Raw genomic sequence first — 230686 nt, 5'->3', positions numbered from 1 at the left:
GCGGCAGATTGTTAACCTTATCCAGCGCATCCATCAGTTTCTGCTGGATTTGCGCCAGTCCACCACTCACCGTTGGGATCAGCTCATAGCCAGACAGGGTGCGTGGACCGGTGAACGGCTTGGCATTCTTGTAGAAATCGAGGTCGATATACAGTGAACCCGTTAACAGGTTCGCCGATTTCAGCGAGGCGCGCAGTCCATTGTTGATACCGTCTTTCAGATGCTGTTCGATATTGAAGTCTTTACCCAACATACTCTGGAAACGGTCCGGCTCGATGCGGATCAAGACCGGGATGCGGTAATCGGTATCCAGCTGTTGTGCAAGCACCGTGGATTTAAATGGCACTTCTGCCACCGTACCCAGACGAATGCCACGGAACTCAATTGGCGCGCCAGGTTGCAGGCCACGGATCGAATCGGTGAAGAACATCAGGAAATCTTTGTGGGCGGTATACAGGGAATCCTGAATACTGCGCTGATCGTCGAACAGTTTATATTCCGACTGATTCTGTGCGACCTGTCCCAGTTCCCAGCCGTCCGGCACGTCGAAGCTGACACCCCCGCTAAACAGGGTAGTCAGTGACCCCATTTCCACACGCATACCCGATGCTGACATCTCCACCGCTATGCCACTGTCTTTCCAGAAGCGCACGTTGGTGGTGATCAGACGGTCGTACGGCGCGGCGATAAACAGCTGATAGGTCATCATGCGTTTATCGGCATCAAAGTGGCTGGTTTCAACTGAGCCAACCCGGTAGCCACGGAATAGCACCGGATCGCCTGGATTGAGCTGCCCGGCTTTGGCACTGTCGAGGGTGATACGAATGCCTTTGGCATCTGGCGGAGCAAGCGGCGGAGAATCCAGCAGATCATACCGCTCTTTTTTATCGCCCTTCACGCCCGGCTGTAATTCGATATAGGCCCCGGAAAGCAAGGTGCCCAGCCCGGTAACGCCCTCACGTCCAATTGCCGGTTTTACCACCCAGAAAGCACTGTCGTTTTTTAACAGTTTTTCCATGCCGGAATTCAGACGGGCAGTAATTTCCACATGATGAAGGTCGTCAGTTAAGACGGCACTCTCCACCACGCCGACATCCACGCTGCGACTTTTGATCGCCGTTTTGCCGCCTTCAATGCCCTCGGCATTGGTGGTGATCAGGGTGACCAGAGGGCCCTGGTGGCTGAAGTGATAAAACAGGATCCATGCACCAATTAATACGGTGACAATGGGAATGATCCATACCGGTGACCAGCGTTTGATTTGATCAACCGTCGCCACGCCGTGATTATTTTCCTTCAATGCTTGGCTCCTCAAGACTTTTTTCACGTACACGATCCCAGGTCAAACGAGGGTCAAAGGTCATGGCTGCAAACATGGTCAGAATAACAACCATGGCAAACAGCAAGGCCCCCGTCGCGGGATAAATACTCATCAACTGCCCCATTCGCACCAGCGCTGAGAGAACAGCAATCACAAACACGTCAATCATCGACCAGCGTCCGACAAACTCAACCACTTCATAAATCTTGTGCATCCGCTCACTGTCATGGTGGGTTGCACCTTTACTGTTGGCATCCCAGCACAGCCAACCGATGGCGATCATTTTCAGCGAAGGCACCATGATGCTGGCAATAAAAATAACCAGCGCTACCGGGAACGACCCTTCGCTCCACAGCAACACCACACCGGCCATAATGGTCGAGGTGATTTTGGTGCCCAGCGCCTGGGTGATCATAATTGGCATCAAATTAGCCGGGATATAGAGCAACATTGAGGTCACCAGCAACGCCATTGTCCATTGCAGACTGTTCTTACGACGGGCGTGCCCGCCTTTCCCACAACGGGTGCAGGTATACTGATCGACCGGGAGAATAGCGGTGCAGCAACGGCAGGAACGTAGCCCCTGATGAATGCCGCTGATTGCAGGGATCGGTTTGGCGGGAATTTCTGGCATCGGCTCAATGCGGTTCCATAACCAGCGGCGATCGACACATTGAAACGCCCTGAGCTGTAACACACAAAACAGGCACCAGGGAATAAAACTGGCTCCGACGCCGATATTGCCATAGGCCATCAACTTAACGAAGCTGACCAATACGCCTGCCAGAAAAATCTCTGACATGCCCCAGGTCTTGATCTGAAACAGCATGCGAGACATGCCTTTCTTCAGCGGCAGCGACAAACGGACTGGGTTGACCAGCAGCAGAATAATCACCATACAAACGGCAGGGACCGCCTGTACAAATACTATAAACAGCGTGGCCAGGCTGTTGTAATCCTCAGATACCATCACCTGAGGAATACGCAACAGGGTTATTTCGCTGCTCAGTCCCGCTACGTGCATATTGACGAACGGGAACAGGTTAGCCAGAACCAGCATAAACAGTGCCGCCAGCGCATAACCGGTAGGCCGCTTTTGCGGCTCTACCCAGTTGGCCGTCAGCGTGGTTTCGCAACGCGGGCAGCTGGCTTTGCTACCCGGTTTCAGTTCCGGCAGTTGTGTCATCAGGTCACACTGCGGGCAGAGCATCCATTGATCAGCGTGGTGCGATGAACACATAAACGACCTCTTGCTTAAGCATCAGCCGTTTTTCAACGACTCCAGATATTCCCAGCGTTCGAACGCCACTTCCAGTTCCTGTTCGGCTACGGCAAGCGCATCCAGCACGGGCTGAGTCACATCATGAGGCTGACTGAAGAAATCACCGTCGGCCACTTTGGCCTGCAATGTTTCCAGTTGGCTTTCAAGCGTTTCCATTTTTTGTGGCAGCTGTTCAAGTTCACGCTGCAAGTTATAGCTTAGCTTATTCGCAGCACGTTTTTCTGGCTCTGCTTTCGCATTTTCCTGGCGCGCAGCAGGCGCGGGTTTGCTCAACGAACGCGTCTGCTTATAGGCCGCACGCTGGCGCTGAGCATCATGATAGCCACCGACAAAGGCGCCAATCTCACCGTTACCTTCAAAGATCCAGCACTCCGTCACAGTATTATCGACAAACTGACGATCGTGGCTGACCAGCAATACGGTGCCCTGATAACCATCCACCAGCTCTTCCAACAGCTCCAGCGTTTCCACATCGAGGTCGTTGGTCGGTTCATCGAGGATCAGCAGGTTGCTTGGCTTGAGGAACAGACGGGCCAGCAACAGACGGTTACGCTCACCGCCTGACAAGGCACGCACCGGCGTCATCGCACGCTTAGGGTGGAACAGGAACTCCTGCAGGTAACCGAGTACATGACGCGGCTTACCGTTCACCATCACTTCCTGCTTACCTTCCGCCAGGTTGTCCATTACCGTGCGGTCAGGATCGAGATCGGCACGGTGCTGGTCAAAATAGGCCACTTCTAATTTCGTCCCGATATGCACGCGACCACTGCTGGCTTTCAACTCATCCAGCATCAGTCGCAGCAGCGTGGTTTTACCACAACCGTTGGAGCCAATCAGGGCAATTTTATCGCCACGCTGAACCTGGGCGCTGAAGTCACGCACCAGCTGTTTGCCGTCAACGCTGTAGTGAAGATTTTCCATCTCGAAGACAATTTTGCCTGAGCGCGACGCTTCTTCCACCTGCATATTGGCTTTGCCCATCACTTCACGGCGTTCTGAACGCTCGTTACGCAACGCTTTTAATGCACGAACACGGCCTTCATTACGCGTACGGCGCGCTTTAATGCCCTGACGGATCCACACTTCTTCCTGAGCCAGTTTGCGGTCGAATTCAGCGTTCTGCATCTCTTCCACGCGCAGCGCTTCTTCTTTGCTGGTCAGATACAGGTCGTAATCGCCAGGCCAGGAAACTAACTTGCCGCGATCCAGATCGACAATGCGGGTGGCCATATTGCGGATAAAGGAACGGTCGTGGGAAATAAAGATAATGCTGCCCTGGAAGGTTTTCAGGAACCCTTCCAGCCAGTCAATGGTTTCGATATCCAGGTGGTTGGTGGGCTCATCGAGCATCAACACCCGTGGATTGCTGACCAGTGCACGTCCCAGCGCGGCTTTACGCAGCCAGCCGCCCGACAACGAGGACAGCGGCACATCAGCATCCAGGCCAATCTGCTTCAACACATCGTGAATACGGGTTTCCAGCTGCCACAGATTCTGGTGATCCAGAATAGTTTGCAGACGTCCCATTTCATTAAGGTTTTTATCGCTCGGATCGGTCATCACCAGATGAGAAATCGCGTGATACGCCTTCAGGTATTCCGCCTGCTCGTTGACGCCTTCAGCCACGAAGTCATAAACCGATCCTTCCACGTTACGCGGCGGATCCTGTTGCAGACGTGACACGACCAGGTCCTGTTCATAGATGATGCGACCATCATCCAGCGCCTGCTCGCGGTTAATAATCTTCATCAGTGTGGATTTACCCGCACCGTTACGACCTACCAGACAGACCCGCTCATTCTCTTCAATGTGCAGTTCGGTGTTATCCAACAACGGGGCATCACTGAAAGAGAGATACGCACCATGAATACTGATTAATGACATAAAAGCTTATTCCTTACCGGCGTGAGTGATCAGCCAGCAGTTATGTATTTGACGATTGCGGGCAAAATCCTGCGACTGGGTTTTGGCGGTGATATCCTGTGCAACAAGATTCAGCTCTGCCAGACCGTCGTGGTCCATTTTGAAACCGCGTTTATTGTTAGAGAACATAATGGTGCCGCCTTTGCGCAGCAGCCTTTTCAAATCTTTCATCAGCGTCAGATGATCGCGCTGGATCTCAAAGCTCTCTTCCATCCGCTTCGAGTTAGAGAACGTTGGCGGATCGATAAAGATCAGGTCGAACTGCTCGCTCGACTCGCTCAGCCAGCCCAGGCAGTCAGCCTGCATCAGACGGTGCTGGCGGCCGGTTAAGCCATTCAGTCGCAGGTTACGCTCTGCCCACTCCAGATAGGTACGCGACATATCTACGGTGGTGGTGCTGCGCGCGCCGCCCAGACCGGCATGCACACTGGCCGTACCGGTGTAGGCAAACAGGTTCAGGAAGTCTTTATCCTTACTCATTTTGCCGAGCATTTTGCGGGCAATACGGTGATCGAGGAACAGTCCGGTATCCAGATAGTCGGTCAGATTGACCCACATTTTGGCATTGAATTCGCTGACTTCGAAGAAATCGCCCTTCTCGTCCATCTTCTGGTACTGACTTTTGCCTTTCTGCCGCTCGCGGGTTTTCAGCACCAGCTTATCAGAAGGCAGTTCCAGTACGTGCAGCGTGGCCGAAATAACATCGAACAGACGCTGTCGGGCTTTGGCAGGCTCCACGGTTTTTGGTGCCGCATATTCCTGTACCACCACCCAGTCGCCGTAACGATCGACGGCCACGTTGTAATCCGGCAGATCGGCATCATAAATGCGGTAGCATTCAATCCCTTCCTGGCGTGCCCACTTCTCCAGCTTCTTAATGTTCTTGCGCAGACGGTTGGCATAATCCTCAGCAACCTGACCACCGGCCGCAGCGGAAGGGTTGACCGCCAGCTGATAGTTTTTCTGTACGCAGTCCAGTGGACCGTTTTTCGCTTTGAACTGACGGTCGGCACGCAGTTGCAGACAGCTCAGCAGTTCCGGAGAAGCGCTGAACAACGACAGATTCCAGCCGCCGAAGTGGCTTTTCATCAGGCGCCCCAACTGGCTGTGCAGGGCGATCAGCGCGGGTTCGCTATCCATACGCTCACCGTAAGGCGGGTTGCTCACCACGGTTCCGGTTGGCCCTTCAGGCAGCGGATTGGTCAGTTTCAACACTTCCTGCACGGTAAAGCTGATGATGTCAGCCATCCCTGCGCGACGGGCATTGGCAATCGCCCGTTCAACTACGCGAGAATCATTGTCATAGCCATAAAAACGCGAGGTGGTTTCCTGAACGCCACGTTTAGCACGAACCTGTGCCTCGGTGGTCACTTCCTGCCACAACGCATCATTGAATTTAGACCAGCCGCTGAAGCCCCAATGTGGACGATGCAGTCCCGGTGCGCGATCGCTGGCGATCATTGCCGCTTCAATCAACAGGGTTCCCGATCCACACATCGGATCGATCAGCGGTGTTCCCACCTCCCAGCCGGAGCGCAGCACAATCGCCGCGGCCAGGTTCTCTTTTAACGGAGCCTGACCGGTCTGCTGGCGATAGCCGCGCTGATGCAGGCCTTCACCACTCAGATCCAGCGCAATGCTGGCAGTATCTTTATTCAGCCAGACGTTAACGCGGATATCGGGCTGCTCGCGATCGACGTCCGGACGGGCAAACCCTTTACGGGTAAAGCTGTCGACAATCGCATCTTTAACTTTCAGCGCGCCATACTGGCTGTTACGGATAACCTCGTTCAGACCGCTGAAATGCACCGCAAAGGTTTTATCACTGCCGAACATCGCCGGCCAGTCGATAGCCTGCACACCCAGATAAAGGTCGAGGTCACTGTAAACGCCGCATTCGGTCAGCGGCAGCAGGATGCGCGACGCCAGACGGCTCCACATCAAACTTTGGTACATCAGACGATCGTCACCCTGATAATGTACGCCGCCCTGGACGATCTGGCAGGCCTCAGCCCCCATCGCTTCCAGTTCACTTTTTAATAGCTCTTCGAGCCCACGCGCCGTACTGGCAAACAGAGAATTCATAGTGTCACTTATCGTCGTCAGAAAATTGCTGCGCATTATAGCTAATCGCAGGCACATGTCATAAAGTTAGCTTCTTTTCCTCAGGTACCCCGCCGCTTTTCTTGCCTGAAGACGCTTTTTTCCGCTTTATTTGCCTGGAGGGCACCATGATTAGCCTGTCTCGTCTGTTCATTCATCCGGTGAAGTCGTTGCGAGGGACCCAGGTTTCTCATGCACAGGCACTGGAGAGTGGGCTGGCCTTTGACCGTGTATTTATGATCACGGACGAGGATGGCACCTTTATTACTGCCCGCCAGTATCCGGAGATGGTGCTTTTCACGCCCGCGTTGATCCCTGAAGGTCTCTTTCTTTCTGCGCCTGATGGTACCAGCGCGACGGTTCGGCTCGCTGACTTCTCCAGTGAACTTGCACCGACCGAAGTCTGGGGCAATGTTTTCACCTCACTCACCGCGCCAGCCGCCATTAACCAGTGGCTCAGCAGCTTCTTCCCCCGCCCGGTGCAATTACGCTGGGTGGGTCCGCAGATGTCCCGCCGGGTTAAACGCTTTGAGCAGGTGCCATTAGGCTTTGCCGACGGTTTTCCGTTCCTGCTAATAAATGAAGCGTCTTTGCAGGATTTGCGTCAGCGCTGTCCGGCAGGGATCAAACTGGAGCAGTTTCGACCAAACCTGGTGATCACCGGTGCCAGTGCCTGGGCAGAAGACAGCTGGTCAACGGTGCGGATTGGTGAGGTACTGTTCGATGTGCCGAAACCTTGCAGCCGCTGCGTACTGACCACGGTTAGCCCTGAGAAAGGCCGTAAACACCCCAGCGGTGAACCTTTAGCCACGCTGCAAAAGTTCCGCACCGCCACTGACGGCAGTGGAGACATCGATTTTGGCCTTAACCTGATTGCCAGAAACAGCGGCATTATGCGGGTCGGTGACGAGCTTCAGGTCGTCGCCAGCAAGCCACCGCGACCTTACGGCGCAGGCCAGGTCGTGGAATCGCTGGAGGTGGCCAGTGGCAACGCCCAAAGCGTGACCATCAGCTGGCAGGGGGAAACCTTTCAGGGAAACAATCAGCAGGTGCTGCTGGAACAGTTGGAAATGCAGGGATTCCGCATTCCCTACTCGTGCCGGGCCGGGATTTGTGGCAGTTGCCATTTGAATCTGGTATCAGGAGAAGTCAGCCAGATGAAAAAAGGGGCCGTGCGTGATAACGGCAGGATCCTCAGCTGCAGCTGCATTCCCGCCAGCGACCTGGTCCTGACGCAATAATCTTAAACAGCCCTGGCGAAAGTAAGAGACTCAGACTGCCGGGGCTGAAGACGATCGTTCATCACCTTAATCGCATCACCCAATACCATTCCGCGCCCGGCCAGTGTCAGTTGCGGTTGAGCCAGCAGACAGAGTGCCGCATTTTCTCCGCTTTCTACCACCAGCAAATGTGCCTGTTCACCGTTTTCACACAGTTGAACGCTCACCAACTCACCTTCTTCTGGAACCCAGCCACTGTGGCGATGGGTCTCAAAGTGCCAGCTTTTCGGCATTAACGGCTTAAGGAAACGGCTGGCGACCAGCGCATTCAGCACCAGCTCTGCACGCTGGTCCACATTCAATTCGCAGCGGCGACAGTTCTCTTCAAAGCTGAAGAACAGCGCAGCATCATCGACACAAAACCCAGAAGTATCAAAAGCATCCGGCGTCAGCATCTTACGAGGGAAGCGCGAACGGAACAGCATTCCGTCAGCCAGATCCAGCATCATGCGATCGTGTTCTGCATCGAAAAACCAGCGCCAGCTGTCGTCAGGTTTAATTCTCATGATGGGTCCTGTAGTCATAAAATTGGCCGCTATTTACTGGACGAACGGTGGATTTGAAAAGATATGTCAATCCAGCCGCGAGCCAAAATAGTCTGAATAATGTTTAAACAGGATAAAATATAAACGAGCCAGCGGCGAAAATAAAGCCCCTGGCCGGTTTAGCTAAGAATTAGCTTAGATGTGGGTCACAATTTCTTTTATCAGCGGTGGGCCTTTGTAAATAAAGCCGGAATATATTTGGATCAGCGAAGCACCCGCCGCCATTTTTTCGCGCGCTGAAACCAGCGAATCAATCCCGCCCACGCCAATAATAGGCAGTTTGCCCTGCAGTTCCTGCGACAGCCGGCGAATAATTTCTGTACTGCGTAATTGCACCGGACGTCCGCTTAATCCACCCGCTTCCCCCGCGTGCTTCAGGCCAGCGACCAGTGAACGATCGAGGGTGGTATTCGTGGCAATCACGCCATCAATATTATGACGGACCAGGCTGTCGGCAATTTGGATCAACTCTTCTTCAGAAAGATCCGGCGCGATCTTCACCGCCACAGGAACATATTTGTGATGAATCATTTCTAGATCTTTCTGTTTCTGTTTCACCGCGATCAAAAGATCGTCCAGCGCTTCACCGTATTGCAGCGTGCGTAATCCTGGGGTGTTTGGTGAGGAGATATTTACCGTGATGTAACCCGCATAAGGATAGATCTTATCCATGCAGATTAAATAATCGTCTTTGCCGTTCTCGACCGACGTATCTTTATTCTTACCAATATTGATCCCGAGCACGCCATCGAAATGCGACTTTTTGACGTTCTCCACCAGGTTATCCACGCCGTGATTATTGAAGCCCATGCGGTTGATAATCCCTTCGGCTTCCAATACGCGGAACATTCTTGGCTTGTCGTTGCCGTCCTGCGCTCTTGGCGTCACGGTGCCGATTTCGATCGATCCAAAGCCCAATGCACTAAAGGCATCGATACACTCACCGTTTTTATCCAGTCCTGCGGCAAGGCCCAAAGGATTCTTAAAGGTCAGCCCCATGCAGTTAACCGGCTTGAAAGGCAGCGACTGGCGAACCAGGTGCAGTAAAGGTGTTCCGGTGACCCGGTGCAGCTGGCGGAGTGTCAGTTCATGGGCACGCTCGGCATCAAGCTGGAAAAGGGCCTTGCGGACAAAGGGATAATACATGGTCGCTCCTGAATGCCCGAGACTCTCGAGCGGGATAGGACAAACAGTTGATATCGTCTGGCGATACTAACCCGAAATACTGCGTTTAACCGTCACGGTTGCGGCTTCTCTCCTTTTTATACTGTGGATCCGATGAGAGAGGTGATAACAGCCAGTGGGCGCAGTGACGCTGCAGGTGCGGGGCAAAATGGTAAGGTTCTTTGTCAGGAAAGTAAAACGATAGTGCCAGCTAAACCGCTCATTCCGCTTTTATATCCGCTAATCAACTTATCTATGCCAGATAAATCATTTAAGCCTCTCCTGCCCGTCTGTCAGGATAGTTCCATCGGTTCCAGAATAAGTCAGTTCAATAACTTTTAGTTATAAGGAGAGGTTATGCGCGTTATTACTCTGGCGGGAAGTCCTCGCTATCCATCTCGTTCCACTGCCCTGTTAACCGTTTGCCAGCGCCTGCTTGAACAGCGCGGCGTAGAGGTTATTCCGTGGAATTTGCATAACTTCGTGCCTGAAGACCTGCTATATGCCCGCTTTGATTCACCCGCGCTGTTGGCCTTAAAGGAAGATCTGGAGCAGGCCGATGGGGTAATTGTTGCCACACCTGTTTATAAAGCGTCGTTTTCGGGTGCCCTGAAAACGCTGCTCGACCTGCTGCCTGAGCGCGCGCTTGAGCACAAAGTCGTGCTGCCGCTGGCCACTGGCGGCACCGTTGCGCATATGCTGGCGGTGGATTACGCCCTCAAGCCCGTGCTGAATGCGCTGAAAGCGCAGGAAGTGCTGCATGGCGTGTTCGCGGATGATTCGCAAATTACCCATTACGATCGTCAGCCGGAACTCTCGCCGGTGCTGCGCGACCGCATCAACGAATCCATCGACACCTTCTGGTCTGCGCTGGCTCGTCGCCACCGACCGCTGGCCGTCGCCGTTTAAGGAGCCGCTGATGACATTATTTGCAAGGATCCTCTCCGCACTGACCTTAACCAGCGTGCTGGCCAGTACTGCTTTCGCGGCAGAAACAGAGGCGCCGAAAACCTTTCGCATAGGCTATCAGAAAGGATCGGTGAGCATGGTGTTAGCCAAATCTCATCACCTGCTTGAAGAGCGTTTTCCCAACACCAAAATCAAATGGGTCGAGTTCCCGGCCGGTCCGCAAATGCTTGAAGCGTTAAACGTTAACAGCATTGATTTGGGCAGCACCGGCGATATCCCACCGATTTTTGCTCAGGCAGCCGGCGCAGACTTGCTGTATGTCGGCGCAGAACCGCCGAAACCGAAAGCCGAAGTGATTCTGGTGGCGAAAAACAGCCCCTATAAAACCGTTGCCGATCTGAAGGGACATAAGGTCGCTTTCCAGAAAGGATCCAGCTCGCACAACCTGTTGCTGCGCGCACTGGAAAAAGCCGGATTGAAGTTCAGCGATATCCAGCCCGCTTATCTGACCCCAGCCGATGCCCGCGCGGCGTTCCAGCAGGGTGATGTGGATGCCTGGGCGATTTGGGACCCGTACTATTCTGCGGCCTTGCTGCAGGGCGGCGTCAGAGTGCTGACCGATGGCAGCCAACTGAATCAAACCGGGTCGTTCTATCTGGCAACGCGTCCCTTCACTCAGGCAAACGGGGCCTTTATCACCCAGGTGCTGGCGACCTTCAGCCAGGCCGATGCGCTGACCCTCAGCGATCGTGAGCAGAGTATCGATCTGCTGGCGCAGGCGATGGGTCTGCCTAAGCCGGTGATTGCCAGCTATCTGGATCACCGTCCACCAACCTCTATCGGCCCGGTCAGTGACAAAACGGCCAACGCCCAGCAACAAACTGCCGACCTGTTCTATGCCAGCCATTTAATGCCGGTAAAAGTCGAGATTGCCGACCGTATCTGGCACGCCAGCAGCGCTAATTAATAAGGAATCCCAACATGAGCCTTTCCGTTTTCTGGTTTTTACCGACCCACGGTGATGGTCACTATTTAGGTACTTCAGAAGGTGCGCGCCCGGTTGATCATGGTTACCTGCAGCAGATCGCTCAGGCAGCGGATCGTCTGGGTTTCGGTGGTGTGCTGATCCCGACCGGTCGTTCCTGCGAGGATGCCTGGCTGGTTGCCGCATCCCTGATCCCGGTGACCCAGCGTTTACGCTTCCTGGTGGCGCTGCGTCCTGGGGTGATTTCCCCAACTCAGGCGGCCCGTCAGGCTGCGACCTTAGATCGGCTGTCAAATGGCCGCGCCCTGTTCAACCTGGTCACCGGTGGTGATGCTGAAGAGTTAGCCGGTGACGGTGTATTCCTCGACCATAAAGAACGCTACGAAGAATCCGCCGAATTCACCCGCGTCTGGCGCCGGGTGCTGGAGGGAGAAACCGTCGATTACGAAGGCAAGCACGTTCACGTCCGTGGCGCGCGTTTGATGTTTAAACCGGTACAGCAGCCGCGTCCGCCTTTATGGTTTGGCGGCTCTTCTGAGCCTGCACAGGATTTGGCGGCAGAACAGGTGGATGTCTATCTGACGTGGGGCGAACCGCCGGCGCAGGTCAAAGAGAAAATCGCTCAGGTGCAGGCGAAAGCCGCCGCACAGGGTCGCAAAGTGAAGTTTGGTATTCGTCTGCATGTGATTGTGCGTGAAACCAATGAAGAAGCCTGGCAGGCGGCCGATCGTCTGATCTCCCACCTCGATGACGCCACCATTGCAAAAGCGCAGGCGGCGCTGGCTAAAACCGATTCGGTCGGCCAGCAGCGGATGCGCGCGTTACACAGCGGCAGCCGCGATAAGCTGGAAATTAGCCCAAATCTTTGGGCTGGCGTCGGCCTGGTTCGTGGCGGCGCGGGGACAGCACTGGTTGGGGACGGCGAAACCGTGGCGGCCAGAATGCAGGAATATGCCGACCTGGGCATTGAAACCTTTATTCTTTCCGGCTATCCGCACCTTGAGGAAGCCTACCGCGTCGGCGAGTTGCTGTTCCCTCATCTGGATCTGGCGGTACCGGAAATCCCGAAACCGGCTGCAGTCGCGGCACACGGTGAAGCCGTTGCCCACGATTTTGCCCCACAGAAAGTGTCACAGAGCTAGAGGTGAAGATGAAAAAGCCGCTTTCGCGCATTGGAAATAGCCTGGTTCCCTGGGCCCTTCCCGCTCTGCTAATCGTTGTCTGGCAGATTGCTTCCCAGACCGGCTGGCTTTCAACCCGAATTCTGCCGTCGCCCGAAGCGATTGTCGTCACCTTCTGGAAGCTTTCGGTTAGCGGCGAACTGCTGCAAAACCTGGCGATCAGCAGCTGGCGTGCCGCTATCGGTTTTGGCATCGGCGGCTCGATTGGCCTGGTGCTGGGTCTGATCACCGGTATGTCACGCCTTGGCGAAAGACTGCTGGATACTTCCGTACAGATGTTGCGTAACGTTCCGCATCTGGCGCTGATCCCGCTGGTGATCCTGTGGTTCGGTATTGATGAATCGGCCAAAATCTTCCTGGTGGCGCTGGGCACCATGTTCCCGATTTACCTGAACACCTATCACGGCATCCGCAATATCGACCGTGGACTGGTCGAGATGGCCCGCAGTTATGGCCTGTCCGGCTGGAGTCTGTTTATTCAGGTGGTATTGCCTGGCGCCCTGCCCTCAATCATGGTTGGAGTGCGTTTTGCGCTGGGCCTGATGTGGCTGACGCTGATTGTGGCCGAAACCATTTCCGCCAGTTCAGGCATCGGTTACCTGGCGATGAATGCCCGAGAGTTTTTACAAACCGATGTGGTCGTGGTAGCGATCATTCTTTATGCCCTGCTCGGTAAACTGGCCGATGTCAGCGCGCAGTTACTGGAACGCGTCTGGTTGCGCTGGCATCCGGCTTATCAACTGAAAGAGGATAACGCATGAGCGAATTAACCGCGTCTCCGGCTCGCCTGAATGCCGGTACACCGCTGGTCATCAACGGTGTCAGCAAGCAGTACAAAGGCCGGACGGTATTAAACAATATCGATCTGCATATCCCTTCCGGTCAGTTTGTCGCGGTGGTCGGACGCAGCGGTTGCGGTAAAAGTACGCTGCTGCGTCTGCTTGCCGGTCTGGAGAAAACCTCGTCAGGCGCGCTGCTGGCCGGTAATGCGCCGCTCAGTGAAGCCAGCGACGACACCCGTTTGATGTTTCAGGATGCACGCCTGCTGCCGTGGAAAAGCGTGATTGATAATGTCGGATTGGGGTTGAAAGGGAAAAGCTGGAAAGCCGCCGCGCTGGAAGCGTTGGAAGCCGTAGGTCTGGCCGATCGGGCAAAAGAGTGGCCTGCTGCCCTCTCCGGAGGCCAGAAGCAGCGTGTCGCCCTGGCTCGCGCACTGATCCATCGTCCGGGTTTACTGCTGCTGGATGAACCGCTGGGTGCGCTGGATGCGTTAACCCGCATCGAAATGCAGGATCTGATTGAATCACTGTGGCAGAAGCACAACTTTACCGTGCTGCTGGTCACGCATGACGTTAGCGAAGCCGTGGCGATGGCCGACCGGGTTCTGTTGATTGAAGAGGGAAATATCGGACTGGACCTGCAGGTTGATTTGCCGCGCCCAAGACGTAAGGGCTCAGTGCGCCTGGCCGAGCTGGAAGCGGAAGTGCTGGATCGGGTGATGAAACGCACGCCGGTCGAAAGCGAAAAGCGCTACGCACAACGTTAAAAAAAAGGGGCGAACTTCGCCCCTTAGCTTTCTCTTTAGCCTGCTCAGGCGCTCAGGGCTTTACTGATTTTCTCGTAAAGGTCACCTGAAAGTTTATCCAGCCCTTTCAACTGCTCCAGCGCGTTACGCATCAACGCCTGACGACCGGCATCGTAACGCTTAAGGCGAATCAATGGCTCGATCATCCGCGCGGCAACCTGTGGGTTACGCGTGTTCAGATCGGTGAGGATTTCCGTCAGGAACTGATAGCCGCTGCCGTTTGCCGCGTGGAACGCCGATGGGTTTGCCGAGGCAAAGGCGCCAATCAACGAACGGATTCGGTTTGGATTGCTCAGGGTAAATGAGCGGTGGTTTAACAACGCACGCACGCGGTTTAACACATCCGGTGCCGGACTGGTGGCCTGCAAGGCAAACCATTTATCCATCACCAGACCATCCTGATGCCAGCGCTCGTCAAACGCCACCAGCAGCGCTTCGCGACACGGCAACTGAGCCGCCACCGAGGCCGCCATCGCCGCCAGCGAGTCGGTCATGTTATTGGCGTGGCTAAACTGTGCGTTAACCAGCTTGTCAGCCAGCTCGACGTCGCCAAAGGCCAGATACCCCAGGCAGACATTTTTCAGCGAGCGTTTGCCAATTTCGGCATGTTCAATGCGGTATTCGTCGCTTTGATTGGCGTTATAAACCGCCAGCCACTCATCTGCCAACTCGGTTGCCAGCAGGCGCACCAGCGATTCACGCACGTCAGAAATTGCCTGCGGGTCGATAGTTTCAAACAGCTCGGCAATTTCATTTTCACTCGGCAGCGTCAGGATCAACGCCATCAGCGCCGGATCGCTGTTCTCTTCCAGCAGCACCGCGCGGAAAGCATCAGCCACATGCAGCGGAAGAGAGAGCGGTTGCCCCTGCTGCTGACGTGCCACGTTTAGTTTGATGTAGGTCGCCATCAGGCTTTGAGCGGCATCCCAACGGGCAAAGTCATTGCGCGCATGGCGCATCAGGAAGGTTAACTGCGCATCGCTCCAGTTGTAGTCCAGTTTCACCGGGGCAGAGAATTCACGCAGCAGTGAAGGAACCGGCTGGAAATAGACGTTATCAAAGACGAAGCTCTGGAACTCTTCGACCACATTCAGCACGTTGTGCACCGGATGGCCGTTATGCTGCAGTGGGATCACCTTGCCTTCGCCATCATACAGTTCGATATCCAGCGGGATATGCAGCGGCAGCTTCTCTTTTTGATCGGCGGTTGCTGGCGTTCTCTGCGTGACGTGCAGCGTGTACTGTTCCAGTTCCGGGTTGTAGTCATCCCGAATTGAGAGGATCGGCGTACCCGACTGGCTGTACCAGCGGCGGAACTGCGATAAATCGACGTTGGACGCATCTTCCATCGCCTGCACAAAATCGTCGCAGGTTGCAGCGCTGCCATCGTGACGTTCGAAGTAGACCTGCATGCCTTTCTGGAAGTTCTCTTCACCCAGTAAGGTATGCATCATACGGATCACTTCTGACCCCTTCTCATACACCGTCAGCGTATAGAAGTTGTTCATTTCGATCACCTGCTCAGGGCGGATCGGATGCGCCATTGGGCTGGCATCTTCGGCAAACTGCGCACCACGCATGATACGGACATTATCAATACGGTTAACGGCACGGGATCCGAGGTCGGAACTGAACTCCTGATCGCGGAACACGGTCAGCCCTTCTTTCAGGCTGAGCTGGAACCAGTCGCGACAGGTCACACGGTTACCGGTCCAGTTATGGAAATATTCGTGACCGATAACCGCTTCAATACCGAGGTAATCTTTGTCGGTGGCGGTTTCCGCCCTGGCCAGCACATATTTCGAGTTAAAGACGTTAAGGCCTTTATTCTCCATCGCGCCCATGTTGAAGAAGTCCACCGCGACAATCATAAAGATGTCCAGGTCGTACTCCAGACCGAAGCGCTCTTCATCCCACTTCATGCTGTTTTTCAGTGAGGTCATTGCCCAGTCAGCGCGATCGAGGTTGCCACGATCGACAAAGATTTCCAGCGCCACATCGCGCCCGGTACGGGTTCTGAAGCTGTCACGCAGTACATCGAAGTCACCGGCGACCACGGCAAACAGGTAGCAAGGTTTTGGGAACGGATCTTCCCATTTCATCCAGTGGCGGCCATCTTCCATCTGTCCGGCATCAACACGGTTGCCGTTTGACAGTAAATAAGGATAGAGGGCCTTATCTGCCACAATGGTGGTGGTAAAGCGCGCCAGCACGTCAGGACGGTCAAGATACCAGGTAATGTGGCGGAAGCCTTCCGCTTCACACTGGGTACAAAGCGCTTCACCCGATTTATACAGGCCTTCCAGCGCGGTGTTTTTATCCGGGTGGATTTCGTTGACGATTTTCAGCGTAAAGGTTTCTGGCAGTTGCTCAAGGATCAGCGCGCCGTCTTCCAGACGGTAGTGCGTCCAGGCCTGGTCGTTAATGTCCAGAGAAACCAGCGTCAGGTCTTCACCGTCCAGACGCAGTTCTGCGCCTGCTGCCCCCAACCGTTTTACCTGGCTGATGGCGGTGACCTGGGTGGTGCTGGCATCGAGAATAAAAGTCAGGTCGATATCCGTGATGGTGTAATCCGGAGCACGATAATCATGGCGATTTTTGGCTTGTGGCAGTTGCGTCATAAGTCCTTCTCACGTCGATAATTAGTTAACCTTTTCAAGTCTATTCCTGTTAGCCCGATGTTGCCACGTTGAATCGCGATGCCACGGGGTCTTTGGCTTAAAAAGCTACATTTCATTAACAAGCGCACGGATTGCCCTCGACCTTATCCGCGGTAATGTGTTGTGATCCGCTTCACTAAACGAGTATTCAAGTTATACTCCAGCGTCTTTTCCACTTATTGAACCAGGGATAACGCTCTTCGCCAGAGGATGCTGAAACGCACCATGACTCGACATGCTACCCCGATCCTGACCACCTTGTTGGACACGGATGCCTATAAGCTGCATATGCAGCAAGCGGTGTTCCATCGTTACCGGAACGTTTCCGTGGTGGCTGAGTTTCGCTGCCGTGGTGACGATCTGCTGGGCATTTATGCAGATGAAATTGTCCGGCAGATAGCGACCATGCAGTCGCTGGCGCTGACTGACGAAGAAGCTGACTACCTTGCCGGCCTGCCCTTCTTTAAGGCGGACTATCTGGCCTGGCTGCGCGAATACCGTTATGACCCGTCGACGGTGGTGGTCCGCAATCACCAGGGCAAGCTGGATATTCGCATCAGCGGTTCATGGCTGGACGTCATCATGTGGGAAGTGCCGCTGCTGGCGTTGATCAGTGAAGTGGTTCATCGCCACCGCTCGCCGCTGGTCACCCCGGAAATGGCAGTCACCCATCTGCAAAGCAAGCTGGCCGGGTTTAAAGCGTTGACCGCTGACCTGGATAAGTCCCGCTTTAAGCTGATGGATTTCGGTACGCGTCGCCGCTTCTCCCGCGATGTGCAGCTGGCTATCGTCGGTACGCTGCAGCAGGAATTTCCATGGTTGGTCGGTTCCAGCAATTATGACGTGGCGCGCCAGTTGAATATCGCACCGGTGGGCACTCAGGCCCATGAATGGTTCCAGGCGCATCAGCAGATCAGCCCGGTTCTGGCAAACAGCCAGCGTGCGGCATTGCAGGCATGGCTGGAGGAGTATCCGGACCGTTTGGGCATTGCCCTGACCGATTGTATTACCATGGATGCTTTCCTGCGCGACTTCGGTGAGAACTTTGCTACCCGTTATCAGGGCCTGCGTCACGACTCCGGCGATCCGTTTGAGTGGGGCGAAAAAGCCATTGCTCATTACGAGCACCTCGGCATCGATCCTCGCAGCAAAACGCTGGTGTTTTCTGACAACCTGGATCTGGAAAAAGCCGTGGCGCTTTACCGCCAGTTTGGCCAGCGCGGGGATGTGATTTTTGGCATTGGTACCAAGCTGACCTGCGATATTCCTCAGGTCACGCCGCTGAATATCGTCATCAAGCTGGTTGAATGTAACGGCAAACCGGTCGCTAAACTCTCGGACAGCCCAGGCAAAACGATTTGCCAGGATAAAGCCTTTGTTCGCGCCTTGCGCAAAGCCTTCGATCTGCCGCTGGTGAAAAAAGCCAGTTAGTGCCGCAATAAAAAGAGAAGAGCTTCAGCCTCTTCTCTTTTCCTTCCTGCAATTTCTCTGATAAATCTCCCGCAGAACAACGAATTCTTCTTGTGTCTCGCCAGTCGGCAAGTAACATAGCACTACCCCAAATCCGGGGTATTTTTTTTAATCCTGATTAATAGTGAGAGACTTTTATGAGCGTTGTGCCTGTAGCGGATGTACTGCAAGGCCGGGTCGCGGTTGACAGTGAAGTCACCGTACGTGGCTGGGTACGTACACGAAGAGATTCAAAAGCTGGTATTTCCTTCATCGCCGTATATGACGGCTCCTGCTTTAATCCCGTCCAGGCTGTCGTCAATAATTCTCTGAATAATTATCAGGACGAAGTACTGCGACTGACCACCGGTTGTTCGGTGATCATTACCGGCAAAGTGGTGGAATCACCGGGCGAAGGCCAGAGCTTTGAAATCCAGGCCACTGCAGTAGAAGTGGTCGGCTGGGTGGATGATCCTGATACCTATCCCATGGCTGCTAAACGTCACAGCATCGAATACCTGCGTGAAGTGGCTCACCTGCGCCCGCGTACTAACCTGATCGGTGCCGTGGCGCGTGTTCGTCATACGCTGGCGCAAGCGCTGCATCGCTTCTTTGATGAGCAGGGCTTCTTCTGGGTTTCTACTCCGCTGATCACCGCGTCGGATACCGAAGGGGCGGGAGAAATGTTCCGCGTTTCCACGCTGGATATGGAAAACCTGCCGCGCACGCCAGAAGGCAAAGTGAACTTTGACGAAGATTTCTTCGGCAAAGAAGCCTTCCTGACGGTATCCGGCCAGTTGAATGGCGAGACCTACGCCAGCGCCATCTCCAAAATCTATACCTTTGGCCCAACCTTCCGTGCAGAAAACTCCAATACCAGCCGCCACCTGGCTGAATTCTGGATGCTGGAGCCGGAAATCGCCTTTGCTGACCTGGAAGACAACGCCGCACTGGCCGAAGCCATGCTGAAATACGTCTTCAAAGCGGTACTGGAAGAGCGTCGTGATGATATGGAGTTCTTTGCCGAGCGCGTAGACAAAGATGCCATCGCGCGCCTTGAGCGTTTTGTAACCACAGATTTTGCTCAGGTGGATTACACCGAAGCGGTAGAAATTCTGATCGCCTGTGGTGAGAAGTTTGAAAATGCCGTCTCCTGGGGTATCGATCTCTCCTCAGAACACGAGCGTTATCTGGCAGAAAAACACTTCAAAGCACCGGTAGTGGTTAAAAACTATCCGAAAGATATCAAAGCGTTCTATATGCGCCTGAACGACGACGGTAAAACCGTGGCGGCGATGGACGTTTTGGCCCCAGGTATCGGGGAAATCATCGGCGGTTCACAGCGTGAAGAGCGTCTGGATGTACTGGATGCGCGTCTGGCTGAAATGGGTCTGAATAAAGAAGATTACTGGTGGTATCGTGACCTGCGCCGCTACGGCACCGTTCCTCATTCAGGTTTCGGATTAGGTTTCGAAAGATTAATCGCCTATGTCACCGGTGTGCAAAATGTAAGAGATGTTATCGCCTTCCCAAGGACGCCGCGTAACGCCACCTTCTGATTTTCAGCATTAAATATAAGAAATTCATATATATATTCAAGGTCAGCCTCGCTGGCCTTTTTTTATTTTTGTAAATTTAGAGATAGTTCACAAAGTTCCGTGATTATTACATTTTGTAATACATATTTTCCTCTTGTTACTAGAATAGGAGATTAGTAGCATTTTCGGGCTAGATAATCCGCTCAGCGAATGGAAAGATGCGTGCAGACACAGGAAGACACCAAACTCTCTTCGGGGTTCTGTAAAGAATTGTTGACGGCAGTGGCAGGTGTCCAAATAACTCCAATGAGGGTAATAAAAAATGATGAAGCGCAACATTCTGGCACTGGTTATCCCAGCCCTGTTAGCAGCTGGTGCAGCCAATGCAGCAGAAATCTATAACAAAGACGGCAACAAGCTGGACCTCTATGGTAAAGCTGTTGGTCTGCACTACTTCTCTGACAACGACGGTTATGCTGGTGACGGCGACCAGTCTTATGTGCGTTTTGGTTTCAAAGGTGAAACCCAGATCAACGACATGCTGACCGGTTACGGCCAGTGGGAATACAACATTCAGGCGAACAACTCTGAAGGCGGCGACGATGCACAAGACGGTAACAAAACCCGTCTGGGCTTTGCTGGTCTGAAATTCGCTGAGTACGGTTCTGTAGATTACGGTCGTAACTACGGCATCGCTTATGACGCACTGGCCTGGACAGATATGCTGCCAGAATTCGGTGGCGACTTCGGCCAGTCTGATACCATGACCAGCCGTACCGGCGGCGTGGCGACTTACCGTAACACCAATTTCTTTGGTCTGGTTGATGGCTGGGACTTCGCAGCTCAGTACCAGGGCAAAAACGATCGTGATGACCTGCAGCGCTCTAACGGCGACGGCTACGGTGTGTCGACTTCCTACACCTCACCAATCGGTGTTGGCATCGTAGGTGCTTATAGCTCTCAGGACCGTACTAACTCTCAGAACGCTGCTGGCGTGCTGGGTCAGGGTGACCGTGCTGAATTCTGGGGCACTGCTCTGAAATATGATGCAAACAACGTTTACCTGGCCGCATCTTATGCTGAAGGCCGTAACGCTACCCGCATCTCTGGTAACATCATCGACGTCAATGGTGCATCTAACGCTGTTTCTGGCTTCGCTAACAAAACTCAGGACATCGAGTTAGTTGCACAGTACCAGTTCGACTTCGGTCTGCGTCCGTCCATTGCCTACGTTCAGACTAAAGGCAAAGACATCGAAGGCGTTGGCGATGTTGACCTGGTTAAATACTTCGAAGTGGGCGCGACTTACTACTTCAACAAAAACATGTCTACCTATGTTGACTACATCATCAACCAGATTGATGACGACAACAAACTGGGCATAGGTTCAGGCGATACCGTAGCATTGGGTCTGGTTTACCAGTTCTAATAAGCTGCACTGCCGGGGTGATTCGCGTCACCACCGCGCAACGTCAAAACGGGGCTTCGGCCCCGTTTTTGTTTCCTCCGCCCCGCTTTCTCCCTCTGATTAGTTACCCTCACTCTGTTCCCTGTGATTTTTAACGCAAACGGTTGGCAATTTGTGCGCTGTGGCGTAACCTGAGTCCTCACTTCGCTTTAGATTAAGCTAACGGACTTCGACTATGTTTGAACGCATTGCAGCTGCACCCGCCGACCCTATTCTTGGTTTAGCCGATCTCTTCCGTGCCGACGATCGCCCAAATACGATCAATCTGGGCATTGGTGTCTATAAAGACGAAACCGGCAAAACACCGGTACTCACCAGCGTGAAGAAAGCTGAGCAGTATCTGTTAGAGAATGAAACCACCAAAAATTACCTCAGCATCGATGGACTGGCCGACTTCGGTAAGTGCACTCAGGAACTGTTGTTTGGGAAAGACAACGCCATTGTGAGCACCAAGCGTGCCCGCACAGCGCAGACCCCAGGTGGAACCGGTGCATTGCGCGTTGCGGCTGACTTTATTGCCACTCAGACCAGCGCGAAGCGCATCTGGGTAAGCAACCCAAGCTGGCCGAACCATAAAAATGTGTTTGAATCCGCGGGTCTTGAAGTCTGCGAGTACCAGTATTACGACGCGGCCAATCACTCCCTCGACTTTGAGGGCATGGTTAACGCCCTGCGTGAGGTTGCAGCCGGTGACGTGGTGCTGTTCCATGGCTGCTGCCATAACCCGACCGGTATCGATCCGACGGCTGAACAGTGGGCACAACTTTCCGAGCTGTCACTGGCCGGTGGCTGGCTGCCGCTGTTCGACTTCGCCTATCAGGGCTTTGCCCGGGGTCTGGAAGAAGATGCGGAAGGCCTGCGTATTTTTGCGGCCAGCCATCAGGAACTGATCGTCGCCAGCTCTTATTCGAAAAACTTCGGTCTGTATAACGAACGCGTTGGCGCACTGACGCTGGTTGCCAGCGAAGCATCGGTAGCGGATACCGCATTCAGCCAGGTGAAAGCCACCATCCGTGCAAACTACTCTAACCCACCGGCGCACGGTGCGGCGGTAGTGGCCACCATCCTCGGTAACGCGGCTCTGCGTGCTATCTGGGAGCAGGAACTGGCAGACATGCGTCAACGCATCCACCGTATGCGTCAGCTGTTTGTGAACACCCTGCAGGAGAAAGGCGCTAAAGGGGATTTCAGCTTTATCATCAAGCAGAATGGCATGTTCTCATTCAGCGGTTTGACGAAAGACCAGGTGGTTCGCCTGCGCGAAGAGTTCGGCGTGTATGCGGTGAATTCAGGTCGTGTGAACGTGGCCGGCATGACGCCAGATAATATGGCTCCGCTGTGTGAAGCGATTGTCGCCGTGCTGTAAACCGGCGACTGAGCATAAAAAAAGCCTGCTTAATGCAGGCTTTTTTGTGTCTTTTTTCCCCGAGCGCGTTACTGCAGGAACGGGTTCGAAATTCTTTCACGGCCCAGTGTGGACATCGGCCCATGTCCCGGTAAAAAGGTCACGTCGTCACCCAGCGGTAAAAGCTTGGTCTTAATGGATGCGATCAGGTCCGCATGGCTGCCCTGAGGAAAATCAGAGCGCCCTACGCCGCCGTTAAAGATCACGTCACCGGAGACCAGCAGGCGAGAAGCACGGTCAAAGAACACGATGTGGCCGGGCGTATGGCCAGGGCATAACAGGATGTCGAGGGTGATGTTGCCGAGCTGCACGGTTTCCCCCTCTTCCAGCCAGAGATCTGGCGTCAGAGGCGCGCAATATGGGAAGCCGAACATCTGGCTCTGAGCAGGTAAACCTTCCAGCCAGAAAGCATCCGCCTTATGGGGACCAACAACCGGCACGCCATAAAAAGCCGCCAGTTCGGCAGCGGCGCCAACATGATCAAGGTGTCCGTGGGTCAGCAGAATTTGCGTTACGGTAACGCCTTTTTCTGCCACATGCGCCTGGATGGTATCGGCATCGCCGCCGGGATCCACCACCGCTGCCTGCAGGGTTTCGGCGCACCAGATCAGCGAGCAGTTCTGGGCGAATGCCGTTACCGGGATAATTTGATAGTCCATAACACTCCGTTACCGGCGAGCCATGGCCCTACCGGAATTTCATCTTACCAGTGCCGTGCCGGCCCGGTATCAATATGCACAAAGTTACTGCTTGGGTAGTATCCTACACCACCAGCGCCCATGGAAAGCGCCGCTTTGCGAACATTGCTCAATGCAATCCCGTCAATATGTAAATCCATCGCCTGACCCAGCGTGTGGTAACTGTGTTTCGCTACGCCTTTCGTGTGGGCCCGCAGGGAATTGTTGGTCGCCAGCGAACGATACCCCGATATCAACGTCACCGGTTTGCGGGTATCGAGCAACGCCTGCAAACGATAAAGCTGATCGAACAGATGCGGATCGATGTTCTTGACCTTGTTGGCCCGATAATCACGGAAGAAATGATTCAAACGTGACAACTCATCCTTGTCGTAACTTTTCCCGTTAAAAAACTCAGTTTTGAGCGTTTCACCGGTATTCAGGTTATTCAGTGTTAATACACGAGGACGCGAGGTGGAGAGCGAGGCGAACGCCTGTCGGGGAAGCAATGCACAACCTAATGCAGCGCCTCCTAATGTCAGCCACTTACGGCGATGAGAGTCAAAATTATTCATTAATCTGTATTACCCGGCTAAATGTTCTGAAATGGTGCAAAATGGTCACCGTTTGGAACCATAACCGGGGAGAATAGCTGAGTCAACCGGGGAAATGTGACAGCTTCGGCAAATATCAACACCTGTCTGGAAGCCGAGGTGACCGGCCCAGTTTGCCCTGAGCCGGAACACCTGAAGAATCAACCATTAGAGCATTAATTGACCAGCAGCAGCCATACTCTGCACGCCAGAACGCGCCGTCATATCATAATTGTAAATATCTGTACGATATTGCGCCTTACCATCATCCGCCACCCACGCCGTCAGGTAGTAAAGATTGACCGGAATGCGATGACGAATCGGCACGTAGCGGGTGTCACCTTCTTTCAGCGTGCTGGAAATGCGCGTGTCATTCCATCCCGCATCCTGTAACAGCAGGTTGGCCAAATCAGACGCTTTATTCACACGGACACAGCCTGAACTCAGCGCCCTGATGTCTTTCTGGAACAGGTTATGGTTCGGCGTATCGTGCAGATAGATGGCGTCTGAGCTAGGCATATTGAACTTATACCTTCCCAGCGAATTCGTTGCACCCGGCGCCTGACGTATGCGGTAAGGGAATGACGCCGCTGAAACCATCCGCCAGTCGATCATCGACGGATCGATGACTTCCGCATCATTGCTCCAGCCAGAGAGCAAGGTGTAGTTATGTTTATAAAGATAAGCCGGGTCCTGCTTCACTTTCGGCACAATATCCTGACGGACCAGCGTAGTCGGCACATTCCATGGCGGGTTAAGCACCACGTTATTCAGTGCGCTGCGCATCAGAGGCGTTTTGCGGTCTGGTCGACCCACAATAACCCTCGACGCCAGGATTTGACTGCCGTTGAGATAATAGATCAGCGAGTAGTTCGGGATATTCACCATAATCCCGTTGTGCATATCATCAGGCAACAGACGCAAACGCTGAATATTCAGCGCAAGCAGAGAAGCACGAAGCTGCGGCGAAACGTTCAGCCATTCACGGGTGCGTGGGCCAATCGCGCCATCCGGCTCAAGCCCCTGCCAGCGTTGGAAGCGTTTTACCGCTTCGACCAGATCGGCAGAATAGATATGTGTTGGGTCGGCGGGCACGGCATTTCCCTGCACCTGACCGGCCAGCTCAGGCGTGTTGGCAGCATTGGGATTTTCCGGCAGCGGCGTGGCGGAAGGACTGACGGTCGCCTGCTCATCAACCGGCTTAGGCGCTGGCGTCGAAGCAATCTCTTCCTCCACGAAAGACGCCGGTACGCTGGTGGTCGGGACGGCTTCATCGGTCGGCTTCGGTCCTTCGGCGCTGGCGGTCATCATTCCGGTGCGCTCCAGAATGGCCCTCAGTGCAGGAACATCATCACTCAATTGTCCCGGCTTCAGGGTCTGTTTCGCGGCCAGCTGCGGCCAGGGATGATTATCTGCCAGCAGCGTTTTCAGCGCCTGATGCATCAGAACATATTGCGGGTGCTGCGGCGCAAGCGAGGTGACAAAGGCATTGGTTCCACCGTGTTCAACCGCTCTCTGCCACTGATTAATCACCGACAGGGTGGGCACTTCCAGCTTATAGGGCACGTTGCTGTACAGCCAGGTTTCCCCTTTGGCGGGCACCGTGGAGACAAACTGCAGATAGCCCAGCATCGCATCAGACAGCACGACATCACGCGCCATTCCCGTAATAGAAGGATCGGTCAGCAGTTTAACCCACAGATTAAACTGCGGTTGCACGCCAGAAATGGCCACTTCAGCCAGTTGCTGCTGGAACTGCTGCACAGCCTGCCGATCCTGCCACAGTGGCTGCATGCCCTGGGTCGCATACAGCGAAGCCAGGGTCGTCAGATAAAACGGTTTATAACCAGCAGGAAGCGTGGCCAGCAGATGTCGCTGGGCCTGCGATGGGGTATAGGTTGCCGTTACAGGCGCGGATACAGGCGGAATACCTGCCAATGCGGGTTGCATCTGACCGGCAAGCACCAGGCAAGCACTAAATAGTGCCAACCTTGCAGAATTCGTTTTCATCAGCAACATCCCTTGCTCCCTGGTTAAGTGCCAAAACAGATGGCGATCACCTGTTTATTAGTCATTGTTATCAGTATAGAAAAAGAAAACGGCATTCGCTGTAAATACAACCAATGCCGTTGGGTAGAATAAACCGCTGCCCGACTTTTTACTATATCTGCCGGTTGAGATTTTCTTATGAAGAAGCCTGTTGATCTTCCTCAGGTGTGGAGGAATTTGCGGCGGTTGGCTCGGCGGCAAAGCCGCGCAGGCCGACGACGTGAACGTGTTCAATGTTATTGACCACTTTACGCACCAGTTTATAGGTCGTGCCCTTCTCAGGGCTGATATTCTCTGGCGCGGCGATAATCAGCTGCATTTCCAGACGATCGCACAGCTCAAACAGCGTGGCGATCGACTTGGCATCCAGTCGCGCGGCTTCATCGAGGAACAGTAGGCGGCACGGTGAGATATCTTTTCCGCGCAGGCGACGAGACTCTTCTTCCCAGCTCTGCACGACCATCACCAGAATCGACATCCCGGTCCCGATCGCTTCACCGGTTGACAACGCACCACTTTCCGCACGCAACCAGCCATCAGATCCCCGGTTTACCTCAACCTCCATTTCCAGGTAGTTACGGTAATCCAGCAGCTCTTCACCAATGGTTTGCGGCGTACGCTGGCCCATATCAATCTGTGGATTCAGGCGCTGATACAGCTTAGCCAGCGCTTCTGAGAAGGTCAGGCGATTGCTGTTAAACAGATCCTGATGCGCTTCATGCTGTTCAGACAATACGTCCAGCAGCGTGGAATGCGCCTCGCGGACGTTAACATTCAGACGGACGCTCTTCACCTGGCCGAAGCTCACGGCCTGCAGGCCCTGGTTCAGCTGGCGAATACGGTTTTGCTCACGCTGAATGGTCTTACGAATAATGTTAGACACGCTGCGGGAGCTGATAGCCAGCATCTGTTCGCGCGCGGTTAACTCTTCGGTCAGACGGCCAAGTTCAATCTCCATCTGCTCAATCGCTTCGACCGGATCGTCGGTACGGATGATGTCCTGACGAATGCGTTCACGCAGATGCTGATAAACAGCGATGAAGAACTGAATCTTACGCTCTGGCCGTTTTGGATCTTCGGACAGACGCAGCACGTCGCGCAGATGTTCGTTGTCGGCCACCGCCAGACGCAGCGCACCTAACGCCTTATCCGACATTGAACGCAGCTCATCACCGCCGAGGTAAGAGAGTTCACGACGATGGAGACGGCGCTCAACGCCATTGTCTTTCACCAGGCGTAACACCGCGACCCAACCCGCCTTGGCATGAACAACCTGCTCGCGGCCCTGATGGTAATCGCGCTCGACACGCTTCAGTTTTTTCTGCAGCGCGTCCATTTCGGCTTCGCAGAAGGTGATCTGCTTTTCCAGCTGATTGCGACGGGCGCGGTTATTGCTTAGCGCAGCGTAGAGTTCATCACGGCGCAGACGCGCGCGCTCTTCCGCGCTGGCATCTGCCTGCACACCGATATCCTGCATTTCCTGCTGAAGTTCTTTCAGCATGTCGCGCTTGGCATCGTAAGAACTTTTCAGTGACGCCAGCACCTGTGAATATTGGGTAAACTGCGCCTGATGACCGCGCAGCTGCTCGCGGGCACGGGTACGATCGGATTCGGCCTGCTCAAGACGCTTACGCAGCTTCTCATTCAGGTCGCTGTTACCGTCGAGCATGCCGGCGGAATCGACATAGCCAAAGTGCGCGCGACGCTGCACCACTTCGGTCATGGCAAAGGCTTGCTGGCGGGCATCGCGCTGAACCTGCTGCGCCTGCTGATAATCCAGCTTCAACTGTTCGTGCTGTTCCGGATCGCTCTGCAGCACCGAAATCAGCGGTTCCAGTTTCGCCAGTTGCGCGCCGTGCTGCTGCAGGAAACGCGCGGCTTCCTGTGCTTCATCCAGACGCTCAAGCAGTTCGTCATAACGATCCTGCAGGGTTTCATCCTGCAGCAGGCTGACGCGTGGCATCAGGCGGTTAAGCTGGGCGACGCCCTCTTTCGCCTGATCAAACTGCTGACGCTGCTGCTGGTTTTCCGTTTCATGCGCGGCCTGGCCACGTTCGAGTTCACCGCGACGCAGGTTCAGTAAACGCAGCTCGGCTTCCGGATCCGACTCAAAGGCGACGGCTAAATGGCTACCGATAAAACGGCTGAACGACTGGTGCAGACGCTGCGTTTTCTGCACGTCAAACGACAGCGTGGCATAGCGTTCTGCCAGCGTTTCGCGTTCGGCATGTAACAGATCCAGCTGATTTTCACGGGCAGCACGACCAAACAACGGCACTTTAGGGAAGCGCGAGTAACGCCACTGGCGATCGCCTGACTTCACCACTACCGCTTTTTGCAGCTCTTCAACGTTAAATACGCTGTCATCGAACGACTGCGGGTCCCCTTCGATCAGATAAAGGTCTTCCGGGCAGTCTTCCAGACCGTCCAGCAGATCCTGCACCAGTGACAGATCGGGCACCACGATACCGTGACGGGCCGGGCCATACAGCGCGGAGAAGTACGGCGCATCGTCGATGGTGACGTCGTCATAAATTTCTGACAGCAGCACGCCGCCAAAACGCTCGGCCAGATGGGTCATACGGCCATCTTCAGCGCCGCCAGGCTGGCTCAGACGCTCGACCTGTTTTTCAACTTCGCGTTTACGGGCCGAAACTTCGTCGCGTTCAACGGTGGTTTCGCGCTCGCGCTCCAGCAGCTGCTGCATGTACTCGGTCACCTGCTGACCGCTCTCCAGCTCCTGACCGGTTTGCTCGTTCAGCTGGCTAAGAATATCCTGCGCGGCATGCCACTGAGGAGCCAGTTTGGTCAGACGGGCAATGCGTTCACGCACCTGTTCAAGCTCCTGACGCATTTCCATGCGACGTTCGCCCGCTTCAGACACGCTTTCGGACAGCTGTTCAATACGGGCTTCAAGCTCGTACTGATAGCCTTCCAGATCCTGCGGCTCAAACTGTTGCCCGTGACGCTTACAGAACTCATTCAGTAACCGTTCTGCATCCTGCTGTTCACGCAGTCGCTGTTCCATCTCGGCCACGCGGGAACGTAAGGACTGCAACTGCTCGGCGTGATAACGCTGATTGCTGGCATCGCGAAGCAATTCGCGGCCGGTGTGATACGCGTCGGAACGACTGACCGGTCCGGCAATGCGGCCCACCAGCTCAAAAGCCTGCTCGAACTGACTGTGAGCAGCCTGCGCCACGCTCATTTTCTGTTCAAGCTGCAATAACTTGTCGGTCGCTTCCTGCTCTTTCGCACGGAAGGTTTCCTGCCACTCTTCGGCATTGTCGACGGTCAGTTCGGCAACCCGGCAGATTTCCTGCGCGCGCTGCAGCGCCTGCAACGCTTGCTGATACTGGATAGCGCGGGTTTGCTGCACGTCCAGCGCCTGCTGGTAATCGGCCAGCTGACTTTTCAGCTCATCGACTTCCAGTTCAGCGGCTTCGCTGCGGGCTTCATTCTCTTCCTGCACTTCACGGGCTTCAGCGACAACTTCATTCTGCTCTTCAAGACGGTAGGTCAGCTCATCGATATCGCCTTCATAGCGCTCGATTTTTTCCTGCTGACGCATTGCCGTCTGCACCAGGTTAAGGTGGTCGCTGGCGCTCTGGTAATCGGTTTCGAGATCGCTTTCTGCTCCGTTGTGCTCAGCCAGTTCGCGAGCCATTTCAACATGGCGATACTGCTCCGCTTTTAACTGCTTGCGGCTGGTGAACAGCTCATTACGGTTCAATAACGCGCCGTCAAGGTGGATGCGGCGTTCGTTAGCATGACGCATATAGTCCGCAGCAACATAGCTGGTTGCTTCGGAGATCAGGTGCTTAAACAGATCGCGGTCGGACTGGGTCACGCGAATCGCTTCCAGCGTCATGCGGTTCTCGCGCAGCGCGGCTTCCATATCCTGGAAGGCCTTACGCACGCCGCTGTTTTCCGGCAGCAGGTAATCACGCAGCGATCGGGTAATGGCGCTGGAGATACCGCCATACAGCGAGGCTTCGATCAGGCGATAGTATTTGCTGCGGTCGGCGGCTGAGCGCAGACGACGCGCCACAATGCCCAGATCGAACATCAGCGAGTGGTAATCAGTGATCGAGTTAAACTGCTTAAACTGCACGCTTTCCATCGCTTCGAACTTGTCTTTCAGTTCGCTCAGCGGCAGAACGCGGGCCTGACGGGCATTGACCGTTTCCGTCAGGATTTCCGTTGGGTTAATCGACATCGGCAGGCCGTGAATGCTGAAAGGCTTGATATCGACTTTACGATCGCGTCCGGCAACCTGCTGCAGACGCACACCGACAATCACGCGCTGATGCAGGGAATTCACCACGTCCAGCGCGGCGTAACAGACGCCAGGACGCAGCTTTCCGTGTAAACCTTTGTCACGCGAGCCGGAGGTGGCTCCCGCTTCGGTGGTGTTACGGAAGTGCAGCAGGGTCAGATCGGGGATCAGCGCCGTGATAAAGGCCGCCATGGTGGTAGACTTACCGGCGCCGTTACCGCCGGAAAGCGTGGTAACCAGCTCATCCAGGTCAAAGGTGCGGGCAAAAAAACCGTTCCAGTTAACCAGGGTCAGCGAGCGAAATTTTCCGCGTTCAATCATTTACTCGTTCTCCGCGTTGTCCGACGACGGGCTCTGCGCCTCATCATCCTCTTCGCTTTCATCATTCAGCGCCAGGCCACCTTCAATCGGCATCGCTTCGCCATCCCGGATCATTCTCAGCTGCGCTTCGCGGGCATCGTCGCCGCTCCGCACATCCGCACCAAAGCGGAATACCGACTCAATAATGCGGAATTTGCTGCTGTCATTACCCATAAACCACACCATGCCAAGGCGGCGCAGACGGTTAAGGGAGGCGCGCATTTTTTCCTGCAACTTTTGCCGATCGAGATCGGAACCGGTTGAGCGCTGGTTAACGAACTTCATCAGCTTGCTTTCATCAGCCAGCGACAGCAGCTCATCATAAAGCTCCTGCTGGGTGAAGATGCCTTCATTCGCCAGACGTTCCGGGCTCAGGTAGAGATAACACAGGATTTTGCCCACCATCATATCCAGCTCGGAAAGGACCGAACGCGGGATCAGCGTGGTGGAGCGGGGACGCAGATAGAAGAAGCCTTCCGGGGCACGGATCAACTCAACGTTGTAACGCGCGTAAAACTCTTCCAGATACTCCTGATAATCCATCAGGAAAGCATGTTGATCCAGCTCTTCAATGCCAATATGGCGACCGGAACGTAACTGGCTGTCCAGCGCCGGGAAAAGAGAATTGGCCAGCGCCTGTGCCAGTTTAACCGGCATCACTTGTTCAATATTTGTCGATGACATGCGCCTGCACCTTGGCTCCGTAATCATTAATGACCTGCCATTCTGCTGACAAGCCGGAGAAATCTGCTTCGGCCACGCCTAAGCGGACGGCCTGATCGACGACAATACGCGCCACGTCGAAGTGTCGTGCCCGGGGGTACTGCACCAGGTAATCACGCATCACTGTGCCCAGATTGAGCGGTTTCTGTTGGGCTTTATAGATGGCCAGCGCTTCTTCAATCATCGCGGCCAGCTGTTCACGAATTTCGTTAAACTCTTCGTATTCCAGTTCGGAAGGCAGTTCACCGGTCACTTCCTCACTGCGCAACGCCAGTTCTTCATCACGCATGTCATACAGGCGTTCAGCATTGGCATAGGTCAATGCCCAGGGATGATCGAAATAGGTTTGCACAGACTTGCGCAGGCGTTGAGCGAAGACACGGTTTTTATCCATATCGATGGCGGTACGAATGAATTTGTGCACGTGGCGGTCATAGCCGATCCACAGGTCAATCGCCTGCTGTCCCCAGCTGATAATGCGGTCTAGCTTGTTTTGCAGGTCGTACACCAACTTATCGATAAAGCCGAGGTCCGGGCTGCTCAGCGTGGCATCCTGAATGCGTAACAGATTGGCCTGCAGCTTATCGCCTGCCGCTTCCAGCGTGTCCTGCAATTCGCGCAGCGTGCCGGAGGTTTCATTCAGCAGCATTTCACAGCTGGAAATGGCCGCGCGCCAGTCTTTATTCAACAGCTGGGCGATATCGTCTTTCACCGCCTGCTGCTGTTCATCCATGGTTCGCTGGGTGATATCGATGCTGTCGAAGATTTCTGCCACCGAGTATTTCAGCGGGGCAAAAACGTTGCGATGCCAGTGGAATTCGTCACCGTCTTCATCGGCCGCATCGGCAGCGCGCTTCAGCTCGCCGGCAACAATCGACAGCTGCATCGACAGCCGCAGCGTTGAGAACTCACGCTGGCGGATGTAGTAATCCGTAATGCCGATGGCCAGCGGCGTCAGGCGATAGATGGCGTTGCCATCGGCCTGTTCACTGACAAATCGGTTAAGCAGGCGCTGACGCACCATATCGTTGATGGCGTTATTGGCTCGCACACCAACGGTTTCGCTGGTCTGTTCAAACCCTTCACTGACGTGACGGAAGGCATCGGTCAATTCGCCTTCGCTCATTTCGCCATCCATGCGCTCCCCGTTCAGGGTGGCAATCGCCAGCAAAAACGTCAGACGTTCGGTAGGCAACGTGACGGAAAAGTCATTTTTTCGCGCCCAGGCGACCAGTTCCGGTACAGTCTGGGAAAATTCACTCATGGTTCGTCCTGTTTATGGGTTTCCGCGCGGTCACGTGGATATAACGGCCCAAACTTAAAAATGGCTCCTGGCGGCAGAAGCGTAGTTCCTGCTGCAGAACTTCCTCAAAACGTTCAGATTGCTTGTTCTTGTCACGCATATAGTCATGAAAAACGCGGATCCCGGTCTTGGTTTCCACTGTAAAGCCTGCTGCTTCTAACCAGCGATAAACCTGCTCAGGTTCACGTGGGAAGTCAGGCGACAGCGTTTTTCGTTTGCGTTTCTTCAGGTCAGCCTGCATATAACCGAAGTTGCCCAGCACCAGCGTCTGCATTATCAGGCCATTGACGTTATAAAACATCAGCGACAGCACGCCGCCCGGGGCCAGCACATCATACAGTGCTTTTAAGATGGCTTCAGGCTCGGCAACCCATTCAAGCACCGCGTGAAACAATACCAGATCGGCCGGCTTATCCAAATGTTGACCGACCTGTTGCGCGCTAATTTGTTTGAATTGCATGTTCCCGCTCACACCTTTTTCTTCGGCATGAGCCTCTGCGCGTTGCAACATCTCAGCGGAGAGATCGCAGAGTAAGACCTGATGACCTCGGGCTGCCAGGCCACAACTCATCTGCCCTTCTCCACCGCCGGCATCCAGCACGTTGAGTGGCCCTTCCGGCAGGCTGGCGAGGATCTCTTCCAGCTCCTGCCAGACGATCGCCTGGCGGATCCGCCCTTTGGTGGTACCGTAGATATTCTTCGAAAATTTTTCGGCTATATCATCAAAGTTGCGATCCTGCATTCGGGTTCCCGGCGGCTGAGTGGGTGAAACTGGCGGCTATTTTGACATACACTGACCAGGAATGAACCTTTCAGTCATCGCCAGGCTCTCGGGTGGTGTTTTTTCGGACAAAAGGAGTCCGTTTTCATGCTTTTTGCGTTAAAAAAACTCGTCGGTGGGCTGTTGCTGCCCTTGCCTTTGCTGATTGTGTTGATGGCAATTGCGCTTTTGTTGCTCTGGTTCAGCCGCTGGCAGAAAACCGGCAAAATTATCCTCTCTGCTGCCTGCCTGCTGTTAGCGCTGTTAAGCCTGCAACCGGTGGCGGACAGCCTGCTTGCGCCGACCGAAAACCGCTATCCCACCTGGCAGAATCAGCAAAAAGTCGGCTATGTGGTGGTGCTGGGCGGTGGATACACCTGGAATCCAGACTGGGCGCCTGGCTCCAATATGATCAACAACAGTTTGCCGCGGCTGGTTGAAGGGATCCGCTTATGGCGGGAAAATCCGGGAGCCAAATTGATCTTTACCGGTGCGGCGGCGCAGAACAATCCGGTCAGCTCTGCCGAAGTCACGTCCCGCGTCGCCCAGTCACTAGGCGTGCCACTGAGTGCGATCGTGACGCTTGATAAACCGAGGGATACCCGACAGGAAGCGGCTGAAGTGGCTAAGGTGGTGGGAAAAACACCCTTCCTGCTGGTGACATCCGCCTCACACCTGCCGCGAGCGATGATCTTTTTCCAACAGCAGGGACTGGATCCTCTACCGGCGCCAGCCAATCAGCTGGCTATTGCCTCACCGTTGAATGTCTGGGAACGCGCAATTCCGTCGCCATTGTGGCTGGGTCACAGCGATCGGGCGATTTATGAGTGGTTGGGAAGAGGCTGGCAACGGCTGACCTCCGGGGATCGGGCCTCAACTGAGCCAGGGGAGCAGTGAGTCCGCCGCGCGTTGAAAACGACGTGCATCGAACTGGCCGGTATGAATCAGCCGGTCAGTTTCGTCCCACAGCGTGTACAGCCAGCGCCGGGCAACAAACCCTTCCGCCACCGGAGCCTGCTTCAGGTAATGGAAAAGCAGCGATTCTGCCAGCCCCTCTTCGCACAGCCGGAACAACTCATATTCCCGTGGTGCCCACAGCATCATCCCGGGATTGATCATTGACAATAACTGGTCGCTCCACGCCTCTTTCAACATGCTGCTCAGTGACAGATTGCCGTGAACCAGCACGCAAGGATCGTTGAAATCCGCCAGCAGATTGCCGAGGTTTTCCCGGCTGCGGTAGAGCACGCGCCGGTGTTCCATCGACAGCGCGTCAGGCCGCATAAACCCGAGCGTGGACCAGATCACCTCAACGCGCTGGGCATACCAGGAAACCCAGTTATTTTCCTGCGTGCTGTCGACGCTGCCGACCAGACCGTGGCTGTCGAGCCGATGCCATGCCAGTAAGGCGGCAACAATCTGATCCTGCAACTGCAGCCAGCGGACCGGCGTGCGCGTTGGCGCTTCAACCGACACGCCGCCCATGCGCTCGATCAACAAGACATCATGCTGTGGCGGTTGCTGGCTGACGATCAGGCCGTAGACCGTCGGCAAACGGATGGTGCTGTCCTTAGCGAGCATCGAAAGCTTATAGGCTTCCTGTGCCGCGATGCCTTTGACATTGAAGTATTTTGCCACCATTGGCAGCGAGTGGCCTTGCTGGTCATAGAGCGAATACAGGCTGGACCAAGGTTGCTCACTGATACATTCCAGGCGGCTGAGGGTTTCGCCCAATACCAGAGAAAGCTCCGAGCGGAGTTGTTCCATTTCCTCCTCCTTTAAAAAAAGTGGAGAAGGGGCCAGCGAAGGCCCCAACAGGATTACTGCATAGCCGCGCGCACGCGGGCCAAATCTTCCGGTGTATCGACACCAACGCTTGGGATCGCTTTGGCGACGGCAACGGGGATTTTTTCGCCGTACCAAAGCACGCGTAGCTGCTCAAGCAGCTCAATGTGCTCCAGCGGGCTCGGCTCCCAGCTGACATAGCGGCGAATAAAGCCCGCACGGTAGCCGTAGATGCCAATGTGACGCAGGAAGGTATCACCGATTTCTTCGCGGGAGGTGGCAAAACGCTCACGATCCCAGGGAATGGTAGCCCGGGAAAAATAGAGCGCGTAACCTTTCGCATCCATCACGACTTTGACCGCATTCGGATTGAAGGCTTCCTCTGCGGTCTCAATGGGCACGGCTAACGTCGCCATGCCGGCTTCGCTTTTGGCCAGGTTTTCTGCCACCTGACGGATGATAACCGGTGGGATCATCGGCTCATCGCCCTGCACGTTCACGATGATGGTGTCATCGGCAAACTGATAGCGATCGATCACTTCAGCCAACCGTTCCGTGCCGGAGTGGTGATCGGCGCGGGTCATACACACCTCACCGCCGGCCGCTTCAACAGCACGCGCCACCTGTTCATTATCGGTAGCGACAATGACCCGATCGGCACCTGATTCCAGCGCTCGCTCCATCACATGCACTACCATCGGTTTACCCTGGATATCGACCAGCGGTTTACCCGGCAGGCGCGTTGAAGCAAAACGCGCCGGGATAATAGCGACAAAACTCATGGGTGGATCTCTTCCATGGTGAGTGAACGCGCTTCTGTCTCCAGCAGGACTGGAATGCCGTCGCGCACAGGATAAGCGAGGCCATCAGGTTTGCAGATAAGCTCCTGCTGGTCTTTGATGTAATACAGTTTGCCGTGGCAAACAGGACAAGCAACGATTTCGAGTAAACGGTGATCCATGGTTTCTCCCTGGTGATCCCGGTCAGACAGGTCCTTAGAATATCATAGCTGGCGCGGCATCGGTTACTTCCCCGCGTGCAGGATGTTACAGCGCCCACCCTTTTTGCCAGGCAACTGCCAGCGTTTCGGGCAGCTTATCCAGCACCACCGCCTCGGCCCCTTGCCAGCGCGCAAAGCGTGAGATGGCCTGATGCAGATCGTTGATCGTGCCCTGACTGATTTTGACGCCCTGCTCCAGCCACAGCTGTTTGATCTGCAATACTTTTTCCTTACGCTGCATTTTCGCATCCAGCCGCCCTTTCAGTTCTCCCCGGTGCAGAATTGGCAGAACAAAATAGCCATATTGCCGCTTCGCTTCTGGCGTATAACATTCCAGTCGGTAATCGAAGTTAAACAACTCCAGCGCCCGTTTGCGGTCCCAGACCACCGGATCAAAAGGAGACAGCAAGGTGGTGTAGGTTGCCCGGGTTCCCTGTTCGAGAAGGGGCAACAAAGCGGCATCCAGGTAACAGGCGCCCAGCGATTCCACTTCCACCGGGATCACGTCTCCCTGCGCCAGCCAGTCAGCCAAAACCGCCTTTACTGGCGCGCGCTTCAGACGGTAATAATCGGGTAGCCAGGCGGCACGAAACAGCCCCAAACTTCTGGCACTGTTACGCAACATCTGGCGGACCGCCTCTGACTCTTCAATCCCATGCAGCTGGTCATCCCAGTCCGGCATCACGCGCTGACGCAGATCGTAGACGCGCTGAAAATTGCGTCGCTCGATCACCATCAGATCGCCGGCCGTGAACAGATTTTCAAGATGGCGTTTATGCGGTTTCCACGACCACCAGCCAGGCTTCTGACCGGGAGGTGCAGCAAAATCGGCCGATCTGACCGGCCCATTTTGTTCAATATGCGTTAACAGATCGCCGACTTCCTGCTGCCAGTTCTCCATCCCCTCGCTGTTATATTTCCATCCCATATGCTGAGGATTCAGCATGCGATGGCGCAGCAGGCGATAGTCTTCGATTGGGATAAAGCAGGCTTCATGCGCCCAGTATTCATAGAGGTTACCGCGGCTTAGCGCCTCACCGAGCCAGCTTTCGGGATAGTCGCCTACACGGCTGAATAGCACCAGATAAGGGCTGCGGGCAACGACGTGGAGGGTATCAATCTGCAGTAATGACATCTGGCGGATGGCGCTGAGGATATCTTCAGCCCTGGCTTTACGTCCCGGTGGGCGAAGCAGCCCCTGAGCGGCGAGGTGTAACTGGCGGGCCTGAGAAAGCGAAAGTTGGAGAGCGGACATAATGCACCTTCGAGACAAAGATGCAGTGAGTTTAGTTCTTTTCCTGAGATGTCGGCACGGAGATTGTGCGCTTATTCAGCTTGTTAGCGTTTGGCGGTCAGTGCGCAAAGCCTGTCCAGTAAGGCACCGGAAGCCGCCTGTGGCAGCTCGGCATCCACCGGCAGGTACCACCAGTTGTCTTCAGCGAAAGACCGGACTTTCACCGCGTCTTTTTCCGTCATCAACAGCGTTTCGCCTGGCGCAAGCAACGCCGCTAACTGGGCCGCTTGATAAGACTGATGATCGGCAAAAGGCACTTCCTGAACTGGCATAACACCCTGCTGATGAAGAGTGGCAAAAAAGCGAGGAGGATGACCAATGCCGGCCATCGCCACCACGTTTGTCAGCATCCTGACCGGGCAGGTTTCACCACTGCGGAGATTAACAGCATCACCGGGTTTAAGATGCATCGCCAGCTCGCCAGCATGCGCCTCACCGCCATTGGTAACGATCGCATCAACGGTTCTCAAACGGGAAGCACGCTCACGCATCGGGCCGGCGGGAAGCCACCAGCCATTGCCAAAACGACGCCTGCCGTCGATGACCACAATCTCGAAGTCTCTCGCTAAGGCGTAATGTTGCAGGCCATCGTCGGTAATGATGATGTCGATGTTAGCCTGCTCAGTGAGCGCCTGAACGGCCTCTTTTCTGACAGGCGAGACCGCTACCGCAGCCCCTGTGCGCTGATAAATAAGCACAGGTTCATCACCCGCTTGCGCGGTTGTGGTGCGGTTATCCAGCACCAGCGGATAGCGATCGGCCTTACCGCCGTAGCCTCTTGAAACGACACCAACACGCAGACCACGCTGCTGCAAAGCCTGTACCAGCCAGATGACAACCGGCGTTTTGCCGTTGCCTCCGGCTGTCAGGTTGCCCACCACCACCACCGGAACGGTAGCGCGCCACGCTTTGCGCAGGCCCCAGACATAGCTGAGGCGGATCAGGTTGCTAATCAGGCCATACAGCCAGCTTAACGGAACCAGCAGCAGATAAAGCGCGGAGCGTCCGCTCCAGATGCGTTCAATCATTGACCAAACTGCATCTTATGGAGCTGGGCATACACGCCACGATGTTCCAACAGATCGGCATGGCTTCCGCGCTCAACAATGTAACCGTCTTCCACCACCACAATCTCATCGGCCTTTTCAATAGTGGAAAGACGGTGAGCGATAACCAATGAAGTACGGTTTTTCTGCAGTTCATCCAGCGCAGACTGAATGGCACGTTCAGATTCGGTATCCAGTGCAGACGTCGCTTCATCCAGGATCAGGATTGGGCTGTCACGCAGCAATGCGCGGGCAATGGCAATACGCTGACGCTGTCCACCGGAAAGCAGCACGCCGTTTTCACCGATGATAGTATCAAGCCCTTTATCCATCTTGTTGATGAAGTCCATGGCATGAGCCATGGTAGCGGCCTTCTCAATATCTTCGCGGCTGTACTTCTCGGTACGGGCATAGGCAATGTTATTCGCCACCGTATCGTTAAACAGATGCACATTCTGTGAAACCAGTGCGACCTGATTACGCAGCGAGCTAAGGGTGTACTCGCGCAAATCGTGGCCATCCATCAGGATTTCGCCCTGCTGAATATCGTAGAAACGCGTCATCAGGCTGGCAATGGTGGATTTACCCGATCCTGAACGCCCAACCAGGGCAACAGTTTTCCCCGCGGGGATCGCCAGGTTGATATTGTGCAGCGCAGGCGTTTCACGTCCCGGATAGGTGAAGGTGACGTTGCGGAATTCAACGTCACCTTTAGCGCGTTCAATCACACGCTTACCGGTGTCCTCTTCCTGCTCGGTATCAAGGATTGAGAATAGCGTCTGGCAGGCAGCCATTCCCCGCTGGAACTGCGCATTGACGTTAGTCAGCGACTTCAGCGGACGCATCAGGGCAATCATCGAAGAGAAGACTACGGTGATTGTACCGGCGGTCAAAGTCGCCATCACGCTTGGGAAGCTTGCCGCGTACAGTACGAAAGCCAGCGCCAGAGAAGCAATCAGCTGAATAATTGGATCGGAGATAGAAGAGGCAGAAACCAGTTTCATCCCCTGCTGGCGCATATGGTTACTGACGCGTGCGAAGCGTTGGCTTTCCACTTCCTGGCCGCCAAAAATCAGCACTTCTTTATGCCCTTTCAGCATCTGCTCAGCACTGGTGGTCACATGCCCCATAGTGTTCTGCATGGTTTTGCTGATGTTTCTGAAGCGTTTTGAAACGGTACGAATAGCAAAAGAGACGATAGGTGCCAGTAAAATCAGGATCAGCGACAGCTGCCAGCTGTAGTAGAACATCATGATGAACAGGCCAATAATCGAGGCCCCTTCACGCACGACGGTGACCAGCGCACTGGAAGATGAGGAAGCAACCTGCTCGGAGTCGTAGGTGATGCGCGAGAGCAGCGTCCCGGTGGACTGCTGATCGAAGAAGGCTACCGGCATTCCCATCATGTGGCTGAACAGGCGACGGCGCATACTCATCACAACGTTGCCGGAGACCCAGGAGATGCAGTAACTCGAGATATAACTGGTGACGCCGCGGATTAACATTAAGCCAATCACCGCCAGAGGCATCCAAATCAGGACGGAAGAGTCAGCCTTACCAAAACCGTCATCCAGTAATGGTTTCAGCAGTGACAGCATTAATGTATCTCCCGCCGCGTTCAGTACCAGTGCTACCGCAGCCACAATCAATCCGGGTTTAAACGGTTTGATCATCGGCCAGAGGCGACGGAATGTCTGCCAGGTGGAGAGATCTTTTTCCTGATGCATTATTTAACCAGCTTTTATTGAAAATAGCCGCTCATTCTACCTGGAATAACGTGGTACGCCAAACCACTGATGATACCAACGGCTCATTATTTGCGCTCTCAGACTGCTAAGGTGCCAGTTTTTATCAAAAAAATGCACGCTCAGCTGCCCCTCAAGCGCCGTGTCATGCCAGATATAGTGATAGTTTTGGTAGCGTTTAATTACTTTTTCCGCCGGTAATTTCCATGCGCTGTAGCGTGCCGCGGAGGCCAGAGCGACCTTTCCCCCCACGGCTCTGAGAAAAGGAGGTACTGAGGACGTACTGCTACCGTGGTGAGGCACCTGCAAAATATCGGCACCAATTGACGCCCGATGATATCGAACTAATTCATACTCAGCCTGCGCCTCGATATCCCCCGTTAACAACACGCGCCATTTTCCATCACTTACCCTGATTACGCAGGATTGATTATTTCCGGCCTCAGTTTGTCCTGTTGGTGGCCAAATTGCCTGAAAAGACAGGTTTTGCCAGCCCCAGCTCACGCCCTGCTCACACGGTAAATGTCCGGGTGTTCCCAGCCCGCTGTGTATTACCGCTTCAGGAAAAGCCGTTTGCAGACTTCCCAGTCCACTGATGTGGTCCAGATGACCGTGGCTCAACACAATGTGTTTAACCTTAAGCCCCTGCCATCCTAACCAGGGAATGATCTGGGATTTGGCTGCATCGCCACCCGGCCAGCTATTGCCAGTATCGTAGACTAACGCCTCGCCGTTGGCTGAAATCACTACGGCAAGACCATGCCCGATACCCAACATATCCAGCCGCCACTTGGGTTCCTCGTTATTCAGCCGCCAGCAGGCTAATACTAAACCTAAGCTCAGAACCGTCATCGGTGAGGAGCGCCACCAGCAGAAACGACAGGCAATCACCGTCAGCCAAATCGCTGCACTTATCGGCAGCGCCTGTCTGTTCATATCGATCCAACCCGACGGCAACAAAGCCAGAGGAACAAAGACCGCTTCCAGCGAACGATCGGCAAACCACCAGAAAGCCTGACTAAGTGGCGCTAAAGGTAGAAATGCTAAAGCCGCAAGGATCAGCGGCACGGAGATGAAGGTGACAACCGGCACTGCCCAGATATTCGCCAGCAAGGCGCTGATACTGATACCGTGAAAAATCAGCAGTTGTATCGGCATCATAATAAAAAATATGCCCAGTTGAAGGTGGAGTAACTGCAAAGGTAACCAGCGTTTCTTGCCGGCGTATTTCGATGGTAATGGGAACCAGTGAAACCAGAACAACAACCCCGCTACGGCCACCGCCGACAGCCATAAGCTGTCAGAGAGCAGACTCAAGGGGTCAAAGAAAATAATGGTCGCGATGCAGATGCCCCAGACCTGCCAGTTACTGCAGCGGACACCTGATAGCCGTAAAGCCCCCCACAAACTGACCGCTAATACGGCTCTGAGTGATGGTGGGTTGGCACCCGCAAGCCAGCAATAGACTGCTGCGACAAGCAGCCCACACATCAAGGGGAAACGATAGCCAATCCCCGCTGCGCTGAAAGCCAACTGTAAGCCCCTGGCAAATAACCAGCCTACACTGGCCGCCAGACTGATATGCATACCTGAAATGGCCATCAGATGTGCCGTTCCCGTCTCTCTTAGCAGCTGTGTCATCTGCTGGCTGACGTCTCCCCGTTCGCCAAACGCCAGCGCAGAGAGAATCGCCTGCCAGGGAAACTCAGCATAGTAACTGCGGCTGCGTTGGATAATTCGTTCACGCCAGCTGCAGGTGCTATCGATTGGCGTCAGCAACATTATTCTTCCGCTTAGCGGCGTACTGTTGGCCAGTGCAAATCGTTGTGCATCAAAACCCCCTTCATTCAATCGGGCATGAACTGGCCGCAGTTTCAGCGTCATTTGCCAACGCTGACCGCTACAAAATGACTGGTCAATCTCCTTGCTGCTGACCAGGGTAGACACCGGTGGAAAAATTCTTCGCCCATCAACGCTGACAATCCGCATTTTTAGCCGCTCAGAATTAACCAGTACGGCTTCTATCTGCGTCGTGGCCGTTATCGTCCTTGCGGACAACAATTCAATTTGTTCGGACATCGTTCTTGCCGACATAACCAGCCACAGAAAGAGCAATACGCATAACGCGATATCTTTCAGCCAGCGTTGGCGCTGCATCAGCAAGTACAGGGAGGGAAGGATCAGCCACAGGTCATAACGGGCGGCAGGCAGTCGTGGAAGGAACGTCAGAGGTAACATCGCGATAAGGACCCACATAGCAAGGCGGCTGAGGCTGTAAGGCATGACGGTTCTCCATTATTCCGTCAGCAGACTTTATCCTCCGCGAAGAGAGGATGCAGCCGCAGTGACGCTCCGCTGAAATGCGGCGCGCAATCTTTCGGTGGGTCTTGCAGGGTCCTGATTTTTATTGCGGCACTGCACGCAACGCTGTGCCAAATTTCAGGCAAAAAAAAACGACACCGAAGTGTCGTTTTATCGCGTAGTGCTAAGCGTTAGCCGTAGATATTTGCACGGTCGCGCAACTCTTTACCTGGCTTGAAGTGTGGAACGTATTTACCTTCCAACTCCACTTTGTCACCCGTTTTCGGGTTACGGCCGGTACGAGGCGCGCGGTAATGCAAAGAAAAACTGCCGAAACCCCGGATTTCAATGCGTTCGCCCTGCGCCAAAGTGGTCGCCATGTGCTCAAGCATCTCTTTTACCGCATCCTCAACGACTTTCGCCGGAATATGAGAGTGCTGGCCAGCAAGTCTTTCAATAAGTTCTGACTTGGTCATAAATCCTCCGGTAAATTCCTGTTGGAAAAGCTCTGACAGTAACGGCTATTTCAGGGCGACTTACGCCGCCCTGTTGCAAAAGCAATTACTCGCCTTTAGCTGCTTTGAAAGCTTCAGCCATAGCGTTAGAGAAGTTGCCTTCTTCCTGTTTGGTGTTAACAGTCGCAATGGCTTCTTTCTCGTCAGCCTGGTCTTTCGCACGAACAGACAGGCTAACAACGCGGTTTTTACGGTCAACACCGGTGAATTTGGCTTCAACATCGTCGCCAACATTCAGAACCAGAGTTGCGTCTTCTACGCGGTCAACTGAAGCTTCAGAAGCGCGCAGGTAACCTTCAACGCCGTCTGCCAGTTCAACTGTAGCACCTTTAGCATCAACAGCAGTCACTTTACCGTTAACAATTGCACCTTTCTTATTCAGAGAGATGTAGTTGTTGAACGGATCTTCTGCCAGCTGCTTAACGCCCAGGGAGATGCGCTCGCGCTCTGCGTCAACTTGCAGTACAACAGCAGCGATTTCGTCGCCTTTCTTGTATTCACGAACTGCTTCTTCTCCGGTAGCGTTCCAGGAGATGTCAGACAGGTGAACCAGGCCGTCGATGCCGCCGTCCAGGCCGATGAAGATACCGAAGTCAGTGATTGACTTGATTTTACCTTCAACACGGTCGCCCTTGTTGTGGGTTTCTGCAAACTGCTGCCATGGGTTGTTTTTACACTGCTTCAGACCCAGGGAGATACGACGACGTTCTTCGTCGATATCCAGAACCATAACTTCAACAACATCGCCAACGTTAACAACTTTGGACGGATGAATGTTTTTGTTGGTCCAATCCATTTCTGAAACGTGTACCAGGCCTTCAACGCCTTCTTCGATTTCAACGAAGCAGCCGTAGTCGGTCAGGTTAGTTACACGGCCAGTCAGACGAGTCCCTTCTGGGTAACGCTTAGCGATAGCGACCCAAGGATCTTCGCCCAGCTGTTTCAGACCCAGAGACACACGGGTACGCTCGCGGTCGAACTTCAGCACTTTAACAGTGATTTCGTCGCCCACGTTGACAATTTCGCTTGGATGCTTAACGCGTTTCCATGCCATGTCAGTGATGTGCAACAGGCCATCAACGCCGCCCAGATCAACGAATGCACCGTAGTCAGTCAGGTTCTTAACGATACCTTTAACTTCCATGCCTTCCTGCAGGTTTTCCAGCAGCTGATCGCGCTCTGCGCTGTTTTCGGATTCGATAACCGCACGACGTGAAACAACCACGTTGTTACGTTTCTGATCCAGCTTGATTACTTTGAATTCAAGCTCTTTGCCTTCCAGGTGCAGAGTATCACGCACTGGACGCACATCAACCAGGGAACCTGGCAGGAACGCACGAATGCCGTTCAGCTCAACAGTGAAGCCGCCCTTGACCTTGCCGTTGATAACACCGGTAACGGTTTCAGCTTCTTCGTATGCTTTTTCCAGCGTGATCCAGGCTTCGTGACGCTTAGCTTTCTCACGGGACAGCAGAGTTTCACCGAAGCCGTCTTCTACAGCGTCCAGAGCTACGTCAACTTCGTCGCCAACCTGGATTTCCAGTTCGCCGGCTGCGTTCTTAAACTGTTCTACAGGAATTGCAGATTCAGATTTCAGGCCCGCATCAACCAGGACGATGTCTTTGTCGATAGAGACAACAACACCACGAACGATGGAACCCGGACGGGTTTCGATTTCTTTCAGGGACTCTTCAAAGAGTTGAGCAAAAGATTCAGTCATATTGATAATCTTATGGATTCTTCAATTTAACGTCCACCTGACATCCTGACGGGTGGGGTTGTTTCACATGCCCCATGACGTCCATATCACAGGGTTAGGGGATTCTTACGGGCAGTTTGGCCCGTGATTCACTGCGGCAAGGACAACTTTTCACGCGCATAATTGAGTGCAGTTTCAATAACTTGCTCAATCGACATGCTGGTTGAATCCAGCACCAGCGCATCGTCTGCCGGTATCAGTGGTGCAATGGCGCGATTACGATCGCGGTCATCACGTTCTTTTATCTCGGATAAAAGGCGCTCAAAGTTAACACTAAAGCCTTTATCCTGCAACTGTAGCATACGACGGTGCGCACGCTCTTCCGAGCTGGCATCCAGGAAGATTTTCACCGGTGCATCAGGGAAAACCACGGTGCCCATATCGCGACCATCAGCAATCAAACCTGGCAAATCCCTGAATCCGCGCTGACGACGCAGCAATGCTTCACGCACGCGAGGGAATGCAGCCACTTTTGACGCGGTGTTGCTGACATCCTGAGTGCGGATTTCGCCAGAAACATCTTCCCCTTCCAGGATCACTTCCATCTCACCGTTGGTCGAGACAAAACGCACGTCGAGATGGGCTGCAATCGGCACCAGTGCTTCTTCAGAAGTAATATCCCCCTGATGATGCAAAGCAGCCAATGCCAGTACGCGGTAGATTGCGCCCGAATCCAGCAGATGCCATTGCAAGGCTTCAGCCATCGCTTTACACAGGGTCCCTTTACCAGCACCGCTTGGGCCATCAATCGTGATCACCGGGGCTATAGCCGTCATCTCATTCTCCTGTCGGTGGAATGCCTGTTAGCTGCCCAGGCAAATATCGACGGGCATTATACGCAGCTTACGCAAGGATCGTTACCCCTAAGCCTGGTCGAGATTAAATTATTTGTCAGATTAATGCTGATGATGAGGGGAACAACCTTGCAGGACGTGAGTTGGCTCGCAATCCGCTGCACCTGAATGCAGCGGATTTGCAGAATTATGCCAACTGACTGATACGCGCCAGCTGCTCAAAATAGTCGGGGAAGGTTTTCGCGGTACAGCCTGGATCAAGAATAGTGACCGGCGTTGAGGATAACGCCACCAGCGAGAAACACATCGCCATGCGGTGATCATTATACGTGCCAATCTCAGCAAACTTCAGCGTTTGTGGTGGCGTCACGCGAATGTAATCGTGGCCCTCTTCCACTTCAGCGCCGACTTTACGCAATTCTGTTGCCATTGCAGCCAGACGATCGGTTTCCTTAACGCGCCAGTTGTAGATGTTACGCATCACCGTGGTGCCTTTGGCAAACAGCGCCGCAGTTGCGATTGTCATCGCCGCATCAGGAATGTGGTTCATATCCAGATTGATAGCGTTAAGATCGCCACGGGTACAGGAAATATAGTCATCTCCCCACTCAATCACCGCGCCCATTTGCTCCAGCACATCGGCAAAGCGGATATCGCCCTGCATGCTGTTACGGCCAATACCGGTCACCTTAACGGTTCCGCCTTTAATGGCCGCAGCGGCCAGGAAATAGGAAGCCGAAGAAGCATCACCTTCTACCAGGTATTCGCCAGGTGAAACATACTGCTGATTTCCGGCAATGTGGAACTCACGGTAGTTATCATTCTTCACTTCAACGCCGAACGTACGCATCAGGTTCAGAGTGATGTCGATATAAGGCTTAGAAACCAGATCGCCTTTGATCACAATTTTAGTGTCGTTCGGTGCCAGCGGTGCCGTCATTAACAGAGCGGTAAGAAACTGGCTTGAAACGCTACCATCCACCGACACTTCGCCACCGCTAAAGCCGCCTTTCAGGTGCAGCGGCGGATAATCTGTTTGCTCCAGGTAGCTGACTTCAGCCCCACCCTGACGCAACGCATCAACCAGGTGCCCAATCGGACGCTCTTTCATCCGTGGCTCACCGGTTAAGACAATGTCATTACTTCCCAGGCAGAGTGCTGCAGCCAGCGGGCGCATTGCGGTGCCGGCGTTACCTAAAAAGAGTTCTACCGGGCCTTCCGCATGCAGTGGACCACCCTGACCAGTGACTTCACAGACAGTCCGATCGTCGGAAAGCGAGTAACTGACGTTCAGCGCTTTCAATGCCGTCAGCATATGGCGCACATCATCACTGTCCAGCAAGTTGGTCAGACGAGTGGTGCCTTTAGCCAGCGCCGCCAGCAACAATGCGCGGTTTGATACGCTTTTGGAGCCAGGTAAGTTTACGGTGCCATCGACCAGCGCGACAGGTTGTAGGGTCAGGGATTCCAACATGCGAAACATATTCTCCAAATTAAAAACAATAAAACCCCGCAGCCTTGCGGGGTTCCAACTGGCTACGAGCAATCAGGCTGACTTAGCCGTGACGACGCTCGAAATCGATCATGAAATCAGTCAGTGCTTTCACACCTTCTAACGGCATCGCATTGTAAATTGAGGCACGCATGCCGCCAACTACGCGGTGGCCTTTCAGCGCATGCAGGCCAGCTGCGACAGATTCATCGAGGAACAGGTTATCCAGCGAAGAGTCGGCCAGCAGGAAAGGCACGTTCATGCGAGAACGGTTGGCGGTCGCCACTTCGTTACGGTAGAAACCACTGTTATCAATGGTGCTGTACAACAGGTCGGCTTTAGCCTGGTTGCGCTTATCGAGTTCAGCCACGCCGCCCTGCTCTTTCAGCCATTTGAATACCAGGCCAGAAAGGTACCAGGCAAAGGTTGGTGGCGTATTGAACATCGATTCGTTTTCGCTGAGCACCTTGTAATCCAGAATCGAAGGCAGCTCTTTCTTGGCTTTGCCTAACAGGTCTTCACGAACGATGACCAGGGTTAAGCCAGCCGGTCCAATGTTCTTCTGCGCGCCAGCATAGATAACGCCGTAACGATTGATATCCAGTGGGGACGAAAGGATGGTTGAGGAGAGATCGGCCACCACCACTTTATCACCAAAATCTGGCTCTTCATTAATAGCAACGCCATCAATGGTTTCATTCGGGCAGTAGTGAACGTAAGCAGCGTCATCAGACAATGCCCAACTGCTCATCGGGGTGATTGCCCGCAGGCCATCTACCTTGGTTTGCGCGTCGATGACGTTAGGTGTGCAGTATTTCAGCGCTTCTTTGATTGCGCTGTGTGCCCAATAGCCACCATCAACATAATCGGCGGTGGTCTTATTGCCTAACAGGTTCATTGGGATCGCCGCAAACTGTGCACGCGCCCCACCGTGACAGAACAAGACTTTGTAGTTTGAAGGGATCTTTAACAGGTCACGAAAATCTTTCTCAGCCTCTTCGGCAACCTGAATAAATTCTTTACTGCGATGGCTAATTTCCATCACGGACGTCCCTAATCCCTGCCAGTTACGCAGTTCTTGTTCGGCACGACGCAGAACTTCCGCCGGCAGCATCGCTGGGCCGGAGCTAAAATTGAAAACCTGACTCATTTCCCCTCACCACTTTCAGATCAATCGATTGCTATTCTGCTATCGGTTTTATCATTGCCCATCCGCCGCTGCAATGATTAATCGGGTCAGCCGACCAGTTCCGGAATGATGCCGGCCGGTGGCTACAGTAATTTCCCCCCTCGCGTAGCGGATCGGACAGAAACCCCGTATCATTGCGCACTTTCGGCACAACCCAAAACGAGTGGGCACTATGACGCAAACGTATATTCCAGGCAAAGACGCCGCGCTGGAAGATTCCATCGCACGCTTTCAGCAAAAATTGCAGGATCTGGGCTTCAATATTGAAGAAGCTTCCTGGCTGAACCCGGTTCCCCACGTCTGGTCCGTTCATATCAGAGACCGCGACTGCCCGCTGTGTTTTACCAACGGTAAAGGCGCCAGCAAGAAAGCTGCCCTGGCCTCCGCGCTGGGCGAATACTTCGAACGTCTGTCGACTAACTACTTTTTCGCCGACTTCTGGTTGGGCAACAAGGTGGCCAACGGTGACTTCGTTCATTACCCAAATGAAAAATGGTTCCCGCTCCCAGAAGACGACAGCCTGCCAGCCGGTATTCTGGACGAACGTCTGACCGCCTTTTATGATCCAGAGCAGGAAGTCAGCGCCAGCGATCTGATTGATCTGCAGTCAGGCAATAGCGATCGTGGCATTTGCGCCCTGCCATTTACGCGCCAATCCGATCAGCAGACGGTTTATATCCCGATGAACATCATCGGTAACCTGTATGTCTCCAACGGCATGTCTGCCGGCAACACGCCGAATGAAGCGCGTGTACAGGGCCTGTCTGAAGTGTTCGAACGCTACATCAAAAATCGTATTATTGCCGAATCCATCAGCCTGCCGTTGATCCCACAAGCCGTGCTGGATCGTTATCCGGGCGTGGTGGAGTCGATCAATAAGCTGGAAGCCGAAGGGTTCCCGATTTTCTCTTACGATGCTTCGCTCGGTGGCAAGTACCCGGTTATCTGCGTGGTCCTTTTCAACCCAGAAAATGGCACCTGTTTCGCTTCCTTTGGCGCGCATCCTGACTTTGGCGTGGCGCTGGAACGTACCGTTACCGAACTGCTGCAGGGCCGTAGCCTGAAAGATTTGGATGTGTTCACGCCGCCAACCTTCGATGATGAAGAAGTCGCTGAACATGCCAACCTCGAGACGCACTTCATTGATTCAAGCGGCCTGATCTCCTGGGACATGTTCAAAGACGATGCCGATTATCCGTTTGTTGACTGGCGTTTCGACGGGTCAACGGAAGAAGAGTTCGCGACGCTGATGGCAATCTTCAAAGCTGAAGATCAGGAAGTCTACATCGCTGATTACCAGCATCTGGACGTCTACGCTTGTCGTATCATCGTCCCGGGGATGTCTGATATTTATCCTGCGGAAGATCTGCTGTTGGCCAACAACAGCATGGGCGCGTATCTGCGCGAAACGCTGCTGTCGTTGCCAGAAACTCAGTGGGAAAAAGAGGACTATCTGTCACTGATTGAGCGTCTGGATGAAGATGGTCACGATGACTTCACCCGTGTGCGCGAGTTGCTTGGCCTGGCAACGGGTAAAGACAATGGTTGGTACACGCTGCGTATTGGTGAGCTGAAAGCGATGCTGGCGCTGGCCGGTGGCGATCTGGATCAGGCGCTGATCTGGACGGAATGGACCATGGAGTTCAACAACTCTATCTTCACTCCAGCGCGCGCTAACTACTATCGTTGCCTGCAAACGCTGCTGCTGTTGAGCCAGGAAGAAGGACGCGATCCGGTGCAGTATCATACTGCATTTGTGCGGATGTACGGACTGGATGCGGTTGAAGCCGCTTCGGCTGCAATCAGTGGCGAAGCCCCTTTCTATGGTCTGCAGTCAGTTGATGAAGACCTGATGGCCTTCCCGGCTCATCAGTCCTTGCTTGCCGCTTACGAGAAGCTGCAACAGGCAAAACGCCTGAACTGGAAATAAGACTTCAGGGCAATCGGGACCGGTCTCGATTGCCCTTTCCACACTCTCTTAATCTTCTAATGTTATTTTAAAGTAACGTCTAATTGTCATAAAACGAATACTTTAACCTTCCAGCTACATTTCATTGAATAACCTCGTTTAAACAAAGCGCAATTCGTGCTTAATTCAACTTTTTTTTAGAAAATTAAAAAGTATTTAATTCATACTTTTCAATTAATTAAATCATTAACCCTACTTAAAAAAGGCCATTAAGCGCAGGTACTCCAGGCCAACATGATCCACATCAATTTCTCACCTATACTCCTTTGTTAGTATTTCGTCGTTGACTAATTTAGGGAGTAGTTAGTGTGAAAGCTGGCAACCCGTTCGACTTACTCTTACCGTCTGAAATGGCCAAAGTGGCCGAAGAAGCCGGCGTTTATAAAGCGACAAAAAAACCCTTCACCACATTTTTTCTGGCGATCACCGCCGGTGTCTTCATCTCCATCGCGTTTGTCTTCTATATCACCGCCACTACGGGTTCTGGTACGTCCCCCTGGGGCATGAGCAAACTGGTGGGGGGTCTGTGCTTCTCTCTCGGTCTGATGCTGGTCGTCGTCTGTGGGGCTGACCTGTTCACCTCAACCGTACTGACAATCGTCGCGAAAGCCAGCGGACGCATCAGTTGGTTACAGCTTGCCCGCAACTGGATCATCGTGTACGTCGGCAACTTCTTCGGTGCGATGTTCTTCGTGGCTCTGATTTGGTTCGCTGGACAGGCAATGGCGGCCAACGGTGCCTGGGGGCTCAATGTCCTGCAAACCGCTGACCATAAAATGCACCATACTTTCCTTGAAGCGGTCTGCCTGGGGATCCTGGCGAATCTGATGGTCTGTATGGCGGTATGGATGAGCTATTCCGGCCGGACCCTGACAGACAAAATGTTAGCGATGCTGCTTCCGGTCGCGATGTTCGTGGCCAGCGGCTTTGAGCACAGCATTGCCAATATGTTTCTTGTCCCACTGGCCATTGTTATCCGGGATTTCTCTGGCCCCGAATTTTGGCAGGCAACAGGGACAACCGCTGCCCAGTTCTCACACCTGACCGTCAGCGACTTTATTACCGATAATCTGATCCCGGTGACGATAGGCAACATCATCGGCGGCGGTTTCCTGGTTGGATTGACTTACTGGGTGATTTATCTGCGAGACAGCGGTCATGACTGATTGCGCCACAAACTGATTTAGCGCCTGTTGCTGACGGCTGGCAGCAGGAACACCAGAACTCCACGTAATTAAGGTAGGTATCAAATGAGCGAGCACAACGAAAAACAGGTCGCGGCCTGGGAAAGCTTTGCACAAGGCGAATGGCAGAACAGCATTGACGTGCGTGACTTCATTCAGAAAAACTATACCCCGTATGAAGGTGATGAATCCTTCCTGAGCGGTGCCACCGCAGCCACCACGTCCCTGTGGGACAAGGTGATGGAAGGCATCAAACAGGAAAACCGTACCCATGCGCCAGTAGATTTTGATACCGACCTGGCTTCGACCATCACCTCTCATGATGCGGGCTACATCAATAAAAAACTGGAAACCATCGTGGGTTTGCAGACTGAAGCGCCATTAAAACGCGGCCTGATCCCTTACGGCGGCATCAAAATGGTGGAAGGCTCCTGTAAAGTTTACGGTCGTGAACTGGATCCAGGCCTGAAAAAAATCTTCAGCGAATACCGTAAAACCCATAACCAGGGCGTGTTCGACGTCTACACACCGGACATCCTGCGCTGCCGTAAATCTGGCGTGCTGACCGGTTTGCCAGATGCGTATGGTCGCGGTCGCATCATCGGTGACTACCGTCGTGTTGCCCTGTACGGCATCGACATGCTGATGAAAGACAAATTTGCGCAGTTCACCTCGCTGCAGGCAGATATGGAAAATGGCGTAAACCTTGAAGCCACTATTCGTCTGCGTGAAGAGATTGCCGATCAGCATCATGCGCTGCAGCAGATCAAAGAGATGGCAGCAAAATACGGTTGTGACATTTCTGGCCCGGCGAAAACGGCGCAGGAAGCGGTTCAGTGGACTTACTTCGGTTATCTGGCCGCAGTGAAATCTCAGAACGGTGCAGCAATGTCGTTCGGCCGTGTTTCTACCTTCCTGGATATCTATATCGAACGGGATCTGCAGGCAGGTAAAATTACTGAGACCGACGCTCAGGAACTGATTGACCACCTGGTGATGAAACTGCGTATGGTTCGCTTCCTGCGTACGCCGGAATACGATGAACTGTTCTCGGGTGACCCAATCTGGGCAACAGAATCCCTGGCGGGTATGGGCGTTGATGGCCGTACGCTGGTGAGCAAAAGCAGCTTCCGTTTCCTGAATACCCTTTACACTATGGGGCCTTCACCGGAACCGAACATGACCATTCTGTGGTCTGAAAAGCTGCCGCTGAACTTTAAGAAATTTGCGGCGAAAGTCTCGATCGATACCTCTTCTGTCCAGTATGAAAACGACGATTTGATGCGTCCTGACTTCAACAACGATGACTATGCCATCGCCTGTTGTGTAAGCCCGATGATTGTCGGCAAACAAATGCAGTTCTTCGGTGCGCGTGCCAACCTTGCTAAAACCATGCTGTATGCCATCAACGGCGGCGTGGATGAAAAAATGAAAATGCAGGTGGGCCCGAAAGAAGCGCCAATGATGGACGACGTGCTGGAATACAATAAAGTGATGGATCGTATGGATCACTTTATGGACTGGCTGGCCAAACAGTATGTGACTGCGCTGAACGTCATTCACTATATGCATGACAAATACAGCTATGAAGCCTCACTGATGGCGCTGCATGACCGTGATGTTTATCGCACTATGGCGTGTGGTATCGCTGGTCTGTCCGTTGCGGCTGACTCCCTGTCGGCTATCAAATACGCGAAAGTCTCCACCATTCGTGATGAAGATGGTCTGGCTGTTGACTTCAAAATTGAAGGCGAATATCCACAGTTTGGTAACAACGACTCCCGTGTAGATGACATTGCCTGCGACCTGGTTGAACGTTTCATGAAGAAAATTCAGAAACTGCAAACTTACCGTAACGCCGTTCCTACTCAGTCTGTGCTCACCATCACCTCTAACGTGGTGTATGGTAAGAAAACCGGTAACACACCTGATGGCCGTCGCGCTGGCGCACCATTTGGACCAGGTGCTAACCCAATGCACGGTCGCGATCAGAAAGGTGCAGTCGCTTCACTGACATCGGTCGCTAAACTGCCGTTTGCCTACGCGAAAGACGGGATCTCTTACACCTTCTCCATCGTGCCGAATGCGTTAGGCAAAGATGATGATGTGCGTAAAGCGAACCTGGCTGGTCTGATGGATGGTTACTTCCACCATGAAGCCAATATCGAAGGCGGTCAGCACCTCAACGTCAACGTGATGAACCGCGAGATGCTGTTAGAAGCGATGGAAGATCCGGAAAAATATCCGCAGCTGACCATTCGCGTTTCGGGTTATGCCGTTCGCTTTAACTCATTAACTAAAGAGCAGCAGCAGGATGTGATCACCCGTACCTTCACTAAGAGTATGTAATTAGCGAAGCAGTAAGGCTCCACTTCGGTGGAGCCTTTTCAAAAGCCTTGTTTGCCAGCAGCCTGACCGTCCAACCAGACCGCTGGCAAAACAGACTTAACGCAGCTAAAGACTGCGTACCTGCTAAAGGCAGGTCTACCGTGGAGAACTCATCGCAATGTCAGTCACCGGCCGTATCCACTCATTCGCATCTTGCGGGACTGTAGACGGTCCCGGCATCCGCTTTATCACCTTCTTCCAGGGCTGCCTGATGCGCTGCCTCTACTGCCACAACCGTGATACCTGGGATACCCATGGCGGTAAAGAGATTACCGTTGAGGAATTGATGAAGGACGTGGTGTCTTATCGTCACTTTATGAATGCGTCCGGCGGCGGCGTGACGGCTTCAGGCGGAGAAGCAATTTTACAGGCGGAGTTTGTGCGGGACTGGTTCCGAGCCTGCCACGCTGAAGGCATCAATACCTGCCTCGATACCAACGGTTTTGTCCGTCGCTATGACCCGGTCATTGATGAACTGCTGGAAGTGACCGATCTGGTGATGCTGGATCTGAAGCAGATCAATGATGATGTTCACCAGGTCCTGGTGGGGGTTTCTAACCACCGCACGCTGGATTTTGCCCGCTACCTGGCTAAGAAGAAAATCCGCACCTGGATCCGTTATGTTGTGGTGCCTGGTTATTCTGATGATGATGATTCCGCACACCGTCTGGGTGAATTCACCCGTGATATGGGCAACGTGGAAAAAATCGAGCTGCTGCCTTATCACGAATTAGGCAAGCATAAATGGGTCGCGATGGGTGAGGAGTACAAACTGGACGGCGTGCATCCACCGAAGGCGGAAACGATGGACCGGGTTAAATCCATTCTTGAAGGTTACGGTCACAAGGTGATGTACTGATCCTCTCAAACAGCACAAACAAAAATGGCGCCCAATGGCGCCATTTTTATTGCGTACGCAGTATCAGGCTTGCGCGAATGGCGTGGCTTGCTTATCAGATTTACGCAGCAGCATCACCAAATAGACAAAGGCCACAGCGGCAATCATCATAAACAGCACAGGGTCAGAATAGTTCTGCATCAGCATTGAGGTCATCGCAGGGCCAAGCAGACTGCCAACGGTATAGCTCAGTAACAGAGCCTGATTCATTGCGACCAGCTCATGATGAGCGACCGTTTCACAGGCCCAGGACATGGCAACCGGATACAACGTAAAGCCGGCACAACCCAACACAAACAGCGCAGGTGCCATTGCCGCATTACCCAACATCGCAAAGGCGCCGAGGATAACCACAAACACCTGTACGCGCAGCACCAGCAGGCGGCCATAGCGATCGGCCAGGCGACCCACAGGCCATTGCCCGACAATTCCGGCGCTGACCATCAAAGCCATCCAGTATCCCACCGTGGCATCATTCATCCCCTGATGGGAAAGATACAGCGGCATAAGACCATATAACGAACCAAGAAGGATGCCGGAGATGATGCAGCCGTTGATACCCAAACGCGCGCTACGACGGCGCAGCATTGGCCACATACGTCCTGGTGCGGCTTCCGTGTCGTCCCCTTTGGCCGTCACTTTGGTGAAGACCAGCGGCAGGATAGCCGCCACGATTATACCGGTTACCCACGGCAGAACATGCAGCAGTTCTGTGGAAACCTTGCTCACCAACAGCTGACCGGCAACGGTACCGATATAGTAGACAATCATATAGGCAGCCAGCAGCTGACCACGATTACGTAGCGTTCCACTGCACAGCAAGGCGCTTTCAACGATAACCCAAATCAGTGCGCAGCCAATTCCGGCAACAAAACGCCACATAGCCCAAACCCAGAAACCGCTTTCCAGCCCTAACGCGGCGGTAGCCAGCGCAAAGAGCACTGAAGCGATGTAATAGCTGCGGTTAAAGCCCAGTCGTTTGATTGCCCAACCTGCAACCAGAGTGCCTGCCAGATTACCGGTGTAGTAAGAAGAACTGACCACCCCAACCTGCCACGTTGGCAGGAAATCGTGCGTGAGCCAAAGCGGCACCAGCGTATTCAGCACGGCGATCGAAATCGTCAGCAGCAGAAGGCCGCAAAGCAGCACAATAACAGGGCGAGACCAGGTGGACATAGTGGCGGAACTACCAAAAGAAGAGATGATTTTGCGCGCATAATGCCACTGACGGAATAAAAGTCAATCTGGCAAAAAAAGGCTGAAGCCCAAAGGGATTAGCGATGATTTAAATTACTTATCATGCCAAAGAAGGCAGAAACAGACTGATTTACGGGGCACGATTAACCGATTGAAATTATGACGCTTTTATTTACACCCGAGTCTCATAATCAGATAATTTTCCTGTCCCATTGATTACTTTGATTAAAAAATATTGCCGTAGCGATGCAGACGATTTTTGCTATACGCCGGGCCTTAAACAAAAAAAAGCCTGCGGGCGTAACCAGCAGGCTTTTTAGCAGGAGCACGTCAGAAATTAACCGACGAACTCAAGACCTTTCATATATGGCTTCAGAACCTCAGGCACCGCGATGCGACCATCAGCCTGCTGGTAGTTTTCCAGCACCGCCACCAGCGTACGACCCACTGCCAGACCAGACCCGTTAAGGGTATGAACGAGGCGGGTTTTCTTCTCGGTTTTCGGTCTGCAACGAGCCTGCATACGACGCGCCTGGAAATCGCCCATATTTGAACAGGAAGAAATTTCGCGGTAGGTGTCCTGCGCTGGCAGCCACACTTCCAGATCGTAAGTTTTGCATGAGCCAAAGCCCATATCACCGGTGCAAAGCAACACTTTACGGTATGGCAGTTCCAGCAGCTGAAGCACCTTCTCCGCGTGTCCGACCAGTTCTTCCAGAGCATCCATGGAATCTTCCGGACGGGTAATGTGCACCATTTCAACTTTATCGAACTGGTGCATACGGATCAGGCCACGGGTATCACGACCATAGGCACCGGCTTCTGAACGGAAGCAAGGTGTATGCGCGGTGAACTTCAGCGGCAGAGACTCTTCTTCCAGAATTTCATCGCGAACCATATTGGTCAGCGGTACTTCTGAAGTCGGGATCAGCGCATAATCGCTGCTGGACGCTTCTTCTTCCAGCGGACGAGTGTGGAACAGGTCTTCACCGAACTTAGGCAGCTGGCCGGTGCCGTGCAAAGACGCATGGTTCACCAGGTAAGGAACGTAAGTTTCCAGATAGCCGTGCTGCTCGGTGTGCAGATCCAGCATAAACTGGCTCAGCGCACGGTGCATCAGCGCAATTTGACCCTGCATCACCACAAAGCGTGAACCTGTCAGTTTGGCGCCCATGGCGAAATCCAGACCGGACGCCATTTCACCCAGTTCGACGTGATCGCGAACGGCGAAATCAAATTCACGCGGGGTTCCCCAGCGGCTGACTTCGAGGTTTTCACTGTCGTCTTTACCCAGTGGTACTTCATCAACCGGGATATTCGGGATAGCAGAAGCCATTTCACGAATGGCGTTCAGCAGTTCGTCCAGTTCCGCTTTGGCCGCATCCAGGCTTTCGCCCAGCGCGTTCACTTCCTGACGTAATGGCTCGATGTCTTCCCCACGCGCCTTGGCCTGCCCGATAGATTTGGACCGGGAGTTACGTTCTGCCTGCAGTGTTTCGGTTTCGACCTGCAGAACTTTACGGCGCTCTTCCTGCGAACGCAGCGTGTCAACGTCAAGCTTATAGCCCCGGCGTGCCAGTTTTTCAGCGACTGCGTCTGGCTCATTACGCAGCAGATTGGGATCGAGCATGCTTGTCCTGTGATTATTCGAGTGAGTAAATGAGGGGCGCATCCGGCGTGCGAATGCGTTGAATTCCTTGCTAACCTTACCGCAACGTCAGTGTCAACGGTAGCGTTTTGTCGGGCTATTTTGATCCTGCTCAGCCAGCCAGGCTAGCTTTTCACCGATCTTCCCTTCAAGACCTCTGGAAGTCGGTCGGTAGTACCGCGTTTGTGCCATTTCAGAGGGGAAGTAGTCCTCACCAGCCGCATAGGCGTTCGGCTCGTCGTGGGCATATCGGTATTCCGCACCCAGGCCCATTTCTTTCATCAGCTTGGTCGGCGCGTTTCGCAGATGTTCAGGCACATCGAAATCTGGATTATCTTTTGCGTCGCGCATCGCGGCTTTAAACGCGGTATAAACCGCGTTGCTCTTCGGTGCACAAGCCAGATAGACGATAGCCTGGGCAATCGCGCGTTCCCCTTCCGCTGGCCCAACACGAGTGAAACAGTCCCAGGCGGAAATAGCGACCTGCATTCCCCGGGGATCGGCATTCCCCACATCCTCCGAGGCGATTGCCAGCAAGCGACGGGCAACGTACAGCGGATCGCCACCCGCGGTAATAATACGGGCATACCAGTACAGGGCGGCATCAGGTGCTGAGCCACGTACCGATTTATGCAGTGCCGAAATCAGATCGTAAAAGCGATCGCCTTTATTATCGAACCTGGCGCTGCGTTCGCCTGACACTTCGTTCAGCAGTTGAGCCGTCAGCTCCCGCTTGCCTTTGCTGTTGACCTCGGCCATATCGGCCATCATCTCCAGCGTGTTTAGCGCACGGCGAGCATCGCCGTTAACCAGTTCGGCAATCATCCTGCGCGTACCCTCAGGCAGAACGATATTCTCTTTGCCATAACCGCGATCGCTGTCTTTCATGGCCTGATCGAGCACGATTTCGATGTCTTCACTGGTTAGCGATTTCAGCAGATAGACGCGGGCACGGGAAAGCAGTGCTGAATTTAGCTCAAACGACGGGTTTTCCGTTGTGGCACCGATAAAGGTGATGGTGCCATCTTCAATATGTGGCAGAAACGCATCCTGCTGACTTTTGTTAAAACGGTGAACTTCATCGACAAACAGGATGGTGCGTCGCCCGGCATCGCGGTTTTGCCTCGCGCGCTCGATGGCTTCGCGGATCTCTTTTACGCCCGACGTCACTGCGGAGATGCGTTCCACATCAGCCTGGCCGTAACGGCCGATAATTTCGGCCAGCGTGGTTTTTCCTGTCCCTGGCGGCCCCCACAGGATCATCGAATGCAGATGCCCAGCCTCGATGGCGCGTGGCAGAGGCTTACCGGCAGCCAGCAGGTGTTGCTGCCCAATATATTCTGCCAGCGTTGCTGGCCGCATACGGGCGGCCAGAGGCTGAAATTCATTGTGGGAGAAATCCAGAGACAGAGTATTCACGCTAACCTCACTGACGCTGATCGTCCAGCGTCACGCCTTTTGGCGGTGTGAACTGGAACTTACTGGCTTCAACAGCCCCATTTTGCTGGCTCTTCAGTGCATAGCTGCTGCGCTGTCCATCCTGCTCCACGGCGCTGAACTGGTTTATGGTGCCGTTAGTGGAAACATTGATGGTGAACTGCTTCAGGTTGCCATCGGTAGATTTAGGGGTCAGGTCGAAGTTGTCGCCCTGCTGCTTAATGTTGTACTGCTTCCAGTGACTGCCCTGATTACGCGCGATCAGCATAAACGGCGTGTTACTGGTGGCATCTTTCAGCCAGGTTGCACTGACCTGCTCAACAAACGGGTTATAGAACCACAGCGTTTTACCATCAGAAATCAGCACGCTTTCGTCCGGTGCGGTCATATGCCAGTTGAACAGGTTCGGGCGTTTAACCCACAGCTCACCTTCCCCATCCTGAACGGACTGTCCGCTACCGTCAGTGACTTTCTGCGTGAAGCTGGCGTGGAAGCTCTTCACTTTGTCCAGACGCTGCTGCAGGTCTGAAGACGCATCGGCCAGTACACTTGCAGAGGCAAAGGCGGTCAGCAGACAGCAGGAGATCAATAATTTTTTCATTAGGGCATCCTTATTAAAACTTTTTATCCCGATAAGCGGGGAAGCCTGGGAGGATAACTGTAGCCAGGCACTAGCGAAATCAACAGGGGATCCCCTGAATGAAACTGGCAATACTGTCTGATATGGGGATAAGCCCCGGAAACTCAACGGGCCGGGTCTCCCCGGCCCGTATTTTAAGGCAAAACTGACCTGACAGCCGACTTACATCTCATGTGGCGGAGGGGAAAGCACTTCACGGTTACCGTTATGGCCCGGTGAAGAGACAATCCCCTGTGCTTCCATCTGTTCGATAATACGCGCCGCACGGTTGTAGCCGATGCGGAATTGACGCTGCACACCAGAAATAGACGCACGACGTTTCTCCACCACAAAGCCAACGGCCTGATCGAACAGCGGATCCAGCTCTTCATCACCATCCAGCGTCAGACCACCTTCGCTCTCTTCGCCAGCGGTGATGCTCTCGATGTATTGCGGACGACCGCGCGCCTTCCAGTCCTGCACAACGGCGTGAACTTCCTCATCGCGCACGAAGGCACCATGAACACGCACAGGCATCGAGGAGTTTGGTGGCATATAAAGCATGTCACCCATTCCCAGCAGCGATTCAGCGCCTGCCTGATCGAGAATGGTACGGGAGTCGATCTTGCTTGAAACGGTGAACGCAATGCGCGTTGGAATGTTAGCCTTGATCAGACCGGTAATCACATCGACCGACGGACGCTGTGTCGCCAGAACCAGGTGGATCCCTGCGGCACGCGCTTTCTGTGCCAGGCGGGCAATCAGCTCTTCAACTTTTTTGCCCACCGCCATCATCAGGTCGGCGAACTCATCGACCAGCACCACGATATATGGCAGTTTTTCCAGCACCGGCGGCTTGGCATCCATGCTGTCGCCCGGTTTCCAGAATGGATCCGGAATTGGACGCCCCATCGCTTCAGCCTGAGCCACCTTCTCGTTGTAGCCTGCCAGATTACGCACACCCAGCGCCGACATCAGCTTATAACGACGCTCCATCTCACCGACACTCCAGCGCAGCGCATTGGCGGCGTCTTTCATGTCGGTAACGACTTCGGTCAGCAGATGAGGAATGCCTTCATAGACCGACAGTTCCAGCATTTTCGGGTCGATCATGATAAAGCGCACGTCTTCCGGCGAGGCTTTATACAGCATGCTGATAATCATGGCGTTAACGCCGACCGACTTACCAGAACCGGTGGTACCGGCCACCAGCAGGTGAGGCATCTTGGCCAAATCCGCGATCACCGGCTGACCCGAAATATCTTTGCCCAATACCACGGCAAGCGGTGAGGGGTTATCGCGGAATTTAGCGCACTCTAACACTTCACGCATATAGACCGTCTGGCGATGCTTATTAGGCAGCTCCAGGCCAACATACGGCTTGCCAGGGATCACTTCCACCACGCGGACAGCAACGGCTGAAAGCGAGCGGGCAAGGTCACGAGACAGGTTAGAAATACGGGCCGCTTTCACGCCCGGTGCTAAATCCAGTTCGAAACGCGTAATGACCGGACCTGGTGAGATGCCAACCACTTCGGCTTTCACGCGGTAATCAGCCAGACGGGCCTCAACCAGTCGGGCCATTTGCTCCAGGGCAAACATATCGACTGGTTCAGCTTCAATCGGCGGTTCGGTCAACAAATCCAGCGAAGGCAACGGGGTGGTTGGGCGTTCCAGACGTTGCTCATGACGCACGAGGAACGGGTGGAACAAGCTATCTTCAGCCGGTTTCGCCGGTTCTGGCTCAGGCGCTGCTTCCTGAGGAGCCTGCCATGATGGGGCAACCGGTGCCTGTGGCTGCTGTGCTACCGGTTGAGCCGGAGGCGTCTGCCATGATGGAGCAACGGGTGCCTGTGGCTGCTGTGCTACCGGTTGAGCCGGAGGCGTCTGCCATGACGGAGTAACCGGAGCCTGTGGCTGCTGTACTACCGGTTGAGCCGGAGGCGTCTGCCATGATGGCGTGACGGGTTGCTGTACCGGCGCATGTTCAGGCGTAGAACTGTGCTGTTGCCACTGCTCTGCGGCTTTATCGGTCTCTGCGGGTAAGGTAAACAGCGGCTCGCTTGGGCCGTCATCCACCAAATCATCCATTGGAGAGAAATCGAACGCTCCGGCGGTATCCAGTTTGAAGGACGGAGCCTGCTGCTGGTCCTCTTCGCCATACCGTTGCTGCTGTTGTTCAGCAAACTGACGAGCCAATGCAGCCTGTTGCAGAGCGGCTTCATCATCTTCTGCGAACTCTTCGCCATAGCGCGTCTGCTGCTGAGCCATAAAGGCCTCGCGCAGATGGGCCTCTTCCAGCTCCATCGCATCTTCATCCGCAGCGGGCAGAGTGGCGGAGGGGGATCCCAGCAGTTCCTGCTCTTCTTTCGCCTTCTCTTCAGCCATACGCTGAGAAGGCAATTTGATGCCATAAGATGCCAGTTCACGACGCGTTGGCAATTTAACTGGGTTAGGACGCGGCAATGCCGGGCCGATGCCTTGCTTAACCTGAGGGTTAACCGGCGCCTCACTGGTCGCACTGAATCCCGGCATAAACGGCGCGGACGCTGCCGCGACTTTAGCCGCAGCCACGACACCCTGAGTGCCAGCAGCCATATCGGTTGGCTGAGTGGACTGCGGAGCAGAGAAGTCGAATGGCGAAGAACTGTCTCGCCAGTTCCCCATCCGTGGCCCTTCATCTTCGTCATCCACCTGCACTGAAGGTGCAGGCGTGGTCTCAGCCGGCATTTCAAAGCGGTAAAGTTCAGGCGTTTGTGCTACTGGCGCAGCCGCAACAGGCTGGGCAGTCACGGGAGTCGCCGCCTGAGCGGGAGCATAAGCAGGCTCAGCGGGAACATGCCCAGGCTGAACGCTGGCGACCGGAGAAACCGGGGCAGCAGGAGCCTCTTCAGCTTGCGGAGCCGCAGCCAATGGTGCAGCAGTTGCAGCCACAGCCGATTTGCTCAGAAGCGGATCGTTGTCCTCTGCTTCATGCTCATCGTCCTGCAGTATTTTCTTCGGCGCAGACAGCAGCACATCATCTTCTTCGCTGCGGGCGCTTTGCTTCAGGACAGGTGCGGCCGGAGCCGCTTCGCCCTGCTCGTCTTCATACTCATCATCATGCCAGCGCTCATCGTTACGCGAACGATTACTGGCAAAAGTCAGCACGCCCATCACGACACCACCGATTTTCTCAGCGATAGTGAGCCAGGACCAGCCAGTATAGAGCGTTAATCCCGCAGCCCAGATGCACAGCAGCGTCAAGGTGCCACCGGCGCTGCTGAACCATGGCGCCATGGCATTACTCAGCAGGCTGCCAATCACGCCACCCGAAGCGAAGTACCAAATGTCATCGGCATTCAGCGCCGCAAGGCCGCATGAAGTGATCACCAGAGCCAGCACGCCAATCAGGCGCAGGGCGACTGCGAAGTAATCAATGAATTCCTGAGAGTGGCGCTGACGGAAAGTGATCCAGCAAAGGCCTAAAATGACCGGAGGAATGGCATAGGCCATCACACCAAAAATGAAGAACAGGGTATCCGCAAGCCAGGCGCCAATGCCGCCGCCCACATTGTGGATAGGTTCATGCCAGGCGGTCTGGGACCAGCTGGGATCGGAAGGATTGAAGCTCACCAACGCTGCCATCAGATAAACGGCAAAAAGAGCCACAACAATCAACAACGCTTCGAGCAGACGACGCCCACTGCTAAGCGGTTGTAAGGATACTTCTTTATCTTCTGTGTATTCCTGGCTCAAGAGTACTCTCCAGGGGCCTGTAAACTATGGAGGCAACAGCGCCGGGCGAGCCCGACGCTGAACCTGTATGAATTCACAGGAGTGTACCGAAAACTATCAGGTTTTGCACCTGCCCTGTGTTACCGCGTTTTAATGACTAAGCGGTTACTTTGTTTCACTTCTTCCATGACGACATAGGTCCGCGTATCGTTCACGCCCGGCAGACGTAGCAGGGTCTCGCCCAGCAATTTACGGTAAGCCGACATATCAGGAACACGGGTTTTCAGCAGATAGTCAAAATCGCCTGAAACAAGATGACACTCTTGAGTTTCCTCAAGTTTTTGCACGGCGGCGTTAAATTGCTCAAACACATCCGGTGCACCACGATTCAGAGTAATCTCAACGAATACCAGCAGTGACGCGTCCAGATAGTGTGGATTCAGCTGCGCGGTATAACCCAGGATGAATCCCTGGCGCTCGAGGCGACGGACACGTTCAAGGCAGGGTGTCGGGGATAAACCCACACTCTTGGAAAGATCGACGTTAGAAATTCGACCATTCTTTTGCAGTTCGTTAAGGATGTTGCGGTCGATCCTGTCCAGATCTTTACCAGGTCGTTTTTTATTGTCTACCATTATTATTGTCTCTCTTAATGCCTTCCCTTTACTTGCCATACCCTGGCGCATTCGATGTGCAGGGTTGTTCTAAGTGAAGTCAGGAGCCTGTTGCGCTTCTTGCAAAACGCCCATCCGTATGACGCATGTTGTCTGTCCACACCATGCGTCATGACCAATGACAGACTGAGTTTATTCGGCTAGCGTGCCAAAACATGGAATGAAAATCTGTTTTGCCAACCTAAATCCCCTCTGCTTCCTACACTGTTTTCGCAAAAGCGCAGCCGATTGTCAAAGCAAAACAACTAAAACCAGTACAACATGCCAGAAGTATCGCTGCGTGACTGTTTTTAAATGGATATTTTCAGGGCATTGCACTGTCAGGTGTCAGCGTTTGCCCCAAAATAGCGCACAACTCTTCCGCAAGGTGAAAGGGTCCATTGGTCAAACCTTTCGCAGTCATCGTTAACAAAATTGCAGAATGCTTTTGTTGCCGCGTTAAATTCCCTACAATCGAAAAATGTTTGCCAGACAAATAATGAGGGTCTCATGAGCACGGCCAAACACAGTAAATTACTTATCCTGGGCTCAGGCCCGGCTGGTTATACCGCTGCCGTTTACGCAGCGCGCGCCAATTTGAATCCGGTTTTAATCACCGGCCTGGAAAAAGGCGGTCAGTTGACCACCACCACCGAAGTTGAAAACTGGCCGGGTGACCCGAACGATCTGACCGGTCCGGCGTTGATGGAACGTATGCAGGAGCATGCGGAGAAATTCAACACCGAGATCATTTTCGACCACATTCATACGGTCGATCTGCAGACGCGCCCGTTCAGATTAACCGGCGACAGCGCGGAATATACTGCTGATGCATTGATCATCGCTACCGGTGCTTCTGCCCGCTATCTGGGCCTGCCGTCTGAAGAAGCGTTCAAAGGACGCGGCGTTTCAGCCTGTGCAACCTGCGATGGTTTCTTCTACCGTAACCAGAAAGTTGCGGTGATCGGCGGGGGGAATACCGCCGTTGAAGAAGCGCTTTATCTGGCTAACATCGCCGCAGAAGTGCATTTGATTCACCGCCGCGACAGCTTCCGCGCGGAAAAAATCCTTATCGACCGTCTGATGGAAAAAGTGCGCAACGGCAATATCGTGCTGCATACTAACCAGACGCTGGATGAAGTGATCGGCGATCAAATGGGTGTCAGCTCGCTGCGCCTGCGCTCTGCGCTGGACGATCAGCAGACTGAAGAGCTGAATGTAGCCGGTCTGTTTGTCGCCATCGGGCATAGCCCGAACACCGGCATCTTCAAAGATCAGCTTGAGCTGGAAAATGGGTACATCAAAGTCCAGTCGGGTCTGCAGGGCAATGCGACTCAGACCAGTATTCCAGGCGTGTTCGCCGCGGGTGATGTGATGGATCATATCTACCGTCAGGCGATCACCTCAGCCGGCACCGGTTGTATGGCGGCTTTGGATGCAGAACGCTTCCTCGATGGATTAGTTAAAAACTCTCAGTGAGTTGTTAACACTCTGCATCAATCTTGCCAAAGGCGACCTCAACTGGTCGCCTTTTTGCTTTCCGCATTGTAACATTGCCAGCCAATCCCCCTGTTTTTAGCAGGGATGTTTTCTCCTCTTTCGTCTAACGCTCAGCTGGAAAAGCATGAACAAAACACGGCAGCAACAGTTACTCCGTTGGTTAAAAAGCCAGACCGGGCTGGGTAAGCGCTGGTTACGGCTCTCTCTGATGCTTGGCATGTTAAGCGCCCTGCTGATTGTCTGTCAGGCGTGGCTGCTGGCCTCACTGCTACAGGCGTTGATTGTTGATCACACGCCACGAGAAGCCTTAGTCACCCCGTTCGTGCTGCTGTTCGGCTGTTTCGTTCTGCGCGGTGTGTTGGCCTGGCTACGCGAAAAAGTGGGATTCGAATGTGGCAAAGCTATCCGAACCACGCTCCGACGTACGGTCCTTAACCAGCTTAGCGCATTGGGGCCGGCCTGGATCCAGGGTAAACCTGCGGGCAGTTGGGCCACGCTGCTGCTGGAACAAATCGAAGATATGCAGGATTACTATTCCCGCTATCTGCCGCAAATGCTGCTGTCCGTTTTTATCCCCTGCTTTATTCTGATTGCCCTGTTCCCTGTAAACTGGGCCGCTGCGCTCATTTTGCTGTGTACCGCGCCGCTGATACCGCTGTTTATGGCGCTGGTCGGTATGGGTGCGGCGGATGCCAATCGCCGTAACTTTCAAGCGCTGGCCAGGCTCAGTGGCCACTTCCTCGATCGTTTACGTGGGCTGGAAACCTTACGCCTGTTCCATCGTGCAGAAGCGGAAACCGAGAGCATTCGCCAGTCTTCGGATGATTTCCGTCAACGAACCATGGAAGTCCTGCGCCTGGCTTTCCTCTCCTCCGCCGTGCTTGAGTTCTTCGCCTCACTGTCGATCGCGGTTGTGGCGGTCTATTTCGGCTTCTCATACCTCGGCGAACTCAATTTTGGCCATTATGGCTCCGGCGTTACGCTGTTTGCCGGATTCCTTGCGTTGATCCTCGCGCCGGAGTTCTTCCAGCCACTCCGCGATCTCGGCGCGTTTTATCATGCCAAAGCGCAGGCCGTCGGCGCCGCTGATGCACTGGAAACCTTCCTGAATCAGAGCGAAACCCTGACCTCTTTACAAGGCGAAAAGGTGATTGATACGCAGCATGGCCTGACTTTCGAGGCACAGGAACTGCAGATCCTTTCCCCGGATGGCAAGGTACTGGCTGGACCGTTGAATTTCACCTTGCTTCCTGGCATGCGCGTGGCGCTGGTCGGGCAAAGCGGTGCGGGTAAGACCTCGCTGCTTAACGTATTGCTGGGTTTTCTGCCCTACCAGGGCTCGCTGCGGGTCAATGGGACTGAACTGCGGGAATTCTCGCCTGAGTTCTGGCAAAAGCAACTTGCCTGGGTTGGACAGAACCCTCACCTCCCTGCGGCAACGTTGCGGCAGAATATTGTGCTGGCCGGCCGGGTTGACCCGATCAAGCTTGACAACGTTTGCCAGCAGGCCGGCGTAAAAGAGTTCCTTTCACAGCTGCCGAATGGACTGGAAAGTGAAATCGGTGAGCAGGCCTCTTCCCTGTCAGTCGGTCAGGCGCAACGTGTTGCAGTGGCCAGGGCGCTGTATAAGCCCTGCCATTTCCTGTTACTTGATGAGCCGGGTTCAAGCCTCGACAGTCGCAGTGAACAGCGGGTTAATGAAGCCTTGCTGGCCGCCTCCTTCAGTCAGACCACCTTAATGATCACCCACCAGTTGGATCAACTGGGGCGCTGGGATGAAATCTGGCTGATGCGCAACGGCAAAATCCTGCAGCAAGGTGACCACGCTGAACTTATGCGCTCGCCCGGTGCTTTTGCCGAACTGGCTGCCAGGCGTCAGGAGACCGTAGAATGAAAACGTTAATGCCGTTTCTGGCCCTTTATCGCCGTCATATCTGGCGGCTGTCATTGGGAATTGTGCTGGCCATTATTACCCTGCTGGCCAGCATCGGTCTGTTAACACTTTCCGGCTGGTTCCTGGCCGCTTCCTCAGTGGCAGGCTTTGCCGGCTTATACAGCTTCAACTACATGCTGCCAGCCGCTGGTGTCAGGGGTGCGGCGATCACCCGCACTGCAGCACGCTATTTCGAGCGCCTGGTCAGCCACGATGGCACATTCAGAGTCCTTCAGCATCTGCGGGTGTTTACCTTTAGCAAACTGCTACCGCTCTCCCCTGCGGGATTAAGTGGCTATCGTAAAGGCGACTTGCTGAACAGGCTGGTTGCTGATGTCGATACGCTTGACCATCTTTATCTGCGCGTCATCTCGCCATTGTTTGGCGCTTTAGTGGTGATTCTTACTGTAACCGTTGGCTTGAGCTGGCTGGACTGGCATCTGGCGGTGATATTGGGCGGCCTGATGTTACTGACGCTGCTATTGCTTCCTCCGCTGTTTTATCGCGCTGGCAGGCCGGCAGGTATCGCTCTGACCGCATTACGCGGTCAATACCGCAGTCAGCTGACCGACTGGCTACAGGCTCAGGCAGAGCTGGCACTTTACGGAGCGGCTAAACTCTTCCGCCAGAATCTTGACCAGACTGAAGCACGCTGGATGGCTGCGCAGCAACGTCAGGCCAGCCTGATGGGACTCTCTCAGGGGTTACTGACGTTGATTACCGGCTTTACCGTGGTGCTGATCTTATGGCTAAGCGCGGGCGGCATCGGTCATCTGACGGAGCCTGGTGCCTTTATTGCCCTGTTTGTGTTTTGTGCTCTGGCGGCCTTTGAAGCGCTGGCGCCGGTTGGGGGCGCGTTTCTGCACCTGGGTCAGGTGATGGCGTCAGCGACGCGGGTTTCTGAAGTGATTAACCAGCAACCTGCGGTGCATTTTGCCCACACTCCCCTTCCACCACGCGAAGGCATTTCCCTGAGCATCAAGGATCTGAGCTTCAGCTATGGCGATCATCATCCTGCGCTGGACTGCCTCTCACTGGACGTTGCCCAAGGGGAACATGTCGCGCTGTTGGGCAGAACGGGCTGCGGGAAATCGACACTCCTCCAGCTTCTTACTCGCGCCTGGGATCCACAGCATGGCAGCCTGCTCCTCAACGGGCAGCCACTGCAGCAGTGGGATGAAGCTTCTCTGCGTGCGGCCACCAGCGTGGTCACACAACGTGTTCACCTTTTCAGTAACACGCTGCGGGAAAATTTGCTGCTGGCCTCAGCGCAAAGCAGCGACGCCCAACTGGTTGAAGTCCTTAATCAGGTGGGCCTTGGCGGGTTGCTGGAGGATGATTTGGGGCTGAATGCCTGGCTGGGAGAAGGTGGACGTCAGCTCTCCGGTGGCGAGTTAAGAAGGCTGGGTCTTGCGCGTGCACTACTGCATAACGGTGATTTATTGCTGCTGGATGAACCGACCGAAGGCCTTGATGCTGAAACAGAGCAGCAAATTCTGGCGTTACTTCACGAGGTCGCCAAAGACAAAACGATGATTATGGTGACTCACCGCCTGCAAGGCCTGCAGCAGTTCGACAAAATTTGCATTATGGACAGCGGCAGGATCATTGAGCAGGGAAATCATGTCGAATTAATCTCAAAACGCGGTCGCTACTGGTATTTCCACCAGCGGTTTGCGCTATAGTCATAGCCTCTCGTGCCGCAGAGGCTGTTAACATGCGCCTGATCCAACTCTCAAGGGAGTCACTCAACTTTCCGCCGCCGGAAATGGCGCTGCGTGAACCTAATGGCCTGTTGGCGATGGGGGGCGATCTCAGCCCTGCCCGCCTGCTGAGCGCCTATCACCGTGGCATTTTCCCCTGGTTCTCACCGGGGGATCCAATTCTGTGGTGGTCGCCCGATCCGCGCGCGGTGCTTTATCCAGAAAGCTTCCACCTCAGCCGCAGCATGAAGCGCTTTCATCAGCAGTCACCTTACCGCGTGACGCTTAATCAGAGCTTTTATGATGTTATCGAAGGCTGTGCCAGCAATCGTGAAGAAGGGACATGGATAACCAATGAAGTTCGCCGCGCCTGGCTGAAGCTGTTTGAGGCAGGACATGCGCAGTCGATTGAGGTCTGGCATGAGAATGAACTGGTCGGCGGGATATACGGTCTGGCGCTGGGACAGATTTTTTGTGGCGAATCGATGTTCAGCCGGCGAGAAAATGCCTCAAAAACCGCATTGTTGGTATTCAGCCGCTATTTTCAGCAGCAAGGCGGAAAAGTGATCGACTGCCAGGTGCTGAACCCGCATACCGCTTCGCTTGGCGCTGAGGAGATAGGCCGTGCGGATTACCTGCATCAGGTCAACTCGCTGGCAGATCAGCCGCTTTCAACGAACTGTTGGCAGCCGCAGACCCTTTTTTAGTGGGATTAAACGATGTTTTCCACGCAAGAGTGGATAACAGTGATATAATATGCGCGTTTGGTATGTCGTCCGCCCATCGCCTCCTGTCACTGGCGAGCCGGGATTGGCCTGGCTGGGAATATTAACGCACTTTGTCTTTCGGTTTGCATTGCGCACAGGAGCGAATGCGAGACCCATTTTTAGCCCGCATTTCCCCCACGCTGACGTCGTACACTGCACATTTTTAATCGTGAGCTCCTCTGCGCGAAACGCGTAACAGAGGAGTTGATGCTGGTGAAATCACCAACAATTCTTTACATAATACTTGAAATTCGGCATTATCTTGCCGGTTCAAAACTAAGGTTGTAACACCTAGAGGATTCGATGGCCAAAGAAGACAATATTGAAATGCAGGGTACCGTATTGGATACGTTACCTAACACCATGTTCCGCGTTGAGTTAGAAAATGGACACGTGGTTACCGCTCACATCTCCGGTAAAATGCGTAAAAACTATATCCGCATCCTGACGGGCGACAAAGTCACTGTTGAGCTGACCCCGTACGACCTGAGCAAAGGCCGCATTGTCTTCCGTAGTCGCTAATTAGCATTCAGCCGTGCTGCCGCCCGTAGCCGCAGCACCCATAAAAAAAGGCCGGATATCATATCCGGCCTTTTTTCTATCTATCGAACAGCTTAGTGTTCTGACCCAACCGTTTTACGCTTCTCAGCGCTAACAAAGTCATAGGTCAGCTGGTTTTTCTCTTTATCGAGAGCCACCGACACGGAGCCGCCATCCACCAGCGAACCAAACAGCAGTTCGTTTGCCAGCGGTTTCTTCAGGCATTCCTGCACGGTACGCGCCATTGGACGTGCGCCCATTGCTTTATCGTACCCTTTCGCTGCCAGCCAGTCCCGGGCATCATCGCTGACTTCCAGCGACACGCCTTTCGCATCCAGCTGCGCCTGCAGTTCGACAATAAACTTGTCGACAACCTGATGGATAACCTCGGTATCGAGGTGTTTGAACCAAATAATATTGTCCAGACGGTTACGGAACTCTGGCGTAAAGATCTTTTTGATCTCTTCCATCGCATCGGTGCTGTTATCCTGGTGGATCAGACCGATCGACTTACGTTCAGTTTCCCGCACGCCGGCGTTCGTGGTCATCACCACCACCACGTTACGGAAATCGGCTTTACGGCCGTTGTTATCGGTCAGCATACCGTTGTCCATTACCTGCAACAGCAGGTTAAAGACATCCGGGTGTGCCTTCTCGATTTCATCAAGCAGTACTACCGCGTGTGGATGCTTAATCACCGCATCCGTCAGCAGGCCGCCCTGATCGAAACCAACATAGCCTGGAGGCGCACCAATCAAACGGCTGACGGTGTGACGCTCCATGTATTCCGACATATCGAAACGCAGCAGCTCAATGCCCAGCGCTTTCGCCAGCTGAACGGTCACTTCAGTTTTACCGACGCCCGTAGGGCCAGCAAACAGGAAGGAACCGACAGGTTTACGATCCTGACCCAATCCGGCGCGACTCATTTTGATCGCTTCGGTTAAGGCCTCAATCGCATCATCCTGGCCAAATACCAGCATTTTCAGACGATCGCTCAGAGTTTTCAGTGTGTCACGGTCGGTGGCAGAAACACTCTTCTCTGGAATACGCGCAATGCGGGCCACCACAGATTCGATATCCGACACGTTAACCGTTTTCTTACGCTTACTAACCGGCATCAGACGTGCGCGAGCGCCCGCCTCATCAATCACGTCAATCGCCTTATCAGGCAAATGACGGTCGTTGATGTATTTCACCGCCAGCTCCACGGCGGCTCTGACCGCTTTCGCGGTGTAGCGCACGTCGTGGTGAGCTTCGTATTTCGGCTTCAGACCATTGATGATTTGCACGGTTTCGTCGACAGAAGGTTCGGTAATGTCGATCTTCTGGAAACGACGAGCCAGCGCACGGTCTTTTTCAAAGATGTTGCTGAATTCCTGATAGGTTGTGGAACCCATCACGCGAATTTTCCCGCTGGAGAGCAGCGGCTTGATCAGGTTAGCGGCGTCAACCTGGCCACCTGATGCAGCACCGGCACCGATGATGGTGTGGATCTCATCGATAAACAGAATGCTGCTGGTATCCTGCTCAAGCTGTTTTAACAGCGCTTTGAAACGTTTTTCAAAATCACCACGGTATTTGGTGCCCGCCAACAGTGAACCGATATCCAGCGAATAAATCGTGGCATCTTTCATCACTTCCGGCACGTCACCCTGCACAATGCGCCAGGCCAGGCCTTCCGCAATGGCGGTTTTACCGACGCCAGACTCACCCACCAGTAATGGGTTATTTTTACGACGGCGGCAAAGTACCTGAACAGTACGCTCCAGTTCTTTATCGCGCCCGATCAGTGGGTCAATCCCACCTACGCGAGCAAGCTGATTAAGATTGGTGGTGAAGTTTTCCATACGATCCTCCCCGCCTGCTTGCTCTTCGTTGACCGGATTTTCCGCACCTGACGCCGGACCCGGTTCATCTTTACGCGTCCCGTGGGAAATGAAGTTAACCACATCAAGACGGCTGACTTCATGCTTACGCAGCAGATAAGCGGCTTGCGACTCCTGCTCGCTGAAAATCGCGACCAGGACGTTAGCACCCGCAACTTCGCTACGACCGGATGACTGCACGTGGAATACGGCGCGTTGTAATACGCGTTGGAAACTGAGCGTCGGCTGAGTGTCGCGCTCTTCTTCGCTGACCGGCAAGACCGGGGTGGTTTGTTCGATGAAGGCTTCGAGCTCCTGCCGGAGAGCCACGATATCGACCGTGCAGGCTTCTAACGCCTCGCGGGCCGACGGGTTACTGAGCAATGCCAGTAACAAATGCTCGACAGTCATAAACTCATGACGGTGCTCGCGCGCTCTGGCGAAAGCCATATTTAAACTGAGTTCCAGTTCTTGATTGAGCATAGGCACCTCCCCCAATAGATCGCCTTATTCAGGCTTTTTCCAGCGTACACAGCAACGGATGCTCGTTCTCCCTGGCGTACTTATTTACATGAGCGACTTTGGTCTCTGCTACTTCAGCAGTATAGACACCGCAGATCGCCTTTCCCTGGTAATGGACCGCAAGCATCAGTTGCGTTGCACGTTCAGTATCATAAGAAAAGAACTTTTGCAGTACGTCAATAACAAATTCCATAGGTGTATAATCGTCATTGTTCAGAATAACTTTATACATCGAAGGTGGCTTAAGCCCTTCACGGAGCTTGTCATCTGCAAGGTGTTCAAAGTTAAGCCAATCGTTAGTGTTTGCCATACGTACCCAATCTCAACACGTTACTTACTCAGGTCAGACTAACATTATTAAGGGTATGTTTAACACGCCCAGAATGTTGGCCCACGCCGGTGATTTTTTTCTGCAAACTGCCGCTACGCGACCTCCATCACAAAATTCGCAATAGCGTTAACTGCTTCAAATTTTGATGATTTCGTCCCCGTTTGAACGCCCCATTTGCTTGACGCTCAATGCTAAATCTCTACAGTACAGGCATAAGCTGAATGCGTTTTAACCAGCTTAGAGGCTTTAAGCCTCGCCACCTCACTCATTCGAATGTCTTGCGAGGGAAGTAGAAGCATGGAGACGGGTACTGTTAAATGGTTCAATAATGCCAAAGGCTTCGGCTTTATCTGTCCAGTCAGTGGCGGCGAGGATATCTTCGCGCACTACTCGACCATCAAGATGGATGGATACAGAACGCTGAAAGCCGGGCAACAAGTCCAGTTTGATGTGCATGAGGGACCGAAGGGCAATCATGCCAGCCTCATTGTCCCTGTGGAAATGGCGATGGCAGTCAGTGCCTGACCTTTCCTTACCTCATTCTGAACAACCCTACAGTAAAATGCCAGCCATGCACGCTGGCATTTTTATGACTGACATCCGGCAATACCTTTAAGATTGGGCTGCTACGCCTCTTTTCAAGGGAGCAAATTCAGAATTCATCGCTACGCTGGCTGGCAACGGAGCAGTGTTATGATAACCCTCTGAAAATCCGAGCTTATGCAGGAAATGCTCCATATCCAGTACGGGTAACCCGACGAGGCCGGTGAAGACGGGAACTTTGCTTTACTCCGCTAAGAATTTTCGCTAGCTTGACGCCACAAATTCTCCCCACGGACGACCTGCCCCATGTATTCAGGATTGCTGATCATTCTTATTCCTCTGATCCTCGGCTACATTCTGCCGACTAAAAACCCCTCTTTGCTGCGACTGGTAAATAAGCTTCTCAGCTGGATGGTGTACGTTATCCTGTTTTTTATGGGCATCAGCCTGGCCTTTCTCGACGATCTGAGCAGCAATCTGCTGTCTATTTTCCATTACTGCGCGGTCAGTGCGGTCTGCATCTTGATCTGTAATTTGCTGGCGCTGCGGTTGTTGGAATCGCGCCGTCCGTGGACACATAAACACCGGCAGGAAGCCCTTCCTTCGCGGCTGCATATGGCGCTGGATTCATTAAAGCTGTGCGGTGTGGTGGTGATTGGATTTGTGCTGGGCCTGAGCCACTGGGCGCCGCTGAAATTTGCCTCGCTGGCCAGCGAATACGCGCTGCTGTTTTTGCTGTTCCTGGTGGGATTACAGCTGCGCGGCAGTGGCATGACGCTGCGCCAGATCATCCTCAACCGTCGTGGCCTGATGGTGGCGATGGTGGTGTTCCTCAGCGCGATGGTCGGTGGCGTGCTGACCGCCTTATTGCTTGGCCTGCCGCTAAAAACCGGCATGGCGATGGCGTCTGGCTTCGGCTGGTATTCGCTGTCGGGCATTCTGATGACTGAATCCTTCGGGCCAGTGATTGGCAGCGCGGCGTTCTTTAATGACCTGATGCGCGAACTGCTGGCGATAATGCTGATCCCGGCGCTGATCTCACGTCACCGCTCAAGCGCGCTAGGGCTGTGTGGCGCAACCTCCATGGATTTCACCCTTCCCGTGCTGCAACGCAGCGGCGGAACGGAGATCGTACCGGCGGCCATTGTTCACGGCTTTCTGCTGAGCCTGTTTGCGCCCATTCTGATCGCGCTGTTCTCCTCCTGAGTCTCTGGCAGCCTGCGGGCTGCCGTAAACCGCACGTTTGACTACCGCCCTCGCCCTGACAACGCCCCGCCTTCGTCTATGCTTTACTCTGACTAATTTGAGATAAGCCAAACGGAGAAAGGCATGAAACAGACCGTAGCCGCCCTTGTGGCGAAAACGTTAGAAAGCGCCGGGGTAAAACGCATTTGGGGAGTTACCGGAGATTCCCTGAACGGGCTGAGCGACAGCCTGAACAAAATGGGCACCATCGAATGGATGCCGACCCGCCATGAAGAAGTGGCCGCCTTTGCCGCCGGTGCCGAGGCACAAATCAGCGGCGAACTGGCAGTGTGTGCCGGTTCCTGTGGCCCCGGCAACCTGCACCTGATCAACGGCTTGTTTGACTGTCACCGCAACCGCGTTCCGGTACTGGCGATTGCCGCGCACATTCCATCCAGCGAAATTGGCAGCGGCTATTTCCAGGAAACCCATCCGCAGGAACTGTTCCGCGAATGCAGCCATTACTGCGAGCTGGTCTCCAACCCGGAGCAGCTTCCGCAGGTACTGGGTATCGCCATGCGCAAAGCCATTCTTAATCGCGGCGTGTCCGTGGTGGTGCTGCCGGGTGATGTCGCGCTGAAGCTGGCGCCGGAAGGTGCGACGGCTAACTGGTATCCGCCTCAGTTGCCGGTGGTGCAGCCGCAAGCCACTGAGATGGCCAAGCTGGCCGAACTCCTAAATGATTCACATAACATCACCCTGATGTGCGGCAGCGGCTGTGCCGGCGCGCATGCGGAAGTCGTCAAGCTGGCCGAGACGCTGAAAGCGCCGATCGTTCACGCGCTGCGCGGCAAAGAGCATGTAGAATACGATAATCCTTATGACGTTGGCATGACCGGGCTGATCGGCTTCTCGTCTGGCTTCCATGCGATGATGAATGCGGACACCTTGGTGTTGCTGGGCACGCAGTTCCCTTATCGGGCGTTCTATCCTGCCGATGCGAAAATCATTCAGATCGATATCAATCCCGGCAGCATTGGATCGCACAGTCACGTCGATATGGCGTTAATTGGCGATATCAAAACCACGCTCGCCGCGCTGTTACCGCAGCTGGAGGTTAAACAGGATCGCGATTTCCTTGATAAGGCGCTTGAGCATTATGTCGATGCGCGTAAAGAGCTGGATAATCTGGCAACCGCCAATGATAAACAGGCGATTCATCCACAATATGTGGCCCAGCAGTTGAGTCGCTTTGCCGACGACGACGCCATATTTACCTGTGACGTCGGAACGCCGACCGTCTGGGCCGCACGCTATCTGAAGATGAACGGTAAACGCCGGCTGATTGGCTCCTTTAACCATGGCTCGATGGCTAACGCCATGCCGCAGGCGCTGGGTGCGCAGTCGCTGGACAAGCAGCGTCAGGTGATAGCGATGTGTGGCGATGGCGGTTTCAGTATGCTGATGGGAGATTTCCTCTCGGTTGCTCAGCTCAAACTGCCGGTAAAACTGGTGGTGTTCAACAACAGCGTCCTCGGCTTTGTGGCGATGGAGATGAAGGCCGGCGGTTATCTGACCGACGGTACCGACCTGGAAAATCCGAATTTTGCGGAGATTGCCACCGCCTGTGGGGTGAAAGGGATCCGCGTGGAGCGCGCGTCAGACCTTGATGCAGCCCTGCAGGAAGCGCTGAATCACGATGGTCCGGTGCTGGTCGATGTGGTGACTGCCAAAGATGAGCTGGCCATGCCGCCGCAAATCAAGCTGGAGCAGGCGAAAGGCTTCAGCCTGTATATGCTGCGGGCGGTGATCAATGGCCGTGGTGACGAAGTGGTTGAACTGGCAAAAACCAACTGGCTGCGGTAAAACATTTGCAGGTCTTTTTTTACGGACGCTACGGCGTCCGTTTTCATTAGAGGAGCTCAGGTGTGATTGATTTACGCAGTGATACGGTAACCCGCCCCAGCCAGGCGATGCTTTCAGCGATGATGGCCGCAGAAACCGGGGATGATGTTTACGGCGATGACCCAACGGTCAATGCACTTGAAGCCAGGGCCGCGCAGTTAACCGGTAAAGAAGCCGCCCTGTTTTTACCCACGGGCACCCAGGCTAACCTGATCGCGCTGCTGTGCCATTGTCAGCGTGGAGAGGAGTATATTGTCGGCCAGCTGGCGCATAATTATAAGTACGAGGCTGGCGGCGCCGCGGTGTTAGGCAGCATTCAGCCACAGCCGATTCTGGCGGCCGCTGACGGCACGCTTCCGCTGGATGTCGTGGCGCAGTTCATCAAGCCTGACGATTTCCACTTCGCGATGACCAAACTGCTCAGCCTTGAGAACACCCATAACGGTAAAGTCCTGCCGATTGCCTATCTGAAAGACGCCTGGGAATTCACCCGTCAGCACAAGCTGGCGCTGCATGTCGACGGTGCGCGTATTTTTAACGCCAGCGTGGCACTCGGGGTCGAGCTGGAAGCCCTAACGCGCTACTGCGATACGCTGACCATCTGTCTGTCAAAAGGGCTCGGCACCCCGGTAGGTTCACTGCTGTGTGGCAGCGCCGAATACATTCAGCGCGCCCGCCGCTGGCGTAAAATGACCGGCGGCGCGATGCGTCAGTCGGGCATTCTGGCGGCTGCAGGCCTGTATGCCCTGGAACATAACGTCGCCCGTCTGCAAGACGACCATGACAATGCCGCCTGGCTGGCAGAGCAGTTAAAAGCGATTGGCGTGGATGTGTCCCGTCAGGACACCAATATGGTGTTTGTAAGGTTGCCAGACGCGCAGATTGAACCGGTGAAAGCGTGGATGAAGCAGCAGAATATCCTGATCAGCACCGGTGCCGTCACGCGTCTGGTAACCCACCTGGATATTGACCGCCACGCGCTGGAAACGCTGGTGGCGCAGTGGAAGGCGTTCCTCGCCGCGTAACCCTGCACAGCCCACTCCCACCATGGGGAATGGGCTTTTTACTTTCCCATCACCCTAACCTTCGCCGTACTTTTCCAGCAACGCTCTCACCGTCGCTTCCGTTTCCGCATCCGGCAGCCCTAAATAATTTGCGGGGCGGAAATGCATCTGGAACGCCGCGATCACCTTACGCTGTTCGTCTGCCGTCATCTCCGGACTGGCCTGATAACCATAAAGCGAAAGCAACGTCAGCAAATGGGCGTGATCGACCGGTTGCTCCGGCGGCCTGCCTGCCAGATAAAAACTGACCCGTCCGGCATCCGGCCAGGCGCCTATCCCCTGCTCTGCCAGCCATTGCCAGGGGAATAGTGGGCCAGGATCCTGCTTACGCTGTGGGGCGATATCGCTGTGCCCAACAACATCCTGCGGCAGGATGTTGTAACGCCGTACGATATCTCTGGCCAGCGGAGCCAGCGCCGCAATCTGTGACGGCGCAAACGGGTACCAGATTTGGCCAGCAGACGTTCGCCTGTAGCCCTGATTCTCCAGCTCGATGCCGATCGAGGTGTCATTTAATCGGGAGGCTCCCCGCCAGAAGCTGGGGCCCGCATGCCAGGCAAGCTGTGATTCCGGTACCAGACGAAACACCACCGGCTGATGTGCTTTCTCCACCGGTTTCGCCGGAATCAGGTAGTGTGCGCTTACGTCACGATCGGTGAGCGTAGCCAGCGAGCTGGGGAAATCTTCCGCGGTGTAGTGGATCACCAGCACCTTAATACGGGGACGGGCGCCATACGCGGGATGGCGGGTATCAACGGTGTAGCCGGAATGCGACTCGAAGCCTGATGAACCACAGGCGCTCAGCAGCAGCGAAAAAACTGCCAATATCAACAGACGCATCATCGAATGCTCTCCTTTTGTTGTTCTTTCCCAGTGTAGCCCTTCTGGTTAAGCAGAGCGGCTATACTCTATGCTAAAAACCGTCATCCAGAAACAATAAGGAAATCAAGATGAAATACCAAGCGATTGCTGCACTGGCTCCAATGGCGCTGCTTCTCAGTGCCTGTACCACGGTACAACCCGCGTATAAGGACATTGGTACGCGTATGGGGCCTTGCGTCGATGGCGGCCCGGATTCAGTCGCGCAGCAGTTCTATGATCTGCGCCTGAAAGAGCCGACTCAGGGGATGCCGACGGCGCAACAGCTGGCCAAATACCGCCCTTATCTCAGCGATAAACTGTATGCCACCTTGCTGAAAGCCAACAGCGACACCACTCGCGCGCCTGAGTTAAATCAGGGTGATATCTTCTCAAGTTTATCGGTTGGCCCAACCTCAGCCAGCGTGGCGGATGCGTCGACCATTCCGAATACCGATGCACGCAACATTCCGCTGCGCGTGACGCTCACCCGGGATGGCAGCAAGCCGGTAGAGTGGCAGGATGAAGTGCTGATGGTGCGCGAAGGCACCTGCTGGGCAGTTGACGACGTGCGCTACAACAGCCCGAATCCGCATCTTCAGGGCGGCTCGCTCAGCCAGTTGCTGCTGAAGTAGTGTCTCCCAGTGTCGTGCCATCGCCCGATGGCACGATCGCTCTCGCCGTTCTTGCATCTTCCCGGGCAAATCCGCTTAAAGCACGCGATCTTGTGCTAGCCTTTTAGTTTACAGCAGGCATAAAGGTATTTTCACGCACGATGATTGCATAAGTATGCCGTCAACGTTAAGATTCGCAGCATCAATTGCTATTCACTTTTTGCGCATGAGTATTCAACTAAACGGTATTAACTGCTTTTATGGTGCCCATCAGGCACTGTTCGACATTCAACTGGCGTGCCCTGAGGGCGAAACGCTGGTTCTGCTGGGTCCAAGCGGTGCCGGTAAGAGCTCTCTGCTGCGCGTTCTCAATTTGCTTGAGATGCCGCGTTCCGGCACGTTGAGCATTGCGGGACATCAAATCGACTTCAGTAAAACCCCGTCAGACGCGGCCATCCGCGAGCTGCGTCAAAACGTGGGTATGGTCTTCCAGCAATATAATCTCTGGCCGCACCTGACGGTGATGCAGAACCTGATCGAAGCGCCCTGCCGCGTGCTGGGGCTGAGCAAAGATCAGGCCCATGCCCGCGCCGGAAAACTACTGGATCGCCTGCGCCTGACCACATTCGCCGACCGCTATCCTTTGCACCTTTCCGGCGGCCAACAGCAACGCGTGGCGATAGCCAGAGCGTTAATGATGGAGCCGGCGGTGTTGCTGTTCGATGAGCCCACCGCCGCGCTTGATCCGGAAATTACGGCCCAGATCGTGTCGATCATTCAGGAACTGGCGCAGACCAACATCACCCAGGTCATCGTGACGCACGAAGTGGAAGTGGCGCGTAAAACCGCCAGCCGCGTGGTGTACATGGAGAACGGTTACGTGGTCGAACAGGGTGATGCCAGCCGCTTTACACAGCCGCAAACCGACGCGTTTGCCAATTATCTATCGCACTAATGCAGGGTATAATGATGAAAAAAGTCGTACTTGCCGCACTGTTAGCGGGTTTAAGCCTGAGCGCGAGCGCCGCGCAGACCATTCGTTTTGCTACCGAAGCCTCTTATCCTCCGTTTGAATTTGTCGATTCCGATAACAAAATTCAGGGCTTTGATGTCGATCTGGCTAACGCGCTGTGCCGTGAAATGAACGCAACCTGTACCTTCACTAACCAGGCGTTCGACAGCCTGATCCCAAGCCTGAAATTCCGTCGTTTTGACGCGGTAATGGCCGGCATGGACATCACGCCTGAGCGTGAGAAACAGGTTCTGTTCTCCAAAGCTTACTATGACAACTCTGCTCTGTTTATTGCGCAGAAAGGCAAAGTGGCTTCTGTTGATGCGTTGAAAGGCAAACGTGTTGGCGTACAGAACGGCACCACGCATCAGAAATACCTGACCGAAAAAATGACCGACGTGAATGCCGTTCCTTACGACAGCTATCAGAATGCGATCCTCGACCTGAAAAATGGCCGTATCGATGCGGTATTCGGTGACACCGCAGTGGTGAACGAATGGCTGAAGCAGAACGCAAACCTGGCACCAGTGGGCGAGAAAGTGACGGATAAGGCTTACTTCGGCACCGGTTTGGGCATCGCGGTTCGTCAGGGTAACGCCGAGTTGCAGGGCCAGTTCAACACCGCACTGGACAAAGTGAAGGCTGACGGCACCTACAAAACCATCTACAGCAAATGGTTCCAGCAGTAATTTCTGAATGAATGAACTCACTCCTTTAGCAAGCGCCGCCGGCATGACCGTCGGCCTTGCCGTTTCTGCACTGGTCGTTGGGCTGATTCTGGCGATGATTTTCGCCGCCTGGGAATCGGCCCGCTGGCGTCCGGTCGCCTGGCTGGGAACCGGTCTGGTCACGCTATTCCGTGGCCTGCCGGAGATCCTGGTGGTGCTGTTCGTCTATTTTGGCGCCTCGCAACTGCTGCTGACCCTGTCCGATGGTTTCACCGTCAATCTGGGGCTGTTCAGCTTCCCGGTGCAGGTGAATATTCAGAACTTCGACGTCAGCCCGTTTCTTTGCGGGGTGATCGCCCTGTCGATCCTCTATTCCTCCTATGCTTCTCAGACCCTTCGCGGCGCGCTGAAAGCGGTCCCTGTGGGGCAGTGGGAATCGGGACAGGCGCTGGGCATGAAAACCCCGGCCATTTTCTTCCGCCTGATCCTGCCGCAGATGTGGCGTCATGCCCTGCCAGGCTTGGGTAATCAGTGGCTGGTCCTGCTGAAAGACACGGCGCTGGTCTCGCTGATCAGCGTGAACGATATTATGTTGCAAACCAAAAGCATCGCGGCCCGCACGCAGGAGCCGTTTACCTGGTATCTGATGGCCGCGGCCATCTATCTGGTGATCACCTTATTGAGCCAGCAGGTGCTGAAGCGTATTGATGCCCGTGCGACCCGTTTTGAGCAGGGGAATACCTGATGTTGAGCTATTTACCCGAACTGCTGAAAGGGCTGCATACCAGTCTGACGCTGACCGTGGCATCGCTGATCCTCGCGCTGGTGTTTGCGCTGATTTTCACGGTAATTTTATCGCTGAAAGTGCCGGTACTGCGGCTGGTAGTCCGGGGCTATATCACCCTGTTTACCGGGACACCGCTGCTGGTGCAAATCTTCCTGATCTATTATGGGCCAGGACAGTTTCCGTCAATTCAGGCCATTCCCTGGTTATGGCATTTACTCTCGCAGCCCTGGCTCTGCGCGCTGCTGGCATTGTCGCTAAACAGCGCCGCCTACACCACGCAGCTTTTCTATGGCGCGATGCGGGCGATCCCTACCGGTCAGTGGGAATCCTGTGCCGCACTGGGTATGAACCGCAAAGAAACGCTGCGCATCCTGCTGCCCTATGCCTTTAAGCGCGCCCTCTCCTCTTACTCCAATGAGGTGGTGCTGGTGTTCAAAAGTACCTCGCTGGCCTACACCATCACGCTGATGGAAGTGATGGGGCACGGTCAATTGCTGTATGGCCGCACTTATGACGTCTCGGTGTTTGCGGCAGCGGGCCTGATTTACCTGTGCGTAAACGGCTTACTCACCTTAATGATGCGGATGATTGAACGTCGCGCGCTGGCCTTTGAACGCAGAAACTGATCGATGCCGGTGCAGTTCACCGGTATCCGTCAGAAACAGCCCTTCTTTAGCGGTTAATCCGCGGATAGCCCAGGCATCACCCACGGCATAATGGTCAGGTAAAGTGACCGCAAGGACGGTACGTGATGCTTAAGTTTGTTTTTACCCTACTACTGACCTCGATATGTGCCTGTGCTCAGGCAGCGGAACCGCTGCGTTTTGCTTCTAACGCTAACAATCCTCCCTTTGAATTTCTTACTGCTGAAAATCAGCTGGTCGGATTCGATATCGATCTGGCGAAAGCCCTGTGCGACCGGATGCAAAAGCAGTGTATTTTTACCAATAACACCTTCGAACGCCTGTTGCCGTCATTAAAGTTTCGCCGTTATGATGCGATCATTTCCGGTCTGGATATCACCGATGAGCGTAAGAAAACGGTCGAGTTTACCCAGCCTTATTTTATGAATTCCGGCACGCTGGTCGCCAGGGCGGGTCTGTACAGCAATATTGAACAGCTGAAAGGTAAGCGTATCGGCATCGGTGCCGAAACCACTCAGCAGGCCTATTTAATGACGGGCTGGCCTGAGATCATTACCGTCACCTACGACAATTATCAGAATGCCTTACTGGATATTCGTAACGGCAGGCTGGATGGCATTTTTGGCGACACGTTGGCGGTGAAGGAATTACTGAAAACCAATCCACATCTGGCCAAAGTCGGCGATCCAATCACCGATAGCCGCTTTTTTGGTTCAGGATTGGGGATTGCCGTGCGCAAAGGCAACACCGAACTGCGTGACAGCCTGAATCAAGCCCTGCAAAGCCTGAAAGACGATGGCACGCTGGAAAAGCTTCGCCAACGCTGGTTTGGCGCAGCGGCTTAGCTTAAAAAAGGTTTATTGCTCCCTCAGCCAACAGGAGGTCGGCGTCTGTCGTGCCGCCTGTTCAGTGCTGCCTAAAAAATCGCCGGCTGCTTTCAGGCATAAACAGCAGCAGGATAATCAGCAGATCGGGCAACTTCTGCGAGATCAGCAGATGAATAATTTGCAGGTTGTTCTCGCCACTGACGCTGAATAGTTCAGGATAGATCCAGCCCATCGACGCGCAAAACATATAGATCAACACGGTGATTTGAGAAATCACAAAGCCCCAGCGCCCCCAGTTTTTCCCCCGCATCATCGCAACCGCGCAACGCAGCTCAAAAAAGAAGATCAGCTGGCTGGCGATAAAAATCAACGTCGAGTTCCACGCCTGAGCACTGCGATAAACAAAGCTCATGACTTCTGCCAGACCTAAGTCATGCACCTGCAAGGCCACGCCGAGTACGCGCGTAGCGATCGCCGCGATGCCCGCCACCAGCACCGCCACAGGGATTGAAGACGGTGATTTCAGGACTGCTTTACCCTCTCTGAACACCTCTGACATGACACTCTCCTGACCAACCTGTTGCTCCGCCCCAAAACAGTGCGCGTGCGCGATAGTGGGGGTCCACCGACCTGTTGCCTGATTTTACGATAAATAAGGCTGGATAAATATTGAAGGTCGGCATTACATGATGTTTTTTTATTACGCCTTCATTCGCAACGATGGCGGTAATAAGGGTTTATCGGCAGTTATTTTGTTTAATTCAGCCACACTGGCACGAACCCTGCAATTCATCATTACCTGAAAGTTAACAGGTTATTTTTAGCGCAATTACCGAAAGAGTGCCACTCAGGGGCCCTTTTTTGCAGCGTTATCAGCATTTTTCTATTTTTGGGAGGAGAAACGTTGATGAAGGAAGAGATAACGTGCTCGCCAGCCAGAGTACTGCCGGCATTGGGGTCTGCTTGAAATATTCACCCATTACGGTGCCATCCGCGCTGCGCATAAATTACTCACGCCGTTATTAAAACCTGTTTTAGGTTTGCCGGGTCGATCCGGCCTGGCGCTAATTACCGATTTGCATAGTACCGATGCAGGCGCAGCATTAACCAAAGAACTGTATGACGAGAAGCAAATCAGCAAAAAGGACGGGGTTATTATGGCGGCCTGGCAGTATTCCGGTGCGGGATTAATCAATAACTATTTTGCCATTGGCTCAGCACTATTTGTTTCTCTGTCGATTCCGGTATTGATCCCGCTGATCGCCATTCATAATTTATTGCCGAATGTGGTGATGGCGTATGTGATTGCGGAGATGCTAAATTTACCCGGGATTATGGGCTTTATTGGTAAGGTGTTTGCACCGCACAGTGACAATACATGGGCCGTCTGTTGGGTGTATCTGACGTGCCGAAGAAGTACTGGCCACTGCTGATGGTGACCAGCATCCTGAATGCGGTCATCTCGATGTTGGTCATGCGAGTGGTTGCCTGATAACTGATAAATGGAGTGCTTAACGTGTTAAAAGTTTTAGAACATTACGCTTATCTGCATGAGATCCCGGAACTGGGATTCCAGGAATTTAAAACCTCGGCCTATATCAGCCAGCAGCTTAAAGCAGCAGGTTATGCGGTGCAGGACAACTTTAATGGCACCACGGGTATCGTCGCCGTGCTGGACAGCGGCGTGCCGGGCCCTACGCTCGCTCTGCGGGCAGACATGGATGCGCTGGGCCATATCATTGATGGCGAAGCCTGTGCACGTCATACCTGTGGTCATGACGGCCATTCCTCGGTTGTGCTGACTGCGGCGCAGGAGTTGATTGCTGAAGGCGCGGTGAAAAAAGGCCGCCTGAAGCTGATCTTCCAGCCTGCAGAAGAGTTAGGCACCGGTGCGCTGGCGATGATTGCCGGCGGCGCCATCGACGATGTCGACATGATTCTGGGCTTCCACCTGCGTCCGGCAGAAGAGTGCGCAGTCGGCACAGCCATTCCGGCGGTCTATTATTCCGCCTGTGTCACCATTGAAGCGACCATCCGCGGCCAGACGGCACACGGCGCGCGCCCTCACCTTGGGATTAATGCGCTTGATGCCGGTGCCGCCGCGGTGCAGGCCGTTAATGGCGTGCATATGGCACCCGGTAAGAGCTGGAGTGCTAAAGCCACCCGCTTCCTGTGCGATGCCGGCGTGACCAACTCCATTCCCGATGAAGCCCGCGTGGTATTCGATCTTCGCGCAGCGGAAAATGAAGATATGGAGGTGTTGCAGGCGCGGGTAGAAAAAGCCGTTCAGCACAGCGTCGCCGCTTATGGCGCAACCGCGCATATCGTCGTTCTGAAATCGATGCCAGCGGCAGAGATTGATGATGAGATGACCGCGCTGATTTCGGCGTCAATCAAAGAGGTGCTGGGTGAAGAGGCGTTGATGCCGGTCCGTTCCACGCCGGGTAGCGAAGACTTCTTCCACTATGCCGTGCAGCGCCCTGAGGTTAAGTCCGGTTTCTGGGGATTAGGGACGGGATTAGTGCCGGGTTTGCATCATCCCGATATGCATTTCGACCTGAACTCGCTGCCTGTCGGCATCAAGGTGTTTAAAGCCTGCGTGCAGAAGGTTCTCGGTTAGCTTCGCTCTGACAGTTTGCCGCCACCCAAATACGACAGGGGGTGGCGGCAAAAATTGCCTTACAGAGCGCTAACGCTTCTTAACCGCCTCGCGCCTTCTGAATATCGCGCAGCCGCTGCTTCTCTTCGTGCGCCATAAAGCGCCAGGCGATAAAGCCCACGATGCCCACCACAAACAGGATTAACGACGCCAGCGCGTTGATTTCCGGGTTCACGCCACGGCGAACCGTTGCAAAGATCTGCATCGGCAAGGTGGTGGCACCTGGCCCGGTAACAAAGCTGGAAATCACCAGGTCATCCAGCGACAGCGTAAAGGCCAGCAGCCAGCCGGTGACAATCGCCGGGGCGATCATCGGAACGGTAATCACAAAGAATACCTTCAACGGCGTGGCACCCAAATCCATCGCCGCTTCTTCAATGGAGCGGTCAAGCTCGCGCAGACGCGAGTTGATCACCACCGCCACATACGCGGTGCAGAAGGTGACGTGCGCCAGCCAGATGGTCAGCATGCCGCGGTCGGCAGGCCAGCCAAAGGTATTGGCCATCGCCACAAACAGCAGCAGTAACGACAGGCCGGTGATCACATCGGGCATCACCAACGGCGCGGTCAGCATAAACGCAAAGCCGGTCGAGCCTTTGAAGCGACCAAACCGCACGATAATCACCGCCGCAATGGTGCCCAGTACCGACGCCGCCGTTGCCGCCAGCGCGGCAATGCTCAGGCTCAGGGTCACCGCGCTGATCATCGCATCATCATGGAACAACACGTTATACCAGTGCAGGGAGAAACTCTCCCAGGCCGCCAGTTGCGAGGAGTTAAACGAATAGATCACCAGCAACGCCATCGGCGCATACAGGAAGAAGAAGCACACCACGAGGATCGCCGTGCGCCATGGAGAACGAATGGTGGGTAAGGTGGTCATTTCGTTTCCCCCAGCTCTTTATTCTGATGCTTATGGAACCAGATAATCGGCAGGATCAAAATCAGCAGAATAATCACCGCCAGTGCCGACGCTACCGGCCAGTCACGGTTATTAAAGAACTCCTGCCAGAGCACGCGACCGATCATAATACTGTCAGGGCCGCCCAGCAGTTCCGGGATCACGTATTCACCCACCGCAGGGATAAACACCAGCATGGAGCCGGCGATAATACCGCCTTTGGTTAACGGCACAATCACGCTGAAAAAGGTTTTCATCGGACGCGCGCCAAGGTCCAGCGACGCTTCCACCAGCGAATAATCGGTACGCGTTAACGCGGTATAAATCGGCAACACCATAAACGGCAAATAGCAGTACACGATGCCGATATAGACCGCCAGATTGGTATACAGAATGGCGATCGGATGATCGGTAATGCCGGTCCACATCAGGAAGCGGTTCAGAATACCGTTGTCATTCAGAATGCCCATCCAGGCATACACGCGCACCAGGAACGAGGTCCAGGAAGGCAGGATCACCAGTAACAGTAGAATGTTACGCGTTGACGGCGAACTGTGCGCCACTGCCCACGCCAGCGGGTAGCCAATCAGCAGACAAACCACCGTCGAGATCGCGGCGACCTGCAACGAGTGCAGATACGCATCCCCGTACAGCGGATCGTCTGTCAGCGTGATGTAGTTGCCCAGATTCATCACCATGGTCAGCTGACCATCGGCCCAGGTCACTAAATCGGTATACGGTGGGATCGCGCGCGCAATATCAGCAAAGCTGATTTTCAGCACGATCAAAAATGGCAGCAGGAACAGCAGGATCAGCCACAAATAAGGCAGCGCAATAACCAGCTTGCGGCCCTGTTTCATCTGCAACCGACCGAGAAGCGCGCTAAAAGCACCCTGCTGTCGGGTTGGTGGCTCGGTCGTTCTCGAAGAATTCTCGCTCATCACTCCCCCACTACACCGTCAGAACCACACAACTGTCCGCTTCCCAACAGAGACGCACTTCGTCTCCCCAGGTTGGCGCACCCTTGCGGAAGCGATGGGCATTCTGTAACTGGGCACTGATCATCTGACCGCTGCGCAGGCGCACATGGTAAATCGACAGATCGCCCAGATAGGCAATGTGCACCACTTCACCGACCGCGAAGTTGCAACCGTCCGCCGGAACCTCTTCACACAGCATGACTTTCTCAGGACGCAGCGCGACGTGTACCGGCACGCCGTCCACCACGGAAGCATCAGAATCGACCTTCAGCGGATGGATCAGCCCTGGGCTTTCAATCACCAGACCATCGGCCTGACGCTCACGTAAAATCCCTTCGAACAGGTTTACCGATCCGATAAATTCCGCGCTGTAGCGGGTGGTCGGATGCTCATAAATCTCTTCCGGCTCGCCGATCTGCACGAATTTGCCACGGTTCATGATCGCAATACGGCCGGCCATGGTCATCGCTTCTTCCTGGTCGTGGGTCACCATCACGCAGGTTGCGCCGACGCGCTCCAGAATATCGACCACTTCATGCTGCATACGGTCACGCAGCTTCTTATCCAGCGCGCCCATTGGCTCATCCAGCAGCAGCAGCTTCGGACGTTTAGCCAGGCTGCGGGCCAACGCCACACGCTGACGCTGACCGCCGGAAAGTTGATGCGGTTTGCGTTTGGCAAACTCCTGCATATGCACCAGCGTCAGCATTTCTGCCACGCGGCTGGTGATCTCGTCTTTTGCCAGCCGGTCCTGCTTCAGGCCGAAGGCGATATTCTGTTCCACCGTCATGTGCGGGAACAGCGCGTAAGACTGGAACATCATATTAATTGGGCGCTGGTAAGGCGGCACGTGGGAGAGATCCTGGCCATCCAGCATAATCTGCCCGGAGGTTGGCGGCTCGAATCCTGCCAGCATACGCAGCAGAGTCGATTTGCCGCAGCCTGAGGCGCCAAGCAGTGCAAAAATCTCACCTTTGTAGATGGTCAGGTTGACATCATCAACCGCATGTTGACCGTCGAAAGACTTGGTCAGATTGCGGATCTCGAGCAGTGGCGTTAAGGCCTTGGCTGCTTTTTGTTGCGGACGGGCGATCGCGTCGTTCACTACCATTACTCTCCGGCGGCTTGAGAGAATACGGCGTCTCAGCCGTATAAAAGACAAAACAGAGGCCAGTCACTGCGCCTCTGTTGCACGATCAAAAGTGAGTCAAATCCACTAATGTCTGTTACTTACCACTTTTAACTTTAGTCCATGCGCGCGTACGCACACGGTCAAGTTTCGGATCCTGTACTTTCAGCACGAACAGTTTCGCCATGGTTTCTGGCGTTGGGAAGATGCCAGGATTGTTGCGGATATCTTCATTGATCAGCGGCACGGAAGCTTTGTTGCCGTTGGCATAGAACATCTTATTAGAGACGTCAGCAATGACCTTCGGCTCCATCAGATAGTTGAGGAACTGGTAAGCTTCATCGACATTTTTGGCATCTTTAGGGATCGCCAGCATATCGAAGAACGCCAGCGCACCTTCTTTAGGAATGCTGTACGCCAGGTGAACACCGTTTTTCGCTTCAATCGCGCGGTTTTTCGCCTGCAGAACGTCACCCGCCCAGCCAATCGCCACACAGGTGTTGCCATTTGCCAGGTCGTTAATGTACTGAGAAGAGTGGAAATAACGGATGCTCGGACGCAGCTTCAGCAGCAGGTCGGTAGCCGCACCAGAGTAATCTTTAGGATCGGTGCTGTTCGGATCTTTGCCGAGGTAGTTCAGCACGGTGGCGAAGATCTCTTCCGGTGCATCGAGGAACGACACGCCGCAGCTTTTCAGTTTTTCCAGGTTTTCCGGTTTCAGCACCAGATCCCAGCTGTCGACCGGGGCATCTTTGCCCAGCGCCGCTTTAACTTTATCGACGTTATAGCCGATACCGGTGGTCGCCCACAGGTAAGGGATGGCGTATTTGTTGCCCGGATCGTGCTGATCCAGCTTTTTCAAAATGTCCGGATCGAGGTTTTTGTAATTAGGCAGTTTGCTCTTATCCAGAGGCTGGAAGACGCCGGACTGCAGTTGACGCGCCAGGAAACTGGAAGACGGCACCACCACGTCATAACCGGTGCTACCGGCCATCAGCTTGCCTTCGAGCACTTCGTTGGAGTCAAACACGTCATAGACCACTTTGATACCGGTTTGTTTTTCAAAGTTCGGTACGGTATCCGGGGAAATATAGTCTGACCAGTTATAGACATGCAGCGTCTTATCAGCAGCACCTGCGCCAGCGGAAGCCGCCATCAACACGCCAGCAACCACACCTGACAACCATTTCTTACGTTGGTTGAACATGTTTTCCATTCTCCTGAACAGGGATAATTACAAACAGAGGCACAGGCTCAGCCGGCCAGAACATGGCCCTATAATGAATGACTATTCATGGTGCTGTTAAATAGAAAAAACCTATACCTGAAGCGACGTTGCATGCGAAATGCAGCCTGGCAAGAATAGCCCCCCTGCTGCCCTCAGGCCAGCCCTCCGCGTAAAAAACGCCTTTTATCGATTTTTAATGCATGTTTCCTCTATGTGATACGCCAAAGGTGGCATAAACGGCGACAGATATCTGGCATTTTAGGCTATAAAGCAGAATAAAAAATGGTTGTTCAGGCGAATCAACTGGGGAAAATAGCAACAGTTAAAGGAGAGTGAATAAATAAACGGCAGGCAAAGCGGAGGACGGGTTAATCAGCGATCAACCCGACAGAGAAGAGAGGATGGAATTTAGTGCAGGATCGAATGGGAAGAGACGATTTCGGTACGGTCGTCTTCCTCGCCTGGGATCAACAGTTGGTTGGCAAACGCTTCCAGAACCACCATCGAGATTTGCTCTTCACTCTGCTTCATAAAGTGCGCAAATTGCCCGTAGGTGATGCCCGCAGCGACCGTCAATGACTGGCAAACGATCAGCTTAGGCAAGTTGTCATCCTGAATATCCAGGAAGGCCTTAATGGTCAGCGAGCTGGCGTTGATCTGCGAAAGATCGCCAACCAGCGGGATCAGCGCAGTGGGTTTAACCTCAGCCAGCGCTGAAAACAGAATGACGTTGTCGACCAAATCGAGCTTGGCATCAAACACCCCGTCGAAATTTTGCATATGCGGCAGGTGAAGCGCCTGACAAGAGTCGCACTCAAACCAGGTGATGCTTTGCTGATCCAGCCAACGTCGTATCACGTCAATATCTGGAACGACGAGTGAATCCATGTGCTTTCTCTCTTACCGCATTAAAATTGCGGCCTAGCTTACGGAAAAACGCCGTTAAACACCACGATTGTGACAGAAATATGCGCTTATCCGCCGGTTTTCAGACAGAAGCCGGGGCGCGCCTGTTGCTCAATCCAGCCAATCATCATTGCGGCAATATCCAAACCGGTTGTCTTTTCAATTCCTTCCAGCCCGGGAGAGGCGTTCACTTCCATCACCAGCGGCCCACGTTTCGCCCGCAGAATATCCACGCCCGCCACGTCCAGTCCAAGCGTGGACGCCGCGTTAATCGCCATTTCGCGCTCGCGTCCGGTAATTTCGATGCTGCGTGCGGTACCGCCGCGATGAAGGTTAGAACGGAAATCCCCTTCTTTCGCTGACCGCTCAATGGCCGCCACCACTTCACCGCCAATCACCAGGCAGCGAATATCCCGACCTTCAGCTTCTTTAATGAATTCCTGCACCAGAATATGCGCATTCAGTCCACGGAAAGCATCGATAACGCTTTCGGCTGCCTGACGCGTTTCCGCCAGCACCACACCAATTCCCTGAGTGCCCTCCACCAGCTTCACCACCAGCGGTGCGCCACCGACCATTTTGATCAAATCGCTGGTGTCATCAGGCGAATGGGCAAAGCCGGTGACCGGCATATCAATGCCCTGCCGCGCCAGCAACTGCAGCGACCGCAGCTTGTCACGCGCGCGGGTGATGGCCACAGACTCATTCAACGGATAGCTGCCACAGACTTCAAACTGGCGTAGCACCGCCGTGCCATAAAAGGTAATCGCCGAACCAATGCGCGGGATCACCGCATCAAAATGGGCCAGCTGCTTGCCACGGTAATGAATGGCCGACGAACCGGGATTGATGTTCATATAGCAGGAGAGCGGATCGATCACTTCGACGCTGTGGCCACGCTTTCGCGCGGCCTCAAGCAGACGTTTGCACGAGTAAAGCGAGCCATCTCGGGAAAGAATCGCTATTTTCACAGCTGCCTCCAGGGAACTTAACGCGTTGCCCAACCCTGCTTATGCAGGTAGTCCAGCATAAACGGACGGCTCTCTTTAACGATGGTTTTCTGGATGTGCTCACTCCAGCTTTCGCGACGCGGATTGCTCTCGCGGGAAAGATAATATTCTTCCTGCTCGCCATCGTAGGCGGCAAGCACCTGCGCATCAATCGGCTGGTAATGGTTCTCGTGCACCAGCATCGCCAACGGCATACGCGGTTTCAACTGTGGCGTCTGCGCGGGCGTGCCAAGGCAAAGACCAAACAGCGGCAGCACAAATTTCGGCAGGCCCAGGAGTTCGGTCACTTCGGCGATGCTGTTACGGATACCACCAATAAAGACGCCACCCAGGCCGAGGGATTCTGCGGCGAGCATCGCATTTTGTCCCATCAATGCCGTGTCTACGCTGCCTAACAGCAGCTGTTCCGCCAGGCCTAACTGGGCTTCAGGGCAAATCTGCAGCAGGCGATTAAAATCGGCGCAGAACACCCAGAACTCCGCAGCCGTTCCGACATATTTTTGACCGCCGGTCAGGCCAACCAGTTTTTCACGCAGCGCCTTATCGGTAATGCGGATAATGGATGAACACTGCAAAAAGCTTGAGCTTGAGGCTGACTGAGCCGCCGACAGGATGGCCTCACGTTGCTGGTCAGACATCGGCTGGTCGGTAAACGATCGAATCGATCGGTGCGAGCGCTGTAGCTCAATGGTCGGGGTCATGCTTCTCTCCTGGTTTAACATCATCACGCTTAGCGTTAAAAAGTTCCGGCGCCATCGCTTTAGCCGTGCGCCACATCATCACCAGTGCCGCGGGTAGCATCATCGCAATCCCGACGAAAATCATCACGGTGGCGGCCAGCGGGCCGGAAAAAGGTGCCGGTAAGGGTAGCATCCGGTGCAGCGTGAAGTAAGAGAGCACCAGCAAAATACCCCCCAGCCCTTCCAGCAGTAAAATGGATTTGGGTAGCTGACTAAAAGCACGCATGGCGTATCTCCTCTGTAGGGGGTGCTCTATCCTTTATCAGGTTATTAAAGCCTATCCCGCAGCGTTGTGCATAGCCTGTACGAATCAGATCAACAGGTAATTCCTTCTTCCCTTCCCTGCGTGAAGCGGGCATCATATTCGGCATTAACTGATGAAGTGTGATGTACATCACATAAATTTTGACCTTTGAGGAGAAACCTATGTTTGCAGTGATTTTTGGACGCCCTGGCTGCCCTTACTGTGTCCGTGCGAAAGAGCTGGCTGAAAAGCTGACCGCCGAGCGCGAAGACTTCTCCTTTAGCTATGTGGACATCCACGCCGAAGGGATCACCAAAGCGGACCTGGAAAAAACCGTCGGCAAGCCAGTCGAAACTGTGCCGCAGATTTTCCTCGACGAGAAACACATTGGTGGTTGCACTGATTTCGAAGCTTACGCGAAAGAGAATCTGGGCCTGTTCCAGTAAGATTTCTCCGCTGGCTGTTTCATCAGCCTGCTGAAGGCGTAAAAAAGGTCGATATTTATCGACCTTTTTTATTGCCTGCAGTTTGTCACTTTAGCCTGCTCTTGCCACAGGCCGCGCGTTGGCTGTCAGTGCCTCGTATGATCTTCATCGCCCAGCAACGTGCGGGACAGCATCACCAACAGCGCACCGGATCCACACCAGAAAATCGCACTGGTGATAAAGGCCAGTTCCTGTAACACCGGGCTGGCTGCCGCCAGCGAAAAATGCAGAATAAGCCAGAAAACAGGCGTGGCCAGCAGGGCTCCCGCCAGCGCCACCGTCAGCGGCGCTTCTTTCGAGGTTAAGGCGGCAATTGCCCCAGGCAAGGCAAACATCAGCAGGCCCAGGCGGGGTTTTTCCTGAATAATGCTGTCGACACTCATTTCATATCTCACGGCGACAAAAACGAGGCAGTAAAGGACAAAACAAGCAATGACGCCTGTCCAGGACATCCCTTTAAATACCATAGGATCTTCTCCCGGCTATGTAATTCAGTTAACGAGTAAAAAACTACCGTAACTTACGTCGCGGCGATGACTGGCTGAAAAAGTGATACGAAAGTGTCAAAAACAGTTTTTGATTGCTGGCTGTTATTCAGGGTATCCCGGAATATTACCGCTACTCTGCTGGCAGCGACGCAATATAAGATAAATCCCGATTAACTTCAACAGGTTACTGGTAAACAGGACGTTACATGAGGCAGTAAAAGGTCGCAAAGTTGTTAAATCGAAATGACATGGTGTTTATGAGTGGTGCAGACTTAAGCCTAACCTGCGGTTTTATTGAGAAATTTCTTAAGCGCCAAATTCCCCTAATTTCCGGTTACCCCTTCTTCCTTATGCGAAAAAAAATATTTCTGTGCAGATCAGAACTTTTGCATTTTGCCGCAGTCCTAATTAGTGCCACTGCTTTTCTTTGAAATCCCCTAAATTGTGGAGCCCGTTAATCATATGATTGGCGGGTTTTTTTCTTTCTACTTCAGAGTAATCTTAGTTATTCCGCATGATGATCCCTTTTTTAACACCCCCGAATCTTTGCTCTCCCTTTCTCGGGCTGACAGTAAACTGTCATCAATTCTTAACAAAAGCACAACCAGACCGTCAAATAGGAGAGAGTCTATTTATCTTCCTGTGCGGTGCTTTTATCTTATCTGACTGATCCTGCAAGCCACTTGCCTTCGATGTCACGCAGGACAGCGTACTGGCATCGCCGTTAGGCGCCGCTGCCGAACGCCTTTTACCCCTTTGATCAACTGGCTGACAGGTTTGGCTGGAGAGATGGACTTTAGGTGTGTCTTACACCTTTTTAAAACGAGGAATAAATAACGATGGAAGCGCTGAACCGCATGCTTTTTCTGTGGATAAACGCAACGCCGGCCTCACCGGACTGGCTGATTTCCCTGGCAACGTTTATCGCGCGCGACCTGATTGCCATTGTGCCTGTGTTGATAGTCGCCATGTGGCTGTGGGGACCAGAGCGCGAAGTGGGTTCACAGCGTAAGCTGGTGTTGAAAACGGGCATAGCGCTGGGTTATGCGCTGACTATCTCCTGGTGCGTCGGCAATTTATTCCCCCATGCGCGACCTTTTGTGGTGGGTCTGGGTCATCAGTTCCTGCCGCATGCGCCAGATGACTCTTACCCAAGTGACCACGGCACCGCCATTTTCACCTTCGCCATTGCCTTCTTCTGCTGGCATCGTCGCTGGTCAGGTGCCGTGTTATTGCTGATGGGTGCCGCCATTGCCTGGTCCCGTATTTACCTTGGCGTACACTGGCCAATGGATATGCTGGGAGGATTGCTGGTGGGTGCGCTCTCCTGTTTGTTTGCGCAGGTTGCCTGGCTTTTTTGTGGCCGCCGCCTGTTACAGAATATCTCGACGATATATCGACTGCTGTTCGCCTTCCCCATTCGTAAAGGCTGGGTGCGCAATTAGCGGTTGCGGATAAGTGCTTATTCGCTGCATGGTTAAAGAAGCGGCAGTTTTATTGCGCAACGCGATCTCATATTCGGTGAATTTAGCTCTCGTGTTGCGCAAGCCAGGATATTAGTTAACTTTTGCTCCCGCCTTAAAATCTATTACATTGATTTACATCATATTTAATGTTGGTAAATCGTTAAAAAACGATCAGATGAACATTATTTAACCAACTCCAATCAGTAAAATCCCAGTCTAAAAAACCACAGCAGCAATATAAAACCAGCGTATTTGCCCACCTTAAAAATCCCCTCCAGCATTTATCACTAATAATATTATTGGTATTGTGATTCAGATCGCCAGAAATTCGTTTTCGCCCCCTTCCTTCTTCCATTTCAGATGGTAGAGTGTCGGCCTTTCAGGCAGAGCCTTAAATTAAATTGCGCTGGTTCGCCGCCGTTTTCGCTGTATAGCGCACTTTACTTTACTGTTTTCAAACTGGAGATCATCATGGATTCATCCAAAACGGCTTCACTGCCCCTCGCCAGCGCCGAAGAGGCAGCCAGCTGGCGCAAAAGCGACACCATGTGGATGTTGGGCCTGTACGGCACGGCGATTGGTGCCGGTGTGTTGTTCTTACCGATAAACGCCGGTATCGGCGGGTTGATCCCGCTGCTGATTATGGCGCTTCTGGCGTTCCCGATGACCTTCTTTGCCCATCGCGGTTTGTGTCGCTTTGTGCTGTCCGGCCGTGAAGTGGGTGAAGACATCACCGGTGTGGTTGAAGAGCATTTCGGTCAGGGCGCCGGTAAATTGCTCACCCTGCTCTACTTCTTCGCGATCTACCCGATTCTGCTGGTCTACAGCGTGGCGATCACCAATACGGTTGAGAGCTTTATGACCCACCAGCTGCATATGCAGGCGCCGCCAAGGGCGCTGCTGGCCTTAATCCTGATTGTCGGTCTGATGTCGATTGTGCGTTTTGGCAAAGAGATGATCGTCAAAACCATGAGCGTACTGGTTTATCCGTTTGTGATTGTGCTGATGGCACTGGCGCTGTTTTTGATTCCTCACTGGAACAGCTCCGTTTTCCAGCACGTCAGCTTAGCGGGCAGCGGCAGCAGCTTGTGGATGACATTGTGGTTAGCGATACCGGTGATGGTGTTCTCCTTTAACCATTCGCCGATCATCTCCGCGTTTGCGGTGGCCAAACGTCAGGAATATGGCGAGGAAGCCGAGAAGAAGTGCTCACGCATTCTGGCCCGCAGCCATCTGATGATGGTGGTAACGGTGATGTTCTTCGTATTCAGCTGCGTACTCAGCCTGTCTCCGGAGAATCTTGCCGAAGCCAAAGCGCAGAACATCTCGATCCTCTCCTATCTGGCGAACCACTTTGATACGCCGCTGATGGCCTGGCTGGCACCGATCATCGCCATGGTCGCCATTACCAAATCCTTCCTCGGTCACTATCTTGGTGCGCGTGAAGGCTTCAACGGCCTGATGGTTAAGTCCCTCGGAGAGAAAGCGAAAAAGCTGCCGGAAGCGAAGCTGAACCGCATCACCGCCATCTTTATGCTGATCACCACCTGGCTGGTCGCTACCCTGAATCCAAGCATTTTGGGAATGATTGAAACCCTGGGTGGCCCGGTGATTGCCGTGCTGCTGTTCCTGATGCCGATGTATGCCATCAATAAAGTGCCGGCAATGCGTCAGTACAGCGGCAAAATCAGCAATATCTTTGTGGTGCTGGTGGGATTAATCGCGATTTCCGCTATCGCATACGATCTGGTCTGACAGAGATAAAAAAAGGGGCGAATCTCTTCGCCCCTTTCATGTTCTTACCGCCCGTCAGGCAAACCATTTGCCGAACCAGCCGGTCATTTTCATCATCACGAAATCCCAGATGCGGCTAATAAATCCTCCCTCGTTCACGTCTTCCATTACCACCAGCGGTCGCTGTTCAATCGTTTTGCCGTCAAGCTGGAAATCGATATTGCCCACCACCTGATTTTTCTTCAACGGCGCGGTTAGCTGAGGCTGTGAGAGGGTAAAGCTGGCTTTAAGGTTCTTAAGCTGCCCTTTCGGCACGGTCACCGAGGCATCGCTGGCGACGCCAAGATTGACCTCTTTCTTTTCGCCATACCAAACCCGCTGGGTGGAAAACGGCTTGTCGGCTTTGATTGGCGTGACCGTATCATAGAAGCGGAATCCCCAGGTCAGCAGCTTTTCACTCTCGCGGAAACGCGTGGCATCGGTCGGGGAGCCTAACACCACTGAAATCAGGCGCTGGTCGCCACTGACCGCCGAAGCCACCAGATTATTTCCCGCGCCCGCGGTATGGCCGGTCTTGATGCCATCAACCTGCAGGTTGCTGCTCCACAACAGGCGGTTGCGGTTCTGCTGATGGATGCGGTTAAAGGTGAACTCTTTCTCTTTGTGCAGCGCATATTCTTGCGGAACGTCGCGGATTAACGCCTGGCCAATCAGCGCCATATCTCTGGCCGTGCTGTATTGCCCGTCAGAATCCAGCCCGTGCACGGTTTTGAAGTGGGTATTTTTCAGTCCGAGCGCCTGCACATAGTTATTCATCAGGCTGACAAAGGAGTCCTGACTGCCCGCAACATAATCGGCCAGTGCAATACTGGCGTCATTGCCAGACTGGATAATAATTCCCTTGTTCAGTTCTGAAACGGGAATGCGATCGCCCGGCTTCAGAAACATCAGCGAGGAACCTTGCAGAATGGGGTTACCCGTCGCCCAGGCATCCTTGCCGACGGTCACCATATCGTCGTTGGTAATTTTGCCGGCTTTGATGGCCTGCCCTACCACGTAACTGGCCATCATTTTTGTCAGGCTGGCAGGGTCAAGACGGTCATCTGCATGGGATTCCGCCAGCACTTTACCGCTGTTGTAATCCATCAGGATCCAGGCTTTAGCATCGATTTGTGGCGCTGCGGGCGCCTCTTCTGCACGGGTTGAGAAGGTGAACAGCAACAGTGAAGTGGTGGCAGTCAGTGTCAAAGCACCGGCGGAAAGGCGTGATTTCTTCATGACGAGACCCAAGTATCCATTTGAAAGACAAGTGTTTTGCAGCGCGGCGGCGGAAACCCTGACACGCTAACGGTTTCTGGCCTTAAAAAGAACAGCATTACTGTAAAGTTATTCAGAGTTTATTAGATAAATCTAGGATATGCCGTTTCGCTGCGCTTTTTTTCGCCGTTTGCGGCGAACAGCACCAGGTGAAATTCCGATTTTTCGCAGAACAGTTAAGTCAGTCACATTTTTCCGCTAACCTGAATAAAGTTTGCCTCAGGAGTAATGACCATGGATTTAGCTTTGTTCGATCTTGATGAAACGTTGATCTGCGAAGACAGCACCGGCCTGTGGCTGCGTTATTTAGTCTCCCAGGGCTTTGCACCGGCCGCGCTGATTGAGCAGGAACGGGCGCTGATGGACCAGTATTATCAGGGTTCCCTGTCGATGGAAGAGTACATGTCCACCACCCTGTCGCCATTAACCGGCATGGGCACGCTTACGGTAACGGGCTGGGTCCGTCGCTTTATTCAGCGGGATATTCTGCCACGGGTTTATCCTTCCGCCCGCGAGAGAATGGCCTGGCATCAGGAACGCGGTGATAAGGTAATGGTGGTGTCCGCCAGCGGAGAACATCTGGTGGTGCCGATTGCCGAACAGCTGGGTGCCCATGGCGCGCTGGCGATTGGAGTGGAAATCGTGGATGACCGCTACAGCGGCCAGACCTACGGCACCATGACCTACAAAGAGGGCAAGGTCACCCGTCTTAATGACTGGCTGGCCGATCAGAGCGAAACCACCTTTGGGAAAACCTGGGCCTACAGCGACTCAATTAACGATCTCGCGTTACTTGAACATGCGGATCATGCCCATGTCATTAACCCCGGCGAACAGTTGCACAGTCTTGCCGAACAGCGTGGCTGGGAAGTGTGTCACTGGGTAAGATAAGCCTGACAAAAATCGGGAAGGCTGAATCAGCCCTCCCGATTTTGCTGACCATACCGTCAAGCCTGCCGTTATTTCGCTAATCCCACCTTAAGCAGCTTGCCGTCCGACTCGTCGGTCAGCACATAAAGATAGCCATCCGGGCCAGCCCGGACATCGCGGATACGCTCACCGCGATCCTTCAACAGGCGCTCTTTCTCTTCGACCTTATCGCCATTGACCGTCAGACGGATCAGACTTTTATCTTTCAGCGCCCCGATAAATAGCGAGTTTTTCCATTGCGGGAAGTGGCCGTTATAGAAGGCCATGCCGCTGATCGCCGGAGACACCTTCCACCAGAACACCGGCTGCACGGTGCCTGGCGCGGTTCCTCCTTTCGAGCCTGGTACTTTCTCACCGCTGTAATCAATTCCCCAGGTCGCCAGCGGCCAGCCGTAATTCTGGCCTTTTCGCGGAATATTCACCTCATCACCACCGCGCGGACCGTGTTCACTTTCCCACATCTCCTTGCTCCACGGATTAAAGGCAAGCCCTTGTGGATTGCGCATGCCATAGCTCCAGATTTCAGGTCTGGCGCCCTTCTTACCGACAAAAGGATTATCTTTTGGAATGCTGCCATCCGCATTGAGGCGAGTAACCTTACCGGTTAAGGCGGTTAAATCCTGCGCTGACGCGGCCTGGAAGTTATCGCCAAAGGTGACGTACAAATAACCAGCCTGATCAAAGGCCAGTCGCGACCCTAAATTGGCCCCGCTGGAGAGTTTCGGTTGCTGGTGGAGTAAATCTTTAAAATCGGTCAGCTGCGTCAGATCTTTGCTGAGCAAGCCGGAGCCCACCACTGCACCTGCACGCCCGTTGTCATCGGCTTCGGTCCAGGTCAGATAGACGCGGCGGTTTTGCGCAAAGTCGGGGGACAGCACGACATCCAGCAGGCCGCCCTGACGTTGCGCCCAGACTTTCGGCACGCCGGAAATCGGTTGCGAGAGTCCTTTCCCCTGTTGCCAGTGCCGTAGCTGGCCCGATCGTTCGGTGATTAATATGCCTTGATTGTCGGGCAAAAAAGCCATCGCCCAGGGATGATCAAGCCCGTGTTGTAACTGCTCGACACTGACCTTTTCGGCCAGTACGGGATGGGAAAACAGGACGGCGCTGGCGAGCAAACAGAGGGGAAACAGACGTGACATACCTTCACTCCTTCAGGTCAATGTCCGTTAAATTTAGTGAAGAAGGCTGGAGACGGGGCTGTTTTTACAAAACATTAAGCGCCGCAACGGTGCGGCGCTTAATGGAAGGTGACGATTAAGGTTGATGCGGGAAGGTGGTGACGTCGTTAATCATGTCATCAGCGCCCTGCTTAAGGTCTGACAGAGTGACAGGTGCCGAGTTGTTAGGTACCGTTTTGCCATAGGCTTTACGCACCGCTTCCACCACCGGCTTACCGGTTTTGGCATCAATCAGCTGCGCTTCAAGGTAAAGCACGCTATTTTGCGTCCGGTGGCCAGAGGCCGCCATGGTTCCGGCAATCACCGCAGCGACCGGCACGACTTCATAGAACTTCATGTCCTGGTTTTCAGCACTGACGGTGGTAATCGCGGTTTTCATAATTAACGTATCTGGGCCCGGGGAACTGACCAGCGGCATTTGCTTAGCGACAGCCGCTTTCAACCGGGTATCTACGTAGCTTCTCAGGCTATCCAACGTTTGCTGGCTAACGCGTTCGGTAGGTTTCGCCGCAGGGTAATAGACCACCGGGGTGAAATAGATCCCGCGATAATCAGAAGCTTTATAGTCTGGCGAGATCCAACGCAGCGTTGGATGCCCGCTCGGAGATTCGGTTGGTTTCAGTTTGGAATAATCGGAGAGAAACCCAGAATACTGATGGGATTCCGTTACTTTTGAAGAGCATCCGGCCAGAACCGCAATCGCAAGTCCGGCAACAAGACCAAGACGTAACACACGCATGGGGTGTTCCTTTTTCACAGAGGATTAGGCAAAAAAACGTAAGGACAACTGAAGCATAGCGCGTCTTCCGCGCATCACCAGAAAGCGTAAGAGTAAACGTTATGTCGCCATACTTTTACTCGTACCCTGCTCAATTCTTGCCTTTGCAATGGGGCTCACATTCCTGTGGGATTAACCTAAGCCGCGCGTTCTGCGCTAATTTAAGCTAGTCATACAACCATTTTCCGGCTTTTGCTGAATCGATCAACATTCCGACCGTGAAATCGGGAATATCCACCGGTTCGGATTTCTTAAAGGGATTCCAGGAAAAATGAACGTCAGGATAATAGGTTTCAATATGGAAGCTGGACATATCCACATTGAATTCTTCCGAGAAGTCATCGATCAATTCTTCAACATCATCCTGATCTAACTTCACGTCAAAATGAATGCTTGAGGACGCGGTGTAGGTGTCGTATTTCTTCTTCCTGAACATATACACGCCACTCCGGCGGGTCACGAATTCGATAACCCGCTGTTCAATGCTGTCTACCATAACTTGTCGTCACCTCGTGCTATGAAGTTATAATCGCGTAAAGAGCAGTAAGTGATCCTTGATACATCTGCAATCAGAATAACCTCACCGATGAGGGGTATGGTTCGCCCTACGAACGTGCTTACTTTTCTAACCATCTTTAGTTTCACAGTCCATGGCGTATAACCTCCTATCCATGTTGGCATTTTGATCCCAAATGGGAACATCGTATTTTTGAGAAGTCCTCTGACGCTTTTAGACACTCGTGAGGTACCGGGGACGGCGTTTATAGGTTTAGCTCGCGTTGTCTGATCATTAATACCGCTATATAAAGCAACTACAGCAGCGACATCTACTATCCCGAAGTGTTTCGCAGTATTCATCACGAATACCATAAAAAACAACTCAGAGGCGTTAACGTTAGATCGCCCTGCATAGAAATATGTTCCATTAAGTTCCTCAACTGTATCCATACTAATATCCCTTTTTTGCAGACTTAAGATTTGTTTTTTTACAATCAGGTTGGTAAATGACAGGCTTCCATATGATTCTTGGGGTCAAGTAAACCTTAATTGCCCTACAACAATGGCTTTTTAGACTCGCTACTCTCGGATGAAAAAGGGGCAATAGCCCCCTTTCCCTTTGTTTCAAGCCGTTGCCGTTGTACGCTCGTTCCAAGCGTCATGGGCTAACAGATTGCCGTCTTTGTACAGGTGAGTGATCTTCTCGTAGTTCAATGAAACTTCTTCCATGTGACCTGTTCCCGGGCAACCTCGCGTGTCGTGCATAGCAGGACTAACAGAAATCACTTTCACTTTTTCCAGTGTGATTACGTAATACACCACTTCCTGGCCGGCATAGTTGATGTGATAGAAACGAAATTCAGCCGATTTTAGTGTCTGCCCTGTTGCCGCAGCTTTGAAGGGAGAGGAGCTATCAAGCTCCTTGGTGAACTGGAAAGGTGAATGTTGGCGAGTCCCCGTAACCTTCCCTGTCATAGGGTCGGTTGGGAGGGTGATATTGTGATGCAAACTCCTCAGTTCCACACTTCCTTCACGGTGTTTCACCTCGGAAGAACCCCGGATTATAGCGCCGCCATCATCGGTCAAAAATAAGTGTACAGGTACGGCCATTTTGAGCTCCTTGCTTGTGGCTAGTCATACAACTATTTCCCGGCTTTTGCGGATTCAATCATCATCCCGACAGTGAAATCAGGGACGGGAAAAGTTGCACTCTTTTTAAAGACATTCCATGTAAAAGGCATATCAGGGAAATAGGTCTCAATCCTGAATTTTCCTCACTGAACATTAAACTTTTCGAAAAACTCATTCATCAAATCTTCAATTTCAAGCTCATCAATGCTCAGGTCGGTATCAAGGTCAGTCTCAGGCGATAATTTCACCTTCTTAAGATTGAACAGGTACGAGCCAGCATAGGGCCGCACATGCTCATAAACCCGCTGTTCAATGCTGTCTACCATAACTTGTCACTGTCCATTGATAACGCCAACAGCCTCAACAATACTGTTTGCAGCCACTGTTATACCGGTCAAAATCCCAGCAAATCAAACAAATGCCGCCCCTAATCCCGCTTGTTTTGATCTCCCTCAATCCGGCCGGGAATGCCCGTCGGTCAGAAGAATCCCCCTACACTTCATATTGCTGTATAAATTCTGCGTAGAGATGGGTAGAATCCCGCGCAAAATTGCTGTGCAAAACAGGATATGAGTAATGTCGCAAAATACAACTATGGCGCCGCGTGTCGGATTTGTTTCTCTCGGCTGCCCGAAAAATCTGGTCGACTCTGAACGCATCCTCACCGAGCTGCGCACCGAAGGCTATGAAGTGGTTCCACGTTATGACGATGCCGAAATCGTCATCGTCAACACCTGCGGATTCATCGACAGCGCTGTACAAGAATCGCTGGAAGCGATCGGCGAAGCGCTGAATGAAAACGGTAAGGTGATCGTCACCGGCTGCCTGGGCGCGAAAGAGAACCAAATCCGTGAAGTGCACCCAAAGGTGCTGGAAATCACCGGACCGCACAGCTATGAGCAGGTGCTGTCGCACGTCCACCGCTATGTGCCTAAGCCAGCGCACAACCCGTTCCTGAGCCTGGTGCCGGAACAGGGCGTGAAGCTGACGCCGCGCCATTACGCTTACCTGAAGATTTCTGAAGGCTGTAACCACCGTTGTACGTTCTGCATCATCCCTTCCATGCGTGGCGATCTGGACAGCCGTCCGATTGGCTCGGTGCTGGATGAAGCCAAGCGTCTGGCTGAAGCCGGCGTGAAGGAGCTGCTGGTGATCTCCCAGGATACCTCGGCTTACGGCGTGGACGTGAAACACCGTACCGGTTTCTGGAATGGATCGCCGGTAAAAACCAGCATGGTCAGCCTGTGCGAACAGCTGGCTAAACTGGGCGTGTGGGTGCGTCTGCACTACGTTTACCCGTACCCGCACGTGGACGATGTCATTCCACTGATGGCGGAAGGGAAACTGCTGCCTTACCTGGATATCCCGCTGCAGCACGCCAGCCCGCGCATCCTGAAGCTGATGAAGCGCCCGGGTGCCGTTGAACGTACGCTGGAGCGCATTAAGCGCTGGCGCGAAATTTGCCCGGACCTGACGCTGCGTTCGACCTTTATCGTCGGTTTCCCTGGCGAAACGGAAGAAGACTTCCAGATGCTGATCGACTTCCTGAAGGAAGCGCGTCTGGATCGCGTCGGCTGCTTCAAATACAGCCCGGTTGAAGGCGCGACCGCCAATCAGCTGCCGGATCCGGTACCGGAGTCGGTGAAGGAAGAACGTTACGATCGCTTTATGCAGCTGCAGCAGGCGATCTCCGCCGAACGTCTGCAGGAAAAAGTCGGTCGTGAAATTCTGGTGATCATCGATGAAGTGGATGAAGAAGGGGCGATTGGCCGCAGTATGGCTGATGCACCTGAGATTGACGGTGCCGTCTATCTCAACGGCGAGAAATCCCTGAAGCCAGGCGATGTGGTGCGGGTGAAGGTGGATAACGCCGACGAATACGACCTGTGGGCGTCCAAGATTTAATACCTGCCAAAAGGGCCGGCCGGAATCTGCTGGCCCTTTTCACTTTCCGCGTTAGCCGTACTCTTTTTGATGCTGTTTTTTGCGCTGAAGATAGTCTTTATCGGCGCGGATCTGGTCCCAATACCCTTTGAAAATCGCCGCTGAGGCCGCCTTTTCTTCGTTCAGCTCGAAGGGCAACAGCTCGCGCTTCTCATCGTATTTCTTCCCGCCCTTATGGTTGGCATAGCGCCTGGCGCGGGTATAGCCCATCTGAATAAATTTGCGGGCCATATCCATGCCGACAAACTCATCATTTTTCCGGTACTGCTCAAAAAGCGCCATGATCGCCGTGGCTGAGACCTGCGCAATATCCGGTGTTTTAAACCGCCAGTGCGGTAGGATTTCACTTTTATAGGGCTCAACCATTAACACGCCCTGTTCCCCGCGCCCCACCTGATACAACTCGGGATGCTTACGAAAGTCGATTGTTTTGAAATCCTGCTGATAGTCGAATTCTTTCATTGCCACCCCACTAAGAAAGAAGCAAGCATGGCACAGAAATCTGCAGCGCGCGCCGACAGGGCACGCACTCAGCGACATCAGGTCTTCAGTTTAGGATCCAGCGCATCGCGCAGGCCATCCCCCAGCAGGTTGAACGCCAGCACCGTCAGGAAGATCGCCAGGCTGGGGAAAATCGCCACGTGCGGGGCCATCACCATATCGGCGCGGGCTTCATTGAGCATCGCCCCCCATTCCGGCGTCGGCGGCTGTGCGCCCAATCCGAGGAACGACAGGCTGGCTGCGGTGATTATCGAGGTGCCAATACGCATGGTGAAATAGACCACGATCGATGAAATCGTTCCCGGCAGAATGTGCCGCATGATGATGGTGAAATCGGAGGCACCAATGCTGCGGGCCGACTCGATAAACGTCATATGCTTCAGCACCAGCGTGTTGCCGCGCACCAGACGGGCAAACGCCGGGATACTGAAGATCGCCACCGCCACAATCACGTTGGACATACCCGTGCCTAAAATCGCCACCACGGCCAGCGCCAGCAGGATCCCCGGAAAGGCGAACAGCACATCGCTGATGCGCATTATGATCCGATCCCACCAGCCTTCGTAGTAGCCGGCCAGCAGCCCCAGCAAGGTGCCAATTGCCGCGCCGATCGCCACTGAGAAGAAGCCGGAAATCAGCGACAAGCGAGTGCCGGTCAGCACCCGGCTGAAGATATCGCGACCGAGCGAATCCACGCCAAACCAGTGCATCATCGACGGGCCTTCGGTCAGCCGATCGTAGTCAAAATAGTTCTCTGCATCGAATGGCACAATCCACGGCGCAATCACCGCCACCACAATCAGCAGCAGCACAAACACCCCGGCCACCATCGCCACCGGCTGCTTTTTAAATCGCCGCCAGAATTCCCGCCAGGGTGTCCGCACGCGATGTTGGTTAATCGTTGGCATCGCGGACAGCGCCGCGCTACGTCGCCAGTTTTTCATCGCCGGTCCTTATTTGTAACGAATCGCGGGGTTGATGGCGGCGTAAAGCATGTCCACAACCAGGTTAATGAGAATAAATTCCAGCGAGAACAGCAGCACCTCGGCCTGCACCACCGGGTAATCACGCATCTCGACCGAATCCACCAGCAGACGCCCCAGTCCCGGCCAGTTGAACACCACTTCCACCACAATTGAGCCGCCTAGCAGGAAGCCAAACTGCAGGCCCATCATGGTGACCACCGGGATCATCGCATTCCGCAGGCCGTGCTTGACCACCACCAGCGTCTCACGCACGCCTTTGGCCCGCGCGGTGCGCATATAATCTTCCTGCATCACCTCAACAAACGAGGCGCGGGTAAAGCGCGCCATCACTGCCGCAACCGCGGCGCCCAGGGTGATGGACGGTAAAATATAGTGCTTCCAGCCGTCCGCCCCCACCGTGGGCAGCCAGCCTAATTCAACCGAGAACACCTGCATCAGCAGCATCCCCAGCGCAAATGCCGGGAACGAAATTCCGGAAACGGCCAGCGTCATGCCAAGCCGATCTGGCCAGCGGTTGCGCCAGACAGCGGAGATAATGCCGATGCCCATGCCAAAAATCACTGACCACACCATGCTGCTTAACGTCAGCCACAGGGTGGGTAAAAATCGCGCGGCAATCTCCGCCGAAACCGGCCGCTTTGATACCATCGACTGACCAAAATCGCCCTGCACTGCATTGCTGATAAAGTGCCAGAACTGCTGGATCATTGGCTGATCGAGGCCTAACTGCTGACGAACCAGTGCCACCACCGTTGCATCGGCTTCTGGACCGGCAATCAGCCTGGCGGGATCGCCCGGCAGCATATGTACAAACAGGAACACCAATACCGCCACAATCAGCAGTGTGGGGATCAGTCCCAGTAAGCGTCTGATAAAATAATTGAGCATGCGTCATCCTGCGCTTAAGACAACCACGCCTCCCATATCGGGAGGCGCGGTCACCGTGAGCGGGGTTTACTTCAGATCGGCGTCGTCAAAGCTGAACGAGGTGTCCGGCATCACGTAGAAGCCCGTCAGGTTTTTGGTGTTGGCTGAAACCAGTTTCTCCACCACCAGCGGTACCCAGGGCTGCTCTTTCCAGATAATGTCCTGAGCATCTTTGTACAGCGCGGCTTTCTTCTCGCCGTCGGTGGTTTTCAGTGCATCGGCCAGATCGCTGTCAACCTTGGCATTACTGTAAAACGCGGTGTTGAAGATGGTTGGCGGCCAGGACTGGGTGGCAAACAGCGGCGTCAGTGCCCAGTTAGCCTCACCGGTGGAAGCCGACCAGCCGGTGTAAAACATCCGCACACCGCTCTCTTTCTGCCCTTTGTCTTCCACTTCTGCCGCACGCTGTCCCGCATCCATCGCGGTCAGGGTGGCTTTAATACCCACCTGAGCCAGCTGCTGCTGAGTGAACTGCAGCACTTTCTGCGCGGTGCTGTGGTTATGGGATGACCATAAGGTGGTGGTGAAGCCGTTCGGGAAGCCCGCTTCCTTCAGCAGCTCACGCGCCTTAGCCGGGTTATATTCGGGGGCCGGATAGGTCTGGGCGAACTGGATCGCTGGCGGCACGATACCCGTTGCTGGCGTGGCATAACCGGCAAACGCCACTTTCACCAGCGCCTGACGGTTAATGGCGTAGTTGATCGCCTCACGCACCTTCGGATTATCGAACGGCTTCTGGGTGACGTTAAAGCTGATGTAACGCTGCATGATGGATGGCGAGGTCACCAGATCCAGCTTGCTGTTTTTCTCCAGCAGCTTTGCCTGCTCGTAAGGGATTGGGAAGGCAAAGTTGGCTTCACCGGTTTGCAGCATCGCCGCACGGGTGTTGTTATCCACCACCGGACGCCAGGTAATGGTATCCAGCTTCGGATAGCCTTTCTTCCAGTAGCCGGCAAATTTCTTCACCTTCACGAAATCGGTCTGGTTCCAGGTATCCAGCTCATACGGGCCGGTACCGACCGGGTGGAAGCCAATCTCCTTACCGTATTTCTTCAGTGCCGTTGGCGAAATCATCGCGGCAGCCGGACTGGCCAGCGTGTTGATAAAGGCCGAGAACGGCTGCTTCAGGGTGATTTTCACCGTCAGCGGATCGATAACCTCGGTGGTCGCAATGGATTTGAACAGGTTGTAGCGCTTCAGGTGATTATCAGGATTGCTGGCGCGATCGAGGTTGACCTTCACCGCTTCGGCATTGAAGTCGCTGCCATCCTGGAATTTGATGCCGCTACGCAGTTTGATGGTGTAGGTCAGGCCATCTTTGCTGGCATCGGAGCTTTCAGCCAGCACGTTGACCAGCTTCATGTCCTTATCGAAGCCAAACAGGCCCTGATAGAAGGATTTGGCCACCGCCTGCGACAAGGTATCGTTTGCGTCGTAGGGATCCAATGTCGTGAAGTTGGAACCCACCGCGATCACCGCATCTTTCGCCGCCCAGGCAGGCACAGCGGCAAAGCTGCTCAATAAACCTGCGGTTAACAGTAACTTACGTTTGCTATGAATCATCATTGTGCGTTCATCTCCTGAAGTCCTTGTTGTTGTTGTGCAGCAATATCAGGCACCGCCAATCGCATGACGGGCAACATAGTGTCCGGCACTCACCTCAATCAGCGGTGCCACGACCGGTTCGTCCCCAAGGGCACGGATCGGGCTGGGAATTTCGTCCACCAGCAGCGCTCGTTCACGACGGCGATGTCGGGGATCGGCCACCGGCACCGCTGACATCAGCTTGCGCGTGTAGGGATGCTGGGGATTTTCAAATACGGACTGACGTGGGCCAATTTCAACAATCTGCCCGAGGTACATTACCGCCACGCGATGGCTGATGCGCTCGACGACCGCCATATCGTGGGAAATAAACAGGAACGCGATGCCGAATTCACGCTGCAAATCCAGCATCAGGTTGACGATTTGCGCCTGAATCGACACGTCCAGCGCGGAGACCGACTCATCGGCAATCACCACTTTAGGATTCAGCGCCAGCGCGCGGGCGATGCAAATTCGCTGACGCTGGCCGCCGGAGAACTCATGCGGATAACGCCGCGCATGTTCAGGTAACAGACCGACGCGCTCCAGCAGCCATGCCACCCGATCTTCTGCCGCCTGCCCTTTTGCCAGCTTGTGCACCAGCAGCGGTTCCATTATCGAAAAGCCGACCGTCAGCCGGGGATCGAGCGATGCGTAGGGATCCTGAAAAATAAACTGAATATCCCGCCGCAGATGCGAAAGCGCCGAACCGGAAAGGGTGTCGATGCGCTGGCCATCAAAGGTAATGGTGCCGCCCTGGCTTTCCACCAGCCGCAACAATGAGCGACCGGTGGTGGATTTCCCACAGCCGGATTCGCCCACCAGCGCCAGTGTTTCACCGGGCCGCAGGTCAAAACTGACCTTCTCCACCGCATGAACCCGGCGGATGACGCGATTAAAAATGCCGCCACGGACATCGAAGCGCGTCACCAGGTCGCGAACCTGCAACACCGGCTCCGCATCGGATGAAACGGTATCCTGAGGCACCACGATTTCGTCGCGGCTCTCCAGTGAAATCAGCGGGAATTTGGCCGGATACGCCTGGCCAGTCATGGAGCCGAGTTTCGGCACGGCGGCCAGCAACGCCTTGGTGTAGGGCTGCTGTGGCGAGCTGAAAATCTCGTCCACGGTGCCGGTTTCCACCACATCGCCGCGGTACATCACCTGCACGCGATCGGCCATTTCGGCCACCACGCCCATGTCGTGAGTGATAAAAATCACCCCCATCTGCATCTCTTTTTGCAGCACGCGGATCAGCTGTAATATCTGCGCCTGAATGGTCACATCCAGCGCGGTGGTCGGCTCATCGGCAATCAGCAACGCCGGACGACAGGAGAGCGCCATCGCGATCATCACCCGCTGCCGCATCCCGCCGGAGAGTTGATGAGGAAAGCGGGTGAGGACGTTTTTCGCTTCCGGGATGCGCACCAGATCCAGCATTCTCTCGGCTTCCTGCAGCGCCTCGCGGTGGCTTTTCCCCTGATGCAGGCGAATCGACTCGGCAATTTGCTCGCCCACCGGGAACACCGGGTTTAGCGAGGTCATCGGCTCCTGGAAAATCATCGCCATATCCGCACCGCGAATGGTGCGCAGCTGGGATTGGCGCGCGCTGGCCAGATCGACGATGCGATCGTTGCGCCTGCGCAGCCACATTTCGCCGCTGTCGATGCTGCCACCGCCCTGCTCCACCAGCCGCATTAAGGCCAGCGAGGTGACCGATTTCCCGGAACCTGATTCGCCAACAATCGCCAGCGTCTCACCGCGCTGCACATCCAGCGACAGGTTTTTCACCGCCTGCACCACGCCCTCTTCCTGACGGAAGCTGACGCTGAGGTTTCTGACTGATAATACCTGCCCGGCAGGCAGGTCCGTGATCACCGGCATCCTGCTTCCTTATTCTTCGCGGTAAATACCGACATTAGGCGCATCACCCACATAGCCGTAGCCGCGATACATGCCTTCACTGTTGAATGGCAGGGCGACATTGCCCTCGCGGTCAACGGCGATCACGCCGCCGCTGCCGCCCAGCACCCGGATTTTTTCCATCACCACGCGATCGCTAGCTTCTTTTAACGACAAGCCGCCGTACTCCATCAGCGCGGCGATGTCGTAAGCCGCCAGCGTGCGCATAAAGACTTCGCCGGTGCCGGTACAGGAGACCGCAACGTTAGCGTTGTTGGCATAGCAACCCGCGCCAACAATCGGCGAGTCGCCCACGCGTCCGGCCTGTTTGTTGGTCATGCCGCCGGTGGAGGTCGCCGCGGCAAGATTACCGGATAAATCCAGCGCCACCGCGCCCACCGTGCCGAACTTGCGATCCGGATCGAGAGGATCGTCAGAGCTTTGCGCCGCGCCATCATGATCGAGCACGGCATGATCGGAATGCAGCGCGCGCTGAAGCTGTTCCCAGCGCTCAGGCGTGGAGAAGAAGTCAGGCGGAACCTGTTCCAGCCCGTGCTCTGCGGCAAATTTCTCTGCGCCTTCACCGATAAACATCACGTGCGGGCTGTTTTCCAGCACGGCACGGGCGGCCAGTACCGGATTACGCAGGGTATTCACCCCGGCAACCGCACCGGCGTCCAGCGAGCGGCCATCCATCACGCAGGCATCCAGCTCGTGGGTGCCCTGATGGGTGAAGACGGCGCCCTTACCGGCGTTAAACAGCGGGCACTCTTCCAGCAAGCGCACCGCTTCGGTTACGGCATCTAGCGCGCTGCCACCCGCCGCCAGCACCGCCTGTCCGCTGGCAACAATCCCCGACAGGGCCTGAATATAGTGCTGTTCTTTCTCTGCGCTCATGCTGGCGCGGGCAATTGCGCCCGCACCGCCGGGGATCGCGATGACTGCTCTGGCCATAATCCGATTACCCTGGGTGCTAAATCAGCATGAAAAACACTGAGTTAGAATGAAATTGTTAAGGTCTGCGTCGTTTTCGACTATAGGCAGGCTGTAAAGTGATGTAAAGCAGAATGTTCGCTGGCTGATAATAACGAAAGGTTCTATGTCATAACCGCCTTCGGTGCAGGCGTGACCAGACCGCGAATTCACGCCATAATAATGGCAACTGACTGGATGACGGCCCGACGCTTCGGGCACGCTGGAGACATTATGGAAGCCTTTACTGCGGGATTGATCTCGCTGGACGATGCGCTGGCGAAAATGCTGGCGGCGATTACCCCGCTGACAGAGACGGAAACCCTGCCGCTGTCCGCGGCCGTCGGACGCATCACCGCCTGTGCGGTGACCTCGCCGATTGACGTGCCGCCGTTTGCGAACTCGGCAATGGATGGGTACGCCTTAAGAATGGCAGACCTTGCCAGACAGCCGCTGAAAATTGCCGGAAAAGCCTTTGCCGGCGCCCCGTTCAAAGGTGAATGGCCCGCGGGCACCTGCCTGCGCATTATGACCGGTGCGCCGGTGCCGCCCGGCACTGAAGCCGTAGTGATGCAGGAACAGACCGGCGAGGATGGCGATGCGATCCGCATTCTGGCCGACGTCACCGAAGGGCAAAATATCCGCCTGGCGGGCGATGACATCCTGCAAGGCGCAACGGTGCTGGAACAGGGTATCCGCTTAGGTGCCGCCGAACTGCCGCTGCTGGCGTCTCTCGGTGTGGCGGACGTGAAGGTGCTGCGCAAGCTGCGGGTCGCGGTGTTCTCCACCGGCGATGAGCTGCAACCTGTCGGCCAGCCGCTGGCGGAAGGGCAGATTTATGACACCAATCGCTTTGCGGTGCGGTTGATGCTGGACAAGCTGGGTTGCGAAGTGATTGACCTCGGGATCATCCGTGACGATCGGCAGGCGCTGCGTGAGGCTTTCCGCCAGGCCGACAGTCAGGCCGATGTAGTGATCAGCAGCGGTGGCGTCTCGGTGGGCGAAGCGGATTACACCAAAAGCATGCTGGAAGAGTTAGGCGAAATCAGCTTCTGGAAGCTGGCGATTAAGCCGGGCAAACCCTTTGCCTTTGGCCGTCTGACCAACAGCTGGTTCTGCGGTCTGCCGGGCAATCCGGTTTCAGCCGTCCTCACCTTCTATCAGCTGGTTCAGCCACTGCTGGCAAAACTGACCGGGCAACAGGGACCGGCGCTGCCGCCTCGCCAGACGGTGAAAACGGCAACCGCGCTGAAAAAATCGCCTGGCCGCCTCGACTTCCAGCGCGGATCCGTGCAGCGCAACGAAGACGGCGAACTGGAGGTGCATAGCACCGGCCCGCAGGGCTCACATGTGTTCAGTTCGTTCAGCCAGGCCAACTGCTTTATCGTGCTGGAGCGTGATCGTGGCAACGTTGAAGCAGGTGAATGGGTCGAGATCGAGCCGTTTAACAGCCTGCTGGAGGGCTGACATGCTGCCTGAACTCAGCGACGAAGAGAGCCTGCGCTACAATCGCCAGATTGTGCTGCGCGGCTTTGACTTTGACGGCCAGGAGAAGCTGAAAGCCGCTAAAGCGCTGATTGTCGGACTGGGCGGGCTGGGATGTGCCGCCGCGCCCTACCTCGCTTCCGCTGGCGTGGGCCAGCTTACGCTGCTCGATTTCGACACGGTTTCGCTCTCCAATCTGCAGCGGCAAATTTTGCATCGCGACAGTGCGATTGGCCAGGCGAAAGTCGATTCTGCCCGCCAGCAGTTAAGCCAGATCAACCCGCATATCCGCCTCGACGCCATCAACCAGCAGCTGGATGATGCGCAACTGGCTGAGCTGATTGGCCAGCAGGATGTGGTGCTGGACTGTAGCGATAATGTGGCCACCCGTGAACAGCTGAACCGGCTATGTTACGCCAGCAAAACGCCGCTGGTGTCGGGCGCGGCCATCCGTATGGAAGGGCAAATCGCCGTCTTTCGCTGGCAGCAGGATGAACCCTGCTATCGCTGCATCAGCCGCCTGTTTGGCGATGCCACGCTCAGCTGCGTCGAAGCGGGCGTGATGGCGCCGTTGGTCGGGGTGATTGGCTCGCTGCAGGCAATGGAAGCGATTCGCGTGCTGAGCGACTTTGGCAACCCGGTGCCGGGAAAACTGCTGATGTATGACGCGATGACGCTGCAATTCCGCGAAATGAAGGTGGCGAAAGATCCGGCCTGTGAGGTCTGCGGTCACTGATATTTTCCTCTGCTTGTTGGGCGTTTTTGCTACTAAGCGCCCACTTCTGCTCTTTTTCCACAGTTAAAACAACGCCCTTTACCCGCAGCCACTATAGTTAGGCGAGTTAATGCCGGTACTAAAGGAGCGTTTTGTTTATGACCGCGGAGCCCCGTCCACAGCCAGACGTCAACCTGCTCAACCTGAGAAAGATGCTGATTGTCTTTCTGCTGGTGATTGGTGGTGCAGTGGTGATGGTCACGGCCTGGGTGGTGTTCAACACCTGGGAACGGATGGTCGACGAGACGCAAAACGATGCGCGCAACCTGTCGCAATCCGTTTCCCGACAGGCGGAAGACTCCTTTTTGCAGGTCGAACTGACCTTACAGGATCTGCGCGATCGCATTACCCTGGTGGGTCTGGATAAAGAGCGGCAGGAATACCTGCGTTCGCTGATTACCGATCGCAAGGCGTCACTGCCACAGCTGCACGGGCTGTTTGTGTATGACAGTCAGGGCAACTGGGTGGTGACGTCAGAAGGCGCGCTAAAGCAGCACAGCAACAATCAGGATCGTGAATACTTTCGCTATCATCAGCAGCATACCGATCCCGGTGTGCATATCAGTGAGGTGATCCGTAGCCGCACTACCGGCGCATTGATTATTCCGGTTTCCATGCGGCTGAATAATAGCGATGGCTCCTTCCGTGGCGTGCTGTTGGCGACCCTGCGCATCGACTATTTCCGGCAGATATTTGGCTATTACAATCTTGGCGAGCGAGGGTTAATTGCGCTGATCGTCAATAACGGCACTATCCTTTACGCCCGTCCCTTCCCTGACAGCACCATCAACCGCAATATTGCCAATAGCCCGTTATTTACCGATCTGCTTAAAACCTCGCCGAATGGGACCGCAACCTATAAGTCGGCATTAGACGGCGTGGAACGGGTGTTTGGCTATGCCAGCCTCAAACGTTATCCGCTGGTGGTGACCGTCGGTTACGATCGTAAGCAGCTGGTTCATGCCTGGTTTACCGATCTGCTGATCTATCTGATCCTCTGCTGTCTGCTGCTGCTGGCGATTTTTGTGCTGGGCTATTTCCTGCTGCGCAATCTTAGCCAGAATATCCGCGATCAGGCCGAACTGGCTCAGGTGCGTGAACAGCTCACCAGCATGAACCGCACGCTGCAAACGCTGGCACTGGTAGACAGCCTGACCGGGTTAGCAAACCGCAGACAGTTTGACCTCTATCTGGATCGGGCGATGGAACGCGCCAATAAGCTGCGAAAACCGCTGGCGCTGCTGATGATTGATGTCGACTCCTTTAAGAACTTCAACGACACCTATGGGCACCTGTCCGGCGATGACTGCCTGAAACGCGTCGGTGATGCGCTACTGCAGGTGTCACACCGGTCGGACGATATGATCGCCCGTTACGGCGGCGAAGAGTTTGCGGTGATCCTGCCAGACTGCGAGGGTGAAGGCGCCCTGCGCTTTGCCCGCTCAGCCCTTGAATCGGTGGCGGCCATGGCCATCCCCCATCAGAATAGCCATCACGCGGCTAAAATCGTCACCATCAGCATTGGCGTCCACGTAATGCAGGGTGGCCTGCCGGAAAACTCACGCCATGCGTTGATTGGTCAGGCCGATAAGGCGCTGTACCAGGCGAAAATGTCCGGTAAAAACCGGGTTGAGATGGGAGAACTGCACGCAACCCAATAAAAAAGGGACCCGAAGGTCCCCTTGTTGCGTTCTGTCAGTTCTGAGTCGAAATCAGTTGATGCCCTGACTGCGCAGATAGTCTTCGTAGTTACCGGTGAAATCGTTGAATTTGCCTGGCGTCATTTCGATCACGCGGGTTGCCAGCGAGCTGACGAATTCACGGTCATGGGAAACGAACACCAGCGTGCCTTCATACATCTCCAGCGCCATATTGATCGCTTCGATGGATTCCATATCCAGGTGGTTGGTCGGTTCATCCATGATCAGCACGTTTGGTTTTTCCATCATCAGCTTACCAAACAGCATGCGGCCTTTCTCACCACCGGACAGCACTTTAGCGGGCTTTTTGATGTCGTCCTGGCTGAACAGCAGACGACCGAGGATGCCACGCACAGCCTGCTCGTCATCGCTTTCCTGCTTCCACTGGCTCATCCAGTCGAACACGTTCAGATCGTTGGCGAAGTCGTGAGCATGATCCTGTGCGTAATAGCCGATACGGGCATTCTCAGACCATTTCACTTCACCGTTATCCGGCTGCAATTCACCGACCAGCGTTTTCAGCAGCGTGGTTTTACCGATACCGTTCGGGCCCAGAATGGCCAGCTTCTCGCCGACTTCCAGCAGCAGGTTAACGTTCTTGAACAGCGGACCCTGATCGAATCCCTTGGTCAGTGACTCAAGCTGCAACGCATTACGGAACAGCTTCTTGTCCTGATCAAAACGAATGAACGGGTTCTGACGGCTGGAGGCTTTCACTTCATCCAGTTTGATCTTGTCGATCTGCTTGGCACGGGAGGTCGCCTGACGGGACTTCGAGGCGTTGGCGCTGAAGCGGCTGACGAAAGACTGCAGTTCGTTGATCTGCGCTTTCTTCTTGGCGTTCTCAGACAGCAGACGCTCACGTGACTGCGTTGCCGCGGTCATGTATTCATCATAGTTGCCCGGATAAACGCGCAGCTCGCCATAGTCCAGATCGGCCATATGGGTGCAGACCATGTTCAGGAAGTGACGGTCGTGCGAAATGATGATCATGGTACTGTTACGTTCGTTCAGCACCTGCTCCAGCCAGCGAATGGTATCGATGTCCAGGTTGTTCGTCGGTTCGTCGAGCAGCAGGATTTCCGGGTTGGAGAACAGGGCCTGCGCCAGCAACACACGCAGCTTCCAGCCGGGTGCCACTTCGCTCATTGGGCCGTAATGCTGCTCCAGCGGAATCCCCACGCCTAACAGCAGTTCGCCAGCGCGGGCTTCTGCGGTGTAACCGTCCATTTCGCCATATTTGACTTCCAGATCGGCCACTTTATAGCCGTCTTCTTCGGTCATTTCTGGCAACGCATAAATGCGGTCGCGCTCTTCTTTCACTGCCCACAGCTCGCCGTGGCCCATGATCACCGTATCCAGCACGGAAAACTCTTCGAAGGCGAACTGATCCTGGCGCAGCTTACCGATGCGTTCGTTGGGATCGAGCGATACGTTGCCGGCAGAAGGAACCAAATCCCCACCGAGGATTTTCATAAAGGTGGACTTGCCGCTACCGTTGGCACCGATCAGGCCATAGCGGTTGCCGCCGCCAAATTTGACAGAGATGTTTTCGAACAGCGGCTTACTGCCAAACTGCATGGTGACGTTGCTGGAAACTAGCACATGATTGCCTTTCGTTTGCGATGTGAGTATGTGAACCAGCGCGCATTATGCCAAAAAAAAGGGGCGGCGAATACACCGCCACCCTTTCCACTGTCTTTAGTTCAGTTTACTGGCTTTCAGCTCGCCATGAACACGCTGGTAAACTTCAGCGTTCGGACATGAAGGTTAATTAATCGGCTTGTCGGCGCTCTCCGCCGGGCCGAATACCGAATAGTCCGGCATCTTCACGTTCTGATAAAGCTCCCAGCCGCCGCCGAGCGCCTTATACAACGCAACCAGATCCAGGCTGCTCTGCACGCGGGCCTGGGCGGCCTGCTGCTTGGCCTGTGCCAGCTGACGCTGCGCATCCAACGCGTCAATAAAGGTTGAAAGCCCCTGTTTGTAGCTGTCGCTGGCCAGGTCGAAGGCGTTCTGCATTGCCTCGACAGTTTGATCCAGCCCTTCCACCTGCTGCTGATCGGTACGGTAGCTGACCAGCGCATTCTCCACGTCCTGAAGCGCCGTCAGCACCGTCTGACGGTAACCTAACGCGGCACTGGCCTGATCCGCTCGGGCCAGCTTGACGCTGGAAATCAATCTGCCGCCCTGGAAAATCGGAATCGATACCGATGGCCCGAAGCTGTAGAAATTGCTGCTCCAGTTATCCAGATAGCTGATATCCGAGTTACGCATGCCAAACTGCCCGGTCAGTGACAAATCCGGGAACAGCTGCGCCACCGAGACGCCGATATTGGCGGTGGCGGCATGCAGCTTCGCTTCCGCCTGACGCACGTCAGGTCGCCTTCTGGCCAGCGTCGACGGCAAACCGACCGGCACCACTTTCGGCAGCGGCGGTAAAGGTTTACTGGCGATCAGCTCTGCGTCGAGGGCGCCCGGCGGCTTACCGATCAGCACCGCCAGACCGTTCAGGGCCTGATGGACCTGCGACTCGTATTGCGGCAGCTGGGCTCGCAGCGAATTTAACTGCGCGCGGGCGTTTTCCACGTCCATTTGCGGCGCCAGACCATTACGCTGCTGGCTTTGCGTCAGCTCAAACGTCTGCTGAGCGACATCGATCTGCGTTTGCAAGGTCTGGCTGACGGACTGCGCGCCACGCAGTTGCAAATAGGTTCTCGCCACTTCGGCTTCCAGCGACACCAGCGCATCGTTGCGGCTTTCGACCGACTCCTGCTGCTGAGCATCGGCCATTTCGACCTGGCGACGGACTTTGCCCCACAGATCCAGCTCCCAGGAGGCATCAAAACTGCCCTGGTAGAGCGCCACCGGCTTGGTCAGGCCGTTCAGCGCCGAGCTGACCTGCGGATCAACATTATCGGCCTGATCGTAGACGCCATTGGACTCCAGCTCGCCCTTCAGGCCCAGCTGTTCGCGTTTCGCCGAGGCGTTGGCATTGACCGAGGGATACCACGCACCGCGCGCCTGATTCAGCTGCTGACGCGCACCGGCAATACGCAGTACCGCCTGCTGCAGGCTCAGATTGCCGGCAATGGCCCGGTCGATCAGGCTGTCAAGTTGCGGATCGTTAAACGATTTCCACCAGTTGGCGTTGGTGGCGCTGGCCTGGGGATTGGAGCCGCTGTCGTTTTTGATGCTGTTAAAGGCCGCAGGCGTTGACGGCTTCGGCGCCTGATAATCAGGCCCGACCGAGCAGGCAGACAGGGCCAGCGTGGCCACCACCGCGCTAAGCCGCGAACGCAAAAAAGGAAGATAAACGTTCATGTCAGTGTGCTCCAGCACTGCCCTCGCTCTTAATCGGCGAAAGTAGTAAACAAAATGGAATAAGGATCAGGGCGACAAGGCTGAGGCCCATAAAGACGTCGACATAGGCCAGAATACGCGCCTGAGCAATCATCTCTTTATACAATTGTCCGGTGGCAATGGTGACCGGATCGCCCACCGCCGTGGTGAAATCCCGGACGCCCTGCGCCCAGCGCTCGACGGTCAGATTGAACGGTTCATTCAGCGGCGACATGTTATGCACCATATTGGCGCTGCGCACCTGCGCGCGTTCGGTAATCATCGCCGTTGACAGCGAAATGCCGATGGAGCCCGCGACGTTTCGACACATGGTAAACAACGCGGAAGCGTCCGCGTTAAGCCGTTGCGGGATCGTGACAAAGGCGATGGTGGTCAGCGGCACAAACAGGAATCCCAGCCCAATCGTCTGCGCACTGCGCATCAGCACCAGCGTGGTGAAGTCGACGTTGGGCGTCAGCGTTGCCGAATAGACAAAGGAGACAAACAGGCAGGTAAAGCCAAAGGCAATGATCCACCGGGTCTGAATAATCGGCATCAGCTTAAGCACCAGCGGGATCGACAGCACGATCAGCACCGCGCCGGGCGACAGCACTAACCCCGACCAGGTGGCGGTGTAGCCTAAATCCTGCTGCGCCAGCTGCGGTATCACCACCGAGCTGCCGTACAGAATAGCCGCCATCCCGGCCATCAGCAGGCTGGCGACGGCAAAGTTCTTGTCCTTGAGGACATGCAGATCTACCACCGGTTTTTTGGCATACAACAGCCAGTAAACGGCACCGACCAGCCCGATAGCGGTCAGCACGGCAAAGGTAATGATAAAGTTCGAGCTGAACCAGTCATCATCTTCCCCGCGATCCAGCATCACCTGCAAACAGCCAAGGCCCAGCGTAATCAGCCCGATACCGATGTAATCGATACTGAGCTTACCTTTCGCCCATTTGCGTTCCCACGGCGGATCTTCCAGCAGCTGATAGATCGCCATCACGCTGAAAATCCCCACCGGGATATTGATAAAGAATACCCAGCGCCAGCTGTAGTTATCGGTGATCCAGCCGCCGAGCGTCGGACCCAACACCGGAGCCACAATGATCGCGATCGACGAGAGGCCAAACGCTTTGCCGCGATCTTCCGGTTTGAAGTAATCCAACAGCACCGACTGCTGTACCGGCTGTAAACCGCCGCCGAAGAAGCCCTGCAACACCCTGAACAGGATGATTTGCCACAGTTCGGTGGCAATGCCGCACAGGAAGGAGCAGATGGTGAACATCACGATGCAGATCAGGAAGAACTGCTTGCGGCCAAACATGCGGCTGAGGAAGGCCGAAATCGGCAACACGATGCCGTTGGCCACCAAGTAAGAGGTCAGAACCCAGGTGGATTCATCGTAACTGGAAGAGAGCGACCCGGCCACGTGCGGCAGCGCCACGTTGACGATGGTGGTGTCGAGGATTTCCATAAACACCGCCAGCGTCACCGTCATGGCGACCAGCCAGGGATTGCTGGCCGGCTTCCAGCTTTCGCTGTGACTCATTCCACCGTCACCTTCGGTTCAACCGACAGGCCCAGCGGCAGCGGCTTGTTCGGATCCAGACCTTTATCAATCACGATTTTGACCGGCACGCGCTGCACAATCTTCACGTAGTTGCCGGTGGCATTCTCGGATGGGAAGGTGGAGAAGCGCGAGCCCGATCCCATCTGGATACTGTCGACGTGCCCTTCCAGCTTCATATCCGGCCAGGCATCCACGGTGATATCGACTTTGTCGCCCGGCTTCATGCGTTCCAGCTGCGACTCTTTGAAGTTAGCGGTGACCCACACATCCGGTGACACCAGCGAGAACAGCGCGGTGCCCGCCTGTACCAGCGTCCCCACCTGCACATTACGTTTGGTGACGAAGCCATCATATGGCGCACGCACTTCGGTATAGGAGAGATTGAGATTGGCGGTATTCAGCTGGGCCTGGGCCTGCTCGACCTGCTGCTGACGCGCCTCAACATTGGTTTCCTGTTGACGGATCTGCAGTTTAATCTGCGAAGCGACTTCGACCTGCGCTTTGGCGCTTTCGAGTTCAGCCGCCGCACTTCTTAACTGCGAATTGGCGGCATCGATATTACGCTGCGAGGTGGCACGGGGATCGACACCGCGCTGACGCCGGTAATCTTCCTGCGCGTTCATGTAATTGGCCTGCGCTTTCGCCTGCTGGGCGACGGCCTGATCTTTCTGCGCCGGATACTGCACCTTCGAAAGCTCCAGTGAAGCCTGCGCCTGGTGAAGCTGTGCGACAGCCAGCCCAAGTTGAGCCTGTGCCTGATCGCGTTGCGCTTTGTTGTCACGCGGATCGATTACCACCAGCAAATCGCCTTTTTTCACCCGCTGGTTATCTCTGACCCGCAGTTCGGTGACATACCCGGACGCTTTAGGCGCGATGGTGATCGCATCCGATTCCGTAAAGGCATCGTCTGTGGTTTCAATATTTCGCGTGGTGAACCAGAAGAACAGCGCCACAACGATCGCTATCACCACCACCACCGCCAGAATAATCAGCGGTTTTTTGCCGGGGCGTTTACGTTCGGGTGGCTCGTTATTGTCCTGTTGCGGGTTGTTGTCCTGCTGCTGGTTGTCATCCTGCTGACGCTGGTCGTCATCTGACCCATTATTCGATTGATTAGCCATAATTCTCATCAGTTAGCGAAGCCCATACCGGGCCTGAAGTCACTCAAGCTGTCTTAACAATAGAAGGAAAACTGACAAAATCAAACACAGCTTTACGACACTATACAGGATGAAAATCAGGGCAGGAAAGAGCGCCAGACAGCCCTAGTAGGCAACCTGACGCATTTAATGGCCGACCGGCCGGTGTGAACTCAGACTTTCCTCAGATCAGACCGCATTTAATATCAAAAGCAGTCCCCAACCAACCGCCATCGCCCAGGCCAGCATCGGCACCGAATAGAGATGGAAATGCCACCAGATGCTGCGGTCTTTTGCCATGCGCAGGGCAATCAGATTCGCCAGCGAGCCGGGTAACAGCCCAAAGCCACCGATGTTGACGGCCCAGGCCATCAGCGTGGTGGCAGGCAGGCTGCTCAGCAACAGGATCGTCGCCGGGACATTACTGATCGCCTGAGACAATCCGATGGCCAGAAGATACTGACCTCCTGCGGACAACTGGGTAATGTGGTGCAGTGAGCTTTGCAGCGCGGGCAATCGCGTCAGTAAAAACACATCAATAAACATCGCGATAAAGACCGCCAGCAGACTCCAGTCGATATTCAGTAGAATCCGCCGCGCCATCAGCATAAACACCGCAAATACCAACGCCAGACCCCAGATGGCCTGATCCAACTCCAGCGCGACGATAAACAGCCCATACAGGATCACACTGGCGATCATCAACGGGCGCTGCCACTGCGGACTGTCCTGCTCACCTGACAGCTCAATTTTCCTGGCGGAAAAACAGAGTGCGGTTAACAGCAGCAGGCTGGCGACCATCACGGCCGCCAGCGGCAGCATCTGCCAGACGAAACCGGCGAATCCGGCCTCACCGTGGCGCCACATCAGAATGTTCTGCGGATTGCCGATGGGGGTTAATAACGAGCCGGCATTAACGGCCAGCGCTTCGAAGATGATCAGCCTGGCGATGGGTAACGTAGAGTAGCGACGCAGCGACAGCGTCAATGGCACCAGAATAAACAGGGCGACATCGTTGGTCAGAAAGGTCGACAGCAAGGCGGCTGCGGCAATCAGGAACAATGCCAACGTGCGTTGGCGATGGAAGCGTTTGACCAGCCTGCGACCCAGCACATCGAAGTAACCACTCGCTTCGATGCCTTTGGTGAGCATCAACAGGCCACACAGGGTGATGATGGTCGGCCAGTCAACCGCCCGGGGAAGCTGCTGCAGTGAGAATGGAGCAAAAAAGGCCAGTATCAGGCCCAACAGAACTAACAAATGCAAAAAGCGGTCTTGCAAAAAAGGTCTGAGCAGCGTTGCCATAAGGACTCACTGAGAAGGGATCGGGTTATTGACGGCTTTCGTAAAACTTCTGGAAAATAGCCAGGGTTTCATCACTGACATGATGCTCCAGCCCTTCCGCATCACGGCGCGCGGTGTCAGGACTGATCCCTAACGCCAGTAAAAAGGTTTCAACAATATAGTGCCGTTTGCGGCTCTCTTCCGCTAACGCCTCACCTTCCGGCGTCAGAAACACGCCACGATAAGGAATTTGCTCAACCAGCCCACCAATGGCCAGTCTTTTCAACATCTTAGCCACGGTCGGTTGTGACACACCCAGCCGGGCAGCCATATCCACCTGACGGGCTTCGCCATACTGGCGGATTAAATCGGAAATCAGCTCAACATAGTCATCAATCAGCTCGCGACGATGGGCTTCACGTACCTGGCGGAAGCCTTCGACATGCTCTTCGATATCTTTTAGTGGCGCGGGCGCTGCACTTTTGGCGCGACGACTCATTCAGCTTCCTCTTCTTATTCTCGGATACCCAAGTAGCGCATAACGGCAGCGGGTGCCACATTGTAAACTAAGCTCATAGAAGCACAAATATTCGCTTAAAAGCGTCAGTTACTGCAGACAGACAAAAAAAATCCGCCACTGAGGGCGGATTTTTTATAGCACCAGTCAGGCTGGGCTTGAGGGTGACAACTTAGAAGCTGTAACCTACGCCAGCAATCCAGGTGCCAACGTCAACATTACGGATGCGGCTCTGCTCGTAACCAACGTCCAGGGCAACATCCTGAATGCCTGGGTTGAACTGCATGCCAGCACCGTAGGAGAAACCTACGTCGCTTGAATCAGATTTGTCACGGCTGGTAGTAGAGTTCTGCTGGAATTTACCGTAGCCGATACCTACAACACCATAGATGCTTGCCCAGTCGTTCAGACGGTAAGCAGGACCACCAGTGATACCGTAGTACTGGCCTTTGTTATAGATGCCAGCGTCAGTGTTATCTTTTTCGGTGTAGGTGAAAGAGCCGATCCAACCCAGTGGATCGCTGCCGTTTTCGTAACGATATTTCAGGTTGAAGCCGTTTGCTTTGTTAGCAACGCCCTGGTAGTCGCTCTGAGCGTAGCCGCCAGAAACGGTGCTTTGTGCCATTGCTGAACCAGCTGAAACGGCCAGTACACAAGCCAGTGCGGAAAGACATGCAATTTTTTTCATAACCACCTCAAATGTGAAAATACTTATTCTCCTGACAACGCTGAAAATATAACAAAACTTAGCCAGAAACTCTGCCTAGATTTTGTTGTCCAACACAATGTTTGGTGTAACAGGACGTTAATGATGGTTCGTATGTCATTCTTTTCTCTTATGATTATCGAGTTCCCTTCACCTTGTCATCATAATGTAAAAAAATGTGCACTCAGATTATTCTTACTAAAATCTGACGTTTCTTTACTGAAACGGCCCTGTTTTTGACAGTTTCTGGACTTTTTTATCCGCCTTTAGATCCGTTTTTAGCCCCCTTCCAGTACACTCAACGGAACTTTTTCCCAAAATGATGGACGAATAAGGTTGGTTCACGGATGTCTTCTGCTGATAAATCTCCACTCTGGCTCCCTGTTGTTGTTCTGCTGATTGCCATGACCTCTATTCAGGGCGGCGCGGCGCTGGCGAAAACCCTGTTCCCTGTGGTTGGCGCGCCCGGCATTACCGCCTTGCGACTGGGGCTGGGCACCGTCATCCTCTGCATTATCTTCAAACCCTGGCGTTTACGCTTCAGTCGGCAGCAGTTTTTACCGCTGTTCCTGTATGGCCTGGCGCTGGGCGGCATGAACTACACCTTCTATTTAGCGCTGCGCACCGTGCCGTTGGGCATTGCGGTGGCGCTGGAGTTTACCGGTCCGCTGGCGCTAGCGCTGGCCGGCTCAAGAAGACCGCTGGATTTCGTCTGGGTGTTGCTGGCGTTACTTGGGTTGTATTTCCTGCTGCCGATTGGTCAGGACATTTCAAGCGTCGATCCAAAAGGGGCATTATTGGCGGTGGTGGCCGGCGCCTTCTGGGCCGTGTATATCCTGGCCGGTAAGCGTGCAGGGTCTGAGCATGGTCCGGCGACCGTGGCGATGGGATCGCTGATCGCCTCGGTGATCTATGTGCCGGTTGGCCTGGCGTTTGCCAGCGCCGGGCTGTGGAGCCTGTCGCTGATCCCGGTCGCGTTACTGATTGCGGTGCTGTCCAGCGCACTGCCCTACTCGCTGGAAATGATGGCGTTAACGCGCTTACCTGCTAAAACCTTTGGCACCTTGATGAGTCTCGAGCCGGCGATGGCTGCGCTGTCAGGCATGCTGTTCCTCGGCGAGATCCTCAATTTCGTTCAGTGGCTCGGCCTGCTGGCGATCATTCTGGCCTCTGCAGGTTCAACGCTAACCATGCGTTCTTCAAAGCAGAAAATAGATCCCGTCAGTGAGATCCGCGAATAAAACTTCAGATAATTCTTGCCCCTGCAGTGGGGTAAGGATTTTAATCATCGTGTAACACGACGATTATTAAAAGCGGACCATCGTGTTGATTCAACGGGCAGAAATATCCTGCAAGGGTTATTCATTAAAAATAACGCGCGAGTTGACTGGGGTTTAATAACACCCTTAAAAGCCCTATAAATTAGCACCTTATAAAAACAACCTTGAGTGAGAATATTTATCACTCGCATTTTATTTGTCTGAATTCGTTTAATATCCAACCGCCTGGACGTGAAAGGCCTGCTCTATACAACTAATAGGCAGTAACTTTCCGGCAGAGTTAAAAACCGCTGCTATACTTATTCTCGTACTTAATTAGGACAACCACAATTAAGAGGATATTAATGATGAGTACCGCTAAACTGGTTAAAGCAAAATCTCCTGATCTGATTTACACCCGCAACAACGTGGCCGACGACGAGAAAAAAGCCACCATCGAGGTGCTTAATCGCATAGTTACGGAATTCATTGATTTGTCCCTGATCACCAAGCAGGCGCACTGGAATATGCGCGGCGCAAACTTTATCGGTGTGCATGAGATGCTCGACGGTTTCCGTACCGCGATTACCGACCATCAGGATACGATTGCAGAACGTGTTGTGCAGTTAGGTGGCGTGGCACTGGGCACCACCCAGATTGTTAACGACAGAACACCGCTGAAAAGTTACCCGCTCAATATCCACAGCGTGCAGGATCATCTTAAAGCGCTGGCAGAACGTTATGCCGTTGTTGCAAATGATACCCGCAAGGCAATCTCTGAAGTAGAAGATGAAGACACTGCAGATATCTTTACCGCGGCATCCCGCGATCTGGATAAATTCCTGTGGTTCATCGAATCCAATATCGAATAATGTCGGTCGCCGCGTTTAGCGCGGCTTGAAAGAGCGATTACAGAGCAGATGGCGTTTTCCATCTGCTCTTTTGCATCTGGAGGTCAGTATGGCAAGTGGATGGGCACGTGACGATGCCGTTCAGGAACAGATCGATTCCACCATTGATGATGCCGTATCGCGCGCGCGACGGGCCATCCATCACGGTGTGAGCGCGGAATATTGTGAACATTGCGGTGAGCCAATCCCCGAAGCCCGCCGACTGGCCCTGCCCGGCGTGCAATATTGCGTACAGTGTCAGCAGCAGCGCGACAACCAGCAGGCGGCATCGCTGTATAATCGCCGTGGCAGTAAAGACAGCCAGTTGCGCTAGTCCCCACGCTTTTCACAGATAAACAAGACTTCGTTAACACTTATTCAATTTCCTCCTTCACTATCAGTTGTTTTTATCCCTCAGTTTGTTAAAAGAAACCCTGCACCATAATGGTTACACTGCACCAAAGTAGCGCACCATAATGATGCATCGTGGATTTCCCTGCTTCCCAGCCCGGCTTAAATTGACTCAACGTGCTGTTTTCAATATATTTTGAAAAGTTGGCATAATATTTTCATATGGCTGCTGGCACTCAATCAGGCAAAGACCTTGCCTGACGGCAAAAAGGATAAAAAGATGAAGTCGATTGTTAAGTTTTCCCTGGCTGCGCTGACGTTGGCGTTTGCCGTCTCTTCTACCGCCGCAGAAAAGAAATTGGTTGTCGCAACTGACACCGCCTTCGTTCCTTTCGAATTTAAACAGGGCAACGAATACGTTGGCTTTGATGTCGATCTGTGGGCCGCTATCGCCAAACAGCTGAACATCGAATACACCCTGAAGCCAATGGACTTCAGCGGCATTATCCCTGCGCTGCAGACCCGTAATATCGATCTGGCGCTGGCCGGTATCACCATTACCCCGGAACGCGAAAAGGCGATTGAATTCTCCGATGGCTACTACAAAAGCGGCCTGCTGGTGATGGTAAAAGCCAACAACGATAAGATCAAAAGCATTGCCGACCTCGACGGTAAAGTGGTGGCAGTGAAGAGCGGCACCGGTTCGGTGGATTACGCCAAAGAGCACATCAAATCCAAAGAACTGCACCAGTTCCCGAATATCGACAACGCCTACATGGAGCTGGGCACCAACCGTGCTGACGCCGTGTTGCACGACACGCCAAACATCCTGTACTTCATCAACACGGCCGGCAAAGGCCAGTTCAAAGCGGTAGGCGAGTCGATCTCCGCTCAGCAGTACGGCATCGCCTTCCCGAAAGGCAGCGACGAGCTACGTGAAAAAGTGAATGGCGCACTGAAAGTCCTGCGCGAGAACGGTACCTACAACACGCTGTATAAAAAATGGTTCGGCAGCGAGCCTAAATAATTCAATTTTTTGCAGTCTTTAACGCAGGCTCAGGCCTGCGTTTTTTCACCACCACCAGAATATGTTTTTTGATCCGGAGAAATAAAGCATGCAGTTTGACTGGAGCGCTATCTGGCCCTCGATTCCGGCCCTGCTTGAAGGCGCCCGACTGACGCTGTGGATTTCGGTCCTCGGTTTAGTCGGCGGTCTGATAATTGGCCTGGTAGCCGGCTTTGCCCGTGCTTATGGCGGCTGGATATCCCGCAATATCGCACTGGTATTTATTGAACTGATCCGCGGTACGCCAATTGTCGTGCAGGTGATGTTTATCTATTTTGCCCTGCCAATGGCCTTTACCGACCTGCGCATTGACCCGCTCAGTGCAGCTGTGGTCACCATCATGATCAACTCCGGCGCCTATATCGCTGAGATTACGCGCGGTGCGGTGCTGTCTATCCATAACGGTTTCCGTGAAGCGGGTCTGGCGCTGGGCCTGTCCCGCCGCGAAACGCTGCGCTACGTGATTATGCCGTTAGCGCTGCGTCGTATGTTACCGCCGCTGGGTAACCAGTGGATTGTCAGCATCAAAGACACCTCGCTGTTTATTGTGATTGGCGTGGCGGAACTGACCCGTCAGGGACAGGAAATTATTGCCGGAAACTTCCGTGCGCTGGAAATCTGGAGCGCCGTGGCCGTTATCTATCTGTTTATTACCCTGATGCTGAGCTTCATTCTGCGTCGCATTGAGAAAAGGATGAAAATCCTGTGATTGAATTTAAAAACGTCTCCAAGCATTTTGGTGAAACCCAGGTGCTGCACAACATCGACCTGACCATTCAGCAGGGCGAAGTGGTGGTGATTATCGGCCCGTCCGGATCCGGTAAATCCACTCTGCTGCGCTGCATCAACAAGCTGGAAGAGATCACCAGCGGCGAGCTGATTGTCGATGGTTTGAAGGTTAACGATCCGAAAGTCGACGAGCGCCTGATCCGTCAGGAAGCCGGCATGGTGTTCCAGCAGTTCCACCTGTTCCCGCAGATGAACGCGCTGGATAACGTGGCCTTTGGCCCCATCCGCGTGCGCGGCACTAAAAAAGCCGAGGCGCACCGTCTGGCGAAAGAGCTGCTGGGCAAAGTTGGCCTGGCCGAACGTGCCCATCACTTCCCGTCTGAGTTGTCCGGTGGACAACAGCAGCGCGTGGCGATTGCCCGTGCGCTGGCGGTGAAGCCAAAAATGATGCTGTTTGATGAGCCGACCTCCGCGCTGGACCCGGAATTGCGTCATGAAGTGTTGAAAGTGATGCAGGATCTGGCGGAAGAAGGCATGACCATGGTGATCGTCACGCACGAAGTGGGCTTTGCCAAGAAGGTCGCCTCGCGTCTGATCTTTATCGATAAAGGCCGTATTGCGGAAGATGGCAACCCGGATGAGTTGATCGACAACCCGCCGAGTGCCCGTCTGCGCGAATTCCTGCAGCACGTTTCCTGATCCCCCAGGGCGAACCCCGGTTCGCCCTGTTTTTCACCCACCTTATCTTAACGTGCCCTCTTTACCTTTTGCTGACGCTGAGCCGACTATACTTTCTGGCTGATGCTTTCTCGCGCCGCACTTGGAGAACACGATGTGGGTACCCTCTCCACCCTGGCGCTATGCCTTCAGGTGGCTTTTTTTTGCCGTAATACTGTTTACCGCACCGGCGCACGCCGTGTCACTTCCCGCCGCTGCCGTGGCGGCTTCGCAAACCCAGCAACACAGCGCGACCAGCCAGCAGGATCAACCTGACCCTGCCGAGCAAAAGGCCGCCTATGCCGCGTTAGCCAATATCCTGCAGAACGATCGGTCGCGTCAGGCGCTGATTGACCAGCTCAGAAGCGCCTCAGAGACGCCTGCCAGCGCGCCGGAACCGGTACTGACACCACCTGCAGTAGATGATGATAAAACGGTGCTGGAGAGCGTTACCGACGTCAGCCGCCACTTTGGCGGGGAGTTCCTGACCAAAGTCGAAACGCTGCAACGCAATATTGCCGATGCCCCGCACAAACCCTTTAATCAGCACACGTTCTTCACCGCCCTGAGCCACTTTTCGATGCTGGCCGTGGCGCTGTTCGCCTTTTACTGGCTGATCGGATGGGCAATGACGCCGGTTTACCGCCGGATGGGGCAATGGGGACGGGTGAAAAACAGCGACCGCACCAACTGGCTGCATCTGCCCGGCATGATCCTTGGCGCGTTTATTATCGATCTGCTGTTGTTGGGTATCGCGCTGTTTGTCGGGCAAATCCTCAGTGACGCGCTGAATGCCGGCAACCGCACCATTGCCTATCAGCAAGGGTTGTTCCTGAATGCCTTTGCGCTGATTGAATTCTTTAAGGCGATCCTGCGGCTGATGTTCTGTCCACGCTATCCTCAGCTGCGTTTCTTCCATCTGGCTGATGACCGCGCCGCGTACTGGAACACGCGCCTGAGCTGGTTGAGCGGACTGATTGGTTATGGACTGCTGGTGGTGGTGCCGATTGTCTCCAATCAGGTCAATGTCCAGGTGGCCGCGCTGGTTAACGTGATTGTGATGGGGCTGATTACCGTCTGGGCGTTGTATCTGATTTTCCACAACCGTCGCAATATTCAGCGCGAGTTGGTGAGTCTTGCAGACCGTTCCCTGTCGTTCTTCTCGCTGTTTATCCGCGCGTTTGCGCTGGTCTGGCACTGGCTGGCCAGCGCCTATTTTATCGCCCTGTTCCTGTTTTCAATGTTCAATCCCGGCGACAGCCTGAAGTTTATGATGTCCGCAACGGTGCGTTCGCTGGCGATTATCGGCATCGGCGCACTGGTGTCGGGCATCCTGACCCGCTGGATTTCCAAAACCATCATTCTGTCGCCTGAGTTACGGCGCAACTATCCCGAGTTGCAGCAGCGGGTGAACGGCTGGATTTCAGTGATGTTGAAGCTGGCGCGCACGCTGACGGTGTTCGCGGTGAGTTTGCTGTTGCTGAACGCGTGGAATCTGTTTGATCTCTGGCACTGGCTGACGGTCGGCGCGGGCGTGAAGCTGGTGGATGTGATTATCCGCATCGTGATGATCCTGTTCTTCTCCGCCGTCGGCTGGACGTTGCTGGCGAGTCTGATTGAGAGCCGTCTGGCGTCCGATTCCCACGGTCGCCCGATGCCCAGCGCCCGAACCCGCACCCTGTTGACCCTGTTCCGCAATGCGCTGGCGGTGGTGATCAGCACCATTACCATCATGATCCTGTTGTCAGAAATTGGTGTAAACATTGCGCCATTATTGGCGGGTGCCGGAGCGTTAGGTCTGGCGGTCTCCTTTGGTTCGCAGACGCTGGTGAAAGATATTATCACCGGGATTTTCATCCAGTTTGAGAACGGCATGAATACCGGGGATTTGGTGACTATCGGCGCGATCACCGGCACCGTAGAGCGGATGTCGATTCGTTCGGTCGGCGTGCGGCAGGATACCGGTGCGTATCACATCATTCCCTGGTCTTCGATCACCACCTTCGCCAACTTTGTGCGTGGCATTGGCTCGTTCGTGGCGAATTACGATGTCGATCGGCGGGAGGACAGCGAGCGGGTGAACAGCATTTTACAGGCGGCCGTTGAGGAGTTGATGCAGGATACGGATATTCGCGGGATGGTGATTGGCGAGCCGTCCTTTGCCGGGCTGGTTGGGCTGACCAATCAGGGCTTTACGGTGCGGGTGTCTTTCACCACGCAGCCGCTGAAGCAGTGGACGGTTCGCTTCGCGCTGGACAACATGGTGAAGAAACATTTTGATGCGGCCGGTATCAGAGCGCCGCATCAGACCGTGCAGGTGATGCAGACCGGTAGCGAGATTGACGGTGCCGCCAGCGTCCAGTCGTTACCTGCGCCGGATTAAACGCGGCCCATCTGACGTTCACGCGCCGGTTTTTCCATAAAGGTCCAGGCGATGATGCGGCTCTGTTTTTGCCCCTGCGCCATTTCGATGGTGCGGTAGGCAACGACTTCGTGCTCTTCCAGTGCGCGCCAGATGTCCGGCAGGTTCTCTTTGCGGGATACCAGAGACGTGAACCAGACGCACTGGCGGGAGAAGTTAACGCTTTCGGCGATCATGCGGCTGATAAAGCCTTTTTCGCCGCCGTCACACCAGAGTTCATCCTGTTGGCCGCCGAAGTTGAGCGGAGAGTTTTTCGCCAGGCCAAGGTTACGCACTTTACGCTGGGTGCCCTGTTGAGCATCGCCGGCAGAGGCGTGGAACGGGGGATTACACATCACCGCGTGGAAGAATTCGTTTTTGTGGATGATGCCGCTGAACATCAGGCTGCTGTCTTTCTGACGACGCAGGCGAACGCCGCGGTTGAGGTCCGGGTTAGCGGCAATAATGGCGTTTGCGGCCTTCATCGCTTCTTCATTAACTTCGCTACCGGTGAAGCGCCAGCCGTATTCGCGGAAACCGATCAGTGGATAGATGCAGTTTGCGCCACAGCCGATATCCAGTACGGTGATGTCGCGCGGCACAGAACGCTTATTATCTTCCGCCAAAAGGTCGGCAAGATGGTGAACATAGTCAGCGCGGCCCGGCACCGGTGGGCAAAGGAAGCCTTCCGGGATGGTCCAGTTAGCGATCTGATAAAAGTGCTGCAGGAGCGCCTGATTCAGGGTACGCACCGCCGCCGGATCGGCAAAGTTCACCGATTCATCACCGTGTTGGTTAACGGCCACAAAGTCTGCCAGCGGAGGAAAGCTGGCGATCAGCGCGGGGAATTCATAACGCGCGCGGTGACGGTTACGGGGATGAAGCTGAGTTTTTTCGGCGGTGTATTTCATGAGCGGCTCTCTTGTCTGAAGCCGCGTAAGATACCTGCTAAGGTAAAGATCGTAAACACTTCCCGACTTTTTTCCGCGAACAGTTGTTCTACACTGTGCGATTCCCGTAAAGATAAAGGTGTCCTGATGTCCCAATCCCGTTACTCGTATCAACCCCGTCTTGGTCATGGTTTACCGCACGATCCTTTAAACGCCATTATCGGTCCGCGGCCGATAGGGTGGATCAGTTCACAGAGTGCCAGCGGCGATCGCAATCTGGCGCCATACAGTTTTTTCAACTGTTTCAACTATAAGCCGCCGATCATTGGCTTTTCGAGTCAGGGTTGGAAAGACAGTGTGGCCAACATTGTTGAAACCGGCGAGTTTGTCTGGAATCTGGCAACGCGGGAGTTAGCGGAAGCGATGAACGAGAGTTCCGCCTCGGTTGCGCGAGATGAGGATGAGTTCGCGCTGGCCGGGTTAACCGCCTTGCCGGGCACGCAGGTGGCGGTGAGCATGGTCGCTGAAAGTCCGGTCAATTTTGAGTGCAAGTTGACGCAGGTGTTGCAGTTGGAAGGGGTCAACGGCGAGAAGTTGGAGCAGTGGATGGTGTTTGGCGAAGTGGTCGCGATCCACATTGATCCGAGGTTGTTGGAAGATGGCATTTACCAGACGGCGAAGGCCAATCCGATTCTCAGGGCCGGGGGTCCAAGTGCGTATTACGGGATCAGCGAGGAGTTGCGTTTCGATTTGATTCGGCCGGATGCGCGTCGGTAGGGTTTTTGAGGAATGAGGTTAAGGGCACAGGTCAAAACCTGTTCCGGGGTACGGCGTCAGCAAAGGTCAAAACCTGCTCCGTGGTTCGGCGTCGACATAGGACACCCTTAAGCTTCTGCGTTGTTAGGGAGCTGGGTGGCTGCACAGGTCAAAACCTGTTCCGTGATTCGGCGTCGACATAGGGCACCTTATCCGGGACGCCGTAAATACATCCTTGTAGGCTTGGATGCAGCATCCCTGCTGCATACACCCGGCTAAGGTGCCCTATGCCGCCACCCTTAAGCTTCTGTGTTGTTGGGGAGCTGGGTGGCTGCACAGGTCAAAACCTGCTCCGTGGTTCGGCGTTGTTGTGGAGATTGTGGCTGGGTGGGAAAGTTTTAAGACCGACATGAGCGTTAATCTGTAGTCACTTTCAGACCGCAATATGCTGGGTGCGGATCAGATGCGCGGCTTTTTCGATCTCGGGTGCCAGCCAGCGATCTTCCCGCCAGGTTGCGACTGTCTGTCTCAGCAATCGCCAGGCACGTTGCGTGCCCTCGCCCCCGTGTTCAGCGTTATGGAAGTCCAGCGCCTGGGCGGCAAGCAGGTATTCGATAGCCAAAATCTGTACGGTGTTGTCGGTGAGTTTCAGCAGCTTTAATGCCGCGCTGGTGCCCATGCTCAGGTGGTCTTCCTGCAGGCCGGAGGTGACGTAGTTATCCAGTACCGCGGGCTGTGCCAGCTGGCGGTTCTCGCCGCACAGTGAGGCGGCAACGTATTGCGCAATCATCATGCCGGAGTTGACGCCCGGTTCAGCCACGAGGAAGGCGGGCAGGCCGCTGACCAGCGGGTTGATCAGGCGGTCGAGGCGGCGCTCCGCCACGCTGCCGGTTTCGGCCACCGCAATGGCTAACGCATCGGCGGCCAGCGCCACGGACTGGCCGTGCGGGTTGGCCTGTGACACCACGCGCCACTGCTCAGCCGTTCCCAGCACCAGCGGGTTGTCAGTGGCGGCATTCAGCTCTGTTTCAATCTGCCGGGCCGCGTAATCAAACTGATCGCGGCTGGCACCGTGGATTTGCGGCATCGATCGCAGGCTCAGAGCATCCTGAGTGCGGATGCCTTTGCTCTCGGCGATAATCTGGCTGCCCGCCAGCAGGCCACGCAGCCGTTCCCCCACAATCTGCACGTTGGCGCTGCCTTTGAGTGCCAGGATCTCGGCATCGAAGGCGTCGAGCTGGCCGCGCAAGGCTTCAAAACTCATCGCGCCGGTAACGTCTGCCCAGGCAAATAAGCGGCTTGCTTCTTCCAGCGCCAGGCAGGAGAGTCCGGTCATACAGGGCGTGCCGTTCACCAGGCTCAGGCCATCTTTCGCGCCTAACCGGCACAGCGGCAAATCTTCGGCCGCCAGCGCTTCCGTTGCCGGCACAATTTGCCCACGATAACTGACGTGGCCGACGCCAATCAGCGCCAGCCCGACATGGGCCATATGCGTCAGGTAGCCAACCGATCCTTGCGTCGGCACCTGTGGGGTGATGCCGCGATTCAGTAACGACAGCAGCCCCTGCACAATTTCTGGCGAAACGCCGGATTTACCGTGGCTGTAGTTGCCAATGGCGGCGCAGATAATTGCCCTGACCTGCACATCTGGCAGTTTAGGCCCGACGCCGCAGGCATGGCTCAGCAGCGTATTGCGTGACAGCTGGCTGAGCTGATCGTCTTCCAGAGTAATATTGCACAGCGCGCCCAGCCCGGTGTTGATGCCATAGGCGATCTGCTTATCGCTGACGATACGGCTGACAATGTCGCGCGCGGCATAGATTCGCTGCCAGGCGGCGGCACTCAGTTGCAGGCTGGCGGAGGATTTCGCCACCTGCACCACGTCCTGCCAGTTCAGGCGCGTATCGCCCCAGGTGACCTGCTCTGTTGTGCTCATGGTTAGCCCGCCCGATGACTGGAAATAAACTGTTGGAAACGCGGCGATCCCTGTTCGCCAAACATCTCTTCCGGCGTGCCCTGGCAGTCGATGGTGCCCTGATGCATAAACACCACGCGGTTCGACACGTTACGGGCAAACCCCATTTCATGGGTAACCACCAGCATGGTGCGGCCCTCTTCGGCCAGGCTGCGCATCACTTTCAGCACATCGCCGACCAGCTCGGGATCCAGCGCAGACGTCGGCTCATCAAACAGCATCACTTCCGGCTCCATCGCCAGCGCGCGGGCAATCGCCACCCGCTGTTGCTGACCGCCCGACAGCTGCGAAGGATAGAAATCTTTGCGGTTCAACAATCCGACGCGGTCGAGAATTTTTTCCGCCTGCGCAATGCACTCTTTCTTGCTGCGCTTCAGCACATACAGCGGCCCTTCAATCACGTTTTGCAGCACGGTCATATGCGACCACAGATTGAAGCTCTGAAAGACCATTCCCAGCCGGGAACGCAGCGACTCCACCTGGCGATGGTTGGCCGCCAGCTGATGCCCGCGCGCGTGGCGCTTCATCTCGATAGTTTCGCCCGCCACGCTGACCACGCCCGAGTCCGGCGTTTCCAGCAGATTGATGCAGCGCAGAAAGGTACTTTTGCCGGAGCCGCTCGCGCCGAGGATCGAGATCACGTCGCCCTTTCTCGCCTCCAGCGAAATGCCTTTTAATACTTCAAGCGAGCCGAAAGACTTGCGGATGTCGTTCATCGACAGGGTAATTGGGGCGTAATCAGTCATGTTTCTCTCCGGCAATCACAGGGGGAACAGGCAGCGGCACATCGGCCTCCACCGGGCGCAGACGTGGCGACAGCCTGCGCTCAATCCAGGCATAGATTTGGACGATGATAAAATTGAGGATCAGGTAAATCAGCGCCGCACAGACGAACACTTCCATCGTGCGGTACGTGCGCTGAATAATCTGTTGCGCCACGCCGGTGACATCCCACACCGTCACCAGGCTGGCAAGCGCGGTGGACTTCACCAGCAGGATCGCTTCGGTAGAATAGGCCGGCAGCGCATAGCGCAGCATGATGGGCGCGATAATCCGGCGCAGCAGCAGCCAGCGGGACATGCCGCAGGCCATTCCGGCTTCAATCTGCCCGGAAGGGATCGCCAGCAGGCCACCACGAAAAATTTCGGCGGTGTAAGACGCGGTACAGAGTGCCAGCGCCACCACCGCGCAGAAGAACGGCTCACGCAGCACCGGCCAGACAAAGCTGTGGCGGATCACCTCGAACTGCCCCAGGCCGTAATAGATCAGGAACAGCTGGATCATCAGCGGTGAGCCGCGGAAAACCAGAATATACAGACGGGCGAAGCCGCTGAGCAGCGGATTGCGGCTCATACGCATCGCCAGGATCACCAGTGCCAGCAGACCGCCCAGCACAAATGACGCGAAAAACAACCCCAGCGTCACCGGCAGTGCGGCCGCGAGTTTGAGGAAGGTATCGGTCAAAAAAGCAAAATCAATCATCGGGCCTCTCCTTTAGCTGTGGGCCGCAGTGCGGCTTTGATGTGCGCGCCCCAGCCGTTGTTCCGCCTTTTTAAAGGCGGTGTTCGAGAGCACCGTCAGCAGCAGATAACAGGTGCCGCCAATCAGATAAAAGGTGAAGTATTGCCGGGTGGAACCGGCCGCCACCTGGCTGGCACGCATCAACTCCACGATGCCGGTCACCGAGATCAGCGCCGAATCCTTCAGGCTCATCTGCCAGACATTGGACAGGCCCGGCAGCGCGTAACGCACCACCTGCGGCAGTATGATGCGTTGCAGAATGCGCCACTTTGGCATGCCGATGGCCTGTGCCGCTTCGATCTCGCCGGAATTGAGCGCCAGTCGGCCCGCGCGAAAGACTTCCGCCTGATACGAGGCGGAAATCAGGCCGATCGCCAGCGCGCCAATCAGAAACGGCGGCACCTCGATAAAGCCATCAGCACCAAACATCTGACCAATCTGGGTAATTAGCCCGGAGCCACCGAAATAGAACAGGTAGATAATCAGCAGTTCCGGAATGCCGCGGAAAATCACTGAATAGCCGTCACCCAGCCAGCGCACCGGACGTCTGGGAGAAAGCTTGGCTGCCGCCACGCCGCTGCCCACCACCGCACCGACCATCATCGCCACCAGCGAAAGCAGTAATGTGGTCAGCGTTGCACTCAGGATTAAGCCTCCCCAGCCATTTTCACCAAACCCAAGATTGGCCATTGTTGCGTCTCCCCGCCTACGGCGTTACGTCAGTTTTAAACCATTTTTGGCTGAGCTTTTTCACCGTGCCATCCGCCAGCGCCGCTTTGATCGCCTCATCCAGTTTGGCTTTCAGATCGTTGTCAGATTTACGGATGCCCAGCGCTTCGCCTTCACCCCAGATCGGACCGCCCAGCTGCGTGCCGCCCAGCTGAAGATCCTTGTTCTCCGGCTTGCTCAGAATCGAAGTGGCAAAGGTCACATCGTCAAACACCGCGTCAATACGCTCGGCCTGCAAATCGAGGATCGCATCCGCCGATGCGTTGTACTCGCGCACGGTCGCCACATCCTTGAAGTACTTATCAATAAATGGCGTGTACACCGTGCCGGAGGCGATGCCGATGGTTTTGCCCTTCAGCGCCGCTTTCAGGCTGGCAATCGCCGGTTCGATTTCTTTCGCATCGTCATGCAACTTGATGATCCCGGCAGCGCCGGTGCCCGCCGGCAGCACGCCGCCGCTTTTGGTGGTGATAAAGCTGGCCGGGGTTGAGGCGTACGGCACGGTGAAGTCAATTACCTTGCGGCGGTCCGGGGTGATGACGATCGCATCCATGATCACGTCGTATTTCCCGGCCTGCATACCGGCAATCATCCCATCCCAGTTCTGCACCACAAGCTTGCAGCTGATTTTCATCCGCTGGCACAGGTCAGCCATTAGCTCTGGCTCAAAGCCGCTGAGCTTGCCGCCTGGCAACGTCATGTTCCAGGGTTCGTAGCTGCCTTCGGTGGCAATGGTGATCGATTTCCACTCTTTCGCCTGAACAGAGACGGCGCAAAGCAGGGCTGAAGTAAGAAGGGAGGTAACCAGTACCCGACGGACTAACGGATGTTTCATCAAGCGCTCCTGGAGAAAAGGGGTGGCACAACTGACGGCGCAACCCTGAGTTTGTCTCTGTTAAACCCGCACAGAGGTGAAGTAGCTATGTCATGTATATACAAGTAAAGCCGTGACTATTCCCGCGACCAAAGACAAAACTGTGACGCACTCTATGTTAATGACTTGTTGTCAGTAGTTGTTATGTCTTGTACATACAACCAGAGCAATTTTTATGCCATTTTCACCCTTACCGGCTCACCACTGCTAAAACAACAAACGTCTGAGCCAAACAGCCGTTTAGCCTGGTAACGACATCAATCTTTTGCACCAGAAGAAGGCAATACGCACCAAAACGGCACGGTTAAGTGCGGTTAACGGCGGCAAAAAATGTCTGTTGTACCGTCAGATACACTGTGTACACTTTCTCCTCAGCCCGCAAAAAGGTATCCGCAGTGTCAGACCACAAAGCGCTCTCCGAGATGATTACCCTGCTCAGCAATGAACCCGCCCCGCTCTATCAACAGGTCAAACAGGGCATCATCAACCTGATCCGCGCCGGACACTGGCAACCCCATCAGCGCGTTCCCTCGGAAAGTGAAATGGTGGTGGAACTGGGCGTCAGCAGAATGACCATCAACCGAGCGCTGCGGGAGCTGACCAGCGAAGGGTTTCTGATGCGCCTGCAGGGCGTCGGCACGTTTGTCGCCGAGTTAAAGGCGTTCACGCCGATGCTGGAGGTGCATAACATTGCCGATGAGATTGCCAGCCGGGGACACCGTCACGCCAGCGAGGTGCTGTTCCTGCGTGAGGAAAAGGCCGAGTTTATCGCCGCCCAGGCGCTGGGCATCAGCGTGGGGGCAGTCCTGTTTCACTCGCGCATTATCCATTTTGATAACGAGATACCGGTGCAGTTAGAGGATCGTCAGGTTAATCCGCGGGTCGCCCCTGACTATCTTCAGCAGGATTTTACCCAGGGAACGCCCTTTGCTTATCTGACCGGGGTTGCGCCGTTAACCGCCGGTGAGCATGTGGTGGAAGCGGTGAGCGCCACGGAAGAGGAGCGGCAGTTGCTGCAGATTGCGGTGGGTGAACCCTGCCTGCAAATTCAGCGCCGCACCTGGCATCAGCAGGCGGTGGTGACCTGCGCACGCCTGCTGTATCCGGGCGCGCGCTATAAGATGTTCGGCCGTTTCCAGCCGCAGAATTAAGGGATTAAGCCAGCCTGCTGATTGAACAGGCTATTGAGGTTAGCGCTTTAGCATCCGGTCGATAAGTTGCTTCAGCAGAGGTTGCAGCGTGCTGGCCTTATCGCCGCGCCAGTTAAACGGCGGCGTCTCATCCATATAGTTGCACTGGGCCAGCTCCAGCTGTACCGCATGCTGATTTTCTTCCGGTTTACCGTAAGCGCGGGTGATATAGCCACCCTTAAAGCGCCCGTTCATCACCCAGCTGAAGCTGGATTGCGCGGCACAAATCTCCGTCAACCCTTCGGCGATGGACGGGCTGCAGCTCAGGCCGCCATTGGTACCCAGATTCACATCCGGCAGCTGGCCGTCGAACAGACGCGGGATCACCGAGGCGATGGAGTGCGCATCAAACAGCAGCGCATAGCCAAACTTCTGCTTAATACGCGCCAGCTCCTTTTGGATTTGCTGATGGTACGGCGTCCAGAGAGTCGCCAGATAGCCTTGCCGCTGCGCATCGGTGGGCGTCATGCCGGGCTTGAAGGTTGGCGTACCGTCAAACAGCGTTTCGGGATAGAGTCCGGTGGTGGCGGTGGTGTACAGCGCCTCGTTATCCGGCGGTCGGTTCATGTCGATAACAAAACGGGAATAGTTGGCCACCAGCACGCTGGCACCCATCTCACGGACAAAATCATACAGCTGGGGGATATGCCAGTCGGTGTCCGGCAGGCCGCGGGCCGCTTCACTCAGGCCCTGTTCGACTTCCGCTGTCAGCGCGGTGCCGGCATGCGGGATGCTGACCAGTAAGGGTAGCGAACCCTGGGTAAACTCAAATGGTTTCATCGAATTGCCTCTCCTCTGAAGATCACCTGACAAGGCAATTGCCCGCCAAGCCAGTAAACCAGTTCCGCCGGGCGCTTCAGCGGCCAGTGAACGAAATCAGCGTATTTGCCGGTCTCAAGCGAGCCCTGCGTATCCGCCAGGCCCAGCGCCCTTGCGCCATGCAGCGTGGCTCCCGCCAGCGCTTCTTCCGGCGTCATACCGAACAGCGTGCAGCCCATATTCAGCATCAGGCGTAATGACAGCGCGGGCGAGGTGCCCGGATTGGCATCGCTGGCCAGCGCCATCGGCACTTTGTACTGGCGGAACAGCGCCACCGGCGGCACCTGTTTTTCACGCAGCAGGTAGAAAGCGCCGGGTAGCAAGACGGCCACGGTGCCGCTTGCGGCCATCGCGGCCACATCCGCTTCGGTGGCATATTCCAGGTGGTCAGCAGACAGCGCGTTAAACTTCGCCGCCAGCGAACTCCCACCGAGGGAAGAGAGCTGTTCGGCATGCAGTTTCACCGGCATCCCCAGCCGTTGCGCGGCCTCAAACACGCGGGTGACCTGAGCCGGCGAGAACGCCAGATGCTCGCAGAAGGCGTCCACCGCATCGGCGAGTTTTTCGCGGGCGACCTGCGGCAGCAGCTGTTCGCAGATCAGCGTGATCCAGCCATCAGGATCGGATTTGAATTCAGGTGGGGTGGCGTGAGCGGCCAGGCAGGTCGAGCGAATCTGCACCGGATGGATCTTTGCCAGCTGGCGGATCGCTTTCATCATCCGCAGTTCGCTCTCCTGGTCCAGCCCGTAACCGGATTTGATCTCAACGGTGGTGACGCCTTCCGCCAGCAGTCTTTCCAGCCGCCAGCTGGCACTGGCCACCAGTTCGTCGAGCGAGGCTTTGCGGGTGGCGGTGACCGTCGAAATGATCCCCCCGCCCTGCGCCGCAATTTCGCTGTAGCTGACGCCGTTGAGTCGTTGTTCGAACTCGTGGCTACGGTCGCCGCCGAACACCAGATGCGTATGGCAATCGACGAAGCCTGGCGTCACGATCCCGCCATCCAGTTTGTTATGGATATCGGCGCGAATATGTTTTGCGTCTTTCCATGGGCCAATCCAGACGATCCTGTCCTGACGCACCGCGATAGCCCCGTTCGGGATGATGCTATACTTGCCCTCCTGCATCGTCACGATATCGGCACCGTACCACAGGCTGTCACAGCGAAGTTCACCGCTCATCTTCTCTCCCGGCTTTACTGTTGATTCATAAGTATGTATATGTATATACAACTACATTGCCTGGGAAGCAACCATGATGGCTCGCTATTTTGCGCCGCGCGTCCTGCTGGTGGACGGTTGGCATCACGATGTTTTGATTGAAGTCGACGACGCTGGTTTTATTCAGAAGCTCACGCCCAATGCCGCTGAAGGCGACGCCGAACGCCTGAATGGCGCGGTGATCCCGGCGATGGCGAACCTGCATTCTCATGCCTTTCAGCGCGTGATGGCGGGGCTGGCAGAAGTGGCTGGCGATCCGCAGGACAGTTTCTGGACCTGGCGCGATTTAATGTATCGCATGGTGCAGCGGCTTTCGCCTGAGCAGGTTGGCGCCATCGCCGCTCATCTTTATGTCGACATGCTGAAAGGCGGCTATACCCAGGTCGCTGAATTCCATTATCTGCATCACCATACCGACGGCACGCCGTATCCGCAGGATCAGATGTTGCAGCAGCTGATTGCCGCAGCCGGCCGCGTCGGCATCGGTCAGACCATGTTGCCGGTTCTCTACAGCTATGCCGGTTTTGGTGCGCAGCCGCCGCAGCCGGGCCAGAAGCGCTTTATTCAGGATACCGCCGGTTATTTGCGTCAGCAGCAGCAGTTGGCTGAGCTGCTCGCCGACAAGCCGTTGCATAATCAGGGGATTTGCTTCCACTCGCTGCGTGCGGTCAGCGAACCGCAGATGCGTGAGGTGCTGGCCGCCCTGCCGGACAGTCTGCCGGTGCATATTCACGTTGCCGAGCAGGAAAAAGAGGTGGCTGACAGTCTGGCGTGGAGCGGTGAACGCCCGGTCAGCTGGCTGCTCAACCGGTTTGCGGTGGATGCGCGCTGGTGTCTGATCCACGCCACTCATCTCGACGAGAGCGAGGTTTCGCGTCTCGCCGCCAGCAAGGCGGTCGCCGGTCTTTGCCCGACCACCGAAGCCAATCTCGGCGACGGGATTTTCCCGGCCACCGACTATATCGCCCTTGGCGGCCGATGGGGCATTGGTTCCGACAGTCACGTTTCGCTGGATGTCGTTGAAGAGTTGCGTCTGCTCGAATACGGTCAACGGCTGCGCGATCGTCGTCGCAACCGCATAGTCACCCCAGAACAAACCTCGGTTGGCGATCTGCTTTACCGTCAGTCGCTGGAAGGCGGTGCGCAGGCCTGTGGCGTGAAGATGGGTCAGTTGGCGCAAGGATACCGGGCCGACTGGCTGGTGTTGGCCGATGATGCGTTATTGGGAAGCACGGCAGACGCTTCGCTGTTGAACCGCTGGCTGTTTGCCGGGCATCGTGGGCAGATTCAGGACGTCTTTGTTGCCGGTAAGCAGGTGATTGCGGACGGTAAGCACGCCGATCAGCCGCAAATCGATGCGGCGTTCCGGGCTGTGGTTGAGGCGCTGAAATGATGCATTTCTTTGACATGCAAACCTTGCCGGTCAGCCGTTGGCGCAATGGCGGCGGCGAAACGCGGGAGATCATCAGTTTCCCGCCCTACGCCGAGGCCTTCAGCTGGCGCATCAGCATTGCCACCATCGCTCAGGACGGGGATTTTTCCCTGTTTCCAGGCATCGATCGGGTGATCACGCTACTGGACGGCGACGGTGTGGAGCTGAATGCCCGTGGCAAGTATCAGCAGCTGTTATTGCGCAACCAGCCATTTGTGTTCGCGGGTGAAGATGAGATTTCGTCACGGTTAATCGGTGGCGTAAGCAGTGACTTTAACGTGATGACCCGGCGGGAAACGCATCAGGCAGCGGTGCGGGTGGTCAACGAAAGTATTTTCCCTGCTGCCGAAACCGCCGGCGTCGCCTATGTGTTAGCCGGAGAATGGGTCCTTGGCGACCGCCGTTTGCAACAGGGTCAGGGCGTCTGGTGGCCGCAAAACGGTGAGCCGCTGGCACCGGGATCGGCGGACGCCGAGTTGCTGTTTACGGAGATTAGGCAGAGATAGGTTGGGTTGGTGAGTTAAGTCGTCTGGGTGTCTTGGTCGCCAGGTTAGGGAGAGTTTGTGGCTGCTATTCTGTAAGTCGTCTGGGTGTCTTGGTGGCAAGGTCTGGGAGAGTTTGTGGCTGCTATTCTGTAAGTCGTCTGGGTGTCTTGGTCGCCAGGTCAGGGAGAGAGGGGTGAACACAAAGTCGCCGTGAACCCATCCCTGGGGGCTCAGCGGCGACATCCCTGTCGCCGATGCTTTGCTTATCACCCCTCTCTCCCTTCCCGTCAGCTTCAGCGTCGAAGAGTTAATTCGGGACGCACAGGTCAAAACCTTTCCACGTTTGGATTTTGATCTGTGTGTTCACCAAACCATCCGAAATCGTTGAAGTTAGTGGGCGGTAGCACAGAGCGGGTTAGCCGAGTGTATGCCGCAGGGATGCGGCATCCAAGCCCCCAGGGATGGGTTCACGGCGTCTCGGATAACCCGCTCTGTGCGGACGCTATACACCGAACCCGGTCTTGACCTTGACTGAAGGCTAACACCAAAGCCGAATTTGACCTTGGCTGAAGACTTACACCCAACCCGGTTTTGACCTTGACTGAAGACTTACACCGAACCCGGTTTTGACCTGTGCATCCACAAAACCACCCAATAAACGTTGAAGTTACCGGGCGGTAGCACAGAGCGGGTTAGCCGAGTGTATGCCGCAGGGATGCGGCATCCAAGCCCCCAGGGATGGGTTCACGGCGTCTCGGATAACCCGCTCTGTGCGGACGCCATACACCGGACCCGGTTTTGACCTTGGCTGAAGCCATACACCAAAGCCGGTTTTGACGTTGGCTGAAGACTTACACCGAACCCGGTTTTGACCTTAGTAAACCTAGCCGTGCCCCTTAAAACGCCCCAGCAACTTATATCGCGAGCCGGGATATAACAGCTTGGCGTAGGTCACGATCTTCGCGTCACTCCATGTCTGACGGCGGATTAACAAACAGGGTTCATTGGCCTCTATCGCCAACGACGTACACTGCTGACGATTCGGCAATACCGCTTCGACAATGTGCTCACCCGCCGTTAATGGCGCGACGCGCATCAAATAGGTGTAAGGGGTTTGCGCGGTGAAATCCTGCTGCAAATAATCCGGTGCCACCAGCGGATTCACCAACCGGTCCTCCAGCTGAACGGCCAGATCGTTCTCGAAATGCACAATCACCGAATGGAACACCGCATTACCGGTGCTCAAACCCAATACCGAGGCCTGCTCAGGATCGGCTTTGATTTCCCGTAATGCCACAATCTTGCAACTGTGGCGATGCCCGCGCTGAGCAATCTCCTCGGCAATATTGTGCACTTCCAACATCGCCGTGTAGCCTTTCGACTCGGCCACAAAGGTGCCGACGCCCTGCATGCGGATCAAATAGCCTTCGCTGGTCAGCTCACGCAACGCCCGATTTATGGTCATCCGGCTGACGCCAAGCTCATTCACCAACTCGCTCTCAGACGGCACCCGCTGATTCGACTTCCAAACGCCTTCCGTAATCTGGCTGACGATCGCCTGCTTCACCCGCTGATAAATCGGCGCAGGCTGATCGCTCATGGCGGCTGAAAGTTGAGAAATGGCAGTCTGCTCGACCATAAATTGCTTCCTTAATGAAAATACTTTCGCCAGTTTACTGTTAACCCACCCAAATGTATATACATCTGAGGGGCAACCACTGCACTGCAATGGAGCAGCATGCTTCAGAATAGCGCACGACCCGCGCCTCGATTAAAAACACCACCAGCCCAGTCACCACGCGGATCCGGCCCTGAAGCCCGCCGCCACCTCGCCTGAGATGAAATTCACCACAGACAGAAAGTTTTGTGATCGAACTGGCACAAGCATTGCTAATTGTATAGACAAGACTATACACATCTGCTTCACTGCAGAAAGTGACCTGTTAAGCCCCCGCTGCCCAATGGCAACGGCATCCCTGAAAAAGGGTCGATACCCTACGAACTTGTCTATACAGGAGTATACCATGTCAGCCACCCCGCATCTCTGCCACCTGATCCCCGGTAAGGTTGAGTTGGCGATGCTGAAACGCATCTATCACGGTGAGGTTCACCTCTCGCTGGATGACAGCGCCCGCGCCAAAATCCTTGAGGCCCGCGCCACCGTCGAAGCCATCGTTAATTCTGGCAAGGTAACCTACGGCATCAACACCGGCTTCGGCAAACTGGCGCAAACCTCTATCCCGGCTGAACGCCTGGCGGAACTGCAACGCAACCTGGTGCTCTCGCACAGCGTCGGCCTGGGTGACCTGCTGCCCGACGACGTGGTGCGCGTGGTGATGGCGACCAAAATCATCAGCCTGGCGCGCGGCCATTCAGGCGTGCGCATCGAACTGATCGACGGCCTGCTGGCCCTGTTTAACGCCGGCGTGATGCCCTGCATTCCCGAGAAAGGATCGGTTGGCGCGTCCGGCGACCTCGCACCGCTGGCGCACCTTTCCCTGATGCTGCTGGGCGAAGGTGACGTGCGGGTTGAAGGCAAACTGATCCCGGCGACGGAAGGCCTGGCGCTGGCCGGCCTGCAACCGTTCGTGCTGGGACCAAAAGAAGGCCTGGCGCTGCTGAACGGCACCCAGGTGTCGACCGCACTGGCCCTGCGCGGCCTGTTCGAAGGCGAAAAAGCCTTTGCCGCCGGACTGGTTGCCGGCGCGCTGTCGCTGGAAGCCATCAAGGGATCGATTAAACCTTACGACAGCCGCATCCATGAAGCGCGCGGTCAAGTGGGGCAAATCGCCGTGGCCGCCGCCGTCACTGCGCTGCTGGAAGGCAGTGAAATCCTCCCTTCGCACGCCAACTGCGGCCGGGTGCAGGATCCCTACTCCATTCGCTGCGTGCCTCAGGTGATGGGCGCCTGCCTCGATAACCTGACCCACGCCGCCAAAATCCTGCAGATTGAAGCCAATGCGGCTTCGGATAACCCGCTGGTCTTCAGCGACACCGGCGATGTGATTTCCGGCGGTAACTTCCATGCCGAACCCGTTGCCTTCGCCGCCGATATTCTGGCGCTGGCGATTGCCGAAATTGGCGCCATTTCCGAACGCCGCATGGCGCTGTTGCTGGATACCGGCCTGTCCGGCCTGCCACCGTTCCTCGTCAACGACGGCGGCGTCAACTCCGGCTTTATGATTGCCCAGGTCACCGCGGCCGCGCTGGCCTCGGAAAACAAATCCCTGGCGCACCCTGGCAGCGTCGACAGCCTGCCTACCTCGGCAAACCAGGAAGACCACGTCTCAATGGCAACCTATGCCGCCCGACGCCTCGGCGCGATGTGCTTTAACACCTCGGCGGTGGTCGGCATTGAAGCGATGGCGGCTGCACAGGGCATCGACTTCCATCGCCCGCTGCAAAGCTCTCCGCTGATTGAGCAGGAACTCTCTGCCCTGCGCGAGCGCGTCGCCTTCCTCGACAAAGATCGCCTGATGGCGCCGGATATTGAACAAATGCGGTTATGGGCAAGCAGCGACCGCTGGCCGCAGCCAGTTGCCGCCCTTTTACCCAGTGCAGCACGTTAAGCAACCCCAAAATTAAGGACTGAAAAATGAGTGACAACGTAAGCAAAGCCGTGGCTCGCGAAGTGCGTGCCCCTCATGGTAGCGAACTTAACTGTGCCAACTGGCTGATTGAAGCGGCCTACCGCATGATCCAGAACAACCTCGATCCCGACGTGGCAGAGCGCCCGGAAGATCTGGTGGTGTACGGCGGCATCGGGAAAGCGGCCCGTAACTGGGAGTGCTTCGAGCAGATCCTGCGCTCGCTTAAAGCCCTGCAACCGGAAGAAACGCTGCTGGTGCAGTCCGGCAAACCGGTCGGCGTGTTCCGTACCCATGCCGATGCGCCGCGCGTGCTGATCGCCAACTCCAACCTGGTGCCGCACTGGGCCACCTGGGACCACTTCCACGAGCTGGATAAAGCCGGCCTGATGATGTACGGCCAGATGACCGCCGGTTCCTGGATCTACATCGGTGCCCAGGGCATCGTGCAGGGCACCTTTGAAACCTTCGTTGAGGCCGGCCGCCAGCATTACAACGGCGACCTGAGCGGTAAATGGATACTGACCGCAGGCTTAGGTGGCATGGGCGGCGCGCAAACGCTGGCTGGCGTACTGGCTGGCGCGTCGGTGCTGGCCGTTGAGTGCCAGGAATCGCGTATCGACTTCCGCCTGCGCACCCGCTATGTCGACTTCAAAGCCACCAGCCTCGATGAAGCGCTGGCGATGATCGACAGCGCCAACAAAGAAAAACGCGCAATCTCCGTCGGCCTGCTGGGCAACGCCGCTGAAATTCTGCCGGAACTGGTGAAACGCGCCAAAGCCGGCGGCATGAAGCCGGACATCGTTACCGATCAGACCTCGGCCCATGACCCAATCAACGGTTACCTGCCGGTGGGCTGGCGCGTTGAGCAGTGGGAAGAGACCCGCAAATCCGATCCTAAAGCGGTGGCGAAAGCCGCCCGTGCCTCGATGGCGGTGCATGTGCAGGCGATGCTCGACTTCTGCCATATGGGCATTCCCACCGTCGACTACGGCAACAATATTCGCCAGGTAGCGCTGGAAGAAGGGGTCAAAAATGCCTTCGATTTCCCAGGCTTTGTCCCGGCGTATATCCGTCCGCTGTTCTGTGAAGGCAAAGGTCCGTTCCGCTGGGTGGCGCTGTCTGGCGACCCGGAAGATATCTACAAGACCGATGCCAAACTGAAAGAGCTGTTCCCTGATCACAAAAACCTGCACCGCTGGCTGGATATGGCGCAGGAGCGCATTGCTTTCCAGGGCTTGCCAGCCCGTATCTGCTGGCTGGGACTGGGCGAGCGTCACCTTGCCGGTCTGGCCTTTAACGAAATGGTGCGCAATGGCGAACTGAAAGCGCCGGTGGTGATTGGCCGTGACCATCTGGACTGCGGCTCAGTCGCCTCGCCAAACCGGGAAACGGAAGCGATGAAAGACGGTTCTGATGCCGTTTCCGACTGGCCGCTACTGAATGCGCTGCTGAATACTGCGGGCGGCGCGACCTGGGTCAGCCTGCACCACGGCGGTGGCGTCGGTATGGGCTTCTCGCAACATGCGGGCGTGGTGATTGTTGCCGACGGTACCGCAGAGGCCGATAAGCGCCTGGGCCGCGTATTGTGGAACGATCCGGCGACCGGCGTGATGCGTCATGCGGATGCGGGTTATGAACTGGCGCAGGAATGTGCCGCGAAGCACGAACTGAACCTGCCGATGATTCGCTAGACCTGATGGTCGGGCGCCCTGCCCGGCCTGTTTCATTTTTTCGCCATCCGCACAGCACGCCATTTCTGCCCGCCATTTTATGCTACCTTAAATCAGCCAGATATCAGGAATGACAGCCCGCAGAGGAGAGGACGTTATGGCAATCCCCGTTTCGCTGATTGAACAAGCCACCCGCTGGCGTAAAGAGCTGCATGCTCTGCCGGAACTGGGCTACCAGGAACATCAGACTTCCCGCAAAGTCGCTGAACTGCTGCGGGAATTTGGCTTGCAGGTGCATACCGGCCTGGCCGGCACTGGCGTGGTGGGCTCGCTGGAAAACGGCCCCGGGCCGACGATTGGTTTCCGTGCCGATATGGACGCCCTGCCGATCACCGAGCTGGGCAATGCCGAATGGCGTTCCACCCAGCCAGGCGTGATGCACGCCTGTGGTCATGATGGCCATACCGCCATGCTGTTGGCCGCCGCAAAACATCTGAGTGAAACCCGCCAGTTTAGCGGTACGGTGCACTTTGTTTTTCAGCCGGCGGAAGAGAATCTCGGCGGCGCCCGCAAAATGGTTGCCGATGGCCTGTTTGAGCTGTTCCCGATGGATGCGATCTACGGCCTGCATAACTGGCCCGGCTTGCCGGTCGGTCATCTGGCGGTTAACAGCGGCGCGATGATGGCCTCGCTGGATGCCTTCGAAATTACCCTGCATGGCAGAAGTTGCCATGCGGCGATGCCTGAAAACGGCGCGGATCCGATTGTGGCTGCCGCCCAGCTGATCCTCGCACTGCAAACCATTCCGGCCCGTCGCCTGTCGCCGCTGGCGTCTGCGGTGGTCAGCATCACCCAGATTGCCGGTGGTGAAGCGATCAACGTCATCCCTGAGAATGTGGTGCTGCGCGGCACCCTGCGCTGTCTGCAAGGGGATGTCCGAAGCAAAGTGCGCAAGATGATTGATGAATTCGTTACTACCTTCACCGCACCAATGGGCATTGAAGGCAGCATTGAGTATCTGACGGATTATCCGGTGACGCGCAACAATGCGGCGGAAGCGGAGAAGGTGCGCGACTGTGCGCTGGCGCTGCTGCCGGCTGAACGGGTGCATTGGGAAGTCAGTCCGTCGATGGCGTCGGAAGACTTCGCCTGTATGCTGGACGTCTGTCCGGGTGCCTACTTCTGGATTGGCGCCGATGGCGAGACGCCATCCAGACCGTTACACAATGCCCATTACGATTTTAACGATCGGCTGATTAGCGAAGGCATTTCGCTGTGGACCGCGCTGGCCGAGCGTTTACTGCCTCTGCAATAAACTGACGTCGGGCGGTAAACGCGCCGCCCGAATCTCTGTCACGCAACTCTTCCCGCGACGTCGCGCTTAATAGCCGGCAGCGTCGATCTGCACTAACCCTTCGGCGATATCCGCCGCCCGACCGGTGGCGACATAACAGCAGGCGATCTGCTGGCGCAGCGCTTCCGGCACCGCAACCTCACGATTCAGGCAGCGGGTGATCCAGGCGGCGGTGGTGTCGGCATCTTTCGCTTCCGGCAGCGCATCACGGTCGGTAATTACCTCGTCCTGACGCGGCAGCATCAGTTGCGGTTCGCTGCCATTGATCAGGCTGATAGCCGGGAAACGCTGGGGATTGGCGTACACCTCGCCTTCGGTGCCGTTCAGCAACAGCGCACGACCGCCAATCGCCTGGAAAAACTTGCCGACGCGGGGAATGTACTCAGGATGGGACACGCTGGAGAGGCGCAGCGCCGCGTCTTCCGCAAACGGCGTCGCCAGCTTGGCCAGCGTGTGCGCGCTGTTACGCACACCCATCTTCCAGCGCAGCGACAGCTGACGATCCAGCGGTTCACACAGCGTGGCGACGGTCATAAACACCAGTTCACCCTGCGCCAGTTTCGCCTGGGCCTGTTCGGCGTTGTGCACCGCAGGCACGTCTAACGCCGCAAAAATCGCTTCGCTGGTAATGCGGGTCGGATCGTCGCTCACGCCATGGACCACCACCGGAAAACCGAGCCTGCTTAACAACAGCGCCAGCAGCGGCGTCAGGTTTCCCTGTTTGCGCGCGCCGTTGTAGCTGGGGATCACCACCGGCATCGGCTGATTGGCCGGCGGCGTCAGCTGCATCACCCGTTCCTGCATCGCCTGATAAAAGCCGAGCATCTCTTCTTCGCCTTCGCCTTTGATGCGCAGGGCAATCAGAATGCCGCCGAGTTCCAGATCCGGCACCGCTCCCGTCAACATCTGGCGATAGAGATCGCGCGCGGTGGCAAAATCGATATCACGGGCATGGTTTTTACCGCGCCCGACTTCTTTGATGATCTTGTTATATTCCATGCTTCTACTCTGTTCGGTGGTTAGCGGCGACGACGGGCGGCAGGTTTTTTGCCGCTGAGGGCCGGACTGGCTTTAGGCAGCGGCCCTTCCGGCATGGCGGGTTGCTCGATCGGGAAGACCGGAAGCGCCCCCAGCAAACGGGCGCCGTAACTTTTGCTCAGTAAACGGCGGTCGTAAATCACGATCTCGCCAAAACATTCATGGCTGCGGATCAGCCTGCCCACCTGCTGAATCAGATTAAAGGAGGCGCTGGGCAGACTTTGTACTTCAAACGGGTAGCGCTTCAGGCTTTTCAGCCATTCGCCCTCGGTCAAAATAACCGGACTGTCCACCGGGGGGAAAGCAATTTTATGAATATGCACCTGGGACAGCAAATCGCCTTTCAGATCCAGACCTTCGGCAAACGACTGCAGGCCAACCAGGATGCTGGTTTCACCCTGCTCAACGCGCTTGCGGTGTAAGGCCACCAGCGCCGGACGCGGCTTATCGCCCTGCACCAGCATCATCAGCCGCAGCTCAGGAATATAAGCGAGAAACTGCTGCATGGCGCGGCCGCTGGCAAACAGCACCAGGATGCCTTTGTGCTTTGCCTGCTTAATTTGATCGCGGAAAAAGTGCGCCATTTCCGCCAGATGCTTCACCTCATTCGCCAGCATCGGCTCGTACTGCATCTGTGGGATCACCAGCTTGCCCTGGTCAATATGGTTAAACGGGGAATCCAGGGCGACAAAACGATCGCCGACCTTCTCCGTCAGGCCAGACATCTCCTGCAAACGCTGGAAGCTGCTGAGCGAGCGCAGGGTCGCGGAGGTCAGCACCACATGGGGAATTTTGCGCCACAGCAGTTTCTCCAGCTGATCGCTGACGCGGATCCCGGCGCAATGGAACATCAGATGCGCATTGCCTTCACGGATTTCCCGCGTGGCCCATTTCGACACCGGTGCGCCAGAGGCTTTCTCCATCGCCGCCAGCCGCCACAGTTTGCTGCTGGCTTCAAACCAGCCCAACGCCTTGTTCATCTGGGTCAGCGTGCGGTGCAACCTGACCACATCAAACTGGCCGGATTTTTCGCTCAAATCGTTAAGCAAGGCTTCTGCCAGACCGCGCAGCCCGTCGCTGAGCTTAAACAGGCGCGCACAGATCGTCAGCACCTCTTCCGGCAGCAGGCCCATTTCAAAGCGGTATTCGCCTTCCTGATTATTGGGCGGCAGCAGCTGGGCAAGAATATGCGACAGCTGCTGAAGCTGTTCACGCACCTCTTCGCAATGGGCTTTCAGCCGCTCAGGGTTACTGAGCCCCGGCGGCCTTTTTGGCTGGAACTGCGCCATACACTGCTCCACCAGACGGCAGAACAGATCGAGCTGTAAGGTGGTCCAGCCCGGGGTGATCTCGCCGCTCATTTCCAGCGCATCGCGGGCGACGTCCGGCAGATGATGGCCCTCATCCAGCACCAGCAGCAGGTTTTTCGCTGGCGGTAACACCGATTCGGTTTCCAGCGCGGCCATCACCAGCGCATGGTTGGCGACCACCACATCCGCATGTTCAATCTCGCGGCGGGCAACATAGAACGGACATTCACGAAACCAGTGGCAGTTGCTGGCCAGGCAGTTGGCTTTATCGGTGCTCAGGCGCTGCCACAGGGAATCCTCAATGGTGTCTTCGCAGTGATCGCGCAGGCCGTCCCACTGATGGCGGTTGAGGTTTTTTTCCAGCGTGGTGCACAGCGCGCGCTCATCCTTGCTGGCGGTCATCTGCTCATCAAGGAACAGCAGCAGATCGCCCTGCTTCTCTTCATCGGTGGCCAGCGCCGACAGATTGCGCGGGCAGACATAGCGCCCACGGCCAAAGGCCGCCGTGAACTGCAGATCGGGAATGATTTTCTTCAGCAGCGGCAAATCCTTGCTGTAAATCTGATCCTGCAGCGCCACGTTAGCGGTACTGACCACCAGCGGCTTCTTCTCGTCACGGCTGACCGCGATGCCGGGGATCAGATAGGAGAGCGTTTTCCCCACGCCGGTCGGCGCTTCAATCGCCAGATGGCGACCATCATCGCCCGACAGCGTTTTCGCCACTTCGGCAATCATCTGCCGCTGCGGCGCGCGGGGAATAAAATCGGGAATTTGTTGCTGAAGGGCTTTATACCATTCGGCAATTTGCGTTTTTAACGCGGCAGATAACGCCATGACAACCACTTTTTACTGAGACGGCCTGTATTTTTACACAGTATAAGGCTGACGTCAGCCTTCTTAGATTATTGTGTCGGCGCGGCACGCAATCTTACTAAATCGCGGAAGGCCCTGATCAGCGTCTCCCGGCTGCGCCCACGGCGGAAAATCAGTGAGAAAGAGGCCTGATAGCTGAACTGCTGCGGAGACAACCTTTTCAGCCGCCCTTTCTCCACCCAGGGTAGCGCACAGTGTTCCGGCAGATAGCCGATATAACGCCCGGAGAGGATCAGGATCAGCTGGGCTTCAATATTTTCCACCGAGGCGGCGCTGGCCTTGAATCCGCGCCGCATCAGCTCGGCCTGATTCCAGTAACTGCGGGTGACAAAGCCATAATCATGCAGATCCAGCGCATCGAGGTCCGGCTGGTCAAACAGCTGATGGCTGTCACTGCAGTACAGCCAGTGCTGCTCGTGATGCAGCGGCACCGTCACCAGGTTATTGACGTTAACCGGGAAATGACCGATGGCCAGATCCAGCCGGTTATCCAGCACCTTCTGCTGCAGCTCATTGGGATCGCGAACCGAAAGATTGAGGTACACCGCCGGGAATCGCTGGCTGAACTGATTGATGCTCTCCGCCAGCCCCAGCCGGGTGTCGGTAGAGACGGAATCCACCACCCCCAGCGAAAAAACGCCGCCCTGTTCGGTTTTCAGCCCCTCAACCTGGCGGTCAAAGTCGGACAGCGTGCCCAGCAGCTGCAGGCTGTATTGCAAAAACTGTTCACCGCGCGGGGTTAACGAAAATCCGCCGCGTCCGCGCTGGCACAGCACAAAGCCCAACCGCTGCTCCAGTTCGCTCATATAACCGCTGATCGCCGGCATGGTCATATTCAGCTCCTGCTGCGCGCGGGAAAAGCCCTGGCAGCGGGCCACCGTGGCGAAAATAGTCAGTAGCTTGAGGTTGGGCAAACGGGTGGCGCTCACGGCGGATCCTCAGGGTCGGCAATCAGTTATGAATTTTCTGAACTGATTATTTGCTCTCAGGGATTTTTTCACAAGCCTGTACGACAGATGATGGCGGTTCATTTGCTGACTGCCCGGAGGCGCACCCGATGCAACCTGTTGATAATCACTCTTTCCCGCAGCCACAAAGCGGTAACGATATGCCGCGTTTTGCCGGACGTGGCACCATGATGCGCCTGCCGGCAGCCGACACGCCGGCTGGACTGGATGCGGCCTTTGTCGGCATTCCGCTGGACATCGGCACGTCGCAGCGCGCAGGCACCCGTTATGGCCCGCGCGCCATTCGCGCGGACTCGGTGATGATCCGGCCGTATAACATGGCCACCGGCGCGGCCCCGTTTGATTCACTGCGGGTGGCTGACCTCGGCGATGTGCCGATCAACACCTATAATCTGCATAAATCCGTACAGATTATCGAAGACTACTACACCGGGCTGAACGCCTTCCCGCTGGTGCCGCTTACGCTCGGTGGCGATCACACCCTGACGCTGCCCATTCTGCGCGCGCTGGTAAAAAAGCACGGACCGGTAGGACTTATCCATGTCGATGCGCATACTGATACCAACGACGACATGTTTGGCGAGAAGATTGCGCATGGCACCACCTTCCGCCGGGCGGTCGAAGAGGGATTACTCGATCTCAAACGGGTGATCCAGATTGGTCAGCGGGCGCAGGGCTACGATGCCGGCGATTTTCAGTGGGGCGTCGATCGGGGTTTCCGCCTGGTGCCCGCCGAAAAATGCTGGTATCAGTCCATGGCACCGCTGATGGCAGAGGTTCGCGCGCAGATGGGCAGCGGCCCGGTTTATCTCTCCTATGATATCGACAGCTTTGATCCCGCCTGGGCACCGGGCACCGGCACGCCGGAAGTGGGCGGCTTAACCTCGATTCAGGGGCTGGAGATTGTGCGCGGATGCCGTGGTCTGAACCTGATTGGCGCTGACCTGGTTGAGGTTTCACCCCCTTATGATATCAGCGGCACCACCTCGCAGCTGGCAGCAAACATTCTCTACGAAATGCTCTGTGTGTTACCCGGAGTGAAATACAACTGAAGGCGCCCTGCGTCGGCACATTGATAAGGTCAGTCATGTCTGAACAAAATCTGGTTTTCCCGGCCCGTGTGTTGCGTGGCGCAGGGGTGATTCATCAGTTAGGTGAAATCTGTCGCGAGCTCGGGCAGCGCGCGTTGCTGATTGGCGGCCATCAGGCGCTGAAAGCGGTGGAGCCGCAGGTGCGAACGCAGCTGGCGGATGCAGAAGTGGCGCTGGTCGGCTGCGAATGGTTCGGCGGGGAAACCTCGCTCACGCAGATTGCCCGGCTGGGTGAGCTGGCAATGGCGTTAAGGGCAGATGTGATTATCGCCACCGGCGGCGGCAAGTCGCTGGATACCTGCAAGGCGGTAGGCGCTGAATGCAATATCCCGGTGATTACCCTGCCCACCATTGCCGCCACCTGTTCAGCGGTGACGCCGCTGAGTATTCGTTACGATGATAACGGCAACTTTCACGATATCTTTCCGCTGCATCAGGCGCCGGCGGCGGTGATTATCGACAGCGAACTGCTGGCGCTGGCACCGCTGCGCTGGCTGGCGGCTGGCCTCGGCGATACGCTGGCCAAGTGGTACGAATTCCGTGCGGTCAGCCAGCGTCACCCGGCGCTGGATGCCAATGCCCGTTCTTCGCTGGCGCACAGCCATATCTGTTATGAAATTATCGCCGCCCACGGGCCGAAAGCGGTCGAGGCGGTGCGCAAAAATCTGCCTGACCACCATCTGGATCAGGTGCTGGACGTGATCTTTACCTTGGCTGGCCTGACCTCATTGATGAGCAATGGCGCGCATGCCGCAGCCGCGCACGCGATTTATGAAGGCTTTACCTTCTGCGATAAAACCCGCGAATTCGGTCACGGCCTGCTGGTGGGCTACGGCAATCTGTGCCTGCTGGCGCTGGAAAATCGCAGTGATGAAGAGTTGCTGCATGAGATGGCGTTGGCGCACAAATGCGGCGTGCCGCTGAGTCTGCAAGAGATTGCCGGGCTGACGGAAGAAGAGCTTGAGGTGATTGTCCGCGAGTCGGTGCACGCGCCGGATATGGAAAACATGGCCGATCCGGTTACCGTCGAGGCGCTGTACCAGGCGATTGCCCGGGTGGAAGCGCTGGCCGCGCAGCGATAAGCCGCGAAGTAAGCGGTGAAAACGGCGCCTTTCGGCGCCGGTAAACCCGCAGCAAACGCTATCCTCCAGGTTATCCAACCAACCTTCGCTTTCGCGATCTGCCTGTTGATGCCAGCAGATCTTAGCTCCCGCTATCGGTTTCCAGACGGGCTTTGCCAATGCGGCCGATAAACGGCAGGCGCAGCGCGGGAGATTTCACATCCCCGCCCATATTGAAGCCGAGGATATTGATCTCCAGCCCTTCTTCCCCGCCCAACGTTAATCCCAGCACGCCCAACAGCGAGGCCTGGAAACCGCGTCCTGACGGCGGCAAACCGACCGGATTGGTCAGCGGCCGGAAATCTTTGCCGATGGCATTGGCGGGCAGATCCAGCTTAAGCGCCGGAACTTCGCGGCCAATGTGTGCCAGGAAAGTATTGCTGTTCGGGCCAGGCCAGACGCGGTAGGTGTGCGGCCACGGATAGCTTTTAATCGCCGCTTCAATCTGCGGGATCATCGCCTCTGCGCCAGCCCCCCGGTGATCGACAATCAGCTGCGGCTTACCGCCAAACCAGTAACCGTCCGGCAGGGTGAAATTCTCTCTGATGACGTTGTTACTTCCCCAGCTCACCACTTCATAGCGGCGGAACTGCGTCTCGCCAGCCGGCTTAAAGATGATCCCCGGATGAACGGCCAGCAGCCCACGCCAGCTAAAGGCAGGCGCAATATACACCTGCACAATGGCGGTCTGCCTGAAGGCCACCGGGTCGGGGGCGATGCCGGCGGAATCCCGTTTCGCGGTGGACCAACTCTGACCGGTCATCGCCGTACCGTTCTGCGAGGCGTTAAGGTAACTCTGGCCGAAAGAGAGCAGCATGATGCAGATAAATCCAATACTTAACACTTTCAACGTGAGCATAGTTCCTTCATCCACCGGGGGAAAAACGGGCAATAAAGGAAAGTAACCCCCGCAGCGCCTGAAGGTCAACTGCGGGGATTTATTTAATGCACCGACAGCAGGTTCAGCAGTTCCTGCATATCGGTCTGCTGCTCTAGCGACAGGCAGTAAGCTTCCAGCGCGGCGGTTTGCTGCGCCGGCAACACTCTGACCGCCAGCTGTTGAAACTTCAGCAATAACGCCTCATCGCTCAATGGATTTTGCGGCGATCCCAGCGGAACGGTCACCTGCTTACGCCCGCGTTCGCCGTTAAGCGTTTCCAGTTCAACAATCGGCTCTTCGTTGCTGTTCTGGCTGGCGTCGACATGCAGCACAATGCGTTCCAGCATGGCGGCCATCTCTGCGCTGCCGCGTTTTTCCGCGTCATACGCCGCGAGACCAGCATGACCATACAGCACGCGGGCGGCCATCGCGTAAGGCAGGCTCATCTGTGCTGCCGCCAGGCTTGCAAGATCGCTGTTGCCGCACATCTCCAGCAGGAAGGGATTAAGGTAAACGTGCAGGCGTGCAATCTCTGCCGCGCGGCAATGATGGGCTGCCATCAACTCGCCGACGGCATCCACCGCCGAATGCGTGCCGCGGCAGGAGGCATAGGGCTTGATTGAACAGCGGTTGAGTTTCCATACCTGCCCCAGTTCGGCAGTCAGCGCTTGCGGCTGCCGGCTGGAAGGGGCCAGCGTTTTCAGGAAGCCGCCCCAGAGGTCCTCAAAGGTTTGTGATGCCCCGGTGATCCCCTGGCGGGCCAGCATCGCCGCCAGCACCCCGCCCTCTGCGGCCCGTCCGGCGTGCAGCTTCTTGCTTTGCGAACCGTCGTGGATAAAGCCCCATAAGCCGCCGCTAAAGCTGGCCGCTATGCCTAACGCCTGCACCGTTTGGTTCTGATTAAGCTTAAGTAATGAGGCCACCGCCGCCGCCGCGCCAAATACGCCGCAGGTGGAGGTGGAATGCCAGCCGGCTTCGTTGTGCGGGGCATAGCCACCGCAGGCTTCCAGCACCCGGCGGCCAATCTCATAGCCCAGCACCACGGCGGTAATCAGCTCGCGGCCCGTCACATCAGCCGGGCACAGTGGCAGCACCGCCATTACCGCAGGCAGCACCACCGCGCCGGAGTGATCGCAACCGCCGGTATCGTCCAGCTCATACATATGCGCTGCAATACCGTTCAGCCAGGCCGCATTACGCGGCGAAGTAGCCAGCGAACGTCCCCAGACGCGGGCAGCCGGCGCGCAGCCTTCAGCCAGCACCGTTTGCTGAACCGCCCGCGCGATCGGGCTGTTGCTGCCCGCAAGCGTCGCGCCGAAGGTATCCAGAATATGCCGTTTGGCGCGCTCAACCAGCGCCTCAGGCAGATCGCTGAAGGTGGTTTGCGCAACAAAGCGGGCCAGCTGATTGATGCTCTGGCTCATGCTTGCTGCTCCTGACGCTGGCGCTGGAAGATCTCCGCAGGGTGTTCGCTGACGTTATCCGGCTGGGTCTGCCACCACGCCGCCACCTCTCCGGCGCTGGCCAGCCAGACCTTTTCATGGCTGCGGATAAAGTCCAGCAGTTCGCCAAGCAGGCCAATGCGCCCGGCCGTGCCGATGATTTCGGGATGCAGGCGTAAGACGTAGCACAGGCCAAAGCGGTGGAAGCCCCGAAAATCGAGCTTCATATTTTCCAGCGTCTGCTGATACGAGGCGATGCGCGACTGCCCCGGCGGCACCGCCGGACTGAGGTTGAAGGCGAAGTAAGGCTCGTCTTCCAGTTCATAATGCATCGGCAGTTCCACCAGCCGGGTGGCCGGATGAAAATAGGGCAAATCGTCACCGCGCCAGCTGGAAGACCAGCGGATGCCGCGATCGCTCAGCGCCGCTGCCAGCCCCGGTTTCCACTGCCCGGCCGGCGTGCGGAATCCTACCGGACGCTGGCCGCAGGCGGCTTCCAGCCGGTCGCAACCGGCAGTGACGCTGCTTACCTGCTCCGCCAGCGTCAGGGTATCGAAATTCTGATGGCGATCGCCGCTGCCGGCAATTTCATGCCCCGCCGCGACGATCCGCGCGAACACCTCAGGATTCTCTTCCGCCACGATAGCGGGCAGACACCAGCTTGCGCGCACGTTTTTCTCTGCCAGCAGCTTCAGCAGGCGATCGACGCCGCGAAGCGTGCCGTAACGCCAGACCGACAGGGTTTTATCGCGCCCGGCCACGGCGGGGGTGTGCGTCAGAATGCCGTGAATATCATTGAAATCGATGGTCAGCACCACGGCGGATTGCTGCCCGTCTGGCCAGCGTGTGGGTTCAGTCATGCTGCTGCTCCTTGAGATACCAGTGGGCGACATCGCGGCAGCGGGCGAACCACACGTTGCGCTGGCGCATATGCGCGATAAATTGTTCCAGCAGCAGAATGCGGCCGGGTTTCCCGCTAATTTTCGGATGGAACAGGGTGGTCAGACACAGCCCTTCGTCCATCGCGCCATCAAATTCGCGGCACCAGTTATCCAGCGTCAGGGCATAGCTGGCGGTGCGATCCAGCCCTTTCGGGAAGTCCGGCTCGCGGGTGTAGGCCAGCGAGGCATAATCATCCATCTCCCATTTGCCGGGGATTTCCACCAGCTTCTGCGTAAAACCCGGCACGGCGATGGCGTAGGGCCGGTCGTCGCCGCGCATACTGCTGGAATAGGTGACGCCAGCGTCCAGCAATATGCCCGGCGTCTCGCGGTGCCAGTCGCCCGATGGCGTGCGGAACCCCTCGGCACGGATACCGAGGTGTTGCCAGAAAATCTCACGGGATGTCGCCATCACCTGACGCTGCTGTTCGCCGCTCAGGGCATAGAAGGATTCATGGCGGTAACCGTGATACGCCACCTCATGCCCTTTTTCGACGATGGCGGCGCACTGCTGCGGCCACTGCTCCACCACCCACGCCGGAATAAAGAAGGTGGCGGGAACGTCAAACTGCTCCAGCAGATCGAGGATCCGCCCCAGCGCGCGGAACGGACCGTAGCCGCCGAAGGTGAAATACTCGGGCGTCTGCCAGATCGTGCCGTTAAGCATCGCGTCACCGGTGGGGCCATCGAGATCGAAGGCCAGTGCCATACAGCCCTGCTTGCCTTGCGGCCAGCGCGGGCGAACGTCAGGTGAGGTCATCATCAGTTCCCGTTCACGGTCGCTGTTTTCACGGCGTTATCCGCCAGGCCCCATTTGCTGAGGATCTTCACATAGCTGCCATCGGCGATCATCGCATTGACCGCGCCCTGCACCGCCGCAATCAGCGCCGGATCGTTTTTGTCGATCGCCATGCCGGTGAACTGCGAAGCGATCGCCTTATCCAACGGTTTGTAGGTGTTTTTCTCCAGGTTCATCACGTACGGCAGGGTTTCGCTGCCCTGCACCGCGCCATCCAGACGACGCTGACGCAGCTGGGTACGCGCATCTGCCGTACCTTCCGCGCCGACCACCACGATAGCGGGCTTACCTTTGGCTTCGCAGTTGGCCTGGCTCCATTTGGCGATTTCCTGTGGGAAGGTGGTGCGACGGCTGGTGCCGACTTTCTTGCCACACAAATCGGTCGCGCTGTTGATGTCCTTGCGCGCCGCTAAGGTGTAGAACTGCGGGCCGGTGGTGAAGTAGTCGATAAAGCTGACCACCTTCTGGCGTTCGGCGGTGTCGGTCATGCCGGACATCACCATATCGACACGCTTAGTTGATACGGCATTGACCATCTGTTCAAAGGCTATTTCCTGCCAGTTGATTTTGACCCCCAGCTTCTCGCCAATCGCGTTGCCCAGATCGACATCGACGCCGGTTAAGGTATTGGTGGCCGGATCTTTGAATTCCATCGGTGGTTAGTTCGGCATGATGGCCACGGTCAGGGCGCCTTTCGCTTTCAGGGCAGCAGGCAGCTCCGCAGCCCAGGCGGCGGAGTTAAGCAGAACAGCGGCAGCAACGGCAGAAAGCACGATCTTTTTCATCTGATTTACCCTGGTTATTAAAGAAGAATGGCGTTGATAAAATTCTGCATCCGCGGATTTTGCGGATTCAGCAGGATGTCTTCGGGCGCACCGCGTTCGATAATGCGACCTTCATCCATGAACACCACCTGGTTGGCCACCTCACGGGCAAAGCCCATTTCATGGGTGACCACCACCATCGTGGTTCCTTCTTTTGCCAGCGTCCGCATCACGGCCAGCACTTCGCCGACCATTTCCGGGTCAAGCGCCGAGGTTGGCTCGTCGAACAGCATCAGCTTGGGCTTCATCGCCAGCGCGCGGGCAATCGCCACACGCTGTTGTTGTCCGCCGGAAAGCGCCTGCGGATAGGCGTGCGCCTTACTGGATAACCCCACCCGATCCAGCAGCGCCATCGCTTCTTCCGTCGCTTCCCGCTTTGGCCGCAACAGCACCCTGCACGGCCCTTCAATCACGTTTTCCAGCGCGGTTTTATGCGGGAACAGGTTAAAACGCTGGAAAACCATGCCGGTTTGCAGGCGCTGACGGGCAATCTGCTTGTCGCTCAGCGGATGCAGTTTGTTGCCGGCCATGCGGTAGCCGGCCAGTTCGTTATCGATCCAAATCCCGCCCTGGTCGACCCTCTCCAGCTGATTGATGCACCGCAGAAAGGTGCTTTTGCCGGAGCCGGACGGCCCCAAAATGCACATCACCTCGCCGTAATTCACCTCCAGACTGACGTCCTTCAGGGCATGGAAGTGGTCGAAGTACTTGTTGACCTCAACGGCTCTGACGATATTTCTCATCGCAGGAATTCCTTAGTTGCGGCGGCGCTGGCCGCGTGAGAAGTAGCGCTCAAGGCGGCTCTGCCCGAACGACAGCACGGTGACGATAATCAGATACCAGATGCCCGCCACGAACAGCAGCTCCATCACCCGCGCATTGGCGTAGTAGATGTTCTGCGTGTTGTAGAGCAGTTCGGAGTACTGGATCATGCTCGCCAGGCTGGTGGTTTTGATCATGCTGATAAATTCGTTGCCGACCGGCGGCAGGATCACCCGCATCGCCTGCGGCAGGATGATGCGTTGCAGCGCCTGCAGACGCGGCATGCCAATCGACTTCGCCGCCTCATACTGACCGGTATCAACAGATAACAGGCCGGCACGCACCACTTCCGAGGTGTACGCGCCCTGGTTGATGCTCAGTCCCAGCAGCGCCGCGACAAACGGCGTCATCACGTTGACGGTTTCGACGCTGAACACGCCGGGAATGGCGATCACCGGGAACACCAGCGCCAGGTTGAACCACAGCAGCAGCTGGAGGATCAGCGGCGTGCCGCGAAAGACCCAGGCATAGCCGACCGAGAGGTAATGCAGCACCGGGTTGGGCGACATATACATAATCGCCGCCACCACGCCGAAGAAGATGCCCAGCGCCATCGCCAGGATCGACATCACCAGCGTATTCACCACTCCGTCCAGAATGGCGCGGGCGGTAAAGAACTGCCCGACATAGGACCACTCGATTTTGCCCTGCGAAAAGGCGTGCACCAGCGAGCCGAGCAGCAGGATGATCACCACCGTGGCGGTGATACGCCCGTAATAGCGCTTGGGGACCATCTGGTAGCGCTTGAGATCGTAAGCGGGGTCGGCTGCCCTGCCCGTCTCGGTAACGTTTTGCGAACTGTTCATTCCGGCTCCGGAGGTTGAAGGCTGAGAAGTTACAGACGAGGGCCCTGATAGACGCTCACCCACTCGGCCTGCTGCTGGCTACGCGCTTTCAGGCGGCTAATCTGCTCGCTGACGCGCGCCGGTGCGGTGCCGCCGAAGCCGTCGCGGGAATGGATCGCCGCTTCCAGCGTCAGCGCACTGCGCACTTCTGGGGTCAGCCGGACATCGACCTCAGCCAGCTGGTCGTCGGTCAGATCGGAGAGTCCCTGCTGGTGGAATTCACACAGCTGAACCAGTTTGCCGGTGATCTCATGCGCTTCCTTAAACGGCACGCCGCGCATCGCCAGCCAGTCAGCCACTTCGGTGGCGAGGGTAAAGCCATCCGGGGCCTGAGCCAGCATCTCCCCGGTGTTGACCTTCATGGTTTCAATCATGCCGGCCATTGCAGGCAGCACTAACAGCAGGGTGTCGACCGAATCAATGGCGCTGCGTTTGTCTTCACTCAGGTCACGGTTGTAGGAGAGCGGCATCGCCTTCATGGTGGCCAGCATCGCCGTCAGGTTGCCGATCAGGCGGCCGCTGCGACCGCGCGTCAGCTCGGCAATATCCGGATTCTTTTTCTGCGGCATGATCGAGCTGCCGGTGGCATAGCTGTCGCTGATTTCTACCCAGCGGAACTGGCGGGAGGTCCACAGGCAAATCTCTTCGCTGATGCGCGACAGGTTGACGCCGATCATGCTGGTGATAAACAGGAATTCGGCAACGTAGTCGCGGCTGGCCACGGCATCAATCGAGTTCTCGCACGGGGCGCGATAGCCCAGCTCTTTCGCCGCCAGTTCCGGGCGACGCGCAATGGCGGAACCGGCCATCGCTGCTGCGCCGAGTGGCGAGAAGGCGCTGCGGTGATCCCAGTCCTGAATACGTTCAATATCCCGTGAGAAGGACTGCGCATGGGCCAGCAGCTGATGAGCAAACACAATCGGTTGAGCCTGCTGAAGATGGGTGAAACCGGGCGCGAGGGTATGAGTGTGCTGGTCGGCCTGGAAAATCAATGCCTTCTGCAGCGCCAGCAATGCGGTGGTGATATTGCGGACGTTATCGCGCAGATACAGTCGCAGATCGTTGACGGTCTGATCGTTACGAGAACGGCCCGCGCGCAGCTTGCCGCCCAGCGCGCCGAGCCGCTCGGTCAGGACGCGTTCGATAAAGGTATGAACATCTTCATCAGCCGCGATCGGATCGACCTTTCCTGCCCGGTAATCCAGGTCGAGCTGGTCGATAGCGGCGGTCATGTGCCCGGTTTCCTCTGCGGTAAGCAGGCCCGCGCGCTGAAGTTCGTGCGCATGCGCCCGGCAGCCGGCGAGGTCATAAGGTGCCAGTGCAAAATAGTATTCAGGGCTGCGCGACAGCGCGGTTAAGGCGGCGGCTGGTGGCGTTTTAAAACGGGCACCCCATAAACGATCGGCGCTGTCTGACATAATTTCTCTCTTATGGCGAGGTTAACGCCGGATCCGCAGGAGAATAAGGAAATCCTCTGGAAACAGCCTTAACGATAAATAAAGGTTATATTTGCGTACTGTCTGGTATTTCGTGTCTGATTCAGGTTCACTCTTACTTTCACTGTATTTAAGCCGGGGTTGAATAGTTATTATGGAAAGTAAGGTTTCCAATGCGGGAAACATGAATTATCCGCGCAGCGATAATTCATCGATAACCATTAACAATGTCGACCTGAAGTTATTGCGTGTATTTAAATGTGTCGTGGAAGCCGGCGGGCTGACCTCTGCCAGTCATGAACTGAATATTGGTCTGGCGGCAATCAGTAAACAGGTGTCGGATTTGGAGATCCGTTTAGGGATGACTCTGTGCAGCCGTGGGCGGGAAGGCTTTGAGCTGACGGAGTACGGCATTACCGTTTATCAGGCCACGCTGGAGCTGTTTTCGTCGCTGAATACCTTCCGCGACAGGCTGCATAACAGCCGCAATGAACTGCTGGGCGACCTGAGTATTACCGTGGTCGATAACACCATTTCTGACCCGCATTCGCCGGTCACCAAAGCCGTGCAGCGACTGCATATTGCTGCACCAAAAGTAAACATCCGGCTGCAAACCGCGCATCTGGATGATATTGAAAAAGGATTAAATGAGGGCCGTTTTAATTGTGCTATTGCGCCGGTTTATGATGAGAAGAGTGACTTCGATTATTATTCTGCCTACAGCGAAACCTCGGCATTATATTGCAGCAGTGAGCATGCGTTATTTTCAATGGCGGATGCCGACATTACCCTTGAATTATTAAAACAACAAAAGATCATTAATCATACCTATGTCACACATCGCCACGGCAATAAGCTGTTTGCCTTTAATGAGAGCAACATTCAGGCGGTACAGGTTGAAGCGGTGGCGATGCTGATCCTCACCGGGCATTTTATTGGTTATTTACCGACGCATTACGCCGCGCGATATGTGCAGGAGAATAGCATCCGCGCCGTCGGCCCGGATGCGTTGCAGGTGCATACGCCCTTCTGTCTGATAATAAAAAAAGGCCGCAAGATAAATCAGATTATTAAACTGTTTATGGATTCGCTGGGAATAGCCTGAGCGCCTGCACCATCATGATGCGCACCCTTGGCTTTTTTTTCAGCCCACCCGCTTAAACATCACCGTGGTGGCATCAAACACCCCTTCGGTGGAGAGCGCGTAATGCGGGATCTGACCGCTTATCTGCCAGCCCTGCGCCAGATACAGTTGCTCTGCCACATCGCCGCTGCGGGTATCCAGCACCAGCAAGGTTCTTCCCTCCTGCTCAGCCCGTTTCTCCGCCTGATGCAGTAATTCGCGGGCGATGCCCTGCCGTCTGGCTTTGGGATGGACCAGCAGCTTGGCGATTTCCGCGCGATGCTGGCCGTTAGGCATCATGCCCAACACCACTATCACCGTCGCCACGATCTCGCCCTGCTGGCGGGCCACGATTAACCGTTTATCGCCACTGGCCAGGCTGGTCACCACGCCCTGCCAGAAAGTGAGCATGGGCTGCGGATCCAGCGAGATAAAACCAATGCTGGCGCCTTCTGCCACACAGCCGTGCAGAACGTTGTACAACGCGTCCTGTTCACTGGCTGCCTGTTCTGCACTGAGAAGCTGATACTGAATTTCATTCATGGACGACACACCACCAACGCGTAATGCGCACCTTCGGCCTCCGGCGCGTGGAAGGAGGAGCGGCCAAACAGGTGAAAGCGCAGGCAATCACCGGCTTCCAGCCGCCACTGCTCGTCGTTCATGCTGAACTCCAGCACGCCGGCGAGCATCCAGATATGTTGTTCAATGCCTTCTACGGGCGGCGCGTCATATTCAATCAGCGCCCCGCTCTGCAAACGCCCTTCCACCAGCTCAGCGTGAAAAGCGGTGGCCGGCGGTGAAACGCTGCGCCGGTGATAGCCATTTTCGCGGTCCTGCCAGACGATCTGCGCGGCCGCGCGCAGAAGCTGCGGTCCCTGCTCTTCAACCTCACTCAGCAGACGCGACATAGTCAGCCCGTAGGCAATGCACAGGCGGTTCATCAGGGCGGCGGTTGGGCTGGTTTCGCCCCGCTCAATGCGCGACAGAGAGGCCCGGCTGATGCCGGTCAGCTCAGCCAGGGTTTCCAGCGACCAGCCTTTTTCCAGACGTAAATCCGCCAGCCGCTTGGCCAGACGTCGGTCGGTATTGGCAAGAGGTTCCATAAAAATCTCATAAAAGGGAAAGTTTCTCTAAATTGAGATCTACAGGGATTTAGTGTGAACTTCAACTTGTACAGAAAAATAATAGTTGTACAGCAATGGAGAGTTCGCTACGGTTAGGTGGAGTGGGCAGATCCTGAGGAAATGAATGGCATTGTACAGTATTGGTGACGTCGCAGTCCGCTGCGGTATCAATCCCGTCACGCTACGGGCATGGCAGCGTCGCTACGGCTTATTAAAACCCCAGCGGACCGAAGGCGGTCACCGCCAGTTTGATGACGAAGATATTCTTCGCATCGAAGAGATTAAACGCTGGGTGCAAAGTGGCGTCCCTGTCGGCAAGGTCAAGGCGCTGTTAGAAGGCGAAAACGTTAACGTCCATGATGGATGGGTCACACTGCAGGAAGAAATGATGGCGGTCCTCCGTCATGTCAGGCCGGCAAAACTTCGCGCTAAAATTGCGGCAACCGGTCGTGAAAATCCGGCAGATGTATTGATTGACCACGTTTTCATCCCAATCAGACAGCGGCTGGGGCTGGATCAAAATACCGCCAGGACCATGTGCAGTTTGCTGGATGGTGCTTTAATTGATTATGTCGCCTTCTGTTTAACCGGTTCGCGTAAGAAACCTGGCAAGGACGCGTTGCTGATGGGTTGGGCCAATGAAGACCGCACCCGACTCTGGTTAGAAGCATGGCGGCTGTCGCAGCAGGGTTGGCGAATCGATGTGCTGGCTGAACCCCTTGAGATGCCGCGCCCTGAACTGTTTCCGGGCCAAAAAATCTTTGTGTTCACCGGTAAACCCCTCACCCGCCGACAGCAGGAACAGCTGACGCACTGGCACGAACAGGGGTTCTTAATCACCTATATCAACAGCTGAGGCTGAGGAGTGGCATATGACACAGCAGGAAACGCTGGCCAGACTGGTGGCGTTTTACCAGACGCTGGAGGCCAGCAAGCTCAACCAACTGGCCGACATTTACCACTCTGATATCTGCCTGGCAGACCCGGTCGGTGAACATCGCGGGCTGCCGGTGGTCTCGGACTACTTTTCTTCACTGCTGAAAAACCTGCGCTACTGCCGGTTTGACGTCTCGCAGACTCACCATTTTGACAATAACGCCCTGCTTATCTGGCGAATGTTCTATGCGCACCCTTCGCTGCAAGGCGGCGCGGAGCAGACGCTGGAGGGCAGCAGCTACATCCAGTTCCGCGACGATAAGATCAGTTTTCAGCGCGATTACTACGACATGGGCGCCATGCTGTACGAAAAGATCCCCGTGCTGGGATCGGTAATCAGGCAGCTTAAAAAGAGGTTACAACCATGAAACGGGTGTTAATTACCGGCGCAAGCTCCGGAATTGGTTACCAACTGGCGCTCGATTATGCCGCCGACGGCTGGCACGTTACCGCGTGCGGCAGAAATCGCGCCAAGCTGGAAACGCTGCGGGAACACCACAGCGACATCGTGCTGTGCGTGTTTGATATCACCGATCTGAATGAGACCCGCCAGGCGCTGCTGGGTAAAAGTGCCAGCCTGGTGATCCTCTGTGCCGGCACCTGTGAATACCTTAATCACGGCGTGGTGGAAGCGGAGAAAGTCCATCGGGTGATGAGCACCAATTTCAACGGTCCGGTGAACTGTCTGGACGTGCTGCTGCCGCAGCTGGCCCCCGGCAGCCGGGTGGCGCTGGTCGGGTCGACCGCCAGCCTGGTGCCGATGCCTCGGGCCGAAGCCTATGGTGCCTCCAAAGCCGCGCTGGCCTACTTCGCCCGCAGCCTGGCCCAGGATCTGAAGCGTCAGCAAATCGCCATCAGCCTGGTGCAGCCCGGTTTTGTCGATACTCCCCTGACCGAGCGAAACGATTTTCCGATGCCGATGATCATCAACGTCAATCAGGCTTCGCGCTGCATTCGTGAAGGCCTGGCGAAAGGCAAAGCGGAGATCTCCTTCCCGCGCCTGCTCTCCTTTATTCTGCGCATGACCTCCCGTCTGCCGGTATCGCTACAGCGTCTGCTTACCCAACAGATAGCGAGGTAATCTTTGAGAATTGCGATTGTAGGCAGTGGGATTTCCGGGCTCAGCTGTGCATGGAAGCTGGCAAACAAAGCAGAAGTGCATCTGTATGAGGCCGGCGACACGCTGGGCGGCCATACCGCGACGGTTGACGTGGAACTGGCGGGCAAACGCTGGGCGATTGATACCGGTTTTATCGTTTACAACGATCGGACCTATCCGCGTTTTCTGTCGCTGATCGCCGAGCTGGGGCTGGAAAGCAGGCCGACCGAAATGAGCTTCTCGGTGCGCAACAATCGCAGCGGCCTGGAGTACAACGGCCATACGCTGAGCACGCTGTTTGCTCAACGCAGCAACCTGTTAAAGCCGAGCTTCTGGCGTTTCCTGATGGAAATCGTGCGTTTCAATAAACGCGGCAAGGCCTGGCTGGAACATCAGTCGGAGCAGGGAACGCTGGATGATTTTTTGCAGCAAGAGGGCTTCAGCCAGTTCTTCGCCCAGCACTACATTCTGCCCATGGGCGCGGCGATTTGGTCAACGTCACTGGCTGAGATCCGCCAGATGCCGCTGTCGCTGTTTCTGCACTTCTTTAACCATCACGGCCTGCTGGATTTGAGCCAGCGCCCGCAGTGGTATGTGGTGCCAGGCGGGTCCAGAGAATATATCCGCCGGCTGATCGCGCTGGTGGGCGACAAGCTCACCGTACATCTTGCCACACCGGTGCTGAAAGCGGTGCGTCATCCACAGGGTGTGACTCTGCACAGCGCGCGCGGTGAGGAGCGCTATGACCAGGTGATTTTCGCCTGCCACAGTGACCAGACGCTGAACCTGCTGGCCGATGCCACCGCAGAAGAACGCGAGATGCTGCTGGGCGTGCCTTACAGCGCCAACGAAGTGATCCTGCATACCGATACGTCGCTGCTGCCGGAAAACCGCCGCGCCTGGGCCAGCTGGAACTACCGTCTGGATGATACGCAGGCCGGCGACGAGCTGTTGGGCGCCAGCGTCACCTACAACATGAACATTTTGCAGGGCATCAAGTCATCCGAGACCTTTTGTGTCTCGCTGAATGCCACACAACCGATCGATCCGGCCAAAGTGCTGGGTCGCTATAGCTACCATCATCCGCAGTTCAGCCTGCAAAGCCTGATCACCCAGACCGAACGGCTGCGGCTGAATGGCTGTAACCGCAGCTGGTTCTGCGGCGCATGGAGCTATAACGGCTTCCATGAAGACGGCATTCGCAGCGGGCTGGATGTGGTGGCCGGCATGGAACAGGCGGGATTGCTATGAACAGCGCCCTGTACAGCGGCCACGTGCGTCACCGGCGTTTCACCCCGGTGGATCATCAGTTCAGCTACCGCATTTTTATGCCGCTCATTGACCTTGATGAGCTGCCACTGCTTCGCAGCGTCGGCATCCGACCCGGCAAGTTTTCCTGGGCCTCTTTTTGCCAGGAGGATTATCTTGGCGGCGGCGACATTAAGCAGCGGGCGCAAACGCGGATTGCCGAACTGACCGGCGAGCAGCTCAACGGCCGGGTGATGTTACTGACCCAGTTGCGCTATCTCGGCAGCGCGTTTAACCCGGTAAATTTTTACTACCTCTACGATGACGCCGACAGCCTGCGCTGGATGCTGGCCGAAGTGCGCAATACGCCGTGGAACGAACGCCATACCTATGCAGTGAAGCCAGACGGCAGCGAAACCACGCAGAAAGCGTTTCACGTTTCGCCGTTTAACCCGATGGATATGGTCTATCACTGGCGGCTTTCCGCGCCCGGCAAATCGTTGTCGGTGCACATTGAGAATCACCGGGCCGGTCGCGAATTTGATGCCACGCTGCACCTGCGTCATCAGCCGCTGACCCGCAAGACCTTGCGCCACCATCTGTGGCGGTTTCCGCTGATCACCCTGAGAACCGGACTGGCCATTTACTGGCAGGCCTGGAAGTTGTGGCGCAAAGGCGCGCCGATCTATGACCACCCCAAGTCGGAGAAATAGCGGATGTGTATACCGGAACTGACCCTGACCCGTCGCGGTAAAGCGGGCAAACGTTTGTCCACCTCACGACGGCTGATTTTTTCTCTGTTGCAACATCTGCAAGGGGCGGGTCTGCGTCTGCACGATCCGCACCTCGGCACCCATTTCTTTGGCGACAGCCAGGCGGCGATCCAGGCCGAAGTGGTGGTCCATCACTCCAGCGCTTACCGTCGGGTGTTGTTTGGCGGCAGCATTGCCGCAGCAGAAACCTATATGGACGGTGACTGGGATACGCCGGATTTAACGGCGGTGATCCTGACGCTGGCCACCAATATGCCGGTGCTGGATAAGCTGGAGTCGCGGCTGAGCTGGATGTCGTCGCCGCTGAACAGGATGCGCCATGCGTTTCGCCGCAACAGCGTGAAACAGGCGAAGCGCAATATCGCCGCCCATTATGACCTGGGCAACGATTTCTACACCGCGTTTCTCGACCGGGCGATGCTCTATTCGAGTGCCTGCTACAAGCAGCCGGAGATGACGCTGGAACAGGCGCAGCAGGAAAAAATGCGCCGTCTGTGCGTCAAGCTGGGGCTGGGTCCCAACGATCACCTGCTGGAAATCGGCACCGGTTGGGGCGCGATGGCCGAGTTCGCGGCACGCGAGTATGGCTGCCGGGTGACCACCACCACCATTTCGCAGGAGCAGTACGACTACAGCTGCCAGCGCATTCAGGCGGCGGGGCTGAGCGATCGGGTCACGGTGCTGAAAGAGGATTACCGCAATCTGACCGGTCAGTACGACAAGCTGGTGTCGATCGAAATGATTGAGGCGGTGGGCAAAAACTATATCCCGCTGTTTTTCGAACGCTGTCAGCAGCTGGTAAAACCCGGCGGCCGCATGGCCTTGCAGGCAATCACCATCAGCGAAGAACGCTTCGACAGCTATGCGCGGGGCGTTGATTTCATCCAGCGCTATATTTTCCCCGGCGGTTTTTTACCGTCGGTCAACCTGCTGCAAAAGACCATGAACGAGCTGACGGATTTCGTCAGCCTGGATCTGTTTGAGATGGGGCTGGATTACGCGCGCACGTTGCAGGAGTGGCGTCACCGTTTCGATCACGCCTGGCCGCAGCTGGAAAAAGGCCGTTTTGACGAACACTTCCGCCGCATGTGGCTGTTCTATCTATGCTATTGCGAAGCAGGCTTCCGCGCGAAAACCATCGGCACCGTTCAGCTCACCGCGGAGCGGGCATGAGCACCCTGCGCTTCTGGCTGCTGACGCTCGGGTTTGACCTCTACTGGGCGCTGGCTGTCGGGATGCGCGAGCGCGCGGTTTACGCGTTAGTGGTCATTGCGCTGCTGGCCTGGTGGGCCAGCGATGCCGCCATCCGGCTGCGGGTGTTAGCGGTGGCGCTGGTGGGGTTAGCCATGGGCAGTCTGTGGCTGTGGCTGGATCTGTTCCATTTCGCCGACGCACACTGGGTGCCGCTGTGGATGCTGTCGTTATGGCTGGCCTATGCCTGCTGGTGGCCGCTGTGCCTGCACCGCTACGCCTTAAGCGGACCGTTGCTGGCGGTGCTGGGCGCCGTTGTTGGTCCGTTCACCTATTATCTCGGTGAACGGCTGGGCGGGATGGAACTGACCGCGTCGCCATTAAAGGTCTTTGGCCTGATGGCCATCGGCTGGGCGATTTATCTGCCGCTCACCCGCAGGCTGCTGCAAAGGAGTGAGAGATGAGATCGCTGTTGCTGATGCTGCTGGTACTCTCGCCGCTGGCGCAGGCCACCGACTGGCAGCGCTGGCAGCCGGTGGGGAAAGCCACGCTGACCTGGGGACCGTTTACGGTTTACGATTCGCAGCTGTTTACACCGGCGGGCACGTTTACGCCGCAGCAGTGGCCGTTAGCGCTGGTGATCACCTACCGCCGCGACATCAGCCATCAGGATCTGACTCAGGCCACCGAAGAGCAGTGGCAGGCGCAAAACATTGGCACCCTTAGCCAGCGTCAGGCGTGGATCGCCGCATTAAACCGACTGTGGCCCGACGTCACGGACGGCACCCGACTGGCTTTTCAGGCCAGCCAACAGGGTGGACAGTTTTACTGGCAGGCGCCGGGGATCGCTTCCCCAATCAAACCGCTGGGGCAGCCTTTTGACCCGGCTTTCCGCGACGCCTTCCTGGCCATCTGGCTTTCAGAAAAAACCACCTATCCCGACATTCGTCGGGCACTCACCGGAGGTAGCTGATGTGGAAATCCCTGATGTTAATTGGTGCGCTGCTGCTGACAGGTTGCGGCGCGAAAATAGAAGACTATCAGCAGGCCCAGCCGAAGATAGATATTTTCCAGTGGTTTAACGGCCAGTCCCGCGCCTGGGGCATGGTGCAGGATTACAGCGGTAAGCAGATCCGCCGCTTTGAAGTGACCATCAAGGGCACGGTGGTCGGGCCAACGCTGACCCTCAACGAGCAGTTTGTTTACGATGATGGTGAAAAACAGAACCGCGTCTGGCATATCCGCAAGCTGGAGGATGGCAGCTATGTCGGCACGGCGGGCGATATCATTGGCACCGCCAAGGGCCATGCGGCGGGTAACGCCTTCAACTGGCAATACGCGATGACGGTCAAAACCGATAGCAGCAGCTACAAGTTGAACTTTGATGACTGGATTTATCAGCAGGATGCCACGCATCTGATGAACGTGACGTCGATGAAAAAGCTGGGCGTTGAAGTGGCGCGCGTCACCATTTTCTTCAACAAAGAGCAGCCGGCCGGGCAATAAAATGACAGCAAAGGCTTAACCCGCGAGGGCGAATGGCGTTATACTTCGCCCTCTTTCAGCGGCAGACCACCATGGACACACCGGCATGAACTTGCAAAAAATTGGCGTCATCTTCATCTTCCTGTTAATGGCGCTCGGCGGCATTGGCGGCGTGATGCTGACCGGTTATACCCTGATTATCCGTTCCTGAAGCGTTTTTGCAGGCGCTCAAACAGGCGGTCGGTGACGATAGCCAGCAGCGCCACCAGGCAGGCCCCCTGAATCACATAGGCGGTATTAAACCCGCTGAGTCCAATGATCACCGGCGATCCTAATGTTTTGGCGCCGACGGTTGAGGCAATCGCCGCCGTGCCAATATTGATAATCACCGAGGTGCGGATCCCCGCCACGATCACGCTGGCTGCCAGCGGCAATTCGACCTTACGCAAAATCTGCCACGAACTCATGCCCACGCCTTCCGCAATTTCGCGGGCACTGGCCGGCACCGCGCCAATGCCCGCCAGCGTACCCTGCAGGATCGGCAGCAGGCCATAAAGAAACAGCGCAATAATCGCCGGCTTCTCGCCAAACCCCATGATCGGCACCGCAATCGCCAGCACCGCCACCGGCGGAAAGGTTTGCCCTGCGGCCACCAACGTTTCAATCAGCGAACGAAACTCTTTTCCCGCCGGACGGGTGACAAAAATCCCGGCCCCCATGCCGACGATCACCGCAAACAGGCTGGAAACCGCCACCAGTTCGATATGCGCCAGCGCCAGCTGCAGGAAACTGTCCTGCCGGTACATCGGCCGGTCGAGTTCTGGAAACCAGCTGGCGAACAGCGGCTGGCTGTAAGGCAGCAACACCAACAGCGCGATAAACACCGCGATCAGCCACAGCAACGGATCCCGAGTCCAGCGCATATTATTCCCTCCTCTGCCGCAGCAAATCGGCGAAGTGCAGCACGCCCAGCGGTTTCTGCTGGCGGTCGATCACCGGCAGGCGGTCGGTCTGGCGCGCGATAAACTGCGACAGTGCCTCACGCAGGGTCATCTCTTCCGGGATGGCCTCCTCTTCCAGCCATTCACCGCGCCGCGCCGCCGCGCCAACGTTGCCCAGCGACAGCAGGCGGATACCCAGCTCGCTGCGCCCGAAGAAATCCCGCACAAAGTCGTTGGCGGGCTGGGTCAGCAATTCGACCGGCGTGCCCTGCTGGATCACCTTGCCGCCGTCCATCAACACCAGTCGGTCGGCCAGCGCCAGCGCTTCGTCAATATCGTGGGTCACCAGCACAATGGTGCGGCCAGAAATCTGGTGAATACGGGCGATTTCCTGCTGTAACGCGCCGCGCGTAACCGGATCCAGCGCGCCAAACGGCTCATCCATCAGCAGCACTTCGGGATCGGCCGCCAGCGCGCGGGCCACGCCAACGCGTTGCTGCTGACCGCCGGAAAGCTGGTGCGGAAAACGGTGGCGAAACTGCTCGTCGAGATTGAGCAACGCCAGCAATTCGGTGACGCGCTCGGCAATCCGCTGCTTTGACCAGTTCAGCAGCGCCGGCACGGTGGCGATATTCTTTTCCACCGTCCAGTGCGGGAACAGGCCAATGGACTGGATGGCATAGCCCATCCGGCGGCGCAGGATCTGCGGATTGAAGCTGCGGATCTCCTCACCGGCAAATTCAATGGTGCCCCGATCGTGTTCGATCAGCCGGTTGATCATCTTTAGCGTGGTGGACTTGCCGGAGCCGGACGTGCCGATCAGCACGGTAAATTCGCCTTTGGCGATATTCAGGGTTAACTCGCTGACCGCCGCTTTTCCGGCAAAGTATTTGCTGACCTGGTTAAAGTGGATCATTGGCGCTTCGCCTCAATAACGGAAAGAACAAATTTGAACAGGGCATCGATAACCACGGCCATAGCGATCACCGGGATCACCCCCAGCAGCACCAGTTCCAGCGCGCTGCTGAGCAGGCCCTGGAAGATGATCGCCCCGAATCCCCCGGCGCCAATCAGTGCGGCGATCACCGCCATGCCGACGGTCTGTACCGCAATCACCCGCAGGCCGGTCAGCAGCACCGGCAGCGCCAGCGGCACTTCCGCCTGCCAGAAAATCTGACTGCGGGTCATGCCCATCCCTTCTGCGGTTTCAATCACCTCTTTCGGCACCTGCTGCAACCCGGCGACCACGCTGCGCACCAGCGGTAACAGTGCATACAGCACCAGGGCGATCAGCGCGGGCGCCATGCCAATCCCGCTGATCCCCAGTTCGGATAACCAGGGAAAGGCGCGGGCCAGTCCGGCTAACGGCGCAATCAGCAGGCCGAACAACGCCACGGAAGGCACGGTCTGGATCACATTCAGCACGGCAAACACCGGTGACTGCACCGCCGCTTTTTTGGCGCACCACCAGCCGAGCGGAATGCCGATGGCCAGCGTCGGGATCAGGGTGCCGACCAGCAGCAGCAGATGGCGCGAGAAAGCCTGATCGAACACTTCCCGACGGTTGGCGTACTCCTTCAACAGCGCCATCTGATCCAGCTGACCGTTCAGTAAAAAAACGATGACCGGTAGCCAGATTTGACCATTCAACAGCAGCCGCCAGAAGACCTGCGGCGTCAGGCGGGAAATCGTATCCGCCGCAATAAGCAGACAGAGCCCGCCGCTCAGCCAGAAGCCGCTGCCCCACGAGGTTCTGGCCAGTGGACTGCCCTGCTGGGAAAGTGACGTCGCCTGATGGCCGCTAAAGGCGATCAGGGCGATAAACAGCCCTTCGCTCAGCAGCAACGTCAGTACCAGATGTCGACGGGAAACCGGCAGGAAAGCCAGCAGCAGCAACAGAATGACCGGCACAGGCAGCAGCCATTGCACGCCCTGCAACAGCTGATGCAGCGGCAATGGCTGGCCGGAAACCAGCCGGTTAGGGGCGTAATTCAGAAAGGGCAAGCTGGCTGCGGCAACGGCCAGCAGCACAGCCAGCGTCAGCAAAACCCGATTATGAAGTTGGAGGCGCAAAATTTTCCCACTACCTTGCGGGCCGGTGCGTCCGGCCCGGGCTCACCCTACAACAGTTTTTTCTGCTGCAAATAGTCCGCCGCCACCGTTTTCGCATCCTGCCCTTCTACGGCAATTTTTGCGTTCAGTTCCTGCAGCGTTTTCTCGTCCAGCGAGGCAAAGACCGGTTTCAGCCAGTCGCCAATCTGCGGATAGGCTTTCAGCACCGCATCGCGGATCACCGGCGTTGGCGCATAGATTGGCTGCACCCCTTTTGGAACGCTCAGAGTTTGCAGTCCCAGCGCCGCGACCGGACCGTCGGTGCCATAAGCCATCGCCGCATTCACGCCGGAGGTCTGCTGCGCCGCCGCCTTGATGGTCACCGCAGTATCACCGCCGGCCAGAGACAGCAGCTGATCCTGTTTCAGGGTGAAGCCATAGGCTTTCTGGAACGCCGGTAACGCATCAGCGCGTTCGATAAACTCGGCCGACGCCGCCAGTTTGAACTCACCGCCCTTCTTCAGGTAGGCGCTGAGATCGTCGAGGGATTTCAGCTTATTCTTGTCAGCCAGATCGCTGCGTACCGCAATCGTCCAGGTGTTATTTGCCGGCGCCGGCGTCAGCCAGGTCAGTTTGTTTTTCTCTTGATCCAGCGTCTTCACCTTCTCGTAGCCTGCTTTGGCATTTTTCCATGCAGGATCCTTTTCATCATTGAAGAAGAAGGCACCGTTGCCGGTGTACTCAGGATAGATGTCCAGTTCGCCGGCGGTGATCGCGCCTCTGACCACCTGGGTGGTGCCAAGCTGCACCTTATTGACCGTTTTCACCCCGTGCTTATCCAGCACCTGCAGGATGATATTGCCCAGTAACGATCCTTCGGTATCAATTTTCGAACCGACTTTGACCGGGTCTGCCGCCTGCGCGGTTGCGGTCAGAGCCAGTAATCCGGCCAGTGCCAGTAAGGCTGTACGCCCTGTTCTTTGCGACATTTTCTGTTCCTTTCCTTAAGGTTAGTAACAAGCGTAGCCTAATAAATCAGCAGAGAAAGCCAGACGGCTAAAAACCCCGAGCCGCCTCTCAGAGAGAGAACCCTTTCGCTCACCCTTTTTCAACGGGCATTTTGTTGTAACTTATAACCAGCAGGAATTTATCTCTGTCATCCCCGGGAGTATTCTCTGGGCTTATTCTTAAAATAAAAGACCTTAACATCATGACTGACTTAGCATCTTCGGCGCATGTCGCCATTGCAGGGAGTGCGCCGACGGGGGAAGCCTTCACTATCCGCCGCGCCGCTGACGTATCACATCTGGTCAACACCAGTACCCAGGCCCGCAGTAACGCCCGTATCGTGATCGGCATTGCGCTGGGCGGGGTGTTTCTCGACGCTTACGACCTCGGCGCACTGGCCTTTGGCATGAAGGATGTCACCAAAGAATTTGGTCTGTCGCCAACCGGCGCGGGCATGGTGGCGTCGGCGATTGCATTTGGGGCCATTGTCGGCGCGCTGCTCGGCGGCTATCTGACCGATAAAATTGGCCGCTATCGGGTGTTTATGGCCGATATGTTTTTCTTCGTGTTTGCCGCGCTGGCCTGTGCCTTCGCACCGAATGAGTATGTACTCACCGCCGCACGTTTTGTGATGGGGTTAGGGGTCGGGATTGATTTGCCGGTGGCGATGGCGTTCCTCGCCGAGTTTTCCAAGCTGAAGGGGCGCGGCAACAAAGCCGCCAGTATCGCGATGTGGTGCCCCACCTGGTACGCGGCGATTTCGATTTCCTATCTGCTGGTGCTGTTCTTCTATTCCGTGCTGCCAGAAGCCCATTCCGGCTTGCTGTGGCGCATCATTCTGGGCTTCGGCGCGGTACCGGCGATTCTGATTATCTGCATCCGCAGCCGCTATATGAGCGAATCACCGGTGTGGGCAGCCAATCAGGGGGATTTAAAGGGTGCGGCGGCGATCCTGCGCAGCTCTTACGGCATCAATGCCCATGTGGCGGAAGACGCGGACCTGACGCCGGCCAAAGCCACCCGCAAGGCCAGCTGGCGCAACTATGGTGAACTGCTGAAAGGGGTTTACCTGCGTCGTACCATTCTGGCGACCGTGACGGCGATTGCCTCCGCCTTTGCTTATAACGCCGTGGCCTTTGGCCTGCCGGTGATCCTCTCCAGCTTCCTTGCCCAGTCGATGCTGACCACCATTCTGGTGTCGCTGGCGTTAAATCTGCTGTTTGCCTTTGTTGGCGGCATCCTGGCGGTGCGGCTGGTGCCCAGATTTGGCGCGTGGAAGATGACCACCCTTGGCTACAGTTTTCAGTTTGCCGCATTGATTGGCCTGGCGCTGGTTGGCCGTCCCGCCGACGGTGCGGAAGCGGCGGTGTCGATCGGCATGCTGGCGCTGTTCCTGTTGGGTCAGGGATTTGGTCCGGGTTCCCATACCATGACCTTTGCCTCGCTCAGCTATCCCACCTCGTTACGCGGCGTGGGCGTCGGCTTCAATCAGACCCTGATGCGCGCCAGCTCTACCGCCTCGCTGTTCCTGTTCCCGCTGCTGTCGGCGGCATTCAGTACCAATGTGTTCTGGATTATTGCGCTGGCGCCGCTGGCCGGGCTGATCGCCCTGCTGGCGATTCGCTGGGAACCGTCAGGTTACGATGGGGATGCGGAGGATTTTGCGCAGTAAGCGCGAGGATAACTGCCGATGCGGGCTGAGGTTCAGCCCGCAAGCTGTTGCGCGGTGAACTGCTTAAACGCCGGGGGAATGCGGGCAAAGGTGTGCAGGAACCACGGCGTAAAGCGTTCCGGGTAGCGTTGCATCTCCTGCTCGATTTCATTCAGTGAAGCATAGCGCCAGCCTCCCGCTTCTTCCGGGTTGGGCTGCGGCGGCTCATCGCTAAAGGCAAAAAAGACGTGGCCGTATTCGTGTTCGGTTAAGCCGTTGCCCATTGGCAGGTTGTAGCTTAGCTCGAACGCCGGATCCAGCGACAGACGCATGCCCATCTCTTCACGCAGACGGCGCTCTGCGGCATGTTGCGTTGATTCCTGGGGGAACGGGTGACCGCAGGTGGTGTTACTCCACAAGCCACCGCAATGATATTTACCCGTGGCGCGCTGCTGCAGCAACAGTTGGTGGCGGGAGTTGAACACGTAAACGGTTACCGCGCGATGCAGTAAACCTTTCTGATGAACCTCCAGCTTTTCCATCCTGCCGATGGGACGATCGTGACGATCAACCAGGATAACTTCGATTGCAGACATGCGCCCTCCTTAGGACTAATCTCACACATTGTGGCACAGCTTAGGGCGTTTCGGCTGCATGAAATCGTGCGAAATTATGACAGGGCAGCATAAAGCTGCCCTGTTGGCGGCGGGACGGAGGATTATAACTTGAAGCTGCTGACCACTAATTCCAGCTGAACGCTTTGCTCTTCCATCGCCTGGGCGGCGGCGGAAACCTGCTCAACCAGCGAGGCGTTCTGCTGGGTAGTGCTGTCCAGTTGGGTGATGGCGGTGTTCACCTGGTCAATGCCCATACTCTGCTCGCGGCTGGCAGACATGATTTCTGACATTAAGGTGGTGACGCTGCTGACACCGTTCATCAGCTCATCCATGGTGCTGCCGGCTTCCTGCACCAGCTGACTTCCCTGATCGATATTCGCCACCGATTCTTCAATCAGTTTCTTAATCTCACGGGCAGAGTTCGCTGAACGCTGGGCCAGATTACGCACTTCTGAGGCGACGACCGCAAATCCACGGCCCTGCTCACCGGCACGCGCCGCTTCGACCGCCGCGTTCAGTGCCAGAATGTTGGTCTGGAAAGCAATGCTGTCGATCACGCTGATGATATCGACCACCTTACGGGAAGAGGTGTTGATCTCGCCCATGGTGACCACCACCTGTTTCACCACGTTGGAACCGCGCGCGGCAACACGAGACGCATCGCCCGCCAGCTGGTTAGCATGGGTGGCGTTATCGGCGTTCTGACGCACGGTGCCGGTTAACTCTTCCATCGAAGCCGCCGTCTGCACTATAGAGCTGGACTGCTCTTCCGTCCTGGCGGACAGATCGAGGTTGCCGCTGGCAATCTCTTTCGACGCCGAGGTGATCGCCATCGCGCTCTCACCCACCTGCCGGATCAGCCCCTGCAGGTATTCAATAAAGTTGTTGAAGCTCTGGGCAACCGCATTGAATTCCGGGCTGCTGCTGTTTGGCAGGCGCTGCGTCAAATCCGCGCCGCCGGTCGACAGCGCCAGAATGTTGTCATTCAGGCCGGACAGACGTTTCATCATGGTACGGATAAAGCCCAGTAGCACCAGCAACAGCAGGATCGCTAACGGGATTTGCACCAGGCCCAGACGGGTCATGATCGAGTTGGTCTGTTTGGACAGTAACGCCGTCGGGACGTCGCTGGCGATAAACCACGGGCTGCCGCTGATCTGCTGCACAAACAGCGTATGGTTGCCGTCTTCACCGTCATAGGTGCTCTGCGACGCTTCGCTGCCGGCCGATGCCAGCGCGGTGCGCAGAGATGCCGCCATTGGCGTGGTCAGCTCACTGAGGTTACGCAGTTTTGGCGTGCTGTCGATCAGGCTGGCATCGCCAACGACCTTGCCGTCAGCTTCGACAATCAGCACCTGGCCCTGCACCGCATCGCCCATCTCTTTCGCCAGATGGTTGAAGAAGCCCAGCGTCACGTCGATGGTGGCAACGCCCCAGGCTGCGCCGCTGCGATAGATGCCCATCGCGCAGTTGGTACGGGGTTGAGGACTGGCCGCATCCTGATAGGCTTTCGCCCAGGCACACTGGCCTTTGGCCGCCGCCAGGCCGTCTTTATACCACGACTGCTCATAGTAATTTGGCGCTTCGGCGGAGTTCCAGAAGGTGTTGACCTGCAGGGTGTTGCTGCTGTCACGGGCAAAAAACGTACTGAACTTATCTTTCGCCGCATCACGCATTTTTGGCAGTGGCCAGATGCCGCCGCCAAACACGTTAACGTCCTGATACTGGTTCACTAACGCCGGTAACACGGTGTCGATAGCCGCGCTGTCGAGCACCGCAGCGGATTCCGTGATGCTGCGCTGTTGCGCCTGGATACGGTTCATCATCTCAGTAATGCGTGCACCGATCGTTTCCACTTCATAACGCACCAGACGACTCTCATTGGTCGTGAGCTGGGGCGCAACAAACATTTTAATCACCACTACCGTGATCAACAGCAGTAACGCAAAAAAGCCGACGATCAGGAGGGTAAATCTGGCCTGGGTTGTTTTCAACATGACGAGCCCCACTCAACTCAATCAGGCACAATTGCCTGATCGGGTTAACGGCCGCTGACAGGGAAACTTGATGTGACATCGGTCTCATTTCAGACAAATGTTTTGCTGACGCGCTCCGGTTGGATCGCCTGACAGAATTTAATTCTGTGAATCAACCACCTGCGGGCGGGGGCGGAAAACGTGGTTACAGCCTTCCTGACGCAATCTTTCCACCAGCTGGTTGCCGCCGCTTTCTTCCGCTTCGGCCAGTTCACGTTCAGCGGTGGTGACCGGCGTGGTCCACAGCAGGTTGACCTTCTCGCCGTCGCGTTTCGGCAATTTGAACTGCCCTGCTTCGCCGCTCAGTTCACCTGAGATCAGGAAGCCTTCAAAGCCGACCGGTGCCACCGACGATTCCAGCGTATGGCCTTCGCCCAACCAGCTGAGACGCGCCCAGGGGAAATGCGCGAAGCTGGCCAGTGCGCTGGCCATCTGTACCGCGTTTTCTTCGGTCATGACCTCAGCATCGATGGCCATCGCCAGCTCAACGCGCCGGTGTTGCCCGGCCAGATCCTCAAACAGAAAATCGACCCACGGCATCGGGCGGATGCTCATCCCCAGGGTCAGGAAATACCAGCTGCCCTGATGATAATGTTGTGAGATCGCCATCGGCGGCCAGTTTCCCTGGTCGATGGAGTAATACTTGAGGGATTCCCCGTACTGCGCTTCGTAGCAGGCGATCATTTCGCGCTGCATCGGGTCCCACAGATGACCGTCATGCCAGTCACGCCAGAAATGGCGGTGCTTTTCAGCCTGAGCGTAGTAATCGTTGGTGGAGGCCGAACCTAACGGCGCGGTCAGCCGGTTCTCTTTTATGCAGCCGGCAGAGAAGCTAACCTGCTTGTTTTGATAGAGGCTCCAGCCAGGGATCACCGCCAGTAATTGCCCCTGATACCACAGCGCCGCGCCGTCATCGGCCGGTTCCCAGATAATCTGTAACCCGGCAGGATCGAGCATCGGTTCGGCCTGCAAGGTGCGGCAGTATTCAGCGCTAAGTAACGGCGGGATCCCCTGCTCCATCGACGCGAGGTCTTCGCTGGCAGGGGCAGGCAACAGGTTGCGCAACCAGCAGCCGCGCACCGCAAACTGGCTGCGGAACCCTTCGGCAGGCCATAGATAGAAATAGGCGGTACGCTCATCCTGTTCAACCCTGGCGATCAGCGTTTGTTGCTGATTGTGGACTTCAGCAATCCGGTACGACTGTGTCATAAAGCCTCGACAATGGATGTAGGGGGATCCTTTTCCCGGAGAATAGGGCAGGATGTCCCGATGTGCCACGTCGGAGCAAGGGTAAAAGTCTCAAAAATGCGCGTCAGGCGGGTTTTCTGGCGCTAAACCTCCCTGCCCATCCGCTGCATCGCGCGTTGATAGGCACCCCGACGGATGGACCAGCGCAGGGCTTTTGCCAGCAGGTTGATGCGCAGGCGGATCAGGCGGCGGCGCAGCGGGGAAAAGCGAAAGCCGAACTGCTGCTGCGCCCATTCTGGCAGCAGCTCAATGCCGGCCATCAGCATTGCCTTCATCGCCGGACGTGCCTGCCAGCTCGGTGCCGGCGCATTCATCAGTATCGACAATACTTCGCGGGTGCGCTCGTCGCAGCGCAGCTGTGGCTGCATCGCCAGCAGATAGGCCTCCACGTCCTCAACCGATTTCGGCACCTGCTCAGCGCCCAGCGCTTCGGCGACCACGGCGGCTTCGGCGTAATAGCGGTCCTGCTCGGCCAGACTGAGCTGCGGGTTTTTATAACGTACGTGCGAGGCCAGGAAACGGCTGGTTTCGGCCACATGCACCCAGGTCAGTAAACGGGGATCGCTGGCGGCGTATTCAACACCCTGCGCATCGACGCCGGTAACCTGCAAATGGATGCGCCTGACCCGCTCAATCAGCGTCTGGGCATCCACCGTGTTACCAAAGGTGGTGACGGCGATAAACTGGCTGGTCCGCCGCAGTCTTCCCATCATATCCGAACGGAAAGTCGAGTGATCCCACACGCCGGCCAGCGCCAGCGGATGCAGCATCTGCATCAGCAGCGCCGATATGCCGCCGCACAGCATGGAGGAAAAATCACCGTGTACCCGCCAGATCACGCTGTCAGGGCCATATAAGCCCGGATCGCCCGCAGGCGTTGAGAGGTCGAATTCGTTCATTGCCAGCCCATTTAATCGAAAGACCTGTTGCTGAATTCTGTCGCGAAACGAAGGCATAAGGGTGCTAGATTCCTGTTAAATAAACAAAGGGACGAATAAATTCGTCCCTCAGAGTGTGGCATTAACCGGCGTAACGCTTTTATCCGGTTTATGCGCTCAGGATGTGCGAACCGTTACAGGTAGGTGAATTCCGCATCGGTGGTGCGGGCAGAATCCAGCCCGATCATCACATTGAATTTACCCGGTTCAGCCACCTGTTGCATCTTCGCGTTCCAGAACTTCAGCGCGTTAACATCAATCGGGAAGGTCACCGTCTGCGACTCACCCGCTTTCAGCATGATGCGCTTAAAGCCCTTCAGCTCTTTCACCGGGCGGCTGATGCTCGCCATCTCGTCATGCAGGTACATCTGCACCACGGTGGCACCATCACGATCGCCGGTATTGGTCACCGTCACGCTGGCATTCACCGTGCCGTTACGTGGCATGGTGGCAGAGGACATTTTCACTGGCGACAGCGTAAAGGTGGTGTAGCTCAGACCATAACCAAACGGGAACAGTGGACCGTTAGCCGCATCGTAATAATGCGAGGTGTACTTGTTCGGTCTGGTGAAGTCATACGGACGACCGGTGTTCAGGTGATTGTAGTAAATCGGGATCTGACCAACCGAGCGCGGGAAGGACATCGGCAGTTTGCCCGACGGGTTGTAATCACCAAACAGCACATCGGCAATGGCGTTACCGCCTTCGGTGCCGCTGAACCAGCTTTCCAGCAGCGCATCCGCCTGCATATTCTCTTTCACCATCGCCAGCGGACGACCATTCATCATCACCAGCACCAGCGGTTTGCCGGTGGCTTTTAACGCATCAATCAGCGTCAGCTGGCTTGGCGGAATGGTGATATCGCTGCGGCTGGATGCCTCATGCGCCATCCCCTGCGACTCGCCCACGACCGCCACGATCACGTCCGCTTTTTTCGCGGTGGCCACCGCTTCATCCAGCATCTGCTTCGGCGTGCGCGGATCGACGATCACCGAGCCTTTCTCATACTGGTTGAGGAAGTCCTGAATCGCTTTGTTGTCGGTAATATTGGCGCCTTTGGCATACAGCACCGTCGCCTTATCGCCGAGGGCATTTTTCACCCCCTGCAATACGCTGACCGACTGATTAGCCTTACCGGCGGCAGACCAGCTGCCCATAATGTCACGCTGGCTGTCGGCCAGTGGCCCAATCAGCGCCACGGTGCCGGATTTCTTCAGCGGCAAGGTTTCCAGACGGTTCTTCAACAGCACTATGCTTTTACGCGCCACATCGCGCGCGTCGGCACGGTGCAGGCGGCTTTCCGCATTGGTATCCACCGGGTCGCTCTCTTTCGGGCCCAGGTGGCTGTACGGGTCGTTAAACAGCCCCATATCATATTTCACGTTCAGCACGTGGCGCACGGCATCGTCGATCTCTTTCTCGCTCACCGCGCCATTTTTTACCAGTCCCGGCAAGTACTTGCTGTAGTACTCGTCGCTCATACTCATGTTCACGCCTGACTGAATGGCAATGCGCACCGCATCCTGCGGATCGCTGGCCACGCCGTGCTTCATCAACTCTTTAATCGCGCCGTGATCGCTGATGGTAATGCCTTTAAAGTGCCACTGATCGCGCAGCAGATCTTTCAGCAACCAGCTGTCCGCCGTTGCCGGCACGCCGTTCAGCGAGTTCAGCGCCACCATCACGCCGCCACTGCCGGCATCCAGCGCCGCTTTATAAGGCGGCAGATAATCCTGCGCCAGACGCTGTGGGCTCATATCCACGGTGTTGTAATCACGTCCGCCTTCCACGGCGCCATAGCCCGCAAAATGCTTCACGCTGGTCATCACCGAGTAGCGATCCGCCGGGCTTTTACCCTGCATGGATTCCACCAGCGTGCGGCCCATCGCCGACGTCAGGTAGGTGTCCTCGCCAAAGCCTTCGGATACCCGGCCCCAACGCGGTTCGCGGGTGACGTCCACCATCGGTGCCCAGGTCATATTCAGACCATCATCTGCCGCTTCATAGGCTGAAACGCGGCCGACGTTTGCCACCGCATCCAGATCCCAGGTGGCCGCAAGCCCTAACGGGATCGGGAAAACGGTACGCTGACCGTGCACCACGTCATAGGCGAAAAACAGTGGGATTTTCAGGCGGCTAAGCTGCATCACCTGATCCTGCATCGCGCGGATATTGTCACGGGTGACGGTATTAAAGATCGCCCCAACCTGCTCATGTTTGATCATCTCGCGGATGGCTTCTTTCGGGTTGTCCGGCCCGACGCTGATCAATCTCAGCTGCCCTATTTTTTCATCCAGGGTCATTTTCTTCAGCAAATTCGTCACGAACGCATCACGGGCTTCAGGGGTGAGCGGATGTGGGCCAAACAGGTCTTCAGCAAAAGCCGGCTGCAAGGTTAAGGCGGCAGCGAGGCTGACAGAGCAAATCCATTTCATCAGGTTGGTTTCTCTCAAATAACTGCGGAGCAAAAAGAGTCTGGGTGACAAAGTCGTAAGATGGGCAGTGTGCCATAACTTCAGGATAGCAGGTAGTTTTCAACGTACTGGCGCGATCCGCGTCTGATTTTTGCTGCCGCCGACCGCAGCGGGAGCTGCTAAAGTTAGGGCGTGTCAAATAAAAGGACAAAGGATATGCACAACACTTCCCCGACGGGCAGCCAGAAACTGGTGGCCGACTTGCGCCGCATCGTGGGCCGCAATCATCTTCTTACCGATCCGCAACAAACCGCGCGCTATCGCACCGGCTTTCGCTCTGGTCAGGGTGACGCGCTGGCGGTGATTTTCCCCGGCTCCCTGCTGGAACAATGGCGCATTCTGCAGGCCTGCGTCGCCGCCGATGTCATCGTGCTGATGCAGGCGGCGAATACCGGCCTGACCGAAGGATCGACGCCGAACGGCAACGATTACGATCGCGATATCGTGATTATCAGCACCCTGCGGATGGATAAAATTCAGCTGCTGGATCAGGGCAAACAGGTGCTGGCTTTTCCGGGCAGCACGCTGTATCAGCTGGAAAAGGTGCTGAAACCGCTGGGACGCGAGCCGCACTCGGTGATTGGATCGTCCTGCATCGGCGCGTCCGTGCTCGGTGGCGTGTGCAATAACTCCGGCGGTTCGCTGATTAAACGCGGGCCCGCCTACAGCGAGATGGCGCTGTATGCGCAGGTGGATGCGCAGGGAAAACTGACGCTGGTCAACCATTTAGGGATGGATTTGGGCACCACGCCGGAACAGATCCTCAGCCGGCTGGACGACGAAACCTGGCAGCCCGAGGCGGTGAAATACGACCAGCGGCTGGCGTCCGACAACGATTATGCCGACCGCGTGCGCGACGTCGAGGCGGACACCCCTTCACGCTTTAATGCCGACGCCCGCCGATTATTTGAAGCGTCCGGCTGTGCGGGCAAGCTGGCGGTGTTTGCCGTGCGGCTGGATACCTTTGTCAGCGAGAAGCAACAGCAGGTGTTTTATCTCGGCACCAACGATCCCGACGTGCTGGACGAACTGCGCCGCCATATGCTGCAACACTTCAGCCATCTTCCGGTGGCGGCAGAGTATATGCACCGCGATATTTTCGATATCGCCGAGGTCTACGGCAAAGATACCTTTGTGATGATCGACAAGCTCGGCACCGATAAGATGCCGCTGTTCTTTACCCTGAAAGGCCGCACCGACGCCTTGCTAAAGCCTGTTTCGTTCCTGAAACCGAACTTCAGCGATCGGCTGCTGCAAAAAATCAGCAAGGCGCTACCGTCACATCTGCCCAAACGGATGAAAGCCTACCGCGATCGCTTTGAACACCATCTGATGATTAAGATGTCGGGCGACGGGATTGCCGAAGCGCGGGACTATCTGACGGCGTATTTCGCCCAGGCGGACGGCGAGTTCTTTGAATGTACGCCGGATGAAGGCAGCAAAGCCTTCCTGCATCGCTTTGCCGCAGCGGGTGCGGCCGTGCGCTATCACGCGGTGCATCACGATGAAGTGGAGGATATTCTGGCGCTGGATATCGCGCTGCGCCGTAACGATCGCGACTGGTTTGAACGCTTACCGGCAGAATTCGATGATGCGCTGGTGCACCGTCTCTATTACGGCCACTTCTTCTGCCATGTTTTCCATCAGGATTACATTGTCAAAAAAGGGGTCGATGTCCACGCGCTGAAGGAGAAGATGTTGGCGATGCTGGCCGATCGCGGCGCAGAATACCCGGCTGAACATAACGTCGGGCATTTGTATGCCGCCAAACCGCAGCTGAAGGCGTTCTATCAGCAGTTGGATCCGACCAACAGCTTTAACCCAGGGATTGGGAAAACCACTAAAGCGAAATACTGGGGAGAATGTGGATGCGGTGCGCCGTCGGCTGTTCACAGCGGCGCACCGGACGAGGTTACTCCTCAGGATCCTTAACCATCAGCGTGCCGTTACGTTGCTCGACAATCATGGTTTGCGGCGTGGATAACACCACGCCCTCTTTGCGCAGTCGGGTCAGGATGTCGAACAGCAGATCGCTCTTCGCGCCGGACACCTGACGCGGGCTGGCGACGTTACCGGTGACTGACAGCACGATGCCCGCCGACGTCAGATCCTTGAACGAGACGGACGGTTCCGGATTTTCCAGAATACGTTCGTTTTCGTTATACACTTCCAGCAACAGATCGCGCACCTGCTCAGGATTGATATCCAGCGGGAAGGTCAGCGTAATGGTCGCCACCCCCTGCGCATTGCCCATGGTGGCGTTACGCACGTTCTGCGAGATCAGCTGCGAATTCGGCACAATCACCGTCGATTTATCGCTTAGCTGGATTTCGGTGGCACGCACGTTAATACGGCGAATATCCCCTTCAATGCCGCTGATACTGACCAGATCGCCAACCTTCACCGGACGTTCGGTTAACAGGATCAGACCGGAGATAAAGTTCTTCACAATCTCCTGCAAGCCAAAACCGATACCGACCGACAAGGCGCTGACGATCCAGGCCAGCTTGTTCCATTGCAGCCCCATAATCGACAGGGCCAGCAGGAACACCATCACGTAACCGAGGTTGCTGAACAGCGTAATCAGCGAGACGCGCATGCCCGCGTCCATGGTGGTTTTCGGCAGGAAATCGGTATCCAGCCAGCGCTTAACCGACCGCAGCACGTAAATGCCGACCACCAGGGTGATCAACGCATTCAGCACGTGGGCCGGAACGATGTTCAGCGTTTCCAGGCCTTTGCCGCCCCAGAATTCGATCGCCTTCTGCACCAGTTCAATCGGCGTTGAGCTACCGAACGTGCCGTTCAACACCGCCATAGCAGCGGCCAGCACCAGAATCGTTTTACCGAGTCCGGCCAGCAGCGCAGCAACCTGCGCCAGATGACGTTCATCGATGTTCAGCGAGCGCTGGATACTTTTGCCGGAAGCGTTATTGGTGGAGAACAGGCTTTCACAGCCGTCGGCCATCAGCTGGCTGAGAATATAGAACGAGCCGAAGACGATGCCCATCCAGATCAGTTCATAGCTCAGGAAGCGCGCCAGGGTGACGTAACCAATCACCAGCGTCACCATGATCGAAATACCGAACAGGGTGATCGCCATCTGGATCAGCCCGACCAGCGTCGACTTGGCTTCCGGCTGCTGGCCGGCCAGCAACATTTTGCGGCGAACGCGGTTGGTGCGGAAGCTGATCGATAAGGCGGTAAAGCCGATCAGCAGCGCGGTTAAGCCGTTGGCGAAAATGGTGGTGCCAACGCTGGTGTTGGCGCTGCTGTTGAGGATTTCTACCGTCTGGAAAACAAACACCAGACCGGCGGTCAGCGGCGGGAACGGTTTTAACGCGGTGGCCACTTCATTCGAGATATTCGGCAGTCGCCACGACGGACGGCGCGTGGAGAGGAACGCCCTGCCCAGCCCGGCAATCAGGCCGCACAGAATACTCAGGCCAACCAGCTTGTCGGCGAAATCACGCACGTCATCCACCACGTTATCGTGACGGGTAAAGGCGAGATCGAGGAAATTAAACGCCAGCACCACTGCGGCGAGCGTGGTTAACGCGGTTGCCGCCGCGAGGAAGCTGCGACGCAGGCGGCCTTCCGGCAGCAAATGAATGCCAACCCAGGCCAGAAACTCTTCCAGATAGCGACGGCCTAAGGTGGCCACCAGCACGGACATCACCACCCACAATACGGTGCCGACACGCCAGCCGGGTTCCCAGGAAAGCACGGCGGTATCTTTCAGTTCATCAACAAAGTCGCTGACCTTATCGCCGTCATCGCTCTGGGTATTGAACAACGGAGACCAGAAACGCGGGCCAAAAATACTGCCGGCGTTCAGTGCCAGCTGGGTTTTCAGCGCATCGCGGCGCAGGTTAACGATTTGCGCAGAGAGGTTAATGGCACCGCTTTTGATCGCTTCAGCCTGCTTAACCTGGTCATCCATTTTGCTTTTCTGGCTTTCCAGATTTTTGCGCTTGCTGGTGACTTCCGCAGTTTCTTTTACCCCGCTTTCCGGCTTGGGTGCCGGGCCCAGGACGCCTAACTGCGCCTGCAGCTGGGCGCGCTGAGGAATAATGCCCTGCATCAGAGTATCGGCGTCGCCGGAGAGTTCCAGCGCCATATCGTTCAGCGCACTGAGTTTGCTGTCGTTGCTCTCGCCAGAAACCTGCTGCTTAATTTTATCCAGCACCTTCTGCATTTTTGGCAGCTCAACCGCGGCGTTGACCTTCACAGGCGCATCGCTGGTTTGTTGAGTGGTGTCATCGGCAGCCTGTGCCATCACCGGGGAGAGGGTGACCAGACTTAAAAGGAGGATGCGAAAATAGATTAACAACGTAGACATGAAAATTTCCAGGTATCAGATATGGCCGGGCAATCCAGCAGCCTGCGTGCAAGTCTATGCTTTTGCCCGGCCCGACACTATAGGATTCACTAACGAAAACGTTACTCGACGATCTCGGTATTGCTGCCGGTACTGGCCATCTCCGCCGCCTTCTGCTTTTTATAGCTCAGCGCGGACGCGGGCACCGGTGAAATCTTGCCGGTTTCAATCCAGTCACGCAGACGGTTAGCGTCAGCAAAATGGGTATATTTGCCAAAGGCATCCATCACCACCAGCGCCACCGGACGTTGATTGATCACCGTACGCATCACCAGGCAATGCCCCGCTTCATTGGTGAAGCCGGTTTTGGTCAGCTGGATATTCCAGTCCTGACGGTACACCAGGTGGTTAGTGTTGCGGAACGGCAAGGTGTAGTTCGGGCTCTTAAACACCGCCATGTCTTCATGGGTGGTGCTGAGCTGGCCAATCAGCGGGTAGCGTTTGGTGGCGATCAGCAGTTTGGTCAGATCGCGCGCTGTCGAAACGTTTTCAATCGACAGGCCGGTGGGCTCCACGTAATGCGTATGGGTCATGCCCAGCGACTGTGCCTTGGCGTTCATCGCCCGGATAAAGGCGTCGTAGCCGCCAGGATAATGGTGGGCCAGGCTGGCTGCGGCACGGTTTTCAGAGGACATCAGCGCCAGCAGCATCATGTTTTTGCGGCTGATTTCACTGTTCAGGCGCACGCGGGAATAGACGCCGCGCATCTCTGGCGTATGGCTGATATCCACGTTCAGCATCTCATCCATCGGCAGATGGGCATCCAGCGTCACCATGACCGTCATCAGCTTGGTGATGGAGGCCATTGGGCGTACCAGATCGGGATGGCTGGCGAAGATCACTTTGTTGGTATTGAGATCGACAATCATCGCACTGCCAGACGCAATCTGCGGCTGTACGATCGGGGCAACATCAGCCAGTTTACTGCTGGCGACGGCCTGGCCCAGCGGGAGCTGAGCGGAGAAAACTAAAGCCAAACTCAGAAGAGACAAGCGAATTTTTGCAGGCATCTTATAAAAACTTAACCGGGAAGTGATTCAGGTGCGGAAAAACCGCACGCCGCCGCCGCGAAAAGCAGGCCACACGGGGGCTGGCAAGCGCATCATACGCTGGCCGCTAAGTATTTTCCTAGTGGATATTCGTTTCTGATGATGAATGAGACGCCGCCGGGATCCCGGCGGCGAAAAGCGTTAGAAAAGCTGATATCCATAGCCCCAAAGCACCACGGTCAGGGCCAGTAAAACCTCAAGAACCAACACCCCAATTGCCAGCGTCGATCCGGAAAAACGCATGCTCTCTTCTTTGTCGATGTTCAGGAACAGCGGAATGCCGACGTACAGCAGATAACCGGTGTACACCAGCGCCAGCGTACCGACAAACAGGCACAGCCAGACCAGCGGATAAAGCGCCACTAACCCACTGATAAACAGCGGTGTGGCCACATAGCCGGCAAACACCGTACAACGCTGCAGGCTGGGACGCTGCGGATAATCCCGCGCCATCCAGTGAATCACCCGGCCCATCACCGCCACGCCGCCGAGGATCACCGCATAAAACAGGATCGCCAGGCCGAAGGCGGTCACCATCGATAAGGCGATGGTCTGTCGTGCGCCGAGATCCCAGCCAAGTTGAGTGGTGCCGATAAACGCGCTGATCACCGGGATCAGCGCCAGTAACAGGACGTGGTGAGTGTAATGGTGAGAGACGGTTTCGTTCTCTTGTTTGATGTCACGCATCTCACGGTCGGGATGCGCAAGAAGTCCCCATACATGGTTCATATCTTCACTCCTCTACTCGGAAAGGCCGCAATCTGCGCGGATTGTCTTCAAGTATAAGTGGCCGTGAACTGTTTGTTTTTTCCACAGGGAAACTTTGTGCTAATCACTTCAATTTGCAGTGAAAATAAACCGCCTTCGCAACATCTTTCATCACGGTTTAAGCCAAAGCAGTTAGACTTAGGGGTTTGTTGCGCATCGACCGGAGGAGATCATGCATATGGACGTCAACAGTCTGATATCACAATACGGTTACTGGGCGCTGTTTATCGGCTGTATAGCCGAAGGGGAAACCTTCACCTTGCTCGGCGGTATTGCCGCGCATGAAGGGTTATTACATTACGGCTGGGTGGTGCTGGTGGCGATGGCCGGTGGCATTCTCGGTGACACCGCGCTGTTCTTTATCGGGCGTCACTACGGCGACAGCCTGCTAAAACGCTTTAAGAAACACCAGAAGCAGATCAATAAAGCCAACAAGCTGATCCGTAAACGGCCGGTGCTGTTTGTGATTGGCGTGCGCTTTATGTACGGCCTGCGCATTGTCGGCCCGATCATCATCGGGGCCAGCAAGCTGAAGCCGCAAAAGTTCCTGCTGCTGAACGTGATTGGCGCGGTGCTGTGGGCGGTGATCTTTGTTTCTCTCGGCTATCTCGGTGGCCAGGTGATTGCGCCGTGGCTGCATACCATCGATCGCCATCTGAAGCAGATTTTCTGGGTGGTATTGAGCCTGGCGCTGGTGTGGGGCGTGCGTCTCTATCTGAAGCGGCGCTCAAACAATGAGAAAGACGACGAGGACGAGGATCAGGGTTCTCAGGATGAAAGCAGCAACCGACCGCAACACTAGCGCAGCCGGTTGCCCGGCAGTCAGTCTGATTTCTGCATAAAGAATTGCGGGTTCGCCAGCATGAACCCGCCATCAATCACAAAGGATTGCCCGGTGGTGTAGCTTGACCATTGCGAGCAAAGCCAGGCGACCATACTGGCGATTTCGCGGGTGTCACCCGGACGGCCAGCCGGGATTTCCGGAATAGACACGGTGCGGGCATCGTCATTGGTCATTTGATTCATGGCGGTGGCAATCGCGCCGGGTGCCACCGAGTTAACCAGAATATTGTGTTTGATCAGGCTGAGCGCCATCGATTTGGTTAACCCGCCCAGCGCGTGCTTGGCAGCGGTGTAGGAAATGGATCCGGGCAACGGCGTATGTTCATGCACCGAGGTGATGTTGATAATCCGCCCGCCTTCGCCCTGGGTGACCATATGCCGTGCGGCAATTTGCCCGCAGACAAACGCGCCGTCGACGTCGACCGAAAAGACTTTCCGCCACTCTTCAAAGCTGGTGTCGAGAAAGTCAGATTTGAAATTGGCACCGGCATTGTTCACCAGCACGTCAATCCTGCCCAGTCGGGCGATCAGCGCCTGTAAAGATTTACCCCCTTCTTCGGGATCGCCTAAATCCAGCCGTTCAATTTCGGCTTTTTTACCGCGCTCGCGCACCTGCTTTGCGGTTTCCTGCGCGCCTTTCTCATCCGAACGCCAGGTAATGCCAATATCGAAGCCTTGTTCCGCCAGCATGATGGCGCTGGCCTGGCCAATACCGGAACTTGATGCGGTGACAATAGCGACCTTATTTTGCGGTGTACTCATGGTTCTCTCCTGTAACGGGTTGAAGCCTCAGGCAAGTATAGAAGACGAAATGTCAGCCCGGTTTACATCTGGTTGCGGATGCGCGCCGCCACGGCCCGGGTTCCATGACTATAGTTAACCCTTCTGAAGGACGTTCTTAACGCCGGGGAGCAACATGAGTGACATTAAACGGAAAATTGAAGACCACGGCGTGATCGGTGATCTACGCACCTGCGCATTAATCGCCAACGACGGCACGCTGGATTATTTTTGCTGGCCGGATCTGGACAGCCCGTCGGTCTTCACCGCCCTGCTGGATGGCGATGAAGCCGGCGTTTTCAGCATCGAACCTGACTGGCAGGATGTGCGCCGCCAGCAGCTTTACCTGCCGGATACCAACATTCTGCAAACCCGCTGGCTGGCCAAACAGGGCGTGGCGGAAATCACCGACTACATGCCGATTTGTCATCAGGATGAGGATCAGCCGCGCATTGTCCGCCGGATAAAAATGGTCCACGGGCACGCCACCCTTTCCCTGCGCTGCTCGCCGGTCCATGACTATGCCCGCGCTGACACCCGCGCCAGCCTGAAAGACGGCAGCGTGGAGTTCAGCGCGGAGGGCCAGCCCACCCTGCGCCTGTGCGGCAACGTCACCTTTAGCCTGAATGGCGCGGCGGCGGAGTCCAGCTTTACCCTGAAAGCCGGGGAATCGCGCGAATTTATTCTCGGCAGCGCCGACGACCGGCATCTCGATGAAGAGAGCAGCGAACAGTGCTTCCAGCAGACCCTGCACTACTGGCGTCACTGGAGTTCGAAAAGCACCTATAAAGGGCGCTGGCAGGAGATGGTCAACCGTTCTGCGCTGGCCCTGAAGCTGCTGACGTCCCGCAAGCATGGCTCGATCGCCGCGGCCGCCACCTTTGGTCTGCCGGAAGAGTTAGGCGGTGGACGTAACTGGGATTATCGCGCCTCCTGGCTGCGTGACGCGTCGTTCAGCATGTATGCGTTGATGCGGCTCGGTTATATCGATGAAGCCAAGCACTTCACCCATTGGGTTGGGCGCTGCGTGGAAAACAGCCATCACGATATTGAAAAATTACAGGTGATGTATCGCCTCGACAGCGGCACGGAACTGCAGGAGAGCGAGCTGCTCAATCTGTCGGGGTATGCCAACTCCACGCCGGTCAGAATTGGTAACGATGCCTGGCGGCAGACCCAGCTGGATATCTATGGCGAGCTGATGGACGCGATCTATTTAGCCAATAAATACGGCGAAGCGATTTCGCATCGTGGCTGGACGCATGTCAGCAAGATGATTGATTACGTCAGCGAAAACTGGGAGCAGGCTGACGCCGGGATTTGGGAGATGCGCGGCGAGCCGCAGCATTTCCTGCACTCGCGGCTGATGTGTTGGGTGGCGCTGGACCGGGCGGTGCGCCTCGGCGAGAAACGCTCGCTCTCCTTCCCGTACGACCGCTGGTGCCGGGCACGGGATGCGATCCGCGAGGATATCTGGACCAATTTCTGGAACGAAGAGCGCGGCCATTTTGTCGCCACGCGCCACGGTAACTTTGTTGATGCGTCGATGCTGCTGATGCCGCTGGTGCGCTTTGTCGGCGCCACCGATCCGGACTGGATTTCCACATTGGATACCATCAAAGAGAAGCTGGTGAGTGACGGGCTGGTACGGCGTTACAACCTGGAAGAGACTCCGGCCGACGGGCTGGAAGGCGATGAAGGCTCTTTTACCGCCTGTTCATTCTGGTACGTGGAGTGCCTGGCGCGGGCCGGTCGGGTGCAGGAAGCGCACTTTGAGTTTGAAAAGCTGTTGAGCTATGCCAATCCGCTGGGGCTGTATGCCGAAGAGTTTGACCATCAGGGACGCGCGCTGGGCAATACGCCGCAGGCCTTGAGTCACCTGGCCCTGATCAGTGCCGCCTTTTTCCTCAACCGAAAACTGAGTGGCGACGATCCGCTGTGGCAACCGTGACGGCAAATCGTGCGGTTTGCCTGGCGTCAGCCGTTTTCCCTGACCATTTTGCGTAAAGTTAGTTCAACTGTTACAAATCCTGGTTTCTTCCTAATGGGTTATGACCATATAATGTGCAGCCGGTTGAACCTGACCGGCCACAGGCTCATTTATCCACTGTTACAGGCGCTTCATTTTAAAGAATATGAAAAAAAGCATTCGCGCGTTAGCCACCTTAGTGCTGGCCTTTACGGCATACAGCCAGTCAGCCTCTGCGGTTGTTTATTCCCTGCCTGCGGCCAACAGCCGTGTGATCGGCGAGAACCTGCAGATCACCGTGCCTCAGGACAGTAAACTCCCGCTGGAAGCTTTTGCTGCACAGTACCAGATGGGCCTGAGCAATATCCTCGAAGCCAACCCAGGTGTTGATGTTTACCTGCCAAAAGCCGGAACCAAGCTGATCATTCCTCAGCAGCTGATCCTGCCAGACGCACCGCGCGAAGGCATCGTGATCAACAGCGCCGAAATGCGTCTGTACTACTACCCGAAAGGCACCAAAACCGTGGTTGTCCTGCCGGTCGGTGTGGGCGAGTTGGGCAAAGATACCCCAATCAACTGGACCACCACCGTTCAGCGTAAGAAAGACGGTCCAACCTGGACGCCAACCAAAAAAATGCATGAAGATTCTGTGGCTGCGGGCTCCCCTCTGCCAACCATCTTCCCTGCCGGCCCGGATAACCCGATGGGCCTGTACGCGTTGTATATCGGCCGCCTGTATGCCAGCCACGGCACCAACGCCAACTTCGGTATTGGTCTGCGTGTGAGCCACGGCTGTGTGCGTCTGCGTGCTGACGACATTAAATGGCTGTTCGACAACGTGCCGGTCGGCACCCGCGTTCAGTTTATCGACCAGCCAATCAAAGCGACCGTTGAGCCAGACGGCTCTCGCCTGGTGGAAGTGCATAACCCACTTTCCCAGACCGAAGAGCAGTTCAACTCTCGTGAGCCGGTGCCGTTGTCTATCACTCCAGTAGTAAACAAAGTGATCAGCGATGCCAGCGTCGATACTGCGGCGATGGAAAACGCGCTGAAAGCCCGTACTGGTATGCCAACCAAAGTGAACGGTGCGGCGGATAACCAGCCTTCAGCGCCACTGGTGGTGCAGGAGCAGGAAGGTGCGTTGCCACATGAAGAGCCAATGACGCCAGTGACCCCACAGGGCGCGAACGTGATGGATCCGAATGCTGCGCCGGCCGATGCCCAGCCTGCAGCCCCAGCGGACACCACTGCACCGGCTGCTCCGGCTGCACCGGTCAATCCAGAGAACGGCGATCCGGCACAGCAGGCGCCGCAGAATGCGCAGCCAGCCGCGCCAGCAGCCCCTGCACAGCCAAACGACAGCACCTTTGTGGTGCCAAAGCAGCCTGGTCCGATTTACGAATCTAAACCGGCTTCCGTACCGGCTAAAGCCACCGCACCTGTTGCGGTTGCACCGGCAGCAAACACCCAGTCTTAAGCGACTGGGTGATAAAAAAACGGGCCTGATGGCCCGTTTTTTTTTGCTCTACCACTTCACGCCCAGCCCGGTGGTGAAATCCCGCTCGTTAAGGGTATCCCGGGTACCGCTGACCAGATTATGGCGGTAAGTGATATTCAGCGACGACCAGTTGTTAAGCTGGTAGCGTAAGCCCACTTCCGCATCCAGACTGACCACCCCATCGTCGTCCAGCGAGTGGCCAAGCTCACCGTCGGTGAACAGGGTCAGCTCTTTACCGCGCAGGAAGCGTTGATAATCCCAATGCACCGACGCGCCATAGTGACGGTCGGAACTGCCATCGCTGTAGGCATAGCCAAAGGCGCCGCCGAGAAGCGACAGTGAAAACGATCCCAGCTCATCATCCCAGAACTGATAGCCGGGCCCGGTGCCAATCAACGCCTGGCGGGAAAGATCTTCCACCCAGTCACGTTTATAGGTTGCCCGCCCCTGCCAGAAATACTGGTCGCGAAACATATAGTCCAGCGAGTATCGCAGACTGTAGTTATCGGTATTCAGGCTGTCGTCTTCTTTCTCGCGATCGTAAGTGCCGCCGAGGTCGTTGCGCCACTTGCCCACGTTGATCTTGTTGCTGAACGCCAGGTTGTAATCCTGGGTGTGCGTGGAGGCTTTTTTCAGGCTGACGCCGGCATCGACCTTCCCTTGCCAGTCCAGCTTATCGGACGGCTCTTTCGGCTTCATAAACTGTTCGAACTTGTCGACCGCCACCCGCTGCTGGTCATTGCCCCGACGCACGACGATATAGCCTGCATCGGCCGCTTCCAGCCGGGCCTGAATCTGTGGCGTATTTTTACCGGTGCTGACATCCAGCTTGTCGCTGGACAGCGTGCTGACCGCGCTCCAGTTGAGGGAAACCGTGCCGCCATAAGGCGTGTCGATCAGCAGCTTACCGTCGCTCAGTGAACGCACCTTGCCGCTCAGACGATCGCCGTTTTTCATCCAGACGGTATCGGCCTGCGCCAGGCCGGGCAGCAGCAGACAACCGGCCAGCAGGTGAATGGGCTTAGGGACAAACATAACCGGTAATTTTACCTTCAGCTGACGAGACGAAAGACCTCCCTCTTTATACACCAGTGGAACGCCGGCGCGGTAATCTGAGGGAAATTTTCCGATAAATCAGATGGGGTTAGAGTTTATCCCGCCGCCGCAGCGTCAGCCAGGCGGCGATACAGGTAAACAGCGTCACCAGTAACACCAGCAAAATAAAACCGTGCGGATTGTTGGCCAGCGGAACGCCGCCAACGTTCATGCCAAAAAAACCGGCGATAATGTTGATCGGCAACGCCAGCACGGTGATCACCGTCAGGGTAAACAGCGTGCGGTTGCTCTGCTCCATCTGCCGGGAAGCGATCTCTTCCTGCAGCAGGCGGATGCGCTCCGTCAGGCCAATCAGATCGTTCAGCACCACGGTGAACTCCTCGGTGAACTGGCGTAAATCCTGCACCACCTGGCGGTCCAGCCAGCCCGGCGGGCGGTTGATCAGCCGGAACAACGCTGCCGGTTCCGGTGCCAGTAAGCGCTGAAAACGTAACAGCATCCGCCGCAACCGACCCAGCTCGCTGCGGTTGCTTTTGATATGGTGGCTGAGCAGCCGCTCTTCGATCTGATCGACCACCTGATTGGCCTGACGCACGATCTGCTCCAGCACCGTTTCCTGCTCTACCAGTAAATGGGTCAGCAGCTCGGTCGAGGAGTGCAGCACCAGCTCATCAAGCTTGTCGTTCAGCCGTTCAATCAACCGCACCGGCTTAAAGCGGGCGCTGACCACCAGCCCGGCGCGGCACCAGATCCACAGCGTGGCGTTCTGTTCGCTGTTTTCTCGCGCATCGAAAATCACGTCGTTCAGCACCGCCATCAGCGCATCGTTCTGCCGCTCGATGCGGGTACTGTGCGAACCGTGTTGGATCTCATCGAAGAAGTCTTCATCCACCGCAAAATTGTTCTTCAGCCAGCGCGCAGAGGCGGCATGACTGAGGTTGACGTGCAGCCAGATAAATCCTTCGCCCTGCTGCTGTTGCCAGGCCTGGCAGGCCTGCTGAGCCGTCAGCGGCCGCGGCTCCGCGCCGCTGTGGAAGCAATAGCCGTAAATCAATCCGGCGACATCATCGGTAAAGTCGGGTTTCTGAATGGTCAGTGGCTGGCGATGGGTCATAGTCAGGCGGGCCGTCAGTAAAGTGTCACCGAACGGTAACGCAACTCTATTACAGAGAGTTGACTGCCAGCGGCACAGCACCGTTAAATTTTCGATCCAGCCGCTTCTGGAGGCGACGATCAACTTCATCTCTTTGTCACAAAACCTGCGTACACCGACTGTGAGACGTCATTCTCACCAAGGCGTCAGGTCAGTTTTCCTTAGCCAACCCGTTCACGAGGTTTTATGAGCCATAACAGTGCGATTCAGCAGGGCCAGGCCAGCGCCGGGCACCCGCCTATTTATGGGAAAAATAGCCGCTTCTCGGTGATGTTGTTTATTCTGCTGGTGATCCTGGGGATTGCCTTCGCCGGCGTTAACCTGTTCAACGATGTCAGCGATGCCGGCGGCGTGGTCACCAGCTATGTTCCCTTCCTGCTGTTGGGAATGGCGCTGCTGATTGCCCTCGGCTTCGAGTTTGTTAACGGCTTTCATGACACCGCCAATGCGGTTGCGACCGTCATCTACACCCACTCAATGACGCCGAATATCGCGGTGATGTGGTCCGGCTTCTTCAACTTCCTTGGGGTGTTGATGTCCAGCGGCGTGGTCGCCTTCGGCATCATCTCGCTGCTGCCGGTCGAGCTGATCCTGCAAGCGGGAACCGGCACCGGCTTCGCCATGGTGTATGCCCTGCTGTTCTCGGCCATTATCTGGAACCTCGGCACCTGGTGGTTCGGCTTGCCGGCCTCGTCGTCCCATACGCTGATTGGCTCGATTATCGGCGTGGGTGTGGCGAATGCCTTGATCCATGGCCGCACCGGCACCAGCGGCGTGGACTGGGGACAGGCGCTGAAAGTGGGGTATGCCCTGCTGTTCTCGCCGATTATCGGCTTTGTGTTCTCCGCCGCGCTGCTGCTGATTATGAAACGGCTGGTCAAAAAGCCCGAACTGTACACCGCGCCAAAGAGCAACGAGAAGCCGCCGACCTGGATCCGCGGCTTGCTGATCCTCACCTGTACCGGCGTTTCCTTTGCCCACGGATCGAATGATGGTCAGAAAGGGATGGGCCTGATCATGCTGATCCTCGTCGGCACCATGCCTATCGCCTATGCGCTGAACCGCTCAATTCCGGCGGAACAAAGCCCGCGCGTTGCCGCACTGGCGACCGTGACCCAGCAGCAGCTGCTGCAACTGTCGCCGGGCGTCACGCCGCCCGCCGCGCCGCATACCGTGCTGACCGACTATGTGCGGACCGGCACCATGAATGCCAACGTGATGCCCGCGCTGGCGGCGCTAACGGGCGCGATCGGTAATCAGATCCGCCAGTACGGTACGGTCGAAAAGATCCCTGCTCAGGCGGTGTCGAATACCCGAAACGATATGTATCTGGCCTCCGAAACCATCAAGCATATGAAAAGCGATGAGCAGCTAAAAATCCCGGCGCAGACCCAGCATGACCTTGATGCGCTGAAGGTCGAGCTGGATAACGCCACCCGCTTTATCCCGTGGTGGGTGAAGGTGGTGGTGGCCATCGCGCTGGGCCTCGGCACCATGGTCGGCTGGCGTCGTATCGTGGTCACCGTGGGCGAAAAAATCGGTAAAACGCACCTGAATTATGCGCAGGGTGCCAGTGCAGAACTGGTGGCGATGGCCACCATCGGCGCGGCGGACGTTTTCGGCCTGCCGGTTTCCACCACCCACGTGCTCTCTTCTGGCGTCGCCGGCACCATGGCCGCCAACCGCTCCGGCCTGCAAATGTCGACCCTGCGCAATCTGCTGATGGCGTGGGTGCTGACGCTGCCGGTCTCCATTTTGCTTTCGGCCACCCTTTACTGGCTGTTTACTCACTTCTAATCGGGAGAAAACTATGGCTATGCAAGGTAATGATTTTAGCAACGAGCATTTCCACCAGCGTCTGCTGCAGGAGTTCTATGACAGCTACGACGAAGAGCTGGAAATGGAACTCGATGATATCCGCTTCGGCGAGCAGCAGCAGGCCCCTGAACCGGGTGAAAAGGCCTGGCGTAAATACTACTTCCGCGAGCTGCTGCGTCTGCAGGGCGAGCTGGTGAAGTTGCAGGACTGGGTAACGCGCACCGGCCACCGGATGGTGATCATTTTTGAGGGGCGGGATGCCGCCGGCAAAGGCGGCGTGATCAAGCGCATTACCCAGCGCCTGAACCCAAGAACCTGCCGGGTGGCGGCCCTGCCTGCGCCCAACGATCGCGAGCGCACACAGTGGTATTTCCAGCGCTACATTGCCCATCTGCCTGCCGCGGGCGAAATCGTGCTGTTCGACCGCAGTTGGTATAACCGTGCCGGGGTGGAACGGGTGATGGGCTTTTGTAACGATGCCGAAGTGGAAGAGTTTTTCCGCAGCGTGCCTGAGTTTGAAAAGATGCTGACCCGCAGCGGCGTGCAGATTGTGAAGTACTGGTTCTCGATTACTGATGAAGAGCAGGAACTGCGCTTCTTAAGCCGCATTCACGATCCGCTTAAGCAGTGGAAGCTCAGCCCGATGGATCTGGAAAGCCGCCGCCTGTGGGAGGATTACACCGAAGCGAAAGAGATTATGCTGGCGCGCACCCATATCGACGAAGCGCCATGGTGGGTGGTTCAGGGCGTCGATAAGAAGAAGGCGCGACTGAATTGCATCAGCCATCTGCTGCGTCAGGTGCCTTACGAAGATACGGAAGAGAAGAAAATCGCCCTGCCGCCGCGTGAGCGTAACGAGGATTACCGCCGCTCGCCGGTGCCGGACAATATGATCGTGCCGGAAATCTACTAAACAAAACGGGCGGAGAGCCAGCCGACGTGCCAGGGTCTGGTCGTCGTTGTCTCTCCGCCCGTCTATTGATGCGGCCGGGATTATCGCCAGGTGGTCACCGTTTCTCGTTGGGCGATCAGCTGCAGCCGGAGCGTCAGCGCAAAGGCAAACAGCACCACCACCGCCGCACCGAGATAGATCGAATCCACGCCCCAGTGCCCAATCAGCAAACCGGCAATCGGCCCGGTGATCCCCAGACCAAAATCGAGGAAGGCGGAATACAGCCCCAGTGCCGAGCCCTGATTTTGCGGTGCCACCTGACGGATGGCTTCCACGCCCAGCGCCGGGAATATCAGCGAGAAGCCCGAGCCGGTCAGGAAGGCCCCGGCATCGACCATCAGCACCGAACCGCCCTTCCAGATCATCACCAGCCCGATACATTCAATCGCAAAGGAGACCAGCGAAACGCGAATGCCGCCAAAGCGGCCAATATAGCTGCTGAACACCAGCCGCATGGCGATAAAGCCGAGGCTGAACAACGTCAGTGAGAAGGCGGCACCGCTCCAGTCATGGCTGGCGAAGTAGAGAGTAATAAAAGTGGCAATGGTGCCGAAACCGACGGTGCCCAATCCGAGGCACAAGCCATACACCCAGATGCGGGAAAAGACCTGATTGAACGGGATGCGCTGCCCAACGGCCACCACCACCGCAGGACGTCTGGTCGCCAGCCAGAAGCCGAAGATCGCCATCAGCATGATCAATACCGCAAAGCCGGGAATGCCGAACATCGAGTTGAGGATCACCCCCAGCGGCGCACCCACTGCCATCGCCAGATAGGTTGCCACGCCGTTCCACGAGATCACCCTTGCGCTCTGCACCGTGCCGACAATATTGATGCCCCAGAGTATCGAGCCGGTGGCGGTCAGGCTTTCGCCTAAACCGAGGAAGATACGGCCGATGGCCAGCAGAATCAGGCTGGTTAACGGTGTGGCTTCGTACATCACCGCCAGCAGCGTGAACAGCCCGCTGGTGCCGCACAGCAGCAGCCCCACCAGCACCACTTTTTTCGGTCCCAGCAGATCGGCATAGCGCCCCGACTGCGGACGGCTAATCAGCGTAGCGAAATATTGCAGGCTGATAATCAGGCCGGCCATAAACGAGCTGTAGCCGAGCTGGTTATGCACATAACCCGGCAACACCGCCAGCGGCAGACCGATCGACAGGTAACAGAAGAAGGTGAAAACCACCACAGAGATGATGCGTTTATTGAGCTGTGCATTGGATAATGCGGGGGTCGAAGACATACCGGCGCCAGGAATTAGTGTGTGATGTAGCTCACATCATACCCTTAGCACGCTAAGATATCCCCTTAAGAATTGTGATAAATGTGACTGGCAGGTTGCCAGGCAGTGATGAACCGTTGGATCTCGTTCGAGGTTTTTAGCGCACGAATGTGACTGAACAAGTCGCTGGCTTCGTCATACTCTTTGCGCAGATAGCTCAGCCACTGTTTGATGCGGGCAACGTGATACAACCCGGTGTCGCCTTCCTTCTCCAGCAGCACGTACTTTTTCAGCAGCATCACCACCTCGGGCCACGGCATACGCGGCTCGTTGTATTTGATCACCCGGCTCAGGTTCGGCACATTGAGCGCCCCACGGCCAATCATCACCGCATCACAGCCGGTCACCTGCATACAGTCCTGCGCGCTCTGCCAGTCCCAGATTTCGCCGTTGGCGATCACCGGAATGGTCAGCCGCTGACGGATCTCGCCAATCGCCTGCCAGTTAATGCGCTCGGGTTTGTAGCCGTCTTCCTTGGTGCGGCCGTGTACCGCCAGCTCCGTCGCGCCAGCCTGCTGCACCGCATCGGCAATTTCAAACTGCCGGTCACCGGATTCCCAGCCCAGCCTGACCTTCACCGTCACCGGCAGATGCGCCGGCACCGCGTCACGCATCGCTTTCGCTCCGCGATAAATCAGCTCGGGATCTTTCAGTAAGGTCGCCCCACCGCCGCTGCCGTTGACCGTTTTGGACGGGCAACCACAGTTGAGATCCACGCCCCACGACCCCAGTTCCACCGCACGCGCAGCATTTTCTGCCAGCCATTGCGGGTATTGACCCAACAGCTGGATGCGCACAAGCGTGCCAGAAGAGGTGCGGCTGGCATGGTGAAGTTCAGGGCAAAGGCGTTGGAAGGATTTAACCGGCAATAGCTGGTCGACAACCCGGAGAAATTCGGTGATGCAGAGATCGTACTCGTTGACGTCGGTGAGCAGTTCGCGCACCAGAGAGTCCAGCACGCCCTCCATCGGGGCAAGTAAAACGCGCATGTCACAACCTGTTCGTAGCGTTGAGAAGGGGGATCTGGCGATCCCCCCGGAAGAAGTGCTTACGCTGGGTTAGAGCGGCGCTGACGGGTTTTGTTGGTGCGTGGTGCCCCGTTGCTGCTGCCTTCAGTGCGGGCAGAACCCGAACCTGCAGCCGCCGGACGACGCTGACCGTTACCCTGGCTACGTTCGCCGGTGGCAGACTGGCTGCGCTCGCCGCCGTTGCCGCCGCCGTTACCCCGACCGCCCTGACCGCTGCGATTTCCGCCGCCGCCTGGCGCACCGCGACCACGACCACCGCCGCCGCCACCTGCACCGCCACGCTGCTGCTGACGACCGTTAAGGATCGGCTCAGCTTTGATCGACGGATCCGGCTCGTAGCCTTCAATCGCCATACGTGGGATTTCACGCTTCAGCACGCGCTCGATATCACGCAGCAGTTTCAGCTCATCGACACAGACCAGAGACAGCGCTTCACCAGTGGCTGCCGCACGGCCGGTACGGCCAATACGGTGCACGTAGTCTTCCGGTACGTTTGGCAGCTCAAAGTTCACCACGTGTGGCAACTCGGAGATATCGATGCCGCGAGCGGCGATATCGGTCGCCACCAGCACACGGATTTTGCCTTCTTTAAAGTCGCTCAGCGCGCGCGTACGGGCACCCTGGCTCTTGTTGCCGTGGAGGGCCGCAGACGTAATGCCATCTTTGTTCAGCTGCTCAGCAAGGTGGTTAGCACCGTGCTTGGTACGGGTGAAGACCAGCACCTGCTGCCAGTTATCACGGCCAATCAGGAACGACAGCAGTTCACGCTTACGCTTCTTATCAACCATGTGAACGTGCTGAGTGATCTGCTCGGAAGCGGTGTTGCGGCGCGCCACAGACACTTCTTCTGGATTGTGCAGCAGCTTCTCGGCCAGGCCTTTGATCTCGTCAGAGAAGGTGGCGGAGAACAGCAGGTTCTGACGCTTGGCAGGCAGTTTGGCCAGCACGCGACGGATATCGTGAATGAAGCCCATATCCAGCATACGGTCGGCTTCATCCAGCACCAGGATCTCAACTTTAGAGAGGTCCAGTGCGTTCTGATGTTCCAGGTCCAGCAGACGGCCAGGTGTCGCCACCAGCACGTCAACGCCGCTGCGCAGTTTCATCATCTGCGGGTTGATGCTCACGCCGCCGAAGACCACCAGCGAACGCAGATCCAGGTACTTAGAGTAATCCTGGACGTTTTCCCCGATCTGAGCCGCAAGCTCACGGGTTGGGGTTAAGATCAGCGCACGAACCGGGCGACGACCTTTTGGATGCGGGTTGTGGCTGCTCAGCAGCTGTAAAACCGGCAGCGTAAAGCCCGCGGTTTTACCGGTACCGGTCTGGGCGCTGGCCATCAGGTCGCGACCTGCCAACACTACCGGGATTGCCTGACGCTGGATCGGCGTAGGCTCGTCGTAACCCTGTTCTGCAACAGCACGCAAAATATCGGCATTCAGGCCGAGAGAATCAAATGACATAAAATTGACTGACTCCGGATCCGCCCTGATCGCGGTAAGCGATGTAGTTTCCAGGGGGAGAATATGACGCCAGGCTTCGCCTGACGTTTGAAAGGGAGCACAAACCACGGTGCGTAAGCGCCGGATTATAACAGATGTTATGCCCACACAGAGAGAGTTTCTTTGTGTGGGTCAATTCTGCCCCCTTCCCGGGCACTCATGCGGGCCGTTTCAGACCGCCGCCGACAGGCTGCTGGCGACCCTACGCAGCTCTGCTGCGGGCTTGTGGCCTATCAGCATAAAGCTGTGTTGTTGCTGCTGCCAGTACACCACGTTCATACCACGGCGTTGCTCTTCGGCAAATCCGCGATCCGTCGGGTGAACCGCGCCGGTAATGCACAGCGCCAACGGCCCGCTGTTTGGGTCATCCCAGACAATCTGCGCAATGGCCTTGTCATCGTAATTCAGCATTCTTGCGCCCTTGAACGCGCTGCCGGGAAGCGATAACGCGCTGGCGGAGAGCGACAGGCCCAGGTGACTGCTGACGCTGGCTATCTGCTGCTGCATGGCGCTGTCAGAAGGTGAAACCCCTTCAAAGGTCTGATGGGTGTACAGCGCCATATATTGCGCCACGGTATCCCGCCAGCCATCATCATTATCAAACAGCCGTCTGCCTTTCATGCCGCCGACCACGCCCAGCGCCAGCGCAGATACCGTTGCGGCAATCAGGGTTCTGCGGCTGATGCCTGCAGACGGCGGCTTCTGCGGCTGCGCCAGTGCGGCGCTGAGCTTTTGCTGCAGGCGATCCTTCGGCGCTTCCTGCAGTAAAGGCGCAAAGGCAGCCGAAAAGTCCACGCTGGCGCGATCGAGCTCGGCCAGTCGCTCGGCCAGCTCCGGGTCATCACTGAGCATTTTTTCCACCTGCTGATGCTGTTGAACCGTGAGTTGCTTATCAAGCCAGGCCACCAGCACCTCGTCGGAAATGGGCGCGCCGTTCTGCCACTGGGTCATACTTCCCCCCTTTTGTTACGTCTGACGCCCACCACCACGCCTTTGGCCAGCGTCTGTCTGGCGTTTGCCAGTCGGCTCATGATGGTGCCAATCGGCACCGCCAGCGTGTCGGCGGCTTCCTGATAGGTAAAGCCCTCAACGTAGACCAGGAACACGGCATTGCGCTGGGCTTCCGGCAGGCGGTTGATCCGTTCACGCACCTGCTGCGCCCAGAGGTGATCGGCTTCGCCTTCGCTTAGCTGGAACGCCTGCTCATCCACATCATCAATATTTTGCTGTTGCGTCAGATGGGTGGCCCGAACCTGATTGATCCACACCGAATGCAGAATGGTAAACAGCCAGCGGTCCAGGCGGGTGCCGGGAACATACTGGCTGCTTTTTTCCAGCGCGCGCAGGCAGGTCGCCTGCACCAGATCTTCGGCCACATCCCGTTTGCGGGACAGCACCAGCCCGTAACGCCATAAACGCGCCAGATAAAGCGGCAGTTCAGCGCGAATATTGTGGTGATTCACCGGTGCTCCTTGGGCTGCCGTGGATTAACTTTCCGGGTGGCCATCGATGGCGGCAGAGAGATCGCGGTACTCTTCGCAACCGGTGCCACAGATGCCTTTGATAATATTCAGCTGCTCACGCGCCATCGCCGGCTGCTGCTTGACCATATAAGCCTCACCGAGGTATTCCCGGACTTTGGCGTAATGCGGATCGAGGGCGATAGATTTCTGATAATAGCCAATCCCTTCGTCGGTGCGTCCCAGCTTGCGAGTGGCGTAACCGCGATAGTTCCAGGCTTTGGCGGTATTGGGTTCTTTCAGCTTATTCAGCGTTTGCAGCGCCTCATCATAGCGGCCGGCTTTCGCCAGCGCGTAGGCATAGGCGGTGCGGTCATTATCATTGATCATACTGGTTTTATCGGCCACACAGCTTTTGGCTTTTTTATCGTAGATCTGCCCTTTCGGACAGGTTGGCGGCTTGTCATCATCATCGCCCATGGCGTGAACCATTCCGCTCACCAGCACGCCCGATAAGGCGGCCAGGCATAACACACGACTGATTTTGATCTTCATTTTTGTGACTCCGGTAGAGTACAGCAGAGGGTTACTTCAGTTTTGGGATCATGCGTTTTAACGTGCCGTCGCGCAGCGCGTAATGGTGCAGCAGCGCCACCACGGCGTGGCCGCCGGCCAGAACAATAATCAGCCAGGCGTTGTAGTAATGAAGCGATCCCAACAGCTTACGCAATGAACTTTCGATATAAACCAGATCGGACAGATCGCCGAAGTTGAAGAAGGCGAACGGTTCGCCCTGCGCCCAGCGAAACAGGAAACCCAACACCACCTGGGCGATCAGCAATAAATAGAGCAGGCCGTGGACGGATTTCGCGCCGACATGCGCCGCGCGGGAAGGGCTGGCCGGCGGCAGACGGCGGCCTTTACTGATGCGCCAGACAATGCGCACCACCATCAACAGCGCCAGCAGCAGGCCAAAAGAGATATGCAGTGATTGCAGGTCATGGCGCAGCGGCGTGCCTTTTTCCAGTCGTGACCACACCTGATAGCTGGCAAACAGAAAAATGACGTCAAGCGCCGTCAGCCAGTGCAGGGCAATGGTGAGCCGGTCATAATGAACAGGAGCGGAAGTCTGGTGCATGATGATGTTCCCCGTGATTAATTACAGGGTTAACAGTTCAGGGCAGGATTTTATTCAGGTCGTTTTGTTCTAAGGAAGGCGTTTCTTATAAAGAACAGGCCACTTTCGTGGCCTGTTGTGCTTAGCGGTGACGCTGGCGAGCGCGAACAGGCTCTTTAGCCAGCAGAGAGACCACACAGGGTCCGGTCAGCATTAGCACACCAACACAACCCAGCAGCAGGTTGTTGTGGATCACGCGGGAGAGCATATAAAGCACCAACATCGCTGCGCCAAAATAGTAGGTGGTGGTGACGTCTTCTAAGAAGTCGCCCACCCGGCGCAGACGTGGCAGTCGCTGAGTCAACAACATGGCGGTAAACACGCTGGCATACATCGCCAGAAATACCGTGCTGACCTGCAGCAATGCCTGGTGCTTCCAACCCCACACCAACCCTGCAATCAGCAGAAGGTGGAGCGCGATATGTACACAGGTTTGTCCGGTGACAATCTGAATACGGTTAGACCATTTCATTTTCTTCTCCTGGCAGACCCAACAGAGGTCGCCCAGCCTTGTTAACACAGTAAGTGATAACGAATTTCCTCAGACTAACGTAGTTTTCGGATAATGCCGCAAAGAACGCCGTTTCAGGGCACTCTTTTGTGACAAAGACTACACTTTACCTTTCGTACATTGAAAAGGAGAGCGCGCACAGTATGGCACAAAATGCTCAAGGATTTTCATTAAAAGTCCTGACGATCAATACACACAAAGGTTTTGCCGCTTTTAATCGCCGCTTTATCCTGCCTGAACTGCGTGATGCAGTGCGTGCAACCGCGGCGGATATTGTCTTCTTACAAGAGGTAATGGGGGCGCCTGCCATCAACCAATTGAAGGTTGAGAACTGGCCAGACACACCTCATTACGAATTTTTGGCCGACACCATGTGGAACGACTATGCCTATGGCCGCAATGCGGTTTATCCCGAAGGACATCATGGTAACGCCATCCTGTCCCGCTACCCGATCCTGAAGTTTGAAAACCGCGATATTTCGGTGGAAGGCACTGAAAAACGCGGGCTGCTGCATTGTCAGGTTGCCATTCCCAGCCACGAGCAGCCGCTGCATGCCATCTGCGTGCACCTGGGTCTGAAGGATGCCCACCGCCATGCGCAGCTGAAACTGCTGTGCGATCTGGTCAACAGCCTGCCGGCCGATGCGCCGGTGGTGGTCGCGGGCGACTTCAACGACTGGCAGCAAAAAGCTAACGCGGTGCTGAAAAAAGGGGCGGCGCTGGAAGAGGTATTCAGCCGCAAGTTTGGCCGTCCGGCACGCACCTTCCCTGCCCGCTTCCCGCTGCTGCGCCTTGACCGGATCTATGTCCGTAATGCCGGGATCAGCCATCCGCAGACCATCCCGCTGCGTCCCTGGTCCCATCTGTCCGATCATGCCCCGCTGGCTGTGGAGATCCACCTATGAAAATGGAATGGCGTGACGGTAACCGCCTGCGCCTGCTGGAAAATGGCGAACAGTATTTTCCGCGAGTCTTTGAAGCCATTCGGCGGGCGAAGGAAACCGTGCTGTTGGAAACCTTTATCCTGTTTGAGGACGAGGTGGGAAATGCGCTCCATGAGGTGCTGCTGGACGCGGCCAACCGCGGCGTCAAAGTGGAGATGATGGTGGATGGCTACGGCTCCAACGATCTCTCAACCGAATTTACCCAAAGCCTGACGGCGGCCGGTGTACGTTTCCTTTATTACGATCCGCGCCCGCTGATCTTTGGTATGCGTACCAATATCTTCCGTCGCCTGCACCGTAAAATTGTGGTCTGCGACGGGGAGATTGCCTTTGTCGGCGGCATCAACTTCTCCGCTGAGCACAATTCCAGCTATGGCGCAGAAGCCAAGCAGGATTATGCGGTGGAAGTGAAAGGCCCAATCGTCGATGACATCACGCTGTATGTGCAGCAGGCCATCAACAGCGAACAGGTGACTCGCCGCTGGTGGGGCGCCCGCTCCCATCGCCCGGCGAAAAATGTGACGCCTGGTGATGCGCAGATCCTGTTTGTCTGGCGGGACAATGACCAGCACCGTGATGACATTGAGCAGCACTATATCGATATGCTGCGTAGCGCAAAGCAGGAAGTGATCATCGCCAACGCCTACTTCTTCCCCGGCTATAAGCTGCTGCGGGAGATGCGCAGTGCCGCACAGCGCGGCGTGTCGGTGAAGCTGATTGTACAGGGCGAACCGGATATGCCGATTGTTAAGGTGGGCGCCGAGCTGCTCTATAACTACCTGGTGGGCGGCGGTGTGGAAGTGTATGAATATATTCGCCGTCCGCTGCATGCCAAAATTGCTGTACAGGATAACCACTGGTCGACGGTGGGTTCCAGCAATCTCGATCCGCTGAGCCTGTCGTTAAACCTTGAGGCTAACCTGATGATCCACGACCGCACCTTTAACGAAGTGATGCGTGGCAATCTCAACCGCCTGCTGACAGAAGATTGCCAGCGGGTGGAGGAGAGCCAGTTACCCAAACAGAACTGGCGCCAGCTGGCAAAAAGCATCGTGGTGTTCCATTTCCTGCGTCATTTCCCGGCCATTGCTGGCTGGCTGCCCGCGCATACGCCGAAACTGGCGCAGATTGCGCCGCCGGTGCAGCCAGAGCTGGAAACCCAGGACCGTGTTGAATCCGACAATGAGCGAGTAAAACCCTGATGTCTGCTGCGCATTCCCGCTGGAAGTGGGTGAAGAAAATTCTCACCTGGCTGTTCTTTATCGCCGTTATCGTGCTGCTGGTTATTTACGCGCGCAAGGTCAACTGGCACGACGTGGTTGAGGTGATCAGCAACTATAACCGCTTTGCTATTTTGGCCTCTGTCGCGCTGGTGGTGGTCAGCTACCTCACCTATGGCGTATACGATCTGATCGGCCAGGCCTATTGCGGTCACAAGCTGCAAAAACGCCAGGTGATGCTGGTGTCGTTTATTTGTTATGCCTTTAACCTGACGCTCAGCACCTGGGTTGGCGGCGTGGCGATGCGCTACCGGCTCTATTCCCGGTTAGGGCTGGATGGCAGCACCATCACCCGTATTTTCTCGCTCAGTATTGCCACTAACTGGTTGGGTTACGTGCTGGTGGCCGGCGTGGTGTTCACCTCCGGCTGGGTGCCGATCCCGTCAGGCTGGTTTATTGGCGAAGGCACGCTGAGAACCATCGGTGCGGCGCTGCTGGTGTTTGTGGTGGTTTATCTGGCGCTGTGTGCCTTCTCTAAACGCCGCCGCTGGACCGTCAAGGGCCACAAGCTGGCGCTGCCCTCTTTCCGCATGGCGATGTTGCAGTTTGCGGTATCCAGCGCCAACTGGCTGGTGATGGGCGCGATTATCTGGCTGCTGCTGGCGCAGAAGGTCGACTATCCGCAGGTGCTGGGCGTGTTGCTGATCAGCAGTATTGCGGGCGTGATTATTCATATTCCGGCGGGGATTGGCGTGCTGGAAGCGGTGTTCCTGGCGTTGCTGGGCGGTGAGCATCTGTCGCACGGTTCGATCATTGCCGCGCTGCTGGCGTATCGCGTGATCTACTTTATTGCCCCGCTGTTGCTGGCGCTGGTGCTCTATCTCTGGCTGGAAAGTCGGGCGAAGTCATTGCGGGCGATGAACGAGCGGGAGAGAGAGAAACAGGCGTAAAACAAAGGGGGCGACGGGAGTCGCCCCCTCTTTCTTAGCGGCGGTTACCGAAAATACGCAGCAGCATCAGGAACAGGTTAATAAAGTCCAGATACAGCGTTAATGCGCCCATAATGGAATAACGACGCAGGTTCTCTTTGTCTTCAACATTGATCCCCTCACCGATATTTTTCAGTTTCTGCGTGTCATACGCCGTCAGCCCGACAAACACCAGCACGCCGATATAGGTCACGGCCCACATCAGCGCGGTGCTTTTCAGCCAGATGTTCACCACGGACGCCAGCACGATCCCGATCAGCGCCATAAACAGCATGCTGCCCATGCCGCTCAGGTCGCGCTTGGTGGTGTAACCCCAGAAGCTCATCACACCAAACATGCCGCCCGCCACCAGGAAGGTCCCGGCGATGGAGGAGTAGGTGTAGACGAGGAAAATGCTCGCCATGGTTAAACCGGTCAGCGCGGAGTACAGCATAAACAGGCCGGTGGCGACCGCCCCGCTCAGCTTATGCACCATACCGGACAGCACGAACACCAGACCGAGCTGCACAATAATCAGGCCATAGAAGGTGATGCGGTTAGCGAAAACCATCTCCATCACCGCAGGCGTGTTGGCGGCAAACCACGAAACAAACGCGGTCAGCAACAGACCGCAGGTCATCCAGCCATACACCTGTGCCATATAGGTCTGCAGGCCGGTATTGGCCTGCGAAACCATAGAACTGTCGGAACGTGGATATCGATCCATGATGCTCTCCTGATGCTTAAATTAACGATGTGAACACAGGGAAAAGGCGCAACGCGCCCCGCCCCGGTCGTGGTTAAGTCTGGCACACTCAGGGGAAGATAAGCCAGTCCTGCCCCGGGCTTTTTACGTAAGCGTTTATCCGGCATGGACGTTATCGGCGGAAACCGCTCTCGCCCGCATAAAGATTGTCCATATTTTGCCGATAGAGTGAACAGATGGAGAACAGCTAACAGGAAGTTAATACGCGTCATCTCTTACATCGGGGAAGCCAGAATGCAGACCACGTCGTCACCTAAGCGGAAAATGAGCACGCGCACGCTTATGCTCCTGACCGGAGCCCTGACCATCACGCTGGGCTTCACTATCACCATTGGTTTTCTCAGCTGGGAGTCCAGCCAGCAGCAGCGCAAGCTGGCAGAGAATTATCTCGGCCAGATTGCCGAGAGCAAGGCGTTAAGCGTACAGAAGGACCTGGATTATGCCCGTACGGTCGCACGCAATCTTGGCCAGAGTTTGATTGCCCTGCCCCCGGCCGGGATCACCGACCGTAAGATCGGCGAAGCGCTGATGAAGTACTCCCTGAAACAAAATCCTGACTATCTGTCGATGTCGGTAATTTTCGAAGAGAACGCCTTTGATGGCCGCGATGCCGAGTTCGCGCAGCAGCCTGACGCGCCGCCTAAAGGCCGTTTTGCTCGCTTTGTCGATCGCGACAGCAGCGGCAATTTTGCCCTGCATAACCTCGACTCAATCTTCAAGCCCGGCCAGGGCGACTACTATCTGGTCCCACAGAAACTGCAGCAGGATATGTTGATTGAGCCTTACAGCTACGCCTATAACGGCGTGCCGACCCTGCTGACTTCGGTCGCGGCGGTGGTGATGGACGATAACAAGCTGAAAGCGGTGATCACCTCCGATATTTCGCTGGCGTCGCTGCAGAAAACCGTCGGGGCCATCAAGCCTTGGGAAGGCGTGGGTTACGCTCTGCTGCTGTCCAACAAGGGACTGGTGGTCTCCAGCCCGGATAAAGCCATGTCCGGCAAGCCGTATAAAGGGGAAACCGACAAGTTTACCCAGCAGGTCGTGGAGCATTTTGACGACTCGCTGGGCGAAAAGGTGCTGGAAACCTGGCGACCGGTCACCGTCGGCAACAGCCAGTTCCCGTGGTATCTGGGCATCGTCACTCCGGTCAGCGCGGTGATGGCTGAAGCCAACCGTCAGCTGATGAACGCGCTGATTATGATGATTCTCAGTATTGTCATCGTGTGCTCGGTGCTGGGTCTGCTGTTCAGCCGTAAGATTTCTAAACCGATCGGCGGCGAACCTTCACAGGCCGCAGCGATTGCGCTGGGCGTCTCCGAAGGCAATCTGACTGCCGACATCCCAGTGGGCGATCGTGACCGCCAGAGCATTTTCTTTGCCATGCAGACCATGCAGCAGCAGTTGAGAACCATGGTCGGCGAGATAATCTCCGCCAGTGATTCGGTCCGTCAGGGTGCCGAAGAGATTGCTTCCGGCAATCTGGATTTGGCCTCACGCACTGAACAACAGGCGGCAGCGCTGGAAGAGACGGCGGCCAGCATGGAGCAGCTAACCGCCACGGTGAAGCACAATGCTGATAACGCCCATCAGGCCACCTCGTTAACCGAAAACGCCACCGATATCGCGCAACGCGGCGAGTCGCTGGTGCAGCAGGTGGTGCAGATCATGCAGCAAATTGATGAGAGTTCCCGGAAAATTGGCGCGATCACCAGCATCATCAACGGCATTGCCTTCCAGACCAATATTCTGGCGCTGAACGCGGCGGTAGAAGCAGCGCGCGCAGGCGAACAGGGTCGCGGATTTGCGGTGGTGGCGGCAGAAGTTCGCAGCCTGGCGCAGCGCAGTGCCAACGCGGTTAAAGACATTTCCGCGCTGATTGGCGAATCCACCTTACGCGTTAATCAAGGGGTGTCGCTGGTGCAGGATGCAGGCAAGACCATGCAGGAGATGACCACCGCGGTGAACTCGGTGAAAACCATTATTGGCGAGATTGTGCATGCGTCCGACGAGCAGTCGCAGGGGATTGGTCAGGTGACGGTGGCGGTCAATCAGATGGATGGCGCCACTCAGCAGAACTCGGCGCTGGTTCAGCAGATGTCTGCTGCCGCCGCTTCGCTGGAGGACCAGGCGAAGCAGCTGGCGCAAACCGTGCAGATTTTCCGGCTGGATGCCGCCTAAGGCGTCGGTTACTTCCCGCGCGCCAGGCAACTCTGGTAACGACCGTCGACGCGCTGGGCAAACCAGGCGGTGGTCAGATTGCGGGTGATTTTTGGGCTTTCCAGCTTAATGCCTGGCAGCATCTCACGCGGTTGAGGTCTGCCAGCATTTTTATCCGCCATCGCAAACACCTTTTTCCACAAATCGGTTTTAACAAAGTCTTCGCTGTCGCCCTTCTCCAGCGCGCTGCGGATGCTGCGGTTGCTCATATCCAGACGCGTGCTTAGCGTCCTGACCGCCAGCTCCGTCGATCCCGCCGCATCTGAACCGTACTGAATCAAATCACCGTCCAGCGCCAGTTTAATGCCGCTTAACCGCGAAACGGCGGCCTGGAAGGCGGCGTTGCGGCTGGCATACCATCCGGCATTAAAGTCAGCAAAGCGGTAGATCTGGCGGGTGTAATCCGCCGGATAGCCCAGCAGGTGCATGGTGCCAAACCACACGCCGCCACGCCGGCTGAACACTTCGCGGCGAATCGAGCCATCAACCGGATACGGATAGCCTTTGGCATGGGCTTCGGCAAACTCAATGCTGACCTGCATCGGGCCGCCGGTATGGATTGGATTCAGATTGCCAAACAGCGTCTGCCCCATCGGCACCATATCGATAAAGTCATCGAAAATGGCGCTCAGCTCTTTTTCGCTGCGCACGTTGTCCAGGCGATCGGTGTAGCTTTTGCCATTCGGCGATTTGATCATCAGCGCGGTACGCACCACGAACGACGGGATATGCAGCTTGCCAGCGCGGCGATCGATTTCGCCCCAGGCAATTTTCGGCAGCCCAGGCACATTGGCATCGGCATTAAAGGTGGATTCCTGATCGGTGACCGCAATCACCGAACAGAGATTGCTGACCGACGGCTCAAGCCCCTGGCCATTAAAGGCGGCGAAGATATCGTTGCTCCAGCCCTGACGATCGCTCACCTTGGCCGGTAACAGGCGGGAAATTTTCGCCTTGACGTCCACCGGACGCTGCTCGGGGAGGGACTTTTTAGGCTGGCTGCTACACCCTGCCAGCACCATCAGTGCCAGCAGAGATAGGCGTTTGGAGAGGGAACCGATCATGACTTTCCTTGTTCTGTAATAACGACCGCCCCGAGGTTACACAGCGCAGCGGCAATAATCCATCGGAGGCGGCTGAATGCGGGCGGTTACTTCCAGCGCGCGGCGGACTGACGATCGCTGTCACGCGATTCAACCCAGCGATCGCCTTCCGGCGTGGCTTCACGCTTCCAGAACGGGGCTTTGGTTTTCAGGTAATCCATAATGAATTCGGCGGCGGCAAAGGCCCCGGCACGGTGCGCGCCGCTGACGCCCACCATCACAATCTCATCGCCGGGAAACAGTTCGCCAATGCGGTGGATCACCGTGACGCGCTGCATCGGCCAGCGTTCACGCGCCTCAGCCACGATCCCGGCCAGCGCTTTTTCGGTCATTCCAGGATAGTGCTCCAGCGTCAGCGCAGACACGTTGTCACCCAGGTTGTGATTGCGCACTTTGCCGGTAAAGGTCACGACCGCGCCGTCTTCATCACAGGCCGCCAGCCAGCGATACTCTTCGCCCATATCAAAAGGCGCCTGCCCGACTCTGATCCGCGTTTCCATCTTACCCTCCGGTAACCGGCGGGAAGAAAGCCACTTCATCCCCCGCTTTCAGCGCGTGCTGCGGTGACACCAGCGTCTGGTTAACCGCCGACAGCACTTTGCCGGACTCCAGCGCCAGCGACCAGCGGTCGCCCTTCGCCGCCAGCACCGCACGCAGCTCGTCTACCGTGGCGTAATCCCGGGTGACGGTGATGCTGCCGGTACCGACCAGCTCACGCGTCTGGGCAAAAAACAGCACGTTAATCATCAGACACCGCCTTAAAATCACCCGATTTGCCGCCACTTTTGCTCAGCAAACGGCACATCTCAATGCTGATATCTTTCTGCACCGCTTTGCACATATCGTAAATGGTCAACGCGGCCACGGAGGCGGCGGTCAGCGCTTCCATCTCGACCCCGGTTTTCCCGGTGAGACGGCACAGCGACTCAATGCGGACCTGGCTGTTTTCCACATCCGCCGTCAGCGTCACTTCCACTTTGCTCAACAACAGCGGATGGCACAGCGGGATCAGCTCCCAGGTGCGCTTGGCGGCCTGGATGCCGGCGATGCGCGCGGTGGCGAATACGTCGCCTTTATGATGGCTGCCGTCGACAATCATCTTCAGCGTCTCGGGACGCATCTTCACAAAGGCTTCGGCACGGGCTTCGCGCACCGTTTCGGCCTTGGCGGAGACGTCCACCATGTGCGCCTCGCCAGAGGCATTAATATGGGTCAGTTGCGACATAAGTTCAGGGCTTCTTCACATGCGAAACAAAATTACAGGGACGGGTGCGGGCATCCAGCTGGTCCTGAATGATCCTTTCCCACGCGCTCTGGCAGGCATTGGTTGATCCCGGCACGGCAAAAATCACCGTGCCGTTGGCCACACCGGCCACGGCGCGTGACTGCAGGGTTGAGGTGCCGATATCTTCATACGAGATCATGCGGAACAGTTCGCCGAACCCTTCAATCTCGCGGTCAAACAGCGGCAGCAGGGCTTCTGGCGTGCAGTTTTTAGTGTTAAAGCCGGTGCCGCCGTTAATCAACACCACCTGAACATCACTGCTGGCAATCCAGCTGGAGACCACCGCGCGGATGCGATAACGGTCATCTTTCACCAGCGCATGATCCAGCACCTGGTGGCCCGCTTCGGCCAGCGCTTCACGCAGATAGTCGCCAGAGCTGTCACTGGTCGCATCGCGGCTGTCGGAAACGGTGAGTACTGCTACGTTGAGCGGCATAAATTCAGCCGAAGGTTTGCCCATTTTAACGTCCTTAGTGTTAACCGCCGATATAAGAGAGATTCTGCGTAATGCCGGTATTGCCCTGATGCAGGAAATGCGTCTGCTTTTTGGTACGCAGGCTGGCGGCAATCCGCTCCTGTAACGCATCCTGCTGATCGTCATTTTGCAGCAGGTCACGCAGCGACACGCCGCCATCGCCAAACAGGCACAGATGCAGCTTGCCGGTGGCGGAAACCCGCAGACGGTTACAGGTGGCACAGAAATCTTTTTCGTAAGGCATGATCAGGCCAATCTCGCCCTGATAATCCGGATGACGGAACACCTGCGCCGGTCCGGCACTGCGTTCACTGACCTGCCGCTCCCATCCCTGTAGCAACAGGCTGGCGCGGATCACCTCACCGGAAATATGGTGTTTGCGGAACAGGTCGCCGCCGTCGCCGGTTTCCATCAGCTCGATAAAGCGTAGCTGAATGGGACGGGTGCGGATCCAGTCGAGGAAGGTTTGCAGACTGTTATGATTGACGTCGCGCATCAGCACGGTATTGACTTTCACCTTGCTGAAACCGGCCTCAAACGCCGCATCGATGCCGTTCATCACCTGCTGGAATTTATCCTGACCGGTGATGGCATGAAACTGACGGGCATCCAGACTGTCTATGCTGACGTTGAGTGCCGTCAGACCGGCGTCGCGCCATTGGGCAACGTCACGCGCCAGACGATAGCCATTGGTGGTGACCGCCAGCTGGCGGATTGCGCTGTTTTCACGCACCGCCGCGATAATCTCGGTGAAGTCGCGGCGCAACGAGGGTTCGCCGCCGGTCAGACGCACTTTTTCCGTCCCCGCCGCCGCAAAGGCACGGGTAACACGCCGGATTTCATCCAGCGACAGGAAGCTTTTATTGCTGTTGCCCTGCGGCTTGTAACCGTCAGGCAGGCAATAGTTGCAACGGAAATTGCAGACGTCAGTGATCGACAGACGCAGGTAGTAAAACTTGCGATCGAAGCTATCTTGAAATTGTGACACCAGAACACCTTCCAAATCGGGAGATGCAGGCATTTCTTTCTGCACCCTGGCAACGCGAGGTTGCGGCCAGGACACCGTATCAGGAGACTTAGGTGTCAGGGCTAAGTGTGATTTACCGAACACCGGTAAATCATGGTGGTAAAATTCTACCGCTAACCGGAAAGCCTTACCACAACAGACTTTCGCTATGTATTTTGATATATAACGTTTTTTGTCGGCAGATCACCGTTACTTTCGCTAAAATTGCCGTATTGCCAGCAGCTTGGCTGATTCATCAATAAAGCATCAACATAATGAAGGATTTTTATGCGTAATCGCACATTAGCCGATCTCGACAGAGTGGTGGCTTTAGGTGGCGGACATGGCCTTGGCCGTGTGATGTCTGCCCTTTCCCCTTTGGGTTCGCGCCTTACCGGCATTGTTACCACCACCGACAACGGCGGCTCCACCGGCCGCATCCGCCGTTCTGAAGGCGGCATCGCCTGGGGCGACATGCGCAACTGCCTGAATCAGCTGATCGCCGAACCCAGCGTCGCCTCGGCGATGTTTGAATATCGCTTTAGCGGTAACGGTGAGCTGGCCGGTCACAATCTTGGCAACCTGATGCTGAAAGCGCTGGATCACCTTAGCGTGCGGCCGTTTGAAGCCATCAACCTGATCCGCAATCTGCTGAAGGTCGACGCCTTTCTGATCCCGATGTCCGAGCAGCCGGTCGATCTGGTGGCGGTCGACAGCGAAGGCAACCAGATCTACGGCGAAACCGAGATTGACCAGATGCAGCTTCCGCCGCAGGAACTGCTGCTTTCCCCCAACGTCAGCGCCACCCGTGAAGCGATTGAAGCAGTGGGCGAAGCGGATTTGATCCTGATTGGCCCCGGCAGCTTCTACACCAGCCTGATGCCGCTGCTGCTGATGCCGGATATGGCACAGGCACTGCGCCGCACGCCCGCCACCATGGTCTTTATCGGCAACCTCGGGAAAGAATTAAGCCCGGCGGCCGCGCAGCTGACGCTGGCGGGCAAGCTGGAGATGATGGAAAAATATATTGGCAAGAAAGTGATTGATGCGGTGGTGGTTGGCCCGGCGGTGGACATCAGCAATGTCAGCGGCCGGCTGATTATTCAGGAACCGCTGGAAGCGGCGGATATCAAATACCGCCACGATCGCCAGTTGCTGCACATCGCGCTGGAACACGCAATTCAGGCCATTCAGTAAGACTCTTCAGTAAGGCCAGAGCGGGGAAGCCGTCCGGCGTTTCCCCGCTCCTCTGCCCGCCGTCACGGCTGACCGATCAGGACGCGGCGATAAACAGCTCCCGCACCTTATGCAGCTGGTCACGGATATTGGCGGCCTCTTCAAACTCCAGATTCTGCGCATGCTCCTGCATTTGCGCTTCCAGCTGGTGAATTTTCTTCTGCAGTCCTTTCGGTGACAGATCCAGGTACGGTGCATCGTCTTCCACAATGCGTCCGGCCTTGGCGCGTCCACGGGATTTGTTTTTCGCCAGCCCCTGGCCCAGTTCAAGAATATCGGCAATCTTCTTGTTCAGTCCCTGCGGCACAATGCCGTTCTCAGCGTTGTAGATTTCCTGCTTGGCGCGGCGGCGCTCGGTTTCGCCGATGGCGCGCTCCATTGACGGCGTGATTTTATCGCCGTAGAGAATGGCCTTACCGTTCAGGTTACGCGCGGCGCGACCAATGGTCTGGATCAGCGAGCGATCGGAACGCAGGAAGCCCTCTTTATCGGCATCCAGAATCGCCACCAGCGACACTTCCGGCATATCCAGACCTTCTCGCAGTAAGTTGATGCCGACCAGCACATCAAACTCGCCCAGACGCAGGTCACGGATGATCTCCACGCGCTCGACGGTGTCGATATCCGAGTGCAGGTAACGCACCCGCTCACCGTGCTCTTCCAGATACTCGGTGAGGTCCTCGGCCATGCGTTTGGTTAACACCGTTACCAGCACGCGCTCATTGATTGCCACGCGTTTACGAATCTCAGACAGCAGGTCATCGACCTGAGTGCTGACCGGACGCACTTCGATTAGCGGATCCAGCAGACCGGTTGGGCGCACCACCTGATCGATCACTTCGCCACCGGATTTCTCCAGCTCATATTTACCCGGCGTGGCCGAGACATAAATGGTCTGCGGCGCCAGCGCCTCAAACTCTTCAAATTTCATTGGGCGGTTATCAAGCGCCGAAGGCAGACGGAAACCGTACTCCACCAGCGTCTCTTTACGCGCACGGTCACCTTTGTACATCCCGCCGATTTGCGGAATGGTGACGTGGGATTCGTCGACCACCAGCAGGCCGTCCGCCGGTAAATAGTCAAACAGGGTTGGCGGCGCTTCGCCCGGCCCGCGCGCGGAGAGATAGCGCGAGTAGTTCTCGATACCGGAGCAGTAGCCCAGCTCGTTCATCATCTCCAGATCGAACTGGGTACGCTGAGAAATGCGCTGCTCTTCCAGCAGCTTGTTGTTGTTCAACAGGACCTTGCGCCGGTCGGCCAGCTCCACTTTGATCTCTTCCATCGCCTGCAGGATGCGTTCGCGCGGGGTCACGTAGTGGGTTTTCGGGTAGATGGTGTAGCGCGGGACCACGGAAGTGACCTGCCCGGTGAGCGGGTCGAAGATCGACAGGCGCTCGACCTCTTCATCAAACAGTTCGACGCGCAGCGCATAATCGTCCGATTCCGCCGGGAAGATATCAATCACTTCGCCGCGCACGCGGAAGGTGCCGCGCTGGAACGCCTGATCGTTGCGGGAATACTGCAATTCCGACAGGCGACGCAGGATAGAGCGCTGATCGATTACCATGCCACGGGTCAGGTGCAGCATCATCTTCAGATACAGGTCAGGATCGCCCAGACCGTAGATGGCCGACACCGAGGCGACCACGATCACATCCCGTCGCTCCAGCAGCGCTTTGGTCGCTGACAGACGCATCTGCTCGATATGTTCGTTTACCGAGGCATCCTTTTCGATAAAGGTGTCGGAGCTGGGCACATACGCTTCCGGCTGATAGTAGTCGTAGTAAGAGACGAAGTACTCCACCGCGTTATCCGGGAAGAACTCTTTCATTTCGCCGTACAGCTGCGCCGCCAGCGTTTTATTCGGTGCCAGCACCATGGTTGGCCGGTTTAAGTCGGCAATCACGTTGGCCACGGTGAAGGTTTTACCTGAGCCGGTTACCCCGAGCAGCGTCTGGTGCGCCAGCCCGTCTTCCAGCCCCTCTTCCAGACGACGGATCGCCTCGGGCTGGTCACCAGCGGGTTTGAATTCGGAGTTGAGTTTAAAGACTTTGCTCATTGAGTGGCTACCTGGTAATGAATGACGCGAACAGGATCCTAATTTTACTCTGCTACTGCGAATTTACCAGAAAAAAAGACTGGATATAATTACAGTAATTTTGCAAGATATTGCTCATGCGTTCAGCGTTGCCCTTTCCCGGCCCAGTGGGCAATCAGCAATGCGGCTGGTCGGACAGGTTATCCCCAAAAGAGGAAGCGCTTTAACATTTGTCAAGCAGCACTGACAAAATGCGGCGGGCCAGGCAACTGAGATTTTTCGGGTGCTTGATTTTAACTAACATATTGATAAATCACCCTTTGCGCTCAGAGATGAGTTTCGCGTCAACTCGTGCTCAACCCGCGTCCGCTCTCGCCTGCCGTAAGTTTTCAGACGCTCATGCACATGGTTATCCACAGGAATGGTGGATAACTGATTTGAGCGCCCGAGCCGTCTGATGTGTATAAAACCTCATTGCCCTGCGATCGGGGCCGCAAATATTTTTTTTTGCATTATTTTCGCCTGACGCTTGAGGATTAATGGTCCTGAAAGGCATATTTCCCCCGTTGCCGCTAGCCCTATTTCGACGTTTTTTTCAGTTTGATGACAGTCGCGGGTTGCCACTGAGACAGGCAACTGCACCAGAAATGATTCGTCCATAGCACTGACAAAGTGCAGCGGAATATTACCCCGGGCAATTGTTTAAGTTTTATTACTAATTACTGGTGCTAATCATCAGGCGGGCGGGCGTTTTCTGAGACTTTTGCCAGGTTGGCCTGCCAATTGCAAGTCTCTGTCTAACCGCCTCACGCTTTCATAACACCAGAGCGAGGAGCACAAAGCCGCAGGCGTCTCGCAGGAGACGTTGACGACTGTTTGCCACACGACGTAGAGCGGATGCAACCAGGTGCGATCGAAAACTGTCTGGAGGAGAGTGTCAGATGCTCAGCTTACGTTCAATCAACCAATTTTATGGACAAAATCACATCCTGTGGGATGTTGATCTGGATCTCGCCCCAGGCACCTGTACCGGCGTACTGGGACGTCCCGGCATGGGAAAAACCACGCTGGTCAACTGCATCATGGGCCATCTGCCGATTAACAGCGGCTCGATGACCTGGCAGGAAGCCAACCGCCCGCCGCAGGATCTGCTGCTGCAGCCGATGGAGCAACGGGCTGCCCTGGGCATTGGCTATGTGCCGCAAGGGCGACAGCTTTTCTCCCAGCTTAGCGTGGAAGATAACTTGCAGATTGCGCTGCTGGCCGGCGCGGGTCTGGAACGCCATCGGGCCATTCCGCAGATGGTCTATGACCTGTTCCCTGCCCTCTACTCCTTGCGCCATCAGCGCAGCGGTGATTTACAGATTGAGCAGCAGCAGCAACTGGCGCTGGCCAGAGCGCTGGTGTTGCAGCCTAAGCTGTTGATCCTGGACGAGCCAACCGAAGGCATGTCGCCGTGGCTGGAAGAGGAGATGGGCAATCTGATCCATCGTCTGAATCACGATTTCGGCCTGACGATCCTGCTGCTGGAGCAACGCATTTCGTTTATCCGTAAGGTGGCGGATTACTTCCTGCTGCTGCATCGGGGCCGCAACGTGGCGCACGGCAAAGTCGCCCAGCTGGACGAAAGCATGCTCAATACCTGGATGACGGTGTCTTGACGGTAAGGTGGGCGGAGGAAACTCCGCCCGAAGGGTTAACCGTTATAACGGCAGCTGCACGTACTGTGCCAGCTGGTCGAACTGTTCTGGCTGCGTCAGATAGGGGATCTCACCCAGCATTGGCGCCGGCAGCCGCTGTTTAAGCGCCGCCAGATACTCGGTGTGGCGTTTTCCCGGCGGTAGAATGTCATTGGCTATCCAACCCGCCAGACGCAGTCCGCTGGCCTGAATTGCCTGTGCGGTCAGCACCGCATGATTGATACAGCCTAACTTCACGCCCACCACCAAAATCACCGGCAGCTGCTCCGCCCGCGCCCAGTCGGCAAAGGTGGTCTGCTCAGAGAGCGGCGTAAACCAGCCACCTGCCCCTTCCGTCAGCACCCAGTCAGACTGCGCGGTTAACGCGGCCAGGCCGGCTGAAAGCTGCTCAAAAGTAATCGGTCGGCCTTCTTCGGCACTGACGATATGCGGCGAGGTCGGCTCTGCGAAAGCCAGGGGGTTGATGCTGTCATAAGGCAGTTGCAGCACGCTGTACTTTTGTAGCGCCAGCGCATCCTCATTTCTCAACCCGTCTGCCGTCATCTCACAGCCCGAAGCAACCGGCTTGTAACCCACGCTGCGAAATCCCGCCGCGTTGGCGGCCTGAAGCAGGGCTGAACTGGCAACCGTTTTGCCCACTTCCGTATCCGTTCCGGTGATAAACCAGCGTTCACTCACGATGCATAACTCCATAAACCAGATGATAACTCAGTAAATATCCCCGCCGATCGCGCGGCCAGTGCTGCTCCAGCTGTTGCAGATGCCGGCGGCTAAGCAGTCCACCGTGACGGCCCTGATGCAAATGCGTGGCACCAATGCCTTTCAGTGAACGCAGCGCACTCAGCACGTCCGGGAATCCAACGGTCAGCGTTTGTTGCTTCAGTTTCAGCGGCAGATGCTGGCCCGCGTGGGCGATGGCGTCGAAAGGCAAAAAGCAGTTAACCGGGGCGGGTAAATCCAGCGGTTGCCAGGCGGCGGACAGCTCATGTAATGAGTCGGCGGAGAGCGTCGAGAACAGCACCTGGCCGCCTGGCGAGGTCACCCTGTAAAGTTCTGTCAGTGCCAGCGATAAGTCACTGCACCATTGCACCGCAAGGTTGCTCCAGCACAGATCAAAGCTCGCATCACTGAACGGCAGCGCTTCGATATCGCCCGGCTGATAGCAATCGGCGGTGTGTAACGCCTGCGCCTGAACCAGCATTTCTGCGGACAAATCAAGCGCGGTCACATGGTTACCGGCCGCGCGCCAGTGCTGGCTGAACCAGCCCGGACCGCAGCCCGCATCCAACACTTTCTGCCCCTGCTGTCGGGTGGCATAGCTGGCCAGCGCTTCGCCACAGAGGCGCTGCAAGCCGGCATGTTGATTGTAGCTCTGCGCCGCCCGGCCAAACGCCTGTGCAATCGCCTGTTTATTAACGGTTTGCATGTTGCAGTCCCTCCAGCAGGCGATGAATATCTTCCGGCCGATGCGCCGCACTTAAGGTGATCCGCAAACGGGCGGTGCCGGGCGGAACCGTCGGTGGGCGGATAGCCGTCACCCAGCATCCCTGCTGTTGCAGCCTGTCGGCCAGGGCCAGCGCCTGCTGCTCTTCGCCGACGATCAACGGCTGGATCGCCGTGGCCGACGGCAGTAAAGCCAGCCCCAGCGCCTGCGCGCCCTGACGGAACAGCGCAATATTTTGCTGCAGCCGCTGACGCAGTTCGTCACCCTGCTGGATGCAGGCCAGCGCGGTCTGCAATGCCCAGGCCTGCGCCGGTGGCATCGCCGTGCTGTAGATCAGGTGGCGGGCAAACTGCAGCAGATAATCAGCGGTGTCATCATCACACAACACCGCCGCCCCGCTCAGGCCAAAGGCTTTACCAAAGGTGACCACCAGCAGTTCCGGTTTAACCTGCTGCTGCCAGCAGCTGCCGCGTCCCTGCTCGCCGGTGGTGCCAATGCCATGCGCATCGTCCACCATCAGCCAGCTTCCCTGACGCTGAGATAAGCGGTGAAGCTCCGCCAGCGGTGCGCTGTCGCCATCCATGCTGAAAACGCCTTCGGTGACCACCAGCGTCTCGCCCCCGGCCGGATGTTGCAGCAGTTTTTCAAGCGCAGCCGGTTGATTGTGTGCGAAGCGACGCAGGGTAGCGGGACTGTGAGCCGCCGCTTCGAGCAACGAGGCGTGCGCCAGCTTATCGGCGAAGATGCGGTCATTTTTCGCCAGCATCGCCGCAATCACCGCCTGATTGGCGGCAAAGCCGGAAATAAATACCAGGGCGCGTGGATAACCCAGCCAGTCGGCAAGCTGCTGCTCAAATTCCGCCTGTGGCGCATGATAACCGGTGACGTGCGCCGATCCGCCGGCCCCGACGCCATAACGTTCCGCACCCTGTTGCCAGGCCTGAACCAGCCTCGGGTCATGGCTCAACCCAAGATAGTCATTGGCGGCAAAGTTCAGATAGCACGTGCCGTCAATCTGCAAGGTCCGTGCATCGCTGTGCTGGTTAACCCGACGGGTGCGCATCTGCCCTTTTTGCTGGCGCCCGGTCAGCGCCAGGGAAATTCGATGCTGCCAGCTCACTTACACCGCCGCGTTGTAGAACTGGTCGGTATCAGCGGTCATCAACTGTCCTGCCAACGCCTGCTGCTGCTCGTTGTCACCCGCTTCGGTGGTGGTGTGGCGCGGATTCAGGCCCAGCTTGTGGAACAGCTGCAGGTCTTTGTCTTCTTCCGGGTTCGGCGTGGTCAGCAGTTTGCAGCCGTAGAAGATGGAGTTTGCCCCGGCCATAAAGCACATGGCCTGCGTTTGCTCGCTCATCTGCTCACGTCCGGCAGACAGGCGCACGTGCGAGGTGGGCATCATGATGCGGGCAACCGCGATGGCGCGGATAAAATCAAACGGATCGACATCGTCGTTATCGGCCAGCGGTGTGCCTTTGACTTTTACCAACATATTGATTGGCACGCTTTCCGGCGGCGTCGGCAGATTCGCCAGCTGCACCAGCAGGCCCGCGCGATCGTTAACGGTTTCGCCAAGGCCGAGGATGCCGCCTGAACAGACTTTGATCCCGGCATCACGCACTTTGCCCAGCGTATCCAGGCGTTCCTGATAGCTTCGGGTGGTGATGATGCTGCCGTAGAATTCCGGCGAGGTATCGAGGTTGTGGTTGTAGTAATCCAGTCCGGCGTGCGCCAGACGCTGCGCCTGTTCTTCGCTCAGCGTGCCCAGCGTCATACAGGTTTCCAGCCCCATTTCACGAACGCCTTTCACCATCTGCTCAAGGTAAGGCATGTCACGTTCGTGCGGGTTTTTCCAGGCTGCGCCCATACAGAAGCGATCCGAACCGGCCGCTTTTGCTTTGCGGGCCGAGGTCAGCACGTCTTCCACTTCCATCAGCCGCTCGGTGGCGAGGCCGGTTTTATAGCGTGAGCTTTGCGGACAGTATTTACAGTCTTCCGGGCAGGCGCCCGTTTTGATCGACAGCAAGGTGCTGACCTGCACCTGGCGGGGATCGAAGTGCTGGCGATGCACCTGCTGAGCTTCAAACATCAGTTCCAGAAAGGGTTTATCAAACAGGGCCTGAGCCTGTGGGATCGTCCAACGAGTTGCCATTGCGTGCTCCAAAAAAAATCTGTCGTTAATCATCTTTGCGTGGTTATACTTGTAAACTAATTTTTTTGAATTTGGTTTACAAGTAATTTATGACGCCTGCTGACCTCGCTTTTGATCGTGACCATATCTGGCACCCTTACACCTCCATGAGCCAACCGTTGCCGGTCTATCCGGTGGTCGCCGCGCAGGAGACGTCCCTGAAACTGGCCGACGGTCGTAAGCTGGTTGATGGCATGTCTTCATGGTGGGCAGCGATCCATGGCTACAACCATCCACGCCTGAACCGGGCGATGACCGCGCAAATTGAACAGATGTCACACGTGATGTTTGGCGGCATCACCCACCCTTCCGCCGTGGCGCTGTGCCGCAAGCTGGTTGAGATGACGCCGCAAGGGCTGGAGTGCGTGTTCCTGGCCGATTCGGGATCGGTGGCGGTTGAAGTGTCGATGAAGATGGCGCTGCAATACTGGCAGGCCCGTGGCGAGCGCCGTCAGCGCTTCCTGACGCTGCGAAACGGCTACCACGGCGATACCTTCGCCGCGATGTCGGTGTGCGATCCGCAGAATTCAATGCACAGCCTGTATCAGGGCTATCTGCCTTCGCACCTGTTTGCTGCCGCACCCGCCTGTGGCTTTGACGATGAATGGCAGGCGCTTGATGTTGACGACTTCGAGCGACTGATCCGCCTGCATGCCGGTGAGCTGGCGGCAGTGATCCTTGAACCGATTGTTCAGGGCGCGGGCGGCATGCGCTTCTATCATCCGCGTTATCTGCAAAAGGTCCGTGAGCTGTGCGATCGCCATAACGTTCTGCTGATCGCCGATGAGATTGCCACCGGATTTGGCCGCACCGGCAAGCTGTTCGCCTGCGAACATGCCGGAATTTCCCCGGACATACTGTGCGTTGGTAAAGCGCTGACCGGCGGCACCATGACCCTTTCCGCCACCCTGACCACCCGCGAGGTTGCCAACACCATCAGCAACGGGGAGGCCGGCTGCTTTATGCACGGCCCGACCTTTATGGGCAATCCGTTGGCCTGCGCGGTCGCCACTGAAAGCCTGGCGATGTTGCAGGAAGGTCACTGGCAACAGCAGGTCGCGACCATCGAAGCGCAGCTGAAAGCCGCCCTGCTGCCGCTGCAGGAAATGCCTGAAGTGGCCCACGCCCGCGTGCTGGGGACCATTGGGGTGATCGAGACCCACCGGCCGGTGAATATGGCCGCGCTGCAGGCGTTCTTTGTCGAGCGCGGCGTATGGATCCGGCCGTTTGGCAAACTGATTTACCTGATGCCGCCGTACATTATTCAAGCCGACGCCTTAGCCCAGCTCACCGGGGCAATAGCCGCCGCGCTGGCGCGTCCCGAGCTGTTTCTCAGCGCCTGACGCTGACTTATGCGCGTCACAGCAAAGCAGCGAGGCCGCTGATGCACTACGCTTTTACGGGGCAACATCCCGTAAAGGAGCAAATTTATGCCACAAGATAAACAGACTAATCGCCGTATCGTGCTGGCTTCCCGCCCGCACGGTGCGCCTACGGAAGCCAATTTCCGTCTTGAATCGCAGCACGTTCCGACGCCTGCAAAAGGCGAAGTGTTACTTCGTACTGTCTGGCTGTCGTTAGATCCCTATATGCGTGGCCGGATGAGCGACGCGCCTTCCTACGTTCCGCCGGTTGGCATCAATGAAGTGATGGGCGCCGGCACCGTCGCCATCGTCGAACAGTCCAATAATGAAAACTATGCCCCGGGCGACTGGGTGGTTAGCCAGAGCGGCTGGCAGGATTTCGCCGTCTCGAACGGTAAGGATCTGTTCAAGCTTTCCGGTCCGGTCCTGAAGCACCCTTCCTGGGCGCTAGGCCTGTTGGGGATGACCGGCTTCACCGCCTATATGGGCTTGCTGGATATCGGTAACCCGCAGCCGGGCGAAACCGTGGTGGTCGCAGCCGCGACCGGTGCGGTGGGCTCAATGGTCGGTCAGATTGCCAAGCTGAAGGGCTGCTACGTGGTCGGCATTGCCGGCGGCGAAGAGAAATGCCGTTACGCCGAAGAGGTTCTGGGCTTTG

At 56.0% G+C, this 230686-nt stretch carries 201 protein-coding genes, 4 pseudogenes and 1 riboswitch (2 of these 206 running past the window's edge); of the genes and pseudogenes, 83 read left to right on the top strand and 122 right to left on the bottom strand.

The genetic code is table 11. From position 1 onward, the window contains the following. The 4 genes in view from pqiB to rlmKL are tightly spaced (at most 21 nt apart) and all read right to left on the bottom strand, a layout consistent with a single transcriptional unit that may run on beyond the window. Positions 1-1300, bottom strand: the 5' portion of a protein-coding gene (gene pqiB / locus E2F51_RS15010; protein WP_134823835.1) for an intermembrane transport protein PqiB. Its footprint begins 341 nt before the window's first position; 1300 of the gene's 1641 nt are visible here — the first part of the coding sequence; it begins with the start codon at positions 1298-1300; the stop codon falls past the left edge of the window. After that, a complete protein-coding gene (gene pqiA, locus E2F51_RS15005; RefSeq protein ID WP_134823834.1) occupies positions 1287-2561 on the bottom strand; it encodes a membrane integrity-associated transporter subunit PqiA in 1275 nt (424 codons plus the stop codon). Before pqiA ends, pqiB begins: the two co-directional genes overlap by 14 nt. 21 nt (positions 2562-2582) lie before the next feature. Beyond that, on the bottom strand, positions 2583-4490 hold the full coding sequence (locus E2F51_RS15000) for an ABC transporter ATP-binding protein (protein WP_013201558.1): 1908 nt from the start codon (positions 4488-4490) through the stop codon (positions 2583-2585). Between the two features lie 6 nt (positions 4491-4496). Beyond that, positions 4497-6614: a bifunctional 23S rRNA (guanine(2069)-N(7))-methyltransferase RlmK/23S rRNA (guanine(2445)-N(2))-methyltransferase RlmL gene (gene rlmKL, locus E2F51_RS14995; protein ID WP_105759307.1), complete on the bottom strand. Its 2118-nt coding sequence runs from the start codon at positions 6612-6614 to the stop codon at positions 4497-4499. Positions 6615-6760: 146 nt separating this feature from the next. Here rlmKL and E2F51_RS14990 point away from each other — a divergent pair, with 146 nt between their 5' ends. Then, positions 6761-7873: a YcbX family protein gene (locus E2F51_RS14990; RefSeq protein WP_134823833.1), complete on the top strand. Its 1113-nt coding sequence runs from the start codon at positions 6761-6763 to the stop codon at positions 7871-7873. Positions 7874-7875: 2 nt separating this feature from the next. On the opposite strand, the gene E2F51_RS14985 is transcribed toward E2F51_RS14990, so the two are convergent. Continuing rightward, positions 7876-8418 (bottom strand): cell division protein ZapC, encoded by a 543-nt coding sequence (locus tag E2F51_RS14985; RefSeq protein ID WP_013201555.1) that lies wholly within the window; start codon positions 8416-8418, stop codon positions 7876-7878. Positions 8419-8592: 174 nt separating this feature from the next. Then, positions 8593-9603 carry a quinone-dependent dihydroorotate dehydrogenase gene (gene pyrD, locus E2F51_RS14980; protein WP_134823832.1) on the bottom strand — a complete coding sequence of 337 codons (1011 nt, stop codon included), beginning with the start codon at positions 9601-9603 and terminating at the stop codon, positions 8593-8595. A gap of 375 nt (positions 9604-9978) precedes the next feature. On the opposite strand from pyrD, the gene ssuE reads away from it, so the two are divergent. From ssuE to ssuB, 5 genes are read left to right on the top strand one after another with little or no spacing between them, the layout of a single operon-like run. Then, positions 9979-10530 carry an NADPH-dependent FMN reductase gene (gene ssuE / locus E2F51_RS14975; RefSeq protein ID WP_013201553.1) on the top strand — a complete coding sequence of 184 codons (552 nt, stop codon included), beginning with the start codon at positions 9979-9981 and terminating at the stop codon, positions 10528-10530. Positions 10531-10540: 10 nt separating this feature from the next. Beyond that, positions 10541-11497 (top strand): sulfonate ABC transporter substrate-binding protein, encoded by a 957-nt coding sequence (locus E2F51_RS14970; protein WP_134823831.1) that lies wholly within the window; start codon positions 10541-10543, stop codon positions 11495-11497. A gap of 14 nt (positions 11498-11511) precedes the next feature. Further along, positions 11512-12657, top strand: coding sequence for an FMNH2-dependent alkanesulfonate monooxygenase (gene ssuD / locus E2F51_RS14965; protein ID WP_013201551.1), 1146 nt, complete (start codon positions 11512-11514; stop codon positions 12655-12657). Between the two features lie 8 nt (positions 12658-12665). Next, positions 12666-13457: an aliphatic sulfonate ABC transporter permease SsuC gene (gene ssuC, locus E2F51_RS14960; protein WP_013201550.1), complete on the top strand. Its 792-nt coding sequence runs from the start codon at positions 12666-12668 to the stop codon at positions 13455-13457. Then, the gene (ssuB, locus tag E2F51_RS14955) at positions 13454-14242 is read left to right on the top strand and encodes an aliphatic sulfonates ABC transporter ATP-binding protein (RefSeq protein WP_013201549.1); all 789 of its coding nucleotides are present in this window, start codon (positions 13454-13456) and stop codon (positions 14240-14242) included. Before ssuC ends, ssuB begins: the two co-directional genes overlap by 4 nt. A gap of 44 nt (positions 14243-14286) precedes the next feature. Here the strand turns inward: ssuB and pepN are convergent, their stop codons facing one another. Further along, a complete protein-coding gene (gene pepN / locus E2F51_RS14950) occupies positions 14287-16902 on the bottom strand; it encodes an aminopeptidase N (RefSeq protein ID WP_134823830.1) in 2616 nt (871 codons plus the stop codon). Positions 16903-17166: 264 nt separating this feature from the next. Here pepN and pncB point away from each other — a divergent pair, with 264 nt between their 5' ends. From pncB to E2F51_RS14930, 4 genes are all read left to right on the top strand, one after another. Continuing rightward, the gene (gene pncB, locus E2F51_RS14945; RefSeq protein WP_134823829.1) at positions 17167-18372 is read left to right on the top strand and encodes a nicotinate phosphoribosyltransferase; all 1206 of its coding nucleotides are present in this window, start codon (positions 17167-17169) and stop codon (positions 18370-18372) included. Between the two features lie 176 nt (positions 18373-18548). After that, positions 18549-19949 carry an asparagine--tRNA ligase gene (gene asnS / locus E2F51_RS14940; protein WP_013201546.1) on the top strand — a complete coding sequence of 467 codons (1401 nt, stop codon included), beginning with the start codon at positions 18549-18551 and terminating at the stop codon, positions 19947-19949. A 301-nt stretch (positions 19950-20250) separates the two neighbouring features. Then, positions 20251-21357 (top strand): porin OmpF, encoded by a 1107-nt coding sequence (ompF, locus tag E2F51_RS14935; RefSeq protein WP_013201545.1) that lies wholly within the window; start codon positions 20251-20253, stop codon positions 21355-21357. Between the two features lie 214 nt (positions 21358-21571). Next, the gene (locus tag E2F51_RS14930; protein ID WP_134823828.1) at positions 21572-22762 is read left to right on the top strand and encodes an amino acid aminotransferase; all 1191 of its coding nucleotides are present in this window, start codon (positions 21572-21574) and stop codon (positions 22760-22762) included. Positions 22763-22830: 68 nt separating this feature from the next. Here the strand turns inward: E2F51_RS14930 and E2F51_RS14925 are convergent, their stop codons facing one another. The 7 genes from E2F51_RS14925 to cmoM form a co-directional block, all read right to left on the bottom strand. Further along, a complete protein-coding gene (locus tag E2F51_RS14925) occupies positions 22831-23460 on the bottom strand; it encodes an MBL fold metallo-hydrolase (protein WP_134823827.1) in 630 nt (209 codons plus the stop codon). Positions 23461-23504: 44 nt separating this feature from the next. Continuing rightward, a complete protein-coding gene (locus E2F51_RS14920; protein ID WP_013201542.1) occupies positions 23505-24053 on the bottom strand; it encodes a YcbK family protein in 549 nt (182 codons plus the stop codon). A gap of 186 nt (positions 24054-24239) precedes the next feature. Next, a complete protein-coding gene (gene ldtD / locus E2F51_RS14915) occupies positions 24240-26087 on the bottom strand; it encodes a L,D-transpeptidase (RefSeq protein WP_134824877.1) in 1848 nt (615 codons plus the stop codon). A gap of 169 nt (positions 26088-26256) precedes the next feature. Beyond that, entirely contained in the window at positions 26257-30720 is a 4464-nt protein-coding gene (gene mukB / locus E2F51_RS14910; RefSeq protein ID WP_134823826.1) for a chromosome partition protein MukB, read from the bottom strand. After that, on the bottom strand, positions 30721-31443 hold the full coding sequence (gene mukE / locus E2F51_RS14905) for a chromosome partition protein MukE (protein WP_041691956.1): 723 nt from the start codon (positions 31441-31443) through the stop codon (positions 30721-30723). It abuts the gene before it with no gap. Next, positions 31424-32746: a chromosome partition protein MukF gene (mukF, locus tag E2F51_RS14900; RefSeq protein ID WP_013201538.1), complete on the bottom strand. Its 1323-nt coding sequence runs from the start codon at positions 32744-32746 to the stop codon at positions 31424-31426. The genes mukE and mukF overlap by 20 nt, the downstream gene beginning before the upstream one ends. Next, positions 32739-33527 (bottom strand): tRNA uridine 5-oxyacetic acid(34) methyltransferase CmoM, encoded by a 789-nt coding sequence (gene cmoM, locus E2F51_RS14895; RefSeq protein WP_134823825.1) that lies wholly within the window; start codon positions 33525-33527, stop codon positions 32739-32741. Before cmoM ends, mukF begins: the two co-directional genes overlap by 8 nt. A 126-nt stretch (positions 33528-33653) precedes the next feature. On the opposite strand from cmoM, the gene elyC reads away from it, so the two are divergent. Then, positions 33654-34442 carry an envelope biogenesis factor ElyC gene (gene elyC, locus E2F51_RS14890; RefSeq protein ID WP_134823824.1) on the top strand — a complete coding sequence of 263 codons (789 nt, stop codon included), beginning with the start codon at positions 33654-33656 and terminating at the stop codon, positions 34440-34442. Here elyC and E2F51_RS14885 read toward each other — a convergent pair. The 12 genes from E2F51_RS14885 to serC all read right to left on the bottom strand — a co-directional run bounded on the left by E2F51_RS14885 (position 34419) and on the right by serC (position 48426). Then, entirely contained in the window at positions 34419-35312 is an 894-nt protein-coding gene (locus E2F51_RS14885) for a YcbJ family phosphotransferase (protein ID WP_013201535.1), read from the bottom strand. The genes elyC and E2F51_RS14885 overlap by 24 nt on opposite strands. A 53-nt stretch (positions 35313-35365) precedes the next feature. Then, positions 35366-36112, bottom strand: a complete 747-nt coding sequence (gene kdsB / locus E2F51_RS14880) for a 3-deoxy-manno-octulosonate cytidylyltransferase (protein ID WP_134823823.1) — start codon at positions 36110-36112, stop codon at positions 35366-35368. Continuing rightward, complete coding sequence (locus E2F51_RS14875; RefSeq protein ID WP_013201533.1) at positions 36109-36291, bottom strand: Trm112 family protein; 183 nt, start codon at positions 36289-36291, stop codon at positions 36109-36111. The genes kdsB and E2F51_RS14875 overlap by 4 nt, the downstream gene beginning before the upstream one ends. 85 nt (positions 36292-36376) lie before the next feature. Beyond that, positions 36377-37585: a winged helix-turn-helix domain-containing protein gene (locus tag E2F51_RS14870; protein ID WP_134823822.1), complete on the bottom strand. Its 1209-nt coding sequence runs from the start codon at positions 37583-37585 to the stop codon at positions 36377-36379. An 83-nt stretch (positions 37586-37668) separates the two neighbouring features. Next, positions 37669-38652, bottom strand: coding sequence for a tetraacyldisaccharide 4'-kinase (lpxK, locus tag E2F51_RS14865; protein ID WP_134823821.1), 984 nt, complete (start codon positions 38650-38652; stop codon positions 37669-37671). Then, positions 38649-40397 carry a lipid A ABC transporter ATP-binding protein/permease MsbA gene (gene msbA / locus E2F51_RS14860; protein ID WP_013201530.1) on the bottom strand — a complete coding sequence of 583 codons (1749 nt, stop codon included), beginning with the start codon at positions 40395-40397 and terminating at the stop codon, positions 38649-38651. Before msbA ends, lpxK begins: the two co-directional genes overlap by 4 nt. Positions 40398-40433: 36 nt before the next feature. Continuing rightward, positions 40434-42698, bottom strand: a complete 2265-nt coding sequence (locus E2F51_RS14855; RefSeq protein ID WP_134823820.1) for a ComEC family protein — start codon at positions 42696-42698, stop codon at positions 40434-40436. Between the two features lie 209 nt (positions 42699-42907). Then, positions 42908-43192 carry an integration host factor subunit beta gene (gene ihfB / locus E2F51_RS14850; RefSeq protein ID WP_013201528.1) on the bottom strand — a complete coding sequence of 95 codons (285 nt, stop codon included), beginning with the start codon at positions 43190-43192 and terminating at the stop codon, positions 42908-42910. A gap of 85 nt (positions 43193-43277) precedes the next feature. Next, positions 43278-44951, bottom strand: a complete 1674-nt coding sequence (gene rpsA, locus E2F51_RS14845; RefSeq protein ID WP_013201527.1) for a 30S ribosomal protein S1 — start codon at positions 44949-44951, stop codon at positions 43278-43280. A 128-nt stretch (positions 44952-45079) separates the two neighbouring features. Beyond that, the gene (gene cmk / locus E2F51_RS14840) at positions 45080-45766 is read right to left on the bottom strand and encodes a (d)CMP kinase (protein ID WP_134823819.1); all 687 of its coding nucleotides are present in this window, start codon (positions 45764-45766) and stop codon (positions 45080-45082) included. 205 nt (positions 45767-45971) lie between these two features. Then, positions 45972-47255, bottom strand: coding sequence for a 3-phosphoshikimate 1-carboxyvinyltransferase (gene aroA, locus E2F51_RS14835; protein ID WP_134824876.1), 1284 nt, complete (start codon positions 47253-47255; stop codon positions 45972-45974). Between the two features lie 85 nt (positions 47256-47340). Further along, positions 47341-48426: a 3-phosphoserine/phosphohydroxythreonine transaminase gene (serC, locus tag E2F51_RS14830; RefSeq protein ID WP_013201524.1), complete on the bottom strand. Its 1086-nt coding sequence runs from the start codon at positions 48424-48426 to the stop codon at positions 47341-47343. 211 nt (positions 48427-48637) lie between these two features. Here serC and ycaO point away from each other — a divergent pair, with 211 nt between their 5' ends. The 4 genes from ycaO (at position 48638) to pflA (ending at position 54865) form a co-directional block, all read left to right on the top strand. Next, entirely contained in the window at positions 48638-50395 is a 1758-nt protein-coding gene (gene ycaO, locus E2F51_RS14825; RefSeq protein ID WP_013201523.1) for a 30S ribosomal protein S12 methylthiotransferase accessory factor YcaO, read from the top strand. A 347-nt stretch (positions 50396-50742) separates the two neighbouring features. Further along, positions 50743-51600, top strand: coding sequence for a formate transporter FocA (focA, locus tag E2F51_RS14820; RefSeq protein ID WP_013201522.1), 858 nt, complete (start codon positions 50743-50745; stop codon positions 51598-51600). Positions 51601-51684: 84 nt separating this feature from the next. Beyond that, positions 51685-53967, top strand: a complete 2283-nt coding sequence (gene pflB, locus E2F51_RS14815; RefSeq protein ID WP_134823818.1) for a formate C-acetyltransferase — start codon at positions 51685-51687, stop codon at positions 53965-53967. A gap of 157 nt (positions 53968-54124) precedes the next feature. Then, complete coding sequence (gene pflA / locus E2F51_RS14810) at positions 54125-54865, top strand: pyruvate formate lyase 1-activating protein (RefSeq protein ID WP_134823817.1); 741 nt, start codon at positions 54125-54127, stop codon at positions 54863-54865. 63 nt (positions 54866-54928) lie between these two features. Here pflA and E2F51_RS14805 read toward each other — a convergent pair whose 3' ends face one another. The 6 genes from E2F51_RS14805 to lrp form a co-directional block, all read right to left on the bottom strand. Beyond that, positions 54929-56080 (bottom strand): MFS transporter, encoded by a 1152-nt coding sequence (locus tag E2F51_RS14805; RefSeq protein WP_013201519.1) that lies wholly within the window; start codon positions 56078-56080, stop codon positions 54929-54931. Between the two features lie 358 nt (positions 56081-56438). After that, positions 56439-57731, bottom strand: coding sequence for a serine--tRNA ligase (gene serS, locus E2F51_RS14800; protein ID WP_013201518.1), 1293 nt, complete (start codon positions 57729-57731; stop codon positions 56439-56441). Between the two features lie 93 nt (positions 57732-57824). After that, a complete protein-coding gene (locus E2F51_RS14795; RefSeq protein WP_053145798.1) occupies positions 57825-59168 on the bottom strand; it encodes a replication-associated recombination protein A in 1344 nt (447 codons plus the stop codon). Between the two features lie 7 nt (positions 59169-59175). Then, positions 59176-59787 carry an outer membrane lipoprotein chaperone LolA gene (gene lolA, locus E2F51_RS14790; protein ID WP_134823816.1) on the bottom strand — a complete coding sequence of 204 codons (612 nt, stop codon included), beginning with the start codon at positions 59785-59787 and terminating at the stop codon, positions 59176-59178. Between the two features lie 201 nt (positions 59788-59988). Further along, positions 59989-63543 (bottom strand): DNA translocase FtsK 4TM domain-containing protein, encoded by a 3555-nt coding sequence (locus E2F51_RS14785; protein WP_134823815.1) that lies wholly within the window; start codon positions 63541-63543, stop codon positions 59989-59991. A gap of 119 nt (positions 63544-63662) precedes the next feature. After that, complete coding sequence (gene lrp / locus E2F51_RS14780; RefSeq protein WP_013201514.1) at positions 63663-64157, bottom strand: leucine-responsive transcriptional regulator Lrp; 495 nt, start codon at positions 64155-64157, stop codon at positions 63663-63665. Between the two features lie 528 nt (positions 64158-64685). Between lrp and trxB the strand changes: the two genes are divergently transcribed. The 5 genes from trxB (at position 64686) to infA (ending at position 70600) form a co-directional block, all read left to right on the top strand. Further along, positions 64686-65654 (top strand): thioredoxin-disulfide reductase, encoded by a 969-nt coding sequence (gene trxB / locus E2F51_RS14775; RefSeq protein ID WP_013201513.1) that lies wholly within the window; start codon positions 64686-64688, stop codon positions 65652-65654. A gap of 145 nt (positions 65655-65799) precedes the next feature. Further along, positions 65800-67569, top strand: coding sequence for a cysteine/glutathione ABC transporter permease/ATP-binding protein CydD (gene cydD / locus E2F51_RS14770; protein WP_134823814.1), 1770 nt, complete (start codon positions 65800-65802; stop codon positions 67567-67569). After that, positions 67566-69293, top strand: coding sequence for a cysteine/glutathione ABC transporter ATP-binding protein/permease CydC (gene cydC, locus E2F51_RS14765; RefSeq protein WP_134823813.1), 1728 nt, complete (start codon positions 67566-67568; stop codon positions 69291-69293). The genes cydD and cydC overlap by 4 nt, the downstream gene beginning before the upstream one ends. A gap of 32 nt (positions 69294-69325) precedes the next feature. Then, positions 69326-70018, top strand: a complete 693-nt coding sequence (gene aat, locus E2F51_RS14760) for a leucyl/phenylalanyl-tRNA--protein transferase (protein ID WP_134823812.1) — start codon at positions 69326-69328, stop codon at positions 70016-70018. A 363-nt stretch (positions 70019-70381) separates the two neighbouring features. Next, positions 70382-70600 (top strand): translation initiation factor IF-1, encoded by a 219-nt coding sequence (gene infA / locus E2F51_RS14755; protein WP_002211347.1) that lies wholly within the window; start codon positions 70382-70384, stop codon positions 70598-70600. 92 nt (positions 70601-70692) lie between these two features. Here infA and clpA read toward each other — a convergent pair whose 3' ends face one another. After that, positions 70693-72969, bottom strand: coding sequence for an ATP-dependent Clp protease ATP-binding subunit ClpA (gene clpA, locus E2F51_RS14750; RefSeq protein WP_013201509.1), 2277 nt, complete (start codon positions 72967-72969; stop codon positions 70693-70695). Between the two features lie 28 nt (positions 72970-72997). After that, positions 72998-73318, bottom strand: a complete 321-nt coding sequence (clpS, locus tag E2F51_RS14745; protein WP_013201508.1) for an ATP-dependent Clp protease adapter ClpS — start codon at positions 73316-73318, stop codon at positions 72998-73000. A gap of 318 nt (positions 73319-73636) precedes the next feature. Between clpS and cspD the strand changes: the two genes are divergently transcribed. From cspD to ltaE, 4 genes are all read left to right on the top strand, one after another. Continuing rightward, positions 73637-73864: a cold shock-like protein CspD gene (gene cspD / locus E2F51_RS14740; RefSeq protein WP_013201507.1), complete on the top strand. Its 228-nt coding sequence runs from the start codon at positions 73637-73639 to the stop codon at positions 73862-73864. A 324-nt stretch (positions 73865-74188) separates the two neighbouring features. Continuing rightward, positions 74189-75088, top strand: a complete 900-nt coding sequence (locus E2F51_RS14735) for a lysine exporter LysO family protein (RefSeq protein WP_134823811.1) — start codon at positions 74189-74191, stop codon at positions 75086-75088. Between the two features lie 123 nt (positions 75089-75211). Next, the gene (poxB, locus tag E2F51_RS14730; RefSeq protein WP_134823810.1) at positions 75212-76933 is read left to right on the top strand and encodes a ubiquinone-dependent pyruvate dehydrogenase; all 1722 of its coding nucleotides are present in this window, start codon (positions 75212-75214) and stop codon (positions 76931-76933) included. A gap of 62 nt (positions 76934-76995) precedes the next feature. Continuing rightward, on the top strand, positions 76996-77997 hold the full coding sequence (ltaE, locus tag E2F51_RS14725; RefSeq protein ID WP_134823809.1) for a low-specificity L-threonine aldolase: 1002 nt from the start codon (positions 76996-76998) through the stop codon (positions 77995-77997). A gap of 54 nt (positions 77998-78051) precedes the next feature. Here ltaE and E2F51_RS14720 read toward each other — a convergent pair whose 3' ends face one another. After that, positions 78052-78879: an N-acetylmuramoyl-L-alanine amidase gene (locus E2F51_RS14720; RefSeq protein ID WP_209215444.1), complete on the bottom strand. Its 828-nt coding sequence runs from the start codon at positions 78877-78879 to the stop codon at positions 78052-78054. Positions 78880-78986: 107 nt separating this feature from the next. On the opposite strand from E2F51_RS14720, the gene E2F51_RS14715 reads away from it, so the two are divergent. The 6 genes from E2F51_RS14715 (at position 78987) to E2F51_RS14690 (ending at position 83464) form a co-directional block, all read left to right on the top strand. Further along, positions 78987-79529, top strand: a complete 543-nt coding sequence (locus E2F51_RS14715) for a lipoprotein (RefSeq protein WP_013201502.1) — start codon at positions 78987-78989, stop codon at positions 79527-79529. Positions 79530-79734: 205 nt separating this feature from the next. After that, positions 79735-80463, top strand: coding sequence for an arginine ABC transporter ATP-binding protein ArtP (gene artP, locus E2F51_RS14710; protein ID WP_013201501.1), 729 nt, complete (start codon positions 79735-79737; stop codon positions 80461-80463). A 14-nt stretch (positions 80464-80477) separates the two neighbouring features. Beyond that, entirely contained in the window at positions 80478-81209 is a 732-nt protein-coding gene (artJ, locus tag E2F51_RS14705; protein WP_134824874.1) for an arginine ABC transporter substrate-binding protein, read from the top strand. 7 nt (positions 81210-81216) lie between these two features. Further along, complete coding sequence (gene artQ, locus E2F51_RS14700; protein ID WP_053145816.1) at positions 81217-81933, top strand: arginine ABC transporter permease ArtQ; 717 nt, start codon at positions 81217-81219, stop codon at positions 81931-81933. Beyond that, positions 81933-82601: an arginine ABC transporter permease ArtM gene (gene artM / locus E2F51_RS14695; protein ID WP_134823808.1), complete on the top strand. Its 669-nt coding sequence runs from the start codon at positions 81933-81935 to the stop codon at positions 82599-82601. Before artQ ends, artM begins: the two co-directional genes overlap by 1 nt. Before the next feature lie 125 nt (positions 82602-82726). After that, positions 82727-83464, top strand: coding sequence for a transporter substrate-binding domain-containing protein (locus E2F51_RS14690; protein ID WP_134823807.1), 738 nt, complete (start codon positions 82727-82729; stop codon positions 83462-83464). A gap of 61 nt (positions 83465-83525) precedes the next feature. On the opposite strand, the gene E2F51_RS14685 is transcribed toward E2F51_RS14690, so the two are convergent. Further along, positions 83526-84005, bottom strand: a complete 480-nt coding sequence (locus E2F51_RS14685) for a YbjO family protein (RefSeq protein WP_134823806.1) — start codon at positions 84003-84005, stop codon at positions 83526-83528. A 397-nt stretch (positions 84006-84402) separates the two neighbouring features. Here E2F51_RS14685 and E2F51_RS24070 point away from each other — a divergent pair. From E2F51_RS24070 to E2F51_RS14675, 3 genes and pseudogenes are all read left to right on the top strand, one after another. Beyond that, positions 84403-84714 (top strand): annotated as a pseudogene (locus E2F51_RS24070) (nucleoside recognition domain-containing protein); the annotation flags it as partial. Further along, positions 84694-84938, top strand: a pseudogene (locus tag E2F51_RS24065) (hypothetical protein). The pseudogenes E2F51_RS24070 and E2F51_RS24065, both read left to right, overlap by 21 nt. A 24-nt stretch (positions 84939-84962) precedes the next feature. After that, a complete protein-coding gene (locus E2F51_RS14675; RefSeq protein WP_134823805.1) occupies positions 84963-86066 on the top strand; it encodes a M20 peptidase aminoacylase family protein in 1104 nt (367 codons plus the stop codon). A 79-nt stretch (positions 86067-86145) separates the two neighbouring features. Here the strand turns inward: E2F51_RS14675 and potI are convergent, their stop codons facing one another. From potI to E2F51_RS14635, 8 genes are all read right to left on the bottom strand, one after another. Then, a complete protein-coding gene (gene potI / locus E2F51_RS14670; protein ID WP_013201493.1) occupies positions 86146-86988 on the bottom strand; it encodes a putrescine ABC transporter permease PotI in 843 nt (280 codons plus the stop codon). Beyond that, positions 86985-87947: a putrescine ABC transporter permease PotH gene (potH, locus tag E2F51_RS14665; protein ID WP_134823804.1), complete on the bottom strand. Its 963-nt coding sequence runs from the start codon at positions 87945-87947 to the stop codon at positions 86985-86987. Before potH ends, potI begins: the two co-directional genes overlap by 4 nt. A gap of 10 nt (positions 87948-87957) precedes the next feature. Next, on the bottom strand, positions 87958-89091 hold the full coding sequence (gene potG / locus E2F51_RS14660; protein ID WP_134824873.1) for a putrescine ABC transporter ATP-binding subunit PotG: 1134 nt from the start codon (positions 89089-89091) through the stop codon (positions 87958-87960). 121 nt (positions 89092-89212) lie between these two features. After that, positions 89213-90322, bottom strand: coding sequence for a spermidine/putrescine ABC transporter substrate-binding protein PotF (gene potF / locus E2F51_RS14655; protein ID WP_134823803.1), 1110 nt, complete (start codon positions 90320-90322; stop codon positions 89213-89215). A 429-nt stretch (positions 90323-90751) separates the two neighbouring features. Beyond that, a complete protein-coding gene (locus E2F51_RS14650) occupies positions 90752-91231 on the bottom strand; it encodes a YbjN domain-containing protein (protein ID WP_013201489.1) in 480 nt (159 codons plus the stop codon). A gap of 86 nt (positions 91232-91317) precedes the next feature. Beyond that, positions 91318-92220 carry a 30S ribosomal protein S6--L-glutamate ligase gene (rimK, locus tag E2F51_RS14645; RefSeq protein WP_013201488.1) on the bottom strand — a complete coding sequence of 301 codons (903 nt, stop codon included), beginning with the start codon at positions 92218-92220 and terminating at the stop codon, positions 91318-91320. 17 nt (positions 92221-92237) lie between these two features. Beyond that, positions 92238-92960 carry an oxygen-insensitive NADPH nitroreductase gene (gene nfsA, locus E2F51_RS14640; RefSeq protein WP_134823802.1) on the bottom strand — a complete coding sequence of 241 codons (723 nt, stop codon included), beginning with the start codon at positions 92958-92960 and terminating at the stop codon, positions 92238-92240. Beyond that, the gene (locus E2F51_RS14635) at positions 92944-93225 is read right to left on the bottom strand and encodes a YbjC family protein (protein ID WP_053145836.1); all 282 of its coding nucleotides are present in this window, start codon (positions 93223-93225) and stop codon (positions 92944-92946) included. Before E2F51_RS14635 ends, nfsA begins: the two co-directional genes overlap by 17 nt. Positions 93226-93425: 200 nt before the next feature. On the opposite strand from E2F51_RS14635, the gene E2F51_RS14630 reads away from it, so the two are divergent. Next, a complete protein-coding gene (locus tag E2F51_RS14630; RefSeq protein ID WP_013201485.1) occupies positions 93426-93689 on the top strand; it encodes a GrxA family glutaredoxin in 264 nt (87 codons plus the stop codon). Positions 93690-93814: 125 nt separating this feature from the next. Here the strand turns inward: E2F51_RS14630 and ybjM are convergent, their stop codons facing one another. Continuing rightward, positions 93815-94180, bottom strand: a complete 366-nt coding sequence (ybjM, locus tag E2F51_RS14625; RefSeq protein WP_105759691.1) for an inner membrane protein YbjM — start codon at positions 94178-94180, stop codon at positions 93815-93817. Between the two features lie 875 nt (positions 94181-95055). Between ybjM and ybjG the strand changes: the two genes are divergently transcribed. Together ybjG and E2F51_RS14615 are read left to right on the top strand one after the other, a co-directional pair. Continuing rightward, positions 95056-95661 (top strand): undecaprenyl-diphosphate phosphatase, encoded by a 606-nt coding sequence (gene ybjG / locus E2F51_RS14620; RefSeq protein WP_134823801.1) that lies wholly within the window; start codon positions 95056-95058, stop codon positions 95659-95661. A gap of 492 nt (positions 95662-96153) precedes the next feature. Further along, positions 96154-97437, top strand: a complete 1284-nt coding sequence (locus E2F51_RS14615) for an HAAAP family serine/threonine permease (RefSeq protein WP_013201482.1) — start codon at positions 96154-96156, stop codon at positions 97435-97437. A 54-nt stretch (positions 97438-97491) separates the two neighbouring features. On the opposite strand, the gene E2F51_RS14610 is transcribed toward E2F51_RS14615, so the two are convergent. Further along, on the bottom strand, positions 97492-98694 hold the full coding sequence (locus E2F51_RS14610; RefSeq protein ID WP_013201481.1) for a serine hydrolase: 1203 nt from the start codon (positions 98692-98694) through the stop codon (positions 97492-97494). Positions 98695-98967: 273 nt separating this feature from the next. Between E2F51_RS14610 and E2F51_RS14605 the strand changes: the two genes are divergently transcribed. After that, positions 98968-99624 (top strand): HAD family phosphatase, encoded by a 657-nt coding sequence (locus E2F51_RS14605; protein ID WP_134823800.1) that lies wholly within the window; start codon positions 98968-98970, stop codon positions 99622-99624. A 68-nt stretch (positions 99625-99692) separates the two neighbouring features. Here E2F51_RS14605 and E2F51_RS14600 read toward each other — a convergent pair whose 3' ends face one another. The 6 genes and pseudogenes from E2F51_RS14600 to E2F51_RS14575 form a co-directional block, all read right to left on the bottom strand. Then, complete coding sequence (locus tag E2F51_RS14600; protein WP_134823799.1) at positions 99693-100805, bottom strand: PQQ-dependent sugar dehydrogenase; 1113 nt, start codon at positions 100803-100805, stop codon at positions 99693-99695. Between the two features lie 115 nt (positions 100806-100920). Then, on the bottom strand, positions 100921-101583 hold the full coding sequence (locus E2F51_RS14595) for a DUF3313 domain-containing protein (protein WP_053145845.1): 663 nt from the start codon (positions 101581-101583) through the stop codon (positions 100921-100923). 205 nt (positions 101584-101788) lie between these two features. Next, positions 101789-102118 (bottom strand): DUF1493 family protein, encoded by a 330-nt coding sequence (locus E2F51_RS14590; protein ID WP_053145847.1) that lies wholly within the window; start codon positions 102116-102118, stop codon positions 101789-101791. After that, entirely contained in the window at positions 102112-102570 is a 459-nt protein-coding gene (locus E2F51_RS14585) for an STM2901 family protein (RefSeq protein WP_134823798.1), read from the bottom strand. The genes E2F51_RS14590 and E2F51_RS14585 overlap by 7 nt, the downstream gene beginning before the upstream one ends. A 174-nt stretch (positions 102571-102744) precedes the next feature. Then, positions 102745-103230, bottom strand: coding sequence for a type VI secretion system tube protein Hcp (locus tag E2F51_RS14580; RefSeq protein WP_134823797.1), 486 nt, complete (start codon positions 103228-103230; stop codon positions 102745-102747). A 32-nt stretch (positions 103231-103262) separates the two neighbouring features. Then, a pseudogene (locus tag E2F51_RS14575) lies at positions 103263-103577 on the bottom strand (DUF1493 family protein). A 250-nt stretch (positions 103578-103827) separates the two neighbouring features. Here E2F51_RS14575 and rimO point away from each other — a divergent pair. After that, complete coding sequence (gene rimO, locus E2F51_RS14570; RefSeq protein ID WP_134823796.1) at positions 103828-105156, top strand: 30S ribosomal protein S12 methylthiotransferase RimO; 1329 nt, start codon at positions 103828-103830, stop codon at positions 105154-105156. Between the two features lie 51 nt (positions 105157-105207). On the opposite strand, the gene E2F51_RS14565 is transcribed toward rimO, so the two are convergent. The 6 genes from E2F51_RS14565 to E2F51_RS14540 all read right to left on the bottom strand — a co-directional run bounded on the left by E2F51_RS14565 (position 105208) and on the right by E2F51_RS14540 (position 112049). Then, positions 105208-105657, bottom strand: a complete 450-nt coding sequence (locus E2F51_RS14565) for a DUF4385 domain-containing protein (RefSeq protein WP_013201475.1) — start codon at positions 105655-105657, stop codon at positions 105208-105210. Positions 105658-105734: 77 nt separating this feature from the next. Beyond that, entirely contained in the window at positions 105735-106640 is a 906-nt protein-coding gene (gene gsiD / locus E2F51_RS14560) for a glutathione ABC transporter permease GsiD (protein ID WP_053145851.1), read from the bottom strand. Between the two features lie 9 nt (positions 106641-106649). Continuing rightward, entirely contained in the window at positions 106650-107570 is a 921-nt protein-coding gene (gene gsiC, locus E2F51_RS14555) for a glutathione ABC transporter permease GsiC (protein ID WP_105759395.1), read from the bottom strand. A 66-nt stretch (positions 107571-107636) separates the two neighbouring features. Beyond that, positions 107637-109172: a glutathione ABC transporter substrate-binding protein GsiB gene (gene gsiB / locus E2F51_RS14550; RefSeq protein ID WP_053146443.1), complete on the bottom strand. Its 1536-nt coding sequence runs from the start codon at positions 109170-109172 to the stop codon at positions 107637-107639. A 48-nt stretch (positions 109173-109220) separates the two neighbouring features. After that, positions 109221-111077, bottom strand: coding sequence for a glutathione ABC transporter ATP-binding protein GsiA (gene gsiA / locus E2F51_RS14545; RefSeq protein ID WP_134823795.1), 1857 nt, complete (start codon positions 111075-111077; stop codon positions 109221-109223). Positions 111078-111086: 9 nt separating this feature from the next. Next, entirely contained in the window at positions 111087-112049 is a 963-nt protein-coding gene (locus tag E2F51_RS14540; RefSeq protein WP_134823794.1) for an isoaspartyl peptidase/L-asparaginase, read from the bottom strand. A 252-nt stretch (positions 112050-112301) separates the two neighbouring features. Here E2F51_RS14540 and moeA point away from each other — a divergent pair, with 252 nt between their 5' ends. From moeA to E2F51_RS14525, 3 genes are all read left to right on the top strand, one after another. Next, positions 112302-113534, top strand: a complete 1233-nt coding sequence (moeA, locus tag E2F51_RS14535; protein WP_134823793.1) for a molybdopterin molybdotransferase MoeA — start codon at positions 112302-112304, stop codon at positions 113532-113534. 1 nt (position 113535) lies between these two features. Beyond that, positions 113536-114288 (top strand): molybdopterin-synthase adenylyltransferase MoeB, encoded by a 753-nt coding sequence (gene moeB / locus E2F51_RS14530; protein WP_134823792.1) that lies wholly within the window; start codon positions 113536-113538, stop codon positions 114286-114288. A gap of 137 nt (positions 114289-114425) precedes the next feature. Continuing rightward, entirely contained in the window at positions 114426-115988 is a 1563-nt protein-coding gene (locus E2F51_RS14525) for a sensor domain-containing diguanylate cyclase (protein ID WP_134823791.1), read from the top strand. Between the two features lie 51 nt (positions 115989-116039). On the opposite strand, the gene E2F51_RS14520 is transcribed toward E2F51_RS14525, so the two are convergent. The 7 genes from E2F51_RS14520 to ompX form a co-directional block, all read right to left on the bottom strand. After that, the gene (locus E2F51_RS14520) at positions 116040-117632 is read right to left on the bottom strand and encodes an ABC-F family ATPase (protein ID WP_041691954.1); all 1593 of its coding nucleotides are present in this window, start codon (positions 117630-117632) and stop codon (positions 116040-116042) included. Between the two features lie 165 nt (positions 117633-117797). After that, a complete protein-coding gene (locus tag E2F51_RS14515; protein ID WP_134823790.1) occupies positions 117798-119351 on the bottom strand; it encodes an efflux transporter outer membrane subunit in 1554 nt (517 codons plus the stop codon). Between the two features lies 1 nt (position 119352). Then, positions 119353-120921: a DHA2 family efflux MFS transporter permease subunit gene (locus E2F51_RS14510; RefSeq protein WP_105759398.1), complete on the bottom strand. Its 1569-nt coding sequence runs from the start codon at positions 120919-120921 to the stop codon at positions 119353-119355. Then, positions 120918-122072 (bottom strand): HlyD family secretion protein, encoded by a 1155-nt coding sequence (locus E2F51_RS14505; protein ID WP_371732132.1) that lies wholly within the window; start codon positions 122070-122072, stop codon positions 120918-120920. The genes E2F51_RS14510 and E2F51_RS14505 overlap by 4 nt, the downstream gene beginning before the upstream one ends. A gap of 198 nt (positions 122073-122270) precedes the next feature. Next, a complete protein-coding gene (locus E2F51_RS14500) occupies positions 122271-123386 on the bottom strand; it encodes an SLC13 family permease (protein ID WP_013201462.1) in 1116 nt (371 codons plus the stop codon). Between the two features lie 25 nt (positions 123387-123411). Beyond that, positions 123412-123864, bottom strand: a complete 453-nt coding sequence (mntR, locus tag E2F51_RS14495) for a manganese-binding transcriptional regulator MntR (protein WP_013201461.1) — start codon at positions 123862-123864, stop codon at positions 123412-123414. Positions 123865-124054: 190 nt separating this feature from the next. Further along, positions 124055-124570 carry an outer membrane protein OmpX gene (gene ompX / locus E2F51_RS14490; RefSeq protein WP_013201460.1) on the bottom strand — a complete coding sequence of 172 codons (516 nt, stop codon included), beginning with the start codon at positions 124568-124570 and terminating at the stop codon, positions 124055-124057. Positions 124571-124935: 365 nt separating this feature from the next. On the opposite strand from ompX, the gene rhtA reads away from it, so the two are divergent. From rhtA to ybiO, 7 genes are all read left to right on the top strand, one after another. Further along, on the top strand, positions 124936-125829 hold the full coding sequence (rhtA, locus tag E2F51_RS14485; RefSeq protein ID WP_013201459.1) for a threonine/homoserine exporter RhtA: 894 nt from the start codon (positions 124936-124938) through the stop codon (positions 125827-125829). A 386-nt stretch (positions 125830-126215) separates the two neighbouring features. Next, positions 126216-126719 (top strand): DNA starvation/stationary phase protection protein Dps, encoded by a 504-nt coding sequence (gene dps / locus E2F51_RS14480; protein ID WP_013201458.1) that lies wholly within the window; start codon positions 126216-126218, stop codon positions 126717-126719. Positions 126720-126807: 88 nt separating this feature from the next. Continuing rightward, on the top strand, positions 126808-127071 hold the full coding sequence (locus E2F51_RS14475) for a DksA/TraR family C4-type zinc finger protein (protein ID WP_013201457.1): 264 nt from the start codon (positions 126808-126810) through the stop codon (positions 127069-127071). Positions 127072-127368: 297 nt separating this feature from the next. After that, positions 127369-128115, top strand: coding sequence for a glutamine ABC transporter substrate-binding protein GlnH (glnH, locus tag E2F51_RS14470; RefSeq protein ID WP_013201456.1), 747 nt, complete (start codon positions 127369-127371; stop codon positions 128113-128115). 88 nt (positions 128116-128203) lie between these two features. Next, entirely contained in the window at positions 128204-128863 is a 660-nt protein-coding gene (gene glnP / locus E2F51_RS14465; RefSeq protein ID WP_013201455.1) for a glutamine ABC transporter permease GlnP, read from the top strand. Next, the gene (gene glnQ / locus E2F51_RS14460) at positions 128860-129582 is read left to right on the top strand and encodes a glutamine ABC transporter ATP-binding protein GlnQ (RefSeq protein WP_013201454.1); all 723 of its coding nucleotides are present in this window, start codon (positions 128860-128862) and stop codon (positions 129580-129582) included. The genes glnP and glnQ overlap by 4 nt, the downstream gene beginning before the upstream one ends. A gap of 133 nt (positions 129583-129715) precedes the next feature. Next, the gene (gene ybiO, locus E2F51_RS14455; RefSeq protein ID WP_134823788.1) at positions 129716-131983 is read left to right on the top strand and encodes a mechanosensitive channel protein; all 2268 of its coding nucleotides are present in this window, start codon (positions 129716-129718) and stop codon (positions 131981-131983) included. Here ybiO and rlmF read toward each other — a convergent pair. Continuing rightward, positions 131980-132912 carry a 23S rRNA (adenine(1618)-N(6))-methyltransferase RlmF gene (rlmF, locus tag E2F51_RS14450; protein WP_134823787.1) on the bottom strand — a complete coding sequence of 311 codons (933 nt, stop codon included), beginning with the start codon at positions 132910-132912 and terminating at the stop codon, positions 131980-131982. The two genes, ybiO and rlmF, sit on opposite strands and share 4 nt — an antisense overlap. Positions 132913-133038: 126 nt before the next feature. Here rlmF and E2F51_RS14445 point away from each other — a divergent pair, with 126 nt between their 5' ends. After that, positions 133039-133668 (top strand): flavin reductase family protein, encoded by a 630-nt coding sequence (locus E2F51_RS14445; RefSeq protein WP_134823786.1) that lies wholly within the window; start codon positions 133039-133041, stop codon positions 133666-133668. Between the two features lie 412 nt (positions 133669-134080). Here the strand turns inward: E2F51_RS14445 and hutH (E2F51_RS14440) are convergent, their stop codons facing one another. The 5 genes from hutH (E2F51_RS14440) to E2F51_RS14420 are packed head-to-tail and all read right to left on the bottom strand — an operon-like array spanning position 134081 to position 138707. Next, a complete protein-coding gene (hutH, locus tag E2F51_RS14440; protein WP_134823785.1) occupies positions 134081-135583 on the bottom strand; it encodes a histidine ammonia-lyase in 1503 nt (500 codons plus the stop codon). Positions 135584-135585: 2 nt separating this feature from the next. Next, positions 135586-136368: an ABC transporter ATP-binding protein gene (locus E2F51_RS14435; protein ID WP_013201449.1), complete on the bottom strand. Its 783-nt coding sequence runs from the start codon at positions 136366-136368 to the stop codon at positions 135586-135588. Beyond that, positions 136361-137104, bottom strand: coding sequence for an ABC transporter permease (locus tag E2F51_RS14430; RefSeq protein ID WP_013201448.1), 744 nt, complete (start codon positions 137102-137104; stop codon positions 136361-136363). Before E2F51_RS14430 ends, E2F51_RS14435 begins: the two co-directional genes overlap by 8 nt. Before the next feature lie 12 nt (positions 137105-137116). Next, positions 137117-137833: an ABC transporter permease gene (locus E2F51_RS14425; RefSeq protein WP_013201447.1), complete on the bottom strand. Its 717-nt coding sequence runs from the start codon at positions 137831-137833 to the stop codon at positions 137117-137119. 16 nt (positions 137834-137849) lie between these two features. Continuing rightward, positions 137850-138707 carry a transporter substrate-binding domain-containing protein gene (locus tag E2F51_RS14420; RefSeq protein ID WP_134823784.1) on the bottom strand — a complete coding sequence of 286 codons (858 nt, stop codon included), beginning with the start codon at positions 138705-138707 and terminating at the stop codon, positions 137850-137852. A 461-nt stretch (positions 138708-139168) separates the two neighbouring features. Here E2F51_RS14420 and hutC (E2F51_RS14415) point away from each other — a divergent pair, with 461 nt between their 5' ends. Continuing rightward, a complete protein-coding gene (hutC, locus tag E2F51_RS14415) occupies positions 139169-139897 on the top strand; it encodes a histidine utilization repressor (RefSeq protein WP_371732186.1) in 729 nt (242 codons plus the stop codon). 39 nt (positions 139898-139936) lie between these two features. On the opposite strand, the gene hutG is transcribed toward hutC (E2F51_RS14415), so the two are convergent. Continuing rightward, complete coding sequence (gene hutG / locus E2F51_RS14410) at positions 139937-140716, bottom strand: N-formylglutamate deformylase (RefSeq protein ID WP_134823782.1); 780 nt, start codon at positions 140714-140716, stop codon at positions 139937-139939. Continuing rightward, positions 140713-141933 (bottom strand): imidazolonepropionase, encoded by a 1221-nt coding sequence (gene hutI / locus E2F51_RS14405; protein ID WP_134823781.1) that lies wholly within the window; start codon positions 141931-141933, stop codon positions 140713-140715. The genes hutG and hutI overlap by 4 nt, the downstream gene beginning before the upstream one ends. 76 nt (positions 141934-142009) lie before the next feature. On the opposite strand from hutI, the gene E2F51_RS14400 reads away from it, so the two are divergent. Together E2F51_RS14400 and E2F51_RS14395 are read left to right on the top strand one after the other, a co-directional pair. After that, positions 142010-143365 carry a formimidoylglutamate deiminase gene (locus tag E2F51_RS14400; protein ID WP_134824872.1) on the top strand — a complete coding sequence of 452 codons (1356 nt, stop codon included), beginning with the start codon at positions 142010-142012 and terminating at the stop codon, positions 143363-143365. After that, the gene (locus tag E2F51_RS14395) at positions 143362-143910 is read left to right on the top strand and encodes a HutD family protein (RefSeq protein WP_134823780.1); all 549 of its coding nucleotides are present in this window, start codon (positions 143362-143364) and stop codon (positions 143908-143910) included. Before E2F51_RS14400 ends, E2F51_RS14395 begins: the two co-directional genes overlap by 4 nt. Before the next feature lie 862 nt (positions 143911-144772). On the opposite strand, the gene hutC (E2F51_RS14390) is transcribed toward E2F51_RS14395, so the two are convergent. After that, entirely contained in the window at positions 144773-145528 is a 756-nt protein-coding gene (hutC, locus tag E2F51_RS14390; RefSeq protein WP_013201440.1) for a histidine utilization repressor, read from the bottom strand. A gap of 385 nt (positions 145529-145913) precedes the next feature. Between hutC (E2F51_RS14390) and hutH (E2F51_RS14385) the strand changes: the two genes are divergently transcribed. The 3 genes from hutH (E2F51_RS14385) (at position 145914) to E2F51_RS14375 (ending at position 150464) form a co-directional block, all read left to right on the top strand. After that, positions 145914-147458 carry a histidine ammonia-lyase gene (gene hutH, locus E2F51_RS14385; RefSeq protein WP_013201439.1) on the top strand — a complete coding sequence of 515 codons (1545 nt, stop codon included), beginning with the start codon at positions 145914-145916 and terminating at the stop codon, positions 147456-147458. A gap of 26 nt (positions 147459-147484) precedes the next feature. Next, positions 147485-149170 (top strand): urocanate hydratase, encoded by a 1686-nt coding sequence (gene hutU, locus E2F51_RS14380; protein ID WP_013201438.1) that lies wholly within the window; start codon positions 147485-147487, stop codon positions 149168-149170. 136 nt (positions 149171-149306) lie between these two features. Beyond that, positions 149307-150464 carry a M20 aminoacylase family protein gene (locus E2F51_RS14375; RefSeq protein WP_134823779.1) on the top strand — a complete coding sequence of 386 codons (1158 nt, stop codon included), beginning with the start codon at positions 149307-149309 and terminating at the stop codon, positions 150462-150464. Between the two features lie 66 nt (positions 150465-150530). Here the strand turns inward: E2F51_RS14375 and ybiB are convergent, their stop codons facing one another. The 3 genes from ybiB to E2F51_RS14360 form a co-directional block, all read right to left on the bottom strand. After that, complete coding sequence (gene ybiB / locus E2F51_RS14370) at positions 150531-151502, bottom strand: DNA-binding protein YbiB (RefSeq protein WP_105759412.1); 972 nt, start codon at positions 151500-151502, stop codon at positions 150531-150533. 20 nt (positions 151503-151522) lie between these two features. Next, positions 151523-153685: an ATP-dependent DNA helicase DinG gene (gene dinG, locus E2F51_RS14365; protein WP_134823778.1), complete on the bottom strand. Its 2163-nt coding sequence runs from the start codon at positions 153683-153685 to the stop codon at positions 151523-151525. Positions 153686-153753: 68 nt separating this feature from the next. Beyond that, positions 153754-154653, bottom strand: a complete 900-nt coding sequence (locus E2F51_RS14360) for a LysR family transcriptional regulator (protein ID WP_134823777.1) — start codon at positions 154651-154653, stop codon at positions 153754-153756. A 128-nt stretch (positions 154654-154781) separates the two neighbouring features. Between E2F51_RS14360 and speB the strand changes: the two genes are divergently transcribed. Next, complete coding sequence (speB, locus tag E2F51_RS14355; RefSeq protein WP_134823776.1) at positions 154782-155744, top strand: agmatinase; 963 nt, start codon at positions 154782-154784, stop codon at positions 155742-155744. Positions 155745-155779: 35 nt separating this feature from the next. Beyond that, the gene (locus tag E2F51_RS14350; protein WP_134823775.1) at positions 155780-156865 is read left to right on the top strand and encodes an iron-containing alcohol dehydrogenase family protein; all 1086 of its coding nucleotides are present in this window, start codon (positions 155780-155782) and stop codon (positions 156863-156865) included. A 121-nt stretch (positions 156866-156986) separates the two neighbouring features. Here the strand turns inward: E2F51_RS14350 and E2F51_RS14345 are convergent, their stop codons facing one another. The 8 genes and pseudogenes from E2F51_RS14345 to argH form a co-directional block, all read right to left on the bottom strand. Further along, a complete protein-coding gene (locus E2F51_RS14345) occupies positions 156987-157763 on the bottom strand; it encodes a DUF3750 domain-containing protein (RefSeq protein ID WP_134823774.1) in 777 nt (258 codons plus the stop codon). A gap of 83 nt (positions 157764-157846) precedes the next feature. Further along, the gene (locus tag E2F51_RS14340; protein ID WP_134823773.1) at positions 157847-159208 is read right to left on the bottom strand and encodes an MmgE/PrpD family protein; all 1362 of its coding nucleotides are present in this window, start codon (positions 159206-159208) and stop codon (positions 157847-157849) included. After that, complete coding sequence (locus E2F51_RS14335) at positions 159205-160086, bottom strand: polysaccharide deacetylase (protein WP_134823772.1); 882 nt, start codon at positions 160084-160086, stop codon at positions 159205-159207. Before E2F51_RS14335 ends, E2F51_RS14340 begins: the two co-directional genes overlap by 4 nt. Next, on the bottom strand, positions 160079-160927 hold the full coding sequence (locus E2F51_RS14330) for a polysaccharide deacetylase (RefSeq protein ID WP_209215553.1): 849 nt from the start codon (positions 160925-160927) through the stop codon (positions 160079-160081). Before E2F51_RS14330 ends, E2F51_RS14335 begins: the two co-directional genes overlap by 8 nt. A 2-nt stretch (positions 160928-160929) precedes the next feature. Beyond that, a pseudogene (locus tag E2F51_RS14325) lies at positions 160930-161751 on the bottom strand (ABC transporter substrate-binding protein). Positions 161752-161768: 17 nt separating this feature from the next. Next, positions 161769-162533 carry an amino acid ABC transporter ATP-binding protein gene (locus tag E2F51_RS14320; protein ID WP_013201426.1) on the bottom strand — a complete coding sequence of 255 codons (765 nt, stop codon included), beginning with the start codon at positions 162531-162533 and terminating at the stop codon, positions 161769-161771. Between the two features lie 12 nt (positions 162534-162545). Further along, the gene (locus E2F51_RS14315) at positions 162546-163418 is read right to left on the bottom strand and encodes an amino acid ABC transporter permease (protein ID WP_134823770.1); all 873 of its coding nucleotides are present in this window, start codon (positions 163416-163418) and stop codon (positions 162546-162548) included. 29 nt (positions 163419-163447) lie between these two features. After that, positions 163448-164875 (bottom strand): argininosuccinate lyase, encoded by a 1428-nt coding sequence (gene argH, locus E2F51_RS14310; protein WP_134823769.1) that lies wholly within the window; start codon positions 164873-164875, stop codon positions 163448-163450. A gap of 172 nt (positions 164876-165047) precedes the next feature. Between argH and E2F51_RS14305 the strand changes: the two genes are divergently transcribed. Then, positions 165048-165998 carry a LysR family transcriptional regulator gene (locus E2F51_RS14305; protein ID WP_013201423.1) on the top strand — a complete coding sequence of 317 codons (951 nt, stop codon included), beginning with the start codon at positions 165048-165050 and terminating at the stop codon, positions 165996-165998. Between the two features lie 39 nt (positions 165999-166037). On the opposite strand, the gene E2F51_RS14300 is transcribed toward E2F51_RS14305, so the two are convergent. Together E2F51_RS14300 and E2F51_RS14295 are read right to left on the bottom strand one after the other, a co-directional pair. Further along, positions 166038-166559 carry a GNAT family N-acetyltransferase gene (locus tag E2F51_RS14300; RefSeq protein WP_134823768.1) on the bottom strand — a complete coding sequence of 174 codons (522 nt, stop codon included), beginning with the start codon at positions 166557-166559 and terminating at the stop codon, positions 166038-166040. Beyond that, positions 166556-167122 carry a helix-turn-helix domain-containing protein gene (locus tag E2F51_RS14295; RefSeq protein WP_134823767.1) on the bottom strand — a complete coding sequence of 189 codons (567 nt, stop codon included), beginning with the start codon at positions 167120-167122 and terminating at the stop codon, positions 166556-166558. Before E2F51_RS14295 ends, E2F51_RS14300 begins: the two co-directional genes overlap by 4 nt. A 145-nt stretch (positions 167123-167267) precedes the next feature. On the opposite strand from E2F51_RS14295, the gene E2F51_RS14290 reads away from it, so the two are divergent. The 10 genes from E2F51_RS14290 to E2F51_RS14245 all read left to right on the top strand — a co-directional run bounded on the left by E2F51_RS14290 (position 167268) and on the right by E2F51_RS14245 (position 174086). Next, positions 167268-167999: a MerR family transcriptional regulator gene (locus E2F51_RS14290; protein ID WP_013201420.1), complete on the top strand. Its 732-nt coding sequence runs from the start codon at positions 167268-167270 to the stop codon at positions 167997-167999. Positions 168000-168015: 16 nt separating this feature from the next. Beyond that, complete coding sequence (locus E2F51_RS14285) at positions 168016-168447, top strand: nuclear transport factor 2 family protein (protein ID WP_013201419.1); 432 nt, start codon at positions 168016-168018, stop codon at positions 168445-168447. Then, positions 168444-169160 carry an SDR family NAD(P)-dependent oxidoreductase gene (locus E2F51_RS14280; protein ID WP_013201418.1) on the top strand — a complete coding sequence of 239 codons (717 nt, stop codon included), beginning with the start codon at positions 168444-168446 and terminating at the stop codon, positions 169158-169160. The genes E2F51_RS14285 and E2F51_RS14280 overlap by 4 nt, the downstream gene beginning before the upstream one ends. 3 nt (positions 169161-169163) lie before the next feature. Then, positions 169164-170429, top strand: a complete 1266-nt coding sequence (locus E2F51_RS14275; RefSeq protein WP_134823766.1) for an NAD(P)/FAD-dependent oxidoreductase — start codon at positions 169164-169166, stop codon at positions 170427-170429. After that, entirely contained in the window at positions 170426-171139 is a 714-nt protein-coding gene (locus tag E2F51_RS14270) for a DUF1365 domain-containing protein (protein WP_013201416.1), read from the top strand. The genes E2F51_RS14275 and E2F51_RS14270 overlap by 4 nt, the downstream gene beginning before the upstream one ends. Positions 171140-171142: 3 nt before the next feature. Then, positions 171143-172372: a cyclopropane-fatty-acyl-phospholipid synthase family protein gene (locus tag E2F51_RS14265; protein WP_013201415.1), complete on the top strand. Its 1230-nt coding sequence runs from the start codon at positions 171143-171145 to the stop codon at positions 172370-172372. Then, on the top strand, positions 172369-172854 hold the full coding sequence (locus E2F51_RS14260) for a DUF2878 domain-containing protein (protein WP_134823765.1): 486 nt from the start codon (positions 172369-172371) through the stop codon (positions 172852-172854). Before E2F51_RS14265 ends, E2F51_RS14260 begins: the two co-directional genes overlap by 4 nt. Further along, positions 172851-173363 carry a hypothetical protein gene (locus E2F51_RS14255; RefSeq protein WP_134823764.1) on the top strand — a complete coding sequence of 171 codons (513 nt, stop codon included), beginning with the start codon at positions 172851-172853 and terminating at the stop codon, positions 173361-173363. Before E2F51_RS14260 ends, E2F51_RS14255 begins: the two co-directional genes overlap by 4 nt. Continuing rightward, complete coding sequence (locus tag E2F51_RS14250) at positions 173363-173896, top strand: DUF3833 domain-containing protein (protein ID WP_134823763.1); 534 nt, start codon at positions 173363-173365, stop codon at positions 173894-173896. Before E2F51_RS14255 ends, E2F51_RS14250 begins: the two co-directional genes overlap by 1 nt. Before the next feature lie 85 nt (positions 173897-173981). Beyond that, the gene (locus E2F51_RS14245) at positions 173982-174086 is read left to right on the top strand and encodes a protein YohO (protein ID WP_041691950.1); all 105 of its coding nucleotides are present in this window, start codon (positions 173982-173984) and stop codon (positions 174084-174086) included. Here the strand turns inward: E2F51_RS14245 and E2F51_RS14240 are convergent. The 4 genes from E2F51_RS14240 to E2F51_RS14225 are packed head-to-tail and all read right to left on the bottom strand — an operon-like array spanning position 174073 to position 177857. Further along, complete coding sequence (locus E2F51_RS14240; RefSeq protein ID WP_013201411.1) at positions 174073-174798, bottom strand: ABC transporter permease; 726 nt, start codon at positions 174796-174798, stop codon at positions 174073-174075. The genes E2F51_RS14245 and E2F51_RS14240 overlap by 14 nt on opposite strands. A gap of 1 nt (position 174799) precedes the next feature. After that, positions 174800-175732, bottom strand: coding sequence for an ABC transporter ATP-binding protein (locus tag E2F51_RS14235; protein ID WP_013201410.1), 933 nt, complete (start codon positions 175730-175732; stop codon positions 174800-174802). Then, on the bottom strand, positions 175729-176889 hold the full coding sequence (locus E2F51_RS14230) for an ABC transporter permease (RefSeq protein ID WP_134823762.1): 1161 nt from the start codon (positions 176887-176889) through the stop codon (positions 175729-175731). Before E2F51_RS14230 ends, E2F51_RS14235 begins: the two co-directional genes overlap by 4 nt. Before the next feature lie 47 nt (positions 176890-176936). Next, positions 176937-177857, bottom strand: coding sequence for an ABC transporter substrate-binding protein (locus E2F51_RS14225; protein ID WP_134823761.1), 921 nt, complete (start codon positions 177855-177857; stop codon positions 176937-176939). Positions 177858-178078: 221 nt separating this feature from the next. Here E2F51_RS14225 and E2F51_RS14220 point away from each other — a divergent pair, with 221 nt between their 5' ends. Beyond that, positions 178079-179548 carry an MFS transporter gene (locus E2F51_RS14220; protein ID WP_134823760.1) on the top strand — a complete coding sequence of 490 codons (1470 nt, stop codon included), beginning with the start codon at positions 178079-178081 and terminating at the stop codon, positions 179546-179548. Positions 179549-179580: 32 nt separating this feature from the next. Here E2F51_RS14220 and idi read toward each other — a convergent pair whose 3' ends face one another. The 5 genes from idi to bglX form a co-directional block, all read right to left on the bottom strand. After that, a complete protein-coding gene (gene idi / locus E2F51_RS14215) occupies positions 179581-180123 on the bottom strand; it encodes an isopentenyl-diphosphate Delta-isomerase (protein ID WP_013201406.1) in 543 nt (180 codons plus the stop codon). 122 nt (positions 180124-180245) lie between these two features. Then, entirely contained in the window at positions 180246-182141 is a 1896-nt protein-coding gene (locus tag E2F51_RS14210) for a methyl-accepting chemotaxis protein (protein WP_134823759.1), read from the bottom strand. Positions 182142-182279: 138 nt separating this feature from the next. After that, positions 182280-183389: a suppressor of fused domain protein gene (locus E2F51_RS14205; protein ID WP_013201404.1), complete on the bottom strand. Its 1110-nt coding sequence runs from the start codon at positions 183387-183389 to the stop codon at positions 182280-182282. A gap of 122 nt (positions 183390-183511) precedes the next feature. Continuing rightward, positions 183512-184384 carry an oxygenase MpaB family protein gene (locus E2F51_RS14200; protein WP_013201402.1) on the bottom strand — a complete coding sequence of 291 codons (873 nt, stop codon included), beginning with the start codon at positions 184382-184384 and terminating at the stop codon, positions 183512-183514. Between the two features lie 116 nt (positions 184385-184500). Further along, the gene (gene bglX, locus E2F51_RS14195; RefSeq protein ID WP_134823758.1) at positions 184501-186801 is read right to left on the bottom strand and encodes a beta-glucosidase BglX; all 2301 of its coding nucleotides are present in this window, start codon (positions 186799-186801) and stop codon (positions 184501-184503) included. 195 nt (positions 186802-186996) lie between these two features. Between bglX and dld the strand changes: the two genes are divergently transcribed. Further along, a complete protein-coding gene (gene dld, locus E2F51_RS14190) occupies positions 186997-188772 on the top strand; it encodes a D-lactate dehydrogenase (protein WP_134823757.1) in 1776 nt (591 codons plus the stop codon). Here the strand turns inward: dld and E2F51_RS14185 are convergent. The 3 genes from E2F51_RS14185 to E2F51_RS14175 all read right to left on the bottom strand — a co-directional run bounded on the left by E2F51_RS14185 (position 188753) and on the right by E2F51_RS14175 (position 192999). Beyond that, complete coding sequence (locus E2F51_RS14185) at positions 188753-191182, bottom strand: DUF3772 domain-containing protein (RefSeq protein ID WP_013201399.1); 2430 nt, start codon at positions 191180-191182, stop codon at positions 188753-188755. The two genes, dld and E2F51_RS14185, sit on opposite strands and share 20 nt — an antisense overlap. Positions 191183-191283: 101 nt before the next feature. After that, positions 191284-192231: a D-alanyl-D-alanine endopeptidase gene (gene pbpG, locus E2F51_RS14180; protein ID WP_013201398.1), complete on the bottom strand. Its 948-nt coding sequence runs from the start codon at positions 192229-192231 to the stop codon at positions 191284-191286. A 180-nt stretch (positions 192232-192411) separates the two neighbouring features. Next, positions 192412-192999, bottom strand: coding sequence for a Yip1 family protein (locus E2F51_RS14175; RefSeq protein ID WP_134823756.1), 588 nt, complete (start codon positions 192997-192999; stop codon positions 192412-192414). Between the two features lie 211 nt (positions 193000-193210). Here E2F51_RS14175 and E2F51_RS14170 point away from each other — a divergent pair, with 211 nt between their 5' ends. Next, entirely contained in the window at positions 193211-193840 is a 630-nt protein-coding gene (locus E2F51_RS14170) for a DedA family protein (RefSeq protein ID WP_049789592.1), read from the top strand. Positions 193841-193860: 20 nt separating this feature from the next. On the opposite strand, the gene E2F51_RS14165 is transcribed toward E2F51_RS14170, so the two are convergent. Beyond that, on the bottom strand, positions 193861-194643 hold the full coding sequence (locus tag E2F51_RS14165; protein ID WP_134823755.1) for an SDR family oxidoreductase: 783 nt from the start codon (positions 194641-194643) through the stop codon (positions 193861-193863). Positions 194644-194797: 154 nt separating this feature from the next. On the opposite strand from E2F51_RS14165, the gene E2F51_RS14160 reads away from it, so the two are divergent. Both E2F51_RS14160 and E2F51_RS14155 read left to right on the top strand, forming a co-directional pair. Continuing rightward, entirely contained in the window at positions 194798-196612 is a 1815-nt protein-coding gene (locus E2F51_RS14160) for a glycoside hydrolase family 15 protein (protein WP_134823754.1), read from the top strand. Between the two features lie 184 nt (positions 196613-196796). Then, positions 196797-198107 carry a L,D-transpeptidase family protein gene (locus E2F51_RS14155; RefSeq protein WP_134823753.1) on the top strand — a complete coding sequence of 437 codons (1311 nt, stop codon included), beginning with the start codon at positions 196797-196799 and terminating at the stop codon, positions 198105-198107. Positions 198108-198155: 48 nt separating this feature from the next. Here the strand turns inward: E2F51_RS14155 and E2F51_RS14150 are convergent, their stop codons facing one another. Beyond that, a complete protein-coding gene (locus E2F51_RS14150) occupies positions 198156-199163 on the bottom strand; it encodes a DUF481 domain-containing protein (protein ID WP_013201392.1) in 1008 nt (335 codons plus the stop codon). 109 nt (positions 199164-199272) lie between these two features. Beyond that, on the bottom strand, positions 199273-200298 hold the full coding sequence (locus E2F51_RS14145; RefSeq protein WP_041692244.1) for a CorA family divalent cation transporter: 1026 nt from the start codon (positions 200296-200298) through the stop codon (positions 199273-199275). A 225-nt stretch (positions 200299-200523) separates the two neighbouring features. Between E2F51_RS14145 and E2F51_RS14140 the strand changes: the two genes are divergently transcribed. Both E2F51_RS14140 and ppk2 read left to right on the top strand, forming a co-directional pair. Continuing rightward, positions 200524-202134 (top strand): inorganic phosphate transporter, encoded by a 1611-nt coding sequence (locus E2F51_RS14140; RefSeq protein WP_134823752.1) that lies wholly within the window; start codon positions 200524-200526, stop codon positions 202132-202134. A gap of 13 nt (positions 202135-202147) precedes the next feature. After that, a complete protein-coding gene (gene ppk2, locus E2F51_RS14135) occupies positions 202148-203068 on the top strand; it encodes a polyphosphate kinase 2 (protein ID WP_013201389.1) in 921 nt (306 codons plus the stop codon). A gap of 80 nt (positions 203069-203148) precedes the next feature. Here ppk2 and E2F51_RS14130 read toward each other — a convergent pair whose 3' ends face one another. The 8 genes from E2F51_RS14130 to E2F51_RS14095 all read right to left on the bottom strand — a co-directional run bounded on the left by E2F51_RS14130 (position 203149) and on the right by E2F51_RS14095 (position 210029). After that, complete coding sequence (locus E2F51_RS14130) at positions 203149-204351, bottom strand: MFS transporter (protein ID WP_134823751.1); 1203 nt, start codon at positions 204349-204351, stop codon at positions 203149-203151. 65 nt (positions 204352-204416) lie between these two features. Next, positions 204417-205379, bottom strand: coding sequence for a tRNA dihydrouridine(16) synthase DusC (gene dusC, locus E2F51_RS14125; protein ID WP_134823750.1), 963 nt, complete (start codon positions 205377-205379; stop codon positions 204417-204419). 59 nt (positions 205380-205438) lie between these two features. Next, positions 205439-206881 (bottom strand): ATP-dependent RNA helicase RhlE, encoded by a 1443-nt coding sequence (gene rhlE, locus E2F51_RS14120; RefSeq protein ID WP_134823749.1) that lies wholly within the window; start codon positions 206879-206881, stop codon positions 205439-205441. A 210-nt stretch (positions 206882-207091) separates the two neighbouring features. After that, on the bottom strand, positions 207092-207871 hold the full coding sequence (locus tag E2F51_RS14115) for an anti-sigma factor (RefSeq protein ID WP_134823748.1): 780 nt from the start codon (positions 207869-207871) through the stop codon (positions 207092-207094). Then, positions 207868-208383 (bottom strand): RNA polymerase sigma factor, encoded by a 516-nt coding sequence (locus E2F51_RS14110; RefSeq protein WP_134823747.1) that lies wholly within the window; start codon positions 208381-208383, stop codon positions 207868-207870. The genes E2F51_RS14115 and E2F51_RS14110 overlap by 4 nt, the downstream gene beginning before the upstream one ends. A 24-nt stretch (positions 208384-208407) precedes the next feature. Beyond that, positions 208408-208935, bottom strand: a complete 528-nt coding sequence (locus E2F51_RS14105; RefSeq protein WP_134823746.1) for a tetratricopeptide repeat protein — start codon at positions 208933-208935, stop codon at positions 208408-208410. A 31-nt stretch (positions 208936-208966) separates the two neighbouring features. Next, complete coding sequence (locus E2F51_RS14100; RefSeq protein WP_134823745.1) at positions 208967-209518, bottom strand: cytochrome b; 552 nt, start codon at positions 209516-209518, stop codon at positions 208967-208969. A gap of 121 nt (positions 209519-209639) precedes the next feature. Continuing rightward, positions 209640-210029: a YbhQ family protein gene (locus tag E2F51_RS14095; protein WP_013201381.1), complete on the bottom strand. Its 390-nt coding sequence runs from the start codon at positions 210027-210029 to the stop codon at positions 209640-209642. 182 nt (positions 210030-210211) lie between these two features. On the opposite strand from E2F51_RS14095, the gene E2F51_RS14090 reads away from it, so the two are divergent. The 3 genes from E2F51_RS14090 to E2F51_RS14080 are packed head-to-tail and all read left to right on the top strand — an operon-like array spanning position 210212 to position 213182. Next, the gene (locus tag E2F51_RS14090) at positions 210212-210973 is read left to right on the top strand and encodes an endonuclease/exonuclease/phosphatase family protein (protein WP_053145997.1); all 762 of its coding nucleotides are present in this window, start codon (positions 210212-210214) and stop codon (positions 210971-210973) included. Then, positions 210970-212214 carry a cardiolipin synthase ClsB gene (gene clsB, locus E2F51_RS14085; RefSeq protein ID WP_013201379.1) on the top strand — a complete coding sequence of 415 codons (1245 nt, stop codon included), beginning with the start codon at positions 210970-210972 and terminating at the stop codon, positions 212212-212214. Before E2F51_RS14090 ends, clsB begins: the two co-directional genes overlap by 4 nt. Beyond that, the gene (locus tag E2F51_RS14080; RefSeq protein ID WP_105759448.1) at positions 212214-213182 is read left to right on the top strand and encodes a lysylphosphatidylglycerol synthase domain-containing protein; all 969 of its coding nucleotides are present in this window, start codon (positions 212214-212216) and stop codon (positions 213180-213182) included. Before clsB ends, E2F51_RS14080 begins: the two co-directional genes overlap by 1 nt. A 34-nt stretch (positions 213183-213216) precedes the next feature. Here E2F51_RS14080 and E2F51_RS14075 read toward each other — a convergent pair whose 3' ends face one another. Continuing rightward, positions 213217-213927: a Bax inhibitor-1/YccA family protein gene (locus tag E2F51_RS14075; RefSeq protein ID WP_013201377.1), complete on the bottom strand. Its 711-nt coding sequence runs from the start codon at positions 213925-213927 to the stop codon at positions 213217-213219. Positions 213928-214200: 273 nt separating this feature from the next. Here E2F51_RS14075 and E2F51_RS14070 point away from each other — a divergent pair, with 273 nt between their 5' ends. Next, positions 214201-216147 (top strand): methyl-accepting chemotaxis protein, encoded by a 1947-nt coding sequence (locus E2F51_RS14070; RefSeq protein ID WP_134823744.1) that lies wholly within the window; start codon positions 214201-214203, stop codon positions 216145-216147. Between the two features lie 8 nt (positions 216148-216155). On the opposite strand, the gene E2F51_RS14065 is transcribed toward E2F51_RS14070, so the two are convergent. From E2F51_RS14065 to moaA, 6 genes are all read right to left on the bottom strand, one after another. Continuing rightward, a complete protein-coding gene (locus E2F51_RS14065; protein WP_134823743.1) occupies positions 216156-217250 on the bottom strand; it encodes a DUF1615 domain-containing protein in 1095 nt (364 codons plus the stop codon). 86 nt (positions 217251-217336) lie between these two features. Then, positions 217337-217789 carry a molybdopterin synthase catalytic subunit MoaE gene (gene moaE / locus E2F51_RS14060; protein WP_013201374.1) on the bottom strand — a complete coding sequence of 151 codons (453 nt, stop codon included), beginning with the start codon at positions 217787-217789 and terminating at the stop codon, positions 217337-217339. Between the two features lies 1 nt (position 217790). Then, positions 217791-218036 (bottom strand): molybdopterin synthase sulfur carrier subunit, encoded by a 246-nt coding sequence (moaD, locus tag E2F51_RS14055; RefSeq protein ID WP_013201373.1) that lies wholly within the window; start codon positions 218034-218036, stop codon positions 217791-217793. Beyond that, on the bottom strand, positions 218029-218514 hold the full coding sequence (gene moaC / locus E2F51_RS14050; protein ID WP_013201372.1) for a cyclic pyranopterin monophosphate synthase MoaC: 486 nt from the start codon (positions 218512-218514) through the stop codon (positions 218029-218031). The genes moaD and moaC overlap by 8 nt, the downstream gene beginning before the upstream one ends. A gap of 4 nt (positions 218515-218518) precedes the next feature. Further along, entirely contained in the window at positions 218519-219034 is a 516-nt protein-coding gene (gene moaB / locus E2F51_RS14045; protein WP_013201371.1) for a molybdenum cofactor biosynthesis protein B, read from the bottom strand. Between the two features lie 16 nt (positions 219035-219050). Then, positions 219051-220040, bottom strand: a complete 990-nt coding sequence (moaA, locus tag E2F51_RS14040) for a GTP 3',8-cyclase MoaA (protein WP_151038752.1) — start codon at positions 220038-220040, stop codon at positions 219051-219053. Next, positions 220027-220157, bottom strand: a riboswitch (molybdenum cofactor riboswitch). (Overlaps the previous gene by 14 nt.) 186 nt (positions 220158-220343) lie before the next feature. Between moaA and yvcK the strand changes: the two genes are divergently transcribed. Further along, positions 220344-221252, top strand: a complete 909-nt coding sequence (gene yvcK, locus E2F51_RS14035; protein WP_013201369.1) for a uridine diphosphate-N-acetylglucosamine-binding protein YvcK — start codon at positions 220344-220346, stop codon at positions 221250-221252. Between the two features lie 76 nt (positions 221253-221328). Here yvcK and uvrB read toward each other — a convergent pair whose 3' ends face one another. Continuing rightward, on the bottom strand, positions 221329-223350 hold the full coding sequence (gene uvrB, locus E2F51_RS14030; RefSeq protein WP_013201368.1) for an excinuclease ABC subunit UvrB: 2022 nt from the start codon (positions 223348-223350) through the stop codon (positions 221329-221331). A 920-nt stretch (positions 223351-224270) separates the two neighbouring features. Here uvrB and E2F51_RS14025 point away from each other — a divergent pair. Next, entirely contained in the window at positions 224271-224990 is a 720-nt protein-coding gene (locus E2F51_RS14025) for an ABC transporter ATP-binding protein (RefSeq protein ID WP_013201367.1), read from the top strand. Positions 224991-225032: 42 nt separating this feature from the next. Here E2F51_RS14025 and bioD read toward each other — a convergent pair whose 3' ends face one another. Genes bioD through bioB form a run of 4 tightly spaced genes read right to left on the bottom strand, consistent with a single transcriptional unit; the run spans position 225033 to position 228625 of the window. Beyond that, positions 225033-225707, bottom strand: a complete 675-nt coding sequence (gene bioD / locus E2F51_RS14020; RefSeq protein ID WP_209215442.1) for a dethiobiotin synthase — start codon at positions 225705-225707, stop codon at positions 225033-225035. After that, on the bottom strand, positions 225700-226455 hold the full coding sequence (bioC, locus tag E2F51_RS14015; protein WP_134823740.1) for a malonyl-ACP O-methyltransferase BioC: 756 nt from the start codon (positions 226453-226455) through the stop codon (positions 225700-225702). Before bioC ends, bioD begins: the two co-directional genes overlap by 8 nt. After that, positions 226442-227593, bottom strand: a complete 1152-nt coding sequence (bioF, locus tag E2F51_RS14010; protein ID WP_134823739.1) for an 8-amino-7-oxononanoate synthase — start codon at positions 227591-227593, stop codon at positions 226442-226444. The genes bioC and bioF overlap by 14 nt, the downstream gene beginning before the upstream one ends. Then, positions 227594-228625 (bottom strand): biotin synthase BioB, encoded by a 1032-nt coding sequence (gene bioB, locus E2F51_RS14005; RefSeq protein ID WP_013201363.1) that lies wholly within the window; start codon positions 228623-228625, stop codon positions 227594-227596. 89 nt (positions 228626-228714) lie between these two features. On the opposite strand from bioB, the gene bioA reads away from it, so the two are divergent. Together bioA and E2F51_RS13995 are read left to right on the top strand one after the other, a co-directional pair. After that, positions 228715-230007, top strand: coding sequence for an adenosylmethionine--8-amino-7-oxononanoate transaminase (gene bioA, locus E2F51_RS14000; protein WP_134823738.1), 1293 nt, complete (start codon positions 228715-228717; stop codon positions 230005-230007). Between the two features lie 87 nt (positions 230008-230094). Beyond that, positions 230095-230686 carry the 5' portion of an NADP-dependent oxidoreductase gene (locus tag E2F51_RS13995; protein ID WP_134823737.1) on the top strand. Its footprint extends 467 nt past the window's final position, so the window shows 592 of its 1059 coding nt (coding positions 1-592); its start codon is at positions 230095-230097; its stop codon lies off the right edge, out of view.

Origin of the sequence: Erwinia sp. QL-Z3 (assembly GCF_004551645.1) — a bacterium.
Taxonomy (GTDB): Bacteria; Pseudomonadota; Gammaproteobacteria; order Enterobacterales; family Enterobacteriaceae; genus Erwinia; species Erwinia billingiae.
Note: the sequence above shows the minus strand (reverse complement) of the source record. Positions and strands in the feature narration are given on the sequence as shown.

Excerpts from the sequence above, each read along its gene's own strand:
- E2F51_RS14255 (WP_134823764.1), top strand. The coding sequence starts at position 172,851 with ATGAGATCGCTGTTGCTGATGCTGCTGGTACTCTCGCCGCTGGCGCAG.
- E2F51_RS14290 (WP_013201420.1), top strand. The coding sequence starts at position 167,268 with ATGGCATTGTACAGTATTGGTGACGTCGCAGTCCGCTGCGGTATCAAT.
- ssuB (WP_013201549.1), top strand. The coding sequence starts at position 13,454 with ATGAGCGAATTAACCGCGTCTCCGGCTCGCCTGAATGCCGGTACACCG.
- E2F51_RS14165 (WP_134823755.1), bottom strand. The coding sequence starts at position 194,643 with ATGAGTACACCGCAAAATAAGGTCGCTATTGTCACCGCATCAAGTTCC.
- serC (WP_013201524.1), bottom strand. The coding sequence starts at position 48,426 with ATGAGTCAGGTTTTCAATTTTAGCTCCGGCCCAGCGATGCTGCCGGCG.
- E2F51_RS14475 (WP_013201457.1), top strand. The coding sequence starts at position 126,808 with ATGGCAAGTGGATGGGCACGTGACGATGCCGTTCAGGAACAGATCGAT.
- moaC (WP_013201372.1), bottom strand. The coding sequence starts at position 218,514 with ATGTCGCAACTGACCCATATTAATGCCTCTGGCGAGGCGCACATGGTG.
- clpS (WP_013201508.1), bottom strand. The coding sequence starts at position 73,318 with ATGGCAAACACTAACGATTGGCTTAACTTTGAACACCTTGCAGATGAC.
- mukB (WP_134823826.1), bottom strand. The coding sequence starts at position 30,720 with ATGATTGAACGCGGAAAATTTCGCTCGCTGACCCTGGTTAACTGGAAC.
- lpxK (WP_134823821.1), bottom strand. The coding sequence starts at position 38,652 with ATGATTGAACGCATCTGGAGCGGACGCTCCGCGCTTTATCTGCTGCTG.
- E2F51_RS14720 (WP_209215444.1), bottom strand. The coding sequence starts at position 78,879 with ATGATGCGTCTGTTGATATTGGCAGTTTTTTCGCTGCTGCTGAGCGCC.
- E2F51_RS14615 (WP_013201482.1), top strand. The coding sequence starts at position 96,154 with ATGGATTCATCCAAAACGGCTTCACTGCCCCTCGCCAGCGCCGAAGAG.
- artQ (WP_053145816.1), top strand. The coding sequence starts at position 81,217 with ATGAATGAACTCACTCCTTTAGCAAGCGCCGCCGGCATGACCGTCGGC.
- E2F51_RS14345 (WP_134823774.1), bottom strand. The coding sequence starts at position 157,763 with ATGCTCACGTTGAAAGTGTTAAGTATTGGATTTATCTGCATCATGCTG.
- E2F51_RS14170 (WP_049789592.1), top strand. The coding sequence starts at position 193,211 with ATGCATATGGACGTCAACAGTCTGATATCACAATACGGTTACTGGGCG.
- dusC (WP_134823750.1), bottom strand. The coding sequence starts at position 205,379 with ATGCGCGTTTTACTTGCCCCGATGGAGGGCGTGCTGGACTCTCTGGTG.
- E2F51_RS14250 (WP_134823763.1), top strand. The coding sequence starts at position 173,363 with ATGTGGAAATCCCTGATGTTAATTGGTGCGCTGCTGCTGACAGGTTGC.
- E2F51_RS14540 (WP_134823794.1), bottom strand. The coding sequence starts at position 112,049 with ATGGCCAGAGCAGTCATCGCGATCCCCGGCGGTGCGGGCGCAATTGCC.
- gsiB (WP_053146443.1), bottom strand. The coding sequence starts at position 109,172 with ATGATTCATAGCAAACGTAAGTTACTGTTAACCGCAGGTTTATTGAGC.
- E2F51_RS14445 (WP_134823786.1), top strand. The coding sequence starts at position 133,039 with ATGTCCCAATCCCGTTACTCGTATCAACCCCGTCTTGGTCATGGTTTA.
- mukF (WP_013201538.1), bottom strand. The coding sequence starts at position 32,746 with ATGAGTGAATTTTCCCAGACTGTACCGGAACTGGTCGCCTGGGCGCGA.
- lolA (WP_134823816.1), bottom strand. The coding sequence starts at position 59,787 with ATGAAAAAATTATTGATCTCCTGCTGTCTGCTGACCGCCTTTGCCTCT.
- ihfB (WP_013201528.1), bottom strand. The coding sequence starts at position 43,192 with ATGACCAAGTCAGAACTTATTGAAAGACTTGCTGGCCAGCACTCTCAT.
- E2F51_RS14150 (WP_013201392.1), bottom strand. The coding sequence starts at position 199,163 with ATGTTTGTCCCTAAGCCCATTCACCTGCTGGCCGGTTGTCTGCTGCTG.
- E2F51_RS14145 (WP_041692244.1), bottom strand. The coding sequence starts at position 200,298 with ATGACCCATCGCCAGCCACTGACCATTCAGAAACCCGACTTTACCGAT.
- lrp (WP_013201514.1), bottom strand. The coding sequence starts at position 64,157 with ATGGTAGACAATAAAAAACGACCTGGTAAAGATCTGGACAGGATCGAC.
- mntR (WP_013201461.1), bottom strand. The coding sequence starts at position 123,864 with ATGAGTCGTCGCGCCAAAAGTGCAGCGCCCGCGCCACTAAAAGATATC.
- moaB (WP_013201371.1), bottom strand. The coding sequence starts at position 219,034 with ATGGGCAAACCTTCGGCTGAATTTATGCCGCTCAACGTAGCAGTACTC.
- E2F51_RS14590 (WP_053145847.1), bottom strand. The coding sequence starts at position 102,118 with ATGGTAGACAGCATTGAACAGCGGGTTATCGAATTCGTGACCCGCCGG.
- gsiC (WP_105759395.1), bottom strand. The coding sequence starts at position 107,570 with ATGCTCAATTATTTTATCAGACGCTTACTGGGACTGATCCCCACACTG.
- E2F51_RS14595 (WP_053145845.1), bottom strand. The coding sequence starts at position 101,583 with ATGCGTGTGTTACGTCTTGGTCTTGTTGCCGGACTTGCGATTGCGGTT.
- poxB (WP_134823810.1), top strand. The coding sequence starts at position 75,212 with ATGAAACAGACCGTAGCCGCCCTTGTGGCGAAAACGTTAGAAAGCGCC.
- ybjM (WP_105759691.1), bottom strand. The coding sequence starts at position 94,180 with ATGTCCTGGACAGGCGTCATTGCTTGTTTTGTCCTTTACTGCCTCGTT.
- E2F51_RS14200 (WP_013201402.1), bottom strand. The coding sequence starts at position 184,384 with ATGCCTTCGTTTCGCGACAGAATTCAGCAACAGGTCTTTCGATTAAAT.
- E2F51_RS14600 (WP_134823799.1), bottom strand. The coding sequence starts at position 100,805 with ATGTCACGTCTGTTTCCCCTCTGTTTGCTCGCCAGCGCCGTCCTGTTT.
- cydD (WP_134823814.1), top strand. The coding sequence starts at position 65,800 with ATGAACAAAACACGGCAGCAACAGTTACTCCGTTGGTTAAAAAGCCAG.
- rhlE (WP_134823749.1), bottom strand. The coding sequence starts at position 206,881 with ATGTCATTTGATTCTCTCGGCCTGAATGCCGATATTTTGCGTGCTGTT.
- E2F51_RS14430 (WP_013201448.1), bottom strand. The coding sequence starts at position 137,104 with ATGATTGATTTTGCTTTTTTGACCGATACCTTCCTCAAACTCGCGGCC.
- rpsA (WP_013201527.1), bottom strand. The coding sequence starts at position 44,951 with ATGACTGAATCTTTTGCTCAACTCTTTGAAGAGTCCCTGAAAGAAATC.
- E2F51_RS14225 (WP_134823761.1), bottom strand. The coding sequence starts at position 177,857 with ATGTCGCAAAGAACAGGGCGTACAGCCTTACTGGCACTGGCCGGATTA.
- E2F51_RS14855 (WP_134823820.1), bottom strand. The coding sequence starts at position 42,698 with ATGCCTTACAGCCTCAGCCGCCTTGCTATGTGGGTCCTTATCGCGATG.
- E2F51_RS14510 (WP_105759398.1), bottom strand. The coding sequence starts at position 120,921 with ATGAGTCACAGCGAAAGCTGGAAGCCGGCCAGCAATCCCTGGCTGGTC.
- E2F51_RS14140 (WP_134823752.1), top strand. The coding sequence starts at position 200,524 with ATGAGCCATAACAGTGCGATTCAGCAGGGCCAGGCCAGCGCCGGGCAC.
- cspD (WP_013201507.1), top strand. The coding sequence starts at position 73,637 with ATGGAGACGGGTACTGTTAAATGGTTCAATAATGCCAAAGGCTTCGGC.
- ssuD (WP_013201551.1), top strand. The coding sequence starts at position 11,512 with ATGAGCCTTTCCGTTTTCTGGTTTTTACCGACCCACGGTGATGGTCAC.
- potF (WP_134823803.1), bottom strand. The coding sequence starts at position 90,322 with ATGTTCAACCAACGTAAGAAATGGTTGTCAGGTGTGGTTGCTGGCGTG.
- serS (WP_013201518.1), bottom strand. The coding sequence starts at position 57,731 with ATGCTCGATCCCAATCTGCTGCGTAATGAGCCAGACGCAGTCGCTGAA.
- E2F51_RS14300 (WP_134823768.1), bottom strand. The coding sequence starts at position 166,559 with ATGAATGAAATTCAGTATCAGCTTCTCAGTGCAGAACAGGCAGCCAGT.
- E2F51_RS14985 (WP_013201555.1), bottom strand. The coding sequence starts at position 8,418 with ATGAGAATTAAACCTGACGACAGCTGGCGCTGGTTTTTCGATGCAGAA.
- E2F51_RS14075 (WP_013201377.1), bottom strand. The coding sequence starts at position 213,927 with ATGGATCGATATCCACGTTCCGACAGTTCTATGGTTTCGCAGGCCAAT.
- infA (WP_002211347.1), top strand. The coding sequence starts at position 70,382 with ATGGCCAAAGAAGACAATATTGAAATGCAGGGTACCGTATTGGATACG.
- cydC (WP_134823813.1), top strand. The coding sequence starts at position 67,566 with ATGAAAACGTTAATGCCGTTTCTGGCCCTTTATCGCCGTCATATCTGG.
- E2F51_RS14245 (WP_041691950.1), top strand. The coding sequence starts at position 173,982 with ATGAACTTGCAAAAAATTGGCGTCATCTTCATCTTCCTGTTAATGGCG.
- E2F51_RS14425 (WP_013201447.1), bottom strand. The coding sequence starts at position 137,833 with ATGGCCAATCTTGGGTTTGGTGAAAATGGCTGGGGAGGCTTAATCCTG.
- bioC (WP_134823740.1), bottom strand. The coding sequence starts at position 226,455 with ATGCAAACCGTTAATAAACAGGCGATTGCACAGGCGTTTGGCCGGGCG.
- E2F51_RS14925 (WP_134823827.1), bottom strand. The coding sequence starts at position 23,460 with ATGGACTATCAAATTATCCCGGTAACGGCATTCGCCCAGAACTGCTCG.
- glnH (WP_013201456.1), top strand. The coding sequence starts at position 127,369 with ATGAAGTCGATTGTTAAGTTTTCCCTGGCTGCGCTGACGTTGGCGTTT.
- E2F51_RS15000 (WP_013201558.1), bottom strand. The coding sequence starts at position 4,490 with ATGTCATTAATCAGTATTCATGGTGCGTATCTCTCTTTCAGTGATGCC.
- dps (WP_013201458.1), top strand. The coding sequence starts at position 126,216 with ATGAGTACCGCTAAACTGGTTAAAGCAAAATCTCCTGATCTGATTTAC.
- moeA (WP_134823793.1), top strand. The coding sequence starts at position 112,302 with ATGGAAGCCTTTACTGCGGGATTGATCTCGCTGGACGATGCGCTGGCG.
- ppk2 (WP_013201389.1), top strand. The coding sequence starts at position 202,148 with ATGGCTATGCAAGGTAATGATTTTAGCAACGAGCATTTCCACCAGCGT.
- speB (WP_134823776.1), top strand. The coding sequence starts at position 154,782 with ATGCAACCTGTTGATAATCACTCTTTCCCGCAGCCACAAAGCGGTAAC.
- ssuE (WP_013201553.1), top strand. The coding sequence starts at position 9,979 with ATGCGCGTTATTACTCTGGCGGGAAGTCCTCGCTATCCATCTCGTTCC.
- bglX (WP_134823758.1), bottom strand. The coding sequence starts at position 186,801 with ATGAAATGGATTTGCTCTGTCAGCCTCGCTGCCGCCTTAACCTTGCAG.
- E2F51_RS14105 (WP_134823746.1), bottom strand. The coding sequence starts at position 208,935 with ATGAAGATCAAAATCAGTCGTGTGTTATGCCTGGCCGCCTTATCGGGC.
- hutU (WP_013201438.1), top strand. The coding sequence starts at position 147,485 with ATGAGTGACAACGTAAGCAAAGCCGTGGCTCGCGAAGTGCGTGCCCCT.
- pflA (WP_134823817.1), top strand. The coding sequence starts at position 54,125 with ATGTCAGTCACCGGCCGTATCCACTCATTCGCATCTTGCGGGACTGTA.
- bioB (WP_013201363.1), bottom strand. The coding sequence starts at position 228,625 with ATGGCAACTCGTTGGACGATCCCACAGGCTCAGGCCCTGTTTGATAAA.
- E2F51_RS14160 (WP_134823754.1), top strand. The coding sequence starts at position 194,798 with ATGAGTGACATTAAACGGAAAATTGAAGACCACGGCGTGATCGGTGAT.
- E2F51_RS14070 (WP_134823744.1), top strand. The coding sequence starts at position 214,201 with ATGCAGACCACGTCGTCACCTAAGCGGAAAATGAGCACGCGCACGCTT.
- mukE (WP_041691956.1), bottom strand. The coding sequence starts at position 31,443 with ATGTCATCGACAAATATTGAACAAGTGATGCCGGTTAAACTGGCACAG.
- E2F51_RS14400 (WP_134824872.1), top strand. The coding sequence starts at position 142,010 with ATGGCTCGCTATTTTGCGCCGCGCGTCCTGCTGGTGGACGGTTGGCAT.
- E2F51_RS14095 (WP_013201381.1), bottom strand. The coding sequence starts at position 210,029 with ATGAAATGGTCTAACCGTATTCAGATTGTCACCGGACAAACCTGTGTA.
- E2F51_RS14500 (WP_013201462.1), bottom strand. The coding sequence starts at position 123,386 with ATGGCAACGCTGCTCAGACCTTTTTTGCAAGACCGCTTTTTGCATTTG.
- idi (WP_013201406.1), bottom strand. The coding sequence starts at position 180,123 with ATGTCTGCAATCGAAGTTATCCTGGTTGATCGTCACGATCGTCCCATC.
- E2F51_RS14295 (WP_134823767.1), bottom strand. The coding sequence starts at position 167,122 with ATGGAACCTCTTGCCAATACCGACCGACGTCTGGCCAAGCGGCTGGCG.
- E2F51_RS14505 (WP_371732132.1), bottom strand. The coding sequence starts at position 122,072 with ATGAGAATTATGGCTAATCAATCGAATAATGGGTCAGATGACGACCAG.
- trxB (WP_013201513.1), top strand. The coding sequence starts at position 64,686 with ATGAGCACGGCCAAACACAGTAAATTACTTATCCTGGGCTCAGGCCCG.
- ycaO (WP_013201523.1), top strand. The coding sequence starts at position 48,638 with ATGACGCAAACGTATATTCCAGGCAAAGACGCCGCGCTGGAAGATTCC.
- cmk (WP_134823819.1), bottom strand. The coding sequence starts at position 45,766 with ATGACGGCTATAGCCCCGGTGATCACGATTGATGGCCCAAGCGGTGCT.
- dld (WP_134823757.1), top strand. The coding sequence starts at position 186,997 with ATGCACAACACTTCCCCGACGGGCAGCCAGAAACTGGTGGCCGACTTG.
- E2F51_RS14630 (WP_013201485.1), top strand. The coding sequence starts at position 93,426 with ATGTTTGCAGTGATTTTTGGACGCCCTGGCTGCCCTTACTGTGTCCGT.
- E2F51_RS14175 (WP_134823756.1), bottom strand. The coding sequence starts at position 192,999 with ATGAACCATGTATGGGGACTTCTTGCGCATCCCGACCGTGAGATGCGT.
- E2F51_RS14635 (WP_053145836.1), bottom strand. The coding sequence starts at position 93,225 with ATGCGTGCTTTTAGTCAGCTACCCAAATCCATTTTACTGCTGGAAGGG.
- ybiB (WP_105759412.1), bottom strand. The coding sequence starts at position 151,502 with ATGGAATATAACAAGATCATCAAAGAAGTCGGGCGCGGTAAAAACCAT.
- artJ (WP_134824874.1), top strand. The coding sequence starts at position 80,478 with ATGAAAAAAGTCGTACTTGCCGCACTGTTAGCGGGTTTAAGCCTGAGC.
- yvcK (WP_013201369.1), top strand. The coding sequence starts at position 220,344 with ATGCGTAATCGCACATTAGCCGATCTCGACAGAGTGGTGGCTTTAGGT.
- moaD (WP_013201373.1), bottom strand. The coding sequence starts at position 218,036 with ATGATTAACGTGCTGTTTTTTGCCCAGACGCGTGAGCTGGTCGGTACC.
- asnS (WP_013201546.1), top strand. The coding sequence starts at position 18,549 with ATGAGCGTTGTGCCTGTAGCGGATGTACTGCAAGGCCGGGTCGCGGTT.
- E2F51_RS14350 (WP_134823775.1), top strand. The coding sequence starts at position 155,780 with ATGTCTGAACAAAATCTGGTTTTCCCGGCCCGTGTGTTGCGTGGCGCA.
- moaE (WP_013201374.1), bottom strand. The coding sequence starts at position 217,789 with ATGGAAACGCGGATCAGAGTCGGGCAGGCGCCTTTTGATATGGGCGAA.
- nfsA (WP_134823802.1), bottom strand. The coding sequence starts at position 92,960 with ATGACCCCGACCATTGAGCTACAGCGCTCGCACCGATCGATTCGATCG.
- clsB (WP_013201379.1), top strand. The coding sequence starts at position 210,970 with ATGAAAATGGAATGGCGTGACGGTAACCGCCTGCGCCTGCTGGAAAAT.
- uvrB (WP_013201368.1), bottom strand. The coding sequence starts at position 223,350 with ATGAGCAAAGTCTTTAAACTCAACTCCGAATTCAAACCCGCTGGTGAC.
- aat (WP_134823812.1), top strand. The coding sequence starts at position 69,326 with ATGCGCCTGATCCAACTCTCAAGGGAGTCACTCAACTTTCCGCCGCCG.
- E2F51_RS14585 (WP_134823798.1), bottom strand. The coding sequence starts at position 102,570 with ATGGATACAGTTGAGGAACTTAATGGAACATATTTCTATGCAGGGCGA.
- E2F51_RS14330 (WP_209215553.1), bottom strand. The coding sequence starts at position 160,927 with ATGACCTCACCTGACGTTCGCCCGCGCTGGCCGCAAGGCAAGCAGGGC.
- bioA (WP_134823738.1), top strand. The coding sequence starts at position 228,715 with ATGACGCCTGCTGACCTCGCTTTTGATCGTGACCATATCTGGCACCCT.
- E2F51_RS14685 (WP_134823806.1), bottom strand. The coding sequence starts at position 84,005 with ATGTCAGAGGTGTTCAGAGAGGGTAAAGCAGTCCTGAAATCACCGTCT.
- ybiO (WP_134823788.1), top strand. The coding sequence starts at position 129,716 with ATGTGGGTACCCTCTCCACCCTGGCGCTATGCCTTCAGGTGGCTTTTT.
- E2F51_RS14185 (WP_013201399.1), bottom strand. The coding sequence starts at position 191,182 with ATGTCTACGTTGTTAATCTATTTTCGCATCCTCCTTTTAAGTCTGGTC.
- E2F51_RS14690 (WP_134823807.1), top strand. The coding sequence starts at position 82,727 with ATGCTTAAGTTTGTTTTTACCCTACTACTGACCTCGATATGTGCCTGT.
- E2F51_RS14885 (WP_013201535.1), bottom strand. The coding sequence starts at position 35,312 with ATGGAACAACTCCGCTCGGAGCTTTCTCTGGTATTGGGCGAAACCCTC.
- E2F51_RS14515 (WP_134823790.1), bottom strand. The coding sequence starts at position 119,351 with ATGAACGTTTATCTTCCTTTTTTGCGTTCGCGGCTTAGCGCGGTGGTG.
- E2F51_RS14240 (WP_013201411.1), bottom strand. The coding sequence starts at position 174,798 with ATGCGCTGGACTCGGGATCCGTTGCTGTGGCTGATCGCGGTGTTTATC.
- E2F51_RS14220 (WP_134823760.1), top strand. The coding sequence starts at position 178,079 with ATGACTGACTTAGCATCTTCGGCGCATGTCGCCATTGCAGGGAGTGCG.
- E2F51_RS14025 (WP_013201367.1), top strand. The coding sequence starts at position 224,271 with ATGCTCAGCTTACGTTCAATCAACCAATTTTATGGACAAAATCACATC.
- E2F51_RS14715 (WP_013201502.1), top strand. The coding sequence starts at position 78,987 with ATGAAATACCAAGCGATTGCTGCACTGGCTCCAATGGCGCTGCTTCTC.
- E2F51_RS14650 (WP_013201489.1), bottom strand. The coding sequence starts at position 91,231 with ATGGATTCACTCGTCGTTCCAGATATTGACGTGATACGACGTTGGCTG.
- E2F51_RS14920 (WP_013201542.1), bottom strand. The coding sequence starts at position 24,053 with ATGAATAATTTTGACTCTCATCGCCGTAAGTGGCTGACATTAGGAGGC.
- E2F51_RS14265 (WP_013201415.1), top strand. The coding sequence starts at position 171,143 with ATGTGTATACCGGAACTGACCCTGACCCGTCGCGGTAAAGCGGGCAAA.
- E2F51_RS14970 (WP_134823831.1), top strand. The coding sequence starts at position 10,541 with ATGACATTATTTGCAAGGATCCTCTCCGCACTGACCTTAACCAGCGTG.
- rimO (WP_134823796.1), top strand. The coding sequence starts at position 103,828 with ATGTCGCAAAATACAACTATGGCGCCGCGTGTCGGATTTGTTTCTCTC.
- E2F51_RS14205 (WP_013201404.1), bottom strand. The coding sequence starts at position 183,389 with ATGACACAGTCGTACCGGATTGCTGAAGTCCACAATCAGCAACAAACG.
- E2F51_RS14320 (WP_013201426.1), bottom strand. The coding sequence starts at position 162,533 with ATGAGAAATATCGTCAGAGCCGTTGAGGTCAACAAGTACTTCGACCAC.
- E2F51_RS14930 (WP_134823828.1), top strand. The coding sequence starts at position 21,572 with ATGTTTGAACGCATTGCAGCTGCACCCGCCGACCCTATTCTTGGTTTA.
- ssuC (WP_013201550.1), top strand. The coding sequence starts at position 12,666 with ATGAAAAAGCCGCTTTCGCGCATTGGAAATAGCCTGGTTCCCTGGGCC.
- E2F51_RS14605 (WP_134823800.1), top strand. The coding sequence starts at position 98,968 with ATGGATTTAGCTTTGTTCGATCTTGATGAAACGTTGATCTGCGAAGAC.
- msbA (WP_013201530.1), bottom strand. The coding sequence starts at position 40,397 with ATGCATCAGGAAAAAGATCTCTCCACCTGGCAGACATTCCGTCGCCTC.
- E2F51_RS14080 (WP_105759448.1), top strand. The coding sequence starts at position 212,214 with ATGTCTGCTGCGCATTCCCGCTGGAAGTGGGTGAAGAAAATTCTCACC.
- ompX (WP_013201460.1), bottom strand. The coding sequence starts at position 124,570 with ATGAAAAAAATTGCATGTCTTTCCGCACTGGCTTGTGTACTGGCCGTT.
- E2F51_RS14805 (WP_013201519.1), bottom strand. The coding sequence starts at position 56,080 with ATGTCCACCTGGTCTCGCCCTGTTATTGTGCTGCTTTGCGGCCTTCTG.
- E2F51_RS14100 (WP_134823745.1), bottom strand. The coding sequence starts at position 209,518 with ATGCACCAGACTTCCGCTCCTGTTCATTATGACCGGCTCACCATTGCC.
- pepN (WP_134823830.1), bottom strand. The coding sequence starts at position 16,902 with ATGACGCAACTGCCACAAGCCAAAAATCGCCATGATTATCGTGCTCCG.
- gsiD (WP_053145851.1), bottom strand. The coding sequence starts at position 106,640 with ATGAAAAACTGGCGACGTAGCGCGGCGCTGTCCGCGATGCCAACGATT.
- elyC (WP_134823824.1), top strand. The coding sequence starts at position 33,654 with ATGCTTTTTGCGTTAAAAAAACTCGTCGGTGGGCTGTTGCTGCCCTTG.
- E2F51_RS14565 (WP_013201475.1), bottom strand. The coding sequence starts at position 105,657 with ATGAAAGAATTCGACTATCAGCAGGATTTCAAAACAATCGACTTTCGT.
- E2F51_RS14875 (WP_013201533.1), bottom strand. The coding sequence starts at position 36,291 with ATGGATCACCGTTTACTCGAAATCGTTGCTTGTCCTGTTTGCCACGGC.
- E2F51_RS14315 (WP_134823770.1), bottom strand. The coding sequence starts at position 163,418 with ATGAACAGTTCGCAAAACGTTACCGAGACGGGCAGGGCAGCCGACCCC.
- E2F51_RS14130 (WP_134823751.1), bottom strand. The coding sequence starts at position 204,351 with ATGTCTTCGACCCCCGCATTATCCAATGCACAGCTCAATAAACGCATC.
- E2F51_RS14065 (WP_134823743.1), bottom strand. The coding sequence starts at position 217,250 with ATGATCGGTTCCCTCTCCAAACGCCTATCTCTGCTGGCACTGATGGTG.
- E2F51_RS14990 (WP_134823833.1), top strand. The coding sequence starts at position 6,761 with ATGATTAGCCTGTCTCGTCTGTTCATTCATCCGGTGAAGTCGTTGCGA.
- E2F51_RS14155 (WP_134823753.1), top strand. The coding sequence starts at position 196,797 with ATGAAAAAAAGCATTCGCGCGTTAGCCACCTTAGTGCTGGCCTTTACG.
- E2F51_RS14435 (WP_013201449.1), bottom strand. The coding sequence starts at position 136,368 with ATGACTGATTACGCCCCAATTACCCTGTCGATGAACGACATCCGCAAG.
- E2F51_RS14735 (WP_134823811.1), top strand. The coding sequence starts at position 74,189 with ATGTATTCAGGATTGCTGATCATTCTTATTCCTCTGATCCTCGGCTAC.
- pyrD (WP_134823832.1), bottom strand. The coding sequence starts at position 9,603 with ATGTATTATCCCTTTGTCCGCAAGGCCCTTTTCCAGCTTGATGCCGAG.
- hutC (WP_013201440.1), bottom strand. The coding sequence starts at position 145,528 with ATGGTCGAGCAGACTGCCATTTCTCAACTTTCAGCCGCCATGAGCGAT.
- ybjG (WP_134823801.1), top strand. The coding sequence starts at position 95,056 with ATGGAAGCGCTGAACCGCATGCTTTTTCTGTGGATAAACGCAACGCCG.
- E2F51_RS14580 (WP_134823797.1), bottom strand. The coding sequence starts at position 103,230 with ATGGCCGTACCTGTACACTTATTTTTGACCGATGATGGCGGCGCTATA.
- artP (WP_013201501.1), top strand. The coding sequence starts at position 79,735 with ATGAGTATTCAACTAAACGGTATTAACTGCTTTTATGGTGCCCATCAG.
- potI (WP_013201493.1), bottom strand. The coding sequence starts at position 86,988 with ATGACCACCTTACCCACCATTCGTTCTCCATGGCGCACGGCGATCCTC.
- E2F51_RS14280 (WP_013201418.1), top strand. The coding sequence starts at position 168,444 with ATGAAACGGGTGTTAATTACCGGCGCAAGCTCCGGAATTGGTTACCAA.
- dinG (WP_134823778.1), bottom strand. The coding sequence starts at position 153,685 with ATGGCGTTATCTGCCGCGTTAAAAACGCAAATTGCCGAATGGTATAAA.
- E2F51_RS14525 (WP_134823791.1), top strand. The coding sequence starts at position 114,426 with ATGACCGCGGAGCCCCGTCCACAGCCAGACGTCAACCTGCTCAACCTG.
- hutH (WP_013201439.1), top strand. The coding sequence starts at position 145,914 with ATGTCAGCCACCCCGCATCTCTGCCACCTGATCCCCGGTAAGGTTGAG.
- moeB (WP_134823792.1), top strand. The coding sequence starts at position 113,536 with ATGCTGCCTGAACTCAGCGACGAAGAGAGCCTGCGCTACAATCGCCAG.
- rhtA (WP_013201459.1), top strand. The coding sequence starts at position 124,936 with ATGTCTTCTGCTGATAAATCTCCACTCTGGCTCCCTGTTGTTGTTCTG.
- pncB (WP_134823829.1), top strand. The coding sequence starts at position 17,167 with ATGACTCGACATGCTACCCCGATCCTGACCACCTTGTTGGACACGGAT.
- hutI (WP_134823781.1), bottom strand. The coding sequence starts at position 141,933 with ATGAGCGGTGAACTTCGCTGTGACAGCCTGTGGTACGGTGCCGATATC.
- ompF (WP_013201545.1), top strand. The coding sequence starts at position 20,251 with ATGATGAAGCGCAACATTCTGGCACTGGTTATCCCAGCCCTGTTAGCA.
- E2F51_RS14420 (WP_134823784.1), bottom strand. The coding sequence starts at position 138,707 with ATGAAACATCCGTTAGTCCGTCGGGTACTGGTTACCTCCCTTCTTACT.
- E2F51_RS14610 (WP_013201481.1), bottom strand. The coding sequence starts at position 98,694 with ATGAAGAAATCACGCCTTTCCGCCGGTGCTTTGACACTGACTGCCACC.
- rlmKL (WP_105759307.1), bottom strand. The coding sequence starts at position 6,614 with ATGAATTCTCTGTTTGCCAGTACGGCGCGTGGGCTCGAAGAGCTATTA.
- potH (WP_134823804.1), bottom strand. The coding sequence starts at position 87,947 with ATGAGCGAGAATTCTTCGAGAACGACCGAGCCACCAACCCGACAGCAG.
- rlmF (WP_134823787.1), bottom strand. The coding sequence starts at position 132,912 with ATGAAATACACCGCCGAAAAAACTCAGCTTCATCCCCGTAACCGTCAC.
- gsiA (WP_134823795.1), bottom strand. The coding sequence starts at position 111,077 with ATGCCGGTGATCACGGACCTGCCTGCCGGGCAGGTATTATCAGTCAGA.
- E2F51_RS14115 (WP_134823748.1), bottom strand. The coding sequence starts at position 207,871 with ATGACCCAGTGGCAGAACGGCGCGCCCATTTCCGACGAGGTGCTGGTG.
- argH (WP_134823769.1), bottom strand. The coding sequence starts at position 164,875 with ATGTCAGACAGCGCCGATCGTTTATGGGGTGCCCGTTTTAAAACGCCA.
- cmoM (WP_134823825.1), bottom strand. The coding sequence starts at position 33,527 with ATGCAGGATCGCAACTTTGATGATATAGCCGAAAAATTTTCGAAGAAT.
- E2F51_RS14260 (WP_134823765.1), top strand. The coding sequence starts at position 172,369 with ATGAGCACCCTGCGCTTCTGGCTGCTGACGCTCGGGTTTGACCTCTAC.
- E2F51_RS14870 (WP_134823822.1), bottom strand. The coding sequence starts at position 37,585 with ATGTCCGCTCTCCAACTTTCGCTTTCTCAGGCCCGCCAGTTACACCTC.
- E2F51_RS14210 (WP_134823759.1), bottom strand. The coding sequence starts at position 182,141 with ATGTTGAAAACAACCCAGGCCAGATTTACCCTCCTGATCGTCGGCTTT.
- E2F51_RS14270 (WP_013201416.1), top strand. The coding sequence starts at position 170,426 with ATGAACAGCGCCCTGTACAGCGGCCACGTGCGTCACCGGCGTTTCACC.
- hutH (WP_134823785.1), bottom strand. The coding sequence starts at position 135,583 with ATGAGCACAACAGAGCAGGTCACCTGGGGCGATACGCGCCTGAACTGG.
- E2F51_RS14395 (WP_134823780.1), top strand. The coding sequence starts at position 143,362 with ATGATGCATTTCTTTGACATGCAAACCTTGCCGGTCAGCCGTTGGCGC.
- E2F51_RS14375 (WP_134823779.1), top strand. The coding sequence starts at position 149,307 with ATGGCAATCCCCGTTTCGCTGATTGAACAAGCCACCCGCTGGCGTAAA.
- E2F51_RS14340 (WP_134823773.1), bottom strand. The coding sequence starts at position 159,208 with ATGAGCCAGAGCATCAATCAGCTGGCCCGCTTTGTTGCGCAAACCACC.
- artM (WP_134823808.1), top strand. The coding sequence starts at position 81,933 with ATGTTGAGCTATTTACCCGAACTGCTGAAAGGGCTGCATACCAGTCTG.
- clpA (WP_013201509.1), bottom strand. The coding sequence starts at position 72,969 with ATGCTCAATCAAGAACTGGAACTCAGTTTAAATATGGCTTTCGCCAGA.
- hutC (WP_371732186.1), top strand. The coding sequence starts at position 139,169 with ATGATTACCCTGCTCAGCAATGAACCCGCCCCGCTCTATCAACAGGTC.
- E2F51_RS14285 (WP_013201419.1), top strand. The coding sequence starts at position 168,016 with ATGACACAGCAGGAAACGCTGGCCAGACTGGTGGCGTTTTACCAGACG.
- E2F51_RS14335 (WP_134823772.1), bottom strand. The coding sequence starts at position 160,086 with ATGACTGAACCCACACGCTGGCCAGACGGGCAGCAATCCGCCGTGGTG.
- E2F51_RS14305 (WP_013201423.1), top strand. The coding sequence starts at position 165,048 with ATGGAAAGTAAGGTTTCCAATGCGGGAAACATGAATTATCCGCGCAGC.
- E2F51_RS14235 (WP_013201410.1), bottom strand. The coding sequence starts at position 175,732 with ATGATCCACTTTAACCAGGTCAGCAAATACTTTGCCGGAAAAGCGGCG.
- hutG (WP_134823782.1), bottom strand. The coding sequence starts at position 140,716 with ATGAAACCATTTGAGTTTACCCAGGGTTCGCTACCCTTACTGGTCAGC.
- pflB (WP_134823818.1), top strand. The coding sequence starts at position 51,685 with ATGAGCGAGCACAACGAAAAACAGGTCGCGGCCTGGGAAAGCTTTGCA.
- pqiA (WP_134823834.1), bottom strand. The coding sequence starts at position 2,561 with ATGTGTTCATCGCACCACGCTGATCAATGGATGCTCTGCCCGCAGTGT.
- kdsB (WP_134823823.1), bottom strand. The coding sequence starts at position 36,112 with ATGAGTTTTGTCGCTATTATCCCGGCGCGTTTTGCTTCAACGCGCCTG.
- glnP (WP_013201455.1), top strand. The coding sequence starts at position 128,204 with ATGCAGTTTGACTGGAGCGCTATCTGGCCCTCGATTCCGGCCCTGCTT.
- pbpG (WP_013201398.1), bottom strand. The coding sequence starts at position 192,231 with ATGCCTGCAAAAATTCGCTTGTCTCTTCTGAGTTTGGCTTTAGTTTTC.
- E2F51_RS14090 (WP_053145997.1), top strand. The coding sequence starts at position 210,212 with ATGGCACAAAATGCTCAAGGATTTTCATTAAAAGTCCTGACGATCAAT.